The organism is Iodobacter fluviatilis (assembly GCF_900451195.1).
Taxonomy (GTDB): domain Bacteria; phylum Pseudomonadota; class Gammaproteobacteria; order Burkholderiales; family Chitinibacteraceae; genus Iodobacter; species Iodobacter fluviatilis.
In genome coordinates this window covers 2,361,857-2,592,542 of the sequence record NZ_UGHR01000001.1, presented here as the reverse complement: position 1 = coordinate 2,592,542, position 230,686 = coordinate 2,361,857, and the positions used below count along the sequence as shown (strand labels likewise).

General features: G+C 48.9%; 216 protein-coding genes (2 of these 216 cut by a window edge). 131 read left to right on the top strand and 85 right to left on the bottom strand.

The annotated features are described in order from the left end of the window. The 3 genes in view from mog to yjgA are tightly spaced (each overlapping or abutting the next) and all read right to left on the bottom strand, a layout consistent with a single transcriptional unit that may run on beyond the window. Nucleotides 1-367, bottom strand: partial view of a molybdopterin adenylyltransferase gene (gene mog, locus DYD62_RS11900; protein WP_115228289.1) — the 5' portion only. It extends 215 nt beyond the left edge of the window; the window shows 367 of its 582 coding nt (coding positions 1-367); the start codon lies at nucleotides 365-367; the stop codon falls past the left edge of the window. Then, complete coding sequence (locus DYD62_RS11895) at nucleotides 367-1,020, bottom strand: HAD-IA family hydrolase (protein ID WP_115227535.1); 654 nt, start codon at nucleotides 1,018-1,020, stop codon at nucleotides 367-369. Before DYD62_RS11895 ends, mog begins: the two co-directional genes overlap by 1 nt. Continuing rightward, nucleotides 1,021-1,581, bottom strand: coding sequence for a ribosome biogenesis factor YjgA (yjgA, locus tag DYD62_RS11890; protein ID WP_115228288.1), 561 nt, complete (start codon nucleotides 1,579-1,581; stop codon nucleotides 1,021-1,023). It abuts the gene before it with no gap. Nucleotides 1,582-1,779: 198 nt separating this feature from the next. Between yjgA and pmbA the strand changes: the two genes are divergently transcribed. Next, nucleotides 1,780-3,111 carry a metalloprotease PmbA gene (gene pmbA / locus DYD62_RS11885; RefSeq protein ID WP_115227534.1) on the top strand — a complete coding sequence of 444 codons (1,332 nt, stop codon included), beginning with the start codon at nucleotides 1,780-1,782 and terminating at the stop codon, nucleotides 3,109-3,111. A gap of 107 nt (nucleotides 3,112-3,218) precedes the next feature. After that, the gene (locus DYD62_RS11880) at nucleotides 3,219-3,851 is read left to right on the top strand and encodes a DNA-3-methyladenine glycosylase family protein (RefSeq protein ID WP_115227533.1); all 633 of its coding nucleotides are present in this window, start codon (nucleotides 3,219-3,221) and stop codon (nucleotides 3,849-3,851) included. Between the two features lie 187 nt (nucleotides 3,852-4,038). Here DYD62_RS11880 and DYD62_RS11875 read toward each other — a convergent pair whose 3' ends face one another. After that, entirely contained in the window at nucleotides 4,039-4,824 is a 786-nt protein-coding gene (locus DYD62_RS11875; protein ID WP_115227532.1) for a ParA family protein, read from the bottom strand. Nucleotides 4,825-5,270: 446 nt separating this feature from the next. Here DYD62_RS11875 and pta point away from each other — a divergent pair, with 446 nt between their 5' ends. Together pta and DYD62_RS11865 are read left to right on the top strand one after the other, a co-directional pair. After that, nucleotides 5,271-7,316, top strand: a complete 2,046-nt coding sequence (gene pta, locus DYD62_RS11870) for a phosphate acetyltransferase (RefSeq protein WP_115227531.1) — start codon at nucleotides 5,271-5,273, stop codon at nucleotides 7,314-7,316. 319 nt (nucleotides 7,317-7,635) lie between these two features. Next, nucleotides 7,636-9,141 carry an AMP nucleosidase gene (locus tag DYD62_RS11865; RefSeq protein WP_233702909.1) on the top strand — a complete coding sequence of 502 codons (1,506 nt, stop codon included), beginning with the start codon at nucleotides 7,636-7,638 and terminating at the stop codon, nucleotides 9,139-9,141. A gap of 544 nt (nucleotides 9,142-9,685) precedes the next feature. On the opposite strand, the gene DYD62_RS11855 is transcribed toward DYD62_RS11865, so the two are convergent. Both DYD62_RS11855 and DYD62_RS11850 read right to left on the bottom strand, forming a co-directional pair. Continuing rightward, nucleotides 9,686-11,095 carry a PhoH family protein gene (locus tag DYD62_RS11855; RefSeq protein WP_115227528.1) on the bottom strand — a complete coding sequence of 470 codons (1,410 nt, stop codon included), beginning with the start codon at nucleotides 11,093-11,095 and terminating at the stop codon, nucleotides 9,686-9,688. Between the two features lie 84 nt (nucleotides 11,096-11,179). Next, nucleotides 11,180-11,635, bottom strand: a complete 456-nt coding sequence (locus tag DYD62_RS11850) for a peroxiredoxin (RefSeq protein WP_172476498.1) — start codon at nucleotides 11,633-11,635, stop codon at nucleotides 11,180-11,182. Between the two features lie 93 nt (nucleotides 11,636-11,728). Between DYD62_RS11850 and dcd the strand changes: the two genes are divergently transcribed. The 3 genes from dcd (at nucleotide 11,729) to DYD62_RS11835 (ending at nucleotide 13,680) form a co-directional block, all read left to right on the top strand. Next, a complete protein-coding gene (dcd, locus tag DYD62_RS11845) occupies nucleotides 11,729-12,304 on the top strand; it encodes a dCTP deaminase (protein ID WP_099396154.1) in 576 nt (191 codons plus the stop codon). 72 nt (nucleotides 12,305-12,376) lie between these two features. Beyond that, the gene (locus tag DYD62_RS11840) at nucleotides 12,377-13,207 is read left to right on the top strand and encodes a sulfurtransferase (protein ID WP_115227526.1); all 831 of its coding nucleotides are present in this window, start codon (nucleotides 12,377-12,379) and stop codon (nucleotides 13,205-13,207) included. Between the two features lie 119 nt (nucleotides 13,208-13,326). Beyond that, nucleotides 13,327-13,680: a carboxymuconolactone decarboxylase family protein gene (locus DYD62_RS11835; protein WP_115227525.1), complete on the top strand. Its 354-nt coding sequence runs from the start codon at nucleotides 13,327-13,329 to the stop codon at nucleotides 13,678-13,680. A gap of 64 nt (nucleotides 13,681-13,744) precedes the next feature. Here DYD62_RS11835 and DYD62_RS11830 read toward each other — a convergent pair whose 3' ends face one another. Next, on the bottom strand, nucleotides 13,745-14,515 hold the full coding sequence (locus tag DYD62_RS11830) for an RNA methyltransferase (protein WP_115227524.1): 771 nt from the start codon (nucleotides 14,513-14,515) through the stop codon (nucleotides 13,745-13,747). A gap of 194 nt (nucleotides 14,516-14,709) precedes the next feature. Between DYD62_RS11830 and DYD62_RS11825 the strand changes: the two genes are divergently transcribed. The 8 genes from DYD62_RS11825 (at nucleotide 14,710) to DYD62_RS11790 (ending at nucleotide 24,591) form a co-directional block, all read left to right on the top strand. Beyond that, the gene (locus DYD62_RS11825) at nucleotides 14,710-15,492 is read left to right on the top strand and encodes an inositol monophosphatase family protein (RefSeq protein ID WP_115227523.1); all 783 of its coding nucleotides are present in this window, start codon (nucleotides 14,710-14,712) and stop codon (nucleotides 15,490-15,492) included. A gap of 180 nt (nucleotides 15,493-15,672) precedes the next feature. Continuing rightward, entirely contained in the window at nucleotides 15,673-18,237 is a 2,565-nt protein-coding gene (gene mutS, locus DYD62_RS11820) for a DNA mismatch repair protein MutS (RefSeq protein WP_115228287.1), read from the top strand. Nucleotides 18,238-18,521: 284 nt separating this feature from the next. Next, a complete protein-coding gene (locus tag DYD62_RS11815) occupies nucleotides 18,522-18,968 on the top strand; it encodes a hypothetical protein (protein WP_115227522.1) in 447 nt (148 codons plus the stop codon). Between the two features lie 214 nt (nucleotides 18,969-19,182). After that, nucleotides 19,183-20,535 carry a 23S rRNA pseudouridine(2605) synthase RluB gene (gene rluB / locus DYD62_RS11810; protein ID WP_115227521.1) on the top strand — a complete coding sequence of 451 codons (1,353 nt, stop codon included), beginning with the start codon at nucleotides 19,183-19,185 and terminating at the stop codon, nucleotides 20,533-20,535. A 9-nt stretch (nucleotides 20,536-20,544) separates the two neighbouring features. After that, nucleotides 20,545-21,117 carry a transcription elongation factor GreB gene (gene greB, locus DYD62_RS11805; protein WP_115227520.1) on the top strand — a complete coding sequence of 191 codons (573 nt, stop codon included), beginning with the start codon at nucleotides 20,545-20,547 and terminating at the stop codon, nucleotides 21,115-21,117. A 56-nt stretch (nucleotides 21,118-21,173) separates the two neighbouring features. Then, nucleotides 21,174-23,228: an ATP-binding response regulator gene (locus DYD62_RS11800; protein ID WP_115227519.1), complete on the top strand. Its 2,055-nt coding sequence runs from the start codon at nucleotides 21,174-21,176 to the stop codon at nucleotides 23,226-23,228. Between the two features lie 45 nt (nucleotides 23,229-23,273). Continuing rightward, nucleotides 23,274-24,095, top strand: coding sequence for a thymidylate synthase (locus tag DYD62_RS11795; RefSeq protein WP_115227518.1), 822 nt, complete (start codon nucleotides 23,274-23,276; stop codon nucleotides 24,093-24,095). 10 nt (nucleotides 24,096-24,105) lie between these two features. After that, nucleotides 24,106-24,591 carry a dihydrofolate reductase gene (locus DYD62_RS11790; RefSeq protein ID WP_115227517.1) on the top strand — a complete coding sequence of 162 codons (486 nt, stop codon included), beginning with the start codon at nucleotides 24,106-24,108 and terminating at the stop codon, nucleotides 24,589-24,591. Between the two features lie 65 nt (nucleotides 24,592-24,656). Here the strand turns inward: DYD62_RS11790 and DYD62_RS11785 are convergent, their stop codons facing one another. The 3 genes from DYD62_RS11785 to rpe are packed head-to-tail and all read right to left on the bottom strand — an operon-like array spanning nucleotide 24,657 to nucleotide 26,352. Further along, on the bottom strand, nucleotides 24,657-25,325 hold the full coding sequence (locus DYD62_RS11785) for a phosphoglycolate phosphatase (protein ID WP_115227516.1): 669 nt from the start codon (nucleotides 25,323-25,325) through the stop codon (nucleotides 24,657-24,659). Then, nucleotides 25,322-25,672 (bottom strand): arsenate reductase (glutaredoxin), encoded by a 351-nt coding sequence (gene arsC / locus DYD62_RS11780; protein WP_115227515.1) that lies wholly within the window; start codon nucleotides 25,670-25,672, stop codon nucleotides 25,322-25,324. Before arsC ends, DYD62_RS11785 begins: the two co-directional genes overlap by 4 nt. Beyond that, nucleotides 25,669-26,352: a ribulose-phosphate 3-epimerase gene (rpe, locus tag DYD62_RS11775; protein WP_115227514.1), complete on the bottom strand. Its 684-nt coding sequence runs from the start codon at nucleotides 26,350-26,352 to the stop codon at nucleotides 25,669-25,671. Before rpe ends, arsC begins: the two co-directional genes overlap by 4 nt. Before the next feature lie 109 nt (nucleotides 26,353-26,461). On the opposite strand from rpe, the gene apaG reads away from it, so the two are divergent. Both apaG and DYD62_RS11765 read left to right on the top strand, forming a co-directional pair. Beyond that, entirely contained in the window at nucleotides 26,462-26,845 is a 384-nt protein-coding gene (gene apaG / locus DYD62_RS11770) for a Co2+/Mg2+ efflux facilitator ApaG/CorD (RefSeq protein WP_099396142.1), read from the top strand. 78 nt (nucleotides 26,846-26,923) lie between these two features. Further along, nucleotides 26,924-28,687 carry an ABCB family ABC transporter ATP-binding protein/permease gene (locus tag DYD62_RS11765; protein WP_115227513.1) on the top strand — a complete coding sequence of 588 codons (1,764 nt, stop codon included), beginning with the start codon at nucleotides 26,924-26,926 and terminating at the stop codon, nucleotides 28,685-28,687. A 16-nt stretch (nucleotides 28,688-28,703) separates the two neighbouring features. Here the strand turns inward: DYD62_RS11765 and DYD62_RS11760 are convergent, their stop codons facing one another. From DYD62_RS11760 to DYD62_RS11750, 3 genes are all read right to left on the bottom strand, one after another. Continuing rightward, nucleotides 28,704-28,988 carry a hypothetical protein gene (locus DYD62_RS11760; RefSeq protein ID WP_132038637.1) on the bottom strand — a complete coding sequence of 95 codons (285 nt, stop codon included), beginning with the start codon at nucleotides 28,986-28,988 and terminating at the stop codon, nucleotides 28,704-28,706. Nucleotides 28,989-29,203: 215 nt separating this feature from the next. Then, nucleotides 29,204-29,389, bottom strand: a complete 186-nt coding sequence (locus tag DYD62_RS11755; protein WP_115227512.1) for a hypothetical protein — start codon at nucleotides 29,387-29,389, stop codon at nucleotides 29,204-29,206. A 334-nt stretch (nucleotides 29,390-29,723) separates the two neighbouring features. Beyond that, nucleotides 29,724-30,293, bottom strand: coding sequence for a phasin family protein (locus tag DYD62_RS11750; protein ID WP_115227511.1), 570 nt, complete (start codon nucleotides 30,291-30,293; stop codon nucleotides 29,724-29,726). Between the two features lie 212 nt (nucleotides 30,294-30,505). Between DYD62_RS11750 and phaR the strand changes: the two genes are divergently transcribed. From phaR to DYD62_RS11730, 4 genes are all read left to right on the top strand, one after another. After that, complete coding sequence (gene phaR, locus DYD62_RS11745; protein ID WP_115227510.1) at nucleotides 30,506-31,183, top strand: polyhydroxyalkanoate synthesis repressor PhaR; 678 nt, start codon at nucleotides 30,506-30,508, stop codon at nucleotides 31,181-31,183. A 114-nt stretch (nucleotides 31,184-31,297) separates the two neighbouring features. Then, nucleotides 31,298-32,107, top strand: a complete 810-nt coding sequence (gene tcdA / locus DYD62_RS11740) for a tRNA cyclic N6-threonylcarbamoyladenosine(37) synthase TcdA (RefSeq protein ID WP_115227509.1) — start codon at nucleotides 31,298-31,300, stop codon at nucleotides 32,105-32,107. 34 nt (nucleotides 32,108-32,141) lie between these two features. Further along, nucleotides 32,142-32,780, top strand: a complete 639-nt coding sequence (locus DYD62_RS11735; RefSeq protein WP_115227508.1) for a carcinine hydrolase/isopenicillin-N N-acyltransferase family protein — start codon at nucleotides 32,142-32,144, stop codon at nucleotides 32,778-32,780. A 27-nt stretch (nucleotides 32,781-32,807) separates the two neighbouring features. Beyond that, complete coding sequence (locus DYD62_RS11730) at nucleotides 32,808-32,993, top strand: hypothetical protein (RefSeq protein ID WP_115227507.1); 186 nt, start codon at nucleotides 32,808-32,810, stop codon at nucleotides 32,991-32,993. Here DYD62_RS11730 and DYD62_RS11725 read toward each other — a convergent pair. The 14 genes from DYD62_RS11725 to trxB all read right to left on the bottom strand — a co-directional run bounded on the left by DYD62_RS11725 (nucleotide 32,985) and on the right by trxB (nucleotide 48,060). Next, nucleotides 32,985-33,203 (bottom strand): GNAT family N-acetyltransferase, encoded by a 219-nt coding sequence (locus DYD62_RS11725; RefSeq protein WP_115227506.1) that lies wholly within the window; start codon nucleotides 33,201-33,203, stop codon nucleotides 32,985-32,987. The genes DYD62_RS11730 and DYD62_RS11725 overlap by 9 nt on opposite strands. Nucleotides 33,204-33,461: 258 nt before the next feature. Further along, entirely contained in the window at nucleotides 33,462-33,869 is a 408-nt protein-coding gene (gene arfB / locus DYD62_RS11720) for an alternative ribosome rescue aminoacyl-tRNA hydrolase ArfB (RefSeq protein WP_115227505.1), read from the bottom strand. A gap of 25 nt (nucleotides 33,870-33,894) precedes the next feature. Further along, a complete protein-coding gene (locus DYD62_RS11715; protein ID WP_276527790.1) occupies nucleotides 33,895-36,774 on the bottom strand; it encodes a DNA translocase FtsK in 2,880 nt (959 codons plus the stop codon). Between the two features lie 181 nt (nucleotides 36,775-36,955). Continuing rightward, a complete protein-coding gene (locus tag DYD62_RS11710; protein ID WP_115227503.1) occupies nucleotides 36,956-38,251 on the bottom strand; it encodes an MFS transporter in 1,296 nt (431 codons plus the stop codon). A gap of 76 nt (nucleotides 38,252-38,327) precedes the next feature. Beyond that, the gene (locus tag DYD62_RS11705; protein WP_115227502.1) at nucleotides 38,328-39,602 is read right to left on the bottom strand and encodes an MFS transporter; all 1,275 of its coding nucleotides are present in this window, start codon (nucleotides 39,600-39,602) and stop codon (nucleotides 38,328-38,330) included. Nucleotides 39,603-39,797: 195 nt separating this feature from the next. Beyond that, a complete protein-coding gene (locus tag DYD62_RS11700; protein WP_115227501.1) occupies nucleotides 39,798-40,841 on the bottom strand; it encodes a bifunctional UDP-4-keto-pentose/UDP-xylose synthase in 1,044 nt (347 codons plus the stop codon). Nucleotides 40,842-40,863: 22 nt separating this feature from the next. Further along, on the bottom strand, nucleotides 40,864-41,796 hold the full coding sequence (locus tag DYD62_RS11695) for a formyltransferase (protein ID WP_115227500.1): 933 nt from the start codon (nucleotides 41,794-41,796) through the stop codon (nucleotides 40,864-40,866). After that, the gene (locus tag DYD62_RS11690) at nucleotides 41,793-42,752 is read right to left on the bottom strand and encodes a glycosyltransferase (protein WP_115227499.1); all 960 of its coding nucleotides are present in this window, start codon (nucleotides 42,750-42,752) and stop codon (nucleotides 41,793-41,795) included. Before DYD62_RS11690 ends, DYD62_RS11695 begins: the two co-directional genes overlap by 4 nt. A gap of 109 nt (nucleotides 42,753-42,861) precedes the next feature. Beyond that, complete coding sequence (locus DYD62_RS11685; RefSeq protein WP_115227498.1) at nucleotides 42,862-43,989, bottom strand: DegT/DnrJ/EryC1/StrS family aminotransferase; 1,128 nt, start codon at nucleotides 43,987-43,989, stop codon at nucleotides 42,862-42,864. After that, a complete protein-coding gene (locus tag DYD62_RS11680; protein WP_115227497.1) occupies nucleotides 43,986-44,342 on the bottom strand; it encodes a VanZ family protein in 357 nt (118 codons plus the stop codon). The genes DYD62_RS11685 and DYD62_RS11680 overlap by 4 nt, the downstream gene beginning before the upstream one ends. Beyond that, complete coding sequence (locus tag DYD62_RS11675) at nucleotides 44,342-44,713, bottom strand: SMR family transporter (protein ID WP_115227496.1); 372 nt, start codon at nucleotides 44,711-44,713, stop codon at nucleotides 44,342-44,344. Before DYD62_RS11675 ends, DYD62_RS11680 begins: the two co-directional genes overlap by 1 nt. After that, nucleotides 44,710-46,347, bottom strand: a complete 1,638-nt coding sequence (locus DYD62_RS11670) for a phospholipid carrier-dependent glycosyltransferase (RefSeq protein WP_115227495.1) — start codon at nucleotides 46,345-46,347, stop codon at nucleotides 44,710-44,712. Before DYD62_RS11670 ends, DYD62_RS11675 begins: the two co-directional genes overlap by 4 nt. 91 nt (nucleotides 46,348-46,438) lie before the next feature. After that, complete coding sequence (locus DYD62_RS11665; RefSeq protein WP_115227494.1) at nucleotides 46,439-47,050, bottom strand: Smr/MutS family protein; 612 nt, start codon at nucleotides 47,048-47,050, stop codon at nucleotides 46,439-46,441. 56 nt (nucleotides 47,051-47,106) lie between these two features. Continuing rightward, on the bottom strand, nucleotides 47,107-48,060 hold the full coding sequence (gene trxB / locus DYD62_RS11660; protein WP_099396122.1) for a thioredoxin-disulfide reductase: 954 nt from the start codon (nucleotides 48,058-48,060) through the stop codon (nucleotides 47,107-47,109). A gap of 509 nt (nucleotides 48,061-48,569) precedes the next feature. Here trxB and rpsB point away from each other — a divergent pair. The 20 genes from rpsB to DYD62_RS11560 all read left to right on the top strand — a co-directional run bounded on the left by rpsB (nucleotide 48,570) and on the right by DYD62_RS11560 (nucleotide 68,092). Next, nucleotides 48,570-49,292, top strand: a complete 723-nt coding sequence (gene rpsB, locus DYD62_RS11655) for a 30S ribosomal protein S2 (protein ID WP_115227493.1) — start codon at nucleotides 48,570-48,572, stop codon at nucleotides 49,290-49,292. Nucleotides 49,293-49,441: 149 nt separating this feature from the next. Next, complete coding sequence (gene tsf, locus DYD62_RS11650) at nucleotides 49,442-50,317, top strand: translation elongation factor Ts (RefSeq protein WP_115227492.1); 876 nt, start codon at nucleotides 49,442-49,444, stop codon at nucleotides 50,315-50,317. A gap of 133 nt (nucleotides 50,318-50,450) precedes the next feature. Continuing rightward, the gene (gene pyrH, locus DYD62_RS11645; RefSeq protein ID WP_099396119.1) at nucleotides 50,451-51,170 is read left to right on the top strand and encodes a UMP kinase; all 720 of its coding nucleotides are present in this window, start codon (nucleotides 50,451-50,453) and stop codon (nucleotides 51,168-51,170) included. A 104-nt stretch (nucleotides 51,171-51,274) separates the two neighbouring features. Next, a complete protein-coding gene (frr, locus tag DYD62_RS11640) occupies nucleotides 51,275-51,832 on the top strand; it encodes a ribosome recycling factor (protein ID WP_115227491.1) in 558 nt (185 codons plus the stop codon). Nucleotides 51,833-51,959: 127 nt separating this feature from the next. After that, nucleotides 51,960-52,643: a polyprenyl diphosphate synthase gene (gene uppS, locus DYD62_RS11635; RefSeq protein WP_373280370.1), complete on the top strand. Its 684-nt coding sequence runs from the start codon at nucleotides 51,960-51,962 to the stop codon at nucleotides 52,641-52,643. Then, nucleotides 52,637-53,464 (top strand): phosphatidate cytidylyltransferase, encoded by an 828-nt coding sequence (locus DYD62_RS11630; RefSeq protein WP_115227489.1) that lies wholly within the window; start codon nucleotides 52,637-52,639, stop codon nucleotides 53,462-53,464. Before uppS ends, DYD62_RS11630 begins: the two co-directional genes overlap by 7 nt. Before the next feature lie 178 nt (nucleotides 53,465-53,642). Continuing rightward, nucleotides 53,643-54,857, top strand: a complete 1,215-nt coding sequence (ispC, locus tag DYD62_RS11625; RefSeq protein ID WP_115228286.1) for a 1-deoxy-D-xylulose-5-phosphate reductoisomerase — start codon at nucleotides 53,643-53,645, stop codon at nucleotides 54,855-54,857. Continuing rightward, entirely contained in the window at nucleotides 54,851-56,200 is a 1,350-nt protein-coding gene (rseP, locus tag DYD62_RS11620; protein WP_115227488.1) for an RIP metalloprotease RseP, read from the top strand. Before ispC ends, rseP begins: the two co-directional genes overlap by 7 nt. A 149-nt stretch (nucleotides 56,201-56,349) precedes the next feature. Next, nucleotides 56,350-58,617, top strand: coding sequence for an outer membrane protein assembly factor BamA (gene bamA / locus DYD62_RS11615; protein ID WP_233702908.1), 2,268 nt, complete (start codon nucleotides 56,350-56,352; stop codon nucleotides 58,615-58,617). A gap of 19 nt (nucleotides 58,618-58,636) precedes the next feature. Next, nucleotides 58,637-59,131, top strand: a complete 495-nt coding sequence (locus DYD62_RS11610) for an OmpH/Skp family outer membrane protein (protein WP_115227487.1) — start codon at nucleotides 58,637-58,639, stop codon at nucleotides 59,129-59,131. A gap of 4 nt (nucleotides 59,132-59,135) precedes the next feature. After that, on the top strand, nucleotides 59,136-60,173 hold the full coding sequence (lpxD, locus tag DYD62_RS11605) for a UDP-3-O-(3-hydroxymyristoyl)glucosamine N-acyltransferase (protein WP_115227486.1): 1,038 nt from the start codon (nucleotides 59,136-59,138) through the stop codon (nucleotides 60,171-60,173). Between the two features lie 90 nt (nucleotides 60,174-60,263). Then, complete coding sequence (gene fabZ, locus DYD62_RS11600; protein ID WP_205836288.1) at nucleotides 60,264-60,716, top strand: 3-hydroxyacyl-ACP dehydratase FabZ; 453 nt, start codon at nucleotides 60,264-60,266, stop codon at nucleotides 60,714-60,716. 17 nt (nucleotides 60,717-60,733) lie between these two features. Then, nucleotides 60,734-61,510, top strand: coding sequence for an acyl-ACP--UDP-N-acetylglucosamine O-acyltransferase (lpxA, locus tag DYD62_RS11595; RefSeq protein WP_115227485.1), 777 nt, complete (start codon nucleotides 60,734-60,736; stop codon nucleotides 61,508-61,510). Between the two features lies 1 nt (nucleotide 61,511). Further along, nucleotides 61,512-62,684, top strand: a complete 1,173-nt coding sequence (gene lpxB / locus DYD62_RS11590) for a lipid-A-disaccharide synthase (RefSeq protein ID WP_115227484.1) — start codon at nucleotides 61,512-61,514, stop codon at nucleotides 62,682-62,684. Next, the gene (rnhB, locus tag DYD62_RS11585) at nucleotides 62,681-63,262 is read left to right on the top strand and encodes a ribonuclease HII (RefSeq protein ID WP_115228284.1); all 582 of its coding nucleotides are present in this window, start codon (nucleotides 62,681-62,683) and stop codon (nucleotides 63,260-63,262) included. The genes lpxB and rnhB overlap by 4 nt, the downstream gene beginning before the upstream one ends. A gap of 123 nt (nucleotides 63,263-63,385) precedes the next feature. Beyond that, nucleotides 63,386-64,246, top strand: a complete 861-nt coding sequence (motA, locus tag DYD62_RS11580) for a flagellar motor stator protein MotA (protein WP_115227483.1) — start codon at nucleotides 63,386-63,388, stop codon at nucleotides 64,244-64,246. A gap of 28 nt (nucleotides 64,247-64,274) precedes the next feature. Continuing rightward, nucleotides 64,275-65,168 (top strand): flagellar motor protein MotB, encoded by an 894-nt coding sequence (gene motB, locus DYD62_RS11575; protein ID WP_115227482.1) that lies wholly within the window; start codon nucleotides 64,275-64,277, stop codon nucleotides 65,166-65,168. Beyond that, nucleotides 65,165-65,884 (top strand): class I SAM-dependent methyltransferase, encoded by a 720-nt coding sequence (locus tag DYD62_RS11570; RefSeq protein WP_115227481.1) that lies wholly within the window; start codon nucleotides 65,165-65,167, stop codon nucleotides 65,882-65,884. The genes motB and DYD62_RS11570 overlap by 4 nt, the downstream gene beginning before the upstream one ends. After that, nucleotides 65,872-67,296 carry an HDOD domain-containing protein gene (locus tag DYD62_RS11565; RefSeq protein WP_115227480.1) on the top strand — a complete coding sequence of 475 codons (1,425 nt, stop codon included), beginning with the start codon at nucleotides 65,872-65,874 and terminating at the stop codon, nucleotides 67,294-67,296. Before DYD62_RS11570 ends, DYD62_RS11565 begins: the two co-directional genes overlap by 13 nt. A 16-nt stretch (nucleotides 67,297-67,312) precedes the next feature. Next, nucleotides 67,313-68,092: a TrmH family RNA methyltransferase gene (locus DYD62_RS11560; RefSeq protein ID WP_115227479.1), complete on the top strand. Its 780-nt coding sequence runs from the start codon at nucleotides 67,313-67,315 to the stop codon at nucleotides 68,090-68,092. 14 nt (nucleotides 68,093-68,106) lie between these two features. Here the strand turns inward: DYD62_RS11560 and DYD62_RS11555 are convergent, their stop codons facing one another. Continuing rightward, complete coding sequence (locus DYD62_RS11555; RefSeq protein WP_115227478.1) at nucleotides 68,107-69,105, bottom strand: carbonic anhydrase; 999 nt, start codon at nucleotides 69,103-69,105, stop codon at nucleotides 68,107-68,109. Nucleotides 69,106-69,218: 113 nt separating this feature from the next. Between DYD62_RS11555 and DYD62_RS11550 the strand changes: the two genes are divergently transcribed. The 6 genes from DYD62_RS11550 to DYD62_RS23620 all read left to right on the top strand — a co-directional run bounded on the left by DYD62_RS11550 (nucleotide 69,219) and on the right by DYD62_RS23620 (nucleotide 74,413). Next, nucleotides 69,219-69,725 carry a PilZ domain-containing protein gene (locus DYD62_RS11550; protein WP_115227477.1) on the top strand — a complete coding sequence of 169 codons (507 nt, stop codon included), beginning with the start codon at nucleotides 69,219-69,221 and terminating at the stop codon, nucleotides 69,723-69,725. Then, complete coding sequence (gene ung / locus DYD62_RS11545) at nucleotides 69,722-70,396, top strand: uracil-DNA glycosylase (RefSeq protein ID WP_233702907.1); 675 nt, start codon at nucleotides 69,722-69,724, stop codon at nucleotides 70,394-70,396. Before DYD62_RS11550 ends, ung begins: the two co-directional genes overlap by 4 nt. A 40-nt stretch (nucleotides 70,397-70,436) precedes the next feature. Beyond that, nucleotides 70,437-71,321 carry an ROK family protein gene (locus tag DYD62_RS11540; RefSeq protein WP_165928640.1) on the top strand — a complete coding sequence of 295 codons (885 nt, stop codon included), beginning with the start codon at nucleotides 70,437-70,439 and terminating at the stop codon, nucleotides 71,319-71,321. Continuing rightward, entirely contained in the window at nucleotides 71,322-73,019 is a 1,698-nt protein-coding gene (locus tag DYD62_RS11535; protein ID WP_115227474.1) for a glycoside hydrolase family 9 protein, read from the top strand. A gap of 60 nt (nucleotides 73,020-73,079) precedes the next feature. Further along, nucleotides 73,080-74,075: an ADP-glyceromanno-heptose 6-epimerase gene (gene rfaD / locus DYD62_RS11530; RefSeq protein WP_115227473.1), complete on the top strand. Its 996-nt coding sequence runs from the start codon at nucleotides 73,080-73,082 to the stop codon at nucleotides 74,073-74,075. A gap of 176 nt (nucleotides 74,076-74,251) precedes the next feature. Further along, the gene (locus DYD62_RS23620) at nucleotides 74,252-74,413 is read left to right on the top strand and encodes a hypothetical protein (RefSeq protein ID WP_165928641.1); all 162 of its coding nucleotides are present in this window, start codon (nucleotides 74,252-74,254) and stop codon (nucleotides 74,411-74,413) included. Between the two features lie 114 nt (nucleotides 74,414-74,527). Here the strand turns inward: DYD62_RS23620 and DYD62_RS24225 are convergent, their stop codons facing one another. Next, nucleotides 74,528-74,650, bottom strand: a complete 123-nt coding sequence (locus DYD62_RS24225; protein WP_267896116.1) for a hypothetical protein — start codon at nucleotides 74,648-74,650, stop codon at nucleotides 74,528-74,530. A 26-nt stretch (nucleotides 74,651-74,676) separates the two neighbouring features. Between DYD62_RS24225 and uvrC the strand changes: the two genes are divergently transcribed. From uvrC to rfaE1, 13 genes are all read left to right on the top strand, one after another. Next, the gene (gene uvrC / locus DYD62_RS11525; RefSeq protein ID WP_115227472.1) at nucleotides 74,677-76,539 is read left to right on the top strand and encodes an excinuclease ABC subunit UvrC; all 1,863 of its coding nucleotides are present in this window, start codon (nucleotides 74,677-74,679) and stop codon (nucleotides 76,537-76,539) included. Nucleotides 76,540-76,691: 152 nt separating this feature from the next. Further along, on the top strand, nucleotides 76,692-77,261 hold the full coding sequence (gene pgsA, locus DYD62_RS11520; RefSeq protein ID WP_115228283.1) for a CDP-diacylglycerol--glycerol-3-phosphate 3-phosphatidyltransferase: 570 nt from the start codon (nucleotides 76,692-76,694) through the stop codon (nucleotides 77,259-77,261). Between the two features lie 89 nt (nucleotides 77,262-77,350). Continuing rightward, nucleotides 77,351-78,361 carry a 3-deoxy-7-phosphoheptulonate synthase gene (locus DYD62_RS11515; protein WP_115228282.1) on the top strand — a complete coding sequence of 337 codons (1,011 nt, stop codon included), beginning with the start codon at nucleotides 77,351-77,353 and terminating at the stop codon, nucleotides 78,359-78,361. 22 nt (nucleotides 78,362-78,383) lie between these two features. Then, nucleotides 78,384-79,034 carry an META and DUF4377 domain-containing protein gene (locus DYD62_RS11510; protein ID WP_165928642.1) on the top strand — a complete coding sequence of 217 codons (651 nt, stop codon included), beginning with the start codon at nucleotides 78,384-78,386 and terminating at the stop codon, nucleotides 79,032-79,034. Then, nucleotides 79,034-79,909 carry a prephenate dehydrogenase gene (locus tag DYD62_RS11505; RefSeq protein WP_172476496.1) on the top strand — a complete coding sequence of 292 codons (876 nt, stop codon included), beginning with the start codon at nucleotides 79,034-79,036 and terminating at the stop codon, nucleotides 79,907-79,909. Before DYD62_RS11510 ends, DYD62_RS11505 begins: the two co-directional genes overlap by 1 nt. Nucleotides 79,910-79,953: 44 nt before the next feature. Next, a complete protein-coding gene (locus DYD62_RS11500; RefSeq protein ID WP_115227469.1) occupies nucleotides 79,954-80,940 on the top strand; it encodes an aldo/keto reductase in 987 nt (328 codons plus the stop codon). 30 nt (nucleotides 80,941-80,970) lie between these two features. Then, nucleotides 80,971-81,636: a (d)CMP kinase gene (gene cmk / locus DYD62_RS11495; protein WP_115227468.1), complete on the top strand. Its 666-nt coding sequence runs from the start codon at nucleotides 80,971-80,973 to the stop codon at nucleotides 81,634-81,636. Nucleotides 81,637-81,884: 248 nt separating this feature from the next. Beyond that, nucleotides 81,885-83,561, top strand: a complete 1,677-nt coding sequence (rpsA, locus tag DYD62_RS11490) for a 30S ribosomal protein S1 (RefSeq protein WP_115228281.1) — start codon at nucleotides 81,885-81,887, stop codon at nucleotides 83,559-83,561. A gap of 16 nt (nucleotides 83,562-83,577) precedes the next feature. Then, nucleotides 83,578-83,862, top strand: a complete 285-nt coding sequence (locus tag DYD62_RS11485; protein ID WP_046350225.1) for an integration host factor subunit beta — start codon at nucleotides 83,578-83,580, stop codon at nucleotides 83,860-83,862. Nucleotides 83,863-84,015: 153 nt separating this feature from the next. Then, nucleotides 84,016-84,318 carry a LapA family protein gene (locus DYD62_RS11480; protein ID WP_115227467.1) on the top strand — a complete coding sequence of 101 codons (303 nt, stop codon included), beginning with the start codon at nucleotides 84,016-84,018 and terminating at the stop codon, nucleotides 84,316-84,318. A gap of 8 nt (nucleotides 84,319-84,326) precedes the next feature. Beyond that, nucleotides 84,327-85,496 carry a lipopolysaccharide assembly protein LapB gene (gene lapB / locus DYD62_RS11475; RefSeq protein ID WP_115227466.1) on the top strand — a complete coding sequence of 390 codons (1,170 nt, stop codon included), beginning with the start codon at nucleotides 84,327-84,329 and terminating at the stop codon, nucleotides 85,494-85,496. 67 nt (nucleotides 85,497-85,563) lie between these two features. Beyond that, complete coding sequence (gene pyrF / locus DYD62_RS11470) at nucleotides 85,564-86,259, top strand: orotidine-5'-phosphate decarboxylase (protein ID WP_115227465.1); 696 nt, start codon at nucleotides 85,564-85,566, stop codon at nucleotides 86,257-86,259. A 26-nt stretch (nucleotides 86,260-86,285) separates the two neighbouring features. Beyond that, complete coding sequence (rfaE1, locus tag DYD62_RS11465) at nucleotides 86,286-87,209, top strand: D-glycero-beta-D-manno-heptose-7-phosphate kinase (RefSeq protein WP_115228280.1); 924 nt, start codon at nucleotides 86,286-86,288, stop codon at nucleotides 87,207-87,209. A gap of 49 nt (nucleotides 87,210-87,258) precedes the next feature. Here the strand turns inward: rfaE1 and DYD62_RS11460 are convergent, their stop codons facing one another. From DYD62_RS11460 to DYD62_RS11445, 4 genes are all read right to left on the bottom strand, one after another. Continuing rightward, the gene (locus tag DYD62_RS11460) at nucleotides 87,259-89,070 is read right to left on the bottom strand and encodes a sensor domain-containing diguanylate cyclase (RefSeq protein ID WP_115227464.1); all 1,812 of its coding nucleotides are present in this window, start codon (nucleotides 89,068-89,070) and stop codon (nucleotides 87,259-87,261) included. Nucleotides 89,071-89,172: 102 nt separating this feature from the next. After that, nucleotides 89,173-90,348: a DUF2863 family protein gene (locus tag DYD62_RS11455; RefSeq protein ID WP_115227463.1), complete on the bottom strand. Its 1,176-nt coding sequence runs from the start codon at nucleotides 90,346-90,348 to the stop codon at nucleotides 89,173-89,175. Between the two features lie 53 nt (nucleotides 90,349-90,401). After that, entirely contained in the window at nucleotides 90,402-90,857 is a 456-nt protein-coding gene (locus tag DYD62_RS11450) for a GNAT family N-acetyltransferase (protein ID WP_115227462.1), read from the bottom strand. A gap of 174 nt (nucleotides 90,858-91,031) precedes the next feature. After that, on the bottom strand, nucleotides 91,032-92,561 hold the full coding sequence (locus tag DYD62_RS11445) for a DEAD/DEAH box helicase (RefSeq protein ID WP_115227461.1): 1,530 nt from the start codon (nucleotides 92,559-92,561) through the stop codon (nucleotides 91,032-91,034). 388 nt (nucleotides 92,562-92,949) lie between these two features. Between DYD62_RS11445 and acnB the strand changes: the two genes are divergently transcribed. The 3 genes from acnB (at nucleotide 92,950) to DYD62_RS11430 (ending at nucleotide 97,523) form a co-directional block, all read left to right on the top strand. Then, nucleotides 92,950-95,523, top strand: a complete 2,574-nt coding sequence (gene acnB, locus DYD62_RS11440) for a bifunctional aconitate hydratase 2/2-methylisocitrate dehydratase (RefSeq protein WP_115227460.1) — start codon at nucleotides 92,950-92,952, stop codon at nucleotides 95,521-95,523. Between the two features lie 233 nt (nucleotides 95,524-95,756). Next, a complete protein-coding gene (locus DYD62_RS11435; RefSeq protein WP_115227459.1) occupies nucleotides 95,757-96,866 on the top strand; it encodes an aromatic ring-hydroxylating oxygenase subunit alpha in 1,110 nt (369 codons plus the stop codon). 144 nt (nucleotides 96,867-97,010) lie between these two features. After that, complete coding sequence (locus DYD62_RS11430; RefSeq protein WP_115227458.1) at nucleotides 97,011-97,523, top strand: porin family protein; 513 nt, start codon at nucleotides 97,011-97,013, stop codon at nucleotides 97,521-97,523. A 115-nt stretch (nucleotides 97,524-97,638) separates the two neighbouring features. Here the strand turns inward: DYD62_RS11430 and mltA are convergent, their stop codons facing one another. From mltA to dnaE, 4 genes are all read right to left on the bottom strand, one after another. Then, nucleotides 97,639-98,802, bottom strand: a complete 1,164-nt coding sequence (gene mltA, locus DYD62_RS11425) for a murein transglycosylase A (RefSeq protein WP_115227457.1) — start codon at nucleotides 98,800-98,802, stop codon at nucleotides 97,639-97,641. Next, nucleotides 98,799-99,044 carry a PhaM family polyhydroxyalkanoate granule multifunctional regulatory protein gene (locus DYD62_RS11420; RefSeq protein ID WP_115227456.1) on the bottom strand — a complete coding sequence of 82 codons (246 nt, stop codon included), beginning with the start codon at nucleotides 99,042-99,044 and terminating at the stop codon, nucleotides 98,799-98,801. Before DYD62_RS11420 ends, mltA begins: the two co-directional genes overlap by 4 nt. Nucleotides 99,045-99,130: 86 nt before the next feature. Next, complete coding sequence (locus DYD62_RS11415) at nucleotides 99,131-101,401, bottom strand: NADP-dependent malic enzyme (protein WP_115227455.1); 2,271 nt, start codon at nucleotides 101,399-101,401, stop codon at nucleotides 99,131-99,133. A gap of 98 nt (nucleotides 101,402-101,499) precedes the next feature. Beyond that, nucleotides 101,500-104,961 carry a DNA polymerase III subunit alpha gene (dnaE, locus tag DYD62_RS11410; protein WP_115227454.1) on the bottom strand — a complete coding sequence of 1,154 codons (3,462 nt, stop codon included), beginning with the start codon at nucleotides 104,959-104,961 and terminating at the stop codon, nucleotides 101,500-101,502. Nucleotides 104,962-105,084: 123 nt separating this feature from the next. Between dnaE and DYD62_RS11405 the strand changes: the two genes are divergently transcribed. Both DYD62_RS11405 and DYD62_RS11400 read left to right on the top strand, forming a co-directional pair. Further along, nucleotides 105,085-105,258: a putative motility protein gene (locus DYD62_RS11405; RefSeq protein ID WP_115227453.1), complete on the top strand. Its 174-nt coding sequence runs from the start codon at nucleotides 105,085-105,087 to the stop codon at nucleotides 105,256-105,258. Nucleotides 105,259-105,377: 119 nt separating this feature from the next. Then, nucleotides 105,378-105,944 (top strand): phasin family protein, encoded by a 567-nt coding sequence (locus DYD62_RS11400; protein ID WP_115227452.1) that lies wholly within the window; start codon nucleotides 105,378-105,380, stop codon nucleotides 105,942-105,944. 63 nt (nucleotides 105,945-106,007) lie between these two features. Here DYD62_RS11400 and DYD62_RS11395 read toward each other — a convergent pair whose 3' ends face one another. Next, nucleotides 106,008-106,292, bottom strand: a complete 285-nt coding sequence (locus DYD62_RS11395) for a RepB family protein (protein WP_115227451.1) — start codon at nucleotides 106,290-106,292, stop codon at nucleotides 106,008-106,010. 463 nt (nucleotides 106,293-106,755) lie between these two features. Further along, nucleotides 106,756-107,154 carry a helix-turn-helix domain-containing protein gene (locus DYD62_RS11390; RefSeq protein WP_115227450.1) on the bottom strand — a complete coding sequence of 133 codons (399 nt, stop codon included), beginning with the start codon at nucleotides 107,152-107,154 and terminating at the stop codon, nucleotides 106,756-106,758. A gap of 221 nt (nucleotides 107,155-107,375) precedes the next feature. Here DYD62_RS11390 and DYD62_RS11385 point away from each other — a divergent pair, with 221 nt between their 5' ends. From DYD62_RS11385 to DYD62_RS23440, 12 genes are all read left to right on the top strand, one after another. After that, nucleotides 107,376-107,663 (top strand): hypothetical protein, encoded by a 288-nt coding sequence (locus tag DYD62_RS11385; protein WP_115227449.1) that lies wholly within the window; start codon nucleotides 107,376-107,378, stop codon nucleotides 107,661-107,663. A 4-nt stretch (nucleotides 107,664-107,667) separates the two neighbouring features. Beyond that, a complete protein-coding gene (locus tag DYD62_RS11380) occupies nucleotides 107,668-107,934 on the top strand; it encodes a hypothetical protein (RefSeq protein WP_132038638.1) in 267 nt (88 codons plus the stop codon). Further along, entirely contained in the window at nucleotides 107,931-109,715 is a 1,785-nt protein-coding gene (locus DYD62_RS11375) for a replication endonuclease (protein WP_115227447.1), read from the top strand. Before DYD62_RS11380 ends, DYD62_RS11375 begins: the two co-directional genes overlap by 4 nt. Further along, nucleotides 109,612-110,235, top strand: coding sequence for a ComEA family DNA-binding protein (locus tag DYD62_RS11370; protein WP_132038639.1), 624 nt, complete (start codon nucleotides 109,612-109,614; stop codon nucleotides 110,233-110,235). Before DYD62_RS11375 ends, DYD62_RS11370 begins: the two co-directional genes overlap by 104 nt. 50 nt (nucleotides 110,236-110,285) lie before the next feature. Beyond that, entirely contained in the window at nucleotides 110,286-110,852 is a 567-nt protein-coding gene (locus DYD62_RS11365; RefSeq protein WP_115227445.1) for a hypothetical protein, read from the top strand. Between the two features lie 29 nt (nucleotides 110,853-110,881). Beyond that, entirely contained in the window at nucleotides 110,882-111,823 is a 942-nt protein-coding gene (locus tag DYD62_RS11360) for a hypothetical protein (RefSeq protein ID WP_132038640.1), read from the top strand. Nucleotides 111,824-111,827: 4 nt separating this feature from the next. Then, nucleotides 111,828-113,423, top strand: coding sequence for a hypothetical protein (locus tag DYD62_RS11355; protein WP_115227443.1), 1,596 nt, complete (start codon nucleotides 111,828-111,830; stop codon nucleotides 113,421-113,423). Further along, the gene (locus DYD62_RS11350; RefSeq protein WP_115227442.1) at nucleotides 113,420-113,983 is read left to right on the top strand and encodes a lysozyme; all 564 of its coding nucleotides are present in this window, start codon (nucleotides 113,420-113,422) and stop codon (nucleotides 113,981-113,983) included. The genes DYD62_RS11355 and DYD62_RS11350 overlap by 4 nt, the downstream gene beginning before the upstream one ends. Continuing rightward, nucleotides 113,984-114,166 (top strand): hypothetical protein, encoded by a 183-nt coding sequence (locus DYD62_RS11345; RefSeq protein WP_115227441.1) that lies wholly within the window; start codon nucleotides 113,984-113,986, stop codon nucleotides 114,164-114,166. After that, nucleotides 114,159-114,410: a hypothetical protein gene (locus DYD62_RS11340; protein WP_115227440.1), complete on the top strand. Its 252-nt coding sequence runs from the start codon at nucleotides 114,159-114,161 to the stop codon at nucleotides 114,408-114,410. Before DYD62_RS11345 ends, DYD62_RS11340 begins: the two co-directional genes overlap by 8 nt. Beyond that, a complete protein-coding gene (locus DYD62_RS11335) occupies nucleotides 114,410-114,877 on the top strand; it encodes a hypothetical protein (protein ID WP_115227439.1) in 468 nt (155 codons plus the stop codon). The genes DYD62_RS11340 and DYD62_RS11335 overlap by 1 nt, the downstream gene beginning before the upstream one ends. A 160-nt stretch (nucleotides 114,878-115,037) precedes the next feature. Next, complete coding sequence (locus DYD62_RS23440; protein ID WP_132038641.1) at nucleotides 115,038-115,355, top strand: hypothetical protein; 318 nt, start codon at nucleotides 115,038-115,040, stop codon at nucleotides 115,353-115,355. A gap of 53 nt (nucleotides 115,356-115,408) precedes the next feature. On the opposite strand, the gene DYD62_RS11325 is transcribed toward DYD62_RS23440, so the two are convergent. Continuing rightward, nucleotides 115,409-115,666, bottom strand: coding sequence for a hypothetical protein (locus DYD62_RS11325; RefSeq protein WP_115227437.1), 258 nt, complete (start codon nucleotides 115,664-115,666; stop codon nucleotides 115,409-115,411). Between the two features lie 269 nt (nucleotides 115,667-115,935). Here DYD62_RS11325 and adhE point away from each other — a divergent pair, with 269 nt between their 5' ends. Next, nucleotides 115,936-118,563, top strand: a complete 2,628-nt coding sequence (adhE, locus tag DYD62_RS11315; RefSeq protein WP_115227435.1) for a bifunctional acetaldehyde-CoA/alcohol dehydrogenase — start codon at nucleotides 115,936-115,938, stop codon at nucleotides 118,561-118,563. 187 nt (nucleotides 118,564-118,750) lie between these two features. Here adhE and DYD62_RS11310 read toward each other — a convergent pair whose 3' ends face one another. The 17 genes from DYD62_RS11310 to DYD62_RS11230 form a co-directional block, all read right to left on the bottom strand. Beyond that, nucleotides 118,751-119,467, bottom strand: a complete 717-nt coding sequence (locus DYD62_RS11310) for an MgtC/SapB family protein (protein WP_115228279.1) — start codon at nucleotides 119,465-119,467, stop codon at nucleotides 118,751-118,753. A 64-nt stretch (nucleotides 119,468-119,531) separates the two neighbouring features. Next, nucleotides 119,532-122,291, bottom strand: coding sequence for a magnesium-translocating P-type ATPase (mgtA, locus tag DYD62_RS11305; RefSeq protein ID WP_233702906.1), 2,760 nt, complete (start codon nucleotides 122,289-122,291; stop codon nucleotides 119,532-119,534). A 564-nt stretch (nucleotides 122,292-122,855) separates the two neighbouring features. After that, on the bottom strand, nucleotides 122,856-123,221 hold the full coding sequence (locus tag DYD62_RS11300) for a response regulator (protein WP_115227433.1): 366 nt from the start codon (nucleotides 123,219-123,221) through the stop codon (nucleotides 122,856-122,858). A gap of 58 nt (nucleotides 123,222-123,279) precedes the next feature. Further along, the gene (locus tag DYD62_RS11295; protein ID WP_115227432.1) at nucleotides 123,280-126,480 is read right to left on the bottom strand and encodes a response regulator; all 3,201 of its coding nucleotides are present in this window, start codon (nucleotides 126,478-126,480) and stop codon (nucleotides 123,280-123,282) included. After that, on the bottom strand, nucleotides 126,464-128,749 hold the full coding sequence (locus DYD62_RS11290) for an EAL domain-containing protein (protein ID WP_115227431.1): 2,286 nt from the start codon (nucleotides 128,747-128,749) through the stop codon (nucleotides 126,464-126,466). Before DYD62_RS11290 ends, DYD62_RS11295 begins: the two co-directional genes overlap by 17 nt. Beyond that, the gene (locus DYD62_RS11285; RefSeq protein ID WP_115227430.1) at nucleotides 128,739-129,158 is read right to left on the bottom strand and encodes a response regulator; all 420 of its coding nucleotides are present in this window, start codon (nucleotides 129,156-129,158) and stop codon (nucleotides 128,739-128,741) included. Before DYD62_RS11285 ends, DYD62_RS11290 begins: the two co-directional genes overlap by 11 nt. Before the next feature lie 483 nt (nucleotides 129,159-129,641). After that, nucleotides 129,642-129,944 carry a hypothetical protein gene (locus DYD62_RS11280; RefSeq protein ID WP_132038642.1) on the bottom strand — a complete coding sequence of 101 codons (303 nt, stop codon included), beginning with the start codon at nucleotides 129,942-129,944 and terminating at the stop codon, nucleotides 129,642-129,644. 210 nt (nucleotides 129,945-130,154) lie between these two features. Beyond that, nucleotides 130,155-132,050, bottom strand: a complete 1,896-nt coding sequence (locus tag DYD62_RS11275; protein WP_115227428.1) for an ATP-binding cassette domain-containing protein — start codon at nucleotides 132,048-132,050, stop codon at nucleotides 130,155-130,157. A gap of 130 nt (nucleotides 132,051-132,180) precedes the next feature. Then, a complete protein-coding gene (gene aroQ, locus DYD62_RS11270; RefSeq protein WP_115227427.1) occupies nucleotides 132,181-132,738 on the bottom strand; it encodes a gamma subclass chorismate mutase AroQ in 558 nt (185 codons plus the stop codon). A gap of 75 nt (nucleotides 132,739-132,813) precedes the next feature. Next, entirely contained in the window at nucleotides 132,814-133,275 is a 462-nt protein-coding gene (locus DYD62_RS11265; protein ID WP_115227426.1) for a GyrI-like domain-containing protein, read from the bottom strand. 20 nt (nucleotides 133,276-133,295) lie between these two features. After that, nucleotides 133,296-133,772 (bottom strand): EVE domain-containing protein, encoded by a 477-nt coding sequence (locus tag DYD62_RS11260; RefSeq protein WP_115227425.1) that lies wholly within the window; start codon nucleotides 133,770-133,772, stop codon nucleotides 133,296-133,298. A 21-nt stretch (nucleotides 133,773-133,793) separates the two neighbouring features. Continuing rightward, nucleotides 133,794-134,159: a VOC family protein gene (locus tag DYD62_RS11255; RefSeq protein ID WP_115228278.1), complete on the bottom strand. Its 366-nt coding sequence runs from the start codon at nucleotides 134,157-134,159 to the stop codon at nucleotides 133,794-133,796. Between the two features lie 51 nt (nucleotides 134,160-134,210). Next, entirely contained in the window at nucleotides 134,211-134,432 is a 222-nt protein-coding gene (locus DYD62_RS11250) for a hypothetical protein (protein WP_115227424.1), read from the bottom strand. Continuing rightward, nucleotides 134,426-135,667 (bottom strand): aminotransferase class I/II-fold pyridoxal phosphate-dependent enzyme, encoded by a 1,242-nt coding sequence (locus DYD62_RS11245; protein WP_115227423.1) that lies wholly within the window; start codon nucleotides 135,665-135,667, stop codon nucleotides 134,426-134,428. Before DYD62_RS11245 ends, DYD62_RS11250 begins: the two co-directional genes overlap by 7 nt. A gap of 12 nt (nucleotides 135,668-135,679) precedes the next feature. Then, nucleotides 135,680-136,885, bottom strand: coding sequence for an MFS transporter (locus DYD62_RS11240; protein ID WP_115227422.1), 1,206 nt, complete (start codon nucleotides 136,883-136,885; stop codon nucleotides 135,680-135,682). A 12-nt stretch (nucleotides 136,886-136,897) separates the two neighbouring features. Next, on the bottom strand, nucleotides 136,898-137,626 hold the full coding sequence (locus tag DYD62_RS11235; protein ID WP_115227421.1) for an iron-containing redox enzyme family protein: 729 nt from the start codon (nucleotides 137,624-137,626) through the stop codon (nucleotides 136,898-136,900). After that, complete coding sequence (locus DYD62_RS11230; protein ID WP_115227420.1) at nucleotides 137,620-138,183, bottom strand: GNAT family N-acetyltransferase; 564 nt, start codon at nucleotides 138,181-138,183, stop codon at nucleotides 137,620-137,622. The genes DYD62_RS11235 and DYD62_RS11230 overlap by 7 nt, the downstream gene beginning before the upstream one ends. A 545-nt stretch (nucleotides 138,184-138,728) precedes the next feature. Here DYD62_RS11230 and DYD62_RS11220 point away from each other — a divergent pair. Both DYD62_RS11220 and DYD62_RS11215 read left to right on the top strand, forming a co-directional pair. Further along, nucleotides 138,729-139,241 carry a dienelactone hydrolase family protein gene (locus DYD62_RS11220; RefSeq protein ID WP_115227418.1) on the top strand — a complete coding sequence of 171 codons (513 nt, stop codon included), beginning with the start codon at nucleotides 138,729-138,731 and terminating at the stop codon, nucleotides 139,239-139,241. Next, the gene (locus DYD62_RS11215) at nucleotides 139,238-140,224 is read left to right on the top strand and encodes a GlxA family transcriptional regulator (RefSeq protein ID WP_115227417.1); all 987 of its coding nucleotides are present in this window, start codon (nucleotides 139,238-139,240) and stop codon (nucleotides 140,222-140,224) included. The genes DYD62_RS11220 and DYD62_RS11215 overlap by 4 nt, the downstream gene beginning before the upstream one ends. Here DYD62_RS11215 and DYD62_RS11210 read toward each other — a convergent pair. Further along, nucleotides 140,221-140,922: a helix-turn-helix transcriptional regulator gene (locus DYD62_RS11210; RefSeq protein WP_115227416.1), complete on the bottom strand. Its 702-nt coding sequence runs from the start codon at nucleotides 140,920-140,922 to the stop codon at nucleotides 140,221-140,223. The two genes, DYD62_RS11215 and DYD62_RS11210, sit on opposite strands and share 4 nt — an antisense overlap. Nucleotides 140,923-141,478: 556 nt before the next feature. Here DYD62_RS11210 and DYD62_RS11205 point away from each other — a divergent pair. Next, the gene (locus DYD62_RS11205; protein ID WP_115227415.1) at nucleotides 141,479-146,230 is read left to right on the top strand and encodes an NAD-glutamate dehydrogenase; all 4,752 of its coding nucleotides are present in this window, start codon (nucleotides 141,479-141,481) and stop codon (nucleotides 146,228-146,230) included. Between the two features lie 122 nt (nucleotides 146,231-146,352). Here the strand turns inward: DYD62_RS11205 and DYD62_RS11200 are convergent, their stop codons facing one another. Beyond that, the gene (locus tag DYD62_RS11200) at nucleotides 146,353-147,990 is read right to left on the bottom strand and encodes a methyl-accepting chemotaxis protein (protein ID WP_115227414.1); all 1,638 of its coding nucleotides are present in this window, start codon (nucleotides 147,988-147,990) and stop codon (nucleotides 146,353-146,355) included. A gap of 260 nt (nucleotides 147,991-148,250) precedes the next feature. On the opposite strand from DYD62_RS11200, the gene DYD62_RS11195 reads away from it, so the two are divergent. The 3 genes from DYD62_RS11195 to lysS all read left to right on the top strand — a co-directional run bounded on the left by DYD62_RS11195 (nucleotide 148,251) and on the right by lysS (nucleotide 152,181). Beyond that, nucleotides 148,251-149,057, top strand: coding sequence for a hypothetical protein (locus tag DYD62_RS11195; RefSeq protein WP_115227413.1), 807 nt, complete (start codon nucleotides 148,251-148,253; stop codon nucleotides 149,055-149,057). A gap of 327 nt (nucleotides 149,058-149,384) precedes the next feature. Then, nucleotides 149,385-150,488 (top strand): peptide chain release factor 2, encoded by a 1,104-nt coding sequence (prfB, locus tag DYD62_RS11190; RefSeq protein WP_115227412.1) that lies wholly within the window; start codon nucleotides 149,385-149,387, stop codon nucleotides 150,486-150,488. A gap of 193 nt (nucleotides 150,489-150,681) precedes the next feature. Continuing rightward, the gene (lysS, locus tag DYD62_RS11185) at nucleotides 150,682-152,181 is read left to right on the top strand and encodes a lysine--tRNA ligase (protein WP_115228277.1); all 1,500 of its coding nucleotides are present in this window, start codon (nucleotides 150,682-150,684) and stop codon (nucleotides 152,179-152,181) included. Nucleotides 152,182-152,252: 71 nt separating this feature from the next. Here lysS and DYD62_RS11180 read toward each other — a convergent pair whose 3' ends face one another. Both DYD62_RS11180 and DYD62_RS11175 read right to left on the bottom strand, forming a co-directional pair. Next, entirely contained in the window at nucleotides 152,253-152,999 is a 747-nt protein-coding gene (locus DYD62_RS11180) for a hypothetical protein (protein ID WP_132038644.1), read from the bottom strand. Nucleotides 153,000-153,103: 104 nt separating this feature from the next. Continuing rightward, complete coding sequence (locus tag DYD62_RS11175; RefSeq protein WP_115227410.1) at nucleotides 153,104-153,523, bottom strand: VOC family protein; 420 nt, start codon at nucleotides 153,521-153,523, stop codon at nucleotides 153,104-153,106. A gap of 174 nt (nucleotides 153,524-153,697) precedes the next feature. On the opposite strand from DYD62_RS11175, the gene DYD62_RS11170 reads away from it, so the two are divergent. The 10 genes from DYD62_RS11170 to DYD62_RS11120 all read left to right on the top strand — a co-directional run bounded on the left by DYD62_RS11170 (nucleotide 153,698) and on the right by DYD62_RS11120 (nucleotide 161,014). Continuing rightward, nucleotides 153,698-154,258 carry a GNAT family N-acetyltransferase gene (locus tag DYD62_RS11170; RefSeq protein WP_115227409.1) on the top strand — a complete coding sequence of 187 codons (561 nt, stop codon included), beginning with the start codon at nucleotides 153,698-153,700 and terminating at the stop codon, nucleotides 154,256-154,258. Between the two features lie 48 nt (nucleotides 154,259-154,306). Then, nucleotides 154,307-154,855: a GNAT family N-acetyltransferase gene (locus DYD62_RS11165; RefSeq protein WP_115227408.1), complete on the top strand. Its 549-nt coding sequence runs from the start codon at nucleotides 154,307-154,309 to the stop codon at nucleotides 154,853-154,855. Next, nucleotides 154,848-155,330 carry a hypothetical protein gene (locus DYD62_RS11160; RefSeq protein WP_115227407.1) on the top strand — a complete coding sequence of 161 codons (483 nt, stop codon included), beginning with the start codon at nucleotides 154,848-154,850 and terminating at the stop codon, nucleotides 155,328-155,330. Before DYD62_RS11165 ends, DYD62_RS11160 begins: the two co-directional genes overlap by 8 nt. A 619-nt stretch (nucleotides 155,331-155,949) precedes the next feature. After that, nucleotides 155,950-156,378 carry an EamA family transporter gene (locus DYD62_RS11150; protein ID WP_115227405.1) on the top strand — a complete coding sequence of 143 codons (429 nt, stop codon included), beginning with the start codon at nucleotides 155,950-155,952 and terminating at the stop codon, nucleotides 156,376-156,378. A gap of 91 nt (nucleotides 156,379-156,469) precedes the next feature. Next, a complete protein-coding gene (locus tag DYD62_RS11145; protein ID WP_115227404.1) occupies nucleotides 156,470-157,042 on the top strand; it encodes a GNAT family N-acetyltransferase in 573 nt (190 codons plus the stop codon). Further along, nucleotides 157,039-157,884 (top strand): alpha/beta fold hydrolase, encoded by an 846-nt coding sequence (locus DYD62_RS11140; protein WP_115227403.1) that lies wholly within the window; start codon nucleotides 157,039-157,041, stop codon nucleotides 157,882-157,884. Before DYD62_RS11145 ends, DYD62_RS11140 begins: the two co-directional genes overlap by 4 nt. 111 nt (nucleotides 157,885-157,995) lie before the next feature. Further along, a complete protein-coding gene (modA, locus tag DYD62_RS11135; RefSeq protein ID WP_115227402.1) occupies nucleotides 157,996-158,736 on the top strand; it encodes a molybdate ABC transporter substrate-binding protein in 741 nt (246 codons plus the stop codon). A gap of 63 nt (nucleotides 158,737-158,799) precedes the next feature. Beyond that, nucleotides 158,800-159,477 (top strand): molybdate ABC transporter permease subunit, encoded by a 678-nt coding sequence (modB, locus tag DYD62_RS11130; protein ID WP_115227401.1) that lies wholly within the window; start codon nucleotides 158,800-158,802, stop codon nucleotides 159,475-159,477. After that, nucleotides 159,474-160,541: a molybdenum ABC transporter ATP-binding protein gene (modC, locus tag DYD62_RS11125; RefSeq protein ID WP_115227400.1), complete on the top strand. Its 1,068-nt coding sequence runs from the start codon at nucleotides 159,474-159,476 to the stop codon at nucleotides 160,539-160,541. Before modB ends, modC begins: the two co-directional genes overlap by 4 nt. A 125-nt stretch (nucleotides 160,542-160,666) precedes the next feature. After that, nucleotides 160,667-161,014 (top strand): GFA family protein, encoded by a 348-nt coding sequence (locus DYD62_RS11120; RefSeq protein WP_115227399.1) that lies wholly within the window; start codon nucleotides 160,667-160,669, stop codon nucleotides 161,012-161,014. Nucleotides 161,015-161,069: 55 nt separating this feature from the next. Here the strand turns inward: DYD62_RS11120 and DYD62_RS11115 are convergent, their stop codons facing one another. Continuing rightward, on the bottom strand, nucleotides 161,070-161,411 hold the full coding sequence (locus DYD62_RS11115; protein WP_115228276.1) for an FKBP-type peptidyl-prolyl cis-trans isomerase: 342 nt from the start codon (nucleotides 161,409-161,411) through the stop codon (nucleotides 161,070-161,072). Nucleotides 161,412-161,617: 206 nt separating this feature from the next. Here DYD62_RS11115 and DYD62_RS11110 point away from each other — a divergent pair, with 206 nt between their 5' ends. The 14 genes from DYD62_RS11110 (at nucleotide 161,618) to DYD62_RS11050 (ending at nucleotide 170,414) form a co-directional block, all read left to right on the top strand. Continuing rightward, a complete protein-coding gene (locus DYD62_RS11110) occupies nucleotides 161,618-161,974 on the top strand; it encodes a DUF1801 domain-containing protein (RefSeq protein WP_115227398.1) in 357 nt (118 codons plus the stop codon). A 60-nt stretch (nucleotides 161,975-162,034) separates the two neighbouring features. Then, nucleotides 162,035-162,388, top strand: a complete 354-nt coding sequence (gene yidD / locus DYD62_RS24420) for a membrane protein insertion efficiency factor YidD (RefSeq protein ID WP_165928645.1) — start codon at nucleotides 162,035-162,037, stop codon at nucleotides 162,386-162,388. Nucleotides 162,389-162,398: 10 nt separating this feature from the next. Continuing rightward, nucleotides 162,399-162,728, top strand: a complete 330-nt coding sequence (locus tag DYD62_RS11100; RefSeq protein ID WP_115227396.1) for a DHCW motif cupin fold protein — start codon at nucleotides 162,399-162,401, stop codon at nucleotides 162,726-162,728. Nucleotides 162,729-162,860: 132 nt separating this feature from the next. Further along, nucleotides 162,861-163,295: a class IV adenylate cyclase gene (locus DYD62_RS11095; protein ID WP_207916461.1), complete on the top strand. Its 435-nt coding sequence runs from the start codon at nucleotides 162,861-162,863 to the stop codon at nucleotides 163,293-163,295. 46 nt (nucleotides 163,296-163,341) lie between these two features. Beyond that, the gene (locus DYD62_RS11090; RefSeq protein ID WP_115227395.1) at nucleotides 163,342-163,671 is read left to right on the top strand and encodes a YkvA family protein; all 330 of its coding nucleotides are present in this window, start codon (nucleotides 163,342-163,344) and stop codon (nucleotides 163,669-163,671) included. A gap of 52 nt (nucleotides 163,672-163,723) precedes the next feature. Continuing rightward, entirely contained in the window at nucleotides 163,724-164,197 is a 474-nt protein-coding gene (locus tag DYD62_RS11085) for a GyrI-like domain-containing protein (RefSeq protein WP_207916437.1), read from the top strand. Between the two features lie 77 nt (nucleotides 164,198-164,274). Beyond that, complete coding sequence (locus DYD62_RS11080) at nucleotides 164,275-164,568, top strand: hypothetical protein (protein ID WP_115227393.1); 294 nt, start codon at nucleotides 164,275-164,277, stop codon at nucleotides 164,566-164,568. A gap of 165 nt (nucleotides 164,569-164,733) precedes the next feature. Beyond that, the gene (locus tag DYD62_RS11075) at nucleotides 164,734-165,129 is read left to right on the top strand and encodes a VOC family protein (protein WP_115227392.1); all 396 of its coding nucleotides are present in this window, start codon (nucleotides 164,734-164,736) and stop codon (nucleotides 165,127-165,129) included. 18 nt (nucleotides 165,130-165,147) lie between these two features. Beyond that, the gene (locus DYD62_RS11070; RefSeq protein ID WP_115227391.1) at nucleotides 165,148-165,804 is read left to right on the top strand and encodes an HAD-IA family hydrolase; all 657 of its coding nucleotides are present in this window, start codon (nucleotides 165,148-165,150) and stop codon (nucleotides 165,802-165,804) included. Between the two features lie 44 nt (nucleotides 165,805-165,848). Continuing rightward, nucleotides 165,849-166,607: a pyridoxine 5'-phosphate synthase gene (locus tag DYD62_RS11065; RefSeq protein WP_172476494.1), complete on the top strand. Its 759-nt coding sequence runs from the start codon at nucleotides 165,849-165,851 to the stop codon at nucleotides 166,605-166,607. A 160-nt stretch (nucleotides 166,608-166,767) separates the two neighbouring features. Beyond that, on the top strand, nucleotides 166,768-166,941 hold the full coding sequence (locus DYD62_RS23615) for a hypothetical protein (RefSeq protein ID WP_165928646.1): 174 nt from the start codon (nucleotides 166,768-166,770) through the stop codon (nucleotides 166,939-166,941). Between the two features lie 79 nt (nucleotides 166,942-167,020). After that, complete coding sequence (locus tag DYD62_RS11060; protein WP_115227389.1) at nucleotides 167,021-168,256, top strand: MFS transporter; 1,236 nt, start codon at nucleotides 167,021-167,023, stop codon at nucleotides 168,254-168,256. Next, a complete protein-coding gene (gene mnmC1 / locus DYD62_RS11055) occupies nucleotides 168,256-169,968 on the top strand; it encodes an FAD-dependent 5-carboxymethylaminomethyl-2-thiouridine(34) oxidoreductase MnmC1 (RefSeq protein ID WP_115227388.1) in 1,713 nt (570 codons plus the stop codon). Before DYD62_RS11060 ends, mnmC1 begins: the two co-directional genes overlap by 1 nt. A 158-nt stretch (nucleotides 169,969-170,126) precedes the next feature. After that, a complete protein-coding gene (locus tag DYD62_RS11050) occupies nucleotides 170,127-170,414 on the top strand; it encodes a hypothetical protein (protein WP_115227387.1) in 288 nt (95 codons plus the stop codon). Here the strand turns inward: DYD62_RS11050 and DYD62_RS11045 are convergent. The 6 genes from DYD62_RS11045 to DYD62_RS11020 form a co-directional block, all read right to left on the bottom strand. Next, a complete protein-coding gene (locus DYD62_RS11045) occupies nucleotides 170,406-171,863 on the bottom strand; it encodes an aminotransferase-like domain-containing protein (protein WP_115227386.1) in 1,458 nt (485 codons plus the stop codon). The genes DYD62_RS11050 and DYD62_RS11045 overlap by 9 nt on opposite strands. An 87-nt stretch (nucleotides 171,864-171,950) precedes the next feature. Beyond that, the gene (gene ftsB / locus DYD62_RS11040) at nucleotides 171,951-172,268 is read right to left on the bottom strand and encodes a cell division protein FtsB (protein ID WP_115227385.1); all 318 of its coding nucleotides are present in this window, start codon (nucleotides 172,266-172,268) and stop codon (nucleotides 171,951-171,953) included. Between the two features lie 70 nt (nucleotides 172,269-172,338). Next, the gene (gene eno, locus DYD62_RS11035) at nucleotides 172,339-173,634 is read right to left on the bottom strand and encodes a phosphopyruvate hydratase (RefSeq protein ID WP_115227384.1); all 1,296 of its coding nucleotides are present in this window, start codon (nucleotides 173,632-173,634) and stop codon (nucleotides 172,339-172,341) included. Nucleotides 173,635-173,830: 196 nt separating this feature from the next. Next, complete coding sequence (gene kdsA / locus DYD62_RS11030) at nucleotides 173,831-174,670, bottom strand: 3-deoxy-8-phosphooctulonate synthase (RefSeq protein ID WP_115227383.1); 840 nt, start codon at nucleotides 174,668-174,670, stop codon at nucleotides 173,831-173,833. Nucleotides 174,671-174,752: 82 nt separating this feature from the next. Then, entirely contained in the window at nucleotides 174,753-176,405 is a 1,653-nt protein-coding gene (gene pyrG, locus DYD62_RS11025; RefSeq protein ID WP_115227382.1) for a CTP synthase, read from the bottom strand. Between the two features lie 221 nt (nucleotides 176,406-176,626). Then, nucleotides 176,627-177,499, bottom strand: coding sequence for an SDR family NAD(P)-dependent oxidoreductase (locus tag DYD62_RS11020; RefSeq protein ID WP_172476493.1), 873 nt, complete (start codon nucleotides 177,497-177,499; stop codon nucleotides 176,627-176,629). Nucleotides 177,500-177,810: 311 nt separating this feature from the next. Here DYD62_RS11020 and phbB point away from each other — a divergent pair, with 311 nt between their 5' ends. Beyond that, entirely contained in the window at nucleotides 177,811-178,545 is a 735-nt protein-coding gene (gene phbB / locus DYD62_RS11015; protein ID WP_115227381.1) for an acetoacetyl-CoA reductase, read from the top strand. Between the two features lie 285 nt (nucleotides 178,546-178,830). On the opposite strand, the gene DYD62_RS11005 is transcribed toward phbB, so the two are convergent. Further along, complete coding sequence (locus tag DYD62_RS11005) at nucleotides 178,831-179,796, bottom strand: integron integrase (protein WP_115227379.1); 966 nt, start codon at nucleotides 179,794-179,796, stop codon at nucleotides 178,831-178,833. Nucleotides 179,797-180,005: 209 nt separating this feature from the next. Here DYD62_RS11005 and DYD62_RS11000 point away from each other — a divergent pair, with 209 nt between their 5' ends. From DYD62_RS11000 to DYD62_RS10910, 18 genes are all read left to right on the top strand, one after another. After that, the gene (locus tag DYD62_RS11000) at nucleotides 180,006-180,437 is read left to right on the top strand and encodes a hypothetical protein (protein ID WP_115227378.1); all 432 of its coding nucleotides are present in this window, start codon (nucleotides 180,006-180,008) and stop codon (nucleotides 180,435-180,437) included. Between the two features lie 400 nt (nucleotides 180,438-180,837). Beyond that, nucleotides 180,838-181,791, top strand: a complete 954-nt coding sequence (locus DYD62_RS10995) for a DUF4238 domain-containing protein (protein ID WP_115227377.1) — start codon at nucleotides 180,838-180,840, stop codon at nucleotides 181,789-181,791. 115 nt (nucleotides 181,792-181,906) lie between these two features. Continuing rightward, nucleotides 181,907-182,401: a hypothetical protein gene (locus tag DYD62_RS10990; RefSeq protein ID WP_115227376.1), complete on the top strand. Its 495-nt coding sequence runs from the start codon at nucleotides 181,907-181,909 to the stop codon at nucleotides 182,399-182,401. Nucleotides 182,402-182,534: 133 nt separating this feature from the next. Beyond that, a complete protein-coding gene (locus DYD62_RS10985; RefSeq protein WP_115227375.1) occupies nucleotides 182,535-182,975 on the top strand; it encodes a hypothetical protein in 441 nt (146 codons plus the stop codon). A 96-nt stretch (nucleotides 182,976-183,071) separates the two neighbouring features. After that, nucleotides 183,072-183,410 (top strand): DUF440 family protein, encoded by a 339-nt coding sequence (locus DYD62_RS10980; RefSeq protein WP_115227374.1) that lies wholly within the window; start codon nucleotides 183,072-183,074, stop codon nucleotides 183,408-183,410. Nucleotides 183,411-183,511: 101 nt separating this feature from the next. Beyond that, nucleotides 183,512-183,748, top strand: coding sequence for a hypothetical protein (locus tag DYD62_RS10975; RefSeq protein ID WP_132038645.1), 237 nt, complete (start codon nucleotides 183,512-183,514; stop codon nucleotides 183,746-183,748). Between the two features lie 110 nt (nucleotides 183,749-183,858). Beyond that, complete coding sequence (locus DYD62_RS10970; RefSeq protein WP_132038646.1) at nucleotides 183,859-184,791, top strand: hypothetical protein; 933 nt, start codon at nucleotides 183,859-183,861, stop codon at nucleotides 184,789-184,791. A gap of 103 nt (nucleotides 184,792-184,894) precedes the next feature. Beyond that, nucleotides 184,895-185,386 carry a GNAT family N-acetyltransferase gene (locus DYD62_RS10965; protein WP_115227371.1) on the top strand — a complete coding sequence of 164 codons (492 nt, stop codon included), beginning with the start codon at nucleotides 184,895-184,897 and terminating at the stop codon, nucleotides 185,384-185,386. A gap of 379 nt (nucleotides 185,387-185,765) precedes the next feature. Beyond that, nucleotides 185,766-186,518, top strand: coding sequence for a glucose 1-dehydrogenase (locus tag DYD62_RS10960; RefSeq protein ID WP_115227370.1), 753 nt, complete (start codon nucleotides 185,766-185,768; stop codon nucleotides 186,516-186,518). A 77-nt stretch (nucleotides 186,519-186,595) separates the two neighbouring features. After that, the gene (locus DYD62_RS10955) at nucleotides 186,596-187,051 is read left to right on the top strand and encodes a DUF4240 domain-containing protein (protein WP_115227369.1); all 456 of its coding nucleotides are present in this window, start codon (nucleotides 186,596-186,598) and stop codon (nucleotides 187,049-187,051) included. 135 nt (nucleotides 187,052-187,186) lie between these two features. Continuing rightward, the gene (locus DYD62_RS10950) at nucleotides 187,187-187,528 is read left to right on the top strand and encodes a DUF2489 domain-containing protein (protein WP_115227368.1); all 342 of its coding nucleotides are present in this window, start codon (nucleotides 187,187-187,189) and stop codon (nucleotides 187,526-187,528) included. 62 nt (nucleotides 187,529-187,590) lie between these two features. After that, on the top strand, nucleotides 187,591-187,920 hold the full coding sequence (locus DYD62_RS10945) for a MafI2 family immunity protein (protein WP_115227367.1): 330 nt from the start codon (nucleotides 187,591-187,593) through the stop codon (nucleotides 187,918-187,920). Next, the gene (locus DYD62_RS10940; protein WP_115227366.1) at nucleotides 187,917-188,366 is read left to right on the top strand and encodes a GNAT family N-acetyltransferase; all 450 of its coding nucleotides are present in this window, start codon (nucleotides 187,917-187,919) and stop codon (nucleotides 188,364-188,366) included. Before DYD62_RS10945 ends, DYD62_RS10940 begins: the two co-directional genes overlap by 4 nt. Nucleotides 188,367-188,624: 258 nt before the next feature. Beyond that, nucleotides 188,625-189,077 carry an antibiotic biosynthesis monooxygenase family protein gene (locus DYD62_RS10930; protein ID WP_233702905.1) on the top strand — a complete coding sequence of 151 codons (453 nt, stop codon included), beginning with the start codon at nucleotides 188,625-188,627 and terminating at the stop codon, nucleotides 189,075-189,077. 517 nt (nucleotides 189,078-189,594) lie between these two features. Beyond that, nucleotides 189,595-190,389, top strand: a complete 795-nt coding sequence (locus DYD62_RS10925; protein ID WP_132038647.1) for a hypothetical protein — start codon at nucleotides 189,595-189,597, stop codon at nucleotides 190,387-190,389. A 170-nt stretch (nucleotides 190,390-190,559) separates the two neighbouring features. Further along, nucleotides 190,560-192,230, top strand: coding sequence for an energy-dependent translational throttle protein EttA (ettA, locus tag DYD62_RS10920; RefSeq protein ID WP_115227363.1), 1,671 nt, complete (start codon nucleotides 190,560-190,562; stop codon nucleotides 192,228-192,230). Nucleotides 192,231-192,566: 336 nt separating this feature from the next. Further along, complete coding sequence (locus DYD62_RS10915; RefSeq protein WP_115227362.1) at nucleotides 192,567-193,058, top strand: polymorphic toxin type 30 domain-containing protein; 492 nt, start codon at nucleotides 192,567-192,569, stop codon at nucleotides 193,056-193,058. A gap of 109 nt (nucleotides 193,059-193,167) precedes the next feature. Continuing rightward, a complete protein-coding gene (locus DYD62_RS10910) occupies nucleotides 193,168-193,644 on the top strand; it encodes a putative adhesin (RefSeq protein WP_132038648.1) in 477 nt (158 codons plus the stop codon). Nucleotides 193,645-193,923: 279 nt separating this feature from the next. Here DYD62_RS10910 and DYD62_RS10900 read toward each other — a convergent pair whose 3' ends face one another. The 15 genes from DYD62_RS10900 to DYD62_RS10830 form a co-directional block, all read right to left on the bottom strand. Continuing rightward, nucleotides 193,924-194,565 (bottom strand): hemagglutinin repeat-containing protein, encoded by a 642-nt coding sequence (locus DYD62_RS10900; protein ID WP_115227359.1) that lies wholly within the window; start codon nucleotides 194,563-194,565, stop codon nucleotides 193,924-193,926. Then, complete coding sequence (locus tag DYD62_RS10895; protein WP_115227358.1) at nucleotides 194,562-194,885, bottom strand: hypothetical protein; 324 nt, start codon at nucleotides 194,883-194,885, stop codon at nucleotides 194,562-194,564. The genes DYD62_RS10900 and DYD62_RS10895 overlap by 4 nt, the downstream gene beginning before the upstream one ends. Further along, a complete protein-coding gene (locus tag DYD62_RS10890) occupies nucleotides 194,885-195,694 on the bottom strand; it encodes an Imm49 family immunity protein (RefSeq protein WP_115227357.1) in 810 nt (269 codons plus the stop codon). Before DYD62_RS10890 ends, DYD62_RS10895 begins: the two co-directional genes overlap by 1 nt. Beyond that, nucleotides 195,691-199,839, bottom strand: coding sequence for a hemagglutinin repeat-containing protein (locus DYD62_RS10885; RefSeq protein ID WP_115227356.1), 4,149 nt, complete (start codon nucleotides 199,837-199,839; stop codon nucleotides 195,691-195,693). Before DYD62_RS10885 ends, DYD62_RS10890 begins: the two co-directional genes overlap by 4 nt. Beyond that, nucleotides 199,805-200,254 carry a GTP pyrophosphokinase gene (locus DYD62_RS10880; RefSeq protein WP_115227355.1) on the bottom strand — a complete coding sequence of 150 codons (450 nt, stop codon included), beginning with the start codon at nucleotides 200,252-200,254 and terminating at the stop codon, nucleotides 199,805-199,807. The genes DYD62_RS10885 and DYD62_RS10880 overlap by 35 nt, the downstream gene beginning before the upstream one ends. Continuing rightward, nucleotides 200,251-200,481: a hypothetical protein gene (locus DYD62_RS10875; protein ID WP_115227354.1), complete on the bottom strand. Its 231-nt coding sequence runs from the start codon at nucleotides 200,479-200,481 to the stop codon at nucleotides 200,251-200,253. The genes DYD62_RS10880 and DYD62_RS10875 overlap by 4 nt, the downstream gene beginning before the upstream one ends. Continuing rightward, nucleotides 200,471-202,117 (bottom strand): VENN motif pre-toxin domain-containing protein, encoded by a 1,647-nt coding sequence (locus DYD62_RS10870; protein ID WP_115227353.1) that lies wholly within the window; start codon nucleotides 202,115-202,117, stop codon nucleotides 200,471-200,473. Before DYD62_RS10870 ends, DYD62_RS10875 begins: the two co-directional genes overlap by 11 nt. An 18-nt stretch (nucleotides 202,118-202,135) precedes the next feature. After that, nucleotides 202,136-202,855 carry a hemagglutinin repeat-containing protein gene (locus DYD62_RS10865; protein ID WP_172476492.1) on the bottom strand — a complete coding sequence of 240 codons (720 nt, stop codon included), beginning with the start codon at nucleotides 202,853-202,855 and terminating at the stop codon, nucleotides 202,136-202,138. Nucleotides 202,856-203,000: 145 nt separating this feature from the next. Next, the gene (locus tag DYD62_RS10860; protein WP_115227351.1) at nucleotides 203,001-203,594 is read right to left on the bottom strand and encodes a hypothetical protein; all 594 of its coding nucleotides are present in this window, start codon (nucleotides 203,592-203,594) and stop codon (nucleotides 203,001-203,003) included. Next, nucleotides 203,591-206,017: a hemagglutinin repeat-containing protein gene (locus DYD62_RS10855; RefSeq protein ID WP_165928647.1), complete on the bottom strand. Its 2,427-nt coding sequence runs from the start codon at nucleotides 206,015-206,017 to the stop codon at nucleotides 203,591-203,593. The genes DYD62_RS10860 and DYD62_RS10855 overlap by 4 nt, the downstream gene beginning before the upstream one ends. Next, nucleotides 205,968-206,864, bottom strand: a complete 897-nt coding sequence (locus DYD62_RS10850) for a PoNi-like cognate immunity protein (RefSeq protein WP_115227349.1) — start codon at nucleotides 206,862-206,864, stop codon at nucleotides 205,968-205,970. The genes DYD62_RS10855 and DYD62_RS10850 overlap by 50 nt, the downstream gene beginning before the upstream one ends. Beyond that, a complete protein-coding gene (locus DYD62_RS10845) occupies nucleotides 206,861-223,555 on the bottom strand; it encodes a hemagglutinin repeat-containing protein (protein WP_115227348.1) in 16,695 nt (5,564 codons plus the stop codon). The genes DYD62_RS10850 and DYD62_RS10845 overlap by 4 nt, the downstream gene beginning before the upstream one ends. Nucleotides 223,556-223,653: 98 nt before the next feature. After that, complete coding sequence (locus DYD62_RS10840) at nucleotides 223,654-225,405, bottom strand: ShlB/FhaC/HecB family hemolysin secretion/activation protein (protein WP_115227347.1); 1,752 nt, start codon at nucleotides 225,403-225,405, stop codon at nucleotides 223,654-223,656. Nucleotides 225,406-225,907: 502 nt separating this feature from the next. Further along, nucleotides 225,908-227,245: a Fic family protein gene (locus DYD62_RS10835; protein WP_115227346.1), complete on the bottom strand. Its 1,338-nt coding sequence runs from the start codon at nucleotides 227,243-227,245 to the stop codon at nucleotides 225,908-225,910. Nucleotides 227,246-227,335: 90 nt separating this feature from the next. Next, nucleotides 227,336-227,608, bottom strand: coding sequence for a hypothetical protein (locus tag DYD62_RS10830; RefSeq protein WP_115227345.1), 273 nt, complete (start codon nucleotides 227,606-227,608; stop codon nucleotides 227,336-227,338). A gap of 221 nt (nucleotides 227,609-227,829) precedes the next feature. Here DYD62_RS10830 and DYD62_RS10825 point away from each other — a divergent pair, with 221 nt between their 5' ends. The 4 genes from DYD62_RS10825 to DYD62_RS10810 all read left to right on the top strand — a co-directional run bounded on the left by DYD62_RS10825 (nucleotide 227,830) and on the right by DYD62_RS10810 (nucleotide 230,323). Further along, the gene (locus DYD62_RS10825; RefSeq protein ID WP_115227344.1) at nucleotides 227,830-228,249 is read left to right on the top strand and encodes a YkgJ family cysteine cluster protein; all 420 of its coding nucleotides are present in this window, start codon (nucleotides 227,830-227,832) and stop codon (nucleotides 228,247-228,249) included. A 50-nt stretch (nucleotides 228,250-228,299) separates the two neighbouring features. Next, complete coding sequence (locus DYD62_RS10820) at nucleotides 228,300-228,833, top strand: flavodoxin domain-containing protein (RefSeq protein WP_115227343.1); 534 nt, start codon at nucleotides 228,300-228,302, stop codon at nucleotides 228,831-228,833. A gap of 35 nt (nucleotides 228,834-228,868) precedes the next feature. Then, nucleotides 228,869-229,870 (top strand): nucleoid-associated protein, encoded by a 1,002-nt coding sequence (locus tag DYD62_RS10815; protein WP_115227342.1) that lies wholly within the window; start codon nucleotides 228,869-228,871, stop codon nucleotides 229,868-229,870. A 258-nt stretch (nucleotides 229,871-230,128) separates the two neighbouring features. Continuing rightward, nucleotides 230,129-230,323 (top strand): hypothetical protein, encoded by a 195-nt coding sequence (locus DYD62_RS10810; RefSeq protein WP_115227341.1) that lies wholly within the window; start codon nucleotides 230,129-230,131, stop codon nucleotides 230,321-230,323. A gap of 76 nt (nucleotides 230,324-230,399) precedes the next feature. On the opposite strand, the gene DYD62_RS10805 is transcribed toward DYD62_RS10810, so the two are convergent. Further along, on the bottom strand, nucleotides 230,400-230,686 hold the 3' portion of the coding sequence (locus tag DYD62_RS10805; protein ID WP_165928648.1) for a GNAT family N-acetyltransferase. The gene runs 211 nt beyond the window's last position; the window shows 287 of its 498 coding nt (coding positions 212-498); the start codon falls outside the window, past its right edge; it ends in the stop codon at nucleotides 230,400-230,402.

Genomic DNA, 230,686 nt, shown 5'->3' with positions numbered 1-230,686 from the left:
TCACGCCCACCTGACGGCTAAGAATAGCCGTGGGCACATAATGCAGGCTGATTTGGCGCATTTGTTCGCCAAAGCCTGGCATGATGCGATCTGCAATCGCCAGCGTAGCGTCAGGCGTTACATCACGTAGCGCGGGGCCGGTGCCGCCCGTGGTTAAAATTAGGTGACAGCCCTCGGTATCGACCAAATCTTTCAGTGTGGCTTCGATCAGCGCTTGCTCATCGGCAATCAGGCGGCTGATGGTGTGATGCGGGCTGCTCAGCGCCTGATCCAGCCATTCTGCTAAGGCGGGAATGCCGAGATCCTGATAAACGCCGCTTGAAGCACGGTCAGAAATAGAAACAAGTCCGATTTTTACCGTATTTATCACTGGCTAAGTCCTGATATAACAATGCGATCACCCACTTTGAGAGTGAGCGAGTGGTAGTTGGCGATGATGTGCTCTGCATGACTGAGTTCTTGGGCGGAGTGCGATGAAGTGAGCGCAATCACCGGAATGCCCGCCGCTTGCGCCGATTGCACGCCGCTGAGTGCATCTTCAAAAGCCACGCACTGCTGAGGATCTAAACCAAACAGTGCTGCGCCTTTTAAAAAAGCTTCGGGGTGCGGTTTGCCATGCGTGACATCGTCTGCTGAAATCAGCCTTGCTGGCGCAGGTAGGCCCGCATAAGTTAATTTCGCTAAGGCGATTTCGCGCGGGGCGGAGGTCACAACGGCCCATTGATCTGGGCGAAGCTGTGCCAGAAAATCCGCAGCACCGTCAATGGCCACCGTGCCATCTAAGCTGCGAGCTTCTTCTTTAAGTAATTCGACCACTTCGGCCGCTGCATCAAGATGCGGAGCGACAAGGGCAATCGTCTCTATGCCACGTCGTCCGTGCACATGCTGCATGACCAAATCGGGGTCTAAATGTTGGCGAACAGCCCATCGTCGCCACAGCCCTTCAATACAAGGGGTTGAATCAACTAAGGTGCCGTCCATATCGAACAGCAGTGCGGTGCATTCGATTTGCCAAGTCATTTATTCTTCGTCTTCTTCTGTATTGGATACTTCAAGGCCGGGTAGTGCTGGCTCTGGAATATATTGTTTGATGAGCTTAAATAACTCGCGGAACGCTTTGGCTGGTTTTTGCTGCTCGCGCTCTTTTAAAGCATTGCGAACGAGCTGGCGCAGCTGTTGAATTTCTACTGTTGGATGCTCGGTCACGAAATTTTCAATGACTTTAGGGTCGGCCAGCATGCTTTCACGTAAACGCTCTAAGCGATGTAACCAAGCGCTGTGCTTGTCAGAAAGGCCTGCTAATTTAGCCAGTAGCTCGTTAATTGGCTCTGGATCGACATCACGCATTAGCTTGCCGATAAATTGCTTTTGTCTGGCCGTCGCGCCATTTGCGGTGATTTTTTTCGCCGCAATAATGGCGTCATAAAGCCGTTCTGGTAGCTTGAGCGTGGCCAGTTGCTTTTTATCCAGCGGGATCAGTTTTTCGCCGAGTTTTTGCAGGGCAGTCATTTCTGACTTCATTTCTGTTTTGCTGACGTACTCGATATCGTCGTCAGGAAGGTCGTGTTTTGGTCTTGCCATGATAGGGCTACTTGCTTGCAAAACCGGTATGATACCAAAGACTGCCTCTTTTTCTGTCATAGAGTGCATAGAAAAAAGAACAGAGGCCAAAGATTTGCTTATACAGAGGGGCCTTGCCCCTTCAGAATTATTTATTTCGCCGCCACTTATGTTGCCGGTGTGCTTTATAACAACGAACCGCTAAACAGGAAATGAACTGTGTCCGAATTTAGTTTTGATCAGCAAGAATTATGTGATTTAGCCTCCATGGTGCTCGAGCAGGCGAAAAATCAAGGCGCAACAGCCTGCGATGTGGATGTGTCTGAAGGCTATGGGCAAAATGTATCGGTGCGTCTGGGTGAAGTAGAAACCATCGAATACAACCGCGATAAAGGGGTAGGCGTTACCGTTTATCTGGGCCAGCAAAAAGGCCATGCCAGCAGCAGTGATTTTTCGCCTGATGCGATTAAAGAAACCGTCAGGGCAGCGCTGGCCATTGCCCGCTTTACAGCAGCAGATTCTTTTGCAGGCTTGCCGGATGCAGACCGGTTGGCAACGTCTTTTCCGGATTTCGATTTATACCATCCATGGGATTTATCGGTAGAAGGCGCAATTGCACTGGCAACAGAGTGTGAAAACGCGGCTCGTAGTGTGGATGCGCGCATCAGTAATTCGGAAGGAGCATCGGTTTCTACCGGGGCGAGCCGTTTTGTATATGCCAATTCCTTAGGCTTTATGGGTGCAGAGCGCAGCTCACGCTATAGTCTTTCAGCTGCGGTGATTGCCGAAGATGAATCGGGGATGCAGCGCGATTACTGGTACAGCTCGGCCAGATCTCCTGAAGACCTGGATTCGGCGGTTGCTGTGGGAAAGCGTGCAGGCGAGCGTTCTTTGCGCCGCCTTGGTGCCCGTCGCGTAAAAACGGGCGAATATCCGGTGTTGTTTGAAGCACCGGTGGCTTCCGGCTTGATCGGCACTTTTGTGCAAGCTGTCAGCGGCAGTAGCCTTTATCGCAAATCCAGCTTTTTGCCTGACAGCCTAGGGCAGACTGTTTTTGCGCCTTGTGTCAGCATTAAAGAAGATCCCTTCCTTAAAAAAGGCATGAGCAGCGGTGCATTTGATGCAGAAGGCGTGGCCACCGTGGCGCGTGATGTGGTCAGCCAGGGCGTGCTAAATGGCTACTTTTTATCTAGCTATTCCGCACGCAAATTAGGCATGCGCACCACCGGTAATGCAGGCGGCGCGCACAATCTGATCGTTGCGCCCACGCATACCTTTGCTCAGCTATTGGCAGAGTTGGGCACAGGCTTGTTTGTGACTGAATTGCTTGGCCACGGTACTAATATGGTGACGGGTGATTATTCCCGTGGTGCTGCAGGCTTTTGGGTGGAAAACGGCGTGATTCAATACGCGGTAGAAGAAATCACCATTGCTGGTAATTTACGTGACATCTTTAAAAATATTGTGGGTATTGGTGATGATAGTCAGCCATGGTCCAGCCGCAAGGTGGGCTCGATTTTAGTGAGTAAGATGACGGTTGCTGGCGAGTAAGCGATTTGTCGAAGGCGGAAGAGGGTAAGCATAAGACCTTCTTCCGCCATTTTTTTGCCTGCAAAATAAGCTATGGCTTGGTAAAGGCGCCGCACAGGGGGAGTCAAATGAGCACAATTTATGGCAAGCCTGCCTATTGGGACCAAGCCACAGCTGAGTTGTCTGCCGCCGATTCCGTGATGGCTGGTTTAATTGCCCGCTATCCAGATATCAGCCTAGAAGGGCGTGGCGAGGTGTTTCACACTCTAGCTCGTGCCATTGTCGGCCAGCAAATCTCCGTAAAAGCGGCGGATTCGGTCTGGTCGCGTTTTGCGGCTCATTTACAAAAAATTGAAGCTACGCGCGTGCTGGAAAGTAGTGTGGAGGAATTGCGCGCCTGTGGCTTATCCGCCCGCAAAGTGGAATATCTTTATGATTTAGCAAGGCACCAGCAGGCTGGCCTGCTGGATGTGGCACTTTGGCATGATCTGGATGATGAGGCGGTCATTGGCAGGTTGGTCGATATTCGCGGCATAGGCCGCTGGACCGCAGAGATGTTTCTTATCTTTTACCTGCTCCGTCCCAATGTGCTGCCGCTGGACGATATCGGCCTGCTTAAGGCGATTGCGCTGCTTTACCACAACAATGAAAGACTGCCGCGAGGTATTATCTGTGACTTGGCGCAAAAATGGCAGCCCTGGCGCACCGTCGCCACATGGTATCTGTGGCGCAGCTTAGATCCGGTGCCAGTGGAGTATTAGGGGGGGGGGGCTTTAGATGCAGAGCGCGGTAAGAGCACAAAGTATGCAGAGAAAAAAGCTGAAAAATCTAAGGTATGAAAGTTATTGATCTGTATTTCTCTCAGGCTTTCTCCGTGTTCTGCCTTTAAACTCCGTACGCACTGTTTATGCAGATCTTTCTAGTCTTTCTGCCCTTATTAAAAAAGCCTCACTCAAACGGTAAATCCAGTGACAGCGAAATCAGGCTGGATTCGATGAGCTCGTCCAGCAAAAAAGTAAAATCTGCTGCTGCACCTGAGGTGGGGGCAAAGTCGAAGATGTTTGCGCCGCTGCCCACTGCCGCAGAGAGCGCTTCTTGCTCTCTGATTCGGGTTTTAAGCACTTCTCCAGGGAAGTGTTTGATTAGCTGGCCTGCTACGGTTTCTGATGTGATTTGCCCAGGCGTGTAGCGGTTGATCAGAAAGCGCCTTGGCTTTCTGGCCTGAAACTTTTCAAGTCCTTTTAGTGTTTGTGCTAGCTGTACTGCGCCGTTCAGGGCCAGGTATTCGGCGGCAACGGGGGCAAGAATGATGTCGGCAGCAAACATGGCAGAAAAAGACAGCACGCCCAGCGTGGGGGTGCAGTCAATAATGATGGGCAGGCCATAGCCCGAAAGCATTTCTGCTGTCAGTGCCAGCTTCAGCCGCCATACATGATCTTTGTGGCGGGTAAGCTGCGCGTCTACTTTTCCCAGCTCTAAATGAGAGGGCACAAAGTTAATGCCGTCATCTCTTGTAATAATTAAATCAGATAGTGTGCTTGCGCCCTGAAAGAAGCGATAAATGCTTTGGCTGCTTTTAGGTTTTATGCCGTAGAGCGAGGTGAGGTGAGCTTGTGGGTCTAAATCAATCACCAGCGGCTCTACGCCATTTTTGGCGATGGCGGCGGCTAGGTTGGCGCTGACGGTGGTTTTACCAACGCCACCTTTTTGATTGAAAACGACAATAACCGTCATAAATCTCACCGCGGTGATGAATGGAGTGGTGGGCAAGCCGATCTGTATAGGTCGCTTGGGCTTGCTAAAAGTTGCTGTGCGATTCTAACTCGAAACACTGTTTTAAAGCAGGGTGACAGGACTACTTAAGCAAATACTAAGGTTTCTGATGCTTGAAAACCGGCGGGCAAACGGCTCTTTTTTTGCAGGCAAGACTGCTAAACTCATTAAAACACCCGCGCCGGGTTTGAATTTAGCTGATTTAGTGTGCGATGCAGCATTTTTTTATGACATGGAACAAAGATCGTGCTCAAGGTGTGAAAGTTGCCGACCTAAATGCGGCGCAATGTTCTACATTGACGGCCTTCGCGGGCATCCTGTTTTATTAGATGCATGCCCGCCAGCCTTACACCCCTTATTTGATGTGTTTTTTAGTAGCAAAGTTTGTTACGTGCTGAGGATGATATATGCAAACCTTTTTTGTGGCTCCAACCCGACAAAATGTCGGCCTTACTTCGGTATCTTTAGGTGTGGTTCGCGCTTTACAACACCAGGGTCTGAAAGTGGGATTTGTAAAGCCGGTTTCACAAGAGCCGCAGGGTATTGAGCGCTCTACGCATTTTGCCTCACAAATTTGCCAGATTGAATGCCCGCAGTCTTTGTCGATTGCTCAGGTCATTGCCCGCGTATCTGCAGGGCAAAATGACGAATTATTAGAAGATATTGTCAGCCTGTGTATGGGCGCTGCGCATGGCGTGGATGTATTGGTCGTTGAAGGTATGCATTTGGATCCAAGCAATGCATTTACCGCCAGATTAAATAATGAAGTAGCCCGCAGCTTGCAGGCCGAAGTGATTTTGGTGGCCAATGCGCGCGCAACGGGTGCGGTGGCGGAATCGCGCCTTGCGGCCAGTCAGCTGAAGAATGAAGGCTGCAAAGTGGCCGGTGTGATCTTCAATAAAGCCACCGCGCAGTTTGACGCGGCTTCTGTGCAATACGAGCTGGATGGTATTCCATTGTGGGGTTTTATTAAGTTTGATCCGGCCTTGCTTGCGCCGCGCACCTTAGATATTGCCCGTCATTTGAATGCAGAAATCCTGATTGAAGGCGATATTGCAAACCGTCGTGTGCTAGAGACCGTGGTGGCGGCTCGTTCTGTTCCTGAAGTGATTGAGCGCTTGAAAGCAGGGGCTTTGGTGGTAAGTGCCGGGGACAGGGATGATGTGATGCTGGCAACTGCTCTGGCCGCTAGCCAGGGCGTGCAACTGGCCGGACTGCTGCTGACGCATTCCAGCCAGCCGGACAGCCGTATTCTGGAATTAGCGCGTCAGGCCTTAACAAGTGGTATTCCGGTGATGCGTACGGACAGCGACAGCTTTAATACTGCTATTCGTATTACCCAATTGCCACCAGCAGTAGCCACCGACGACAGCGAGCGCATGAATCTGGTGCTGGACGCCGTATCCGAGCAAATCGATATGGCCATGCTGATGAATGCGGTGCAAGTGCCGCCATCCACACGGATGTCGCCTCCGGCTTTCCGCTATCAGCTCATCCAAAAAGCGCGCTCAGTGCGTAAAACCGTGGTCTTGCCTGAGGGTGAAGAGCCACGCACTATTCGCGCGGCCATTATTTGTGAAGAAAAAGGCATTGCTCACTGCGTCTTGCTGGGTAAACGCGCCACCATCGAAGCCATTGCCGCTGCGCAGGGTGTGATGCTGCCAGAAAGTCTTGAGATTCTGGATCCGGATGTGATCCGTGCCGAGTATGTAGAGCCGATGGTTGAGCTGCGTAAGAGCAAGGGCCTTACTCCGGGCCAAGCATTACAGCAACTTGAAGATACTGTTGTGCTGGGTACCATGATGCTGGCCGTGAACAAGGTGGATGGCCTAGTATCTGGCGCGATCCACACCACAGCAAGTACGGTGCGACCTGCGTTGCAGCTGATCAAAACTGCGCCTGGCTCGTCGATTGTGTCTTCGGTCTTCTTTATGCTGATGCCGGAGCAGGTATTGGTTTACGGCGATTGCGCGATTAATCCTAATCCGAATGCAGTACAGCTGGCCGAAATTGCCAAGCAAAGTGCGGATAGTGCACGTGCATTTGGTGTAGATCCTAAAGTAGCCATGATCAGCTACAGCACCGGTAAATCTGGTGCGGGGGCCGATGTGGATAAGGTACGCGAAGCCACCGAGCTGGCCCGTAGTAGCTACCCTGATCTGGTGCTGGATGGCCCGCTGCAGTACGACGCAGCATCGGTATCCGAAGTGGCCGCACAAAAAGCGCCAAGCAGCACTGTGGCAGGTAAGGCAACCGTGTTTGTATTCCCTGATCTGAATACAGGTAACACCACGTACAAGGCTGTACAACGTAGCGCCCATGTAGTGAGTGTTGGCCCTATGCTGCAAGGCTTGCGTAAACCGGTAAATGATTTGTCACGCGGTGCTTTGGTGGATGACATTGTGTTTACCATTGCGCTGACCGCCATCCAGGCGCAAAACCTAGCTGCGTAATCAATTTGCCAGAGACAAAACCGGGCCGTGTGCCCGGTTTTTTTATGCCTGAACCCGTGTATTGGCGGGCGTGTAGCTGTTTTTTTGCTCGGAGAGTGTCGTTTTTAGAGGGGTGTTCTGGTCGGTGGGCTGTTGCCCGCATTGATATTGTAAAAAGTTGTGCGTGTATTTATCGCGATTAAGTTGAACCGCGTGCATTGGCTCAAGTCAGATTTGGGATTTGATAAAATAAGATAATCGTAATCTGTTTAAAAGTAGAATGGGTCCGGTAGAAAGATTTGTTCTGTGTAATCCCAATGAAAAAAATGGAGACGCCCCAATGAGCCGTCGACGTATGCCCTATTTGCCCGAGTTTATTGCACCAACCCGCCATACCGATCCGCTTGAAGCCCTTGCACAGGTGCGTTTGATTTATGAAAGCAGCGTGACGCATTTGCGCGATGCCATGCAGCGTTTTGTGGCCGGTGAAGCTTTGCCGGGTCATGTTCGGGCTTATTATCCTTTTGTAAGAATCCAAACCGATACCGTTGCAAGGCTCACCAATGAGAGTGCGCATCTGAGCTATGGCTTTGTGGCGGGGCCGGGCAGCTTTGAAACCACCTTAACCCGCCCTGATCTTTACGATAAATACTATCTTGAGCAATTTACGCTGCTCTTGCAAAGCCACAGAAATGAGCTGGAAGTCGGCGTAAGCACCCAGCCCATGCCGGTGCATTTCTCTTTTGCCGAACACGATCATATTGAAGGCACGCTCACTGCAGAGCGCCGCCAGCTGATGCGCGATATGTTTGATCTGCCTGATTTATCTGCCATGGACGATGGCATTGCCAATGGCACTTACGAGCCTAAGCCTGGTGAGCCAGAGCCGCTGTCTTTGTTTACCGCCGCCAGGGTTGATTACTCCCTGCACCGCTTGCGCCATTACACGGGCACGGTGCCCGAGCATTTTCAGAATTTTGTACTGTTTACCAATTACCAGTTTTACATTGATGAGTTCGTGCGGCTTGGGCATGAATGCATGCAAGACCCGGATAGCGAATACATTGCCTTTGTAGAGCCGGGCAATGTGATCACCCGCCGTATTGGCCTTGCTGCCGAAGCCATTGATGCACTGGGCGCAGCACCACCGCGCTTGCCGCAAATGCCCGCTTACCATCTGATCCGTGCAGATAACACAGGGATCAGCATGGTGAATATCGGCGTTGGCCCTGCCAATGCCAAAACCATTACCGATCATATTGCCGTATTGCGCCCTCATGCATGGATCATGCTGGGCCATTGCGCTGGCCTGCGTAATTCCCAGCAAATGGGCGATTACGTGCTGGCGCACGGCTATGTGCGTGAAGATCATGTGCTGGATGAGGATTTGCCACTTTGGGTGCCGGTGCCAGCATTGGCTGAAATTCAGCTTGCCTTGGAAGCGGCCGTTTCACAAATCACCGAAATGAAAGGTGCCGAGTTAAAAAGCATTATGCGTACCGGTACCGTGGCCAGCACCGATAACCGCAATTGGGAATTGCTTCCCGATAATCGCCCGCAGCGCCGCTTTAGCCAAAGCCGTGCCATTGCGCTGGATATGGAAAGCGCCACCATCGCCGCAAACGGCTTCAGGTTTCGCGTGCCTTATGGAACGCTGCTCTGCGTGAGTGATAAACCGCTGCACGGCGAGATTAAACTCCCCGGTATGGCGAATCACTTCTACCGCGAGCGGGTTGATCAGCACTTGCGAATTGGTATTCGGGCCATGGAGCTGCTGCGCGATCAGGGCGAAGGCCAGCTGCATAGTCGTAAGTTAAGGAGTTTTGCTGAGGTGGCGTTTCAGTAGAGTGAATGCAGGGTGGGTACTCTTTGGTGCCTACCCTGTTTTAATGCTGAGGGGGTGCCCCTGTAGCTAACCCGCTGTACAGGATTTTGGCTTTGATGTTAAAGCTTGGTTTGCAAAGCTGGGCAGTTATTGAGAGAAAATATGATTATCAATCAATTAAGTACTATGCCTGACGAGCACATAGAGTTGTGGAAGGCCAAACTGTCCTCCTGTCGATCTGTTAGCGCATTGCTGCGTGACTTGACAAAGGAATACGCTGCCTCCAGGAATGATGCGGGTGCCATGCTGTACTCAATATTTGACCATTTCTCGATGGATGAGTTGGGGTACATATGGAAGTGGGACTTCGAGCGAAGTGGAGTAGGGCTAACGGATGAGCGAGTAGACCAACTTCTTGCTCACTTACTTGCGAAGGAATCGGAGGGCTAGTTAGCTATGGTCAACCCGCGCTGACCAAACAGTGCCATAGTTTCGAATCACGTTTCGTACAGGCAATAAAAAGGGTCTGCCAACGCAGACCCTTATCCTTACAAAAATCCAAGAACTACAGAGCTTCTGCCGCGTAATCCGCCAGTCTGGATCGCTCACCCCGTGTCAGGGTGATGTGGCCGGAGTGCTCCCATGTTTTAAAGCGATCGACTACATAAGTCAGCCCTGAGCTGCCCTCAGTCAGGTAGGGGGTGTCGATCTGGCTGATATTACCTAGGCACACCACCTTGGTGCCGGGGCCGGCGCGGGTGATGAGGGTTTTCATTTGCTTGGGCGTTAAGTTTTGCGCCTCGTCGATAATCAGAAATTTCTTGAGGAAGGTGCGGCCGCGCATAAAGTTGAGCGATTTTACTTTAATGCGTGAGCGGATTAAATCGCGCGTGGCGGCGCGCCCCCAATCACCTGCTTCGGCATCCGATTGGTTGAGTACATCCAGATTGTCTTCCAGTGCGCCCATCCACGGCATCATTTTTTCTTCTTCGGTACCGGGTAAGAAGCCGATGTCTTCTCCTACAGGCACCGTGACGCGGGTCATGATGATTTCGCTGTAAATCTTGGACTCCAGTGTTTGCGCCAAGCTTGCTGCAAGCGTGAGCAGGGTTTTACCTGTACCCGCCTGGCCAAGCAGGGAGACAAAATCAACGTCGGGATTCATGAGTAGATTGAGGGCGAAATTTTGTTCGCGATTGCGGGCGACAATGCCCCAGATGGCGTTTTTTTGGTGGCTGTAGTCTTTTAAGCTTTCAATTAGCGCCGTTTTGCCTTCCACGTTGATGACACGAGCCGACAAAGGTGTGTCGCCAGCCTGATAGAGTAGCTGGTTAACGTAAAGCTCGGCACAGTCCGGGCCTTTTATTTTCCAGTAGCTGCGGCCGCCTTCTTGCCAGCTTTGCAGATCTTTACCGTTGCGCTCCCAAAATTTTTGGTTAATTTCACGCATGCCGGTATATAGCAGATCGGTGTCTTCTAAAACTTTATCGTTAAAGTAGTCTTCTGCCGCCAGCCCCATCGCCCGCGCCTTGATGCGCATATTGATGTCTTTGGAAACTAGGATTACTTGGCGTGAAGTGTGCATTTGTTGCAGATGGTGGACAACGCCCAGAATTTGGTTGTCGGCCTTGCCCATGGGGAGCTGGGCGGGTAGTACGCTGGTAATGGCTTCGGTTTGCATAAATAGCCGGCCCAGCGCTTGCCCCTTGCTGGCAGTATCAAGCAGTACGCCGTTATGCAGGTCAGATTCTTTGCCGGAAATCAGCTCTTCCAGAAAACGGCTGGCTTGCCGGGCATTACGGGCGACTTCGGAAGTGCCTTTTTTGTTGTTGTCGAGCTCTTCTAAAGTCATCATCGGTAGAAAGAGATCGTGCTCCTCAAATCGGAACAAAGAGGTGGGGTCGTGCATTAAAACATTGGTATCCAGAACGAAGAGCTTGGTGACACTCGGTGCTTTGCGCTTGCGGGTTGCCATGATGAACTCCTGGAACGGAAAAAGGTGGGCTGGGGTGAGTTGGACAAAACCTAAGCCTTGTGCGGCCTCACCCTGCAATGCAACTTAAAGCGTTTTTACAAACTCCAGTACTTCTGTTACATGACCCGGCACTTTCACGCCACGCCATTCTTTTGCGATTTCTCCTTCCTTGTTGATCACGAAGGTGCTGCGCTCAATTCCCCTTACATCCTTACCATACATCTTCTTTTGCTTCATGACATCAAAAGCAAGGCAGGCTGTCTCATCTGGGTCAGAAACTAACTCGAAAGGATATTCTTGCTTGGCTTTGAAGTTTTCGTGGCTTTTAATGCTGTCTCTGGAAATGCCAAAAACGAGGCATTGGGCGGCAAGAAATTCGGCATGATGATCGCGAAAATCACCGCCTTCGGTGGTGCAGCCCGGGGTGCTGTCTTTGGGGTAAAAATAGAGCACAAAGGCTTGGCCTTTCAGTGCGGTGGTATCGAAGTGCAGATTGGATGTGGTGGCGAGTTTTAATTCTGGACAAAGCTTGTTAGGCATCAAGAGAATCTCCTTAGTTGTGATGATTATAGATGCGTGGCAGATGCTCCGCAGCTACAATAGCCGCAAATATGTAATGGGGATGTGACAGTAATGAGTATCAAATCAGATAAGTGGATTCGTCGTATGGCCAGCGAGCACGGCATGATCGAGCCGTTTGTGCCAGGCCAGGTGAAGGAAGTAAACGGCGAACGTATTGTTTCTTATGGTACTTCCAGCTACGGCTACGATATTCGCTGTGCCGATGAGTTTAAAGTTTTTACCAATATTAACTCGACGATTGTTGACCCAAAAAACTTTGACGAAGGCAGCTTTGTGAATGTTTCTGGTAAGGGTTATTGCATCATCCCGCCAAATTCTTTTGCATTGGCGCGTACTGTTGAATATTTCCGCATTCCCCGTAATGCTTTAACGGTGTGTCTGGGTAAATCAACCTACGCGCGTTGCGGCATTATTGTGAATGTCACCCCGTTTGAGCCGGAGTGGGAAGGTTATGTGACGCTGGAGTTCTCTAACACCACGCCGCTGCCCGCTAAGATTTACGCCAACGAAGGCGTAGCGCAGGTTTTGTTCTTTGAAGCCGATGAAGATGACGTATGTGAAACCTCCTACCGCGATCGCGGTGGTAAATATCAGGGCCAGAGTGGCGTAACGTTGCCTAAAACCTGAGCTTTACAATTCTTTCCCGCAGGCCCGTATCCGTACGGGCCTGTTTTTTGATTAACGCACTAAGGATTGCCGATGAGCCCTCTTATCTCTGCTTCGCAATTACAAGAACAGCTGGCCGATGTGCTGCTGATTGATTGCCGTCATGATCTGGCTAATCCGCAGGCGGGGCGCTTGGCCTATGCGGAAGGCCATTTGCCAGGCGCATATTTCCTGCATCTGGATGACGATCTTTCCGGGCTTAAAACAGGGACGAATGGCCGCCACCCTTTGCCTGATCCGCAAGTTTTGGCGGATAAGTTGGCGAGTCTTGGGCTAAGTCGCAATCGCCATGTGGTGGCTTATGACGCACAGGGTGGAATGTACGCGGCCAGATTGTGGTGGCTGCTGCGTTGGTTGGGGCATGATCAGGTGCAGGTTTTGGATGGGGGAATGGCGGCCTGGCAGGGCAGAGTGGTTAGAGACTTGCCCGTGCCAGTTGCTGCCAAATTTGTTGCGGAGCTGCGCCCCGAGTTAAAGGTGGATGTAAAAGAGGTGCTGGAGAATATCCAAAGTGCTGTTTTTACCGTGGTGGACGCTCGTTCTCCTTCTCGTTTTATGGGAGAGGGCGAAACGCTGGATCCTGTGGGCGGGCATATCCCCGGTGCAATCAATCGTTTCTTTCAGAACAATGTGCAGGAAGATGGGCGTTTTAAGCCTGCCGAAGTACTTAGGGTTGAATGGTTGTCATTATTGGCAGGAGTGGATGTAAGTCAAACAGTGCAACAATGCGGCTCAGGTGTCACTGCTTGCCATAATCTGCTGGCGTTAGAAGTGGCTGGGCTTCGTGGTGCGAGGCTCTATGCAGGTTCATGGAGTGAGTGGTGTGCTGATGCGACAAGGCCGGTTGTGGCCCGGCTTGAGTAATCCTTGACGTGGCATAAGGTGATAGATATCCCGTCGGTAAAAACACCGGCGGGTTTTTTCTTGCTTTTTTATATATAAAATAATATTATGTATTTATATATTTTATAAAGGAAGAGAAAATGAGCTCCAGTTACAAAGCCGTCGTGAATGACATCAGCGCTCAGCTTACTCAAATGAATAAAGCGATTCCGGCAACGATGGCGGGGTTTGGGCAAATGGCCAAAGCCACTCATGGTGATGGTGCGCTAGATAAAAAAACCAAGGAGCTGATCGCAATGGCCATCGGCATCGCCGCACGTTGTCAGGGTTGCTTGGGGTTTCATGCCAAGGCCTGCGTCAGCATGGGTGTGACTCGGGCCGAGTTTATGGAAATGCTGCAAGTCGCTATTTATATGGGGGGCGGCCCCAGTGTAATGACAGGGGCAGAGGCTTTGCAGGCGTACGAGGAGTTTGGCGGGGAAAAAGCAGCTTAATTGCTGAAGGAATGCCCAGAAAAAACGGCTTTGAATGAACTCAAAGCCGTTTTTTATGCCCGGTTTATTGGGGTGGTTTGGGCCATCTTTCTGTGCTTGTGGTGGCGCGTAACCAGCCACGCAAAATATCGACTTCTTCGCGCTCCAGATTGGCGCGGGTAAACATGCGCCGCATTCTGGGCATCAGGCGCTTTGGGGCGTCGGGCTTAAGAAAACCAATCGTGCTTAGCGTTTCTTCCAGATGGGTAAAGAAATGCTCCATCGCATCGTGGGTGGCGCTGTCACGACTTTCGGCAAGATAGGACACATCGTCAGCAAGGGTCGCGAAGATTTCGTAAGCGAATACTTGCACCGCTTGCGCTAAATTCAGGCTGGAGTAATCCGGATTGGTAGGGATGGTGGCCATACGGTTGCAAAGCAGCACTTCGTCTATCGTCAGGCCAGACATTTCCGTGCCAAAAACCAGCGCAATATCGTGGCCCGCCTGGATGGTCTGAATAATTTCTGGCGCAAGCTGTCTTGGGGTTTGTAGCGGGTGGGCGAGTTCTCTGCGGCGTGCGGTCAGGGCAATTTGCAAAGTCGTGCCCGCAAGTGCTTCTTCCATGCTACCAACCACAGTAGCGGTATTAAGCACATCGTCAGCATTACTGGCTAAAGCGGTGGCTGTGTCCGATGGGAATTCTTTGGGGTTAATCAGATAGAGCTTGTTGATTCCCATGGTTTTCATGGCGCGGGCGGTGGAGCCGATATTGCCGGGGTGGGAGGTGTGAGACAGTACCACTCGAATACGAGAGAGGCATTCGGCAGGAGAATTGCGAGGAGTTTCTTGAGTCATTTTGAGAACACTTGTTTATTCATTTTGAGAGCACAGGTAGAATAGCGGCCAATCTTATATCGGGTAGCCCGAAATGGGTTGGAATGCGATTTTGATCCACACGAATATATACTGTGATTCATGCTGTGTCGCGTTTTTTAGGCCCTGTTGCGCTGCCCCGTTGGTCGATCTTTTACTTTTAATCAGGAATAGCCATGCATCCAATGCTCAATACCGCTGTGCGCGCCGCGCGCCGCGCTGCTTCTATCATTCAACGTGCGTCCAGTAATCTGGATCATTTAGCCGTTGAGAAAAAAGGTCATAACGACTTTGTATCCGAAGTAGACCGTGCAGCTGAACAAGCGATTATTGATACCATCCTCGAAGCGTATCCAACACACGCCATTATGGCCGAAGAGTCGGGTAACCGCGGTCAGTCAGAGTACACATGGATTATTGATCCATTGGATGGCACCACCAACTTCTTGCATGGCGTTCCTCAGTACGCGGTATCGATTGCTCTGGAACATAAAGGCGTGATTACCCAAGCCGTAGTATATGATCCTTGCCGCAATGATTTGTTTACCGCAACGCGTGGTGTGGGCGCTTACCTGAATGATCGTCGTATCCGCGTTTCTAAAGTACGTGAATTAACAGATGGTTTGATCGCCACTGGTTTTCCGTACACCCGCTTTGATCATCTTGAAAACTACATCAATATTTTCCGCGATATGACGCAAAAGTCTGCTGGCTTGCGTCGTCCGGGCGCTGCAGCCTTGGATCTGGCTTATGTGGCTTGCGGTCGTTACGATGGTTTCTTTGAATTTGATCTTAAAACAGTCGATATCGCTGCGGGCTCCTTGCTGGTACAAGAAGCGGGTGGTTTAGTGACTGATTTAAATGGCGAAGAAGGCTTCTTGCAATCTGGTGATATTCTGTGCGGTACGCCACGCGTATTCGGCCAGATGTTGTCGGTCATTCGTCAGCACAATAAATAATTAACGCGTATTTCTTAGCGTTTTTAAAAAAAAGCGTCATCTCTGGTGACGCTTTTTTTATGGCTGACGGTTATTTTGCCGTTAGCTCGCGTGGACTTGCCGTTGCCCTGATTGGATAATGGCGGCCATATGATTAGAAGTGTTTTTTTTGAATTGATATTTCAGCAAGGGAATACAAAAATGGCGGAAAAAAAACCAAGCGCTAGCGCCAAACCAACGCACACGCCATTTATGCAGCAATACCTGCGTTTAAAGAGTGATCACCCGGATAAGCTGCTTTTTTATCGCATGGGTGATTTCTACGAATTGTTCTTTGATGATGCAGTTCGTGCAGCCAAATTACTCGATATCACACTGACCACCCGTGGCCAAACTGCGGGTGAGCCGATTCGCATGGCGGGTGTGCCTTATCACGCGGCAGAGCAATATCTGGCCCGCCTCGTCAAAATGGGCGAATCGGTGGCGATTTGCGAGCAAGTGGGTGAAGTCACCGGCAAGGGGCCGGTTGAGCGCAAAGTCATGCGTGTGGTCACGCCGGGCACCCTGACTGATACCGCTTTGCTCGATGTAAAAACCGAGAATCGATTGCTGGCGCTGAGTTTCTCGCGTGGAAAGATGGGGATGGCTTGGCTATCGCTTGCCTCAGGTGATTTTGCCCTGATGGATAGCACGGCAGATAAGCTGGCTTCAGAATTAGAACGCTTGCGCCCGGCTGAAATCCTAGTGGCCGACGATGCAGGCCTGGCTTTGTTTGATCAGGCCAGCGCTGTGGTGCGTAAATTGCCGCCCTGGCAATTTGAAAGCGCGGCTGCGGTGCGTAATTTATCCCGTCATTTTGAGACGCACGATTTAGCAGGTTTTGGTGTGAGTGAAGGCATGCTGGCACTTGGCCCGGCAGGTGCTTTGCTGGAATACGTTCGCAGCACGCAGGGCGGCGCATTGCCCGTGTTGGCTGGCCTACGTTGTGAGTCGCAAAGCCAATATATTGAGCTAGATGCCGCCACGCGCCGTAATCTGGAAATCACCGAAACGATTCGTGGTGAAAGCTCGCCGACTTTATTTTCCCTGCTTGATCAATGCGCCACCGGCATGGGCTCACGCCTGCTGCGGCACTGGTTGCATCACCCGCTTAGATCCAGTAGCAAAATTATGCAGCGGCAAAATGCCATTGCGGCACTGCTGGCAACGGCTTCGTTTGAGCCCATTCATGCAGCTTTGGATTGCGTGGCGGACGTGGAGCGGATTACCGCCCGTATTGCTTTATCTAGCGCAAGGCCGCGTGATTTATCTAGCTTGAGGGATAGTCTGGCGGCGTTGCCTGCCCTGATTGCGGTATTGCCGCAGGATGATTTCTTTGCGTCGCTAGGTAAAGCATTATCGCCTGATGCGCAGATTCTGAGCTTGCTGAGTGCCGCTATTCAGACCGAGCCCTCTGTGGTGCTGCGCGAAGGCGGCGTGATTGCCGATGGCTATAGCAGTGAGCTGGATGAGCTGCGTACCATCCAAACCCATGGCGGTGAGTTCTTGCTGGAGCTGGAAGCGCGTGAGCGTGAACGCACGGGCATTCCTACGCTGCGGGTCGAGTACAACCGCGTTGCAGGCTATTTTATCGAGATTACGAACTCCTATTCAGGGGCCGTGCCAGACGATTATCGTCGTCGTCAGACCATGAAAAACGCCGAGCGTTATATAACGCCCGAGCTGAAATTATTTGAAGATAAGGCTTTAAGTGCAAAAGAGCGGTCCTTGGTCTTAGAAAAAGCACTTTATGATGATTTGCTGCAGCGTTTACAGCCCTATTTGGGCGCTTTACGTTTGGCTGCGCAAGCTTTAGCAACGGCCGATGTGCTCGCCAGCCTTGCGGATCGTGCCGAACGTGGCAATTATATTGCACCGCAATTTGTGGAAGGCCAGCTTTTGCGTATCGAGGCGGGCCGTCATCCGGTGGTTGAAGCACAGATCGATGACTTTATCTCTAATAGCGTTGATTTCTCTGTGGCGCGCAAGCTGCTGTTGATTACCGGCCCTAATATGGGGGGTAAATCGACTTATATGCGGCAGGTAGCCCTGATTGTACTGCTGGCGCATGTGGGGAGTTTTGTGCCCGTACAGAGTGCCACCATTGGTAAACTTGATCGTATCTTTACCCGTATCGGGGCATCGGATGACTTGGCGGGCGGGCGCTCTACCTTTATGGTGGAAATGACCGAAACAGCCAACATCCTCAATAATGCCTCGGAAAATTCTTTGGTCCTGATGGATGAAGTGGGTCGCGGCACGTCTACGTTTGACGGTTTGGCGCTGGCCTGGTCAATTGCGAAAGCATTAATTGAGAAAAACCGCGCTTATACTTTGTTTGCAACTCATTATTTTGAGCTGACTCGTTTGGCGCAGGATTATCCCGTTGTCGCCAATGTCCATTTAGATGCTGTTGAGCATAAAGACCGCATCGTGTTTTTGCATGCGGTGCAGGAAGGCCCCGCTTCGCAAAGCTATGGTGTGGCAGTGGCTCAGCTAGCAGGGGTTCCAAAAGATGTTGTTCGTCAAGCGAGGAAAAAATTGCTCGAGCTGGAATCAAATAGTGTGCAGGGCGGCATGCAGGGCGATTTATTTGCTACGGCCAGCGTGATGCAAATCGAGCCCGAGCCTCATCCGCTTCAGGATGCCCTAGCTGGAATTGATCCGGATGAGTTGACCGCACGTGAGGCGCATGATCTGCTCTATCGCTTGTGCGCTTTGCTTTAGAATTGCTCAAAATGGCATTTTGTAGTATTTGATGTTGAAATGAGAACGAGATGCAAAAAAACTTTGTTTTTTGCTATGGGTTCCTATAATCAATTTGCCTTACTATGTGTGCTGTATTTTGAGTGTGAATTAATGATGAGCTGCCGGATGGTTATGAGAGTTTTACGTTTTTAACTAAGTATGATGCAAAAAATAGTAAGAATGTAAATTTTACCGGCTAGCATGTGATGCTGTTTGCTAATATTAATTGCTAAGCATAAATGCTTTTCCAATAGGGAGTAGCTGTGAATACGGTGTCGGAGTCTGCTGCAGTGAGTAGTGATCAACAAGGCAGTACTTTGCTTGAGATTGCTTCGTTATTATCCGATGGTTCGCCAGAAGAGGGGTTTTCTTTAACAGAATTAAACACGAAAGCGGCTTCCGAGCTGAAGCGTTTTGGTGATGATTTACAGTCTCACCTTGCGCTGATTGGGGTGACGGTTCCTCCTGCCTTGCAACTGCGGGGGGATAATAAGGGCGCAGTGTATGTGATCGGAGAACATGCTTTAAAAGCGGAAATTGAAAACTTTCTGAACAATAACACGCGTCTTTTGAAGTGGTATAAAGAAGTAGAAGTGATGCATGAAATCTTGCGAAGTACAGAATTAGACCACGGGCAAACACTGGAAGGGCAGGTGTTTAATTTGGGTTTAACCAGTTTGGGTTGCGTTGCATTTTTTTCAGTGCTGTAGTTTGTAATCAAGATGCCCGGCAGATTTATTTGATTAAAGCATTTTAAAATCAGCCGCTTGCTTGTTGTTAAGCCTTATGTTTTTATGCCAGAACAAAGAAGTTGAGTCAGCAGCCGCCGATAATTTTATCGGCGGTTTGCTATTGTGAGGCATGAATGCAGTGTAAGGCGCGTATTCAGGTTATAATCCTCTGTTTTTTTGGAAAGAAACGCACATGAAAACCACCCGATCACGTCGCCCCCAGCCCGCCATAGCAGAACGTAAGGCGAGCGAGCGCAGCGCGCAGGCTGCTGGTGCAGGCAAACGTACGGGTGGCAAAGCCACTGGTGAAGAATTCTCTACCCGTAATCCTGCTTATGCCAAACCTGCTGCGACGGGGGCAAATTCTCGCGGCGGCAAACCTGCCGGTGAGGCGGGGCGCAATCCTGCGTATGGTAAATCTGCTGTAACAGGTGCGAAGCCTCGTGGCCGCAATGCGGCAAGTGGTTTTGCTGAAGCAATGCCAGAGCAAAGCAGGGGTGGGCGCAGTGGACGAGGCGCGCCAAGCACGGCGGCAGCGGAATCGCGCATGCCCCGCGCGCCACGCTCTAAGCCTAATCCTCAGGGTGGGAAGGCAGAGCGCCCGACATTTGAAGCGTATAAGGCAGTTGCTGCTGCAAGTGCCGGCATAGCGCCTGAAGGTGAAGTACGTAAAACCAAATACAAAACCGTAAGCCGTGCGCGCCGTATGCAACTGCGCCAGGGCTCGGTACGCGAATTGCAAATGCAGAAAGAATTGCGTGAGCGTCGCGTTGCAACCACGGAAATCCCCGCCGAGCGCTTGCAAAAAGCCCTTGCCTTTACAGGATATGGCTCACGCCGCGCAATGGAAGACGCAATTGCTGCCGGTAAAGTGTCGGTTAACGGCAAAATTGCTGCCTTAGGTAGTAAGGTTAGCTTGGGCGACGAAGTTCGTTTTGATGGCAAAAAAGTGGTGCTGAAATGGCCTGACCGCCTGCCGCGTATTGTGATGTATCACAAACAAGAGGGCGAGTTGGTCAGCCGTGATGATCCGGAAGGCCGCGTGACTGTGTTTGATCGCTTGCCACGCCTGAAGTCCAGCAAATGGGTAGCGGTAGGGCGCTTGGATTACAATACCAGTGGCTTGCTGCTGTTCACTACATCGGGTGAGCTGGCCAATCGCATGATGCACCCAAGTTTTGAAGTTGAGCGTGAATACGCGGTACGTGTGTTCGGCGAGCTGACTCAGGAGCAAATCAACGAGATGCTTAAAGGCATTGAGTTGGAAGACGGTACGGCACACTTCGCACGTCTTGAAAGACGCGGCGGTGAGGGCTTTAACCACTGGTACCACGTTGTACTGAAAGAAGGCCGCAATCGTGAAGTGCGCCGGATGTTTGAGCATTTTGGCCTGATTGTCAGCCGTCTGATCCGCGTTCGTTTTGGTTCGATGACGCTGCCGGGCCGCTTGCGCCGTGGTCAGTTCCACGAGCTGACTGAGCTGGAAATTCTGGGCATTATGCGTTGGGCGGGTCTGAAAATTAATGGTCGTCAGGCGGACGAATAGGTTGTAGTGATGAGTAAAGCGTTTGTTCGGGAATCTGAAGCCGATGATGATGAAATTCCTGCTGAGCTGCGTGTTCCGGCAGGAAGTAAAAATTATATGACTCCGGGCGGCTGGCGGAAAATGAAAGCAGAATTTGCCCAGCTGGTGCAAAAAGAGCGCCCCGAACTGACGCAACTCATTAACTGGGCGGCCTCGAATGGCGATCGCTCAGAAAATGGTGATTATATTTATGGCAAAAGACGTTTGCGTGAGATCGACCGGCGCATTCGTTTTTTGACTAAACGCCTTGAATTAGCAGAAGTGATTGATCCGGAATTGCGCGAAGCCACCGATCAAATTTTCTTTAGTGCAACCGTGACTTACTTACGCGAAGATGGCCGTAGCGAAACTGTTTCTATTGTAGGTGTTGATGAAACCGATATGAAGCGCCATTACATCAGCTGGACATCGCCTGTGGCTAGGGCGCTGATTAAGGCTAGGGAAGGGGATGTGGTGGTCTTGCGTACGCCTGCCGGTATAGAAGAGCTTGAAATTACTGACGTTGTTTATCAGGCTTTAGAAACCGAGCAATCCAGCTTTTAAGTAAGTCGCTGAATTGGTACTTTGCACATTCATCGGCTTACGGTATCTTGTTTACCATGGATACCTTACGTCAATCCCGTGATAGTCTTTTTCGCCGCGTTTTTCGCAATATGGTCATGCGTATTGCCATCGCAGGCGTGCTGCTCTCTGCATTGAGCTATTACTGGAGTTACGTTAATTTCCAGGAAGAAGCCCTCTCCAATCTTGCCCAGTACATCACTGCCCGCAGCCAGCTAGAAAGCGAACTATTTATTCAGGCCGAAGCGAACACGAAAATTGTTCGGGATGAGTTTTTACGCCGCTATGTGTTACTGGGCAGCGAAGATCCCCGTCCGGCTTTTCATTCGCTGATTGCTCAGGATAAAGATGGAATGTGGAGGGTTAAGGTACAAAAAGACGATTTTGAGCGCAAAGCCACAATCGCCTTATTGCCTGATGCTAGGCAAACTCCTGCATTTATGCGGCAAGTTTTATTGGCTTATGATGTTTTATCTCAATATGGGCCGGCATTCAGAAATCGCTATTACGATACCTTTATTGATTTAAATGTTTCTAATGGCAGTTTAATGTATCTGCCTGATTTAAATTATGCCCGTAATGGATCAGTCGCTGATTTTTCAATTGATCTTGATACAGAGCTGGGTGCTACACCCGCAATGAATCCTGAAAGAAAAACCTTCTGGACGGGTATCTATTTTGACCGGCAGGCCTTGCGCTGGATGGTGTCCGTGGTCACGCCGCTTGATTATCTGGGGCGGTATATTGGTGGAATAGGCCAGGATGTTTTATTGGATCAGTTAATTGATCGTAATAATAAAATCAATATTCCGGGTACATATAATATTACGATGACTCGTCAGGGTTTATTAATTGCCCATCCCGATAAGATGGATAAAATCCATGCAAGTAAAGGTCGTTATACAGTTCAGCAAGATCCCGTATTAAAAGGTATTTTTGAGGCTACGCTCAGTGCGAGGAAGGGGGAGCGTTTTGTAGAAACTCCGGATGGCTTGAACTGGTTGGGCGTGGCGCCGATTGAAGGGGCAAACTGGCTGTTTGTGACTGTGTACCCTAAAAGACTATTGCAGGAAAAAGCAGCAAAAACCACGAGTGTGGTTCTTTTTCTGGGCGTGCTGGCCCTTTTGCTTGAGCTGGCTTTAATGGCCTTGGTATTAAAAAAAGATGTTGCACTGCCTTTGAAGAGATTGAAAAACGCAATTCATGCCGCTGCAGCAGGAAAACCCAGTAACGAGCTGGATTTAGAACGAAATGATGAATTGGGTGATTTGGCCCGCAATTTTGCAGAAATGTCACAAACCGTCAGCCTGCACAGGCAGCATTTGGAAACACTGGTTGAAGAAAGAACGGCTGAGCTTGCAACACGGAATCAGCAATTAGAAGTTCTGAATGATTCACTAACCCATTTAAATACAGAGAAAAATGAATTACTTGCTATTGCAGCTCATGATTTAAAAAACCCTGTGGCCAGTATTCAGGGTATGGCCCAGTTGATTGCTTTACGTTTAAATGAATGGCCCAGAGAAAAAATCCTCGACAGATTATCCGGTATTGGTTTGTTGGCTGATCGTACCCAATGTATTTTAAGTAACCTGCTTGATCATGAAGCTTTGGAGAGTGGCTCGGTACAAGTGAATATCGAGCCGCTTTGTTTACGTCAGTTATTAACCGAATTATTGTCAAGCTGGGAAGAACGGCTGGCAATTAAGCAGCAAAACTGCGTTCTGGGCCTGGGGGAATACCCTGTGCTAGCAGACCGGCAGGCGTTATGGCAGGTGCTGGATAATTTGCTTTCAAATGCCTCTAAATATGCGCCTCAGGGAAGTACCATACATTTAAGCAGCCAGCTTGATGGTCAGTTTGTTCGGGTGCTTGTGGCTGATCAGGGCCCTGGCGTTGCACCCCATGAAATTCCAAAATTATTTTTGAAATTCAGCCGGCTTTCTGCGCTTCCAACCGGGGGGGAGCACACAACCGGCCTTGGTTTGTCGATTGTAAAGCGCTTGGTGGAAGTGATGCATGGCCGTGTTTATTGCCAAAGCCAATTTGGTAGTGGCGCAACCTTTGTTGTGGAACTGCCTTTGGCGCGCTGATCTGATAAACTTCGCCCCTGTTTAAAATCATCATGGTTCCCTCTTATGCGTCAATATCTTGATCTTCTCCAACATGTTTTAGACCACGGAGTCAGGAAAGAAGACCGTACTGGCACGGGTACGATCAGCGTGTTCGGGCATCAGATGCGTTTTAACCTGGCCGATGGTTTTCCTTTGGTCACGACTAAGAAAACACATTTGAAATCGATTGCTTATGAGTTGCTGTGGTTTTTGCGTGGCGAAACCAATGTGAAGTGGCTGCAGGAGCGGGGGGTTAAAATCTGGAACGAGTGGGCTGCTGCTGATGGCGAACTGGGGCCTGTGTATGGCTCGCAATGGCGCAGCTGGCCAACGAAGGATGGGCGCCATATTGATCAGATCAACCAAGTGGTTCAGCAGTTAAAAAATAACCCTGATTCCCGGCGCATTATTGTCTCGGCATGGAATGTGGGCGAGATCGAAAACATGGCTCTGCCGCCTTGCCATGCGTTCTTTCAGTTTTATGTTGCCCCGGCAGCGGCTGACGATGCTGATCAGCGTGGCAAGCTCTCTTGCCAGCTTTATCAGCGCAGCGCGGATATTTTCCTAGGGGTGCCTTTTAATATTGCTTCTTACGCCATGCTAGTGATGATGCTGGCCCAGGTGTGTGATTTGGCTGTGGGCGATTTTGTCTGGACGGGTGGAGATTGCCATATTTACAGTAATCACCTGGATCAGGTGCACGAGCAATTATCCCGCACGCCACGCGCTCTGCCCGTGCTTAAGCTTAATCCGCTTAAAAAAGATATTTTTGATTTTGAATATGAAGACTTTACCCTGGAAGCGTACGACCCTTATCCTGGGATAAAAGCGCCAATTGCAGTTTAAGGGATACATAATGGATATTGCGATTATTGCAGCCGTCGGGCAAAACGGCGTGATCGGTATAGAAAACCGTTTGCCTTGGTCTTTACCTGAAGATTTAAAAAACTTTAAAGCGCTCACCATGGGCTCGCCCATGCTGATGGGGCGCAAAACTTTTGAATCCTTGCCAGGTTTATTGCCGGGGCGTCCGCATTGGGTGATTACGCGCAATGCTGAGTGGCATGCTATGGGTGCAACAGCGTTTTTAAGTCTTGAATCGGCACTGAATGAGGCGGCTAAGGCGGGTCTTGAGAAGTTATTTATAATCGGTGGTGGCGAGATTTACACCCGCTCGCTGCCTTTGGTGAATACGCTGTATTTAACTGAAGTGGGTTTAAGCCCCGTGGGCGATGCTTATTTCCCGGTATTTGACCGCGCTGAATGGCAAGAGGTGGCAAGGTTGCCGCAGCAAAGCGCCAAGGGGATTGAATTCTCTTATGTTGAATACCGGCGAATCTGATCTTTTGCCCAATAAAAAACCCGCTGCTTAAAAAGCTGCGGGTTTTTTATTGGCGGCGAACAGGTTTAATCCTGTGCTTCCAGCCAGTTCATTAGCTCCTCAAAACGCGCCAGCGTGACATCTGCTTCAGGGATGCTTTCTGCTGCGCCATAGCCATAGCTTACATAGGCCACTTTACAGCCTGCTGCGCGGGCCGCAAGGATGTCGTTTTTTGAATCACCAACCATCAGCAACTCATCCGCGCTTACGGCTAGTTTTTCCATGACATACTGCAATGGCTCCGCATGGGGTTTGCGGTTGGGTAGTGTATCGCCACTGACAATCACATCAAATACATTGCCAATTCCCAGCTCTTTTAAGAGCGGTTGGGTAAACCGCTCTGGTTTATTGGTGACGATAGCTAGGCGATAACCGCAATCGTGCAATTCATTCAGGGTATTGGCAACGCCATGATAAAGCTTAGTTTTAAGCGTGAGGCCTTCAAGGTAATGCTGATCAAAGCGGCCAAGCGCTTCTGTTTGTGCCGCTGTACCGGTAAAGCTGGCGGACATATCTGCGGCCATTGCGCGGGCGACCAAGCTTTCGGTGCCATCACCGACAAAGCTTTCAATCAGCGCTTCTTCGAGCTGGGCAAGGCCCGCATCACGGCGGGCGGCATTGGCGGCATGGGCTAAATCGGGAATCGAATCGGCAAGAGTGCCGTCTAAATCAAAAGCAAAGGCTTTGATACTCATGCAGGTGTGTCCAGTAGGGTGAAAATATTTTCAATCGGCCGGCCAATGGCGGCGCGATCATGGTGAATTAAAATCGGGCGTTCAATCAGCTTGGGGTGCGCTGCTAATGCGGTAATGATGGCATCGTCGTCTAAAGCGGCGTGGGCAAATTGCGCCTGCCATAGCGCTTCTTTAGTGCGCACGAGTGCCAAGGGCGCAATGCCCAGCTGAGCGATCAGGGTACGAATGGCCGTTTCATCCAGAGGGTGCGTGAGGTAATCGATGATTTCTGGCGACAGGCCCCTCGCTGTGAGTTCCGCAAGGGCCTCGCGGCTTTTGGAACAGCGTGGGTTATGCAGCAGCCTCATGCCTTAATCCTAGCCAGCTCAAGGCGCATTTGATCGATTACTGTTTTGTAGTCAGGTTTGCCAAAAATGGCTGAGCCTGCCACAAAAGTGTCGACGCCAGCCGCAGCAATTTCAGCGATATTGCCCGCGTTGACGCCACCATCAATTTCCAGCCAGATTTCACGCCCTGTACGCGCGGTATAAGCATCAATACGGGCTCGTGCCTCTTTGGCTTTTGCTAATACGCCAGGAATAAAACTTTGCCCGCCGTAGCCCGGGTTCACCGACATCAGCAAAATCATGTCGATTTTATCCATGACATAATCTAAATAGTGTAATGGTGTGGCTGGATTAAACACTAGACCAGCCTTACAGCCATGCTCTTTAATCAGACCCAGAGACCGATCAATATGCTCGGAGGCTTCTGGGTGAAAGGTGATGATGTTGGCACCAGCCTTGGCAAAATCAGGAATGATGCGATCAACCGGCTTAACCATTAAATGTACATCAATGGGCGCGGTCGTGTAAGGACGGATGGCCTCGCAAAACATCGGGCCCATCGTTAGATTTGGGACGTAATGGTTATCCATCACATCAAAATGAATCATGTCTGCGCCAGCGGCAATGACGTTTTTAACTTCTTCGCCCAAACGGGCAAAGTCAGCGGCAAGAATGCTTGGTGCAATACGAAAATTTGACACAACAGCCTCCAAGGTCAGGGTTTATGACTCATTTTAACGGATACCTTACCTCTATAGCCTCTGGCTTGGTAATATTGTCTCCATCAATGACCAAAAGAACCATAATAGAATGAGTGACTCCCCTGTATATAGCGTGCTTGTTCACGCCGAAGCCTTTTATCTGCCAGAGCAATCGGATGAAGTAGCCGACCGCTATGCGTTTGCTTACCGTATCACCATCACCAATACCGGCACGGCAGCGGCTCAGCTCTTGAGCCGGCACTGGGTCATCCGGGATATGGAAGATCGTGTGCAGGAAGTACAAGGTGATGGCGTCGTTGGCGAGCAGCCTGTGTTAGAGCCAGGTCAGCATTTTGAATATATGAGCAGCGCCAGTATTGCAACACCGGTTGGCTCTATGCAAGGAAACTACCGGATGCAAGCGGCTGATGGTAGTCAGTTTGATGCAGAAATTCCCTCGTTTGTTTTGGCAATGCCGCGTATCTTGCACTGATAGTCTGAATTTGCTGTAAGCGTAAAGCAGGGCGTTAATATTAACGCCCTTTTTTTGTTCAATATATTCTGGATTTTTATGAGCCCAACACGTCGCAATGACTGGCAGACTTTATCGACCCTGCTGCCTTATCTCTGGCAGTATAAAAATCGCGTGATTCTGGCCTTGTCACTGCTTATTCTGGCAAAGTTTGCCAATGTATCGGTGCCTCTCGTATTAAAGAGCATTGTTGATGGGCTGGATCCAAAGCACGGGCCTTTAGTACTGCCGCTGAGCCTGGTGCTGGGCTATGGCGCACTGCGCCTTTGTGCTTCGGTTTTTGGTGAAATGCGCGATGCTGTCTTTGCTAAGGTTACGCAGGGAGCGATTCGTAAAGTGGCGATGCAGGTCTTTGAGCATTTGCACCGCCTGAGTTTACGTTTTCATCTGGAGCGGCAAACCGGGGGAATGAGCCGGGATATTGACCGTGGCACAAAGGGAATTTCATTTTTACTGAATTTCACCCTGTTTAATATTTTGCCTACTCTGGTCGAGATTTTATTGGTAGCTGGTATCTTACTGAAAAAATATGATGTTTGGTTCTCAGTGATTACTTTTGGCACCATTGTTTTATATATTGTTTTTACGCTGGGCATTACTGAATGGCGAATGAGCTTTCGCCGCACCATGAATGATATGGATTCAAAAGCCAATACCCGAGCGGTAGACAGCCTTTTAAATTATGAAACGGTTAAATATTTTAATAATGAACGCTGGGAGGCAGAGCGTTATGATACCAGCCTTAAAATATGGGAGACTGCTGCAGTTAAGAATCAGGTATCCCTTTCATTTTTAAATGCAGGCCAGGCCATTATTATTGCTTTTGGCGTTACTTTGTTGGTTTGGCTGGCTGCTGATGGTGTTGTGAAAGGCACAATGACATTAGGTGATTTGGTTTTAGTGAATGCATTTTTATTGCAGCTTTATGCGCCACTTAATTTTCTGGGTTTTGTTTATCGCGAAATTAAACATTCTTTAGCTGATATGGAGAAAATGTTTACTTTAATGGGGCAGAATGCGGAAGTAACAGATATTCAAGATGCACAATTGCTGGCAACTACATCTGCTGCTATTCGTTTTGATCAGGTTGATTTTTCATACGAAGCAAACCGAAAGATATTGCATGCTGTGAGTTTTGATATTCCGGCAGGCAAAACGGTGGCCGTAGTGGGCAGTTCAGGAGCAGGTAAATCGACATTATCCCGCTTACTGTATCGTTTTTATGATGTGAGTCAGGGGAGTATCAGTATTAATGGGGTCGATTTACGCCAATTGAATCAAGTGAGTTTGCGCGCACATATCGGGATTGTGCCGCAAGATACGGTGTTGTTTAACGATAGTATTTATTACAATATTGCTTATGGACAGCCTAGTGCAAGCCGTGACGAGGTGATTCAGGCGGCAAAGTCAGCGCATATCTATGATTTTATTTTATCCCTGCCTGAAGGTTTTGATACCTTGGTTGGGGAGCGTGGTCTTAAATTGTCGGGCGGAGAAAAACAGCGTGTCGCTATTGCTCGCACGATTCTTAAGAATCCACCCATTTTAATTTTTGATGAAGCAACTTCAGCGCTAGATTCACGCACAGAAAAAGCAATACAGGCTGAATTAAAAGAAATATCAGCCAATCGTACAACTTTAATTGTGGCGCATCGATTATCTACTGTGGCCGATGCAGATGAAATCCTTGTGATGGAGCAAGGCGTCATCATAGAACGGGGGCGGCACCGTGATCTTTTGGATCTGGGCGCGCATTATGCACATATGTGGCAACTACAGCAGGGCGATGAAGAAAATAAATAATTAACTAATGTGGCACTTAAAATGCATTCCATGGAAATTGCTTGGTTTGTGCTTTAAGTGCCGCTTGTTCTACCACCCATTCATATAAATCATCTGCATCAAGCGAGAGCTGCACGGCACGGCTTCTGATTTTTTCCCACACTTCGCGTCTTAGTTGCTGTCGGGCCAGCTTTTTGGCCAGTGTGGTTTCATCCGTCTGACGCATAACATGCCAAGCTTCAGGTTCAGGCCGTACTTCATCAGGGCTGTAAAAAAGTACAGATGGGTGAGGAAGAACTTTCTTTTGATTTAAGTCTTTCAAATTACATAGTGCCTTTGATAATGCCATAACGAGAAGACCGGCTTTAGAAGCTTCGGGCAAAAGATCGTATTTAAAGCAGTTTTTTTGATCTTAAGGTTTCTTGCAATGGCGAATTAAAAATATTGCAGCGGGCAAATAGCGTAATGCGCGGGCTGATTACTCAGCAAGTCTCTGAGGCGCTGCGGGTGATTCATTTATATATAAGCGCTAAGTGCTCATTTTGGAATTTTTTTTAACAAGAATTGATCAAAAAGTTGATTAAGCTTGGTGTGTGAAACTTGAGCTTCATCGGGGGGCTTTTGACCTGACTCAGTACGGACATATTGTTTTGGCTTGAACAGCAGATTCAAAACTTGAGCTGCCATTGCTGAATCAGGCGAGATTGTATAAGGCTCTTTCATTTACTGCATCAACTCTGTGGCATTCTTGGTAAAAAAACCAAAAATACATCAGTTACAGGGCTTGACTGAAACAGAAAACACCACTTTCTTGTTTGTAATTATTTTGTAATAAAAATAAATTATTTGAAAGTTACTTGTAATTTATTGCTTAAGGGTCAGGAGTAAGGGAATATCAGCTTTGCCGGGCAGATAAGAAAGGGCAGAATGTTTTGTAATGACTCGTGCAGGTCGTTCTTCAGAGGCGGTTTTGCTTGTGTATGGGCGATGAACGTAAAAAAAGCCACGACAGCGTCGTGGCTTCAGGACAGTATGCTAATACTTAAGCGCTCATTTATTATACGGCTGCAGCACTTGCACCGTTTGTTTTCTTAGCTGCTGTCTTTACTGCATCAGCAGTTGCTGTGCCAGCGGCTTTAACAGAAGCGTCTGCAAAATCAGCAACTTGCTTTGCTGCTTTTGTCAGGCTGTCTACTGCAGCTGCAGTGGCTTGCAATGTTGATTTAACCGCCGCAACAGCAACATCTGTACCTGCTGGTGCTGATTTAACGAATTGGTCTAAACCAGATACAACGTGTTTATTGAAAGCAGTCGTACGTTCTTCAACCAATTGCGATACTTCAGCTTGTGCTTGTGAAGCGATTTCGTACAGGCTGCGTGAGTAATTTGTCGCTTGTTCAATTGATGATTCAGTTAATTTTTGACGCAATGTCAGTGCTTCTTGTGCATCTTTTACAGCAACCAGAGCATTTGCATTTTTAGCGCTGGTTTCTAAATTGTTTTTTGCAACTTCAACTTGCAGCTTGATGATCCGTTCGGCAGAATCAATGGAAATGCGTGCGAAACGCAATGCCACTTCAACTTGCTCGGTAGCGAACGCGGAGAATTGTTGTTGTGCAGTAGTCATTTTCAAGGATCCTTTCTATTTGGTCAGTGAATTAGAGTTTTGACTTGCGAGTTGTACGCCGCTTTAATCATGATGCAGTGCACAATCAGCGCTTATTCTGGAAGAGGATGAAGTGCTTGTCAAATAAATTGTGCGCCGCAACATGTTGCATGAAAAGATAGTCAGGACTATCCTCATCTCACAACAATATATACACACACGAGGCAGCAGCTATGAGCGTGGAAAAACGCGTGATCAAGAAGTATCCAAACCGCCGCCTGTATGACACGGCGACCAGCTGTTATATCACTTTGGTCGATGTAAAACAGTTGGTCTTGGATAATATTGATATCCAGATTGTGGATGCTAAAGGGGGGGAAGACATTACCCGCAGCGTGCTGCTACAAGTGATCATGGAAGAGGAAGCTGGCGGAATGCCTATGTTTTCTTATGATGTGCTGACACAAATCATTCGGTTCTATGGGAATGCCATGCAAGGTGTGATGGGGAATTACCTGGAAAAAAACATGCAACTCTTTGCAGAAATGCAAGGTCGCTTACAAACACAGGCTAAATCCGTGATCACCGGTGAAAACCCGATGCTTTCAAATGCCAATCTTTGGGGCGATTTTATGAAGTTCCAAGGGCCAGGCATGCAAAGCATGATGAATAATTATCTTGAAAGCAGTACCTCCATGTTTGTGGATATGCAGCAACAGTTGCAGGATCGAGCCCGGCATTTGTTTACCGGAATGGGGATGCCTGGCTATGGAAAAGAAGGGGCGATCTTGTCAGAGGATGAGTTGAAACCCACCACTCCGCCAGCATCTGAAGCTGCAGCAGATGAACCCGTGGCAGCAGAACCTGTAACCGCAAAACCTGCCCCACGTCGCCGTGCGGCTAAAAGCTGATATTTTTTAGCTGATAAGTCAGATATAAAGCGCCCTTTGGGGCGTTTTTGCATTGTGCTAAGGTAAAATGGCCATCGATTTGTAAAAAGCAGAATATTTGTAAAAGGCAGAATTTTGGAAACATCTTTTGAACGTCGTTTTGGTGGTATTGCTCGTTTATATGGTATGCCTGCATTAGCACGCTTCCAGCAGGCTCATGTTTGTGTGGTTGGAGTGGGGGGAGTGGGCTCATGGGCAGCTGAAGCGCTTGTCCGCTCTGCTGTTGGCCATATTACGTTGATTGATTTAGATGATATTTGTGTCTCAAATACAAATCGCCAATTGCCCGCGCTTGAAGGGAACTACGGAAAAATGAAAGTAGTGGCTCTGGCGGAGCGCATTAAGGCGATCAATCCTGAGTGTGTGGTTGATATTATTGAAGATTTTGTGAGCGTTGATAATTTTGAAGAAACACTAGGGCGGGGTTACGACGCAATTATCGATGCGATTGATTCGGTTAAAACTAAGGCGGCCATGATTGCTTGGTGTAAGCGCCGCAAAATTCGCCTAGTGACAACGGGTGGCGCAGGCGGACAGACTGATCCAACGCAAATTGCCGTGGTTGATTTATCTAAAACCATTAACGATCCGCTGGCGTCTAAAGTGCGCTCCATCTTGCGCCGTGAGTATGGTTTTGCTCAGCAGGGTAAAAAAATGGGGGTGGAGTGTGTTTATTCCACCGAGCAGCTGGTCTATCCCCAGCCCGATGGCAGCGTGTGTGGTCAAAAGCCCGATAGTAGCGAAGGTACGCTTGGCTTGGGGTGTGAAGGGGGCTTTGGAGCCTCTGTGGCGGTAACAGGCTGCTTTGGTTTTGTGGCGGCCGCGCAGGTGTTAAAACATTTGGCCAAGCCTGCTGCAGCGCCCTCTGCTTCCAGCACGGAGTAATCGGTTTAAATCGATTAAATATTCGAGGTGGGTGATGCGTATACGCCTGATTACTTTGTTTTCCTTGATACTGAGCGTGCCTGCCGGAGCCTGCACACTATGGGGAGCAGCAGGCCTGACTGCTGGTGGAGGCACCTTGCTGGCCAAAAACCGAGACTGGCGGCCAGATCATGTGCAATCAATCCGTTTGATTCACCCCAAGCGGGGTGCCTCTTATGTGGGGCTCTTCGCAGATAACGGTTCTGCCCCCGGCTTAAAGGCTGGGGTCAATGAGTATGGCTTATCGGTGGTGAGTGCATCGGCCAGCAGTTTGGCCAGGGAGTATTGGGATTCACCAGACGTGCATGGTCCAATGTTGCTTATTCTGCGCGAGGATCACAGCATTGCCGATGTTTTGGCCAAAGCGGCGCAACGCTTTAGCCACAGCTCACCCCTGTTTTTGCTGATTAGTGATCATCAGCAGCTTTTAGAGGTGGAAATTGGCAAGGATGGCCGCTACACGCTGCAAAAGCAGAAAGAGGGCGTGCTGGCGCATACCAATCACTATCTAAGTGATGAATTAGCGGGTTGCAATAAAAAAATTGGAAAAAGTAGCCCTGCAAGGCTGGACAGAATCCGAGCCCTGCTGCCTGGAGGGCCATACAGCCTGAGCGATTTTTCCGTATTTAGCTAGGATCAACAGGCAGGGCCGGATCTCAGTTTGTGGCGCAGTGGCAAAGTACACACATTGTCCAGCTGGCAAATAGCCACGCCAGCGGCTGGCCCGGCTCAATTGTCTGTTCGCATGGCAAACCCTGAGCAGGCAATCGTACAGAAGCAATGGGTGCTGGATGATACTTTTTGGCATGGTTCTGCACGCGTCTTGTTGCCAGAGTCTTCAGAGTAAAAATTGCATCGCACTGAATCCCTGAGGCAAGGTCTGTTGGTTGCTGCGGCTGATACGGCCCACCGCCTGATAAAAAGGAATGGCATTCGGGGCTGCATTCAGCCAGATCGCCTGTTTTTCACTTTTACCTTTGCAATGCTCGATAGCCGCCAGCATTAAAGCGCGGCCCAATCCCTGGCCCTGGTACCTAGGGCGACAAACAGGCTGCATAAATTCCAGAATTTTTTGACCAGTATGACGCCAACAATACGGCCATCAAGGGTGCACTTTAGGTGGCAGCCCTGATGCGGGTTGACGTACCACCAGTGCAAATTGTCTGCGGTATTTTCAATGAGTTCTTGCTGCATTTCAGGTGAAAAACCCAATGCCTCGATGGTTGAAGTCATCAAAAATAAAAGGGACTGGCTGTCATCGACGTGGATGGTTTCAATTTTTACAGGGTTCTTCGAGTGCTTGCTTAAATTAAGTTTAATCGCTTACCTTGCCTCTCAGCGCCTTAATGCTGCCGCGCTTATTTTTGCTATCCAGCCGCCTCGTTTGCGATCCCTTAGTTGGGCGGGTGGCTTTGCGCGGGGCGGCAACGGAGGCTACGCTTTCCACAAGTTCAAATAACCGCAAAATGCCATCGGCGCGGTTTTGTTCCTGGCTACGGTATTGCTGTGCCTTAATCACCACTACGCCTTCTTTATTGATTCGCTGGTCCCCAAGCGCCAATAGCCGTTCTTTCAGAGGCAGGGGCAGGGAAGAAGCGGCAATATCAAAGCGTAAATGCACCGCGCTTGAAACCTTGTTAACATTCTGTCCGCCCGAGCCTTGGGCACGGATGGCGGAGAATTCCATCTCGGCTTCGGGGATATTAAAACGGATGGTCAGCATACGGGGCTGCTCGAAAGATAGTGCATCAAGATTCCATCGCAGGCGGGGCTAATACGGTGCGGTTGCCATTACTTTCCATCTGACTGACGATGCCGGCGTTTTCCATTTGATCGATTAACCTTGCTGCGCGGTTATAGCCGATTCTCAGCTGGCGTTGTACGGCCGAGATGGATGCACGGCGGCTTTTCAGCACTAAGGCCACGGCCTCGTCATAGAGCGGGTCGCTCTCGCTGCCTTCATTATTGTTATTAATATTGGATGCACTCGCTTCGGCATCAAAACCACCATTGAGCACGCCGTCGATATAGCGTGGCTCGCCAAATTGCTTGAGGTGCTCCACCACGCGGTGCACTTCATTATCATCAACAAATGCACCATGAATACGCTGCGGATAGCCGGTGCCAGGTGGCAGGAACAGCATATCGCCTTGCCCAAGCAGGGCTTCGGCCCCCATCTGGTCCAAAATAGTTCGGCTATCAATTTTGCTGGAGACCTGGAATGCCAAGCGTGTCGGGATATTGGCCTTAATGAGGCCGGTAATCACATCCACCGATGGGCGCTGGGTGGCCAGAATCAGGTGAATCCCGGCTGCGCGAGCTTTTTGCGCTAAGCGGGCAATCAGCTCCTCAATTTTCTTGCCTGCTACCATCATCAGGTCGGCAAATTCATCGACTACCACCACAATGAAGGGCAGATGTTCCAGTGCTTCTGGATCATCCGGCGTGAGCGTAAATGGGTTGGTCAGCCGCTCACCACGCTGCTCAGCTTCACGTACTTTTTGATTGAAACCGGCTAAATTACGCACGCCAAAGGTACTCATCAGGCGGTAGCGTTTTTCCATCTCCGCCACGCACCAGTTCAAGGCATTGGCGGCCAGCTTCATATCGGTCACAACCGGTGCCAGCAGGTGCGGGATGCCGTCATAAACCGATAATTCCAGCATTTTCGGGTCAACCATAATAAAGCGCACTTCTTCAGGCGTGGCTTTATACAGCAAGGACAAAATCATCGCGTTCACGCCGACTGATTTACCTGAGCCGGTCGTCCCTGCCACCAACATATGCGGTGCTTTGGCTAGATCAGTGACGATAGGTGCACCGGTAATATCTTTACCCAGCGCAATGGTGAGCTTGCTGTGGTTTTGCTGGTAAACATCTGAAGACAAAATTTCGGACAGGCGAATCATTTGCCGTGTGGGATTGGGTAGCTCCAGTCCCATGCAGGTTTTTCCCGGAATGGTTTCTACCACACGGATCGACACCAGCCCCAGTGCCCGGGCTAGGTCTTTCATTAGGTTAACAATTTGTGCACCACGGACGCCAACAGCAGGCTCAATCTCGTAGCGAGTAATCACCGGGCCTGCGTAGGCGTCGAGTACCGAGGCTTTGACGCGGAACTCGGCCAGTTTTTCTTCAATTAAAATGCCGCGGTCTAAGAGATCATCTTGACTGATGGTTTCAATCGCTGGGTCTGGCGGATGTAGCAGGCCGAGTGATGGCATAAAGTCGGCACTATAGTGCACAGGCTCAGCAGGCGGCAGTGGCGCAGGGGCTGGTGGCTTAGACCAAGTCAGTACCGGCGCTTCAGGGGGCGCTGATTCTTCCTGATACGTTGGAGCGGCCATGATGACGGGCGCCGCAGATACAGTTGGGATGCTGATGGCTGCAGGCAGCGGCTCGCTCAGATAAGACGCAATGGGGGCCGGAGGGAGCTCAATACGTGGCTCAGGCAAGGGCGCTAAGGGCTCTGCTTCATGCTCAGGTTCAAGGGCGTCTTTTTCAACGATAGCTTCCAGCGTAATGGTCTCGCAGGGCACCCAATCAGGAATCTCAATATTTTCTGTAATGACAGCTGGCGTTGCTTCTGCAGGAGGCGCACTGATGACGGGAAGTTCTGCTGCGCTTAAAGTGGGCTCGATACGGGGTAGAGGCTGAGGCTTAGGCTCCAGCTGAAATAAGCGGGGGCTGGCTTTAATGGGGGCACTGGGGGTGCCCGGTGCCTTAGGGCTGCGGGCAGGGCTGGGCGCAGGCTCAGGTGCTTTGCCATGAATTCGTGAGAGGCGTTGATGAATTTCTTCGCTGGCAATCAGCGGTAATTCAGCGGGCGCAGCCGGCTGTGGGCGCTCTGCATGGCGCTTGACCCGGTGATCATTTTGTAAGTGTTGCCTGATTTGCGAGAGATCAATCAGCGGCAAAGTGCTGGCCGAATGTGCGGGTGCTGCACTTTGTTGTTTTAGATGCTGGAATAACTCATCTCTGTGGATGGCTTTGGCAGGTTCTGGCTTATCCGCTATCTTTACCAAGCTGACTGCAGGGCGGGCGGCTTCAGGTTGGGGTGCATCCAGAGCGCCGGATGCAGGCGCAGGAGGCTGATAGATACGCTGACGTGGCATGGGTGCTGCAGTGGCTACCGCTGTAGGAGCAGGCACGTTCTCTTCAATGATTTCTTCTTCATATTCTTCAATTTCTTCTTCAGTCTCTTCAGCCTCGTCGGTATGGCTGGGGTCAAATTGCGCTTTAATGCTGTCGCTTGTGGCCGCAATCCCTTTCTCTATGGCGATACCTGTTTCTTCTAGAATCAGGCTCCATGGTTTGTTACGCCAGAGCGGAACACCAATGCCCAGCCCTATAGAGAATAACAGGGCTGATAAAATGGCCGAATAGCTTAGTAAGCTTTGCCCCGCAGCCAGTGTGCATAGTGAGATAGCAAAACCCAGATATTCAATCGCGGAAAGTTTTTGCTGCTTCCATACCCGCTCCAATGCAAAAAATGCACAAAGCCAAGCAGCCAGAGCCACATGCCGGTTAAAACCTAAGAGCACGATCAAAATAAATGCAGGACAAAGCCAGGCTAAACGGGCCGTTTGCAATAGGTGATTGATTCGGGAAATGAATCGAATTGACATGTTTTTACAAATCCAGGACAGCAGAAATAGGCAGACCCGCATTATCCGCTTCCTTAGGGAGAACGCCAATCAGCAAAAAGGCTAGTGTTTGTTCAATATGTACAGAGATACGGCTCAAACTGCATCTTTACGCTGTGCAGGCAGGGATGTTGCTCCCATATTCTGGCCTTTTTCTGACAGGTTATACGGAAAGCGGCTTGCTTTGCTGGCTGAATAATTCTGGATACAGCTTGCCATACCAGTCTTTTACTTCAGTGTGATCTAGCGCCAGAAAATGCTGAATGCCAGGAACAAGAGGAAAGAGCATGGTGATCAGCAGCAGGCAAATGCCAAAGCTGGTATACACCGCACTGATATCCAGAAATCCAAGGGTCAGCCCTGCTATAGCGGGCCCCAGCATGCCGGAAATCTGCATCACCATCATGTTGACCGAGGAAAAACGGCTGCGAAAGTGATCAGGAACCGCCAGTTGGCGGTGTGTCTGGCCGACCAGCTGGCTGACTGACATCGAAAACCCTGCAATGCCAAACCCTAGGATCAGCAGCCAGCCTTGCGCACTCAGTGCGACACCAATAATCGTCACTGCTGAAACCATCAATGCGCCCATGCAGGCTTTAAAGCGCCCAAAAGCATGAATCACTTTTTTTGCGCCCCAAAAAGCGCCAATCAGCATCCCTAGACCTAAGGCGGCTTCGGTTGCACCCAGCCAGCTGGCGTTCAGCTTGAGCGAATGAATTTTTAAAGGCAGTAACATACCTACAGCGGGTGAGAAAAACATCATGCAAAAAAAGGCATACAGCGTCCAGCTGCGATCAATCGGGATATGCCATTTTGCGCGTAAACCAGCCCGCACTTCTGTAAGCCATCCATCACGCACTCGGCTGGCAGGTTTAAGGGTTGGAATAGCAAATGCAGACAGTGCGGCAATCAACAGGATTGCAGTATAAATCCAGAGGGCGATGGGAATACTGCTCAGGGCAACGATGGCTCCGCCCGCAACCGGCCCGGCTAACTGGCCGACAGACTGAGCGCTTTTTTGTAAGCTCAGTGCATCGGCAAGGCGCTCTGGCGGGACTAAATCTGCGGCAATACTGGCAGCGGCCGGGCGCACAATTGCAAAAGCAACGACTTCAACAATATAGATGAGCACGATGGGCAAAATATTGTATATGCCAAGGCTGGCCATGGTTGCCAAACCCAGCGCTGTTGTTACCGCAGCAAGCAGGCCCCATGCCATCAAACGCGATTTGGGGTGACGATCGCCCAGCGCAGAAAGTAGGGGCAGGGCAATCAGCATGGTTGCGGCTGATGAAATACCAAAAATGGATAAATCGGCCGCGCCCCCATGCGTGGCAATCCACCAACTGATGGCGACACTGCCAGCGCTGAGCGACAGCACGGCCAGTACATCGTGTAAAAGTAAGAAAGGAAATGCAGTACCCAAACCCTGCCATTTTTGAGTAAAAGGTGCGGACATCGTGATCTCGTGTAGCGGTGTATGGGGGGTAAGACGCGTTTACCTACTCGTGCTGCTGCGTCTTGACTTCGGTTTTTTATAAAAAGAGCTTAGGCTGCAGCGTGGCGTACCAGTTTTTTACTTCATGATGATCTAAGGCTAAAAAAGTACGAATGTCCGGGATGCGAGAAAAGGTGAGCGTCACCAGAAAAAGTCCCATGCCAAATGCCGCATAAACCATATTGATATCCAGCAAGCCAAGGGCGATACCCGCCATGGCGGGGCCTAAAATGCCGGATAAAGTCATGACCATAAAATTTACCGAAGAAAACCGGGCACGAAAATGATCAGGCACAGCCAGCTGGCGGTGGGTCTGGCCAACAAGCTGGCTGACTGACAGGGCAAATCCGATTAGGCCAAAGCAAAGCACTAGCATCCAGCCCTTATCACTAAAGGCCGTCGCGCAGATGCCCAGCGCCAAGGTGAATGTTGCGCTGCGGGCGGCACTGAATCGCCCCAGCCACTGAATGACTTTGGCCGCACCCCATAAAGCACCGGTTAACATACCCAAGCCCAATGCGGCTTCGGTGGCCCCAAGCCACTGTGCACCCAAATTTAAAAAATGGATTTTAAGCGGCAGCAGCATGCCAATCGCCGGGGAGAAAAAAAGCATGATAAAGAAGCTAAACAGGGTCCAGTTTCGATCAATAGGGATATGCCACTTTGCGTGTAAGCCTGCGCGAACTTCGGCGCGCCAATGGCTTTTATTTAACGCTGGTGCGGGGCGGATCACGGGGATTGCAAAGGCAGAGAGCGCGGCAATCAGCAGGATCACGGTGTACACCCATAAAGCAGCAGGAATACTGCTTAATGCAATAATGGCCCCGCCAGTTACCGGCCCGGCAAGCCGACCTAGCGATTGCGCACTTTTTTGTAAACTCAGTGCTTCGGCTAGGTGATTGGGGTTGACCAGATCTGCCGCAATGCTGGATACAGCGGGCAAAACCATGGAAAAAGCAATCACATCAAAAGCGTAGATCAGAATAATGAGCCAGATATGATAAAAGCCAAAGCTAGCCATGATGGCCAGACCCAGCGCGGTAATCACAGCGGTAAGCAGCCCCCATGCCATGACTCTGGATTTAGCCAGACGATCGCCCTGCGCGGAAAGCAGCGGCAAAGCAATCAGCATGGTCAGTGCTGCCGTGATGCCAAAGATAGATAAATCTGCGGCACCACCATGGGTAACGATCCACCAGCTAATCGCCACACTGCCGGTTGTTAGTGAGAGTACAGCCAGAAAATCGCATAAAAGCAGAAAAGGAAAAGCATGGCCTAAGTTTTGCCATTTATTGCGAAATGAAGAGGGCATGGCGGTGGTTGATCAAGGGGCGGGGGGACAATTTTATCAGCTTACCCATTTATGACGAAGGGATTGCTTGGCCAATTTAAACTATTTATTTTTACTGACAGCTACATGCGGGTTTGCCACGGATAATCACCTTGCCCTGATGCAAAAAAACCACGCATGGCGTGGTTTTTTGTGGCGTTTTGCGGTCTGGTTTAATTAATCAACCAGTTCGCGCGCAGCAGCAACCTGATCTTTATAAGCATCAAAAATACCGCGTAAGGAGTCTTCCATTGTGGTGCTTGGTGCCCAGTTTAAATCGGCCTTGGTGTTGTCGATTTTTGGTACGCGGTTTTGCACGTCTTGGTAACCCTTACCATAGTATTCGCCTGAAGTGGTTTCCAGAACGGTGACTTTGGCGGCCATTTCTGCGTATTCAGGATAGGTTTTAGCCAGATCCAGCATCATGGTGGAAAGCTCACGCACCGAGTAGTTGTTCACTGGATTACCGATGTTATAAATCTGGCGTGTGGCTTTGCCATCTTTATTGTCGATAATCTTAACCAGCGCTTCGATGCCGTCGGTGATGTAAGTGAACGCACGTTTTTGCGCGCCGCCATCCACCAGCTTGATTGGCTCGCCACGAACGATATGCCCTAGGAACTGGGTAATCACACGGCTAGAACCTTCTTTAGGTGTGTGGATATTATCCAGACCGGCACCAATCCAGTTAAACGGACGGAACAGAGTGTAATCCAAGCCTTCCTGTTGGCCGTAAGCCGCAATCACGCGATCCATCAGTTGCTTGGAGCAGGCGTAAATCCAGCGTGGTTTGCTGATTGGGCCGTAAACCATATTGGAGTTTTCTGGGTCAAATGCTTCGTCTTCACACATGCCATAAACTTCGGATGTAGAAGGGAAAATCACGCGTTTTTTGTATTTAACGCACCATTTGATAATCGGCAGATTTGCTTCAAAATCAAGTTCGAATACGCGCAATGGTGCTTGTACATAAGTGGCCGGTGTTGCGATTGCAACCAATGGCAATACCACATCGCATTTTTTAACGTGATATTCAATCCATTCCTGGTTAATGGTGATATCGCCTTCAAAGAAGTGAAAGCGTTTGCTATCCATAAATTCAGAAACTTTATCGCTATACATATCCATACCGAAAATTTCCCAGTCGGTATTCTCGAGGATGTATTTAGACAGGTGATGGCCAATAAAACCATTAACGCCAAGGATGAGGACTTTTTTCATTGTGTTTTCCCGAAGGTACTAATTAATGTAAATCTATTGAGGATGCGCCAAAATGGCGAATAAAATTACCGCCATTCAGTGTTTCCCCATCGAATTCTGCATGCAGTACTAAAAGTGCCGCACCATCACTACAAAGTAAGATAATTCTATTGCCGTCAGCATACATCAGCGGGGTAATGGGTTCGATGGCTGTTGTATCTGCTGTGAATATTTGCCGTGTGCGCCAGATAATCAGGCGCTTGTTATTGATGTCACTAAATGCACCCGGATAAGGTACGGTCACAGCGCGTACCAAATTATGGATGTCTTTAGCGCTTTGTTGCCAGTTTATCTGCCCATCTTTAGCTGTACGGCCGCCATAATAAGCGCCTTGGCTTAAGTCTTGCTGCGTAAAATCAGTTTTTCCTGCAATTAATCGCGGTAATGCCGCGCTTAAGCAAAGCTCGGCTGCTACGGTGACTTTTTCAAACACTTCCTGAGCGGTGTCATCAGGAAAAATAGGCACGGCTTGCTGAGCCACAATCGGGCCATTATCCGGCTTGATATTCATGACATGCAAGGTGGCACCCGTTTCGGTTTCACCCTTAATAATGGCCCAGTTAATCGGCACACGGCCACGGTATTGCGGCAGCAGGGAGCCATGCATATTAAATGCACCCTGCGTAGCTGCGCTTAATAAAGGCGCTTTCAGCATATTGCGATAATAAAACGAGAATAAAAAATCCACATTCAGCGCAGCAATTTGCGCTTCAATTTCTGATGTATTTGGGTTTTCTGGCGTAATAAACGGGATTTCGTAATCAGCAGCTAATTGTGCAACCGAGCCAAACCAGATGTTCTCGTTAGGATTGTCTTCGTGCGTCACAATCAGCCTGATCTCAATACCCGCGGCCAATAGCGCTTTAATACAGCGCACGCCTACATTATGGTAGGCAAAAACAACGGCTGATTTCACGCTCCATCCTTTTTATGCTGATCCGGGTCGGATTGTAAAATGCTGGCAATTAAATAGCGCGGGCGTTGGCGTACTTCATGATAAATACGGCCGATATATTCGCCTAAGAGGCCAATACCAAACAACGCAATGCCAATTAAGAAGAAGACGATGGCGAATAAGGTAAATAGCCCGCCGACTTCCGGCCCCATAAAGATACGGCGCAGGACCAGCAATAAGAATAAAGCGCCTGAGCCTAATGAGACAAAAATCCCCAGCATGGAAAATAATTGCAGGGGCAGAATCGAAAACCCAGTCATTAAGTCAAAATTAAGGCGAATCAGGCTATAGAGCGAATACTTAGATTCGCCTGCAAAGCGCTCTTCATGGCCCACCACAACTTCGGTTGGATTTTGTGAAAAAGAATAAGCCAGCGCGGGGATAAAAGTATGCATTTCCTGACACTGATTAATGGTGTCGATAATGCGGCGGCTATAGGCGCGCAGCATGCAGCCTTGATCGGTCATTTTGATTTTGGTGAGCTTTTCACGCAGATTATTCATGCTGCGGCTGGCTACATGCCGCCACCAGCTATCATTGCGCTGACGACGGATCGAGCCCACATAATCGTGGCCCTTATCCATTTCAGCCAAGAGTGTGGCGATATCTTCAGGCGGATTTTGTAAGTCTGCATCAAGCGTCACAATGCGTGAGCCTTTTGAGTGCTCAAATCCTGCCAGAATGGCGCGATGCTGACCAAAGTTGCCGTTGAATAAAATCACCCGTGTGACATCTGGGCGTTTTTCGTACTGTGCGCTTAATAAGCCTGCCGAGCGATCACGGCTGCCGTCGTTAATAAACAAAATTTCATACGGGGTATTAAGTGCATCGAGCGCGGGATAGAGGCGATCGAAAAGGGCTTGCAGGCCGTCTTCTTCGTTATAAACCGGTACGACAACAGAAACGATGGGCTTCATTGAACTCTCTTTTTTTAAAACCTGACACGCAAGGCGGGTAAAATCCGCTCTGCGAATGGCAATACTTACTTGCAAGTCACTGCTTAATCCAGCGGCTTTAGATGTGATCTTACTTAAAGCTGGCGGAGAGTACTTCACGCAAAGCAATGCAAACGCGCTCTACATCTGTTACTTCCATCGCAGGGAAGAGTGGCAGGGTAATCGTGCTGCCACCAATATGCTCCGCATGCGGATACATGCCTTCTGTGTAACCCAGATTACGATAATAAGTAAATAAATGCAGCACCGGGTAATGCACGCCAATCCCGATGCCTCTTTCTTTCATCTGCGCGATAAACTCGCCGCGGCTGATTTTCATTTTTGCCAGCGGTAAGAGCGGCTGAAACATATGCCAATTGCTGTTTGTAAAATCAGCGGGCGGCAATTCTAAGCCTAAATCAGTATCCAGCAAATCAAAATAAGCTTGCGCAAGCTCATTTCGTTTGGCATTAAAGCCGTCGAGCTGCTTGAGTTGCCCAAGGCCAATGGCTGCAGCTACATCAGTCATATTGAATTTACCACCGGGTAAATCTACATCCATGCTGCCATCGGGGAAGCGCGTGACGCCTTGTAAGCGCCATTTTTCAAACAGCGCCGCTTCGGCTTCATTATTCATCACCAGCGCGCCACCTTCGGTGGTGGTCATGTTTTTATTGGCGTGAAAAGAAATCGAACACAGATCGCCAAAACTGCCGACTTTTTTGCCATTCCATGTTGCGCCCTGTGCTTGGGCTGCGTCTTCAATCACGCGCAGGCCGTGTTTATTGGCAATGGCGTAAAGGCGATCGCGATCAACCGGCAAGCCGGCCAAATCAATAGGGATAATGGCCTTGGTGCGTGGGGTAATCGCGGCTTCAACTAAATCCAGATCAATATTACGTGTAAGCGGATCGACATCCACCAGCACCAGCTTGCCGCCAGTATTTAAAATGACATTGGTGGTGGATACCCAGGTCATGGGCGTGGTGATAACTTCATCACCGGGCTGTAGATCAATTAAACGCAGGGCGATTTCTTGCCCGCCGGTTGCAGAATTCACCACGCGAACAGGGCGGCCGCCAAAATAGGCAGATAGTGCGGCTTCAAAGGCTTTGACTTTAGGGCCGCTGGTAATCCAGCCCGAACGCAATACATTGGCCACATCATTAATTGTTTCTTCGTCAATGCTTGGGCGGGTAAAGGGGAGAAATTCGCTCATGAATGATCCGTTTTTAAAGTGTGTGGCAGAAATTGAAGCAAGATCGCGGCGATGCCGGTGCCAATCAGTGCACCTGCCGCATTCGCCAGCATATCGTGCGTATCAAAACTGCGGTAAGGCGTAAGCGCCTGTGCAAATTCGATGGCTATGCCCATTAAGCTGGCCAGTAGCCAGATATGGGGCAGCTTTCTCTGGCGGGCAAGGCCAAACCAAAGTGCAAGCAAGCCATAGGCCAGAAAATGACCAATTTTATCGCTGTTTGGCATGGCGGGCATGGTGAGCGGAATCAAAGACATCACCCATATAAAAGCCACATAGGCCCATGCCAGTCTTTCAAAGGCCATCCTTGACATCAGCTTTTTGCGACCAATAAGACGCCCAGCATAATAATGCCGATGCCAACAAGGCGCATGGGCGTGACCGCCTCACCAAATAACCACCATGCCAAGCCTGCATTCACAACGTAACCTATGGATAGCATAGGGTAGGCAATGCTGACCTCTACACGGGACAGCGCCAAAATCCATACCACCACGCTGATTACATAGCAGGAGAGCCCGCCAATAATATGTGGGTTGCTGGCGACTTTTAGCCCGATTGGCCATGCATTAGCCATGGAGAAATCGAATTGCCCAATGGTACGGGTGCCCGCTTTTAATAAAAGCTGAGCACCTGCATTAAGCAATACGCCAAATAAAATCAATCCAAATTCAAGTGCTTTCATGGTTTGGCAATCACTAATCTGCGTGCATCTTTGGCGATGGTTTTCATTTTCAGGCCGCGTGTTTGTAATTCATTAAAAGTATCTGTTTGCAAAATAGCGACAGGCTGAATATCACTATTCCAGCGGGCGATAAAATCATCCAGTGAAATGCGTTTATCTGGCTCTGATTTCTGGCCCATTTCAAATTCATCAATATATTCAACAAATTGCAGGGTGCGCTTTAAATAGAAGGGCAGAGACTGATCGTAATAACGTACTGCATAGAGTGTACTTTGCGGCGTGAGCTGCGGCTTGATGGCTTCAACCAAATGGTAGCTGGAGTTCGTATAAGCGTAAGACTCGTGCCCAACCATGGGCAATTGCCCGCCCACTAATCCTGCCAGCGCCATGGTGGCGATCGCCGCTTCTTTTTTGCCTTTGCCAGCGAGGATAAAGCTGGCGATGGCTCCGCCTGCTAAAACCAAGCCTGCTGCTACCAGCCAGGCCGCATAGGCTGCGTTATAAATTTGTGGCGTGCTCTCACTTACCATCGTGCTGACATAGGGGTAAGCGCCGATCAGCACCAAGCCTGGCGCGGCAATCCATACAAAATGCCAGCGCAGCGTTTTGCCACTGATATCCATTAGCGTTTGCGCCATCAGCATGGCCAGCGCAGGGAAAATCGGCAGGATATAAGAAGGGAGTTTGGAGCCTGATTTAGAGAAAAAGGCAAAAATAAATACCGACCAGATCAATAGAAAACGGTTGGTTTTAAATTGCTCACTGCTGACCCAGCTCTTTTTTAAGGCTTGCGGCAACAGACTGGTCCACGGCAGTAAACCGACGGCTAGAATCGGGAAGAAATACCAAAGCGGGCCTTCGCGGCGATGCTCAGTGCTGGTAAAACGCTCGAAGTGTTCATGAATAAAAAAGAAATGTGCGAATTCCGGATTGGTTTTGGATACTGCAATAAACCAAGGTGCAGTAATCAGCAGGGCCAGCGCCAAGCCTTTAAATAAGTGGAGTTTGCCCCATAGCTTAAGATCACGGCAAATGATGGAGTACGCCACAATCGCAATGCCCGGCAGCACCAGCCCGATCAGGCCTTTAGATAAAACGGCAAGGCCAATCGCAGCCCAAGCCACGAGCATACCATTGCGGTTTTCTTTGGCGCTGGCACCATCTCTTTGCGCCAACAAAAAACCACAGAGGCTGAATGTCAGAAAGGCGCTCACGCCCATATCGAGCGTTAAAAAATGGCCGTTACCAATCCACCAAGCACTACTGGCTAAAATGCCGCCAGCAAGCCAAGCGGTGGCCTCGCCCCAGAGCTTACGGCTGGTAAAAAATACCGCCAGTAGCCCCAAAAAACCGGTCAGCGCGGGCCATAGCCTCGCTGCAAAATCTGATTCGCCCAGTACTTCAAAGCTGGCCGCTGTGGCCCAGTATTGCAAAGCGGGTTTTTCGAAGTATTTAATGCCGTTAAGGCGCGGCGTATTCCAGTCGCCCGTTGTAACCATTTCGCGAGCAATTTCTGCATAGCGGCCTTCGTCGGGCGTAATGAGTTTGCGGTAGCCAAGCGTGCCAAACCAGAGGACGGCCAAAAGCAGAAGCACCAGCCACTTAGCGGCAGGGCGATTAATCAGACTATTCATGTAGGTTCATTGGGATTGAGCGGTGCGGCATTGTACATTAAGCCGCATGAATGCGTGAAACGCTGCGCTGTATAGAATTTGTAAGCGCCCCTTATTCTCTGCGGGTCCGAATTAAAACCAAAACGGCGCCGCCGCCGCCTTCATGCTGCGGGGCTTGGCAAAAGGCGAGGACTTCATCTCTTTGTGCCAGCCAGTTTTTAAGCTTTTGCTTCAGAATGGGCTCGCCGTTTTTGGAGCCCATGCCCTTGCCATGGACGATGCGTACACAGCGCAGGCCTGCTGCATTGGCGCTTTGTAAGAAATGGGTCACACTGATTCTGGCTTCGTCGCTGCTTAAACCATGCAAATCCAGATGCCCGCTGGTTGGCCACTGGCCTTTCCTTAGGCGCTTCAGCGTGTCGAGTTTCTGGCCTGGCTTGCTGTAGAGTAGCTCTTCGCCCGGTGATAGCTCATCCCATGGCCAAAAATCGGTCATATCATCCAGCGGGCTGAGATGCTCGGCGTGTTGTTTGCGCGGCCAAGGGCTGACTTCTGGTTTGGGGTGTTGGTATTGCTTGTTTTTAAGCGGCGTAACGCCCTGTACCGAGCGCATAAACAGGGTGTGATCATCCAGTGTTTCTAGGGGTTTACTTTTGGGTTTTGCAGCAATCTGCGGCTTGGCGCGCAAAGCTTTTCTAAGCTGTCGCAGCTTGGGGTTATCCATGTTAATCCAATGCAAAAGGGGCGCTGAGCGCCCCTTGGGTCATCCTAGGTCTGTTATTAACGTAATGAATCCAAATATTTATCTGCATCCAGTGCTGCTTGGCAACCTGACGCTGCGGAAGTCACGGCCTGGCGGTAGATATGATCCTGCACATCGCCTGCGGCAAATACACCAGGGATGCTGGTGCCGGTTGCACCACCATCACGGCCGCCCTTGGTTACGATGTAGCCGGTCGCATCCATTTCCAGCTGGCCTTTAAAGATATCTGTGTTTGGCTTGTGGCCAATGGCAATAAATACGCCGGTTAATTCAAGATCACGTGTGCTGCCATCTACGGTTGATTTAAGACGCGCCCCCGTTACGCCTGTGGCGTCGCCCAACACTTCATCCAGCGTGCTATTGATGGCTAGGGTGATTTTGCCGGCTTCTACTTTCTCCATTAAATGGTTGATCAGGATTTTTTCTGAACGGAAAGTATCGCGGCGATGAATCAAAGTCACATGCGCAGCAATATTAGACAGATACAGCGCTTCTTCAACGGCTGTATTGCCGCCACCCACAACGGCAACTTGCTGATTGCGGTAGAAAAAACCATCGCAGGTCGCACAAGCAGATACGCCGCGGCCAGCAAAGGTTTCTTCGCTTGGTAGGCCGATATACTGAGCCGATGCGCCCGTTGCAATAATCAGGGCATCACAAGTGTATTCGCCGGAGTCCCCTACCAGACGGATTGGTTTTTCATTTAAATGCGTGGTGTGAATATGATCGAAGATCATCTCTGTGCCAAAACGCTCGGCATGCTTTTGAAAGCGCGCCATCAGCTCCGGGCCTTGTACGCCATCCGCATCGGCAGGCCAGTTGTCTACATCCGTTGTTGTCATCAGCTGCCCGCCCTGAGCAAGGCCCGTTACCATTACCGGATTAAGGTTGGCACGGGCAGCATAAACGGCTGCAGTGTAGCCAGCGGGGCCTGAGCCTAGAATAAGTAAACGAGCGTGTTGCGTAGCCATAAATCAGCTTCCTTTTCTGAGAGAGGGGAAAGTGTGCCGGAGCCTTATTAAAAGGCATATTGATGATTTGCTCACAGTTTACGTCTTTCAAGCCAGGCTTTCTAATCGAAAATGCCTATGGGGGTGATTAATTGCTTGGTTTTAAATACTCTGCATTGCAGACGCGATATGTTTTTTGCTGTCTGGGTACGTAGATGCAAAAATGGTGCGTCGGGTAGTGATGGGTGGGGGTCATGGGAACGGTGTGTCAAAGGCGGGCGCATTAGGTTTGGTAATAAGGGGATAAATGAGAGGAGGGGGTGAGTCTTTTTGTATTGAATGGTAATAGATGCAATCCATGATTGCCTGATTAAGCTGGACTGGCATTGGCGTAAAGGTCTATAATCCTGTGCTCTGTGGGCATGGTGCCTGCAGATAATTTTGGTGCTCACCCCGTTAAGGGTGCTCAAAGTCTGTGATTTTGGGTGTCGTGTGAGTGCTAGATGTAACCCTTAGCTTGGAGTTTTACTATGTCCGTTAGCATGCGCGATATGCTTGAAGCCGGTGTCCACTTCGGTCACCAAACTCGTTACTGGCACCCAAAAATGGGTCAATATATTTTTGGCGCACGTAACAAGATTCATATTATCAACCTCGAAAAAACACTGCCATTGTTTGAAGAAGCTGTTAAATACGCTCGTCGTATTGCTGCAAACAAAGGTACTGTTCTGTTCGTAGGTACTAAGCGCCAAGCTCGTGAAATCGTTGCTGAAGAAGCAGCGCGTTGCGGCATGCCTTTCGTTGATCACCGCTGGTTAGGCGGTATGCTGACTAACTACAAAACAGTTAAGCAGTCGATCAAACGTCTGGAAGAGTTACAAGTTATCGTTGCTAATGAAAACAGCGGCTACGGTAAGAAAGAATTGCTGGACATGAATCGTGAAGTTGAAAAACTCAATCGTAGCCTAGGCGGTATCAAGGATATGAAGGGTCTGCCAGACGCGATTTTCGTGATCGACACTGGTTACCAAAAGGGTACTTTGGTTGAAGCTAAGAAACTGGGTATCCCAGTTATCGGTGTAGTTGATACCAACAACAACCCAGAAGGTATTGATTTCGTTATCCCTGGTAACGATGATTCAAGCCGCGCAATTCGTTTGTACGCTCAAGGTATGGCTGACGCCGTGCTTGAAGGTAAAAACCAATCAGCACAAGAACTTGTCGAAGCAGCTGCTGTAGCCGCTGCACAGTAATATCGTAAAGTTAATATGCGAAAAAGGGGCGTTTCGCCCCTTTTTTGTAAATAACAGATAAGTAGCCCTGCACCTTTCTGGCGTTTCACTTTTAAAAGTGCCCAGATAAGCGATGCTCTACTCCTTACCCAGATTCAGGAGAAATAATCATGGCGGAAATTACCGCGAAGATGGTTGCCCAGCTGCGCGAGCTGACTGGCCTTGGCATGATGGAATGTAAAAAAGCTTTGGTTGAAGCCGATGGCGACATCAAAAAAGCTGAAGAAGTAATGCGAATCAAATCCGGCAACAAAGCGTCCAAGCTGGCTGGCCGTACTGCTGCTGAAGGGATTATCGCTGCATTTATCTCTGACGATAAAAAAATCGGCGCGGTGCTTGAAGTAAACTGTGAAACAGACTTCTTGGCTAAAGACGAAGGCTTTATTGCTTTTGCTAAGCTGGCTGCACAAGCGGTTGCGGATGCAAATCCTGCTGACGTTGAAGCACTGGCGCAAGTGGTAGTAAACGGTAAAACAGTTGAAGAAATCCGTAAAGATGCTGTAGCTAAGCTGGGCGAAAACGTGACATTGCGTCGTTTCGCACGCTTTGAAACAGCGGGCCAAATTGCAGCTTACCTGCACGGCAACAAAATTGGCGTACTGCTGGACATCGTAGGTGGTGACGAGCAATTGGCTAAGCAAATTGCGATGCATATTGCGGCGACCAAGCCTAAGTCCCTCGATGCAAGCGGCGTACCTGCTGACTTGATCGAAACTGAACGCCGTGTTGCGACTGAGCGCGCTAAAGAAGCGGGCAAGCCAGAAGCAATGCTGGAAAAAATCGTGGAAGGCACTGTACAAAAGTACCTGAAAGATGTTGTTTTGTTGAGCCAATCATTTGTAATGGACGACAAAGTAACAATCGAACAATTGCTGAAAACCAACTCTGCAACTGTTAATGCATTCAACCTGTTTGTTGTAGGTGAAGGTATTGAAAAAGCAGTGGTTGATTACGCTGCTGAAGTGGCTGCTGCTGCAAAGATTTAATTGTTTGTATTAAACTTAGCCTGCCGAAAGAGCAATCTTCAGGCAGGCTGAGCACTGGATATTTGCTTTATGCGCCGCACGGTAACGTGCGGCGTTTCCACAATTTGCCCCTCCATGGATAAGGAAGCTTCAAATGAGCCAAGCACCCAAATATAAACGCATTTTGCTGAAACTCTCCGGCGAAGCCCTCATGGGTGAGGATAGCTATGGCATCAATCGGGTCACAATTGACCGTATTGTTGGTGAAATCAAGGCTGTATTAGATCTTGGCGTACAAGTTGGTGTTGTGATTGGTGGTGGTAATATTTTTAGGGGTGTTGCACCTGCTGCTGCAGGGATGGATCGCGCAACGGCAGACTATATGGGTATGCTGGCAACGGTAATGAATGCGCTGGCCTTGCAGGATGCGATGAAACGTGCGGGTATTGTCAGCCGTGTTCAATCAGCACTGACGATTCAGCAAGTGGCTGAGCCCTATGTGCGTGGCAAAGCAATCCGTTACCTTGAAGAAAATAAAGTGGTCATTTTTGGTGCAGGAACGGGTAACCCTTTCTTTACAACAGATACCGCTGCTGCTTTGCGCGGCATGGAAATGGGTGCCGATATTGTTCTGAAAGCCACCAAAGTTGATGGTGTTTACACCGATGATCCAAAGAACAATCCAGATGCTGTACGTTATCAAACCCTGACTTTCGATGAGGCCATTGGCCGCAATCTGAAAGTGATGGATGCCACTGCATTCGCGCTCTGTCGTGATCAAAATATGAATTTAAGTGTCTTTAGTATCTTCAAAGCAGGCGCATTAAAGCGCGTAGTTCTTGGGGAAGATGAAGGGACGCTGGTACACTGCTAAACTTTCTGAACAGAGGCACGGATTATTTACGCCGTGCACTGTTAGTGGGCCATAGTACAAATGAACGATTACTCATTAGAAACGAGTAAATAAGGGAATGCATTATGATTGCAGAAATTAAAAGCAATACCGTTACAAAAATGCAAAAATCAGTTGAAGCTTTGCGCGTTAATTTAGCCAAAGTACGTACTGGTCGCGCGCACGTTGGCTTGTTGGATCATATCAATGTGGATTATTACGGTGCACCAACAGCAATTAATCAAGTTGCTAATGTCACTTTGATTGATTCACGCACAATTGGTGTTCAGGCTTGGGAAAAAACAATGATTTCCAAGATTGAAAAAGCAATTCGTGATGGTGATCTGGGCTTGAATCCATCCACCAATGGTGATGTGATTCGTGTGCCAATGCCAGCACTGACCGAAGAGCGCCGTAAAGATTTAACAAAGGTTGTTCGCAACGAGGCAGATGATGCTAAGGTAGCCGTGCGTAATATTCGCCGCGATGCCAATGAGCAATTAAAACGCTTGGTTAAAGATAAAGAAATTTCTGAAGATGATGAGCGTCGTGCAGCAGATGATGTTCAGAAGCTGACAGATAAATATGTAATTGAAATTGATAAGTTGTTGGCAGAAAAAGAAAAAGAATTAATGACAATGTAATCATTTACTGGCCGGTGCAATTGTGCCGGCCAGTAAACGTAAGGGGTTTGGTGTGGCCATATTCAGTAGCTCAACTAAAGAAATACCGCAGGACATTGCAGCTGTTCCACGTCACATTGCCGTGATTATGGATGGCAATGGCCGTTGGGCAAAAAAACGCATGATGCCACGTATATTTGGCCACAAGCGTGGTGTAGAGGCTTTGCGTGATACGGTGCGTGCTTGTGATGCACTTGGCGTGGGTTATTTAACTGTTTTTGCTTTTAGTAATGAAAACTGGCGTCGCCCGCAGGATGAAGTGTCATTTTTAATGGGCCTCTTTCTGAAAGTGCTGAGTGGTGAAATTAGCCGCATGCACGAAAAAAATATTCGTTTGAAAATAGTGGGTAATCGTGAGCATTTTGGCCCCGAGCTGGTGGCACTCATTGATGCTGCCGAAGAAAAAACAGCGGGTAATACAGGCTTAACGCTATCTATTGCGGCTGACTATGGCGGGCGCTGGGATGTCATTAATGCCACGCATAAAATGCTGGCAGATCACCCAGAATTAAGCACTACTTTTACAGAAGATGATTTATCTCCTTACCTTGCGATGGCCTATGCGCCAGAGCCTGATTTGTTTATCAGAACAGGAGGAGAGCAGCGGATTAGCAATTTTCTGCTATGGCAGCTTGCCTATACCGAGCTTTATTTCAGCGATATGCTTTGGCCTGATTTTGACCGGCAGGCGCTGGAAGCTGCGATTGACTGGTATCACAGTCGGGAGCGACGTTTTGGCCGTATTAGTGAGCAACTGCAAACCCCATGCTAAAAACACGTGTTTTAACGGCCCTCTTTTTGCTGCCGCTGCTGCTTGCGGCAATCTTTTATTTACCTCAGATGGGAACAACGGGCTCCCTTGCATGGATTTCATTTTGCGGTCTGATTATGGTTGCCGCATCTTGGGAATGGCAGCGTTTATCCGGCATGCAAGGCTTCGTTGCTAAAGTTTACCCGGTATTAACCGCTGTTATATTTGCTTTACTCAGTCAGCTAATTTACACGCCTTCGATGCTATTGGGGCTGATGCTTGGGGCAAGCGTGTTTTGGTTGTTTGTCACGCCATGCTGGCTTTCTAAAAAATGGAAGCTGGCAAATGCCGCAAATTTAAATATTTTATTAGGCTGGGCTTTGCTGCTGCCTGCTGGTCTGGCATTAATTGTGCTGCGCACAGCAGGGCCATGGGCTTTACTGTCTGTTTTGGCAATTGCTTGGGTTGCCGATTCTGCCGCCTATTTCTTTGGTAAAGCTTTTGGCAAGCACAAGCTTGCGCCGCTGATTAGCCCTGGAAAAAGCTGGGAGGGTGCTGCTGGTGGCTTGCTGGGTGTATTGATTTATACTTTCTTTTTGCCTAAACATCTTTTTTTTCATGGCGAACTATTGTCACTTGCTGCATGGCTGGCTATTGCTGTGATCTTAACGGCAGTGAGTGTAATGGGGGACTTATTAGAATCCCTCTTTAAGCGTCAGATCGGAATGAAAGACAGCAGCAATTTATTACCGGGGCACGGCGGAGTGCTTGATAGGGTTGATAGTTTATTAGCCATCCTGCCGGTAGCCTGTGCCATTTACCTCAGCTTCTTATTATTCTAAATTCAAACTGCGTAAATCATGTGCTTGTCACAAGATCTTATTGCTGAAATTAAAACGCTGGCAATAAAACCAATACAGCAGATGTTTTTTCCATAGAAAAAACGTATTGGTTTTATTGCTGTTTTAATATATGGCACAGGTCTTTTTCGGGCAGATTAAAGCGCAAGGCCATATCATCATGTCCTCTTTGCAAAAAATCACCATTTTGGGTTCAACTGGCAGTATTGGCGTCAATACCCTTGATGTCATTGCCCGCCATCCTGAGCGCTATCAAGTGTTTGCTCTTACGGGCGCTAGTCAGCTGGAAAAGCTGGCTCAGCAATGCGTGCAGTTTAAGCCTCGTTTTGCCGTTGTTTTGGATGCAGCCTCTGCTCAGACATTGGCTGCACTATTAAAAGAGCGGGGCTCTGCTACGGAAGTGTTGTGGGGTGTGTCTGCGTTGAGTGATGTTGCAACTGCTGCAGATGTCGATGCAGTGATGGCAGCAATTGTAGGGGCAGCAGGGATGCAGCCAACCCTAGATGCCGCGCGTGCGGGTAAGCGCATTTTGCTGGCGAATAAAGAAACGCTGGTGTTGGCCGGTTCTTTATTTATGGATGCAGTGCGTGAATCCGGCGCGGCGCTTTTGCCTATTGATAGTGAACATAACGCAATTTTTCAGGTTCTGCCGGGCGCTTATCGTGAAAATCCTTATGCGTCTTGTTTGCAGGATGCAGGTGTTAAGCGCATTTTGCTGACAGCATCGGGCGGGCCATTTCGCACTATGGCGCATGAAGCATTGCATCATGTTTCGCCTGAGCAAGCCTGCAAGCACCCTAATTGGTCTATGGGTCGCAAAATTTCAGTGGATTCGGCCTCATTAATGAATAAGGGGCTGGAAGTCATTGAGGCGCGTTGGTTATTCAATGCGCCGGAAAAGAATGATATTTCAGTGGTCGTGCATCCGCAAAGCGTTGTGCATTCTATGGTGGAATATATGGATGGCTCGGTGCTGGCTCAGCTGGGCAATCCTGATATGCGCACCCCCATTGCCTATGGTATGGCTTACCCGGAACGAATTGATGCGGGCGTGAAATCACTCGATTTCTTTAGCGTGGGTCGTTTGGATTTTGAAGCGCCTGATTTACAGCGTTTTCCTTGCTTGCAACTGGCTTTTGATGCCCTTGCTGCAGGAAGTGCTGCCCCGGCCATTTTAAATGCGGCCAATGAAGTGGCTGTTGAAGGCTTTTTAAATAATGCTTTACGCTTTACGGATATCCCGCGACTTATCGAAGCGGTATTGGGGCAGTGTACGCATCGCGCATCGGCTGAATCATTAGAAGCCTTGCTTAGTGCGGATGAGATGGCACGGGCTGCCGCACGGCAGTGGTTGCAGAGTCACCCCCTATGTTGACGTCACTTCTGGCGTTTATTGTTGCCATTGGCCTGCTTGTTTCGATTCACGAGTACGGGCATTACTACGTGGCAAAGCGCTGCGGGGTAAAGGTGCTGGTTTTCTCTATTGGTTTTGGTAAACCGCTCTGGCAGTGGCGCTGGGGTGAAACCCTGTGGCAAATTGGTGCGATTCCGCTTGGCGGCTATGTCAGTATGCTGGATGAGCGTGAAGGCGAGCCAATTGCGGCTGCTGATTTGCCGCGTGCTTTTAATCGCCGTCCCCCTCTGGCCAAAATGGCTATTGTTACAGCAGGGCCGCTGGCTAATTTTCTACTCGCAATTTTGCTGTACTGGGGCTTGTCATTATCGGGTGTTGAGTCGCTGAGGCCGGTTGTTTCATTTGTCAGTGCAGGCTCTGCGGCAGAAAAAGCGGGGCTTCGTCAGGGGGATGAAGTGCTTTCTGTGTCCGGAATGCCGGTTTCTAGTTGGGATGAGCTGCAGTTTGGTCTGCTAGAGCAGAGTGGTGGCGCGGTAACAGTACCCTTGCAGCTTCGGTCAAATACTGGTTCAGAGCGCTCTGTTATGCTGGATCTCAGTCATCTCACCCGGGATGAAATCGATCAGCAGCTTCTTTCTCGCCTTGGGTTGTCTCCTGTGCCCCTCAGCTTACGTATCGCTCAGTTAGCACCTCAAAGTGCTGCGGCAAAGGCCGGAGTCAAAGTGGGCGATCAGTTAATAATGATCAATGGCAGCCCATTACATGGCTGGCGTGATGTGCAAGCCATCGTGGCGTCATCTGCTGCTCAGCCTTTGCTTATAAGCTGGAAGCACAATGGGCAAGTCATTGAACGCACAGTTATTCCTGACTCCGTTGTAGAAAACGGGCAGAAAACCGGCAAGCTTGGACTGGCCCCTGAAGTGGATGCAATTGCCTGGCAGCAGCAACGATTTACCCGTGATTTTGGCCCGCTTGAGGGCTTGCAATATGCACTGAATAAAACCTGGCAGGGCAGTCGGCTGACTCTGGTGATGTTTGGGAAAATGCTTACAGGGCAGGTGTCAATCAAGCAGGTCAGCGGCCCGATTACGATTGCAACATTTGCAGGGGAAAGTGCCCGCATGGGCTTAAATGCTTTTCTTGAGTATCTTTGTGTAATTAGTATTAGTTTGGGGGTTTTAAACCTGCTACCCTTGCCGGTGCTGGATGGCGGGCATTTGATGTATCATACGGTAGAATTTTTGACAGGGCGGCGTCTGCCGCTTGGGGCTGAAGCATTGGGTCAGCGCATTGGTATTGTGTTGTTGTTAGGCTTGATGTCTCTTGCGCTTTACAACGACATCCATCGGCTTTTTCCTGGTTAAACCACTTTGCTTGTTTAGCCGCATATTTCAAGGCCAGGGTTTACAGCAGCAATTAAGGGTTTTCGGCCGTTTTTTAACGCAGTGTGGGCAGTTTATGCCTGCTAACTCATTAGTGACTCTTCATAATAATGAAATTAAAATCGATAAACTTGTTGTTAGCAGCTGCCCTGAGCAGTGTTGCTTTTCCTACTTGGGCGGTTGAGCCATTTGTGATCCGCGATATTCGTGTTGAGGGGCTGCAACGTACCGATGCCGGAACGATTTTTAATTATTTGCCGGTAAAAGTGGGTGATCGCTTTGATGATGATCGCGCACAAGAGGCGATCAAGGCCTTGTTTGCCACTGGTTTTTTCAATGATGTACGGGTTGAATCCAATGGGCAGGTATTGATTGTTACGGTGGATGAGCGTCCTACCATTGCGCAAATCAATGTTAACGGCTCTAAAATGCTGGAAAAGGATCAAATTAAAAGCGCCCTGAAAAGCCAGAGTTTTGCTGAAGGGCGTATTTTTGATCAAAGCGTGCTGGATGCTGCCGTTCAGGAAATCAAACAGCAATATTATTCACGCGGCCGTTACTCTGTTGTGGTGAAATCGGAAGTCACTAAATTAGAGCGCAACCGTGTTGGCGTTCAATTGGATATTTCTGAGGGTGAAGTGGCCCGTATTCAGCAAATTAATATCATTGGCAACAAAGCGTTTTCCGAAGATGATTTGCTTGATATGTTGAGTCAAACCACAGGTGGCTGGCTCACTTGGTATACCAAAGCAGACCAATATTCCAAGCAAAAACTATCTGCCGATCTAGAAAAGCTGCGTTCTTGGTATATGGATCGTGGCTATATCGAATTTAATGTTGAGTCCACTCAGGTTGCTATTTCTGAAGATCGAGAAGGTATTTTCCTTACCTTGAATATCTCAGAAGGCAAGCAATTTGAAGTGAGCGATGTAAAATTGTTGGGCGACACCATTATTGACCCTGCTATTTTAAAGAAGCTGATTACTTTAAATACGGGCGAAGTGTTTTCGCGTGAAAGTCTGAACCGGTCAACTGCCGCAATTACAGAAGCTTTGGGCGAAGTGGGCTATGCCTTTGCCAATGTAAATGCTGTACCAGAAATCGATCAGAAAAATAATAAAGTGGCATTTACTCTTTATGTTGATCCAGGTAAAAAAACTTATGTAAGACGGATTAATGTAAACGGTAATTCCCAAACCCGCGATGTGGTTATTCGCCGTGAATTACGCCAGTTAGAATCAGCTGCCTATGATGGCGCTAAAATCAAACGCTCTAAGCAGCGGCTGGATCAGCTGGATTATTTCGGTGAAATTGTCGTTGATACGCCGTTGGTGCCTGATACTGCCGATCAGGTAGATATGAATGTCACCGTGACTGAAAAGAAATCAGGTAACTTTAATATTGGTGCCGGTTATGGGCAAAGTGAAGGCGTTGTTTTAGTCTTATCTCTTTCTCAGAATAACTTTTTGGGTAGTGGTAAGCAATTTGCGGTTGAAGTCAATTCAAGCTCATCTAATAAAGTGTATTCCCTTGGCGTAACCAATCCTTATGCAACACCCGATGGTGTTTCTGTGGGTTGGAATATCTATCGCCGCGATACAGATCCTTCTCGCGTAGATTTGGGTCAATATACAACATCGTCCTATGGTTTTAATTCGAATTTCAGCCTGCCTTTAACTGAAACAAATCGGATTGGTTTTGGTTTGGGTTATGAAAGCTTGGCCATTCAGGCCGATGCTTCTGCGCCTCAGCATGTATTAGATTTTGTAAATACCCAAGGCTCCAGAAATAAAACATTCCCTGTTTCTGTAAACTGGGGACGTGATACGCGTAATAGTGGCTCCTACCCTACATCAGGCTGGTTACTTAGCCTGAATGGTGAAGTGACTGCACCTTTCTCAGATATTGATTACTACAAGCTATCAACCCGAAGCCAGTACTTTATTCCATTTGGTAAAGAAATGAGTCTGATGTGGAATGTGGAAGGCGGTTATGGCCATGCTTATGGCGATAATATTTATCCTTTCTATAAAAACTTCTATGCCGGTGGTGTGGGCTCAATCCGTGGTTTTAGGTCTGGATCGGTTGGGCCTGTGGATAGCCGTGGTGATGGTATGGGGGGGGATAAACGACTGATCAATAACTTTGAGTTCTTCTTCCCGATTCCAGGTTTGAAAAATGACCGTTCTACACGTTTAAGTGTATTTGCTGATTCCGGCGCGGTTTGGGGTGCAGGTGATAAGCCAAGTTTTAGCGAACTTCGCTATTCTGCAGGGGTGGCATTTACCTGGGTTTCACCAGTAGGGCCAATTAAATTAAGCTGGGCAGCGCCATTTAATGCTCAGCCAAATGATCGTGTTGAACGCGGACTCCAGTTTCAGTTGGGTCAAGTATTCTGATTTTAAGGAGCCACTATCTATGTTGAAATGGCCACGTGCTGTATTACTGGCAATGGGTGTTGTACTGACTTCCAGTGCATTTGCGGCAGATATGCGGATTGGTTTTGTGGATACCGAGCGAATCTTGCGTGAGGCATCCCCGGCAGTGAGGGCGGCCAAAAAGATAGAGCGTGAATTTGATGTCCGTAAAGCCGATTTGCAAAAGATTTCGGCCCAGGGTAAGGCGCTGCAGCAGCTGCTGGATAAGGGGACACTTGCAGAAACGGATCGCAGAATTAAAGAGCGTGAGCTCGTTAAAATGAATCAGGATTTTCAGCGTATGCAGCGTGAATTCAATGAAGATATGAATGTGCGCCGCAATGAGGAATTATCCGGTTTGCAGGAGCGGGTAAATACCGCTATCGCGCAAATAGCGACCAGCGAAAAATACGATTTAATTTTGCAGGAAGTTGCATGGCGCAGCCCCCGCATTGATATTACAGACAAAGTATTAAAGCTTTTAATGGATAAATAAACGCATGTTGCTTTCCTTTAGATTGTCGGGACTTGTTGAATTACTCGGTGGTGAGCGTCATGGCGATGATGTGCTGATCACCGGCGTTTCTTCTTTAGAAAAAGCAGGGGAGGGCGAGCTGGCTTTTTTGGCAAACCCCCGCTTACGTGCGCAATTGCAAACCAGTCATGCTGCGGCCTTTATTGTTCGCCCTACTGAAAGTGCCAGCTTAAAACATCCGCATATCGTAACGCGTGATCCACAACTGTATTTTGCGCAAGTGGCGCAGCTGCTGCACCCTCGTCCGGTGGCTGTGGCGGGTATTCATCCCCGGGCCATCGTTGACCCGCTTGCTAAAGTAGCAGCCAGTGCTCAAATTGGCCCCGGTGTTGTGATTGAGGCAGGGGCGGTAGTGGGTGAGCGCACGATCGTGAAAGCCAATGCATATCTTGGTGAGCGTGTCGAGATTGGTGATGATTGCCTTATTCACCCCAATACCAGTGTGCACAGCGGTGCATTTATCGGTGACCGGGTGATTTTGCACAGCAATGCGGTGATTGCAGGCGATGGCTTTGGCAATGCATGGGCTACAGATCATTGGGAGAAGATCCCTCAGCTTGGCCGGGTTCTCATTGGCAATGATGTTGAAATTGGTTCTTGCACCACGGTAGACCGGGGTGCTTTAAATGACACTATTATTGGTAACGGCGCAAGGATCGATAACCTAATTCAAGTGGCCCATAACGTGGAAATTGGTGAGCATACGGCCATGGCTGCCTGTGTGGGAATCGCTGGCTCTACAAAAATTGGTGCGCGCTGTCAGATTGGTGGCGCGGTCATGATTTCTGGCCACCTGGAAATCTGTGACGGTGTGACCGTCATGGGTGGCACACTGGTGGCGAAAACGATTCGTGAAGCAGGCGTGTATTCAGGCTCTTACCCGATGCAAACCTATGATGACTGGCGGCATAATGCCGCTCACTTGCGTCACCTGGATGAATTGGCCAAGCGCATCAAGCAACTTGAAAAAGAGATTGCTGTATTGACGTTGCCTACTGAATAGAAGCCAACGACATTCATTTTAATTAACAGGCTTTAAGTCACTTTAAGCAAGAGATCACGGCTGTCAGTCGCCGGTTGGAGAACAAGAGTAATGAGTCAGACCATGGATGTTTTAGAAATTACCAAATGCTTGCCACATCGCTATCCTTTTTTATTAATTGATCGCGTTTTAGAAATTGAACCTGGCGTTTCAATTAAAGCCATTAAAAATGTCACCATTAATGAGCCTTTTTTTCAAGGCCATTTTCCGACATATCCGGTCATGCCGGGTGTGTTGATTATGGAAGCCCTTGCCCAAGCCGCTGGTGTATTGTCGTATAAAAGCTTGGAAGTTGCGCCTTCAGAAGATTCTTTATATTTCTTTGCAGGTATTGATAATGCGCGGTTTAAACGCCAGGTTGTACCGGGCGACCAGCTGACTTTATGCGTGCAGATCACAGCCAATAAGCGTGGAATCTGGAAATACAAAGCACAGGCTTTTGTCGGTACAGAATTAGCTGCCGAAGCTGATTTAATGTGTGCGCAACGCGAAGTTCAACGCTAATTCAGTCAGAGTAAAATATGTCGAAAATCCACGCTTCAGCCATTATTCATGACGGAGCCGAGCTTGCCTCTGACGTAGAGATCGGCCCCTTTTGTGTGATCGGTGAGCATGTCAGTATCGGCGCAGGTACGCGTCTTGAGGCCCATGTGGTCGTTGACGGGCATACGCAAATTGGCAAAAACAACCGTATTTATTCTTTCTCCAGTATAGGCTGTGCACCTCAGGATAAAAAATATGCGGGCGAACCAACACGCCTTGTGATTGGCGATGGCAATACTATTTTCCAGAATGTCACGATTTCTACTGGCACGGCGCAGGACGATGGCGTCACCATGATCGGGGACGACAACTGGATTATGGCCTATGTGCATATTGCCCATGATTGCAAAATTGGCAGCCATACTATTTTCGCCAATAACACCACGCTCGCAGGCCATGTACATATTGGTGACTGGGTGATTTTGGGTGGCTTTACCACCGTACACCAGTTCTGCAAAATTGCCCCGCATGCCATGACTGCGTTTACCGCTGCGGTCGCTCAGGATGTGCCGCCTTTTGTTATGGCTGCGGGTAATCGGGCCGTGCCAAACGGAATTAACAGCGAAGGCTTAAAACGCCGGGGTTTCAGTAGCGAGCAAATTACCCATATTAAGCGCGCATATAAAATGCTTTACCGTCAGGGCTTGCCTTTTGCAGAGGCTAAAGCGGCTATAGAAACACAAGTCACTGAACAGCCAGAGCTTCAGGCCTTTCTTGATTTCTTTGCACAATCCACGCGTGGGATTATCCGCTGATATGCAGCGCATATTAAATACTCAAGGCCGCCTGCGTATTGCGGTGGTGGCCGGTGAATCTTCGGGCGATTTATTGGGGAGCCAGCTGATTCTGGCCCTAAAAAAACGCCTGCCCCATGCTGATTTTTTCGGCATTGCCGGCCCTAAAATGCAGGCCGCAGGCTGCACCTCTGTTGTGCCTATGGAAAAACTGGCTGTGCGTGGTTATCTGGAAGTGATTCGTCACTTACCGGAATTACTGCGTATCCGCCGTCAGCTAAAAAGGCAATTGCTGGCAGATAAGCCTGATTTATTTATTGGTATTGACGCGCCTGATTTTAATTTCGGATTAGAAAAGGCACTTAAACAAGCGGGTGTACCAACAATTCATTATGTTGGTCCTTCGGTCTGGGCTTGGCGTTCGGAGCGGCTTAAAAAAATTGGCCAGTGCGTATCGCATATGCTGCTGTTGTTTCCTTTTGAAGAAAAAATATATAGGGAAGCAAATATTCCTGCCAGCTACGTTGGCCACCCTTTAGCAGAGATTTTCCCTGAAGTGCCAGATCAGCTCGCTGTGCGTGAAGTGCTCGAAATTCCGCAGCTAAAAGCTGTGTTTACCCTGCTGCCGGGCAGTCGCCAAAGCGAAGTTGAAATGCTGGCGGCTTTGTTTGTTGAAACCGCCAAAAAACTGTTGGAGCGATATCCAAACGCTTTGTTTCTGGTGCCCTTTGTAACGCGTGAAACACGCTTATTGTTTGAGCAGGAAATTTGGAAGCAGGGCGCTCAGGAGTTACCGTTTCGCCTGATGTTTGGGCATGCGCATGAAGCAATGCAGGCTGCTGATGTGATTTTGCTGGCGTCAGGTACGGCAACCTTAGAAGCAATGATGTCGCGCCAGCCCATGGTGGTGACTTACCGCTTGTCTTCGCTAACTTACCGTATGGTGAAAAGAAAGCTCAGGCTTCCTTATGTCAGCCTGCCCAATGTTTTGGCTGGCAAATTTGTGGTGCCTGAGCTTTTGCAGGACGATGCAACCTCGGATAATTTGCTTCAGGCCATCAGCAATTTATACGATGATAAACGTCTTGCCACTGCGCTGAGCCAACGCTTTGCGGATCTGCACCTTAGCCTGCGCTGCGGTGCAGCAGATCGCGCTGCAGATGCGGTGTGCTCGGTATTGGGGGTAAAGGCGTGAGTTTAATTTGTGGTGTTGACGAGGCAGGCAGAGGCCCTTTGGCCGGGGCGGTGTTTGCTGCTGCAGTTATTTTGCCTGCCCGCTATGATTTACCTGGTTTAAATGATTCAAAAAAATTAACGGCCCGCCGCCGTGATGTTTTATTTGATTTAATTAAATCCTGCGCGGTATCCTGGTCGGTTGCCTCGGCTTCTATTGAGGAAATTGACGAGCTGAATATCCTGCATGCCACGATGCTGGCCATGCAGCGTGCTGTTGCAGGGCTTGATGTGCAGCCTGCCGAAGCTTTAATTGATGGTAATCGGGTTCCAAAAGGTTTAATCGTTCCTGCAAGGGCGATTGTGGGCGGCGATGCACTTGAAGGCTGCATTTCTGCCGCATCCATTCTGGCTAAGGTCAGCCGTGATCGTGAAGTTGACGGTTTTGATGCGCTTTATCCTGGCTATGGTTTTACACAGCATAAGGGCTATCCAACAGCACAACATTTGGAAGCATTAAAGCGCCTAGGCCCTTGTCCTGTGCACAGAAAAAGTTTTGGCCCTGTCATAAGAGCAAATGCGCAGGCGTCTCTCTGGTAATACATCTCAAAGCGCAATTCATTTCGCTTTAATTCTCCTTGATTGGTTGTCGTGCTGTATTCAATCTTCTAATATGCAGCCTAAGTAAGTTATTTTATTAAGTCATTACAGGGAAGCTGACGCATGTTCGTCATTATTGGCTATGTTTTTATGTGCGTTTGTATTCTGGGCGCTTACGCTGTACACGGCGGGCATTTAGGCACGTTCTGGCAGCCATCTGAACTCGTTATTATTTTCGGTGGTGCAATTGGTGGGATGATCGCAGCCCAAGGCGCGAAAGGGATGAAGCAAACGGTTGCGGCTCTTCCTCTTATGTTTAAAAGCACCCCCTATAACAAACCTTTTTTCATGGATTTATTTGCCATGATGTTTGAAATTCTTTCCAAAGTACGGAAAGAAGGTTTGATGTCGATTGAAACAGATATTGAAGACCCGCATTCCAGCCCTATTATTTCCAAATATGCTTCCGTTGCTCATGATCATCATTTAACTGAATTCCTTTGTGATTACCTGCGCCTGATGGTCGGGGGTAATTTAAATTCAATGGAAATTGAAAATCTGATGGATGTGGAATTAGAAGCGCACCATGCTGATGCTCACGTTGCGGTCGATGCGATTACCAAGCTGGCCGATGGTCTGCCCGCATTTGGTATTGTGGCGGCGGTGATGGGCGTGGTTCACGTGATGGGCTCATTGCATCTGCCGCCACCCGCATTGGGTGAGCTGATTGGTGCGGCGCTGGTGGGTACCTTTATGGGGATTTGGCTGGCTTATGGTTTTGTGGGGCCATTGGCAACGGTGCTGGAGAAGCAGGGCGCGGCAACCAGCATTGCGTTTCAGGCGGTGAAGGTCACTTTACTGGCCAGCCTGAATGGCTACGCACCGCAGGTTGCTGTTGAATTTGGCCGCAAAGCATTAAGTGGCAGTGATCGCCCAAGCTTTAAAGAATTAGAAGATCATGTGAAGAGTGCTAAGGGTAAGTAAAACCATATCGTTTTTAAGGTAGCGCAAAATGAGCGATGATTCACAACGCCCCATCGTTGTAAAACGGATTAAAAAAGGTGGTCACGGGCATCATGGTGGGGCATGGAAAATTGCCTATGCCGATTTCGTTACTGCGATGATGGCTTTCTTCTTGCTGATGTGGTTGCTGGGGTCTGTATCAAAAGGAACCATGAAAGGGATTACCAGCTACTTTGCTAATCCGCTTAAGGTGTCTATGTCCGGCGGGGATGGCGCAGGGGATGCGACATCCTTAATTAAGGGCGGCGGAAATGATTTAACCAAACAGGCGGGGCAGGTTAAAAATGGTGATGTTGTTTCTGTTGCTGCCAAAGATAAAAAACGTCTTTCAGAGCTGAAACAAAAATTTGAAGCTTTGATGGATAATAAAATCAAAGAAAACTCTAAATTAGCGCAATTTAAAAATCAGCTTAAATTAGATATGGTCGCGGAAGGTTTAAGAATTCAGATTGTGGATGAGCAAAATCGGCCCATGTTTAAATCGGGTAGCTCAGATCTTGAATCTTTCAGCCGGGATATGCTACGTGAAATTGCTGAATTTTTAAATGAAGTCCCTAATGCGGTTTCACTATCCGGCCATACCGATTCATCCCGTTTTGCGGGGGGCGATGAGGGTTACAGCAATTGGGAGCTGTCAGCGGATCGTGCTAATGCATCCCGTCGTGAGCTGGTTGCAGGTGGCTTATCCGATAAAAAAATATTACGCGTTAATGGCTTTGGCGATGTTATCCCTCTGGATACAGGCAATATTTATAACCCGGTAAACCGTCGGATTAGCATCGTCGTGTTGAATCATGAGGCCGAAGACAATATTCGCCAGCAGGCAGGGAAAAGCCAGGAAGAGGTAACGCCTGAAGCCGCTGTAAAAAAGACGGATAAATGACGCAAGCCCTGCGCTTCGTGCTTACTCAGTTTTGCGCCATGGCTATTGCGGCGCTTGTTGTGGGTCTGATGGCATGGCCTGCAATCATCTGGGCCTCGCTTACTGCAGGCCTTTCTTTTTCAGCGGCTTTACGTTGGCATGATGGCCAGTGGTGGCGATATATCCACTTGGTTTTTCCATTTGCTGTTTTGCTGGCGCTCCTGAGTCCCGTTGATCCCCGCTGGTATCTGGCGGCGCTGCTGGTCAGCTGGATGGTGTTTGGCGGCGTCTTACGAAACAGAGTGCCTTTGTATTTAAGTAACACTCAGGCTTTGGAACAGCTGGCAAAGCAAGTGCCTGCAGGGGCGCGTTTACTGGATTTGGGTGCAGGCACGGGCACGGTGCTGGCTTGGTTTGTCCGTTATCGGCCAGATGTGCAGGCTGATGGTATCGAGTTTTCTTGGCTCCCCTGGTTGTTTGGCCGCTTACGCTTAGCCCGGAGTAATGCGGGCTGGCATCACGGCGATGCATTCGCCGCTGATCTGGCTGCTTATGATGTGGTTTATGCTTATTTATCACCCGAGCCAATGAGCTTGCTCTGGGAAAAAGCGCAAAAAGAAATGCGCCCCGGCAGCTTATTAATTAGTAATAGCTTTGATATTCCCAATGCGCCTCCAGCCCGCATCTGTGATATTGGAGACTGGAAAGGCAGCAGACTTTTAGTATGGAAAATCTAGCTCACCCCGCCGCTACAAGTAATGTTGCTTGGCTTGCCTACTGGGCACGCCGAGGCTTGCCTGTTTTGCAATCCAGTCGTGAGCAGTTACTTTTGGCTTTGCGCCGTGCAGATCGCGTTAGTCCCTCAGATTTAGCCGATATTGTTTTAAAAGACCCGCTGCTGACGGCGCAGGCACTGCGTTATATTAATCAGCGGCAAAAAAGCAGTCTAGCTGCCGATATTACAACCATCAATGGTATTGTGATGCTGATGGGGGTTGCTCCTTTTATTGAGCACTTTACCCGCCTGCCTGTTTTGGAAGACGTTTTGCAAGGCCACCCCAGAACGATAGCCCGTATTCATAAATGCATTGCCGACACGCGCTTTACCGCCAAGATGGCAAGGGAATTCGCGGGGGAACGCTATGATGCGCATCTGGACGAGATTTTTATTTCTGCCTTGCTCAGCCGGATGCCCGAGATGCTGGAGCTGCTAGCGCATGACAGTGACCCCAGCGCACCTCATGGCAAAGACCATGCACATGCCTTGCTGGCGGCCTGGTCTTTGCCGCAGTCATTAAGCGCGTTATTGTCTCAAGAAACAGAAAATATGCTGCCAAGGCAGTCTTTGCAGTACGCGACCTTACAGCTAGCTCATTTGCTGGATCGTGGCTGGTGGCAGCCCGGCGTGGCTGAGGCGTTGAATGCCATGGCTGAAATCTTAAATACCTCTGTGGATGATGTTTGGCAGCGAACCAACCGTTTAATGCTGCAATACGCACGTAACGAGCCTCAGAAGCAGGGCTGGCCTGCCGCACGCTGGTTGCCTATGCTGCCTGGTGAATGGCCGCAGCCTGTTGCGGCACCTTCCCCTGTACCTGCCACGCAGGTAGCTCCGGCACCTGCTCCTGTTTTGATCACAAAAGACATTCTTGCCGAAAGAATGCAGGCGCTGCATCTGGCTGGCACACAGGGTGCGCCTGCTAATCAGATTATGACTCTGGCGGTACGTGCCCTGGCAGAAGGGTTGGGGATGAGGCGTATTCTTTTTGCCCTGCTGGTTGCGGGTGAAAACGCGGTTAAAGCGCGCTTTGCCCATGGAATAGAGCCGTCAGATCCTGCCCGCCAGCTGCATATCAAGCTGGATGAGCCTCATTTGCTGACGCGGCTGATGCTCAAGCAGCAAAGCATCTGGTTAAATTCAGGCAATGCTGAAAGCCTAGAGCCCATGTTGCCAGCTGGGTTTCGTGATCAGGTGGGTAAAGAAGAATTTTGTGCCATGTCTATTTTTGTTGGAGACAAGGCCGTTGGTATTATTTATGCCGACCGGCAGGGGGGAGATCACCTTGCCGATACGCATTATCAGCACTTTAAGCAGATAGGCTTACTAACCAGCCGTGCTTTATCTCATCATCCCGCTCAGCATCGCTGATTGTTTTAGGTTCTTTATGCTTGTTATTTCTTCCCGTCAGAATCCTTTTTTTAAATCTTTAATAAAACTCTCAGGCAGCCGCCGTGAGCGGCGTAAAGCCGGACAAACCCTGCTCGACGGCACGCATCTGCTGCTGGCACTGGCAGATGCCGGTGGTGTTCTAGAGAAAATCGTTTTAACACCGGCCGCACTTGAAAACACAGAGGTACGAGCACTTCTGCAACGTTTTACTGCGGCTCAAATCATTCTTGATGAAGCTTTATTTGCCGAGCTCAGCGATTTGCCCAGCACCACGGGCATTATGGGGCTCTACGCCATTCCGCCTGCCGCCCCAGCGCGTGAGCGTGGTTTTTGCCTCTTACTGGATGGCGTGCAGGATCCGGGTAATGTGGGCACCATTTTGCGTTCAGCCGCGGCGTTTGGCGTGGATCAGGTATTGCTTGCAGATGAGTGTGCGGATATCTGGTCGCCAAAAGTGCTGCGGGCAGGGATGGGGGCGCATTTTGTCTTGGATATGCTGGAGCATATCGATTTGCCTGCTTTTACCAGTCAGTTTTCCGGCGCAGTCGCCGTTACTGTGCTTGAGCAAGCGGTGCCACCCTATGCGGCCAATTTAGCGCACGATCTGGCTTTAGTGCTGGGTTCGGAAGGATCAGGCGTTTCCCAGGCGATGCAGGATGTAGCCAGCTTGCGGCTGACTATTCCTATGCAAGGCCAGGTTGAGTCTTTAAATGTGGCCGCAGCGGCCGCGATTCTTTGTTACGAGCGGCAAAGGCAAGTGAGCGCCCTTCCTTAGTCTATATATTTGGGCTACATCCCTTCCATTACATTTCTTGCATTGATTGATTGGATGGGTCGGGCATTCATGGGGAATAACTTACGAAACCGTGCAATTTGTTTGGCTGAAATGCTTAGTGGGTTTTTCATCACTAACCAGCGCACACCTTCAGAGCAGGGGGGTGTGGTGAGTGAGCCCATAAAGGTATAAAAAGACTGATCAAGCGGAAGCAAGGCTGCCGGGCTGTAGGTCAGCTTATCAAAGGTTCTCGATTCATTGTGCTCATCAGGCATTTTGTCCCAGAGTGCTTCTATTAGCGGGTTATCCTGTGCGCCTTGCTGAATCAGCGCGGCGACTACCGCAAGTTTACCTTCTTCACTTTTATGAACTAAATGCGCCACCATCGGGTAGCGAATGCCGCCAATGGCTTCTTCGCTTGGGGTATGAAAGTGAAACTGCAAAAGTTGGTACTTGCTGCCTAAGGCCTCAATATAACTACCAGGGTCGATATTAAGCTGAATGGTGTGCCCGTTGTTGACCGCAATAATTCGGGTCATGCCATAGTTGAATTTTATTTTTTCCATCTCCTGCGCATAACTGGTTGTGATATTGATGGGGGATTGCTCTTTTCCTTCGGCGCAAAGCGCAAATGACGGGCTCATGCTGCCCCAGCTGTTGGGGCCGGTGCTTCCGTCTTCGTAGCCCCAGTGCCCCCCCGCGTGAGGTGCTCCATGCCTGCCGCCGTGTGCTGCAGCCGGAGCGTGAGCGGAGGGGGCGCTGTGTTTTTTTGCGGCATGAGAATTGCTGTTACTGCGGTGGCTTGCTCCGGGGCTTGGGATGCCGTATTTGCCAACCGGAGCGGAATGAGGTACGGGTATTGTTTCAGGCGGTGCATCATGGCTGGGTGCTACAGTTTCTGCGGCCGGTTTTTCGGTTTTATGGGCAGGCTCCGGGGTGGCTGCTTTATGGCTGGGTTCAGCTGCAAAAGTAAAAGCAACTGTTAGGCACATCATCAGTGCGGAGTAGCGCATAGTATGTATTCCGTTTAGGTAAGTTCTGCGTGTCTTTTTGAAAGCTTAGCTGTGATCGGCAAAAAGACAACGTTGCCGCGTTATAATTTGTAAAACAACCAAGGTTCAAACCGATGAATACACTTCCAGTTCCGGATGGCGTGCATTTCTCTGCCCATTTGCCTCTTGCATGGCATGGCGTACTGCAGCAAAGCGCTTTTGAAGCGACGCGTTACCTTGCCGTGCTGGCCGAATTTGAATCAATCAGTGATGAGCGCAGCCATGCGCAGGATGCTTTGCACGCCAAGCTGGATTTAATGCTGTTATGGACAGCAAAAAATGCCAGCCATACCTTGCCTGCCGCTAAAGAAGCCATGATTGGTTTGGAAACCATTGCTTGGCGTGATCCGGCTGCCTTGCCTTTGGGTACGCGTGGCGCGCTGGCTCTTAGCCTTTCACATATACTGCCTTTTTCCTTGCAATTGCCTGCTGAAATTATTTCATGTGTTGTATCAGAGCAAGGGTATGTGCTCACTGCACGCTTATTATTGCAGGAAGAAGCCTTGCGTGACTGGTTTGAACGCACTGTATTTAGAAATCACCGCCGCTTGGTGCATGCTGAACGCGGGTCGCAAGCATGATGGCGTTGCCTGCTGCATGGCAGCCATTAGTGAGCGATGTTTTACAAAGTGCAAAATGGCAGCAACTTAACGCATTTTTAGAAGCGGAGCTTGTTGCGGGGAAACCCGTTTATCCCCAGCCATCGCAATGGTTTGCCGCGCTTGAATATATGAAACCAGAGCAGGTTAAAGTGGTGGTGCTTGGCCAGGATCCCTATCATGGCGCGGGGCAGGCGCATGGGCTCAGTTTTTCTGTGCCTTTTGGTGTTAAACCACCGCCTTCTTTGGTGAATATCTTTAAAGAAGTTGCGCGGGATCTGGGTCATACCCCGCCACAGCATGGCAATCTTCAATCTTGGGCCGCGCAGGGTGTTCTGCTGCTTAATTGTGTTTTAACGGTTGAAGCAGATAAAGCGGCATCGCACGCGAAGCAAGGCTGGGAAGCGCTTACCGATGCTTTGATTCAATCGCTGGCGGAGCAGCAAAGCCATATCGTATTTATGCTTTGGGGCGCTTATGCACAAAAGAAGCAAGCTTTAATTGATGCCAGCCGGCATTGTATTTTGTGTTCAGCCCATCCTTCGCCGCTATCGGTGTATCGCGGCTTTATTGGCAACGGACATTTTTCTGCGGCAAATCGCTATTTGCTTGGTCAGGGTAAAGATGCCATCCGTTGGGAAATCAGCGAGTGAGCATTCTTTAGTTCGTATGTATTAACTGTGGAGCCCGTGTGTGAGTGAACTTTTAGCTTTTGATATCGGTGGTACGCAAATTAAATATGGCATCGTCAGTGATACGGGTGAAGTGCTCCACGCTGAAGTTCAAAACACCTGTGCGGCAGACGGCGGGCCCGCTTTATTGAACAGATTGCTGGTTTTAGCTCAACCTTTCATTGCCCAATATCAGCCTGCAGGCATTGCGATCAGCAGCCTAGGATTGATTGAACCTGTTCGCGGCACCGTACTTGGCGCTGCTGAAGCCGTGCCAGACTACCCCGGTATTGCGCTGATCCCTGCCTTTGAAAATGAATTTGGCTTACCTGTCACTGCAGAAAATGATGTGAACTGCGTGGCACTGGCCGAAGGATGGACAGGTGCCGCCAAGGGTGTGGCTGATTATCTGGCTATTGCAATTGGCACGGGCATTGGAGGCGGTATTGTTTTGGGCGGGCGCTTACATCGTGGCCATCGTGCCGCTGCGGGTGAATGGGGTTACATGAATATTGGCGGTCAGATTTGGGAGTCGCAAGCTTCGATGTCGGGCTTGGTACGCAGAGCAGAGGCGGCAACGGGAGAAATCGGATTAAATGGCAAAGTGATTTTTGCGCGCGTTGATGCAGGCGACACCGTCATGCAAAAAGTGGTCGCAGAGTGGCAGGAATTACTTGCCACAGGCATCGCAAATTTAATTTACGCCTTTAATCCCGAAAAAATCGTACTGGGCGGCGGTATTGCCGGGCGGGGCGAAGTCTTTTTAAACGCCATTCGCCAAGCCGTGGGGCAACAACTTTTACCTGATTTTAAAACAATGACCGAGCTGGCACTTGCAACCGCAGGTAATCATGCGGGGATGTTGGGTGCTGTACGTAACTGGCTGATGACACATAGGGGCGCATAAATGAAAATATTACTGAATCACCTTGGTTTTGAATTGGCAGGGCAAAAAATTGCCATTATCGATGCGCCCGCTGATTTTGCAGCGCGTCGTTTTAGTGTGTATCACGCAGAGAGCCGAGAGCTGGCTTTTGCTGGCGAGATCAAACAAAGCGGCGGCGTCGACCAATGGGGTGCAGGTCAGTGGCATTACTGGACGGCTGATTTCTCTGCGCTGGAGCTTGAGGGCGAGTATTTTCTGGTCGTAGATGGCATCCACCCACCCTTAGCCTCGCATACATTCAATATTGCGAAAAAACTATTTTCTGAGCAAATTCTGTCAGATATTGTGCATTACATTAAAGGCCAGCGTTGTACCGGCTTGTATGATCAGGCAGATCGCAGTCGCCCTAAATGGGGCAGTGAAGAGCGACGGGATGTTCATGGTGGTTGGTACGATGCTTCGGGGGATTGCTCTAAATACCTGAGTCATTTGTCTTTTGCTAACTTTATGAATCCGCAGCAAACCCCGCAGGTGGTGTGGAATTTGCTCGACGGACTGGCACAATTGCCAGCGCAATCCAAATGGTTTAATGAAAGAATTGTCGACGAAGCCTTGCACGGTGCAGATTATCTGTTGCGTATGCAGGATCCGGCAGGCTACTTCTATATCACTGTGTTTGATCAATGGTCAAAAGACGAAAACCGCCGTGATATCTGCGCTTATGAAACGCAAAAAGGCGAGAAATTTGCTACTTATCAGGCCGGCTACCGCCAAGGGGGTGGTGTGGCGATCGCAGCTTTGGCGCGTGCATCGGCACTGCAGCGCGATGGCGAATTTAGCCGCGTTCAATATTTGCAGGCAGCGCAGCGTGGCTTTGCCCATCTTGAGCAACACAATCTGGAATACTTGGATAATGGTGTTGAAAACATCATTGATGATTACTGCGCCTTGCTGGCGGCTTGCGAATTACTGGCAGTCAGTGGCGAAGGGGTTTACGCTGATATCGCGGCACGGCGTGTTTTAAATTTATTGGGGCGACAAACGGTAGATGGCTGGTTTAAGGCAGATGCCGCGGGCGAGCGTAGCTTTTTTCATGCAAGTGATGCAGGTTTGCCTTATATCGCACTGATGCGCTTTATCGAAGTTGTGCCCGGCTCGCCTTTGGTTGGGCGGATTCGTGAAGTGCTGCGTTGTGCTTTTGAATACGAATTTAAAATCACTTTTGCCAGCGTAAATAACCCCTTTGGCTATCCGCGGCAGTATGTAAAACAAGCGGGCGAAGCCGGGCGCGAGCAATTTTTTATTCCGCACGACAATGGCACGGGCTATTGGTGGCAGGGCGAAAATGCGCGTTTGGGCTCGATTGCCGCAGCCAGTGCACGTGCACAAACGCTCTTTGCTAGTGAATCGCCCCTAGTCACACAATTGGCCAAGTACGAGCAGTCCGCGCTGGATTGGCTGCTGGGTGCAAATCCATTTGATGCCTGCATGCTGCAAGGCTGGGGCCGCAACAATCCACGCTATGAAGTTGGCTTTTATAATGCACCTGGCGGGGTGTGTAATGGGATTACCAGCGGCTTAAATGATGAGAACGATATCGATTTTAAAAAGTCTGAAATAGCGACAATGGCCAATAGCTGGCGCTGGACAGAGCAATGGATGCCGCATGGCGCTTGGTTGTTTTTAGCGCTCAGTACGCGAATTGGAAGTAAGGAGTAGAGCGGGCCACACGCCTTGTATCACTCACACGTTAATAGCAATACTGAAAAGGAATAAAAAATGGCAATTGTAGTGACCGGGGCCGCTGGTTTTATTGGCTCAAATATTATCAAGGGCCTGAATGCGCGCGGCGAAACCGATATTATTGCGGTTGACGATTTGGCCCTGCCAGATCAATTTAAAAATCTGGTGGATTGCCAGATCAGTCATTATGCAGATAAAGAAGATTTTATTGCTGATTTAAGCGAAGGGCATTATGACGGCGAAATAACAGCTATTTTCCATGAAGGCGCGTGTTCCGATACGATGGAACATAATGGTAAGTATATGATGGATAATAACTATCAATATACTTTGGCCCTGTTTGATTGGTGCCAAGCCGAGGAAGTGCAATTTTTATATGCATCTAGCGCTGCAACCTATGGTAATGGGGATAATGGCTTTATTGAAAGCCCAGATTGCGAAGCGCCATTGAATGTTTATGGCTACTCCAAGCTTTTATTCGATCAAGTGCTGCGTCAGCGGATGAATGAAATTACTGCGCAGGTTGTGGGTTTCCGGTATTTCAATGTATATGGTCCACGTGAACAACATAAAGGCCGCATGGCTTCGGTGGCTTTCCATCATTTCAATCAATACCGTGAACATGGCAAAGTAAAATTATTTGGCGAATATGGCGGCTACGGTAATGGCGGTCATACGCGCGATTTTATTTCTGTAGAAGACGTAGTCAAAGCCAATTTATGGTTTTTGGATAATCCCGATGTGTGCGGGATTTATAATCTGGGCACAGGCAAGTCACAGCCATTTAATGATGTGGCGCTGGCGGTGGTGAATACCTGCCGTGAGCATGAAGGCAAAGCTGCGCTGACTTTGGACGATATGATTGCTCAGGGTATTCTGGAATACATTGATTTCCCCGATTCACTCAAGGGCAAGTATCAAAGTTTTACCGAGGCTGATACAACTTTGCTGCGTGAATCAGGGTATGACGAGGATTTCCTGACTGTTGAAGAGGGTGTTCGCCGTTATATCCAGACATTGCTGAGTAAGTAAAAAATAAAGCCGGGTGTGTAGCCCGGCTTTTTGACGCATCCCTTTCTTTATAGCAGGTCAGCTGGCATTTTTTGCAGTCCAAGCATCACTTTTAGCAGTTTATCGCTTACACCTGTCTGCCTGTCATTTGACCCATTACAGTGAACTTATCAATCGCACTGAATGGAGTCTCCAACATGAAAACCACTTCTCACTTACTGGTTCTTTTCTTTGTGGCTTTTGTACATATCACGCTGTATCTCATTATTGTGAATGCCCATGAAGAAAGCATCAAAGATGCACAGGTTTCAATGATCGTGCCTGCAGAATCATTCCACAATAATGGGCGTTTGGCTTAATGCCTATGTAATGTGATTGCTGCTGTATTTTGGCGAAATACAGCATGCATGACATAAGTGTTTATGTTTATTGAATGCCATTATCTGCCTGCCTCAAGGCCGCTCTTGTTTTGTTTAAATGCCCTTGGTATGCGCCAATGTTAGTTTAATTGTGCTGGCAAGCAGGGAATAAATCAGTTGGTGTTGATTGCCGTTATATTTGGCGTAATTCGGCATGGCTTCAGGGTAGAATTGCATTCTCTTTGCTGACCTTTATCTGAGCCATGCCTGAACAATCTTTGCCCGTAACACCTGTTGCATCAGCCCCTCTGAATCCGCAGGAAGCCTTATTGGAGCACGTTAAGAGCTTGCCAAATCAGCCGGGGGTCTATCGTTTTATCGCGGCGGATGGCACGGTGTTGTATGTGGGCAAGGCAATTAGCCTTAAGAAAAGAGTGGGTTCTTATTTTCAGAAGAATGATCACAGCCCGCGCATTCGTTTAATGCTTGCGCAAGTGGTCAGCCTTGAGACGACCGTAGTTCGCTCTGAAGGCGAGGCGCTGGTTTTAGAAAATAATCTGATTAAGGCATTAAGCCCGCGCTATAACATTTTATTTCGTGATGATAAAAGTTATCCCTATGTGGTGATTACCGGCCATGCCTCGCCTAGGCTGGCTTATTACCGTGGTGCATTAGATAAGCGCCATCAGTATTTCGGCCCTTTCCCGAATGGTTATGTGGTCAAAGAAAGTATTCAGCTGCTACAAAAGGTATTCAAGCTACGAACCTGTGAAGATACCGTATTTGCCAATCGTTCCCGACCTTGTTTATTGCATCAGATCAAACGCTGCTCAGCCCCCTGTGTGGATTTGATTACTGCTGACGATTATCGCAGTGACGTAAATAACGCGGTGCGTTTTTTAAATAGCAAAGCCAGTGAGGTATTGGGGGAGCTGGAAACGCGTATGCAAACCGCGTCCGATACTTGGTTATTTGAAGAGGCTGCAGCTCTTCGTGATCAGATCAGTGCGTTGTCGCGGATCCAAGATAAGCAATTTGTATCCAGCAATAGTAGTGAAGTGGATGCCGATATTGTGGTTTGCGTGATTAGCAGTGGCATGATTTGCGTAAATCTAGCCATGGTGCGTGGTGGACGACATGTGGGAGATAAGAATTTATTTCCTTCTCATGCCGATGGTTACGATGCGCCCGCCGCCCTTGAGGCATTTTTGGCGCAGCATTATTTGGACCGCAATGCGCCATCTGTGATTTTTTGCCAACCAGAGCCAGAAAATGCGGCCGTGCTGGCCGACTTACTTAGTCAGCAGGCCGAGCATAAAGTGGTACTGAATAGTAATCCCAATGGCGAGCGGCGGGTCTGGCTGGAAATGGCCATTAAAAACGCTGAATTGGCGATTTTACAACGCAGTAGCCAAACTGCCACGCAACATGCCCGCCTAGGGGCTTTGGTAGAGGCAATGAATTGGCCTGATACAGTGGCTAGAATCGAGTGTTTTGATATCTCGCACACCATGGGCGAGGCGACCGTTGCCTCATGTGTAGTGTACGACCGCTTTGATATGCAGCCCAAAGAATACCGCCGCTACAATATTGAGGGCATTACTCCCGGTGACGATTATGCGGCAATGCGCCAGGCTTTGATTCGCCGCTACGGTAAAATTGCGGCAGGCGAGGGGATTGTGCCTGATGTGGTTTTGATCGATGGCGGCAAAGGCCAGCTTTCTATGGCGACGGAAGCAATGGCCGAGGTCGGAATGAGTAGCCCTATTCTGCTGGGCGTAGCCAAAGGCGAAACACGTAAAGCGGGTCTTGAGCAATTAATTTTGAATGACAGGCCTGCACCTATTGTGCTTAAACGCGACCATCCCGCTCTGCATCTGATTCAGCAGATTCGCGATGAAGCGCACCGCTTTGCCATTACCGGCCACCGTGCGCGGCGGGCCAAGGCGAGGGTGACGTCTTCATTAGAAGACGTAGAGGGAATCGGGCCTAAGCGCCGACAGAAATTATTGGCCAGTTTCGGTGGCTTGCAGGGCGTTAAAGCGGCGACATTGGATGAGTTGAAGCAAGTTGAAGGGATTAATGCGGCACTAGCGGAAAAAATCTATGCCGTTTTACATCCCTGATTTTAGAGTTCTCTGTTTTTTGTGGTTTTTTAGTGCCTGTTGCAGATTCTTTACGAATGCGCGCAATAAAATACCATTGACAGCTAATATGCTGGCGCATGCTGGTAGAATGCGGTTTTCTTGCAATATTTGCCATTGGGTTCCGTATTCGCATGCCTTTTAATTTGCCGATTTTTCTGACTTGGTTGCGCGTGGCGCTGATCCCTATTTTTGTAGGTGTTTTTTACCTGCCAGACACTGTAATGCCGGTGACCATGCAAAATATGGTGGGAGGCTCTTTATTTTTCCTTGCGGCCATTACCGATTGGTTTGATGGTTATTTAGCCCGGCGCTGGAATCAGACTTCCAGTTTTGGCGCATTTTTAGATCCAGTTGCTGATAAATTGATGGTGGCTGCTGCGCTTATTTTACTGGTCGAGCTGGCACGCGCACCTGCATGGCTGGCTGTGATTATTATTGGCCGGGAAATTACTATTTCTGCACTGCGCGAATGGATGGCTCAGCTGGGTAAATCCAAAAACACGGCAGTGGCTTATATTGGTAAATTAAAAACCGGCGCGCAAATGGTCGCTATTTTATTATTGCTGTGGTCTGGTCCCTTAATACCTGGTGTTTCTACTCAGTTTGTGGGTGAGCTGGCCTTGTATGTTGCGGGTATCTTAACGATTATTTCTATGTTTTATTATTTAAAGCTGGCTGCAAAGCAATTTAAAGAAGCATGATGAATATGATGCTTTGATCTTTCCATAAAAAACCTGCAGCAATCAGAATCTGCAGGTTTTTTATGGGCCTGTATATAAAAGGCAATCGTATGATTATTGTAATGAAATATGGCGCTGACGAGGCGCAGATCGAAGCTGTCGTGCATAAAATCCATCAGTCTGGGCTGAAAGAGCATTTGTCTCGTGGTGCAGAACTTACCATTATCGGTGTTATTGGTGATGAGGAGCGGCTGGATCCTTCCCGTTTTGCGATTTTACCAGGGGTTGATCGGGTAAATCGCGTTGCCAAACAATATAAAATAGTTTCCCGCAGTACACACCCCCATGGCACAACGATTAAAGTGCGCGGTATTGAAATTGGCGGGGCGCAAATTCAAATCATCGCCGGGCCATATGCGGCTGAATCAGCGCAGCAAATGGATTTAAGCGCTGATGCTTTGGCCTTAATATCTTGCCGTCTAATGCGTTGTGGTGCTTTTCATTCCCCGCCCTATGCCGTGCCAAGAAAAGAGCGCGAAGCGCTGGCCTGGCTTAAACACGCCGCCGCGCGGCATCAATTGCCTGTGGTGGCTGAATTATCTGATGTGCGTATGCTTGATGCCTTTATGGAACACGATATTGAAATGATTCAGATTGGCGAGCGCAATATGCAAAATCTGGATTTACTCAGGGAAGTAGGGCGGATTAATAAGCCTATTATTTTGAAGCGCGGCGTGTCTGCAACAATTGTTGAATGGCTGATGGCGGCAGAATCGATTGCGGCTGGCGGCAACCACAATATTATTTTTTGTGAACATGGTATTCGCACTTTTGAAAATGCCTACCGCAATGTGCTGGATGTCAGTGCAATTGCAGTATTAAAGCAAGAAACCCATTTGCCGGTGATGGTTGATCCAAGTGATGCCTGTGGTAAATCATGGATGGTGCCCGCTTTAACAAAAGCAGCAATTGCGGCGGGTGCCGACGGGATATTGCTTGATGTACATCCCAATCCGGCCGAAGCCCTTTATGCCGCCGATCAGACGCTGAGTCCGCTGGATTTGGCGCAATTAATTGCGGGGCTTCAGCCCCTTGCTGCAGCGCTTGGGCGTTCTTTGTAACGAACTTGAACAGGTGATGAATATGCTTAAAAAAACGATACTACTGGCCGCTTTGCTTTCTTTGTCCGTGTTCGCAGAGGCTCAGTCTTTGTTGGACGGGGATTATATTCTGAAAGAATGGCGGCACACGGGGGCGTCATTTCGTCCGGGTGAAAAGGCGCCAACCCTGAAGATCCAAGGTGATCGTATCAGCGGGTTTGCCGGGTGTAATCGTTACACCGGTTCAATTAATACGTTGCCTAGGCTTAAAGTTGGGCCGCTTGCCACAACCCGTATGGCATGCTTGGGTGATGAGGCAAAACGCAACGAATCTGCCGTGCTGTCTGTGTTTGAGGGGGCAAGGCGCTTTAAATTAAGACAGCCTGATCGTTTAGAATTTAGTAGCGCTAAGGGTGAGCGTTTAACTTTTGTCCGCCAGCCCGATACCATTGAGCAGGTGCTTTATATTGCGCCGGAGACAAAGCCCTGCTCTGCTGGTGTAGCTCAAATGAATTGCCTGCAAACGCGCGAAGCCCCTTCTGACGAATGGTCACTTTTTTATAATCACATCGAGGGCTTTGATTTTGTGGCGGGGAAAAATTACAAGATTAAAGTTCGTCGTGAAAAAGTGGCTAACCCGCCTGCGGATGCTTCTGCATTTAAATATGTATTACTCGAAGTTTTGGGTGACTGATGCGCAAGCTTAAAAAGCTGGTTCTGCTGGGAACGGGCCTGATTGGGGGCTCGTTTTCTTTGGCCCTCAAGCGGGCCAAGTGTGTTGAGCATGTGGTGGGTGTGGGCCGCAATCCTGATAATTTGGCACGCGCGCTTGAGCTGAACGTTATTGATGAAGCCAGTAATGATGCGGCATCGGCGGTGATTGATGCTGATTTAGTCTTGCTGAGTGCGCCAGTTGGCCAAATGGCCGTACTTCTACAGCAAATTGCACCGCACCTGCCTGCACATTGTATTGTGAGTGATGCAGGCTCTACCAAGCAGGATGTTTGTGCGCTTTATCAGCAGTATTTGCCGCAGCATTTAAGCCGCTGCGTGCCGGGCCATCCCATCGCAGGGTCTGAATTATCAGGTGCTGCCGCAGCGCAATATGGTTTATATGAGGGGCGGCGCGTTGTGCTGACGCCATTGGCTGAAAGTGCGCCAGAATCTATTGAGCTATTAAGGTCCTTGTGGCAGGCCTGCGGTGCGCAAGTGTTTGAAATGAGCGCTGCCGAGCATGACGGTGTTTTTTCAGCGGTAAGCCATGTGCCGCATTTATTGGCGTTCAGCTATATGAATGCAGTACTTGATCGTCACAATGCCGCGCTATGTTTTGATTTTGCCGCCACGGGATTTCGGGATTTTACCCGTATCGCAGCATCTCATCCTGAAATGTGGCGGGATATTGCGCTGGCCAATAAAGATGCCATTTTGCTGGATTTAAAAGCCAATGTCGCGCAATTGTTGGCATTAATAGACTGCATTGAACATCACGATGCTTTAGGTTTGAATGAGCAAATTGTTCGTGCCAGTGCGGCGCGTAATCAATGGGGGCATCGGTCTCGCTCATGATTATGTCGTGCTTGAGTGGGTGTTTGCTCGCTAAAGGGATAAAAATGAATTACTTGGCCAATGAAACGCGTTATCAATATATGCCTTATCGCCGTGTGGGGCGCAGTGGCTTGAAACTTCCTGCCATATCCCTTGGTTTGTGGCATAACTTCGGTGAGAATCGCGCCTATGAAACCAGTCGTCAGATGGTTTTATCTGCTTTTGACGCAGGCATTACGCATTTTGATCTGGCCAATAATTACGGCCCTCCACCCGGCGCGGCTGAATCGACGTTTGGCCGTATTCTGGCGAAAGATCTTAAATCTTATCGCGATGAAATCATTGTCTCCAGTAAGGCGGGCTGGGAAATGTGGCCAGGCCCCTATGGGGAATGGGGTAGTCGTAAATATTTAATGGCGAGCCTTGATCAAAGCTTGCAGCGTATGGGTTTGGATTATGTAGATATTTTCTACTCTCACCGCCCTGATCCAGATACGCCTCTGGAAGAAACCATGTCGGCATTGGATGCCATGGTGCGCCAAGGTAAGGCGCTGTACGTAGGGATTTCGTCATATTCTGCCGAGCAAACAAAGGAGGCAAGCCGTATCCTGAAGGCGTTGGGTACGCCTTGCCTGATACATCAACCATCCTATTCGATGTTTGATCGATGGATTGAGGATGGATTGTGCGATGTGTTGGCCGAAGAGGGGATTGGTTCGATTGCTTTTTGCCCTTTGGCTCAGGGTCTGCTTACATCGCGCTATTTAAATGGTATTCCAGCCAGCTCGCGTGCCGCAGCAACGGACAATCCTTTTTTGACGGCAGATAAAGTGGAATTACGTATTGCTCAGATCAAAGCGTTAAACCAAATTGCGCAATCACGCGGGCAAACCTTGGCGCAAATGGCTTTGGCGTGGGCGCTGCTCAGGGTTACGTCGGTGATTATTGGCGCTAGCCAGGTGGCACAAATTCAGGAAAATATTTTAGCGGTACAAAATTTAGCTTTTGATACGGCTGAGTTACAAGCAATTGAATTAATTTTAAAAGGATAGCGGCAGCTGTGCGCCGCCAAAAAGGAAAATATGTCGGGTATTGCTATTTTAGCCATTGATGGGCCATCTGCTTCAGGCAAAGGCTCGGTGGCGCAGCGCGTTGCAGAGGCGCTGGGCTTTGCTTATTTGGATTCGGGCGCATTATATCGCCTGACAGCTTTGGCAGCTCAAGAGGCTGGTATTGATTGGAGTGACGAGCAAGGCCTTGCGCAAATCGCTCAATCTTTGGATGTGCGTTTTGAAAAAGACCTCACTTTCTTAGGGGGGCAAGATGTAAGTGGCTTGATTCGCAGCGAGGTTGTCGGTGCAGGTGCCTCGAAAGTGGCTGCGTTTGCTGCGGTCAGGCAGGCGTTACTGGCAAGACAAAGAAATTTTGCGGTGGCGCCCGGTTTGGTTGCGGATGGGCGGGATATGGGGTCGGTGGTTTTTCCTGGTGCGCGGCTAAAGATTTTCCTGACAGCAACGGCCACGGTGCGGGCAGAACGCCGTTATCAGCAATTAATCGCGCGCGGGGAGTCTGCTGATTTGGTTGCCATTACGCGCGATTTGCAATCAAGAGATGAGCGTGATGCTGCAAGAAAAGAGGCCCCACTGCGCCAGTGGGATGATGCTTTATTGCTTGAAACGTCGCAATTAAGCCTAGATCAAGTGGTTGAATGTGTTTTATCTTGGTGGAAAACACGCACAGAAACGTAATAAATGTGGTTTTTCTTGTTATAAATCACACCTTTTGTCTCCAAGTGCTTGAACTATAACAGAGAAATCTTTACAATCGCCCCACTAAGCCGTGGCCATTGGTCATGGCTTTTGCCCTTCTGGGGCGTTTGTCGTGTTGGCAGGGCGCAAAGCGCTGTCACATTTGTTCAACTAACTTATTTTTGGCATTCCGCCAGAAATGCTTGGAAATTTCCATTTATATGACTACTGCTACTCTGTCCGGCTCCATGGAAAGCTTTGCCGCTCTGTTCGAAGAAAGCCTAACGCGTCAGGAAATGCGCGCTGGTGAAGTGATCACTGCTGAAGTGGTTGCTATCGACCATAACTTCGTGACTGTGAACGCCGGCCTGAAGTCCGAGTCGCTCATCCCGCTCGAAGAATTCAAAAACGACAACGGTGACCTTGATGTTAAGGTTGGCGATTTCGTTCCTGTTGCGATTGATAGCCTTGAAAACGGCTACGGCGAAACTAAACTCTCCCGCGAAAAAGCTAAACGTCTGGCTGCGTGGATTGAGCTTGAAGACTGCCTCGAAAAAGCCATGGTAATGACCGGTGTTATTTCCGGTAAGGTTAAGGGTGGTCTGACTGTTATGGTTAACGGTCTGCGCGCATTCTTGCCAGGTTCTTTGGTTGATATTCGTCCGGTTAAAGACACCACTCCATTCGAAGGCAAGCAAATCGAATTCAAGGTGATCAAGCTTGACCGTAAGCGTAACAACGTTGTTGTTTCACGCCGCGCTGTGCTTGAAGAATCCTTGGGCGAAGAGCGTCAAAAACTCCTTGAAACACTCAAGGAAGGCGCGATCATCAAGGGTATCGTTAAAAACATCACTGACTACGGCGCGTTCGTTGATCTGGGTGGTATTGACGGTCTGTTGCACATCACTGACTTGGCTTGGCGTCGTGTGAAACACCCATCTGAAGTGCTGGCTGTTGGCGATGAAGTTGAAGCTAAGGTTCTGAAGTTCGATCAAGAGAAGAACCGCGTATCTCTGGGTCTGAAGCAATTGGGCGAAGATCCTTGGGTTGGTTTGTCACGTCGTTACCCATCGGGTACACGTATGTTCGGTAAGGTTACTAACCTTACAGACTACGGCGCATTCGTTGAAATCGAACAAGGCATCGAAGGTCTGGTTCACGTTTCAGAAATGGATTGGACTAACAAGAACGTTCATCCATCCAAGGTTGTTCAGCTTGGCGATGAAGTAGAAGTAATGATCTTGGATATCGACGAAGAAAAACGTCGTATCTCACTGGGTATGAAACAGTGCATGGCTAATCCATGGGATGATTTTGCAGAAAACTTCAAGAAGGGTGACAAGATCAAGGGCGCCATCAAGTCTATTACTGACTTCGGTGTGTTCGTTGGTCTGGCTGGCGGTATCGACGGTCTGGTTCACTTGTCTGATCTTTCTTGGAATGTGGCTGGCGAAGAAGCTGTTCGCAACTACAAGAAAGGCGACGAAGTTGAAGCGATGGTTCTGTCTATCGACACAGAAAAAGAACGCATCAGCCTTGGTATCAAACAAATGGAAGGTGATCCTTTCAACAACTACGTTTCTACATTCGATAAAGGTTCCCTTGTTAAGGGTTCTGTAAAATCTCTGGACGCTAAGGGCGCGATCATTGCTCTGTCTGAAGAAATCGAAGGTTACCTGCGCTCTACAGAAGTTTCACGCGATCGCGTTGAAGACATCCGTACTGTGCTGAAAGAAGGCGACGAAGTTGAAGCCATGATCATCAACGTTGATCGTAAGAACCGTTCGATCAATCTGTCGATCAAAGCGAAAGATTCCGCTGATGAAACAGAAGTAATGAGCAAACTGTCTACCGAAAGCACAGGTACTGCGGGTACAACTAGCCTTGGCGCACTGCTGAAAGCTAAGATGTCCGGCGCTGAGTAATATGGATCAAGGTGGGATGACCAAGTCCGAGCTTATTGCAAAGCTCGCCCAGCGTTATCCGCAGCTGGTTGCGAAGGATGCAGAGCTGGCTGTGAAAACCATCTTAGATGCAATGGCCAAGAGCTTGTCTCAGGGCCAGCGTATCGAGATTCGTGGATTTGGCAGTTTTGATCTGAATTATCGTCCGCCACGAGTGGGGCGCAATCCGAAATCAGGTACGAAAGTATCGGTTCCGGAAAAATTTGTTCCCCACTTTAAAGCGGGCAAAGAACTAAGAGAAAGGGTAGATGCCCTGATTTGATGTTCTGCTTTCAGGCGACACCTTCGGGTGTCGCCTTTTTGCATAAAAGGAGCTGTATTCTTAATTCTTACTTAATACCAGATGATTCCTGATCGTGTAGATTGCATTTAATCGGTTACAATGTGAGCTAGCTTATTTCTATGGTTTAGATCAATGCGCTATTTGTTCTGGCTTATCAAATTTTTTCTATTTGTCATTCTGTTTGGCTTCGCCATGCATAATGCCGAACCTGTGGTGCTTAAATTCTTTTTAGGCTATTTCTGGCAAGCTCCTTTGGCCCTATTGTTATTAGTATTCTTTGTGGTTGGTGCTGTATTTGGCTTGCTGGCTGCATTCTCTAAGATTATTCGTTTGCGACGTGAAGTGGTCGGGCTGAAAAAAGAATTGCGTGCTCGCCAAACCGTTGCAGACTTCCCGCCTGATCTTCTTGTTGAACAACCTCGTGATGCGTTGTAAATCCCTTTATGCTTGAAATTGAATATTGGTGGCTCATCGCCCTGCCGGTCTTTTTTGCCTTGGGCTGGCTGGCTGCGCGTGTAGATATTAAACATGTCTTGTCTGAAACCCGATCTTTGCCTGTAGCGTATTTTAAAGGCCTGAATTACCTCCTAAATGGTGAGACTAACCGTGCTGTTGACGTCTATGTTGATATTGCACGGCACCATGCAGAAACGATTGAATTGCAATTTACGCTTGGCCATTTGTTTCGCCGCAGAGGTGAATTAGAGCGTGCTATTCGTATGCATCAAAAGCTTTTGGTGCGCCGAGAATTAACGATTGCACAAAAACAAACGGCGCAATTTGAGCTTGCTCTTGATTTTATGCAGGCTGGTTTATTTGATCGTGCAGAAAGCCTGTTAACAGAGCTGGCCGATACAGATTATGCGCGTCAGGCCAGAATAGAATTGCTGGGTGTTTATCAGCAAGAAAAGGCGTGGGCCAAGGCGATTGAAACGGCTCAGCAATTGCGGGATGAGCGTCATACTTATCAGCATGAGATTGCCCAGTTTTATTGTGAACTTGCTTCGCAAGGTGCTTTACGCTCTGAGCCTGCAGCAGCAAGAGTTTATTTGCAAAAAGCGCTTGCTGAACATCGTAAATGCGCACGTGCAAATATCATTCTGGCTGAGCTGGAAATGACTGCGGGCAATATAGATGCCGCCATTGAGGCATGGCTTCGAATTGAGTCGCAGGAGCCGCTTTATATTGCGCTGGCCGCAAGAGGGTTGCTGGCGGCTTATGATGCTCAGGAACGAACGGAAGAGGGCACCAAGCTGCTGCTTGGCTTGTTGCGTCAGTATCCAGAGTTAGATGTGCTGGATCTGGCTTATGAGCGCTTATTAACTGAGCAGGGTTTGTTGGCAACGCATGAGTTTGTTCGTGAGCGGCTTAAAGCCCATCCAACCATGCCAAGTTTACGCAAGGTGCTGGAAGCTCATCTCTTAGTTGCGCCAGATGATCAGAAGGTAGAGCTTGAAGTCATTGTGAAGCTGATCCACGACGCAACGCGTGAGCAAACAATGTATCGCTGTACTCATTGTGGTTTTAAAGCAAAACAATATTTCTGGCATTGTCCTGCATGTACTGAATGGGAAACCTTTCCTCCAGTGCGTGGGGCGCAGAAAAACGCTTGATCTGTGTGTCTTTGCCTTGTTCATTAAACATAAAAATAACTTAAAAAATATAGATACAGGATCGTGTATGCCTTCTTTATCCAAAGTGATCGTTGCCCTTGACTATACCAATGCGGCCGAGGCTCTGGCGTTTGCCAGCCGGGTTAACCCGGCGCTTTGCCGTCTGAAAGTCGGAAAAGAATTATTCACCCGCTGTGGTCCTCAATTAGTAGATCAGCTCGTTGCGCGTGGCTTTGATGTTTTTCTGGATCTGAAATTCCACGATATTCCTAATACGGTAGCGCAAGCATGTAAAGCGGCAGCCGAGCTGGGTGTCTGGATGGTCAATGTCCATGCCAGCGGGGGGCGTCGTATGATGGAAACCACTCGCAATGCTTTGGAGGCACTACCGCAGCGTCCTTTGCTGATTGCTGTTACGGTGTTAACCAGTATGAATACGGAAGATCTGGCAGAGCTGATGTTGCCGGAGCCTGCTAAGCAGGTTGAGATGCTGGCTCGTTTAACTTATAGCAGTGGCCTCGATGGTGTGGTTTGCTCTGCACACGAAGCGGGTTTGGTGCGTTCTTTAAGCGGCCCTGAGTTTAAGTTGGTTACACCAGGTATTCGCCCTGCCAATAGTGCCGCAAATGATCAATCACGTATTATGACGCCGGTAGCGGCCATTGATGCGGGTGCTGATTACCTAGTAATCGGGCGGCCAATTACCCAAAGTGATGATCCTGCGGCCACGCTGGCTGAGATTAACGCCAGTTTAGTGGGGTAATTATGTTGTCTCCAGAAGGTAAAAAAATGCTGCAACGTGCTGTTGCAAAAGCACGGGTAATGGTGGTGGGTGATGTCATGCTGGATCGTTACTGGTTTGGTGATGTAGAGCGCATTTCTCCCGAAGCGCCTGTGCCTGTGGCGCGAATTCGCCGTACCGAGGAGCGTGCTGGTGGCGCGGCCAACGTGGCCAGAAATATTGCAGCCTTGGGTGGTCAGGCATATTTACTGGCGGTTGTTGGTGATGACGAGGCAGGTCGTAGCTTAGAAAGCTTGCTGCTGGCGGATAAGGTGAATATTTATTTTCATCGTGATTCAAATATTGATACCACGGTCAAGTTGCGTGTTTTAGCCAGACAGCAGCAATTACTGCGCATTGATTTTGAAAGTGAGCCGAGCCATGAAGTGCTGGCCGCTAAACTGGATGACTTCAGAGCGCTGTTGCCCAATGTAGATGTCGTCATCTTGTCTGATTATGGTAAGGGTGGCTTGCGTCATGTACAGATGATGATTGAAATTGCCCGTGAAGCTGGCAAAACGGTGCTGGTTGATCCTAAGGGTGATGAGTATGAGCGCTATCGTGGGGCGACATTGCTGACTCCAAATCGCAGTGAGTTTAAGCAGGTGGCAGGGAAATGGACGAACGACAGTGAGCTGGCACAGAAAGCCGAGTCTTTGCGCGCATCGCTGGACTTAGATGCGTTGTTGGTGACGCGTAGTGAAGAAGGGATGACCCTGTTTCGTAAGCAGGGTGTTGTTCATAAGCCAACCCATGCCCATGAGGTTTTTGATGTTTCTGGTGCGGGTGACACAGTTATTGCCACTTTGGGTCTTATGCTTGCTGCAGGGCTGGAAATGCCTGAAGCGATGGATTGGTCTAATCGTGCCGCGGGTGTTGTGGTTGCCAAACTAGGGACTGCCGTTGTTCATCCGGATGAGTTATTCGCCTGAATGTTCCTGGTTTCAAAAAAAACGCCGCTGAATTAAGCGGCGTTTTTTATTATCTCAAAGCGACCCCAGTTGGGGTTTCGGCGATCTCTACCCGATTTTTCCCTAGTTTTTTTGCCTGATACATCGCCTGATCTGCCCGTTCAATCACCTGGTCCCTAGCTTCGCCGGGCAAGACAAGTGCCACGCCGGCGCTGAAGGTGATCAGAAGTTTTTCGTTATTGTTTAAAAAGAAGCGCTTGGTTAGCTCTCTTTGTAAGCGCTGCACAACGCTTACGGCCTCATTAATATCTGTTTCAGGCAAAACGAGAACAAACTCTTCGCCGCCATATCGTGCAACAGAGTCACTTGGGCGTAATAAATCTTTTACTACCGAGACGAGGTGTACTAGCGCAGCATCACCTGCGGCATGGCCCTGGCTGTCGTTTAATTTTTTAAAATTATCAATATCCAACAAGCCAATACTTATGGGGCTTTCACTGCGTAACGCTCTTGCAAGCTCAACATCAAAGATTTCTTCCAGCCCTCTGCGGTTAAGTGCGCCGGTGAGCTGATCGGTACGGACTTTCTGGCTGACATGGGTCAGCTCGTTCTCCAGCTCGATAATGCGACGCTGAGCATCATCGGCCTGCGCACGTGCTTCGATTAAATCATCGCGGGATCGACGTACATCCAATTGCATGCTGCGAGTATCGCCAAGTAATGACTCTAAAACGTCTTTAATGCTGTTTAAATCATTGGCCTGTTGAATTTGCTCAGTGTAATCGCTGATTTTACTGTGGTATTGATCTGTGCTGTCCGACATAACGCTCAGGCGATCAATGAAGGTGGCAATCATGTTCTTAAGAACAGTCTGGGTTTCTACAAGGCTGTGCTTAATCTGGCCTTGCTTAAAAAGGACTTCCTTGAGCCCAGCTTCCGCGTCATAGATGACTCTCATATCCAGGGGCTGCGCCATGATGGCTTGCACCACCGCCACCTGGCCCCTGACCCATTCATCTTCAATGACGACTTCCGCCATATTATCTGTGAGCAGGCGCAGCAGGCCCATTAGTCCATCACAAAGCCGAATTTCCTGATCGTTTTGCAATTCTAAACGCAGCCAGAATTTTCTCAGTCGTGGCATCAGCTTTTGCGTGCCCGCATTATTGCTTACAGATGCCACTTCCACGGCAAGGCTGGCTGCTTCAGCTTGCAGATCCGCATTGTGCGAAAGCCTTCCCTCGATTCCCACGCTCAGTGCGGAGATCAGGGCGTCACGCCAATCACGCCAGTCGCCGTTATCTTGGTCTGATGTGCTGTTAATTGAGTTATTAGCCGGGTTGTTTAAATCGCCGGGATCAGATAACACTTCTGGGCTTTCGCCACTTTCCACGCTGGCCCCGGACCATGCTTTGATCAAAGCACCTAGTTTTTCATTGAGTGAATTGGCGTCGCTGCCAAAATTAATCAGTACTTTTTCTAGTGATTCTTGTTTGCGGCTGGGAGTGTAAACAGGATTGCGTAACTCCCACTGGCGGATTAAATCACGAATTAAATCAGCCCAGCTTCGGCTAAGCTCGGTTTGCCCGCCCTGGGTCTCTATGCTGCGGATAATGAGTGCAGGCATATTGGCCCAGTTAGACTGGCCGGCCTGCTTATAAAGCTGCTCAATATTGCGCTGTAGTTCAGGGGTTTGCCTTGGGAAGCTTCCCATGCTGACAATCAAGTCTTTAATCACAGGGTGAAGTTTGTCGTTGTCTGCCGTACCCGCAATCTCATGATAAATTGATTCGTAGTGATCAGGCGTCGGGGGAACCCTGCGCATAGTCAGCTGCTTAAGTGTTTCACGAGCAATATCGGTGGGATTACTGAGCTTTCGCATGGCAGGTCAATTCAGTTGGAGGCGTGGTGATTATAGTCGATTGAAATCAGTCATGTGGCTTACGTTGCAGTGGCGGCCGGGGTGTCCGCCACTACCATGCGTTTAGTGCAAGTGTGGGGACGGGGTGTCGCTGCTTTCTGGTGTTTCTATATGCAGTAAATCGCCGTCTAAATCAGGAAATAGCGGGTTTCCACAGTCATCGCACTGATCCATGGGGAAGGTATGCTCATGAATCACAATATCATTGATGCCTGCGTCACGCAGAATGGATTCTATATCTGCAACGCAATCTGTATGTTCATCTTCACCATCCAGTAGAGGCCAGACTACGCCATGCAGCATTGGCTCTTCATTGCGGCGGATAAAACCAATTCTGTATTCTTCAAGATGGCGACCGTGGCATGCCGCAATTACGCAGGTGAGCTGGCGTGCTTCGATATTGAGCAATAGCTGTAAGAACGAAATGGTCGCCCTTAATGAATAGCCTCTTGATGCACGATCAGATTCGCGCCAGGCTGCAAAATAAGAAAGCGGTGTGAGTGATTCCATGGCGCATCCGGCAAATAAAGATTGCAGGGATTGAAGTCCTTGCTTCTGCCATTGGCTGAGGATGTCTTTGCGCACACCATCTTCTTCCTGCCAGCGAAATAAAGCTTGGCCAACGGGGGCGGTTACGGCGCCTAGCAGGTAGCGGGTGTCGGTTAAAAAAGTGGCGGGTTCGGCGCTGCTGGCTCGTTCGCAGATTAGTGTGCCGTTTTCTGTGCTGAGTGTTGCCAGCATTTTGCTCAGTTTTGCAGTATTGCAATAGCCCTGAGGGAGTTGATCCGGGCTGAATAAAAAATCTGCCAGGGAAAAAAGCGTGCCCTTAGCAAATACCTGCTCTGCTAAATGTTTGCGCAAGCTTTCGATTCTTTCTGCACCAAGCGGTCCTGAGGGGATGCTAAAGCGAGACCACGCTAAAAGGGGAATGGCAAACATAACGCTCTGGCCATCTTGCTGATCAATCATCACATGATGTGTTTCTGTGCACGCTTCAACAATATCTGCTAACTCATTCCAGGCCTGCGGATCTGTTTTTGAAAGAGTATCAAGGGCACTGTTTAATGTGTCCTCGTCTTCGTCGATCAGGATTTCTTCAACCAGCTGCGTCAGTTTGTCTTGCCAGAAACGATCTTCCACAAGGGTGCAAGATATCGAAAGGCTGCTTGCGATATGGATTAATTCATCTGCTTCAGCAGCACCACGGCTGCGGCGAACGGTGCGGGGGCGTTTAATCATTTTCTCGTCTTGTTGTATAAGTTGATCATTTAATTATGCAGGGCGCAGATCAGTCAGATCATCACTTCAAGATAGTGCGTGTCTGGCCCGTAACCGGATAGCTTATTCAGTATTTGCTCGTTGAGCGGAAAAACGGGCTTAAAACCTTGCTTTAGCCAGAATGGTGCAGCACCAGCTACGGCAATCAGTCTGATTTGTGCAAAGGCGTGTTGTTTTGCCCAAGATAATGCCGTGTCTATAAGCTGCTGAGCCAGCCCCAGACCCCGGGCTTGCGGATGCACGGCAAGATCATGCAGGTAATAGATGGGTTGCTGGGTATTGGCGGGTGGTAGTACGGAATTTAAATCGGGCGGGGTATCGCCACACCAAGGGTGGCTGAATAAATAGGCGACCACTTCACACTCTTTTGTGGCAACCCAGCAGCTGGAGGGGGATTGTTGTTGTTTGCAAACTAAATGTGCAGCATCTTCCAAGAGTGCGCTTGGGTAGCAGGCACTTTGAATGGTCATTATCGCTTGGATATCTGAAGGGCTAAGAGGGCGAATGTGTACGCTTTGCTTAATTTTCAAGGCGGGCTCAAAAGTAAAAACAGCCCATCTGTAAGGAATGGGCTGTTGATTTAATCTAAAAGCACTGGCTTAAATACCTCTGTAAACGGGCCAGAAGATAATCAGATTACTCAATTACCAGCTGGCGCGGCGTTGACGTGTTTCGCCATTGCCGGCCGGACGTTCAGCGCGTGGGGCACCGCCATCACGGCTACCGCTGCGGAAGCTACCCGGGTTGCTGTTTGGGTTGTGTGCGCCGCCGCCAAAGCTGCCGCGGGATTCACGGGATTCGCTGCCTGCACCGCGTGTATCTGCACCACGGGAGTCGTTACGACGTTTGTCGCCGTAGCCACCGCCATTACCTGCGTAGCCACCCGTGCTGGCACCGGCATAACCACCGCCGCCGCCATGAGGGCGCTTGCCTTTATAGCCGCCGGATGGTTTGCGATCGCCGTAACCGCCGCCGCCATTACCACCTTGACCTGGCTTGAAGCGTGCTTCAAGACCTGGTAAAGATACAGTACCGAAATCGATGTTGTAACGACGACGAATGCGTGTCAGCAACATAAAGTCGTTTTTAGTCACGAGGGAGATAGCTTTACCTGTGCGACCTGCACGACCAGTGCGACCTACGCGGTGAATATAGTCTTCAGCAAAACGTGGCAGATCAAAATTCAGAACCAGACCAATACCGGCAACGTCAATACCACGCGCAGCAACATCAGTTGCAACCAAGATATCGATTTCAGCGCGGCGCAGACGATCTAAAGTGCGACGACGATCGCGTTGAGCTAAGTCACCGTGCATCGCTGCAGCACGGAAGCCTTCCAGTTTCAGCCACTCGGCAAGGCCGTCGGCATCTGCTTTTGTTGCGGTAAATACAATCGATTGTGTTTCGCTTGCATCTTTCAGTAGGGCAGCAACCAGTTTTTGCTTGTGCTCGTAACCGTCAGCGTAATGAACAGCCTGTTCGATTTGTGGCTGAGCATTGATGGTTACTTCCATTTCCACTAAACGTGGATCGCGTAGCATTGGGCCAGCAAAGCGTTGAACTGTTTCTGAAAGTGTTGCAGAGAATAGGGCGGTTTGGCGATCTTTAGGCATTGCAGAAACAATGGCTTCAACTTCGTCAATAAAGCCCATGTCCAGCATGCGGTCTGCTTCGTCCAGTACCAGCATGTCCAGACGGCCGAAATCAATACGGCCACCGCGCATCAGGTCAGACAAACGGCCTGGTGTTGCAACCAATACTTCGTAAGGTTGTGCCAGCATACGGTTTTGAACTGGGTAAGGAACGCCACCCACTACGCAAGCAACCTTGCAACGTGGGATCAGTTTGCAGTAATCTGTCGCAACTTTGGCAACTTGCTCTGCAAGTTCACGTGTTGGTGTAAGAACAAGAACGCGTGGGCCGCGTGCATTGTGCTTAGCAGGCTTAAATAATTTATGCAGCGCTGGCAGCAAGAATGCTGCAGTCTTACCTGTACCCGTTTGTGCAGAAGCCATCACATCATGGCCAGCCATCAATTGTGGAATTGCAGCGGCTTGCACTGGGGTTGGAGTAGTGATACCGAGCTTAGCTAATTCTTGTACCAGTTCGGTGGCAAGGCCCATTTCGGCAAAAGCGTTAACAGCGGTTTCAGAATGAGTGTCGCGATGTGGCATGAATATTCCTTTGAATATATCCCGGCGAGCGGGAAGACGGGCGCATTCCGGAATTAAATACGGAAATCGGCCGTCAGCGTTACATCGACGCTAACCGGTCAATCCGCATCTCATACAGCACAGGCGGGGGAAGGTCAGGGTACGATGGGGATTTGTGCTAAAGCACAAAGAAGGTTGCGGATCATACCGATAGACAAACAAAATTGCAAGCTAAATCGAAGTAGCCTACCGCATACGCCGCCAGATGGCGGCGCTTCGCCGCTCCTTATTCATTGTAGTGTGGTAAAAGTAGTTACACTTTGATTCACATCTAAAAGCCAGACAGGTAAAATGTCACTAGTCTGAGTTTTTCTCGACACTATCCCATCATCACTTGAAAGGTCCAACCGTGCTAGAAGTCTATCGTCAGCATGTTGCAGAGCGCGCAGCACAGGGTATCCCAGCGCTTCCACTGAATGTGTCGCAAACAGTCGACCTGATCGAACTGTTAAAAACTCCGCCTCTTGGTGAAGAGGCCTTTCTTGTCGATCTGATTACTTACCGTGTTCCAGCCGGTGTAGATAACGCAGCTAAAGTAAAAGCATCTTATTTGGCTGCCGTTGCCCATGGTACGGAAGTATGCAGTTTAATCAGCCGTGCTCAAGCAACTGAATTACTAGGCACGATGTTAGGTGGCTTTAATATCGCCCCCTTGGTTGACTTGCTCGACGATGAAGCGGTTGCTGCCATTGCTGCTGCCGCCCTATCTAAAACACTCTTAATGTTTGATGCGTTTCATGATGTAAAAACGAAAGCCGATGCGGGTAATGCCTTTGCTAAGCAAGTTTTACAATCATGGGCAGATGCAGAATGGTTTACTAGCCGCCCGGCCGTGCCAGAAAAAGTAACACTGACCGTATTTAAAGTGTCTGGCGAAACCAATACTGATGATTTGTCGCCAGCCCCAGATGCGTGGTCACGCCCAGATATTCCATTGCACGCGCTTGCAATGCTAAAAAATCCACGCCCAGGCATCGAAGCCGATCAGCCTGGCAGCGTTGGCCCGATCAAACAGCTGGATGCGCTAAAAGCCAAAGGCCATAAAATTGCTTACGTTGGCGATGTGGTTGGGACAGGTTCTTCTCGTAAATCGGCAACCAATTCAGTACTGTGGTTTACCGGCGACGATATTCCTTATGTGCCAAACAAACGCTTTGGTGGCTTCTGCTTAGGTACAAAGATTGCGCCTATCTTTTTTAATACCATGGAAGACGCAGGCGCTTTGCCGATCGAAGTAGATGTTTCTACGCTTGAAACCGGTGATGTGGTTGATGTTTACCCACTGGAAGGAAAAATTGAGAAAAACGGCGCCGTTGTTTCAACTTTCAGTTTAAAAACCGACGTCCTGTTGGATGAGGTGCGCGCCGGTGGCCGTATTCCTTTGATTATTGGTCGTGGCTTAACGGATAAAGCACGCGAAGCCTTGGGCTTGGTGCCATCTGCCGTATTCAAACGCCCGGTTGCACCGGTAGATTCTGGCAAAGGCTTTAGTTTAGCTCAGAAAATGGTCGGTAAAGCCTGTGGTGTGACCGGTGTTCGCCCGGGTACGTATTGTGAGCCACGCATGACTTCGGTTGGCTCGCAAGACACCACCGGCCCGATGACCCGTGATGAGCTCAAAGACCTGGCCTGCCTTGGCTTCTCTGCTGATCTGGTGATGCAATCGTTCTGCCATACAGCGGCTTATCCAAAGCCGGTTGACGTTAAAATGCACCACGAGTTGCCAGAGTTTATCTCCACTCGTGGCGGTGTATCGCTGCGTCCGGGTGATGGTGTGATTCACTCATGGTTAAACCGCCTGCTGTTGCCAGATACCGTGGGCACAGGCGGCGACAGCCACACCCGCTTCCCGATTGGTATTTCTTTCCCGGCGGGCTCTGGTTTAGTGGCTTTTGCTGCCGCAACCGGTGTGATGCCGCTGGATATGCCTGAATCGGTACTGGTGCGCTTTAAGGGTGAAATGCAGACTGGCATCACCCTGCGTGACTTAGTCAACGCCATTCCGCTGTACGCCATCAAGCAAGGCCTGCTCACAGTAGAGAAAAAAGGTAAGCAAAATATTTTCTCCGGCCGCATCTTGGAAATTGAAGGCCTGCCTAAGCTGAAAGTGGAGCAAGCCTTTGAATTGTCCGATGCTTCCGCTGAGCGTTCCGCTGCAGGTTGTTCGGTACAGCTGGATAAAGAGCCTATTGCTGAATACCTTACCTCAAACATCACACTGATGAAGTGGATGATTGCCGAAGGCTATGCAGATGCCCGCACTCTGGCACGCCGTATTGCTGCGATGGAAGAATGGCTGGCTAACCCTGTATTGATGCAACCCGATGCGGATGCGGAATACGCCACCATTATTGAAATCGACCTAGCTGATATTAAAGAGCCTATCGTCGCCTGCCCGAATGATCCGGATGACGTGAAGTTCTTGTCTGAAGTAGCGGGTGACACCATTGATGAAGTGTTTATTGGCTCTTGCATGACCAATATTGGTCACTTCCGTGCAGCATCCAAGCTACTAGAAGGCAAGAGCGATATTCCGGTTCGTTTATGGATTGCACCTCCGACCAAGATGGATGCACAGCAACTGACCGAAGAAGGCCATTATGGCGTATTGGGCCGCACAGGCGCGCGCATGGAAATGCCGGGCTGCTCGCTATGTATGGGCAACCAGGCACAGGTGCGTAAGGGCTCGACAGCGTTCTCTACCTCAACACGTAACTTCCCGAACCGCCTAGGGATTGACACCCGTGTTTATCTGGGCTCGGCCGAGCTGGCTTCGGTTTGCGCGATGCTGGGCAAGATTCCAACGCATGCAGAATACCTCGCAAACATTGGCATTCTTGAGCAAAAATCGTCGGAAGTGTACCGCTACTTAAATTTTGATCAAATCAAGAGCTATAGCGATATTGCAGCAGAAGTGAAGTAATCGTAGTGATGTAATAAAAACGAAGCCGCCACTTGCCATATGAAGTGGTGGCTTTTTAGATGATTTCGCAAGACAACTTGCCTAAAGTAGCTTGTTTCGGCGAAAATCACGATCCTTTGCGAGTCGGGCGCCATGCCCGGCTTTTTTATTGATGGCTTGCCCACCCATCTGATGTTCGCTGTGGATACAGCGGCAGTGGCAAGACCAACCTTCTCTTTTCGGGGGTGTGGGATATGTCTAATCTGGCAAACATTGCCGTTGTGCAAGACACAATCGATTCACAATTACCAGTAAGCGCTTATTTTGATGAGACGCTTTATCAAGTAGAACAAGCCCTTTTATTTGCGAAAGGCCCGCGCTATATCGGCCATGAGCTGATGGTGCCCGAAGTGGGCGATTATCATGTTTTAGAAGCGGATAACGCCGCACGATATCTAAAGCGCAATCAGGATGGCGTAAACCTTCTTTCTAATGTTTGCCGCCACCGCCAGGCGCTGATGCTGGAAGGGCGTGGCAATCAAACGCATACCGTCTGCCCGATTCATCGCTGGACATACGACGCTAAGGGCGAGCTGCTTGGCGCGCCTCATTTCAAAAAAAATCCTTGTCTGCATTTACCCAATACGCCATTGCAAGCATGGAATGGCTTATTGTTTGAATCTGGCCGCGATATTGAAGGCGATTTAAAAAATTTAGGCGTTGCAAAAGATTTAGATTTTTCGAAATACGTTTTTCATAGCGTCGTGGTGGATGAATATGAAGGTAATTGGAAAACCTTTATTGAAGTTTATTTAGAAGATTATCATGTGGATCCATACCATCCGGGTTTAGGCCGCTTTGTTGAGTGTGCTGATCTGGCATGGGAATTTGGCGATTGGTATTCGGTACAGACGGTGGGTGTTCATAATGCATTAGCTAAACCCGGCTCTAAAGTCTATGCCGACTGGCATGCCGAACTCATGCGCTATGGACAAGGAAAAGCCCCAAAGCACGGGGCAATTTGGCTGACTTATTATCCCAATATTATGGTGGAGTGGTATCCCCATACTTTAGTGATTTCAACCATTATTCCAACAGGGCCGCGTAGTTATAAAAACGTGGTTGAATTTTATTACCCTGAAGATATTGCGTGGTTTGAGCCTGAGTTATTGGCGGCAGAGCAAGCTGCATATGCCGAAACGGCAGTGGAGGATCAGGACATCATCCGCAGAATGGAATCCGGGCGAAGTGCGCTGTATGCCGCAGGGCGCAATGAAGTTGGTCCATATCAAAGCCCAATGGAAGATGGTATGCGCCATTTTCATGCTTTTTTAAGACGGGAATTGGGCTCTGCTTTACGCTGAAATAAATTTCTCCAACAAAGTAAATTACTGATTCTTGCTGGGGTTTGAAATATTGTTGAAAGCATTGCTGTTTTTTCGATAATTAAATGGCATAATCACCTCTTCTTAAAAAAACAATAGAAATAATAGTTAACAGGGGTGTTTATGCGTTTACTTGTTGCGCTTGGTTTTATATTAATGGTCTCTTCTGCCAATGCAGAAATTCGGCCGGGTTTTATGGCTGATTTCTCTATTGGAAGGTCACAATATTCTACCGATTCTGAGCCCGATGCTGCGTTTTCTGCTCAGCTGGCTTATCAGATTAATACTCATTTTGCGATTGAAGGGCAGTTTGTCGGTTTAGGTTTGGTGACGCCAATGTTCGCTGGCTGGTTCGAGGAAAAAGTCAAATATACCCCGGAAAGTTATTACGGTATTTCTCTTGTCGGCAATTTGCCTCTGAATGAGCGCTTTGATTTATATGCAAAGTTAGGCGTGGGGCGGACGCTGTTTTCCAGCAGCCAAAAAAAATATGCCGATTACTCTGAGACAGATACTAATTTGGGCGCAGGCACCCGAATGAGGCTGGGACAAAATTGGTCTATGAAGTTTGAAGGTCAGTATTTTAATAAAGCGAAAGTATCAACATGGCTTTTAGGCGTGGGTTATCACTTTTAAGATAAGCCTGATAAATTAAATGTTTTTATTTTTCATCGCGATTGTCTTTCCAATAAATGGACTTGAATAAATAACTTTAATTGGCTACTGCTTAACGCAGTAGCCAATTGAATTTTTAATCAGGCAAGGCCAGATTATTAGGCCAAATCAGCCACAGCTGGCCGCTTTGCTTCATTTTCCCTGCCAGCTCACCTGCCGCATCTCCCGTTCCCCAAAAGAAATCAGCCCTTATTGTGCCGTGTATAGCGCCTCCGGTATCTTGCGCCGCCACCAGTCTGTGAATACCGCCCCCATTATCTGGCCGATCCGTTGCAATAAAAGTCATACTCCCAAGAGGGATCACGTTTTTATCTACTGCGATGCTGAAGCCTGCCGTCAGAGGGATATTTTGTGCGCCAACTGGACCCTCATTTGAAAGGGGCAGGGTGCGAAAAAAGACGTAGCTTGGGTTGCTGTCCAGCAAGTTTTCAATACGATCAGGATTCGTATCTGCCCAGCTTCTGATGGATTGCATCGAAACATCTGCCGCTTTCAGCTCGCCTTGCTCCACCAGCCAGCGTCCTACAGGTTTATATGGGTGGCCATTCTGATCGGCATATCCTAGGCGAAGCTCTTTCCCCTCATGCAAACGAATGCGTCCGGACCCTTGAATTTGCAAAAACTGTACATCCATTGGGCTTTCCAGCCATGCCAGTACAGGCGCATCTATGTTTTTCTTAACAATATCGCTGCGGCTGAAGTAAGGCAGTAATTTATTGCCAACCAAACGCCCGCGTACACGCTTTCCTTTTAGCTCTGGATAAAGCGCAGCCAACTCTACGGTAATCATATCTTCAGGCGGCGCATAGACAGGATAAAGTGCCCGGCTGGTTTTTTGCATGCTTCCCGGATATACAGGTTCGTAGTAACCGGTAATGAGCCCTGTCTGGCTGCCATCAGGATTGGTTAGCTGATAGGGGGTAAAGTGAGACTCAATAAATTTACGTGCATCTTGCGCGCCGATGTTGCTGGCATTTTTACATAGCGCCAACCAAGGCTCTTGGCGCAGTTTGGTACAAGATTTTTTCCATGTGGCAAAGCTGGAAGCCAGATCGTCCCCAGGCCAATTGGGTAGGTTTTGCCAGGTACTCTGCTGATATGGTAAAGCTGTTTTGGGCTCTGCAACCGGAGGGGGGGATGGCTTGGCGGGCAAGGGGACTGGCGTGGTAGCGCAGGCAGTAAAAAGCCCCGCTGCAATGACGGCGAGGCTGAGGGTACGGGCTGAGCGAATATAAATCATGGTTCCTTTGGATCAAGTCCTTGCTTAAAGGCAGCAATCCCTGCTTTTTGCATTTCAAGGGTTTTAATGGTCATTTGCAGCATACCAACCTGCATAGAAAGCCACTGTTCAACAGTGCGGCATTCTGCAATTTTTCGGTCTATTTCTTCAATCGTCATGGGCGGCGTAAAGGGGTTGCCCGCTGCTGGCTTGAAAAATTGGGAAAATAAGCCGAATGGATCATTAGGATTGTATTCACTCATATTGTTCCCCTCCTTGAAAAATAAAAAGCCCAAGCCCCTGATTCAGTCAAATGATTATGAATCAGGGGGCGGGCTGATATTACTGCTTAGTCGCGTGCAGCTGCTTCAACAGCGGCTAATGCCGCCATATTCACAATACGGCGTACCGATGCTGTAGGTGTCAGAATATGCACAGGAGCGGCTAAGCCCATTAACATCGGGCCAATTGTTACGCCATCGCCGCAAGTCATTTTCAATAAGTTGAAAGAAATATTTGCGGAATCCAGATTTGGCATAATCAACAGATTGGCTTCACCTTTCAGCGTGGATGTTGGGAATACCTGCTGACGTACTGTTGCCGATAAAGCTGCGTCGCCATGCATTTCACCATCGACTTCAAGATCAGGCGCACGTTCACGCAAAATGGCCAGAGTAGCGCGCATTTTACGGGCAGAAGGCGTATCCATACTGCCAAAATTAGAATGGCTGAGCAGCGCCACTTTAGGTTGAATACCAAACTTGCGTACGGTATCTGCAGCCATCATGGTGATTTCAGCCAGTTCTTCTGGGTTTGGATCTTGGTTAACGTAAGTATCTGTGATAAATACATTACCTGTAGGCAAGAGCAGTGCATTCATCGCAGCGGTGACTTTAGCGTCTTTGCGTAAGCCTAAAACATTGCTGACATACCAGTGATGGCGCTGGTACTGGCCGTAAGTGCCGCAAATCATAGCATCGGCTTCGCCACGCTTCAGCATCAAAGCACCGATCAGGGTGGTTTTACGGCGAACTTCTGCTTTTGCCAGCTCTTCAGCCACACCACGACGCTTCATAATGTCGTGGTATTCCATCCAGTATTCGCGATAGCGCGGATCGTCTTCTTGGTTGCATAACTGGAAATCAACGCCTGCTTTGATGCGTAAGCCCAGTTTTTCGATGCGCTTTTCGATAATAGCAGGGCGGCCAATGATAATCGGCTGACAAACCCCCATATCCACGACTTCCTGCACCGCATGCAGGACGCGCTCGTCTTCACCTTCGCAGAAAATAACCCGTTTATTGGCTTTTTTCGCAGCAGTAAATACCGGACGCATAAATAAATTGGATTTGTAAACGAATTGCGTCAGCTCTTCGATATACACGCCCCAATCTTCAATCGGGCGGGTTGCTACGCCGGATTCCATTGCTGCACGTGCAACTGCAGGCGCAATTTTAATGATCAAACGTGGATCAAATGGTTTTGGAATCAGGTAATCAGGACCAAAACTTAAGTTCTGGCCACTGTAGGCATCAGCCACCACATCGGATTGCTCGGCATGCGCGAGCTCTGCAATGGCGTTAACTGCCGCATGCTTCATGGCTTCATTAATCGTGGTTGCACCAACATCCAGCGCACCGCGGAAAATAAAGGGGAAGCAAAGAACGTTATTGACCTGGTTTGGATAATCAGAACGGCCAGTGCAAACAATGGCATCGCTGCGTGCCGCACGCGCGTCAGGCGGGGTGATTTCCGGATCCGGATTGGCCAGCGCCAAAATCAGCGGGGTAGCTGACATCAACTGAATCATGTCGCCTGTCACTAATCCTGCGCCAGATAAGCCCAGGAAAATATCTGCACCCACAAGCGCATCTTTCAGCGTACGGGATTCAGTATTTTGCGCGTAGCGTTGCTTGGTTTCATCCAGCGGGCCACGGCCTGTATAAATAACGCCTTTGGAGTCGCAAACGGTTACGTTTTCACGTATTACGCCCAAAGAAACGAGCAAATCAAGGCATGCAATCGCAGCAGCACCGGCTCCGGATGCAACCAGTTTTACTTCATTGATTTTTTTACCGATCAGGCGTAAGCCATTGATTACCGCCGCACCAACAATAATCGCTGTGCCGTGCTGGTCATCATGGAAAACCGGGATTTTCATCCGTTCACGCAGCATTTTTTCAACATAAAAGCATTCTGGTGCTTTGATGTCTTCTAAGTTAATGCCGCCGAAAGTAGGCTCCAGCGAAGCAATAATTTCAACGAGTTTTTCTGGGTCTTTTTCTTCGATTTCAATATCGAATACATCAATGCCGGCAAACTTTTTAAAGAGTACGCCTTTCCCTTCCATAACGGGCTTGCTCGCCAATGGGCCGATATCGCCCAAACCGAGTACTGCAGTGCCATTGGTGATGACCGCGACTAAATTGCCACGCGCTGTAAGATTACGCGCTTCGTTAGGATCTTCAACGATGGCATCGCATGCAGCCGCAACGCCAGGAGAGTAGGCCAGTGCTAAATCGCGCTGGCTGGATAAAGCCTTGGTAGGCGAGACCTGAATCTTACCCGGCTTTGGAAAGCGGTGATATTCGAGGGCTTTCTTGCGAATTTCTTCGTCCATATTTGTATCCCTTGTCAAAAGCTGATGAGCTTATATAGATGCTGTGCTTTCTTTAAAGCGCTTGTAATCAGGTGTTTCAGTAGTTGTTAAAAATTTAACTAAAACTTTACTGAAACACTTTCATTTCCTAACCAACTTTTTAACTCTGCCAGTAGCTCGTCATGCAAAGTGATTCTCCAGCTTTCGCCAAGAGAAAGAGTGCATGCGGCTTCGGCATTTTGATAATCAACCTCAACAGGGCACTCGCCGCCGCGATGAAGTGAAAGCAAGCTTTTTAGCCTTTGCGCATCCATCCCTTGGCGCATGCCCAAAGTCATACTGCGCGCAAAACGGCTGCGTGCCTCTGCAATATCATAAATAGTATCAGCAATAATGCGTAAGCCCCCTGAAAACCTATCTTCAGAAACCTTGCCCTCAATTACTAAGAGCGTGTCTTCCTTGATTTTGTTCCGGTTGGCTTCAAATACTTCCGAGTAAACGGTGACATCCCGGCGAGATTTGCCATCATCCAAGGTAACAAAAGCCATCCGGCCCCGATCACCGTTTTTAATGCGTAAGCCACTCACAATGCCGGTAATCATTTGTGGTGTTCGGCTGGGCTCTAGGCGCTCAAGTGATGATTTAATAAACTGACGAATTCCTTTGGCATGGGCATCAAAGGGGTGGCCGGAAATATAAAATCCGACCGCATTTTTTTCTTCAGCCAGTTTAATGCGCTCATCCCACTCAGGCACTTCAATCATGGCGACCTGGGGTACATCAACGGCCTCCAGCATATCAAACAGGCTGGATTGATTTTTATTGGCCGCTTCGCTCTCTGCCAGCGCCATTGCTTGCTCTACATTAGCCAGAAGTCTTGCACGATGCGGATCCAGCAGATCAAATGCACCCGCCCGAATTAAAGCTTCGAGGGTGCGCTTATTTACTTCGCGCTTTTCGGTGCGGCGGCAAAAATCGTATAAATCAGTAAAGGGGCCATTTGCTTCACGTTCGCGAACAATCATTTGTACGGCAGATTCGCCCACACCTTTAATGGCACCCAGTGCATAGCGGATTTCCCTGCGGGAAACCGGCACAAACTTGTGAAAGCTTTGATTAACATCGGGCGGCAGTAAAATGAGTTTGTTCGTTTCAACGCTATCGTCGTAGAACACTTTCAGCTGATCGGTGTTATCCAGCTCCGAGCTCATCGTGGCGGCCATAAAAGCAGCACAGTGGTGTGCTTTCAGCCATGCCGTGTGATAGGAAACCACGGCGTAGGCGGCCGTATGCGATTTATTAAAACCGTATTCGGCAAATTTCGCCATTAAGTCAAACAACTGCTCGGCAAGCTTCGGGTCGTACCCTTTGAGCGCAGCACCTTGGGCAATTTTTTCCCTGTGCTCGGCCATTTCTTCCGGTTTTTTCTTACCCATGGCCCGGCGCAGCATATCCGCGCCACCTAGTGTATAGCCGCCGATAATCTGCGAGATCTGCATTACCTGCTCTTGGTACACGATCACACCATAAGTGGGGTCGAGACAAGCCGTCAGGTCAGGGTGGAAGTAATCCACTTCTTCCAGTTTATTTTTACGATTAATAAAGGTGTCTACCATCCCGGAGCCAAGTGGGCCAGGGCGGTAAAGTGCCAATACCGCAATAATATCTTCAAAGCGGTCTGGCTTCAGCTTGGCCAGCAGGCGCTTCATTCCGTCCGATTCCACCTGGAACACTGCCGTGGTATTAGCGTCGCGGAAAATCTTATACGCGGCCTGGTCTTCAAAGCCCAGCAGCATTAAATCAGGTGCACTGCCTTCCATATCCCGGATATAGCTCAGTGCCAGCTCGATAATGGTTAAGTTGCGTAAACCCAAAAAGTCGAACTTCACCAGGCCGATCTTTTCAACGTCGTCTTTATCCAACATGGAAACGGGCGAAGAATCCGCGCCAGAAGCCAGATAAATAGGGCAGAAATCAGTAATTTTGCCGGGTGCAATCAAAACACCCCCGGCATGCATACCAATATTACGCGTCAGACCTTCTAGCTTTTTGGCCAGCACCCAAAGCTCTTTAACTTCGTCTTCTGTTTCAACCCGCTGCTTTAAAATGGGCTCCATTTCCAGCGCATCATCAAGGCTGTACTGCTTGCCCGGTGCAGCAGGGATTAGCTTGGATAAACCATCACAAAACATATAGGGCAAATCAAGCACACGGCCCACATCCCGCACCACCGCTTTGGCGGCCATAGTGCCGAAGGTGGCAATCTGACTGACCGCTTCTACGCCATATTTTTCACGCACATACTCGATCACGCGCCAGCGGTTTTCCTGACAAAAGTCGATATCAAAGTCGGGCATAGAGACGCGTTCAGGGTTCAGAAAGCGCTCGAAGAGTAGGGCGTAAGCAGTGGGGTCGATATCGGTAATGCCAAGGCTGTACGCCACCAGCGATCCTGCACCCGACCCCCGGCCTGGCCCCACAGGGCAGCCATTGTGCTTTGCCCAGATAATAAAGTCGGCAACGATCAGGAAGTAGCCGGGGAAGCCCATTTGCACAATGGTATCGGTTTCAAATTTTAGCCGGTCTAAATAACGCGGGCGCTCGGCATCCCGCTTGGCTTCATCCGGGTATAGCAGCTGCAGACGGGTTTCCAGACCACGCTTAGCTTCAAACACCAGAAAATCATCCAGCGTCATGCCATCTGGAGTCGGAAAATCGGGCAAATAGTTTTTGCCAAGCGTTACTGATAAATTACAGCGCTCGGCAATGGCAACACTGTTGGCAAGCGCTTCAGGCACGTCCGCAAATAATTCGGCCATCTCGCTGACGGATTTGAAATATTGCTCTTCTGTAAACATGCGGGGGCGGCGCTTATCCGACACCATATTGCCTTCAGCAATACAGACACGGGCTTCGTGTGCCTTAAAATCATCCCTGTCCATAAACTGAACGGGATGAGTGGCGACAACGGGTAAGTCAAGATCAGAAGCTAAATCCAGATGGCCTTGCACACTGGGCTCACAGCCAGGAAAGCCTGTGCGTTGTAATTCCAGATAAAAACGATCAGGGAAAGTATCTGCCCACCAGCGGGTGGCTGCGAGGGCGGCATCGTACTGTCCGCCGATCAGGAGCTGGCCAATTTCCCCCAGACTTGCGCCTGAGAGGCAAATCAGCTCGCTATTATCCCCTTCGGTGAGCCATTCTTTTTTTAGCTCGGCCCGGCCACGGTACTGGTTGTTTCGAAATGCATTCGATAATAGGTCACAAAGCCGCCCATACCCGGCGCGGCTTTTGCAAATAAGCAGAATGCGGAAGGGGACATCCCGGTCTTCCGGGTTTTCAACCCATGCATCAATACCAACAATGGGTTTAATCCCCGCTTCACGGCAGGCTTTGTAATGCTTCACCATTCCAAAGAGATTCATCAGATCAGAAACACCCAGCGCAGGCATGCCGCCAGATTTTGCGGCTTTAACCGCATCATCTAGGCGCACGATGCCGTCGGTGACTGAAAACTCGGAATGGAGGCGTAAATGGATGTAGCGTGCGACGGAGTCGCTCAGCAAAGAGGGCGAATTCATCGCGGCATTTTATCACTCATCGCGCTTTGAGCCACAGGAAACATCGCACAGATCATTTCACACAGCATGTAGACCCTCCGAGTGCTAGAATAAGGCAACTAAATCCTTGCTGTGAGGTGTTTCATGGAAGTTTCTGCAAGCAGCGCCACAGTGCAAAATACAGCAGCACTGATGATGGCTAAAAAATCGATGGATATACAGGCACAATCTGCTTTAAGTTTGCTGAGTGCCGTGCCTGAAGCGCCTAAATACAACAATCCTTCCGGGCTTGGAAGCCTTGTAGATACAAGGGCTTAGGATGTTTTTTGTAGGATAGGCTGGATATTTTGTTGCACTGCACAAAATGGTTTGACTCCGGGTGGGTAATGCCTTCATAATGAATTGCATTGTTGCACTGCACAACCGGAGAAACCACCATGTTTAAAGACCTGTTTAAAGCCCCACAATTCAATCCTAAGCAATTTGCTGATTTTGGCCAGGCTAATCTGGAAAAATCCTTGCGCCTTACAAATATCGCACTGAGCAGTGTTGAACGCCTAGTTAACCTGCAAATTGGCATTACCCGCGATTTAATCGCTGAAAATGCTGAAACGACAAAAACGTTATCTGCCGTAAAAGATGTTCAAGGTTTGGTGGCTTTTCAGCGCCAGCTGGCACAGCCTTCCGTTGAAAAAAGCCTGACAGTTGCACGCAATGTATTTGATGCTGCCAGCGCAACACAACAAGAATTAAACAGCCTGATCGAAGAACAAGTCTTAGAATTCAACAAAAACCTGCTGGCTACTTTAGATAAAGCCACTGAAAACGCACCAGCGGGTTCAGGTGTGGCAGTTAATGCACTGCGTAATGTGGTTGAAACAGCCAGCAACACCTATGATGCTGTTTCTAAGACAAGCCAAAAAATCGCATCCGAATTAGTCAGTGCAACTGTAAATGCGGCTGAAGCGGGCGCAAAAGTAGTTGCTACAAAAGCATCAGCATAACTAATTAGTTTTTAATAAAAAAAGACACCTTGCGGTGTCTTTTTTTTTTGAATAAATGATTGATCAGAGTTGTTCAATTAGGCGATCAAGCAATTGCCCCATCGTTAAACCCTGTTCTGCAGCGACACGCTTTAGTTTTTCACGCGTTGCAATATCCACCATTGCATTAAATTGCACGGGTGTTGTTAAACTCATATTTTTTAAACCTGCCTGAAAACGGGCTTTTCTGCTGGCTCTCTGGCGCTCAGCAGCCGTCATGGCGCGCTCCCCAAGAGGAGGGCGCCCACGTTTCTTGGCCGTCGGCATGCCGGGTAATTCAGCAGTTTTAGTATCTTCGATCTGACGCATATTACTTTGTGATCATTTAAGGCGGACGCCATTTTAGTGACTGAATGTGTCAGTTGTCACGTTTTGAATGTGTGGCTTTTACCCTGGGCAATGCATTGACAATTGCAAACCTCAATAGAACAAAGGCATGGCGAGGTATTTGAGCTAGGGTAATTTTTATAGCTACCTGAAAAAATCTCAATAAAACATGAAGAACAAATGTTTGCAATCCATCAATCATAGAAAAATTCCGCATAAAAAGCCTGAATGAGCGATTTAAACTAACAGCGCTTATGAGTTAATGAGGGAAACAGATTAAACTCAACGTGTCTGACATAAGCGCCTTGAAGTGAACTGTTTTTTTTTGATGATTTTTGAAGAACCAGCGTAACCATCCAAACTTTGCCATTTTAGTACGGCAACTAAAGAGTTGAGCCAAGAATTGCATGGGATAACGAAGCATCTAGGTATGACGTATTTAACTTTACATAATATACAGTAGGTCATCTTGGGCAGTAAAACGTAGGTCTTGCCGTTCTTCCAGCACCTTCTTAAATTTCATTTTTTCCGACTTCCAGCCACTACCTCCGCTACTGCCTTCATCGTCATTATCATTGTTCAAATAGTTATAAACACGCTGCAAAATACTTGCTTCTTCGGTGTCTTTTGCGCGCGCGTGGTGCATATCAATAATGACTAGGGCGGGGTCAATGTCTAGTAAATTCGCCACTTTGATGGCTGTTTTTCCATCAAAATTCATTCCTTTGTTTCTGACTGCTGAGATAGCAGAGCGCGAGATGCTAAGTTTTGCTGCGACTGCATAATCAGAATCAATGCCTAATTTTTTCTTGATGTCGTCAAGGTATTCGTTAGCTGTTTTCATCGCCATTTTCCTTTTGCGTGCGCTTCGATGCGGCTTGTATTTTTCGAGTTTAACTTACGCGCTTAAGTATCGCTTGACTATTTTTAAATAAACCACCACTGACCGTAGATAGTTCATATTCGATTGACTAAATATATTCTGTCCTCTAACCTTGTTTCTGTTGCCGCACCATTTCTCAATTAGTCAGTGACTTGACTGCTCCCGTATTAATTGAGAAGTGGATGCGTAACAAAGTGCTTGGTTTTTTGTCATGCAGACGGGGGTGGGGTGTGAAAAATAGTAGCGATATTTTGGCGGGATTGATCGCGGGTGATTCGCTGATTATTTCTAACTGCTTTGAATCTCGACTGGAGAAGCTAAAAGAGCGGGCCGAAACATTGCAATCATTTGCTCATCAGGATGCGGCGCTAATAAAGCTAGTCAGCGATATAAAAGAAGAAATTGCGAGTATTGAACGTATTGAAAGAGTGGTGTTTAAAGCCTTGGCTGCGGCTGAACATCATGAATAACCCAATGTTATTAGATCAAGGCTCGCTTGATTTCGTCGAGGCGGCGCTTATTTATCTGGTCGATATCAAGAAACAATTCTCAAATCTAAAAGATGAATTTGCGGCGCGGGGTCTGGACGCTTCGCAGATTGATCGGGCGTGCGTGTCATTACGCAATATTGATCTGGATTTGCAAACACGTAGGCAGCAACACCGTCAAGCAGCGGTGAACAATTTCAGAATGAAAAAAGCAGCGCGGGCGCGGGCTAAAAATGCGGCGGTCATGGCGTGAGCGTTTACCCGCACACGCTGCCGCACAATGTGCGGGCATGGCAAGATCAAAATGAAAGAGCATGGGCAAATAGTCGCCTGAAGTCAGTACCGGCGGGGGTTCGCGATGATGCAAAACGCAAGTGGGAAAATATACGCGCCGGTGGCCTTGGCGGATTGCCAGCCGCTAACGAGTGGCTACGTGTTTATGCGGATCATTTCGCTGGCTTGCCGTTTTCCGTGCCACTCGAATTTGATGATTCAGATTTGCAGCGGTTGGGACGCGAGCGAGCGCGTGAGTTTGCGGAATTGGTACGAGGGGCAGCGGCGACGCGCCACAAGCAGAAACAGAGAGCGGGGCTATTATCGCGGCCAGTTGCACTAAGCGAAATAGAACAACAGGCCGCCATTGTCGAGCAAGCGGCGATTAAATACCGCGCCACGGTGCGGGCGCGTCATTTGCAGGGCGCGGTATTGCGCCTGACCGATGAGGCGTGGTGGTTGCGTAATATGCGGCGCGAGAAAAAACGCATTAGTGAATTTGAAAGTATCAGCTTTGGGCGCGTTTGCAAAGATCAGCAGGTTTATATCTCGAATGATTCGCTGCTTGAATTTCGAGCACAAAGAAAACGTAACGCGGCGATATTAGCGAACACCTCGGCGGTAAATGATTTAGGCCAGCGCTTTACTTTGGAAGATTTGGCGGCGGTTTCGGTGAGTAATCCTGAAATACGCGGCTGTGAATTGATGACGCGCATTTCAGGATTTGAGGAAATAGCGCGGGAAGTGGGGGATTGCGGGCTGTTTTTTACGCTTACATGCCCGTCTCGATTTCATCGCATGAAGCAGGACGACGCGGGCCGCTGTTATCAGAATAATAAATGGGATGAGCTAAGCCCCCGTGCGGCGCAAGACTACCTTTGTAAGCTGTGGGCGCGGGTGCGGGCGGCTTGGCATAGGGCAGGAATTCAGACGTACGGTTTTAGAGTGGCTGAGCCGCATCATGACGGGACGCCGCACTGGCATATGTTGCTGTTTGTGAATCGCGCCCAGCGCGGGCGAATGATTCGGATTTTTCGCCGTTATGCCCGCAAAGATAATAAGCATGAGCCGATGGCGTGGAAACATCGTTTTACGGTCAAGCATATTGACTGGAATCGTGGCTCTGCTGCCGGTTACATCGCTAAATATATTTGCAAAAACTTGGGCGGCGCAGCCATGCACGGCCAAGATGATTACGAAAGCGGCGTGGAAGTGGCGAGCAGTGCCGAACGTGTGCAGGGCTGGGCGTGGGCTTGGAACATTCGACAGTTTCAACCCATCGGCGGGCCGCCGGTTGGGGTGTGGCGGGAGCTGCGAAAATTGCGCGGCGATGCTGAGGGCTTAATCGAAGTCGCGGCGCAAGCGGCGGACTCTGGCGACTGGATGGGGTTCTGCAAGGCTTGCGAGATTCATCAGCTACGCATTTTCAAAGTGCAAGGCGAAAAAAACCAATATCAAGAAACCACTGTTGTGACTAAGGGCGTGTGCATCGTCGATTTTGACAGCGGCGAACGCGAAACGGTGGTCACTCGGCTGCGGGTTTGGCATTTGGAATCAGTGGTTAAAAAGTCGCTGCTGATTGACGCGGTGAATTCGGCACAGGTTTTAGGCTTTTGCCCTTCTCGGACTCGTGTGAATAACTGTACGGGGTCAAAAAATGACACAAAAAATCATGCGGGGCTTGCTGTTGGTGGCGGTGGTTTGGGCGATTTTGACAGGGGCGGGGGGCTTTTCGGGGGAATCCAGCGCAAGTGCGGCTAGTTCGGCTAGTTCGGCGGCGTTTCATTGCCCCCACGCGACGCCAGATTGCCCCGATGAGCCGCTGGAAGATGACACGATCATTCACACGCCCATGGATCAGCAATTTTTTAATCGTGCCACACAAGAGGAGCTGGAAGCTTTGCCTTGTGTTGGGCATCCGCTGGCTTTGGCGATTATTGAATATCGCTCACGCGGGCAAGCGCTGTACGCCAATTTTCAGGCGGAAACGGATCAACGCCCTTATACGCCAAGCCCTTGGACGCTGGAAAATATTACCTATGCGGGCGCTGAGGCTGATGTTTTAGAGGCGCGAGCCATGACGACAAATAGTTATGAGCGGGCGGAATTTGACAAGGCGTATCGCTGGGCCGTGGTGAGTCATCAAATTTACGGCTTTAACCGCCGCCGTTTGGCGTGTATCAGTGGCCAGACCAAAAGAATGCAGGCAATGGGCAAGCGATCGCCGCTAAGTTTTATTTTAGATCGGCCTGAATTGCCGGTTTTTCATTTGCCAAAGTAGCGGCGCGGGTTTTTTGTGGGTGTTTTTTTTCAACGTAGCGAGGTGGTGAAATGGCTTTAACTCCAGCAATGAAGGCAGCGGGGCGTAAAACACCCGAACTATTGGCGCAAGTCATGAAAGAGGCGAGCGATATTTCTATCCGGGCCGTGGTTGTTGATGCGTCAAAAACCACGTTTGTGGGTGAAGTGTCGGCCATGGTCGATAATGAAATCCGTGTGTTTTCTGTGGCTCAGTCAGACGGTCGCAAAAAAACCTACAGCGATGTAGATTCGTTCGCGGCGGCGGTCATGACACTGTTTCCGCAAAAAATCGTTGGCGATCTGCCGGTGACTATTGTCGGTGCGCATTTGCTCACGCCTAAGCCGCGCAATATCTCCGATATCATCGCAGAAGCCCGTAAGCAGCTGGTTAAATTCAATTTAATCAAAACCAAAAACACCGAAACCCTGGCACGCATTAATAGCGAACTGGTACTTGCTGCGGCGTGGGAAACCGGTACGCCAGACGAGCAACTTAAATTTGCTGAAATGAAAAACCAGCAAACCGCCGTGACTGATTATGCGGCATGGGTTTTATCTGAAATTGCCCGCATTACAGCGGCGCTGCCACCCGTTTAATTTGATGTTTTCCGGCATGGTGGGGCGCAATGCCCCATCTATTGAGCGGGGTGTCTATGTCATTTATTGAATCGGGTAGAAAACCGCTAGAAATGATCTGCGATTTATTAGCTGATCAGCCGCTGGCACGGTTGGATATTGAGCGTATTGATAATAAAAAATGTGTGTTTACAGTGCGCTGTTTAATCGGCGGATTAATGCGCGTTTGGCCGGTTTCGGATTCGTCGGGGGAGTTATTGCAGTCAGACAAAACAATGCCCATTATTCAATACATCGGTAAAACCGGTGTTGATTTGGTTTTAGTGTATCGGCGTAATAATTTTATTGAAATAGATATAGCCATTGTCACAGCCTCACAAACGCATTTTGATAAATTAATCGCAGCGGAAAGGCGTTTGCGTCAAATCAATAAAGAAAAAAAGATCGCGCAAGATGCGCTTTTAAAAGTCAATTATGAGCTAACAATGTTAGCGGATTTTGAGCACTCGAACAAAGTAGAAGAGCGTGATTTGTGGGCTGAGGCCGCAACGCGCTTTACAACGATTGGCGTTTTTACGGCGTGGTGCGATTCAGAATACAGCCGTTTAAATATCATCATTGCAGAATTGAGCGTGGGCGGTCTGCCAAGTTCCGGACTGGGCCAATTAGAAAATGTCTATGAACAATTCATTTATCACGATGATATTTTTCCGCTGCGGATTGGCCGCATTAATGGCGGCTATACCATTTCTAAAGTTCGCCTGAACGTGGCTAATTTCCCACTGGATCAGCCTTTAAGTTTAAAGCTGGGTAATTTAATTATTGCCACGTTTACCGCTGCGGAAATGGCTAATTTAGCAGGGGGCAATATAACGCTAGAAATAAATTATCCAGTGGAAAATTCGACCGACTTAATGGCTGTGGCAAATGGTGCAAGTATCGGCGCAGTGAAATTATTAATCTTCACCTATAAAACCGCAATAGCGAGGTAATCCCATGCCTGAGCAAGAATTACCGCGCAAAGAAGATTTGTCTTCAACGCTGGCCGGTACGCGAAAACGCTATTTTAGAGTGGGGCCGGTCAAGCTTTTTTCGCCGCCAGATTGCCACGCGCCGCTGTCGATTGATTTAGAGTATCTGTCGATTTTAATCGGCAACGGTGGCTTACCACCTGCACCGGATGACGTGCCAGAAAAAGCTTACGTGTTGTTGGAAGTATTCGACCAATTCAAAACCACACTGGCGAGCACTTACGAAACCGTGGCGGCGGCAAAAACAAAAAATGACGCGGTGGTGGTGCGCCTGAATGTTTTAGATGCTGAGCTGGCCGCGCTGGTCGGTTGGGAAAATAACGAAAATATAAATTATGTGACCAAAACGCAAGCGCTGGAATTTGTAAAGCATGGCGAAATGGTCGAGGTCACAAATCTATTAAGTGATTCAGTCACACTATTAAGCCGCGTGGTTGCTGACAATACCAGCCGTTTGGATCATGTCAGCGGCGGGGCGTGGGCAGATATTAAAGATAAGCCGGTCAATTACCCGACTTCGTGGGAATTAATCAAGAACAAACCCGACTTGGGCGCGGGCGGCGGGCCGGTAACATGGCAAAGCATCAGCAATAAGCCGCTGACTTTCCCCGCTGACCTTTCAAATATTTCCGTACCTTGGGCGCGGATTACCGGAATCCCGCCCGAAGTGACTTCAGGCGGCCAAAATTTAAAGGTCGAATGGAACAATATATTAAATAAGCCAATGTTGTTTCCAGCCGATATGGGCGCGGTAAATATTGGATGGTCGCAAGTATTAAACAAGCCATCTGTTTTTCCTGTAGACAATGGCACGGTTTCAATTGATTGGTCGCAAATTACGTCAGGCATTCCCGCTACCTTTCCGGCTGAAATACCGGCGGCAACATGGGCGGGCTTGTCTGACAAGCCTGATGTTTTTCCTGCTGATAACGGCACGGTTGCAATTGATTGGTCACAAATTGTTTCAGGTATTCCCGCTACATTTCCGAGTGATAGCTCGGCGGCAACGTGGGCGGGCTTGCCTGACAAGCCTGACGTTTTCCCTGTTGATAACGGCACGGTTTCAATTGATTGGTCACAAATCAGTACCGGTGTGCCGGTTGTATTTCCGCATGATAACGGCGCAGTTTCAATTGACTGGTCACAAATCAGTACCGGCGTTCCGGCGGCATTTCCGGCGGATCTTTCCGCCTTGCCTTGGGAAAATCTGACCGGCAAGCCCGCAACTTTCCCACCGGACGCGCATGAACATGATTATCCGTCAGTGGTATCTAATGGGCCAAATGTCACATTGCTCCCTTTTAAGGGGTTTTGTTTCTTTTTGAGCACTCGAGTAGGGGGCGCACCGGCACAAAGAATCACAATACCAGCCAATGCAAACCAGCGAGTGAATACGCTATATCTTCGGGCGCATGTGGGGGAATTGACCGTTGTTGCTCCGGCGGGCATGACAATTGTAAGAAAAGGGATAGATAGAACGCTAGGCGTTGCATCGTTTGTTATTCAGCCGCATTCAACCGCTATTCTTGTCAGCGTTTTGACCTATTGGGTGGAAATATGATGCAAACCAGCCAAGCCACTATATATATAAGCGACAAAGCCAGGGCAAAAGCCATTTCATTTATACGCGCCGCTGAGGACGTAAAGCTAAAAGCTTACCCAGACAGCGGCGGGGTTTTGACGATCGGTTACGGCCACGTCATCCATGATGTTGATATCCTGCCGCCATCTAGCCCCTTAAATTGCGCAGCAATGCCAGACCGGTTTTTACAGACGGCGGCGGGGCAGCGCATGGCCGCAAATCTCGTCATTACGCCCGCCATTGCAGAATATCTTTTGCAGACTGATTTGGCTCTGGCCGCTGGCGCGGTCGGTGAGTTATCAAAAACCGTGCATTTAAACTCAAACCAGCAAGCCGCATTAATCGCACTCGTTTTCAATATCGGCGTTAGTGCATTTAACGGCTCTACTCTAATCAAGAAAATCAAACTCAATCGGCCTATTGCAGAGATAGAACATGAATTTTTACGCTGGCGATTTGATAACGGCAAAGAGAATGCCGGGCTATTAAGCCGCCGCAAGGCCGAATTCACGCTTTACGTTTGCGCGAGGGACTTATAAATGTTTGCCAATTTGAAAAAACGCTTTAAAGAGCCATCAAGCTGGGCCGGTCTATCGTCAGTGATCGGCGCGGCCTTGCTGGCCGTTCCTTCAAATAACGCCAAAGCCATCGGCTTGGGCCTGCAAAGTCTGGCCGGTGTGCTCGCGTTTGTGTTGCCAGAAAAAGGCGGGGGCCATGAATGAGCCGCTACCACCTCGCCGCAAAGGCGACCGGCGCTCGCGTAATTGGCTAGTAAATATTGTCTCTTCCATCGTGGCCGCTGTGGTTGCGGTGGCCGGTGCGGTCGCAAAATTCGCGCCAGACGAAAACGAAAACAAAGCCCAGCACGCTACACAACGCCAAATCAACAAGCAGGGCGATGTAATAGAAAAAATAGATGATCGCCTGACCGTAGTCGAGCGAAAAATTGAGAAGAGGGCGCGATAATGGGCGGCTTAGTTAATGCATTTATTGCTGGGATGATGGCAAGACTTGTGCCATTGCTTGCGGGTATCGGACTTACATGGGTCACTGTGCAGATTGAAACGTGGTTAAAAGAGGGTGTATTTTTTGATCATTTGGTGTCGTTAACCAGTGGCTGGGTATGTGATTACGCCTTAACACACTGGGGAATTACTCTTGATCGCAATAATCCATTAACAAGGCAATCCATTAGCGCGGGAATTGGGCAAAAGATTGGCGTTCAATTAACTGATGTATTTAATAAAGAGGCATTACTTACTGATATTGGGCGCTGGCTGGCTAATGAATTAAATAATAGATATGGCACAAATTTTACCGGTTTATATCCACTCAACAATCTGCAAGAACAAGTTGAAAATGCCGTGCTTGACGTTATTTTGTCTGCAATTGATGACGTAGAAGCAGAAGTAAGAGGGCATAAAACATTATGAATACGCTCATTAATAAAGAAAAAATAAAAGTATTAGTCAGGCGGGTAATGGATCGGCTTTGCAAAGTAAAAAGACAGGATGATAAAACCGAAGAACAGGCCTATAACGACTTCCTAGACAGGATGAAAAATGCAGATAGACAAAAGCGGTTTAGGGAAAAATGGGGCAAAGAATGTCAGATACTAGGGCCAAAGAACAAAGCCAGCCGACCGACCGACCAGAACAAAACGCCGATCAAGTCAAAAGCAAAGAGCAAGAAAAAATCGCCTTATGGATAGCGAGCGCAAAAAAACATCCATGGCTTGCCACGATGTTTTTGTTTTTCGCTTTGATTGGCCTCTATGCCTTGTTGTCAGGTAAGGCATTTGATTTGGGCGTGCTCATTAATGGAGTTGTGATTTTTATAGCTTATCGCTGTATCGTTGCCTTTATGACGAAACAGCGCACTGATGGCGTTACACGTAACGATAAAAAATAAACCAAGCCAAACCGACGCCGTTACACGTAACGGCGTTTTTTATCGCCTGCGATTTAATATCTGCGGTAAACAGGTTGCGGCGGCCAGTCGCCAGCTTCTTTTGCTGCTATGATTTTACTTGCGACACAATAGAAGATGAGATAATACGCGAGGTGGCGCGGATCGGTAGGGAGATTGACTTGGGCGGCCTTTGCCCAGATGCGTAAGTCTTCGGGTGAAATATCGGGTTTAGGTTTTTTTAAGCTGCGAGCGTTTCGCGTCCATTTCTCAATAAAGTAAGCCTCGATTTCTTCCAAGCTTGTGCCGTTCATCGGTTTTTTCTCGGTTAAACGATCACCATAGATCAGTGTAACCGGTTCGTTTTTTTTGGTTTCGCCGCGCCTACCTTACTTGACATAATATACATTATGCGAACAAATATAAAATGATCAAATGCAGTTTGATATTTATCAAGTAGTCTTGGGCTGCCCGGTATATTCTGTAGATGTTCGCTTTACCCATGTGAACCAGCAGCAAGTTCGCAGGTCCCAATTGATTAGTGATTTTAAAGCCGTTTATAAAGTTTCTCTGGAGATGAAAAATGACTGTTTCTAACATTCAAGAACTCGATGCACTGATGGCGCGGGTTAAAAAAGCGCAGCAGCTTTTTGCTACATACTCACAAGAACAAGTTGACAAGATTTTCCGTGCCGCTGCACTGGCTGCCGCAGATGCGCGTTTGCCACTGGCCAAGCTTGCCGTTGCTGAAACTGGCATGGGCGTACTCGAAGATAAAGTAATTAAAAATCACTTTGCTTCCGAATATATTTATAACGCGTACAAAGATGAAAAAACCTGCGGCATTTTGTCTCAGGATGACGCGTACGGCATTATCACTATCGCAGAGCCTATCGGAATTATTTGCGGGATTGTGCCAACGACCAACCCTACTTCTACCGCCATCTTTAAAGCGCTGATTGCACTTAAAACTCGTAACGGTATTGTTTTCAGCCCGCACCCGCGCGCAAAAGGCTCAACCTGTGAAGCCGCACGTATTGTGCTTGATGCTGCTGTAGCGGCTGGCGCACCACGCGATATTATCGGCTGGATTGATCAGCCAACTGTTGAGCTGTCTAACCAGCTAATGAAACACAAAGACATCAACCTGATTCTGGCCACAGGTGGCCCGGGCATGGTTCGTGCGGCCTATTCATCCGGCAAGCCAGCCATTGGCGTGGGTGCGGGCAATACACCGGTTGTGATTGATGAAACTGCTGATATCAAACGTGCCGTTGCTTCTATCCTGATGTCCAAGACCTTCGATAACGGCGTTGTATGTGCTTCAGAGCAATCTGTCATTGTGGTTGACAGTGCTTATGAAGCAATGAAAGCCCGTTTTGCGCAAAGCGGTGGCCATATCTTAAGCAAGAAAGAAGCCGAAGCCGTTCGTAAAGTCATTCTGATTGATGGCAACCTGAATGCAGGTGTTGTTGGCCAGGCTGCAGTCAAGATTGCAGATATGGCGGGTATTAAAGTGCCTAGTTACACAAAGATTCTGATTGCTGAAGTCACATCAACGGGCGAAGAAGAAGCTTTTGCGCACGAAAAACTATCCCCAACTTTAGCGATGTATCGCGCTAAAGACTTTTATGAAGCCGTATCCAAGGCTGAAGCCTTAGTTGCCTTGGGCGGGATTGGTCACACCTCCGCGCTTTATACAGATCAGGATCAGCAGCACGAACGTATCGCTTATTTTGGCGACAAAATGAAAACTGCTCGTATTCTGATCAACTCCCCTGCTTCGCAAGGCGGGATTGGTGACCTGTACAACTTTAAGCTGGCTCCGTCGTTAACACTGGGTTGTGGTTCATGGGGTGGTAATTCGATCTCTGAAAACGTGGGTCCAAAACACCTGATCAACACCAAAACTGTCGCTAAACGGGCCGAAAATATGTTGTGGCACAAACTTCCTAAAAACATCTACTTCCGTCGTGGTTGTCTGCCCTTTGCACTTGCTGATTTGACTGGCAAGAAACGTGCAACTGTTGTTACCGGCCCTTACTTATTTGCTAATGGCTACTGCGATGAAACCATCAAAGTGCTGAAGCAAATGGGCATGGAAGTTGAGGTTTTCCACGAAGTTGAAGCCGATCCGACATTAGAAGTGGTCCGTAAAGGCGTGCATTCATTGAATATGTTTAAACCTGACGTGATTATTGCGTTGGGTGGCGGCTCTCCAATGGATGCGGCTAAGATTATGTGGGTAATGTACGAGCATCCGGAAGTTCACTTTGAAGACCTTGCATTGCGCTTTATGGATATCACTAAGCGTATTTACAAATTCCCTAAAATGGGCGTCAAAGCAGAATTGGTTGCGATTCCAACCACATCAGGTACTGGCTCAGAAGTAACCCCATTTGCGGTGGTTACAGATGAAAAAACGGGCATGAAATACCCGATTGCCGATTACGAACTCACACCAAATATGGCGATTATTGATGCCGATTTAGTGATGAATATGCCAAAAAGTCTGACTGCCTTTGGTGGGATTGATGCGGTAACGCACGCTTTAGAAGCTTATGTCTCCGTATTGGCCAATGAATATTCGGATCCACAGGCACTGCAATCACTAAAACTGCTGAAAGAAAACTTACCATCGTCTTATATTAACGGTGCAAAAGATCCAAAAGCACGTGAGCTGGTACACAATGCTTCAACGATTGCCGGTATTGCCTTTGCCAATGCATTCTTGGGTGTTTGTCACTCCATGGCGCATAAGCTGGGTGCAGAGTTCCATCTGGCACACGGTCTGGCCAATGCCCTGCTGATTTCGAATGTAATTCGCTTTAATTCAGCAGACATTCCAACCAAGCAAACTGCATTTAGCCAGTACGATCGCCCACAAGCGCGTTGCCGTTATGCAGATATTGCCGAGCACCTTGGCCTTGGCGGCAAGAATGATGAGCAAAAAGTGGCGAATCTGATTGCTTGGATTGAAGAGCTGAAAACAACGATTCAAATTCCTGCTTCGATTAAAGAAGCGGGCGTACCTGAAACGCTGTTCCTCTCCAAAGTGGATCAATTGGCTGAAGAAGCTTTTGACGATCAATGTACCGGTGCTAACCCACGTTACCCATTGATTTCAGAGCTAAAACAACTCTTGCTGGATAGCTACTACGGTAACGCTTTTGTAGAAAACCATCTGCGTGAAGAGCAAGCGGCTAAATAAGCGCTGAGCTAAAAAAGAACCCCGCCAATGCGGTAATGCCGTTCACTTAAGCCAAGTGAGCGGCATTTTTTATGCTTATCATTACGCCCTTTTAGTCCCCCACAATCCCCCTTTTACTAAGGGGGGGGAAGCTAAGGTCAAAACCCTTAAGTGAACGGCATTACCGCCAATGCGGGTTTTTTCCGCTTTATTCTGCTGCGGAAAGATTCCAGAAAACTTGTTTGATGTACGGACGTTTGGTCATTTGTGCGATTAGAGCATCCAGCTTGCCCGAATCCACCGAGGTGGATAATAAAGTAGCCGTGATTTCCACATCATCATCACCAAATGGCTCCACATCTAAATCCCCAAGTGGGTATTGAGCGTGCTCTAGCAAAGACTCTAAAGCACTCAAGGCATGCTTTTGCCGGTCACCATCCACAATCATACAAATCTGATAACTTACTTCGCCTGTCTGATCATTAATTGGCGTGCGGTTAATGGCATTCACTACGGGACGCAGCAAAGTATTGGCGGCCAGCACAAACACCGCAGCCATCAGCGCATCAATAATCATGCCGGCCCCTGCGCAGGCCCCCACAGCAGCAGAGCCCCAAAGTGTTGCTGCGGTATTTAAGCCGCGCACATTCAGGCCTTCTTTCATAATCGTACCTGCACCCAAAAAACCAACGCCTGAGACGACATAAGCCGCAACATGCGCCGCACTACCGGGGCCGTTTAAGCGATAAGCAAGACCCACAAACACCGCTGCCGCCAGAGAAACCAAGGTATTGGTGCGTAAGCCTGCTGTGCGCTGACGATATTGCCGCTCGTAACCAATAATTGAGCCAAGAATAAAAGCAGTACTCAGATTTAAAAAAGAATTAAATAATAGGTTGAAATCAAAACCTTGCGAAAAATGCATGCGCAGCTCCTTTGAGCGAATCAATAAGGGCAAGAATGAATCTTGCCCCTGTTTCATTTAAGAATTACTGCCAGCCATAACGCCTTGCGTAAATACCCTTCATGATTTGCGTGAGCGTGATATAGCCAAGCAAAATAGCGATCAGGCAAGGGAAATAGGCTAAAGGCAATGCCTGCAGCTTAAAGTAATGCGCCCAAGGGCCCATGGGCAACAAAATACCAATCGCCATAATCAGCGCGGTCATGGCCAGCAAAGGCCATGCTGCACGGCTTTGAATAAATGGCAATTTACGTGTGCGTAATAAGTGCACCACTAATGTTTGTGACAATAAGCCTTCAATAAACCAGCCAGATTGAAACAATGTCTGTGCTGATTCAGTATTTGCCTTAAAAACATACCACAGTACGGCGAAAGTCGTGATATCAAAGATCGAGCTGATTGGGCCAAAGAAAATCATAAAGCGGCCTAATTCATCCGGATTCCATTTCTGAGGCTTACTTAGTGATTCTTTGTCCACATGATCAAAAGGAATGGTGGTTTGCGAAATATCGTAAAGCAAGTTTTGAATCAATAAATGTAGCGGCAGCATGGGTAAAAACGGAATAAACGCTGAAGCAATCAATACCGAAAATACATTGCCAAAATTAGAGCTGGCCGTCATTTTGATATATTTCAGCATATTGGCAAAGGTTTTACGGCCCTCAATCACGCCTTCTTCCAAGACCATTAAGCTCTTTTCCAGCAAAATAATATCGGCCGCTTCTTTAGCAATATCGACTGCCGAGTCAACTGAAATACCAATGTCTGCTGCACGCAGTGCAGGTGCATCATTAATCCCATCGCCCATAAAGCCGACCACATGGCCGTTGCCCCGCAGCAAACGCACAATGCGCTCTTTGTGTAATGGTGTGAGCTTGGCAAACACCGTGGTTGTTTCAGCCATATTGGCGAGCAGCGGATCATCCATCGTTTCAATTTGCGACCCAAGCAAAACCCCATCCACCTGCAAACCCACTTCTTTGCAGATTTTCAGCGTGACCAGATCGTTGTCGCCCGTAAGCACTTTTACAGAAACGCCATTGGCCTTAAGTGCCTTAATCGCAGGCGCGGTACTTTCTTTGGGTGGGTCCAAAAAGGCGATATAGCCCACGAGTACTAAATCACTTTCATCGCTCACACCATAGGCTTCGCGATCAGACGGCATTTCCTTGCTGGCAACAGCAACCACGCGCAAACCATCCTGATTCAGTGCAGCGGTGATATTACGAATATCATGCAGCAGCCCAGCGCTTAATGGCTCAATCTGTGTGCCGTGGCGAACGTGGCTGCACACCGCCAATACTTCTTCTAAAGCGCCTTTGCAAATCAGCTCGTGATGGTCCTCCTGCTCGCTCACCACAACCGACATCCTGCGGCGGTTAAAATCAAAAGGAATTTCATCTACTTTGCGGTAGTTTTGCGCCACACCCAGTTCGGTATTTAAATGGGCATGTTCTAGCACGGCCACATCAAGCAGGTTTTTAAGGCCGGTTTGATAATAGCTGTTTAAATAGGCCATCGATAAAACTTCATCGCTGGCGCAGCCAAATACATCGGTGTGGCGCTCAAGGACGATTTTATCTTGCGTTAGCGTGCCGGTTTTATCTGTGCACAGAATATCCATCGCGCCAAAATTCTGGATGGCATCGAGGCGTTTGACCACCACTTTTTTGCGGCTCAGGATCACGGCGCCTTTGGCTAGCGCGGCTGTCACAATCATAGGCAGCATTTCTGGCGTAAGACCGACCGCGATAGACAATGCAAACAACGCCGCTTCCGGCCAGTCACCCTTGGTAAAGCCATTGATAAACAACACAAGGGGCGCCATAACAAACATGAAGCGAATCAATAGCCAGCTGATTTTATTTACGCCCAGCTGAAACTGAGTCAGCGTTCTATCACTGGCGCTTACGCGCTCAGCCAAAGAACCAAAGTAGGTTTGATTTCCTGTGCCAATCACCACCGCCGTTGCAGCACCACTCACCACATTAGTGCCCATAAAGCACAGATTGTCGCGCTCTAATGGGTTGCTGATGGATGCGTCTTTATGCCAAGCAAATTTCTCTACCGGCATAGATTCACCAGTGAGTGCGGCCTGGCTGATAAATAAATCTTTGGCTGCAAACAATCGCAAGTCAGCAGGAATCATATCGCCTGCCGAAAGCACCACAATATCCCCCGGTACAAGCTGCCTGATCGGTAGCTCAATTTGCCCTGCAGGCCTTGGATGAAGCTGTACTCCAAAATATTTTTCAGCTTCAGCAGCTGCAACTTTAGCGGGATCCCGCCGTAAAACTGTTGCTGTATTGCTGACCATTGCTTTAAGCCGGTCTGCGGCTGTATTCGAGCGTTTCTCTTGCACAAAACGCAAAAAAGCAGAGATCACCACCATTGCCGAAATAATGGCTGCTGCAGTTGCATCCTCGGTCACAAAGGAAATCACAGCCAGTAGTGTGAGTAAAATATTAAAAGGATTGCGGTAACAGAGCCAAAGATGCTCTATCCAGGAGATTGGCTTTTCGTGCTCGATTTCATTGGGGCCGGTCTGCAGGCGTTTGTTGTCCGCCTCAGCATGGCTTAAGCCTTCTGCGCAAGAGCCCAGCCGATGCAAAGCTGTGCTGATTTCAAGCTTGGACAAGGTGAGTAAACGCTGTCCAAGTGATTTACTCATCTCCCGGCCATTATTCATGCCGCGAAGCTGCTCTAAGCTGGCGGAACGACGAAATTGACGGGCAGAAAGCCCTTTTTGAATGAAATTCAACAAACGATTTTTAAACAGGCGCATATGCATTCCTTCGTCGCGGCAAAACGGCGACGTTGAGGACAATCCATTACGCAAGCAGCAATGACGCGCTGTTGATGATGGTTTCACTCCATCAAAGATCGACGAGCAGCCTACTCCTCGCGGAGCAAGTCTGTGAAACGAGCATCAGCAGTGCATAGCATCACGGACGCCCTAAGGGCGTCGTGCTAAGCGCAAAAAAATGGGAATGGCGTACGCAAGCAATCCAGATATGGATGCATCACAGACACCGTTACCCGCCAGAGCGGCAAGGTAACGGCAGAAGAAAAGACCCCTGCAACCTTGCCGCTAGCGATCGATATACGATCGACTACCAGAACTGTCCACGAGGGACCTCCGTAAAATAATGACGGGTGAACCATACGCCTTCAGCGCAAAAACGTCTACCCGGAGGGGGTAAGGTGTAAATTTTACAATTTTTAGGATAGGTCTTCACCCCTGAGAAACTTACTGTTGCGAGGCGCTGCATTATAAAACCAAGCGCTTTATCAGATCGTATTGCTTATGTTTCCTTCATATTCCCTGATTCGGGCTTGCCTGTTTATTTCATTTTTTTAGTGCATTTTCAACCGCAGCTAACAGCTCTTTGTAGCGGATGGGCTTAGCTAGGTAGCCGTCACAGCCTGCGTTGATGAAATACTCTTTATCACCACTCATAGCAAAAGCGGTGATCGCAATGACTGGAATACCCTGAGTGACCGGGTCGGCCTTAAGTAAGCGAGTTGCTTCTAGTCCGTTCATGCCAGGCAACTGCACATCCATCAGGATGAGGTCGGGTTGTTCCTGCTGGGCAATGAGTATCCCTTCGCTGGCCACCGGGGCCAGCAGCAGGCGATGGCCTGCTTTTTCCAGTATCACGATCAGCAGGCGCATATTTGCCGGGGTGTCTTCTACGATCAGTATCTTGGCCATTTCTGCACCAAATAGAACGGCTACTTCTGCGTGGCCAGTAGCCTGTTAGACAATGTATTTAGCCGCCGCGCTTGCCCAGTGCCCGTTCTACCTCAAGCAACAGCTGGCTGGCATCGAATGAACTTTTTTCCATGATATCAATAACAAATCCATTCAGCCGTCGCCGGTCCTCCGCACTGACATGCTTGGCCGTCAGAATCAAGATGGGGATTTGCGCGGTGTGTGCTTGTGATTTTAATGCCTCAACAACAGCAAATCCGTCTACTTCCGGCATCATCAGATCAAGAATCAATAAATCAGGCGGGCAACGCTGTACCTTCCCGATCGCTTCATGGCCGCCATAAGCATGTTCCAGTTGGAAATTACTGTCTTTAAAGTGGGCGCTTAGCAGCTTTACCGCCTTGGGGTCATCATCGACCAGCAATATAGTGCATGGCTGACCTTTATCTCCTAACCCCAATCCATGCAAAACAGCTAATAGCTCTCCCTGCTGGATCGGCTTTTGCAATACCTGGTGAGCGCCCAGTGCATAGCCTCGCTGCCGGTCGGTCACGATGGAAACAATCACGACAGGTATTCCCGCCAGCTGCGGATCGGCCTTCAGCTGCTCAAGCGCATCCCAGCCACTTAAGCCCGGCAGTAATAAATCCAGTGTGATGAGTGCAGGTTGCAACTGTGCCGCCATCACCAGCCCGCTTTCGGCATTAGCCGCACGCTCAACCCTGAAGCCAGCCCGCTCAAGCTGCAGGCGCAGCAACATGACGGCCTGCTCGTCATCTTCGATGATCAGTATTGTGTGGCCTTCAGCGGAATGCGAAAGAGGTGCCGTCATAGGCACAACGGCTTGAGGTGTAACGGTTTTCGCCTCAAGCCATGGTAGCCAGAAAACAAATCGTGAACCTTGTTCTGGCGCGCTGACTACGCCTACTGTGCCACTATGCAAGGCCACCATATTACGCACGAGTGCCAGCCCAAGGCCTGTGCCTTCAAAAGTACGTGCCAGTGATGTATCTAGTTGTTGGAAAGGCTGGAATAAGCGACCCAAATCTGCTTCGGCAATGCCAATGCCCGTATCGCTCACACTCACCTCCAGAAAATCATCGCAATCCACTGAGGGTAAAGGTAGTAAGCGCATAATTTGCGGTGCCGTATTCTCCAGGCGTACTTCGTGGCGCTTCACCCGGCGTGCGGCCAGCCGCACCTCACCCCCATCCGGGCTAAATTTAACTGCATTGGATAACAGGTTATAAATGATCTGCTTGAGTTTTCTCAGGTCAGCAAGCAACTCACCCTCAACGCCATCCATTTGCAAACTGAGGCGAATCGCATGCCTGCCCGCACTTTCCTTAACAATGGTCAGACAGTTGCGCAGCAATGCACTTATATTCAGCATCTCGGGCTCGAATATTGCCTGACCAGCCTCAATTTTTGATAAATCAAGAATATCGTTAATTAACGACAGCAGATGCTGTCCGCTATCAAAAATATCAATGGTGTAAGCTAATTGTTCTGAATTCAAATCCCCAGCAATGCCGTCTTTCAATACTTCTGAAAAACCAATAATGGCGTTTAAGGGCGTTCGCAGCTCATGCGACATGTTTGCAAGGAATTCGGATTTTAGTTTTGAGGCTGTTTCCAGCTGCACATTTTTTCGGGCGATATCGTCCAGACTCACGTGCAGTTTGGACGCCAGCGCCTTCACATCATCAAATTGCTTCAGATTGTGCAGTGCCACTGCCAACTGTGCACTTAGTCGGTCTATAAAGGCTTTTTCTCCTTCACTCAGGGCACGGTCGCTGGCCAGTACCAAGACGCCGTGGCGGTGTTCCTGGTAGCTGACCGGGCTGAGCAATAGCTCGAAAGGGGAAAATTGCAACAACCCTGTATCGATCTGCATGCCCGGCATACCCGGCGGGCAGTGCTGAGATCGTCTTTCGCCTGTTTGTGCCACCAGTCCGACCAAACCTTCACCAAGGCTGAAACGCTGGCTGATGCCGGCAGTACAGCCTCTGCTGGCCAGAAGTACAAATTGCCCGCTTAGCTCATCTTGATGGTAAAAAGCTGCCAATGGAAAGGGGTGGTTATCTGCCAGTAGTTTTAACAGCCCATCCAGTAGCGGCTGTCGCGCCAGCGTCGCATTAAATAAGGTGAGTGCTGCACCATGGCTGAAATCAAAGCGAGCCGTTTCTTTGAGCGCCTGTTCAACATGCTTAAGCCCAGTAATGTCTTGGTTAACAGAAACCGCACCGGTCAGCTTACCTGCTGTGTCGTACAGTGGCGTGGCAGAGTTCAGAATGATCTTACGGCTGCTGTCGAAACACTCTATTTCGACTTCTTCCCCTGTTGATATTTCCCCATGGCGTATCGCCCGCGCCATTCCCCATTCTTCTGCTTTTAGCGGTTGGCCATTATGCAGCCACCAACCCTTGTACTGGTTATATTGCTCAATACCTGCCATATGAGCGCCAGCCCAGATGAGCTGACCGGCATGGTTGTGATAGCGCAGCTGTCCACTGGCATCGGCCAGCCATACCCCAACGGGCAGCACATCGAGGATCTGTTGCAGAGAAGCTTCGCTTTGCTTAAGAGCCTGCTCACTTTGCATCCGCTCTCTCATTTCACAGCGGATGCGCCAAAACAACCCCGCAAGAAAGCCCGTCAGTAAGACCAGAATTGCAGCAAAGATAAGCTGACTACGGGCCCATTTACTGTTTTCTTCTTGGTGACGCACAGCCAGTAGCTGTTTTTCTTCTTGCGCCATACTGGCCACAATATGGCGAATATCCTCTGTCAGCTGCGGGCCTTTTGGCCCGGCCGTGCTGATATATTGCTGCCGTACGCCATCATGACCGTGGCTCAGATAGAGCTTGGTTGAAGCATCAAAAGCAGCAAGGCGCTGAGCCAGGCGCTGTTGCAACATGTTGGTGCGCGTTTGCTGAACTGTATTGTCGGCCGTCAGCTCTCTCAGGCGGGCCAGCGCCGTATCGGCTTTTTCCAGCCCTGCACGACGCTGATCCAGCAGCGCAGGCTGGCCAGAAATAAAATATCCGCGCTGGCCGCTTTCGGCCTGAAACAGCCCGCCCTCAAAGGACTCCAGCGCAGTCAGTACCTTATAGGTGTGCGTAACCCAGTCTGCTGTATCTAGGGCCATGCGAGTGGTTTGATAGCTTAAGCCGCCCAGCAGCAGCAATACGGCCATCGTGGCAATAAAGCCCACTAATACTTTACGCTCAACGGGGGAGCTAATTTTGTCTGGCATTGGTGTTGCCTAGCTGGCGATTATTAAGGCTTTGCAGCAAACGTCGATTTTCCTGCACTGTTTCATAGTGGTGCAACGCTTCGCGTACGTTTTCCCTCAGCACATCATCCTCCCATGGTTTGGTGAGTAATTTGTACAGGGCTCCGCGGTTCACTGCGTCGATTACCGCAGCCAGCTCGGTATAGCCTGTCAGCAGAATGCGGATGCTGTCAGGGTAAAGTCCCTTAACCTGATCGAGAAAAACGGCTCCGCTTAGGCCGGGCATACGCTGGTCAGCCAGTATGACGCCCACTTCGGTCGTCGCTAAGTGGGCAAAACCTTCTGCGGCATTGCTTGCGGTCAGTACAGTGATCCCATCTTGGCGCAGCAAGCGTTTAATCGCGGTTAAGATGTTTAGCTCATCATCGACCACAAGGATGGTTGCGCTGGCGGCTGTACAGCTTCCGGCGGGAGGCAGCCGGCGCTCTTCAAGCAGAAACAGGGCCAGCTCCTGCGCCGTCACCGCATGGCTGAACAAAAACCCCTGCATTTCATTGCAGCCTTGTTTGCGCAGATAGCCTAGCTGACTGGCATCCTCCACACCTTCAGCAATTGTATCTAAGCCCAGATTGTGGCCCATTCCCAAAATGGCCCGAGCCAGCGCGCCTGCGCTGGCCTGTGTCGCAATATCACGAACGAAGCTCTGATCAATCTTGATGCTGTCTACCGGGAAACGACGCAAATAACTAAGGGAGGAATAGCCCGTACCAAAGTCATCCAGAGCCAGCCGCACACCCAACTTTTTCAGGTCGTGCATTGTTTGAATAGTGCGTTCGGCATCTTCCAGAATCAGGCTTTCTGTAAGCTCCAACTCAAGCCAGCCTGGATCCATGCCGCTATCGCACAGCACTTCGTGCACCAACTCCACGAGGCCTGGTTGGCGAAACTGCTGGGCTGACAAATTGACTGCCATGCGCAGCGGAGGTAGGCCACAATTTAACCAGTCCCGTTGCTGAGCGCAGGCCTGTCGCAATACCCATTCCCCCACCAGTTCCATCAAGCCACAACTTTCTAATACGGGGATAAATAAGGCAGGACCAATCAGCCCCTTGGCCGGGTGTTGCCAGCGTATCAGTGCTTCAACACCGATCATCAGCCCCGTCTTCATATTCAGCTGTGGCTGGTAGTGCAGCTCAAATTCGCCACGCTCCAGCGCACGGTGTAATTCACCCTCTAAGGCCAGCCGTCCCGCCGAATCGCGATCTTGTCCGTCCTGATAAAAGCACACTTCATTATTGAGCACTGCGCCGATGGCGGCCAGCCGGGCCCGCGGTACCAGTTGAAGGATTTGTGTTTCAATACTTGGATAAATGGCCACGCCAATGCCAGCGCCTACGAATACTTCACCGCTGCCAGCGGGCAGGGCTTGTCTTATGGATGCAAGCACATTTTGTGCAAATGTCTCTATGGCCGCGTGCTCATCAAGACCTGGCAAAACCAGGGCAAATTCATCCGGCGCCAGTTGTGCAAGTACGCCTCCTGTGATGCGGCCTTCTAGTCGTTGCGCAAGGGTGCGTAATAAGACATCCACAACCTGATCACCAAATACGCGGGCAATGGGCTCCAGTCTTTGCAACTTGATGTCCAGTAGTGCCAGTGGCTCGCCTGAATCGGCCAGTTGCAACAAGCGTTGCTCCAGCAAGGCGCGGTTGGGTAAGCCCGTTTGAGGATCGTAGTAGGCTAGGTAACGCAGCCGGGTTTCTGCCACCAGCCGCTGCTGCTCTTGTAATAAGTGCTCCAGAGCAAATGAAATATCGTTAGCCACTTCTGTGATGAGCCCGACCACGTCTTCATCAAACTGGTCTGGCCGTTCTGCATACCACGCTAACAGCCCGATAACCTCGCCAGCTTCATGTAGAGGGATGCATGCGAGTGAATGCAAACCTGCGGCAAGCTCGCCTGAGTATTTTTCGGGTTGATCAGCCAAGCTATTGCACACCACAAGACGGCTTGCGTGCAGTACGCCCCAAGCAGGCGATGTACGGTTGTGGCAAGTCTGCTCAATTAAATCGGGTACTTGTCCGCAATGAGCGAGCGGGCGCAGGCGGGCGTGGACATGATCCAGTTGGCCAATCCATACCATGGAAAACAAACCTGACTCAACAGCAATTCGGCAAGTTTCCTGATACAGGCCATCCGGGCTCTCCGCACGTACGATGGCCTGATTGATCCGGCTTAGTACACGGTACATATGATTAAGCCGCCGCAGCCGGCTGAGTTCACTGGTCATGCGTGTCTCCAGTGCTGGCGTTTACCTCGCCTTTGTGTAGCAAGCGGTGTAGCCGTAGTGAGAGCTCCCAGCGATCAACTGGCTTACCCAAAAAATCGTCGGCACCAGAGGCAAGGACACGCTGGCGCGCAGCAAGATCATCCAGTGCACTGACAATGATGACTGGGATAGCTTGAGTTGCAGGGTTGTCTTTTAATTTTTGCAAAACTTGGAAGCCATCCATATCAGGCATCATCAAATCCAGTAGCAGCGCGCTGGGTTGCATGTCGATAGACAGCATTAATGCCTCCTGACCATTGTTGGCATGGATTGCGGTATAGCCATCAGCAGACAGGAAGGCATCCAGCAAGCGACGATTGCGTGGCTCATCATCCACGATCAGTATCGTCAGCAGGGGTTTCTCCTTCATGGTTGCAGCCTTTATGCATTTGCAAAAATTAAAAATTTAATGATTTTTTTGTCAGCTTTTTACTTACAAAATACCGAGGCCATCTGGGGAAATGCCCCCTTCTCTCTATAGTTCATTCCATAGGGGGGACGATAACCTCCTGTCGGCTATGTCACGTATATATTGGTATTAACTAGATAGGCATGACATATTTCCTAATTGATCAATAATTTTTATGCGCAGGCAGGGGTTTTTAGTAAGAAAAAACAGTAAGAAAATAAGAGCAAATCTTTCGTTTGTGAATAAATTAATTACAGAGTGTAATCTACATTACAAGACGTAATTTATCATATTCGTATATTGTATATTATGTAAAGCTAATACATAAAAACAGAGAAAACTTACAAGCTGTTTTTGAGCGAAATAAGCGGAAAGAGGAATGGAGCGTATTTTTAATCAGTAAGCCCGGCCGGACCCGCTGCGTCGGCTGTTTTAGGCTCTAGTCTATGGCCGTACCAAGGCATTTTTATTGCTGCCAATCTGTCGATGTTTAGTGCTGATCACATCAAACACCCTGACAATCGATCGCCTGCATTCTTTTGCGATTTGCCGCATAACGTTGGCTTGCTCTGATAAATCAGCTAAAGCCGCTCTTTCGTTGGCTTCCCGCTTGTAGCCAGAAAAATCCGCGCTGCCAATCAAGGCATCTTTATCCGTAATGATTTTTGCTGTTTTTAAGCCGGTTTCTTCGCAGGGCTTATTTTGGTAAGTGTATTTGGGGCGGACGCCGTCAAAACACTTGAACATTTCAGCGGATGCTGAAAAAGAAACGAATATAAGGCAGAAAAAAAGATAGGGCATTGTTTACACTCTCCTTGCGGCGAACTATACGCAAAGAGAATAAATAGTCAATATTGCAGAGATGCCACTGGCAATATCCAAAAAAACGCATAGCAATCAGAATGCCAAGCAGGCATCGTGATTGTCTATGCGTTTGTGATGGCTTATCAGCCGCGTTTAGCGTAAAGCTTCCAGCTCGTCTGAGATTTCTAACCAGAGTGCTTCCAGCGGATCAAGCTTATTTTTTAGCTCAATTTCTTTTGCACGCGCAGCTTTTAAGTCTGCGGCCCGGTCAGGCAAGTACAGACTTTCTTCAGCCAGTAAAGCCACTACTTTTTGCATTTCCGCAGTAAAGCCTGCCATGTCTTTTTCAACCTTGGCGAGCTTTTTCTCTACGGGTTTACGTAGTACGGCATTGCGTTGACGCGCGTCGGCTTCCAGTTTTTTCTGTGCTTTGCGATCGATAGCACTGCTTGAGTTACGCAGAGCGCTGTTTTCTTCGCTACGCTTTTGCTGGCTGTATTTGGTGTATTCATCCAGATCACCATCAAACGGGCGAACCGTACCGTCTTCGATCAGCCAGAAATCATCCACTGTAGCGCGCAGCAAGTGTCTGTCGTGCGAGACCACAATAATAGCCCCTTCGAAGTCTTGCAGCGCCATCGTCAGCGCCTGGCGCATTTCGATATCTAAGTGATTGGTTGGCTCGTCCAGTAGCAAGAGGTTCGGTTTTTGCCAGATCAGCAGCGCCAAGGCTAGCCGTGCTTTTTCACCGCCAGAGAATGGCTCAATCTTGCTGGTGGCCATGGTGCCGTTAAAATCAAAGCCGCCCAAGAAGTTGCGATGCTCTTGTTCGCGCGTTTGCGGGTCAATCTTTTGCATATGCCAGAGCGGTGATTCATCCAAGCGCAGATGCTCGAGCTGATGCTGGGCAAAGTAACCAATTTTTAAGCCCTTGCCCTCTTCTCGCTCGCCCAATAGCAATGGATTTTCACCGGCCAAAGCCTTGATAAAGGTCGATTTACCCGCGCCATTCACGCCCAGCAAACCAAGACGCGCTTCGTTTTCTAGGCTAAGTGTCAGGTCTTTCAGGATGGGGAGGTTAATATCGTAGCCCGCTTGGCCATTTTCCAGTTTAACTAAAGGATTAGGGCTGTTTTCAGGCTCGCGGAAGCTAAAGGTAAATGGCGAATCAACGTGCGCTGCAGAGATGCGCTCCATTTTTTCCAGTGCTTTTACCCGGCTTTGTGCCTGACGCGCCTTACTTGCTTTGGCTTTAAAACGCGTAATAAAGGATTCTAAGTGGTTAATCGTGCGCTGCTGTTTATCAAAAGCCAGTTGCTGCAGTGACAAGCGCTCGGCACGCTGGTTTTCAAAGTCTTCATAGGTACCGGTGTAAAGCGTCAGCGCGCCGCCTTCCACATGCAAGATTTGCTTGATGGTGTTATCAAGAAAATCACGATCGTGCGAAATAACCAGCAGCATGCCTTGGTAGGTTTTGAGCCATTGCTCAAGCCAAACCACGGTTTCCAGATCCAAGTGATTGGTTGGTTCATCCAGCAGTAGCAAATCTGAACGACACATCAAAGCCTGCGCCAGATTCAGGCGCATACGCCACCCACCAGAAAAGCTCGATACTGGATGGCTCAGTTCTTCGGTAGAAAAGCCCAGACCGGCCAGCAATTTGGAGCCACGCGATGCGGCGGTATAGCCATCAATGGCGTCAAATTCGCCAAGCAACTCACCATGACGAATACCATCATCGTGCGAAACGTTTTCTAATTCGTGCTCCAGACGGCGTAATTCGCGATCGCCATCCAGTACATAATCAAGCGCCGAGCAATCCAGCGCAGGTGTTTCCTGCGCCACATGGCTGATGGTAATGCGGGGCGGCATTTCGATATCGCCGCCATCTGGGTGTAACTCGCCGCGCATCAGCGCAAAGAAGCTGGATTTACCTGCACCATTGGCCCCTACTACACCGGTTTTGCTACCCGGTTGTAAGAGAAGGTCTGCAGAATTAAGCAGCACCTTGGTGCCGCGTCTTAGAGTGAGGGATTTAAGTCGTATCATGGGGCAGGATTCTAACAGAATGACTCACTTTCTTCGCCGCTGTTTGCTAAGTAATTAAGCCCCCTGCCCCCTTGTTTTATCAAATGTTCGCTTTTTTAAACACGTTTTTAGTGGCATCTGCGGCTAGCACTCAAGGGCATTGCAATGTGCTGACGGCCATTTTGCTAACTTCGTTATCCATCTGGCCAAATGTTGCGGTTTGTAATGCGTGTTTGACCTCTGGCTGACATAAATCAGCCTGCACCGCTTTTATCGCCATCAGTAATTGAGGCGTGAGCTGATCCAGTACAGGACGCACCTCTTTTGCCAGATCAGGCGCAGGGGCAAACGGGGCTTGTTTTTGCTGCCGCCATTTTTGATGAAGCTGGCTTTGTATCTGCTTACCTGCATCAAACTGAGCCTGAAAAAAAGCTGCAGCAAAGCGAGGATCTAGGTCAATCGCCCGTGCTTGTTTTTGCACATCCGCCAGAATAGCCTGCTCGCGGGCCGGGTCATTAATCGCTGCACCGCTATTCCACTTACTTTGTGCTACTAAGGGCGCAACCGCCAAACGCTGCGTCATCAAGCTGATTAAGTATTTAACTTGTGGAGTTTGCTCAGACTGTATGGGGGCAGAAACGGGTGCTTGGGCGTACGCGGCAAGCATCGGGCATAAAGAAATAAAAAGAAGAACAAGCACTTTGCGCATCAGTTTTCCTGTTTGGATAAGCAGATCTGGCGTGGCTAATTGAGCCGCCACGCCAGACTTTACAGGAACGGCACCTTATTCAGCGGCCACACCAATGTAAATATGCACTTCGGCCGGGCCAATATAGGATTCAAAATCACTCTGATAGCTGCGTTTAATTTGCGGATTTTGTTCAAAGTAAGCCCAAACCTGCCCCCATGCCTGTATCACTGCACCCGGCATGGGCCCCACGCCTTCAAAAACCAAATAAGAGCCGGGCTGAATGGTGACAGGCGTGAAATCACTGCTTTGATGAACAGAGACACCTGCCGTTAAATCATAAAAACCATTTGCATCGCTTTCAAACCCTGAATACACCCCATAAACAGGAGAGTTCTCAAGGCGATCCGGGATTTTTTCAACTAAGTTTTCGCTAAAAAACTGCTGCCAAAGCCTGGCAATTCTGGCCGTTGTGGGATTGAATTCATCACTGTTTTTTGTTCTGACGGAAATACCTGCAACTGTAAAACCACTCACTTCAAGACGTTTTGGATTCATTTTTTATGCTTTGTGTGAATTTAAAAAGGAAATACGGTTTGATTCGGGCCGCCATTACTTAAATAAAGCGGTGGCGCGCCAATATTTAGGCCCATTGCATTCGCAATGATCTGCATATCATGTGCGCTGATTGCAAACAGGCCAAAGCGAAATGGCGCGCCCCACTGACGTACCCCTTTAGAAAACTCCAGTCGCTCTAATAAAGGCTGTATGGTAGCTTGCTGGGCTGGCCACCAATCTACATCTTTACGGTAAGGAATGAAACCGCCTCCCATATCAAAGGGATAGGGCTCCCCTGCCCTGACCACGCCGATGGCGGTAAAAGATTGTAATTTATCTTTACCGCCCATCTCGGTGGTGGGCGAGTAATACACCACCCTGTCACCAGGCTGGATGCGTTTCAGCGGGCCTGCCTTGCCATGGCAAACCTGCATAAACCCGCCTTCACGGCCGCGCGCCACATGGGTAGCGCATACCACTGCAATCCAGTTCTTCATCTTTTTTCTGCCAGCGTTTTGCTAAGCGGCATTAAGTGCATAGACCCGTAAACGATGCTGATCAGGATCTGTGGCCACAAAGGTATAGCCAAAATCCATCTGAACGGGCTTTTGTAAAATATTCAGTTCGGACCACCGGGCGTAAAGATCGTCAACTGCTGATGCATCATCTAAAGCAAAAGCCAGCTCAGCGCCGCCACCGCAGGCCAGTGCGCTAGGCTCAACTGTGCTTTTTGACCACAGGCCAAGCTTTAAGCCTGACTCTAATTTAAAAAGCGCAAACGTGGCCGAAAGTTCAATAGGGGCAGAGCCAAGGATATTTTGATAGAACACGGCACTGGCTTCAGGGCTGTTCACATAAAGCAATACAAAGTTAGGATTAAACACGTTAAACCTCATGCGTGGTTGAAAGTGTTTTCATCCTAAGGGGATGTTGTGTCAGTTTTTGTCAGCAGTGTTTACTGTGACTTTTAGCGGGGATTGGACACTGCACATTGCGCCAAAAAGTTTGGCATCTACTCTGGCAAAGCCTGCCCAGCCTGCATCTAGGCTAAGTGCCAGAATGCCCGCCAGCAAGGCCGCTGGCCATGCCCGCCGCAGAGTGGGAGACAAGGCCAGCGCCTGTAATACAAAGGCAAGTAATAACAGCGCACTTAACATTGCAGCGAAGCCAAGGCGCTTGCTTGAGGCAAAGAGAAGGAATGCGGCAAGCGAGCGCTGCGCATCTGTATTAAAGCTTGGGTAAGATCTTGGATCAGATCGTCACTTGTTTCCAGGCCAATGGACAGCCGGACCAGATTTTCACTGATGCCCGATTGCTGCCGCTCTTCTGGTGAAAGACGGCCATGCGTGGTTGAAGCAGGATGCGTCACCATGCTGCGTGTATCGCCAATATTGGTGGCAATAGAGATCAGCCGCAGGGCATTAATAAAAACCCAGGCATCGTGGCGGTCTGTGCCCGCTTTAAAGCTGAATACACCGCCAAACCCAGCTTGCTGTTGGCAAGCAAGCTCATGACAGGGGTGGCTTTTTAGCCCGGAGTAATAAACAGCCTGTACGTCTTGTTGCTGCTCCAGCCAGGTGGCCAGTTGCAAAGCACTTTGATTAATCTGCATCATACGTAGCGACAACATTTCCAGACTTTTTAAAAGCAGCCATGCATTCATTGGGCTCAAAGAAAAACCTAGAGTGCGCAATACGCCGCGTAGTGGTGTGATCAGCGGCAGAGCGCCGCAAACAACACCCGCAACGCAGCGCCCCTGCCCATCCATATATTTGCCCGCTGAATGCAGAACCAGATCTGCGCCCAGTAATAAGGGCTGTTGCATAATCGGTGTGAGTAAAGTGTTATCTACAACCAGCAAGGCATTCTTTGCATGGGCTAAACCAGCCAGCACCGCAATATTGACAATATCCTGCATGGGGTTGGAAGGGGTTTCAACAAAGACCAAGCGGGTTTGCTGATCAATCGCCTGCTCCCATGCCGCATAATCCATCAGTCCCACCACCCGCACTTCGACACCAAAGCGAGCAAAGTAGCTGCGTAAAGCCACCAGCGTGGTGCCAAACACATCCCGTGAGCAGACAATATTGCTGCCACTTTCGGCAAACGCCATCATCACGGCCGTCAGCGCGGCCATGCCTGATGCAAAAGCCACCGCGCCTTCTGCGACTTCCAGCAAGGCCACGCGCTCTTCAAATACGTGTACGCTGGGATTGGTAAATCGGCTGTAAACATGGCCCGGCTCTGCACCGCTAAAGCGAGCCGCTGCCTGCTCTGCAGATTGAAAGCGGTAAGCCGATGTCATGGCAATTGGCTCGCAAAAGCTGTCTGAATAATCGGCAAACTGCCCCTGGCGCAAGACTTGGCTATCGGATTGGATATCAAACATCATGGCCTCTATGGTTTATGCCGGCTCTGCCGCAGGCTGGTGTTTTGATTCGGTAAAAAAGAGAAAACATGCCAGCCCCGCGATGGCCGTGATCAGGGTCAGCACAATAATAGTTGGCCGGTAGCTATGAAAAAGATCGTAGCCATAAGCCCCCAGCTGCGCCGATGCAAAGCCCCCTGCCTGATGCAGTAAAAATAAGACCCCAAACACCTGTCCTTTGACCTGATTGCCATAACGCTCTAGGCATATTGCCGAGGTGAGCACAACCGTTCCTAGGTAGCTGGCCCCAAAGATGGCCGCAAAAAGATAGGTCGTAACAAGGCTGCTTTGCACCAGCAGCAGCGCCATGGCTAGGCAGCGCATTAAATAAAACAGGCCAAGTAGATTGTGCTGTGCATAGCGTGTAGCCAGCCAACCTGCGGCTAAACCACTGATTAACTCCAGAATACCCAGCAAACTTAGGCTGAATCCCATGCTGGCGCGGCTAGCCCCGCCGTCCTGCCACAGCGGCACAAGGTGAATATCAATAAAGGCCATGGTGGCACCACAGCCAATAAAACCAAGCGCTAAAACGTAAAAGCCCTGATCGCTCAGTACGCTGCGCCAGTTACCCTCTTGCTGATGCTCTGCAGCCGGTTTTTCAGGCATGGGAATCCGGCTTGCCCACCACAGCAGTAATGTGACCGGCCCCGCGAATAAAGCGCCAATCACCATAAAGATCTGCGGCCAGCTAAATTGCGGCTGCAGCCATAGCCACAGGGGCGACAGCACAATAAACCCCACTGACGTGCCATTGCTAATCACCGCGTAGGCAAAGCTTTTCTTTTTTTGTTCAAACAGACGATCAACCAGCACACCCATCGGCACATAGCTCATGGCGGCCAATGCAAATGCAGCAACCAGGCCATACAGAGCAACAAATAGCCAATACTGGCCAGAAAACCAAGCCAGCAGCAAAAAAGCAATTCCGCCTGTTAAGCTGCCCAGCATCACCGTTTTAATGGGCCCGGCCCGGTCAGACAAAGCGCCTACCAAGGGTGAAGCAAGACCAGACACCAGCAAAAACAATCCGCCTGCAAAGCCAAAATCAGCACGGCCACGCCCAAAAGACTGAGCGAGATCGCTGAAGTACACTTGAAAAACGCCTTTAAGCGCACTGGATAAAAACATTGTAAAAAAACCCAGGCCAACCAGGGTCCAGGTGATTCTGGCTTTATTCATCAGGGGCTCCCGTTAGCTGCTCAGGCAAGGCTCGCTTTGCTGGCAATATTCTTGATAAAGGTTTTCGTACATGCCCCAGAACAGCTCGCAGGTATGCTCTACGGCAAATAGCGCTTCCTGTTGTTTTTGTACGGTATCGCAGAGGGCACTCACCAGATTCAAGCCTTGCTGTACATGCCCCACGTCTTCTTTCTGATGTACCGAAAAAAACAACAGATCATGCTCGTTCAGGCCATATACGCCGCCCAGCAGCGTATGCCTTGCTTCACCCGCCTTGGTTTCCAGATTTTGCCCTTCACTGGCAATCATGACTGCCGCAGCGCCAATATGGTATTGATCAGGGTTGCGTACCGCATGCAGCCGGTAATCAATCAGACGCTGGGTAGCGGGCAGCGCCACTGCAGCATCACGTTCCTGATCACTGACGCCCAAAGCCCGGATAAAGTTTTGCATCAGCACAACATGGTTATCTGTGCGGGATAACTGGCCTGTTTCTTCCTCGTACACATTAATCAGCAGCGCTTTTTTAAACTTAGGGTGTGGGCAATAAAAGAAGAGATGCTCCACATAATCCAGAAAATGCTTAGTCAGCTGATAGCCCTGCAATGCAACCTGTATAAGCAATTCTTTATTGGGGTTTTTCTCATCCAGTAGGTGCAAAAAAATAGGATGAGAAAGCGTTAAATGTTGATGTAAGGTTTTTTCTAGGGTGGTTTTAAATTCTATTTTTGTCATTAACATGTTGATTCCTCCTGTGTATAAGCCATTCGTTCCGCCAGCGATTCAACCGATTGCGCCATATAGTGCCCGGCATGCTTTTGGCCATTAATTCTGGCGTAGTCTTCTAATACGCCCCATGTTTTAAAGCCAAAGTATTGCCAAACCTGATGCGCCCTCGAATTGGCCCGTACATCCAGAACAAACTGCTCAATCTGTAAAGTGCGCGCCTTACTGATCAGGGCCTTAAATGCAGCCTGTACCAAGCCCTGCCCCCTGAAGCGCGGAGAAACCACGCCTTTCGCCAGCTCAGCGCTATGGCGGCAATTGGGCATGCCACTGAGATTCATTAAAACAAAAAAAACCGGCTCGCCATTTTCAGAGCCGTAAAGCGCGTGCGTTTCCCCTTTCGCTATTTTTTGAATCAGCGCGCTTAAAAATTGCCGGGCTGTGTCTTCATCAAGCGGCTCGATAAAACCGAGCATTCCGCCATCAGCCACAGTGGCATTAATCAGATCAACAATATTTCTGCCATATTCAGCAGAAAAATCAGGATTCCAAAGTAGTTCCAGTTTTGACATGTCACCCCCCTATAGCTGCTTATTAATTATGGTTTTTCATTGATCTTACCGTGTTAATTCCAAATGGATAAGCGAAAAACAGGACAAAAAAAGCAAAAATAAGGACGTAAAATTTTTAATGCTATTTTCATGAATTTGCATTTAGAATGGGCGCAATTGCAAATTCACAGGCCGTGCAAGCGCATGAAAAATTTTGCTATTAAAGGCCTCACCAGCCTGCTTTGTTGCGGGCTTTTGTCTGCGGCAGTTGCCAATGAACCTGAAGCCATCACACTGAATACCCGGCTGGTTCACTTTCCTGCTTTTGGCGGCAAAACGCCGCTGGAAGTCATGGGGGTGTTTCGCACCCCACAGGGCGCGGGAAAGTTTCCTGTCGTGATTATTCTGCACGGCTCTGCAGGTATCGATTCGCGTGGTGCCATGCATGCTCAGAACCTAGCTAAAGCAGGCATTGCCAGCCTAGAGCTGGATATGTGGGGTGCGCGTGGCTTGAACGGAGGCGCAAAAGGCCGCCCGGAGAAAGTACACGACACCCTGCCCGATTTATGGGGCGCGGAAGTATGGCTGGCCAATCAGGAAAAAATAGACGCAAAACGCATCGGCGTGATGGGGTTTTCATGGGGGGTGTTATGGCGATGTTGTCGGCCACCAAAGAGAATGGACCGCCAGCAGGGGTTCCGCCTTTACAAGGAAATATTGCGCTCTACCCGGTTTGCTGGGCGTATAACAAAGTGCCCGGCTATCGCTTCCAGTCGCTAAGCGCCACCAAAGTATTGATTCTGGCGGGGGCAAAAGATCGTTACGATGATAATGAGCAAGCCTGCCCTGAGCTGGCTCAGTCGCTGGAACCTGAATATCGTCATCAGCTGAGCGTGCAGGTCTATCCCAATGCAGAGCATGGCTTCGATATGCTGGAAAAAGAGAGCCATTATCAGGACCCTTACGCGCACCACGGCAAGGGAGGAGAAAGCATTTCAGCCCCAAATCCTGAAGCTCGCGAGGATGCACGCCGCCGGATTGTGCGTTTTTTTAACGAACGATTTGCCATCGCCCCATGAAACGTATCTTTTTTGTACTGCTCCCTCATGTGCATATCCTGGACTTAGGCGGGCCGATGCAAATTCTGGCCACGCTTCCTGAGCTGGGACTTGCAGAACTCAGTATTCACTGCGTTGGCCCCCATACCGAGCTCAATAGCTTTCAGGGTGTCAGCCTGATGGATATTGCACCGCTGCCCGCAAAATTAATAAAGGGCGATGTGGTCGTGATGGTGGGCAGCAAAATTCAAACCGATCAGCCTTACACTCCCTATCAATTAAAAGTGGTGGACTGGCTTAGCACCTTAGGTAAAAACATGCCTGAGGGCGTTATCATCGCCAGCGTCTGCACAGGCGCGCTTTTTTTGGCCGAAGCAGGCTTGCTAGACGGGCGATATTGCACCACTCACCATGATTATCTGGATCGTTTACAAAAAGCAGCCCCGGCCAGCCGGGTACTGAGTAAGCGGCTCATGGTGCAGGACGGGCCCATTTATACCTCAGCAGGCGTTTCGGCCGGGATTGATCTTGCCTTGCACCTGGTGGGGCAATACTTTGGCAGCGCGATTGCGCTGCGGGTGGCGAGGGAAAACCTCGTGCAGTTCCGGCGACTGGAGCACGACCCAGAGCTGAGTGCGCCTCTTTGCTACCGCAATCATAACGATCCAATTATTCATTTGGTGCAGGACCATATGACGCAACATCCTTGCGATTCTGGTACTTATGACGAGCTGGCAGAGCAGTTTTCGCTAAGCTACCGGCATCTGGCCCGTTTATTTCAACAAGCTTGCGGCATTACCCTGAAGCAATACCAGCAAAAACTTAAGCTGGATCTGGCCCGCCGCATGCTGAAAGACAGCCATCGCTCTATTGAAGGGATTATCGAGCATTGCGGATTTGCCAGCCCTCAGGCATTCAGAGCCGCATGGCGGCAGGCGGAAACGCTTTCTCCCTCTGTATGGCGCAAAGTCCAGAAACTTGACCGCGCACATGAGTCTGCCTAAGCGCCCCGGCCCTGCGCAGGAATACCTTCGGTTTCACGCCATGCTTTAAGCAAAGCTTGACGCCGTTTTGGATAGCGTTCATCCATACTGAGCACGGATTGAATTCGATCCACCCGAAAATGACGAAAAGCCTGCCTTGTTTCACACCAAGCCACAATCACCCTGACCTGATCAAAAAAAGCCAGTGCACAGGGCCAGATCAGGCGATGTGATGCCTGTTGTTTTGCATCCATGTACAGCAAATCCAGCTTCATCTCATGGCGGATGGCGGCTCTGATGAGATGAAGCGTTTCATCTGAATCACCCTGATGAAAACTGGGGCCAATTAATAAGGCAGCACTGTCGAGCTCAAAGCGCAGCTCTGCAGGTAACACGGCCGCAATTTTGCTTAATGCGTGGTTTGCGGCGTCCCCCAGCCCTGAATCGGCGCGATGAGCCACCCATTTTGCCCCCAGCGCCAGCGCTTCGATTTCTTCCACCGTAAACATCAAAGGGGGCAGTGTAAAGCCGGGGCGCAATACAAAACCCAGCCCAGCCTCCCCTTCAATTTTTGCGCCCTGCGCTTGTAAGCTTGCAATATCACGATAAAGCGTACGCAGGCTGACTCCCAGCGTTTCCGCCAGTACGGCACCGCTTACAGGGTAGTGATTTAGGCGTAATTGCTGCATTAAACTCAGTAATCTTTCAGCTCTGGACAAGTGAGAAACCTTTATGGGCAAGGTGGATGCGGCAGGCTGGCAAAAGCACGAAAACTTACAAGCATTTCCCATTCCTGCCCTAATTGGATTTTCTTGTTTATTTATCAGTCAATCAATATCAACGCTACATGGATTGAGCAATTATTTATTTTTTGCAGAGCATTAACAAACGACATCCGACCAGTCAATTTTAAAACAGTCGTTTGTTATTTATAAATATAAACGGTCATAAAGTGCCTATAGCATAGGCATTGCAAGTGGCTTTATTCTTAGTAATAGCTAAGGACGTAGGTGATTTCACCTACCAATATGTTCTTGATTTAATTTTAAAACCGCAGATTGATAATGTATCGACAAATTAAACATTCTTGAAATTTACAATTTACCCTATTGTTAAAAATAACATGCTGTCAGGCTTATTCATAAACAACAACAACTTGGCGGCAATATTCTTACTATTGTATTCCTGCTATTAGTGAAAATCATGATGCGCCAAAGCTGGCAATGCCTGAAAGGTGGGTATAGAGTCAGGGCACACTGAACCGGAGCTTCTGTTATGACCGTTTTGTCCACACTCAAAGCACTTGGCGAACTTGCTGCAGCGAGTGACCAGCCAATCACCCAAGATTTTCTCTCTGCTTACTTCGCCCACATTTCTGAAGACGATTTAATAGAAAAAACGCCGGAAGATTGGTTTGGAGCGGTGCTTGCGCATTGGCGTATGGCTCGCACCCGGGTGGCGAATACGCGCAAAATCCGTATTTATAATCCTAGCGTGCCTGATCATGGCTGGCAAAGCAGCCACACCGTCATTGAGATTGTTCAAGCGGATCGTCCTTTCCTTGTTGATACCATCGGCATGTCCGTTGCGCGGCTGGGTTACGGCGTACACCAGGTCGTTCACCCTGTATTGCAAGTAAGCCGTCAGGAAAATGGCGATTGGCAAGGCATGGGCGAGCAAGGCACAGCCGAATCATGGATGCACATTGAGATTGATCGTATTACCGCAAGTGATGCGATCGCCCAGCTGGAAAACGATCTAAACAACGCGCTGGACATGCTGGACGCATGCGTCACCGACTGGCCCTCCATGGCAGATCGTGTAACGGCGGCACTGGAAGGCCTGCGTCATCGCCCGCCTCCGCTGGACATGGTGCTGGTACGTGAAACCAGCGCATTTTTGGAATGGATGCTGGCTGGCCACTTTATTTTCCTTGGCGTGCGTGATTACCGCTTTGCAGAAGATGGCAACTTACATTTTGTAGGTGGCTCTGGCCATGGCTTGTTGCGTGACTCTGGCGATTCCGGCCTGTCACACACCTGGGCCGCCTTACCTGTTGATTTAAGAGAGCGCGCCTACTCAGCCGATCCGCTGATTCTGATGACCAAGGCCGACACCCGCTCCCTGATCCACCGCCCGGTTTACCTCGATATGGTCAGCCTGCGTGAGGTGGATGCCAAGGGCAAAGTCATTGGTGAATTACGTATTCTTGGCCTTTATACCGCCAGCGCTTACACCACACCACCACGCAATATTCCTTTACTGCGTAAAAAAATTAATGCGGTCCTGCTGGCCAGCAATGCAGATGTAGGCGGCTATCGTGGCAAGGCTTTACTTAATGTCATCGATACTTACCCGCGTGATGAGCTGCTGGAAATCGGCATCGATGATTTGGCCCGAATCGCTCAGGGTGTCGTCAGCCTGCACGAGCGCAGCCGCGTACGTACTTTCTTCCGCGAAGACCTCTACCGCCGCTATGTCTCCGTGATGTTGTTTGTGCCTCGCGATAACTACACCACCGAAGTGCGCGTGAAGGTTGAGAAAATCCTGATGGAGCGCTTGGGTGGCTACGAAGCAGAATTTAATGTTCTGCTGGCCGACAGCCCATTAGCACGCATCCACTTCCTGATTCATCTACCGGTGGGCGAGCGCATTGTTTACAACGTTAAAGAAATTGAAGACGAAATCGCCCGTGCCGCTCAGCGTTGGCAAGATGATTTACGCAATCAGCTGACCCATGTGCGAGGCGAAGAAGCCGGTGCTGCGCTGTATCAGCGCTATCAGCGTGCTTTCTCCCCAGCTTACTGCGCAGATTTCTCTGGCCGTGTTGCGGTTTACGATATTGAAGCGCTGGAATCCAGCTTAAAGAACGACAAAATCGCCATCACCCTTTCACCGGGCAGCGTGGTTGATCCAACGCTGTGGCGCTTAAAGCTTTACCGTGGCAAACCGATTGAATTGTCCGATTGCCTGCCGCTTCTGGAAAACTTGGGCGTGCGCGTACTGGACGAGCGCCCTTATGCGCTGACTTTCGATCAAACCGAGCACGCATGGATTATCGATATCGGCCTTCGTTTGCCAGTCGGCACGTCGCTGGAAAACAGCATCGACCGTGAACGCCTGATTGCCGCCTTTACGGCCATTTTTGAAGGCGCGTGCGAAAACGACAGCTTTAACCGCCTGATTCTTGGTGCGGGCCTCGCATGGCGTGAAGTACTGATTCTGCGTGCTTATTCATGCTATATGCGCCAGGTCAATCTGAAATACGGCATTGAAATCATTGCCGATTGCCTGCTGCGCCACGGCAAGCTGAGCGGTCAATTGGCAGCACTGTTTGTGATGTCGCATGATCCTGCCACCAGCGCGCCTGGCGTGGCGGATATTCTGGCCGAAGAAATTCGTCAGGCTTGCGCGAATCAATCTAGCGTGGATGAAGAACGTATTCTTTCCAGCCTGCTGGCCGCGATTCTGGCGACTGTTCGCACCAACTTCTTCCAGTTGGATGTTGAGGGCAAGAGCAAATCCTATACCTCGTTCAAGATTGAATCGGCGCGCATTCCCAATATGCCGCAGCCGGTGCCGCTGTTTGAGATCTTTGTTTACTCACCAGAAATGGAAGGTGTGCATTTACGCGGTGGCAAGGTTGCCCGTGGTGGCTTGCGCTGGTCTGATCGCCGCGAAGACTTCCGTACCGAAGTGCTGGGCCTAGTCAAAGCACAGATGGTGAAGAACACTGTCATTGTGCCGGTGGGCTCCAAAGGTGGCTTTGTGGTGAAAAATCCGCCAAGCGATCGCGAAACGCTAATGACACGCGGCATTGAATGCTACAAAAACTTTATCCGTGGTCTGCTCGATTTAACCGATAACTTAGTAGCGGGTCAGGTGGTTCATCCACCGCAAGTGCGCCGCCTAGATGAGGATGATCCTTATCTGGTTGTGGCTGCGGATAAGGGCACGGCCACCTTCTCTGATATCGCTAACGGCATTTCACGCGACTATGGCTTCTGGCTGGATGATGCTTTTGCTTCGGGCGGCTCGGTAGGCTACGACCACAAGAAAATGGGGATTACCGCCAAGGGCGCATGGGTTTCGGTGGAGCGCCAGTTCCGCGAACTGGGTATTAACACCCGAACCGATGAATTTACCGTGATCGGCGTAGGCGACATGTCTGGCGACGTATTTGGTAACGGCCTGCTGCGCAGCGAGCACACCAAGCTCTTGGGCGCCTTTGATCACCGCCATATTTTCCTTGATCCAAATCCAGATCCTGCCTTGTCGTTTAAAGAGCGCGAACGCCTATTTAATCTGCCACGCTCTTCATGGGCCGATTACAACGCAGAGCTGATCTCCGCAGGTGGCGGTGTCTGGCCGCGCAATGCCAAGACCATTCCATTATCTGCCGAAGTTAAAGCGATTCTGGATGTAGAAGCCGATGAGCTGGAACCAAGCGAGCTGATCCGCGCCATGCTGAAAGCACCGGTTGATTTGTTCTACAACGGTGGGATTGGTACTTACGGCAAGGCATCGAGCCAGACCCCGGCCGAAGCCAACGACCGTGGCACCGACGCGGTACGTATCGACGGTAAGGAATTCCGCTGCAAAGTGATCGCCGAAGGCGGCAACTTAGGCTTCACCCAATTAGGGCGCATCGAATACGCCGCTCACGGTGGCCGTGTGCACACTGATGCGATTGATAATTCTGCTGGTGTGGATTGCTCTGATCACGAAGTGAATATCAAGATTCTGCTGGGCCGAATCATGGCTGGTGGTGATCTGACCATGAAGCAACGTAACGATCTACTGGCCTCAATGACGGATGAAGTGGGCGAGCTGGTTCTGCGTGATAACTATCTGCAAACCGAAGCCATTAGTCTGGAATACCAGCAAACTGCTTCACTCTTGCCGGTACATCAGCGCTTTATGCAGGCTCTGGAAAAAAATGGCCGCCTGTCCCGCCGTATTGAGTTTCTGCCGACTGACACACAAATCGCCGTGCGTCAGCAGGAAGGCAAGGGCCTAGAGCGTCCGGAACTGGCCGTATTGCTAGCCTATGCAAAAATGGCCTTATTCCAAGACTTGCTAGCCAGTGATTTGCCAGATAGCCCGGATTGGGACAATCTGCTGGCGGCTTACTTCCCTAAACCGCTGGTGGATCGCTTTGGTGATCGCTTGGGCGAGCATCCATTGCGCCGCGAAATTGTGGCCAATGAGCTAACCAACCGCACCATCAACCGCATGGGTATCAGCTTTGTCTTCCGTCTTTCTGAGGAAACCGAGCTTTCCCCTGCCACGATTGTGCGCGCTTGGTACGACGCTACTGAGCTGCTCGATAGCGAAGCCCGATTTGTTGCTATCGAATCGTTGGACAACAGCATTCCGGCGTCTATGCAATACGCCATGCTGCTGCGCGAGCGCCGTCAGCTAGAGCATGCAACACGCTGGCTGGTACAAAATCAGGACACTCTGCCGGATTATGCAGAGCTGATTCGTGAGCTGAAAGGCACCATCCCGGCGCTCTTGCCGCAATTGCCTGAGTGGTATGCGGGCTCGGCCAAACAGGTAGAAATCACCCAAAGCTGGCTGGCTGCAGGCGTACCTGCTGCCCTGGCCAAACAAAGCGCTTGCCTCGACGGTGCTACGCAGCTGCTTAATATTGCACTGCTCACCAAAAAACAAGCCGCTGATGTGGATGCCGTAGCCACTATTCACTTTGCCTTGGGTGATGCGCTGGAGCTGGATTGGCTGCATGGTTTAATTGAGCAATTACCACGCACCAACCACTGGCAAACTCTGGCACGCTTGGCTTGCCGCGATGATCTGCAACGTGCCCACATCGCGCTGACCAGCGCAGCGCTTGAGCTCAGCCCTGGCGCTACGCCAAGTGTGCGGGTTGAATCATGGTTGCAAAGCCAGGAAACAGCCATCGCCCACTGCCGCAGAATGTTTGAAGAAATGAAAACACTCGCGCCAGACTTGGCCATGATGTCGGCCGCATTACGCGAAATCCGTCATCGTTTGGCGGTGTAAGCAACGCGGAGCTCAGGCTCTCTCTGTAAAAAATGCGGCCCTGTTGAGGGGCCGCATTTTTTTATGCGAAACACGGGCGTTGTCTAAAACAAGGTCTTAAATTTATGGGTTCAATCAATGGGCTAACCCAGTTTAAAACTCACCAGCGATTGGTTTAAGAGCCGCGAGGTGTTTTCTAGGCTGACCGCTTCAGCAGAAAGACGGTCTGCTTCTTCGGTGTTTTGGCGCACATTGATTTCCAGTTCTTTCAGATCGGTGTGCATATCGCCCACCGAATCACTGATGGATTCGCTCTGGCTGACGCTTTGGGCAAAGGCGTGGCGCAGTTGGCTGAGCAGGCCACGGGTTTTTTCCAGCGCGCTTTCTACCAGATCCGATGCGCCGGAGAGCCGGTCTGCTTCATCGGCATGCTGCGTAATAATGCTGGCGGTTTCATGAATGGAATGGGTGAGCGTGCCCACAAAAAGATCTGTTTCTGAAAGGGTTGCCTGCGTTTGCCCCGCTAGTTTTCTGACTTCGTCGGCCACTACGGCAAAGCCGCGCCCTGCCTCACCCGCCCTAGCGGCTTCAATTGCGGCGTTAAGCGCCAGTAAATTGGTTTGCTCAGAAATACCTGAAATACGCTGCAAGATCACGGTAATGCTTTGCACATCGGCAGAAAGCGCTTTAAAACGCTGCGCCAGCTGGCGATTGGCGGCCACATGGTCGGCCATGCCCGATGTCATTTCTTTAACTGCAGTGCCAGAGCCTGCCAGCTCCTGATCTACACCGCTTAATTGCAGCTGCACCTTGCCCAGCATTTCCCGGCTGCCGGCAGACAATTGCCCGATATGACCGGAGCGGTGTGCGATATCGGCCAGATAATGCTGACCCTTACTGGCTGCATCCCGCACAAATAAGGCACTTTGCCGCACGCTTTCTGCACTTTTAACGGTATCGAGCGCATTATCAGCGACTTCTCTTAAGGTGCTACTAAAGGCCAAGCAAAGATGATTAAAGCTGCGGGCAATGGTAGCGACTTCATCTTGTCCACGCGGCTTCAGCTCCGTAGCCAGATTGTGATCTTGAGCCTGACGGGAAATATGATTGGCAATCCCTAAAATAGAGCGGCCCAGTAAATTAGCTAAAAACCAGGAGATAATCGTCCCCAGCAGCAAAGACACAGTGCCAATCAGCAGCGTTTCTTTGAGTGCATCATTTCGGCTTTGCATGGCGGCCTGCAGGGGCACATCCGCAGCCAGCAAAATATGCTGTCCTTTGTGCTCCAGCGGGATAAATACCGAGCGAAAGGTGCCGTATTTATCGGTGTATTCGTCGTATTCAATGCTATTGCGGCTGAAAGCCCGTAAAACACCCTCGCTGGGATTGTATTTTTCCAGGTGCTGGCTAAATTTACCCGCCGCAACTTCCTGCTCCCCTGCGCCATCGGCCAGATAATAAACACCATCATTCTTTTGCCATAAAAGATAGAGGTATTTCACCCCCAGCGGCCTAGCGTAATGATCCAGCTTAAGTGCATTTGCGGCCATTTGCGCTTTGCTTACACTGCCCTCGGTAAACATCGTCGTAAAAAAAGCGTCTCCCAGTAGGGTAGGCACAGCGCGCGCAGCGGCATTAAGCCGGCTATCAATCAGGGCCACGGCTTGTTCAGAGCTTTGGAGGTAGGTGTGAATAGAAAACGACAGCACGGTGAGCAAGTTTAAACACAAAAACAAACACACCAATTTGGTACGTACACTTAGGCGATGAAGAAATAACATGAGCGAGTTTCCTCTGGGTTGCAGAGCACTTACTCATTATTGTTTCTCAACGAAAGATTTTCATGGTTTAGTTTGTTTTTTTACTGACAAAAAATATAAAAAATATTTACAACACATACAGTTGTGGCAAGCTACTCCAAATCAGCGCTATGGCATCGCGAACCATTGCTTAATCTTTACAAATCACATTAAAGATTGACGGTTTTTCTTCGATATATAGGCACAAGACTGACTGCCTGCTTTCACATCAAGGTTTAAATATGAAAATCGCTGCCGAATCCATTCAAACACTCATCCAGCCCTTAAATACCCGCCCGCGCAGCGAAAAAAACGAAGACAAGCAAGCGCAGGAAAGCAGCTTCTCTTTCAAAATTCCGAAGTGGGATCCGGTTTCAAGCAGAAAAAGCGCAGCTAAAGCGCGGCTGGATATGCTTAAACGCCAGCTGGATGGCATGTTGAAATTTGCAGGAGTGGGTAAAAGCAATGTGGCGGCAGCAGCGAGGCTGGCCAAACAAATTGCTGCGGCCGTAGCAGAATATGCAGGCGTAAGTGGTGGCAGCGCGGTGCAAACACCGCTTATTTCGGGGGGAGGCCCAACAGCCGCAGCTTCACAAACCGCGCCCGCAGCCAGCAGCACAGAAAATGCCGGACCTGCAGCGGGGCAAGCCGCAGAGCAAGCCTTACAAATTGCGGAGAAGGCGGAAAAAGCCGAAGCCACTGAAAAAAACGAAAAAGCAGAGAAAACTGAAAAATCAAATAATGAAATGGCCTCACCATCCAATAAGGGCATGAGTGCTGAGGATAAAAACTTTCTGGAAGACGCAAAAAAAACCATGCAAAAGGCCAAGCTACTGCTGGCCTTGGAGCTCCAAAAAAGCAAAAGAGAATCCAAAACGGATAAATCGCTCTATCAGGATGCAATTAAAACCATGGATACCTCACTGCAAAAAGCCACCGCAGCTTTAGAACAAGCCGCCAAAGCGGCAAACGCACCGATGATTTACTCCGCCAATGGCAACACCACCACCATTCAAGCGAGCATGCCGCAATTCTCTGCGCAAGCTTAGCCCACAGAAAATGCGCCGCCGTACATAGGCAAACAAGGTGACGCACGTCGGCAGCTAAATGTACTTTTAGCAATTTTCAATCTGAGACTCCCACTGAGAGCCACTCTCACGGTATAATTTTGCGCTTTAGTGCTTGCAGCCTGTCAGGCTTAAGACTGATCTGCTACGGGGGCGCCGGATTTGGCCACATTTCACGTATTTTTTGTTAAATAGCACGCTATTTACCGCAAGAAATCTGCGAAATGTGTCTCAAACCGGACATCCTTCTGTATCGATCGTTTAAGTCCGGCAGGCTGCACGCCGTATTAATGGGACAAAGCCACAGGCATGGAAGCAGAACAGCTTAATCAGATCGAGAGCCGAATTGAAGATTTGGTCACTCGCAGCGAAGAACTCCGCAAATACTTAGATTATCCCGGCAAAAGCGATCGGCTTGAAGAAGTTGTGCGCCTGATGGAAGACCCGGATATCTGGAACGATCAGAAAAAAGCGCAAGAATTAGGCCGCGAACGAAAAGCGCTTGAGGGCGTGGTTGTGGTGCTGGATGAAGTTCTGGCAGGCCTTACTGATGCCAAAGATTTATTCGACATGGGCAAGGAAGAAGCTGACTTCGATACCCTGCAAGCCGTATCTGATGATGTGGATGCCATTTCTGCCCGCGTTGAAGAGCTGGAATTTCGCCGGATGTTTAATCATCCGATGGACCCTATGCCCTGCTTTATCGATATTCAATCGGGTGCGGGTGGTACTGAGGCACAAGATTGGGCGGGCATGTTGCTGCGTATGTACGTGCGCTACGGTGAGCGTAAAGGCTTTACCGTTGAAGTGATGGAGCAATCAGACGGTGATATCGTAGGGATCAGCCAGGCAACGATCAAGTTGACCGGTGATTACGCTTACGGCTTCTTACGCACAGAAACAGGCGTTCACCGCTTGGTTCGTTGCTCGCCTTACGATTCAAATAATCGTCGCCATACTTCGTTTGCTTCGGTGTTTGTTTACCCAGAAGTGGACGATAGTTTCGAGATTGAAATCAATCCGGCTGATGTGCGTACCGATACTTACCGTGCCTCTGGCGCGGGTGGTCAGCACATTAATAAAACCGATTCCGCTGTTCGTTTGACACATATCCCGACCAATACCGTGGTGCAATGCCAGAACGACCGCTCCCAGCACAAAAACCGTGACGAAGCATGGAAAATGCTGCGCGCCAAATTGTATGAGCTAGAGCTGCGTAAACGCATGGAAGCGCAGCAATCGCTGGAAGCCACTAAATCCGATATCGGCTGGGGCCATCAGATTCGCTCTTATGTATTCGATCAAAGCCGTATCAAAGACCTGCGGACCAGCTATGAAGTCGGCAATATCAAGGGCGTGATGGACGGCGACCTAGAAGGCTTCATCGCCGCCAGTTTGAAACACGGGGTTTGATAGGGAAATCCGGCTTATCTATAAATAGCCGCAATGCGTCCTTGCCTATGTATTTAAGACTAAGTGGCCACAGAGATGGCTTGTTGATAACTTCAATACCACACTTGCGATGCACGGCATTGAATGTCGTGCTTTAAGGGCTTTTGCGTGAACACCTGTGTTCTCTGTGGTTCAAGATTTGGGTTTATATAAAATGTCCGAAGAACAAATTATCCAGCAAGATGAAAACCAGATTATCGCAGAACGCCGCGCTAAACTGACTGCCCTGCGCGCCACTGGCGTGGCTTACCCGAATGATTTTAAACGGGAAAACATGGCAGGCGATTTACAAGCTAAGTATGGCGAGTTTGAAAAAGCCGACATGGAAGCAGCACAAGTCAGCGTTGCCGTTGCTGGCCGTATGATGCTTAAACGCGTGATGGGCAAGGCAAGCTTTGCCACTGTGCAAGATTCCTCCGGCCGTATTCAGTTTTTCATCAGCAAAGACAAAGTGGGTGAAGACGTTTACGACAGCTTCAAGTCATGGGATATGGGCGATATTATTGCTGCCCGTGGCATGCTGATGAAAACCAATACTGGCGAGCTTTCGATCCAAGTCACAGAATTGCGTTTGCTGACCAAATCACTGCGCCCTCTTCCGGACAAACACCACGGTCTTGCAGACCAGGAACAAATCTATCGCCAGCGCCATCTGGATTTAATCACTAACGATTTAAGCCGCGCCACCTTTATCAAGCGCTCTAAGATCGTGCAGTGCATCCGCGATTACATGGTGGGCGAAAACTACTTGGAAGTTGAAACCCCGATGATGCACGGCATCCCCGGCGGCGCAACGGCCAAGCCATTTGTAACACACCACAATGCACTGGATATGCCGCTTTACCTGCGTATCGCCCCTGAGCTTTACCTCAAACGCCTGATCGTTGGCGGCTTGGAGCGCGTATTTGAAATTAATCGCTCCTTCCGAAACGAAGGCATGAGCACACGCCACAATCCAGAATTCACTATGATCGAATTCTACGAAGCATATGCCGATTACCAGCGCATGATGGACATGTCTGAAGGCATTATCCGCGCGTGTGCTGAGCTAGCCACAGGCAGCACAGTAATTAGCTACCAAGGCCGTGAAGTCGATTTATCCAAGCCTTTTGCTCGCTACACCATCGCAGGCTCGATCAAAGCTTACAACCCAGAATACACCGATGAGCAACTGAACGACCAAGCCTTCTTGGCAGCAGAAGTAGTGCGTTTAGGTGGCAAACCAATGCCAAACGCAGGCGTGGGCGCATTGCAACTGGCCCTGTTTGAAGAAAATACCGAAGCCAAATTGTGGGAGCCGACCTTTATTGTCGACTACCCAGCCGAAGTCTCCCCGTTGGCCCGCGCCAACGACAGCAAACCCGGCATCACCGAACGCTTCGAGCTATTTATGGTCGGCCGTGAGCACGCCAATGGTTACTCTGAGTTGAACGACCCAGAAGATCAAGCCGAACGCTTTATGGCGCAAGTTGAGCAAAAAGACGCCGGTGACGATGAAGCCATGCATTTCGACGCAGACTACATCCGCACACTGGAATCCGGCATGCCACCAACCGGCGGCTGCGGTATTGGTATCGATCGCTTAGTCATGCTATTGACAGACTCACCAAGTATTCGCGATGTTATCCTCTTCCCGCAAATGCGCCCTGAGTAAGCTCCGGTCATTTGCCTGAACAAACAAAACCCCGCATAGGTTAATAGCCTATGCGGGGTTTTGTTTGATTGTTAAGTCGGTATATTTTCAATATTATCCACAATACTCTTAATAACTTCAGACCCAATAAAGCGCAGTATTCCACTCGAAGCCCCACCCCTAATGACCATTCCAACTAACAAATAGCGCGGTAACATTACCCCATCTATCAATTGATCTCGCGTACAAAACACAGGTCCGCCACTCAACCCATCAAAGTCCTCTAGATATATTGAGCTGTTCACCATGATTTTATGATAATAGTCAGCTGCATATTCGCTAAACCCCATATATTTTGCTTTTAAAACCACGCGGGTATTGTTTATTTTTTGCGCATCATAGTCAACTTCATTACTTTCAGCAGGATACCCAACAACAAATAGCTCTTCATCTTGCAATAAATCTTTTGCCGCAAAAAAACCAAGATCAATATCTACAGACTTTAATTTACCATCACCATACTCAAGATATTCAGTTAAATTCACCCTAAGCATGCATATATCCTTATATTCTGCCTGATCCTCTGGATTGAGCCACCCATATTTCTCATCAAAAGGCAGATATATTTCTGCATCATCCGATGGCGTCACCTTTAAAGTATTTATGCTAGTATTTATGCTGCTTGGCGACGGACCAATAGAATGAAGTGCTGCTACCCAATAACAATGATCCATACTGCTTATTAAAAATGAAGACCCCTTCCCACTATAGCCACAAGCATCTTCGCCTATTTTGAATTTAAAAAGTACCCGTCTACATATTTCAGCTATATCACACATATTTAGCGCTCATCCAATATGATTAGCAATCAAGAATTCGTCAGGAAAATATTAGCTATTTCGGCGCAAACGAACACAATCTAAATACATATTATTTAAATCAATTAAACAATCAAATTATCAAACTCATCAAAGACCCAGCCATCCTCATAAATCACTTCAAATAAATGCCCGTCTAAGTCACGAAAATAGCCTGCTATACCCCAAGCATTTTTCGTGGCGGGCTTTACGATGGTTGCGCCCAAGTTGGCGGCTTTATCTAGTACTCGCGGCACGTCCTCGGGACTGCGGGCGATATAGGCTAATGCTATCCCAGAAAAGCCGTTCCCCTCTGCCGTGGCAAAGTTGGCATCTATGGCAAATGCTTCACGGGTTTGAATCGCTAAAACAATGCCACCCAAATCAAATTTTACAAACCCGGCATGGCTCGATGCTGCTTTAGGCCAGCCCAGTGCCTCGTAAAAAGCAGTGGATTTAGCAATGTCGCTTACACCAAGCAAGATCAAATTAAGACGTTGTCGCATGAATATCCTTTCAAGAGTTAAAGCAATTATTCTTTTTTTTGATTATGCATTGCCAATCGTCGTCAGACAATAAACGTACTTTAAGGCTATATGCTTTCTTTTTGGTGACGCTAAATATTAGATTGGCTAAAGTAGCACAAGCGCAGAGCTATCTAGAAGAACAAAAAGGAATATATGCCCATCATTCTCACCACACCAAATTCAACCCTTTTGCCTAGCTATATCTCAGCACTTGAACGGAGCTGGACTAGAGATGGCGATCATGACCCCGAAGGTGCGTCAGCCCAACTGGCCCGCATTGCGCAAAATGCGGAGGAGTTTCTGGCTTCTTTGACTGACTTGGAAGGGGCCGGCCCGCCAGTGGTATTAAATGACGGCAGCACAGTACCGCGGCTATCGAGAGCCAGATATTGGATTTCTGATGGAGAGTTTGCGGGCGATTTAAGCCTGCGCTGGCAAAAAGGGACTTCAGATTTGCCTGCCTATTGCTTGGGGCATCTTGGCTATGCCGTGCTGCCATGGAAGCGCGGAAGAAACTACGCTGCGCAAGCCATATTGCAGCTCGCCCCTTTGGCACAAAGCCACGGTTTAAGCTGGATAGATATCGCCATGGGCATAGATAATCTCGCATCGCGCCGCTCTGCAGAAAAAGCGGGGGCAGTTCTTTTGCGACAATTTAATGCGGGTCCAGAGGCGGATAATCAGGAAGCACTTTTGTTTAGGTTGGACGTTTAAGCTACGCATCACAAGTACTGAGCGTATTCTTTCCCTAAGGCCAAATTAATGCTTACAATTTCAACCACTATGCTTTTACTGAGAGATTTCACGCCCGCAGACTTAAATGAATATAAAAATCTGCGTAATGATGAAAAATTTCAGCGTTTTTATAGCGAAGAAGATTCCTCCGCTGAAAAATCTGAGTACCTACTGAATTTATTTATTCAGCAGTCAAAAGAGCAGCCAAGACGAAAATTTCAACTGGCTGTTGTTTCCCGCGCTGGCGAATTAATGGGCTCTTGTGGAATTCGCCTTGAAGATACGGCCAATGCATCAGTTGGCTGCGAATTAGGGAGGCGCTGGCATGGCACTGGAGCGGCCAGACAAGCTGCTCAGGCGATTATTGACTTTGGATTCAGCACGTTAGAAATTCAGCGTATTTATGCAGAAACAATAGCAGGCAATAAAGCCGCAATCAATCTTTGTAAATCATTGGGAATGCATATTGAAGCCGAGCGCATCAATGATCAGTTTTTCAAAGGGACCTCATGGAATACTATTGTACTGGCCATGAATAAAAATGATTGGCGGAATAAAGGACCTGCCCATGTCTGAAGATTCAACCGAGGCAATGGCAAGCAGAGTAAAACATTTGAGAATATGTTTCATCGCCACCATTTTTTTCTGCGTTTCTTTTTCTACATTTGCAAACCCTTGCGAAAAAATGATACGGCCTGTTTCAGAAAAAAAGAAGACCATCTTTGCCAAAGCCATTAATGTGCACCTCAACAAGCAATTGGGGCCTTCACTCAATCAGACCTTATTCACTGATAGCACAGATATTTTTGAGGTGATTCATTATAAGCAATGGTACATTATTTATATCAGCACCCGCATTACCGATGAATCCTATTTAGTTTATAGCGCGGCCCCCAATAAAAGCAGTAGGTATCTGACTTATTGGGCCGGATCGGCCATCGATGGCGAAGGGCCTGCCGTGGAGAAATGGTTAAAAAAAGATGCGCCGGGCATTCCCCCCAAATTAGCGAGCTGCTTTGCATGGCATATCACCGATGGACGAGGGAGATAGTGTAGATCCATTTGTTATGAAGAGGCCCTGCTATATTTAAAATAAATGAAACCACCTTGAAGGTGATGATCTGTTTTACGTGAGTCACTTTATGCGTTATTTTTTTGTCAGTAATTTATACATGTTCTGCGGTTCATTTATAAATTACAACATCATTGTTCATTTTATAAAGGCCGTAATATGAAACAAAATGTGTGTAAGATCAGTGCGATTTTTTTACTTGCAATAACGGCGGGTACTGCAGTCAACAGCGCGGCCGCCCTGCCGCCAAAATATCTTGAAATTAAAGACTTTAAGAAATGCTTAAAAGACAAAGCCGTCGACAGTTATTATATTTTGTGTATGCCCGATAAAAAACCAGCAACTTGCCCAAGGGCTAGCTGGAAGCAGTTGAATGCTTTAACCGCCAATGACAGAGTACCTGCTTGCGCACAAAAGGCAGAATAAAATACTCGAAAAGGCGTATCCCGCATAAATCAGAAATAAACTTTGATTCCATCCGGCGCGCCTTCAACTGGCTTTAATGCAGTCAGGCCTCTTGATTTTTTGTGGTAAATCTCCCGCCTGTAGCTGGCCGTATTCCACCTGTAAAACTACATGATGTAAGGTATTTTAACCCATGAGTAATCCGTGGTTTTTTTGGGCAATACTGTCGGCTGTTTTTGCTGCACTGACTGCCATTTTTGCAAAAATAGGGATTAAAGGGGTCGATTCTGATTTTGCCACCCTCATTAGAACGGTGATTATTGTTTTTGTGCTCACGGGGTTTATTGGATACACAGGAAAATGGAGTAATCCATTGACGCTGACGGCTAAAACTTGGACATTTCTAGCTCTCTCTGCTTTTGCTACAGGTATATCCTGGGTTTGTTATTTCAGGGCTTTACAAATAGGCGACGCATCAAAAGTGGCCCCTGTTGATAAATTCAGTCTTGTTTTAGTTGCCGTTTTTGCATTTGCATTTTTAGGTGAGCGCCCTTCCGCCAGAGAGTGGCTAGGCATCGCTTTGGTTGCTGCAGGTGTGTTGGTACTGGCCATTAAACGCTGAATTTTTGCCACGCTGTTGATATATCCATCATTGTAAGTTGTTAGGGGTATTTCGCCCATATCAGGCCTTTAACCTTTTAAAGATTGCACAAATGACTACTTTTGAAAAAGTTAAATTTCAGACCAGTCGCTTAATATTGCGGCCACTGCAAGAAACGGATGCACCTGCATTACTGGCTATTTTTTCTGATGAAAAAGTAATGCAATACTGGAGCACCCCGCCCTGGAATTCTATTGAGATTGCAGAAGCGCTGATTGCCCGTGATTTAAAGGCCATGGCCGCAGGAGGCTATATTCGCTTGGGAATTGAGCGTGCAGAAGACCATATTTTAATTGGCAATTGCACGCTATTTGATCTGGATAAACAATGCCGCCGCGCAGAAATTGGCTACGGCATGGCGCACTCAGCTTGGGGCAAGGGCTATATGCATGAGGCACTGAGTGCTCTGCTTGATTTTGGTTTTTCAGAATTAAAATTAAACCGTATAGAGGCCGATATCGACCCTAGAAATTTGGCTTCCGCCAAAAGCTTAGAGCGCCTTGGCTTTAGCCGCGAAGGCTATTTGCGTGAGCGCTGGATTGTAGATGGCGTGGTATCTGATACGGCACTTTATGGGCTGTTAGTGAGTGACTGGCACGATCGCCTTAAATCCAACGCCCAATGAAAATAGCCATCCGTCACGATGTGCAATTATTTGTTGATGTCGAAGGCTCAAGCCTTGTGGCTGATGGCACGCAAATGCGCGAAAAACCGACACTCATCCTATTGCATGGCGGCCCAGGCTACGATCACACCGGCTTTAAACCTGCATTCAGCCAGCTTGCCGATATTGCACAGATTATTTATTACGACCATCGTGGGCATGGTCGCAGCAATCCGCGCCCGATGGCAGAGCTGACACTAGATCACTTTGCCGATGATTTGGTGGCGCTTTGCTCTGCGCTGGGCATCAGCAAGCCGATTGTTTTAGGACAATCTTTTGGCGGCTTTGTGGCCCAACATTATTTAGCCAAATACCCGGACCACCCTAGCAAGGTGATTTTATCCAGCACGTCAGCCGCGCTTAATTTGGAACGTAAACTCGCCATGTTCGAGCAATTAGGTGGCCCGGCAGCAAGAGAGGCAGCCTTGCAGTTTTGGAGCTCGCCCAACACGGCCACACTGGCGCCCTACCAGCAAATCTGTAAGCCGCTTTATTCCACACATAAGGCAGCGGCAAGGCGCAGCAGCTCCAATCACGATATTTTACTGACGTGGGCTGCTACAGAGCAGCAGACCATGAACTTATTGCCTGGCCTTGCAAAAGCACAATGCCCGGTACTCGTCCTTGCCGGTGAACTGGATCCTGTATGCCCGCTGGAAGACGCGAAAGATATTACCCAAGCACTACCCAGCGAGTGGATGCAATTTACGCAATTTGCTGGCTGTGGTCACGGCGTATGGCGGGATGATCCTGAGGCTGCTTTTGCGAGGATTAGGGAATTTATTACAGAAAGTAAGCCTTAACGCGCTCTACCCCTTTCGCACCAACACACCCGCCACAAAAAGCTTTAAGCTGTCCGTCAGTAAGCGGGTTTGCCCCTTCTGAGCAGGCTAGCTTTATTAATTGGAGCATGAATGACTACCCCACATTTTTTTGCGGCTGCCATGGTCTGCATTTCTATTCCGGCTTTTGCTGATGATGTTCAAGTAGCGGTTGCGGCTAATTTTGCAGGGCCGATGCAAAAGATTGCAGTGCTGTTTGAGCAAAGTAGTGGTCACAAACTCCTGCTTTCCAGCGGGGCAACGGGCAAGTTTTATGCGCAGATTAAAAATGGTGCGCCTTTTGAGGTTTTACTCGCCGCGGATAATGAAACCCCCGCTAGGCTAGAAAAAGAAGGCTTAGCCACGTATCGCTTCACCTACGCCATTGGCAAGCTGGTGCTATGGAGTGCAAAAGCCAATTACATTGACGATAAAGGTGAGATTCTTAAAAAAGGCAGCTTTGCTCACCTTGCCATCGCCAATCCTAAACTTGCTCCCTATGGATTAGCCGCGAGCGAGACACTAAAAGCGCTCGGTATTTTCGATGACTTGGCCGCTAAATTTGTGACGGGCGAAAATATTGCGCAAACCCATCAGTTTATTGCCTCTGGCAGTGCAGATCTGGGTTTTATTGCGATGTCGCAAGCATTTGACGGGGGCAAGCTTAAAAGCGGATCCGTATGGATTGTGCCGCCGTCTTTATATTCAGAGATAAGGCAAGATGCGGTCTTGCTCAACAAGGGAAAAGGTAAGCCTGCGGCTGAGGCGCTGCTTAAGTTTTTACAATCAGCCCCAGCCAAAGCCATCATTAATGCGTCCGGGTATTCGATTTAAATCATGCTTATCGGGCTGAACCTAGCGGACTTCAACCCGCCCTTGTCGATTAGGGAACGATGAATGCTTCTGACTGAAAGTGATTTGCAAGCCATCTGGCTGACGCTAAGGCTAGCAAGTATGGTGACCTTGATTTTGCTGATCATCGGCACCCCAATTGCATGGTGGCTGGCGCGCAGCCAAAAATGGTGGAAGGGGCCGGTAGCTGCCGTGGTGGCGCTGCCGCTGGTTTTGCCGCCGTCTGTGCTGGGCTTTTATCTGCTACTGGCAATGGGGCCGCATGGGCCTGTCGGACAGCTTACTCAATCATTAGGGATTGGGCTGCTGCCCTTTACTTTTTGGGGGCTAGTCATTGCTTCGGTCTTTTACTCTCTGCCATTTATGGTGCAGCCGCTGCAAACCGCATTTGAGGCAGTAGGAGAACGCCCGCTGGAAGTGGCCGCCACCTTACGCGCTTCACCGCTGGACGCTTTCTTTACCATTGTGGTCCCCCTTTCGTTTCCGGGTTTTATGACAGCAAGTATTCTGACCTTTGCTCATACTGTGGGGGAATTTGGCGTCGTACTGATGATAGGCGGCAATATCCCCGGCGTTAGCCGCGTGGTTTCGGTGCAGATTTATGATCATGTGGAAGCAATGGATTATCTGCAGGCGCATCGCCTCTCTGCCGTTATGTTAGCGTTTTCCTTTTTTGTGCTGCTGGCGATGTATATCTGGCGACCGAGTAGAGGCGTGAAATGACAGGAATTCAGGCACGCTTCCAACTTGACTGGACAAACTTTCAGCTAGATGTGGATTTAGACTTACCCAGCCATGGCATCACAGCTCTGTTCGGGCCTTCCGGCTCAGGCAAAACCACATTGCTGCGCTGTATTGCAGGGCTGGAGCGTGCCAAGGGCCGGCTTCTTGTGAATGGTGAAGTCTGGCAAGACGAGCGCCATTTTTTAGCCACACATAAGCGTGCGCTGGGTTATGTGTTTCAGGAAGCCAGCCTGTTTGCGCATCTCAGCGTATTGGGCAATCTGCGCTATGGGCTACAGCGCATTCCCGCCAAGCAGCAAGTCAACCTTGAGCAAGCGATCGAGCTGCTTGGTATTACCCATTTACTGGAGCGCAAACCCGAACGACTCTCTGGTGGAGAACGCAGCCGAGTTGGCATTGCTCGCGCCCTTGCGCTCAGCCCGGATATTTTGCTGATGGACGAGCCGCTGGCCGCGCTGGATGTAAAACGTAAACAAGAGATCCTGCCCTATCTGGAGCGCTTGCATGAAGAGTTGCATATTCCTGTGCTCTACATCAGTCACTCCCCAGATGAAGTGGCGCGGTTGGCAGATTATTTAGTAGTGATGGAGCAGGGCCATGTGCTCGCAAGTGGCCCACTAGTCGAAACGCTCACCCGCCTTGATCTGCCGATTCATCTTGGAGAAGACGCCGGAGCAATTTTGGATGTCAGCGTGGCCGAGCTAGATGCTGAATGGCATTTAGCCAAAGTGATCTTTTCAGGCGGCAGCCTGTGGACCAAAGATCAGGGCCTGCCGATTGGCCGTAAGCTGCGGGTACGCGTGCTCGCCAGAGATGTCAGCCTGGCCGTTGAGCCGCCGGGTAAAAGCAGCATCCAGAATATTTTACCGGGCTGTGTTGATGCTCTTGCCGACGATGAACACCCCGGCCTTGTGCTGGTCAGGGTAAAAGTGGGCGATGCCATGATTCTGGCAAGGCTGACCAAGAAATCGGCCGCTATGCTCAATATCCGCCCCGGGCTGCAGGTATGGGCGCAGATTAAATCCGTTGCACTGATGGAGTAAATTTGGGAATGAATTAGATAATCAGCCCAGCAGCCATACTGCACAGATCTGCGATTTATAAAGTACATGCTATTTTGAATTTACCTTCCCCCAGCGTTATACCCAAAACCTTAAGGAGAAATTTCATGGTTTATAAAGGCAGTTGTCACTGTGGTCAGATTGCGTTCAGTGCAGAAGGCAAAATTGACAGCGCACTCGCTTGCAATTGCTCAATCTGCTCACGCAAAGGCTCTTTATTATGGTTTGTGCCGAGCGATCAATTCACCCTTCATACACCGGAAGAAGCCCTCAGCACTTACACTTTTAATCAGCACTTGATTAAACACCATTTCTGCCCAAACTGCGGTATTCACCCCTATGGCGAAGGCGCAGACCCTCAGGGTAATCGTGTACTCGCGATCAATTTACGTTGTCTAGAAGACATCGATCTGGCCGCCATTCCTGTGCATCACTATGACGGCAAATCCTTATAAACCCAGCCTGAGCGAGCCAAGGCCCCGCCGCTAGCGGGGCCTGTTTTAAAGCATATTACTCATCACGCGTCAGCACTTCTAATAATTCCAATTCAAAAATCAAATTAGAATTTGGCTTGATATGCTCGCCGATTTGCCGCTCGCCATAGGCCAGATGAGCAGGCACCCAAAGCTTACGCTTGCCGCCCACCTTCATCCCCATCAAACCCTGATCCCAGCCCTTAATCACGCGCCCGGTGCCAATCACACATTTAAACGGCGCCCCCCTATCATAGGAAGAATCAAACTGCGTACCATCTTCCAAAAAACCACGATATTGAGTAGTAATTAAAGCCCCCCTCACCGCTTCTTTACCTTCACCCAGCTGTATATCTTCAATTTTCAGTTCATTACTCATTTTGTTCTCTTTTAAATAAGCCTCATTATAAACGCGGCAGATGCAATCTCGGCATTGCATTATTGTAGGGAAATCAACCCGTTTACGCTTTGCAAAATTAATCTTGATGAAAGCAATTTGACATGGCAACATCAACACCGTAATGAAGGTCTGTTTAAAATCGTCAGCAAGCACAGAAGTTCACCTTTTCTATAAGGCAGACCAGCATGAGCGATGAAAAAATAGCGCAGCTACTCCGCGACATTTGCCTAAATAACCCTGAGCTACATACGCAGGTGCAATCTATTCGAAAACTGATTTATTCGCTGATTCCCCAAGCCAGTGAGCGTGTTATGTATGGTGGTTTAATCTTTGCTGATACTGCCCCGTTTTGTGGCGTATTTGCTTATACCCGCCATATTAGCCTTGAATTTAGCCGAGGCTGTGATCTAGAAGACCCCCATCACGTATTGGAAGGTAAAGGCAAAATCCGTCGCCATATCAAAATACAGCAAGCGGCTGATCTTGAAGCAAAGCATTTAAGCGCTTATCTATTAGCAGCACATCAAAATAGCCTGAAATAAATAGATATCATCCAAGCGCACTCTTTAATCGATCATCAATACCCCACCGGATGCTTTATCTTGCGTTTTATTCTGCTGTTATTTATTCAAATATATAAAAAGTACATTTCACCTTACAAAGGCTTTTGCTGCGCCTATCGCGCCCATACCGGTAGAGCCAGTTGCTCCACATTAGGTTTTCGTGCAATTCGCAGGCATGGCGCATTTTTAGGGCTTGCGGTATTAAGACAACGCATGTTTCGCTGTGGGCAGGCTTATCAGCAACACCTAAACCCATATCGACACCCCCAATTTCAGAGAGGATATTGCGATTTACCCTGTGATATAGATATGTGCGATGCAATGGATTGCCTGAGTGGCTGCGACTGGCCACGACGTAAAGAAAAGAAAAATAAACACTCACCCAAACCCTAGGGCATTCCCAATGAAAATCTCCCACATCCCTTTTGGCACCACCGACTGGTCAGTAATTGAACGCACCGAGCACCCCGGCGAAAAAGGCGTTGCTTATTGGCGCACCCAGCATTTTAGCGATCTGCGGGTACGTATGGTGGAATACAGCGCAGGCTATTTAGCAGACCATTGGTGCAGCAAAGGCCATATTTTGCTTTGCCTAGAAGGAGAGCTACACACCGAGCTTGAAGATGGCCGCCGTTTTATCTTAAGCGCAGGCATGAGCTATCAAGTTGCAGATCAGGCTGAGCCACATCGCTCTTCTACTGTATTTGGAGCTAAATTATTTATTGTCGATTGAGTTACGCCCAACAGAAAAACACCAGGTAAAGCACCACCCATGGCCAGAAACATAGAAATAAAAGCACGAATTCACAGTATTGAATCACTTATTCCTATTGTGACCGCGCTGGCACACGCCCCTCCGGAGTAAATCACACAGGACGACACTTTTTTCCCTTGCCCCAATGGCAGATTAAAATTACGCTCATTTTCAGCCACAAGTGGCGTATTGATTTTTTATCGCCGCAGCAACCATGCAGGGCCGAAGGAATCTTACTTTCAAACCACAGAAACAAACTCGCCTGATGCTCTGCGCCTTACTCTGGCGGAAGCTTATGGACAAGCGGGTCGCATGATCAAACAACGTACTGTTTATAAAGTGGGCCGCAGCCGTATTCACTTGGACAAAGTTCAAGGCTTAGGTGATTTTCTTGAGTTGGAAGTAGTTCTAAGCGAAGATGAAAGCCAGACAACAGGAATACAAGAAGCAGAGGCTCTGATGCAGCAATTAGGTATCCGGCCCGGCCAGCTGATTGATGTGGTTTATGTCGATTTACTAACATCAAGCCATCTTCATCACAACTAAAACACCAGAGAATCCATACCTCAGCATCAACCCTAGGGTGAATTTTATGACTGCAGCACACCACTACTCTGACAACGACTTCTGGCAAAAGCTCAAGTCGTTTGCCCTTAAAGCAGGAAAGGAAGTCATAGAAAAAGCACTCTGGCTTTATTACGCAGCGCAGCGCCCTGAAACACCTACCTGGGCCAAAACCATTATTTTTGGTGCCCTTGCCTATTTTATTTTGCCTTTAGATGCCGTTCCTGATGTCATTCCTGTTGCAGGCTACAGCGATGACTTAGGTGCGCTCGCTGCCGCAATTGGCATGGTGTCCATGTATATCACTGCGGAGATTAAAGAGCAGGCCGCGCAAAAATTGCAGCAGTGGTTTTCATAGACCTGAACTTCTGCAAACACGGACGCACTGATCACTTGTCTAGGATGACACTTTGAACTTTATACAACCCATACGGTTTGAACTGGGCCACCCCATGCTGCTGGCTGGCTTAAGGCATCAGCATGGCTTTGCTGAATCGATCAAAAGCCAGCCTGAGCAATGGCAGCGATTTCACTTGCTTTTGCCCCTTGCGGGCCAGCAAGGCTCAAATATTTATGGTGTTATGTGCGGGCATGATCCGGTGCATGGCTTTGAATACATGTGCTGTGCTGAGGTCGCATCATTACAGGACTTACCGGCTGATATGGGACGAATGCGGATTTCCAGTCAGCAATATGCCGTTTTTAATCACAGTGGCCCCCTTGCACAGTTGGGCGCAATTTGGGGGGCGATTTGCAATGAATGGCTGCCGCACTCTGCTTATCAATCCGCGCATAAACCAGATTTTGAAATTTATGATGCAGCGTTTAACTGGGATACAGGGATGGGCGAGATTGAAATCTGGATTTCAATTACGGATAAATAACAATCCACACTTATTGCAACAGCATATTTCTTTTGATTAACGTAAGATTGTTGCATTACCATTCCCGCTAAATATTTATGCCCAATAAATTTCTGTGCAGTTTGTTTTTGATTGCCCCGCTTTGTGGCTGCACCCTCTTGGGTGCAGTTGCGGGCAAGCAGCTGGATGATCATCGTAATACGCCGCTCTACCAGGAGCCGCTGATGCAGGCAGGTGCTGCAGTCGATGAAGAAATCATTAAAGGCCTGCTCAGCAGCCGTAACGCTAAAAAGCCAGAAACTTGGATAGAAAACCCGCTGCCTTGCGCAAATGAGATACGTGTTTGCTCTGCCAAAAGTGGCGATTGCTGGTGCGAGCCCCTTAAAAAATAAGACAAGCATCCAGCGGCTTACACATTCTTACCTTAAGATTAACAAATAGATGCGGTTCAGTAGCGATTTAGCTCAGCGCTCACTACACTGGATTGGGCGCTTTGGCGTCTTTGAATACAGCGCACGGAATCTGCCTCGCTGAAATCCTATTCTGAGGGTGTAGCCATGAGCCGCAAAATTTTCGTTAATCTGCCTGTAAAAAACCTCGAAGCATCCCTTGGTTTTTTCCAATCGCTGGGTTTTAGTTTCAACCCTCAGTATTCTGACAGCAGTGCCAGCTGTATGATTGTTTCGGATGATATTTTTGTCATGCTGTTAAACGAAACCAGATTTCAAACCTTTACGCCCAAGCCCCTTTGTAATGCGCATACCCACACCGAGATGCTACTGTGCCTGTCGTGCGATAGCCACAAAGAAGTCGATGAAATAGTGACCAAAGCAGTAGCCGCAGGTGGCGCTACCTATAACGACCCGCAGGATCATGGTTTTATGTACGCACATGGCTTTCAGGATTTAGACGGGCATATCTGGGAGCTGGTCTTTATGGCAAACCCCCTTTAAATCACATTATGGATACGCATGGCTCAGCTTTTATTTGATTTAGACGGCACAATCAGTGATCCATTTACTGGGATTTCACGTTCGATTAATTACGCACTTGAATCACGGGGGTATCCGCAGCAAGCCGGGGCATCGCTGGCGCAGTATATTGGCCCGCCCTTGGATGTATCCTTCAAACTCATTACAGGTGTGAATGATGATGCAGAAATTGCTGCGCTGGTCGCCAAATACCGCGAACGCTACGCCGAAGTGGGTTATTCAGAAAACACGCTCTACCCAGGTATCGTAGAAGCACTGCAAATGCTGAGGACACAGAATATCCCCATGGGAATTTGCACCTCTAAACGTGCCGATTTCGCCGATAAAATTCTGAACCTATTTGGCATCAGCGATTACTTTGATTTTATCAGCGGTGGTGATATTGGCATCCATAAATGGCAGCAGATTGAATCTTTGCTCGCCAGCCAGTCGATCAGCCGGCAAACACTGATGATTGGCGATCGTGCCGTTGATTTGCAAGCCGCGCATATCAATGGTTTAAATGCCTGTGGTGTACTCTGGGGCTATGGCTCTTTGGGCGAGCTTGAGGCAGAATCCCCTTCTTGCATCCTTACAAAAACGAAAGAGCTTGGGCTTTTGATCCGCCATGACATGATTGTTCAGCCCTCTTTCTAGCGTCATGCGCCACTTGCTGTCTTATTAAAAGAAAACACATCACCATGACAACGTCAATTCATCCCTGCGCCCTCTCTGTCAATGTTAACAAAGTAGCGCTGCTACGCAATACCCGCCACTTGGGTATCCCTAGTGTGGCGAAAGCTGCGCAAATTTGCCTTGCTGCTGGTGCTCAGGGTATTACCGTTCATCCCCGCCCCGATGCTCGTCATATTCGCAGCAATGATGTCAGTGATCTGGCCGCCTTACTTAAAAGCTGGCCGCAGGCCGAATACAATATTGAAGGCAACCCTACTCAAAACCTGATGGATTTTATCCGTGAATACCGCCCCCATCAGGCCACCTTTGTGCCCGACAGCGAAGCGCAATTCACCTCGAACACAGGTTGGAACTTACCCGCCGACATGGATCGTTTACGCCCACTGATCGCAGAATGCAAAGCGCTGGGCGTGCGCGTCAGCCTCTTTATGGACCCTAGCCCTGCGGCAATGCCCTTTGTAGCAGAGCTGGGTGCTGATCGTATCGAGCTTTACACCGAAACCTACGCCAATGCTTACGGCACAGAGACAGAAGAGCAGGTTTTAGCAGGCTTTACAGCCACCGCAGAGGCGGCTCTGGGCCTAGGGCTGGGGATCAATGCTGGGCATGATTTAAACCGTGACAATTTAACCCGTTTTCTGCGGGCAGTACCCGGTGTACAAGAAGTCTCGATCGGCCACGCCTTTATTGCTGATGCACTGGAGCTGGGATATACGCAAACGGTAAGCGAATACCTGCAGTGCATTCAGAAGGCTTACGATTAACAACAGATACTATGCAAGGCAAACCCAAATCTTAAACATCGGAAAGCTCGGAGGTACGCGGGGAAACAAAGTAAAATAAGGCTTCCTCCATAAAACTCCGTATTCTCTGTGCTCAAGGATTTGGGTTTACTTCGAAATTCCCTTACAAAACAGGTCTATCATGAAATCACTTTTCATTATCCCTCTTGTCATTACTCTGAGCGCCTGCGGCCCTAGCCCAGCGCCACATAAAATTGCCGAGCCACAACGCGAAGCTTTAGAAAAAGCCAAGCAAGTAGAGGGCGTCGTACTGAAACAAGCGGCAGAGCAAGCCTCAGCCGCAGAAAATAATTAAGCGGCTGGCAATCCTTCCCTATCTAAATTATGCCAAACACGACAAAATGCTTGGTTAATCATCGCCCTGCTTACATTTCATGCCCGCATCTCCCGCCCTTATTACGCAACTTACCTGGCGTACCCTGCTTTTGCCGCTGGCATTAGTATTATTTGAATTCTCTACCTATATCGCCAACGATATGATTTTGCCGGGCATGCTGGCGGTGACGCACGAATTTAACGCAGGGCCACAGTGGATACCCACCTCGATGACGGCTTATCTGGTCGGCGGAGCCTCATTGCAATGGCTGCTGGGCCCGCTATCCGACCGGATAGGCCGTAGGCCGGTGATGTTAACTGGGGTGATGTTTTTTATTTGCATGTGCTTACTCACCCTACTGACACGCACGATTGAACAATTTATTGTGCTGCGAGTTTTTCAGGGCGTAGGCATGTGTTTTATTGGCGCAGTGGGTTACGCGCTGGTGCAGGAATCCTTCGACGAAAAAACGGCCATTAAAGTAACCGCACTGATGGCCAATGTGGCAATGATTGCCCCTTTGCTTGGCCCTCTTGCGGGCGCAATCATGATTGAATTTGCGCCGTGGCGGATGATTTTTGTTTTAATTGCGGCCGTGTCTTTTGTCGCTTTTGTTGGCCTTTGGCACGCCATGCCAACGGTGACCCCTGCCAAGGCTAATACGCCGTTTACTTTAAATGCGGTCTGGCAAGATTACAAAAAAGTATTTAGCAATACGCATTTTTTAACCGGTGCATTAGCGATGGGTTTATGCAGCGTCCCCTTGCTGACTTGGATTGGCATTTCACCGGTTATCCTGATTAAAGACGCTGGCCTTTCCCCTATTGAATTTGGCTATTGGCAAATGCCCGTTTTCGGCGCTTTGATCATTGGCAATTTCACTCTGGCTAAATTAAGCAATTATTTGCCTGTGCGGCGCATGATTGGCCTTGGTTTGATTCCACAGCTTTTTGGGCTGGGTTTTTGCTTTGTTAGTATGATTATCGCGCCTAGTCACTATATATCCTTAGTGATTGGCATCAGCTTTTACGCTTTTGGCTGCGGGCTTGTGAATGCCGGCTTATTCAGGCTGGTACTGTTTTCCAGTAGCGTTAGCAAGGGCACGGTTGCTGCCGCTTTTGGCATGATCACTATGGGCGTTTACTCGCTGGGTATTGAAGGCATCAAGGCGGGACACTTACTGGCAGGCAACCGCTTTTTTGCTACTGCCCTGCTGATGGTGGGTGCGGTGTTTGTGATCGCACTCAAACGCTTTATGGATAAACATCAGCGCATTGAGGCGCTTAAAGCCTGATGCCTGTACTTCACCCTTTTTTAGCCCGCCATCAATTGCCAGACCGCTGGCAAAATAAAGACCGCTTTGTCATGCTGCAATTTGATTTTGCAGATGGTGAGGGCTTTTTGCAGGCATGGCAGGCGTGGCGGCAAGACCCAAAGCGCAGCCAGCGCTTTTATTACTTTGCCATGATTAATGCAGCCAGCCTGGCGGCCTGCCCGCTGCCGGAGCTGGCCGCTTTACATGATGAATTAGTCAGCAAATGGCCCGCTTTACCGCGTGGCTTTCAGCGAATTCATTTAGAAGACGGCGCGCTGATTCTTACGCTGATGTGGGGCGAGCCACTGGCCCAGCTTCGCAGTCTGAACGCCACTCTGGATGCGGCCGACATCAACTCGCCCGATCTGAGTGCCGCGCACTACAAAGCCCTTTGGCGCTTATCGGGTATGGACACGCGCGTGGTCACCCACGAAAAATCCGGAGAGGCGCATTTAAAAAGCGCAGGCTATCTGCTGCAAGATGGGTGCGACTATCAAGCGGGTCTGTGCACGCGCCCGCCCTTTGATAAAACGCCAAAGCACCCTCACCACGCCATGATTATTGGCGCGGGCCTTGCAGGAACCAGTATTGCTACGCGGCTGGCGGCTCGGGGCTGGAAAATCGACATCCTAGAAGCACAAAACGAAATCGCCACACAATCATCGGGCAACCACGCGGGCTTATTTCACCCCAGCGCCAGCCGTGATGACAATATCCCAGCCCGTTTAAGCCGTGCAGGCTGTATAGAAACCCAAGAACATCTGACGCAATTAAAAAACGCAGGGCTGGATGTTTTCTTTGGCATTGATGGCATTTTGCAAATTGCCAAAGACGATACGCAAGCCCTGCTGATGCAGGAAATAGCCCGTGGCTTACCTACAGAGGTATTAAGCTGGATCACACAAGATGACGCCACCGCCTTGCTGGGCGAGCGCCCGAACCATGGCGGCTGGTGGTTCCCCAAGGGGGGCTGGGCCAACCCTGCCAGCGTATGCCACGCCAATCTGGCACAGTGGCCAGCGCAGATACAGCTGCGCTGCAATAGCCATGTAGCACAGCTGATACAAATAGCCGGAGAATGGCAGGCACAGGATCGGAATGGCCAAATTTTGGCAGCGGCACCAGTTCTGATTGTTGCCAATGCCACCGAAGCACTGGCACTCTTCCCTGAGCTGGAATTGCCGCTGAGTAAAACTTTACGCAGCACGACGCTGATTCCCGCCTCTGCAACACCACGGCACAGCCTTACTGGCTCGGGCTACATCACCCCCGCTTTTCAGGGCTATCGCTGCATTGGTGCTGCCGAAGTTAAAGATGATGATTTAGCGCTTGCTGAGCAATGCAATCTTTCTGAGCTGCAATCCTTGCTGCCTGCCTTTCTATCCAGCCAGAGTGCGGGTAGTCGTGCCTGCTACCGCCCAAATAGCCTAGATCGTCTACCACTTGCCGGCGCCCTGCCAGACCCGCAGAATATTCGTGGGGCGATACACCAGCTTCATCAAATACCCAGATTAAACAACGCCTATTGCTTATTAGGGCTTGGATCACGAGGGCTAAGCTGGGCCCTGATTGCGGCAGAGACGCTTGCCTGTCAGCTTAATCAGGACCCCGCTCCGATCGAGGTCGACTTACAGCAAGCCATCGATCCGGCACGGTTCATATTACGAAAATACCGCCAGAGCAAGCAATAAGCAACAAGTTATCTGACGAAAGAAGACAAAAAGAACTCAATTTTTACTTATTGTTATCAAACGTTACCGGATGTATCCGTTCGGCGGATTTAGCCCCATTCAGCCCTTACACGTCAGCTTTGCGCTCTATTCTGCAAATACAGAGTAGGAGTTTGATCATGCGCAAACATTTTTATTCAGCACTGCTTGGCTTAAGCCTTATCCACCCTTTTGCACTTGCCGATATCAACGATATTCTTGGCTTGCAACAAGCAATCAACGCCTTTTGCGGCACAAAAATGAATGTCATTCTGGTGGATGAATCACACAGCAATCCACCTTGCATCTTAAGCTATTCAGATGGCTGCGAAGAAACACAACCTGATTCACCCCAAAGCTGCCAGGTGGTACTTAGAGATCAAGAAGACAAGGCCGCAGAGGGTAAGGTGGTGAGTGTCTCATGGTAGGGGCTGGCCAATTTGCAGCTGTATCAACTCACCAAGTCGCTCAATGGCCCGCTCATGCCGGTTACTCCAGGTTTCGTTGCAGCAAATCCTTAAGCAATGCCCGTAGCTGTGACTTGGGGAAAACAAAGAGCCTGGAGTAAAGCTGATCCCCTCTTTCAGTGCCTGCTGCAAAAGCTGCAGTGTATTCACTGCAGCATTCAGCTCCACCCAAAATACATAGCCGCCTTGTGGTACATAGAGGCGCGTATCCGCAGGAAATGCACGCTCAATGGCCGCAACTGCATGCCCCACTTGCTCATGACAGGCCCTGCGCAAGCGGCGCAAATGATGATCGTAGCCCCCGCTTTCTAAAAACCGGGCAATTGTTCTTTGCAGTGGCATGGCATTAGAAAATGTATTAATAAACTTTAGCTGCTCTATTTTCTGGTGGTATTTTCCCGCCACTACCCAGCCAATTCTGAATCCTGGTGCAACAGTTTTAGTGAAAGACGAAATCAGCATCACATTACCTTCTTTATCAAAGGCTTTTGCTGGTCGCGGGCGCTCGCCCTTGTAATAGAACTCGCCGTATAAATCGTCTTCAATAAGTGGAATATGCCGCTCTGCTAGCAATTCAACCAGTCTTCTTTTATTTTCATCAGGCATTAAGCTGCCCAATGGATTAGAGAAATTAGGCAATAATACGCAGGCTTTAACTTCACCATTACGCGTGGCAAATTCCAAAGCCTCGATAGAAATACCAGTTTGTGGATGCGTCGGAATTTCTAATGCTTTTAATTGAAAACTTTCCAGAATTTGCAGTAAACCAAAATAGGAAGGCGACTCAATAGCCACCACATCACCAGGCTGCGTCACTGCCCTTAAACATAAATTAAGCGCTTCAATTGCACCCTGAGTAATCAGTATTTCATCTGCCTCAAATTGCCCGCCCCAATTTAAAGCACGACGTGCAATTTGGCGGCGCAATTCCACGTCCCCAGCCGGACGGCCGTAATCTGCAATTAAATCAGGGTCTTGCCGGGTCACTTGCGCCAGTAAGCGTTGCAATTGCTGGTTGGGAAATAAAGCGGGGGCCAAAATAGCAAAGCCAAAATCAATTTTAATATCGTGCAGGCGCGCTAAAGTAGCGGGCAGCCACATAGGATCAATGACCACATCGCTTGGAGATTGCGGCGGCTGCGTTAATTCGGGGGCAATTAAAACGCTGGGTTTATTGCGTACATAAAAACCGGACTGAGGGCGCACCTCGATTAAAGCGCGATCTTCAAGCTCACGGTAGGCTTCCATGACGGTGGACAGGCTCACCTGTCTTTGTGATGACAACTTGCGGATAGATGGGAGTTTCTCCCCGGCCTGCAAAACACCTGACGCAATTGCATGGGCAATTTCCCCAGCCAATTGAAAATACAATGTGTCTGCCTTGCGCCTTGCAACGGGAACCTCTGTCATATACACCCCCTTTTTGTTTCACTATACCTGAGTGAAGCCATTACAGTTAATAATTTAACCATAAGAAAAGAAAGTGTAACGGATGTTTTACCGAGCGGTTGGAGAAGGGGTTGTAGCAGTTAAGGCGGGGTGATCTTTATCCAGCACCTGAAAAAATACTTCATCCTGCCGAATCATGCCCAGCTCATTGCGACCCCGTTCCTCAATCGCATCCGAGCCCGTTTTTAAATCACGCACATCTGCATCTAAGGCATCATTGCGCTCTTTTAATTTTTCATTATGTTGTTTTTTTTCTACCAATTGATGATCAAGTTGCCAAACACGCAACCAGCTACCCTTGCCAACCCAAAGAGGCCATTGCAAGGCAGCAATCATAATAGAAAAGATAATAGCAAGCAGGCGCATAGTTCATTCTATATAGAAGAAAACCGGAGCCTGATGGCCCCGGTTCGGTATATTACTCTAACTCTAGTAATTATTTATTGATTTGGTAAAAAGCCCCAATACCTGGGTATACCGCTGCTTCACCCAATTCTTCTTCAATACGAATCAATTGATTGTATTTGGCAATACGGTCAGAACGGCTTAATGAGCCCGTTTTGATTTGCATGCAGTTAGTTGCAACAGCCAAATCTGCAATCGTTGCATCTTCGGTTTCGCCTGAGCGATGGCTCATCACAGAGGTGTAGCCATTGCGCTTAGCCAGATCAACTGCAGCCAGTGTTTCGGACAGCGAGCCAATTTGGTTGACCTTGATCAGGATAGAGTTACAAACGCCTAAGCGAATCCCTTCAGCCAGAATCTTGGTGTTGGTCACAAACAAATCATCGCCGACGATTTGTACACGTTTGCCCAAGCGATCAGTCAGCACTTTCCAGCCTGCCCAGTCACGCTCGCCCATACCATCTTCGATCGAGATAATTGGGAACTTGTTAACCAAGCTTTCCAAGTAATCCACTTGCTCTTCGGAAGTCAGCGCACGCTTATCGCTCTTCTTGTAAACATACTTGCCTGTTTCTTTATCAAAGAACTCAGAAGCCGCGCAATCCAGCGCGATGCAGAAATCGGTACCGGCTTTGTAGCCTGCTTTTTCAATAGCAGACATAATCATTTCTAGTGCTTCTTCAGCATTAGCTACGTCCGGAGCAAAGCCACCTTCATCGCCCACTTGGGTAGGCATACCCTTGTCGTGCAGGATTTTTTTCAGGTTGTGGAATACTTCAGCGCCGTAACGAAGCGCTTCACGGAATGTAGGCGCGCCAACCGGCACAATCATCAGCTCTTGGAAATCCAGGCTATTAGATGCGTGCTCACCGCCGTTTACCACATTCATCATTGGTACAGGCAGGCTCATCGGGCCTGAGCCACCGATATAACGATACAGTGGCAGGCCTGCTTCTTCAGCAGCCGCCTTAGCAACCGCCATCGATACCGCCAGGATTGCATTTGCACCCAAGTTACGTTTGTCGTCAGTACCATCTAAATCAATCATGGTTTTGTCGATAAACGCCTGATCAGCCGCATCCAGACCAATGATGGCTTCACAGATTTCGGTATTGATGTTTTCAACCGCTTTCAATACACCCTTACCCAAGTAACGGGCTTTGTCACCATCACGCAGCTCAAGCGCTTCGCGCTCACCTGTGGATGCGCCAGACGGCACTGCAGCACGACCCATTACGCCGGATTCCAGCAATACATCGGCTTCTACAGTTGGATTGCCGCGTGAATCAAGAATTTCGCGGGCGATGACTTCAACAATTGCGCTCATATTTCAAACACCTATATGGAGAGTTGGTCTGAAGACTGGCTTGCCGGATGACTCCGACACTAAATTACACACTTAATATGACAGCGAGTGTTCAATGAGCAAGTGTGCCTTAACTGCACATTGATTGTCTTTGAGTACGATCAGCAAATATTTCATTCGTTCCAGTGGTGGATATATTCACCACCGGAGCTTGGTATTACAAGCTGTGCTCAATAAAAGCATGCCCTTTTACTGCACGATCAATGTCTTTAAGTACAATCAGTAGCTCTTTCATTCTGGCTAAAGGCCATGCATTCGGGCCGTCCGAAAGTGCTTTAGATGGATCTGGATGCGTTTCCATAAATAATCCGGAAATCCCTGCCGCCACCGCTGCACGCGCCAATACCGGCACAAATTCACGCTGACCACCCGAGCGATCGCCCTGCCCACCTGGCTGTTGTACCGAGTGAGTTGCATCAAACACAATCGGGCAGCCGGTTTCACGCATAATCGCTAAACCACGCATATCACTGACCAGTGTGTTATAGCCAAATGATGCACCGCGCTCGCAGACCATCAGATTATCCAGCCCGCCGTTTGCATCGCGCGCCTTATTAATCACATTGACCATATCGCCAGGCGCCATAAACTGGCCCTTTTTGATATTAACCGGCTTGCCTGTGGCGCACACTGCGTGAATAAAATCAGTCTGGCGTGCCAAAAAGGCTGGGGTTTGCAATACATCGACCACGCTGGCCACAATCGGCGCTTCGGCTTCAGTATGCACATCGGTAATTACTGGAACGCCAATCTGTTTTTTAACTTCAGACAAAATGCGCAGACCTTCATCAATCCCTAAGCCGCGGAATGATTTGCCAGAGCTGCGATTTGCTTTATCAAAACTGGATTTATAGATAAAAGGAATGCCCAATGCATCGGTCATTTCTTTTAATTGACCTGCTGTATCCAGCGCCATTTGCTCGCTTTCAATCACACAGGTGCCGGCGATCAAAAAGAAAGGTTGATCGATACCGACTTCAAAGCCACATAATTTCATTTTTCGCTCCGTGAGGAGTGAGGAGTAAGGTGTAAGGTGAGAGGGAGTTCCTCCTGGCCCCTCACACCTACCCCTCACGGTTTTAGCAGCTCAGACCTTCACGACCCTGCTCTTTGGCGTACGACAATGCCGCTTCGATATAGGAAGTAAACAGCGGGTGACCATCACGCGGTGTAGACGTGAATTCAGGGTGGAACTGACAAGCAAAGAACCAGCGATGACCATTTAATTCAATGGTTTCAACCAATTGCTCTGCACCTGTCGATTTACCACTAATGGTCAGGCCAGCCGCTTCTAAGCGTGGCAGGTAATAGTTGTTTACTTCATAGCGGTGACGATGGCGCTCGGTAATCGTTGATGCGCCATATACACGAGCAGCCAACGAATCTTCACCCAAACGGCACTCTTGTGCACCCAGACGCATCGTGCCGCCCAAGTTAGAATTTGCATCGCGTGTTTCAATCTTGCCGTCGTGGTTTACCCACTCATTAATCAGAGCGACAACCGGGAATTCGGTATCTAAATCGAATTCAGTTGAGTTGGCGCCTTTCATGCCGGCTACATCACGAGCGTATTCGATCAGCGCAATTTGCATACCCAGACAAATGCCGAGGTAAGGCACATTGTTTTCACGCGCATATTTAACAGCAAGAATTTTGCCTTCCACGCCGCGCTTACCAAAGCCGCCCGGCACCAGAATGGCATCCATATTTTTCAGGCTGTCGGTGCCATTTTTTTCAAGCTCTTCAGAATCCATATAATGAATCTGAACTTTACTTGTAGTATGTACACCGGCATGAATCAGCGCTTCAGACAAGGATTTGTAAGACTCTGTCAGATCAACATACTTACCTACCATCGCAATATTAACGGTGCGTGTAGGGTTGTTTAAGCCGTAAACAATCTTATCCCAAGCAGATAAATCAGCCTTAGGTGCATCAATTTGCAGTAGTTCGCACGCAATATCATCAATACCCTGGGCATGCAGCATGCCCGGCACTTGATAGATGCTACCTGCGTCGTAGCAGGCAATCACGGCGTTTTCTTCAACATTACAGAACAGCGCCAGCTTACGGCGTTCTTCATCTGGCAGCTCTCGGTCCATACGGCACAGCAAGATATCAGGCTGAATACCGATCTGACGCAATTCTCTTACGCTGTGCTGAGTTGGCTTAGTCTTGATTTCGCCAGCAGTCGCCAGATAAGGCACATACGACAAATGAACATAAAGTGTGTTTTTGCGACCAAGGTTAGAGCGCATCTGACGAATAGCTTCAAGAAATGGCAGTGATTCGATATCACCAACAGTACCGCCGATTTCTACAATCGCCACATCAACTTCGCCCGCGCCTTCTTTCACCTTCATTTTGATTTCGTCGGTGATATGCGGAATAACTTGCACCGTGCCACCTAGGTAGTCGCCACGGCGCTCCTTAGTGATCACGGATTCATAGATTTGTCCGGTCGTGAAATTATTAGATTTACGCATCTTAGAGCGAATAAAACGCTCATAGTGGCCGAGATCCAGATCGGTTTCTGCGCCGTCTTCGGTTACGAAAACTTCGCCGTGCTGAAATGGGCTCATTGTGCCCGGATCAACGTTGATATACGGATCGAGCTTCATCATCGTGACTTTAAGTCCACGTGATTCAAGAATAGCAGCCAGCGACGCAGCGGCGATGCCCTTACCCAGTGAGGAAACAACACCACCGGTTACGAAAATAAACTTGGTCATGGCATGAATAGCAGGTTGGAATTCGCTATTTTACCCGATAGGGAGAGGCGGCTCAATTCTCGACAAGCGCCTGACTTTGTGCGTCCACCAAAAAAAAGACTCATTATTTGCTCCAAATGGGGTTGACTCGCGATCAAACCCAGTAAAAACGCCGTTTCCGCACCGAAAACATACTTTTTGGCGTTAAAAATTAAAAATCAAGTGTAGAAATCACATGGCATTTACAAGCGCCCGTAACTACATCCGGGCTCATCACCCGATGCTTTTAATAAAATATAATCCAGCAAACGCCCGGGTAAGATTTTTTTAAGCAGCCAGAACACTTTTGTTGGCGTAGTTATTTGATAGCGAGCAGACGGGCGGCGCGCACTCAGTGCCTTTATCACAACAGCCAGCACCGCTTCGGCCGGTAAAGTAAACGGAGCTACAGGCCCCACCTTCGCCAGACGCGCCTGCATTGCTAGGTATGAAGGCTGATGAAAGCTTTTATCTGCACTAATCCAGCGCATAAATTGCTGCTGCGCATTGGCCCTGAAGCGGCTGGTAATCGGGCCGGGCTGCAAAAGCACAGTATGAATATGACTCCCCATCATTTCTTGCCGCAGCGTATCTGCAAATCCTTCTAATGCAAATTTACTCGCGTTATAAGCACCACGGTAAGGCATAGCTGCAAAGCCAAGCACTGATCCATTAAATATAATGCGCCCGTGGCCCTGCTGACGCATCAGAGGCAAAACGGCATTTGTCAACTCAATGGCACCAAATACATTGGTTTCAAACTGATGGCGCATCGCCTCCCTACTAAGGTCTTCCACCGCGCCCGGCACACCAAAACCCGCGTTATTGAATAAGGCATCAATACGCCCACCCGTTTTTTTAAGCAGCGCCGCAACAGCACTTTGTATTGAAGCCGAATCAGCCACATCAAGCTGCAGCGCCTCAAAACCCTCAGTCTTAAGCTGCTCCACATCTGCATCGGCCCGGGCTGTTGCAAAAACACGCCACCCCGCGGCCTTTAATCCATGAGCCGTTACATAGCCTATTCCACTTGAACATCCCGTAATTAAGATCACCCCAACCGACACAGTAGCCATCCTTTTGCATATGAGCCGCGCAATATTGCGCCAATAAATTTCAATTACCAACAATTAAACTTGCAAATACATTAAGCGATTAAAATAAAGCTAAACATTCAAAGAAAAATCACACCCAATAATGATTAATGCAAAATTCATAAAATACAAATACTTATGCAACACAACCTTGTTTTTATGGCGAGAAAAAACAAGTCATAAAATTCACACCTACCTTACACCAAAACATGCTTTGCTTATACATACAAACAATGTAAGATTTTTAACGGCTTCTACATAAACATTCACACAAGCAAAGAAAGGGAGAGTCTATGAAAAAAATCGCACTCGTCACTGGTGGCATGGGTGGTATCGGTTCTGCTATTTGCAAAGCACTCGCAGATAGCGGCTTTAATGTTGTAGCGACCTACTCTAAGGCAGGCAGAGAGCTGCAATGGCTGGCAGACATGAAAGCATCGGGCTATCTTTTTAGCGCTTATGAGTGTGATGTCACTGATTATGACGCCTGCGTTCGCATGGCTGAAAAAATCAATGAAGAAATCGGCCCTGTTGATGTATTAGTAAACAACGCAGGGATTACCCGTGACGCTACATTCAAACGCATGGGCAAGCTGGATTGGGAAAGCGTGATCAGCACTAATCTTAATTCGCTGTTTAATGTATCCAAGCAGTTTATTGATGCCATGGTCGAGCGTAACTGGGGCCGTGTGATTAACATTTCTTCCATTAACGGCCAAAAAGGCCAGTTTGGCCAAACCAATTACTCCGCAGCAAAAGCCGGTGTACATGGGTTTAGTATGGCTTTAGCGCAAGAAGTTGCAAAAAAAGGCGTTACAGTTAATACCATCTCTCCGGGCTATATCGCTACCGACATGGTAATGGCTGTTCCTGAAGACGTGCGTAATAAAATTATTGCCGGCATCCCGGTTAATCGTCTTGGTACACCGGAAGAGATTGCAGGCTTAGTCAGCTACCTTGCTTCTGACTTATCCGGCTTTATGACCGGTGCAAATATCGCCATCAATGGCGGTCAGCACACCTGCTGATTATATTAAAGCCACACCTGCTGATGACATGAAAGCCACACCTGTGGGTTTCATTAAAACCACAGGTGCGGATAATGTAAAACCAGCACCTTTAATGGTGGCAAGGCGGATTAATGATATTGAGGCCACACCTTCTTATCATTACCCCGCCTTTTTCTTGACCGCCCCATAGCATTCAACACAAAAACCTACTCCAATCCTATATTTTCTGAATCTTGCTCATCAACGACCTGTAAATTTTTCTTTAACGGGATTAAAAGCCGCTCTTTAATTACTGAATACCCCTTAAGAAACGCCATACCGATCCAAGGGGCTTTGCACCCCCATGCCACCCCGATTTAAAACATGGGTGTAAATCATGGTGGTACGTACATCGCTATGCCCAAGCAGCGCCTGCACAGTACGAATATCGTAGCCCGCCTCTAATAAATGGGTGGCAAAAGAGTGGCGCAATGTATGAGGCGTCGCCAGCTTGGCAATGCCCGCTACCTGCAGCGCCTGTTTCATCGCACGCTGCATGCCCTTTTCATCCAAATGATGCCGCCGGATCAGCCCAGAGCGCGGATCCGCACTGCGCTGGGCTGAAGGAAAAATATATTGCCAGGCCCACTCCCGATTGGCATTCGGATATTTTTGTGCGAGGGCAAACGGCAGGTAAACCTCGCCCCAGCCCTGCGCCAAATCGCCCTCATGCAATGCTTTTGCATCAGCCATTTGTGCTTGCAATGCTGTGACGATATTCGCGGGCAACATGGTCACACGGTCTTTATCCCCCTTGCCCGAGCGCACCACAATTTCTTGCCGAGCAAAATCAACATCCTTCACCCGTAACCGCAAGCCCTCTAACAGCCGCATCCCTGTGCCATACAATAGCCGCCCCACCAGCGACCAAACCCCATCCAGCTCTACCAGAATTTGCTGCACCTCCTTCGGCGTTAGCACCACAGGCAGGCGCTGGCTAGCTTTCGCGCTGACCACGTCTTTCAGCCATGGCAAATCAATATGCAGTACCTCACGATAAAGAAACAGCAGCGCGGACTTGGCCTGATTCTGCGTTGATGCGGACACCTGCCTATTGACTGCCAAGTGGGTTAAGAAAGCCTCAATCTCACTTTGCCCCATTTCCTGCGGATGACGCAGCTGATGGTGCCGGATATAACGCTTAATCCAATCCAGATAAACCTGCTCGGTACGCAAACTATAGTGCAATGTACGCAATCGATCGCGAACCTGATTCAACAGCACGGACATGGTGGAAATCTCCGCTCAATCGGGTGTAGTATATCGGCATAAAATACATCAGGCTAAGCCCTGCAAGGCATTTCACTGGGCTCAGCGTTTTATACACCAAGGACGGTGGTTTATCTGCTGTTTTAGGGTGTCTACATCTTGTTGGGCGTCAATCGTGGAACGTGCCGCTGGTTGAGTGGATTCATCTTTACAACGGGACGGAACGACAGATGAAATCTGGAATCGCAATTACTCTGCAATATCAGCATGACCATATCGAAGACGCTGTTCTTATCTACTCAAGCCAGGAATGTTCAGTCTTTCTGCTTGCCGAAGGTGAGCAAACGATGCCTTCATTCGTCAAGCTAAAGTTTGAAGGTGCAAGATGTGTTCGCAGCGCCAGTACTGATTGCAGTCCTGCGATAGGGATATACCCAAGCAACCCGGGAGATAGCTTTCTCGTCGAACTGACCGATTTAAAATGGCCCATTGAAGCTCACAACGCCTACACATATGCCAACTCACCGCTTAAGCCTAGAGGTCGGCATTTCGTTGTTTCCAACCATGATGTCTTCCACGAGATACTCGCAGAATCATTCGAGGAATCCCTAATCGTTTCAGGCAACGCAGAGTATGAGTGCATCAAGAAGTACTTCGCGTAACACAACCGTGGTTACGCCCAACCCGGCAGCCGAGCGGACCTGCGCGAGAAGCCGCGCAGGCCGCTCACTTCTACGTTAGGCCCCCCTGCCCATTGTTCTATTTTTTAGCTGGCGCACTGTAGCGGCAGCTTATGTTGCAATCGCATTAATATTTTCATTCTGTTTTTCAGCTTTCTTTTCTAGTAACGTATTAACACGCTACAATTCGTCGGTTCTATTTTTAATGGCTTTCTTTTTTCGTATTTCTGTTTAATTACGAAAAACTTGGGCATTATTTTTTGTGCAGTGGTAATACGCCTAACATGGCATTCAAGCAGACTGGCCGGAACGTGCGGCTTTTTTATCCAATTGCAGCGTAGGCCAGCTGCTTAATTTTGACGTTATGTTTTAATGAGCTAGCATGAAAAAATATCTTCAGGCAAAAAAGAAAAATCATTATGTTTGGAGAAAATATCTCCAAAACTGGACGGTGGAAGGTAATGTATATTACCTGACAAAGAAGAATAAAATTTCAAAAGATAGTCCAACAGGAATGTGTAGAGAAGAAGGTTTTTATAAAATTAGTACTCTTAATAAAAATGACTTAGCTTATATAAATTCTTGGGTAAAAAAATGCCCTGATCATCTTCAAGAATTTCATAATAAAACAATAAGTAAGTTTTTATATGCCTCAAATGTATTGAAAATAATTGAAGAAGAAAAAGAAAAAAGTGAATTTCTTGAAATGGCTGAAAATGCTATCAGGCACAATTGTTTAGAAGACATGTATTGCGGGGTTGAGCGCGGAGCTGAAAAATCAATTGAAGGCCTATCCGTGGGAAATATTTCTGTTATCAATGATATAAAAAATGCTATAGGGCTGTATTCATATTTAGGCCATCAAATAATGAGAACTAAAGCAATTAAAGAGAGATTTTTTTCTGCTTCATCGAGTAACAATGAATTTTATCGCGATCTTACAGAAAAAAATTGGTGGTTAGTTAGCTATATACTCGGTACCAACATAGGTTGGTCTCTGTATGAGTCAAGAAATCGCGACAATTTATCTTTGGTAAAAAGCCCACAAGATTATGCATTTATAACAGGAGATTGTCCGGTGATAAATATTCACCCTGAAGTCGATGCCATTGTAGGTGGAAATCCTGTTGAATCACTAGATTTATATTTTCCGGTATCGCCAAAATATGCATTAATAATTTGTGAATCTGAAAAATGGCGAAATTTAAGCGGTGACATTGAAAAAAATATTGTCGCCAGTCTAAATCGTAGAATCGCTAGTAATGCAAAGTATTCAATTTTCAGCAATACTGAAGAATTAGTGAGAGAAAACAGAAAAGAGGTCGGTTCATGGTAAAACATAACAAGTCGCTCAAGGTCGTGGCTTCGCCACTGGACAGCCCCAATCGGCGCATGCTTCGCATTTTATGCGCCGCTTGTGTCTGCCCCTTAGCTCTGCGTTAGGCATCTATATGTCCTACCCACCACAACTTCAACGCCTTCATTCAGCATTACTGTGTCTGCCGGGTGTTACAGGAATATCGAGTGGAATTCAAAGCCTTCAGGGTATCTCGGCAGACGATCTACGTTTTCCTGATTTTGCAACGTTACCAATTGGTGCCATCCGACGCACACTTGGCGGCCTTGATGCCGAAGCTCTAATTCAGGTCGAGTTTGAGGTAAGTCCATCCGACAGCTCTTGGCAAACAATTGAGTTTCTTGCTTGGTTCATACGTGACCAAGCACGCGCCGGACTATCCATCCAACTTCGCCCCTTTGCGCTCCCGCCAGAGGTAGCCGGTCAAGTTCAGATCGGCCACACATTACGTTGGCACCTTGATCTTTTCTGCTCAAACACAGCCGCCGATTTGTCTCCACAGCTTCAGCAAGTCGAACGAGTTGCACAGACGCTTGAGGCTGCGATTCAGGTTTATGGCAGTCATCTTGAAATAGGCGTTAAGGCCTAACTCGGCGCTCAACCTCGCTCCTTTCAGTCGCTGGACGCTGCGCGATACAGCCGCGCAGCGTCGGTTAGCTCTACGTTAGAGTTCGCAAAATCATTCTTGTGACGAAAATTTACCAAGTAGCAAAGGATTCAAAATGGAAAAAGTATCAAAGTACGCACTGCATGAATACTCAGAATACGCAATAAAACGATCTTCTATCTTCGTTTCCACAGTTGAAAACGATGGGTTTGAAGTTCTTCCTGGTCGTTACGGTGGTGAGTACAACAACGACATGCTGGCTATAGGCAAAAGCAAGGAACAGGACAAAGATATTCTCCTTCTTGGACTAAAGGTCACTGGCGACGATGGTGATCTTCAACTTGATATGAAATCATTGGGTTCGCACCGCCAATTATCTAGTGAATGGCTAGACGTTGTAGTGTATTCGCTCCGCCTTTCTGAACAAGGTTGCCACTTTGCAGAACGAATTGCAGCAGCTCTAGCAGCCGACAGACTTGTTACGGGCGTTGTTTATCTCGACGGCGAGGATGAAAAAGTGAAGCTGATTCGTATTTCTCAAGACGTGGATGACTAACCCATCATTCAAGCGGACTAGCCGAGAATCGGCGGCTTTCTTGGATGCTACATCAACGGCCGCCCGCTTAATTCAAACGTTAGGAGCCATCGAACCATGCGCGATCGATCAAAGCGACACGGCATTAAAACGGTCATGCGAATGGCTGAGACACGTGTCTACGATCAAGCCGAGAACTCGCTGTCGACCGAGCGTCTCGCTGAGATGAAATTGGCCACAGGGTCTAGCCTATTTGTAGCCGGGCGCTACCCGTCGGATGGCTGGGAGCCAATCGTCGGGTTTCTCCCCGACAACGACTTTCACTACGAAGTCACGGTTGGTATTGCTGTCGCCTCTGGCGAACATCCGAATCTCTTGGCGAAGGTTCTCATTAGCCGTGACATTGAAGAAGACCTCTGCGTCATCCGCTGGAACCCAACCCAAAATGGCACCTAACAATGCAGTCAACCGGACACCAAACTGCTACGCAGTTTGGTTCCCTCCGCTGCGCTCTGGTGCCGGTTACTTTCAACGTTAGGCCTTCGGTGAATACGCAAATGTTTAAATATCAAGACGGCTCAGAAATCATGATTGGAGATTCCGTGCTCCTTGAGAATGGCCGCACTCTGGGGACGGTCAAGTTCATCGTCACCACACCAGAAGAAATGAAGGCGACCAATGTTGAAGAGCCTGGCGTCATGCTCCAATCTCCACCATTTGGGCGAGTCTATCTTCCACAATGGTCGCTAGTGCAAGATCCCTTGAGGTTTGTGTCGCGTGAGCAACAGGCCTAACACTGCGGTCAAGCGGGACTGGCTTACAGCGGGCTTCGCCCACTTCCAGCCAGCCCCTTACCTTCAACGTTATGCCCAATACTTAGGAGCCTCTTGATATGCAGGACAGAATGGAAGAAGGCCGCAAAAAGGGTTTTTTGTTTTCTTCAGACGACATGAATCGGATTGAAGCTCGCGAGAGGGAGCTGCTTGAGTATCGAGAATTGATTCAACTGCAAGAAAAGCAGTTGGATGAGTACCGGGCACGCCTCAAGCACGAGCAACTTGCTCGTGAAAAGGAAATTCAGAAGGAGCTAGAAGCACGAGAAAAGTTTTTTGCCGACCGCGAAAAGAAGCTCTTTGAGCGGCAAAGAGAATTTGAAGAACACTTAATGCTTCGACAGCATGAGACTGTGGAGCTCAAGTCTAGGCTTGAGCATCAATTAGCAAGCCGTGAAGCCGAATTACAACAAGCGCTACAGGAACTCAAACTGGAGAAGGAACGTTACAACGAGGAGAGCCGAAAGAAAATTGAACTCAAATCCAAAGACTACGTAGCCGATGCCCTTGATACGCTCGACAAGAAGGAAACTCAATTCCATCAAATATCTAAGATTTGGAGCGGAATTGGCGCAGCTTCTCTCGTGGGAGGCTTGGGCTTCTTTAGTTATGTGACCGTTGCAAGTTTTACTGCAATTCCCAACCCGGTGACATGGGAGTTCATTACTTTCTCCGTCTTTAAAGGATTGATTGCTGTTGCACTTTTTGCGGCTTTAGCCAAGTACGCCTTCCTCTTTAGCAGTTCATATATGCGCGAAGCACTTAAGAACGCTGATCGACGCCATGCGATCAACTTCGGAAAGTTCTACCTAGAGTCTTATGGCGCAGCGGCTGAATGGACGCAAATCAAAGAGGCTTTCGAGCATTGGAACATCGCAGGGGCAAATGCATTCTCTAAGCCTGAAGAAAACCAGCTTGATGTTACGGCACTTGAAAAAGTCGCGTCAGTTTTCGAGAGGGTTGGCAAGGCATTGCCAACTCTAAACAAAGACAAAAATGCATAACCCGGCGCTCAACCTCGCTCCCTTCGGTCGCTGGACGCTGCGCCATAAAGCCGCGCAGCGCCGGTTAGCTCTACGTTAGGCGCATGATAACAATCGATAATTTATGAACACTCTCATAAAAAAAACCGAAGAAGTAGATTGGAAAGCACTGAAGGAACTACGCCTTGAATCCCTGAAGGAATCGCCTACAGCATTTGGGCTTTCTTATTCTAGTATGGCTGAATCAACCGACGCTCAATGGCAAGATCGCGCCGCTTGCAGAACGCCTCCCTCATACTTTATTGCTTGGAATGATTCTGAGGCAATTGGTATGATTGGTGGGGTCATTAACAATGATGAATATAATCTGATTGCAATGTGGGTTTCGCCAAACAATCGAAGTCTTGGCATCGCTAAAAAACTAGTCGAGGTCGTACTAGGCCATGCAAAAGAAATGGGCAAAAGCAGTGTAGTTCTCTCCGTTTCACCAGAGAATGCTCCTGCAAAAATTTTGTACGAAAGTATGGGGTTTTGTTTTATTAAGAAATTTGAATATCTGGACAGTCATCCACATATTCAAGTGCAAAAAATGGTAGTTGACCTTAGCATTCCATGAAGCAAGCGCCTAACTCTTCATTCAACCGGGACGGGCTATCGCCCGCCTGTTAATTTCAACATTAGGCACACCTGCCCATTGTTTTGTTTTTAGTTGGCGCGATGTAGTAGCAGCTTGTGTCGCAATCATTTTGATATTTTTGTTCCGTTTTTCAGCTTTCTATTTACGCTCTTTATTAATACGCTTTTAATTCGTTTGCTCCGCTTTCGTGACTTTCTTATTTAGTTTTATGGTTTGCTACGAAAAACGGGGTTTTATTTATTTTGTAGCGGCAATACGCTTAACATGGCATTCAAGCTGACTGGCCGGAACGTGCGGCTTTTTTATCCAATTGCAGCGTAGGCCAGCTGCTGTGTTTGACGTTATGCAGGGTAAATAAATGAACTCCAAAAAGATTGCAATAATTACAGGTTCAAGCAGGGGTATTGGTGCTGAAGCTGCAAAGTTATTCGCTGAAAATGGTTACGCGGTTTGCATCAACTATATTTCGAATGACGCTGCGGCGGAAAATGTGAAAAATGAAATTCTGCAAAAGGGCGGTCGTTGCATTTCTGTAAAAGCAGACGTGCCTATTTCTAGTGAAGTTGCTAGGTTATTCGAAACAGTAGATTCAGAGTTTGGAGCAGTTTCGGTTTTAGTAAATAATGCAGCCATTTTAAAAAATCAATGCTCATTAGTTGAAATCTCAGAGGAGCGTTTTACTGAGGTGCTTCGAGTAAATATCATGAGTTGCTTTCTTTGTAGTAAAGAAGCAATTAAACGCATGTCAACCAAAAACGGTGGCGTTGGCGGTGTAATTGTTAATGTATCTTCAGGTGCGTCTAAAAGTGGTTCTCCAAATGAGTATATTGATTACGCTGCTTCAAAAGGTGCAATTGACACACTAACCAGAGGTTTGGCTTTAGAAGTTGCCGCAGAAGGAATTAGAGTGAATGCCGTACGTCCCGGTCTTATTTACACAGAAATGCATGCATCAGGTGGTGAGCCCAATCGCGTTGACCGTTTAAAATCCAAAATTCCTTTGCAAAGAGGCGGTAAACCTCAAGAAGTAGCAGAGGCAATATTTTGGCTTGCCTCTAAAAAATCTTCATTCGTCACTGGCAGCTTCATAGAAGCTGCCGGAGGTTTGTAATGCATAACAAGTCGTTGCAGCTCGTGCGCTTCCACTGGGAACTGAGGCCGACAGCAATTGACCATTGAGGATCGCAGATGGATGAAAAGGTGTTCTGGAATCTCATTTCCCGAATCAACTCACAGAAGCTAGCTGAAGGACGCGAAGACCAAGCGCTTCTGCCCCTTGCTAAGCACTTCAAAACTCTTGCCGAAGCAGATCTATTCGAGTTTGAAGAAGCACTCTCCAGGTATCTATACGAACTTGACGGAACGGTCTACGCGCAAAACGCAGGAGAGTCTAGCGATTCGGGCGATGCATTCCTCTATGCAAGATGCTATGTCGTAGCAATGGGCAAGACCTACTACGAAGACGTCAAAGCAAATCCCGGCCAGATGCCCAAGAGTCTAGACAACTGGTGCGAACCATTGCTCTATGCCCATAGAGAAGCATGGGCGCGACTGACAAAGAACAGTCAGCAGGACTGGCCGTACATTTCCTCTGTAAGCTACGAATCCTTTAGCAACAGAAGGGCTTGGAACCACCTGAGATAGTCCGCTTGGTGATGCCTAACCCGCCGTTCGAGCTCCGGCATGGCACCTAGCCCGTGCCACGCCTATGTTCATTCTGCGCTTCACGGGCCAGACGCCATGTCTCCACGGCCAGCTCAACTCCAACATTAGGCCCTTATGTCCGCTGTAATCACAAATGAAAGCTACGCTTTGTCAGTTCACAAGCGCGTAGGCACTGTAGCGTTTGGCATGCTCAGTGGTGAGATTGGATTTATTGAAGGTGCAATTGAGTTGGCATCTTTGCGCCATGAAGCCGCAGTCGAAGAAAACGACCCTGACTTTATGGCTTTTGTTGTAATTGCATCCGAAACGGATAGTCTTCCGATTGGTACATCAAGAGAACTATGGTCTAAAGAAGCATTAGCTAAGCATCAACCCGAAATTGATGCCGCTATTGTTTGGGCTAAAAAAGTGGGGTTAGCCGCCTGTCAATCTCTTGCGGGGCGTTTCTATACCTAACCCATCATTAGCGCCACTTAATTTAAACGTAAGTCACTAAAGACGCTTAGAACATCGCAAATATGAATCAAAAGGTAGATAACGCTCAAGACGCCAATGGCGTAAAGCTTCGGTTGTCTGCGCAGCGAGCGTTGTGTGGCAATATTCCGAGAACGCTTAGGTCGGTATCCGTTGAATATCACGACACGGTCATTGCATGTAGATATGTGTTTGATGACGGAGCTACTACTTCAGAGATGGCGCTGTTGAGTTGCGCCGGTACGGAAATCATTGCAGATTACAATGAACCTTACACAATTACAGAGGAATTTATGACTATCCCTTTCCCAATCAAGCCGGAGTATTTGCGCTATCTCGTCTACATGCGAGCCGAAGGAGTTGTCGCCCTATGAGCAGAAAGCTTCGCGAACTCCATGCTCATGAATATGAAAATGTGTGCGCTTGGGCAATCAAAGAAAATTGGCCTGGCCTAGTCAAGGGTGAAGTAATCACGCATGAGGGTTTTCTGAAAATTCTCATGCTTCCGGGCCACCTCAGCTTTGCTATGAGCGAAGAAGGAGCTTCTGCTCTTGGGTTTGGGCAAATTTGGCTTTCCCCCAATGGCAAAACGAACTTGATTCGCATCCTTGTAGATCCGGCAATGCGTGGAAGAGGAATCGGTAAGAACCTATGCGCATTATTGCTTGCGGAGGCACTTCGTATATCAAACACCGCCCAAGTTTTCCTTCGGGTCCGCAGAGATAATCTCCCTGCAGTTGCGGTCTACCGATTCCTTAGCTTTAAAGATATTGAGGGGGAAAGTAATGCAGACGTTCTGGCAATGGCATATGGGCTCTAACCTTTCGGTCAACCGGATGGCACTCCATTCCCCACTGGATTCTTTGGGCTGGCGGCATGTCACTTTTGCTTGGTCGGGTCATGCACGCCCTGATTCTGATCACTAAAGGTTGGGGAAACCCTCGGGCAGTGGGAATGATTCTGACTTTCCTGCCGATGGCTGGTTTTGGTCTGTGGTCGTATACAAAAGCGTTGGGTAAAGTGCTGACCCGGTGTTCAATCTGTTAATCAGCATCAAAAAGCCAACTCAAAAGCCGCTATGATTTGGCCACATGACTTTCTTTGCTTTTCAATTGGCGTCATTGCTAACAGGGCATGCCACTCTTTTTTAGCTCAAGCCGTTTGCTTCGCTCTCGGCGCCCGCTCCTTAATCAAACGTAATGCTTCAGGTGAAATTGCTATGTTAGAAGTTGCTATTCTTAATGTCATTCCGGGCAAAGAAGCTGAGTTTGAGACTGCTTTTCGTCGAGCATCCGCGATCATTTCCAGCATGAATGGGTATATATCTCATCAGCTGCAACGTTGCGTGGAAAATAGTAGCCGTTATATTTTATTGGTCAATTGGCAAACACTTGAGGCACACACCGTTGGCTTTCGTGGTTCGCCTCAATACCAGGAATGGAAGCAGCTGCTCCACCATTTTTACAATCCATTCCCAACTGTTGAACATTATGAGGTGGTACTTGAACAAAAAGCCTTGCCTATTGTTTAAGCGAACCACCATCATTGGCACAGGCCATCGCTGCCCTTTTACGTCTTGAATATCCAAGAATGAGCAAGCCCTAGCCGCCCAGAATGGCTCACTTTACATCCTTTTATTAACTTACATTCATACCCGTTTTGCGGATGATAAAGAAGTTAAATTAAAGGAATGCCACCCATCGGTGACCATATAGCATGACGTTGAAATGCCGTGGCGGGTGTGCTGCAGGCGGCTTTTGCTGCTTGATTACATCAAACATTAAATTGCACAGTGAAACTCTTTAACACGCTCAACCTTTTCAAGCCAAGCAATGCCTCAGCAGCCATAGTCACTCTGGATAGCTGGCATCTGGTATTAGGATAGAAAATAAATGAGTGCTTGTTTAATTCAGGTTATTAGACCTCAAAACAAAAAATTCATAGGCGCTGATGCTCCACTCTGGTGATGACTACACCTATGCAATATTTCGATCGCAATGCTTGGCTTTGCTCCTTACAAACACAGCCCCCCCTACCCGGTTTTAATCATGTTTAAATTTATACCCCAGGCAACACTGTTGCTCTTGTCAGTATCCACCGCCCTTGCCGCATCGCCACGCATGAGTTCGCTGAAGGTCAGCCAGCCTGAAGCGGCAGTAATGCGGGCGTGTACGCAGGACGAGCTCTGTGTTGAAATTCTGCCTGGCTGCGAAGGTGAGGCATGCGCCAGTGGCGAGGCCGATGGCAAAGTATTCAGCCTCACGGGCGGCCAGCGTAATCCGGTGTACTCTCGCTATCATTTAGCGGAGCTATTATCCCCAAATGAAGATACTTCACTGCAGCTGTGGCCAAAGCTGATCCGCTTTGGGGATGGCATTCTGGCAGGCGCGGAGACAAAGCTGCGCAGCATGTATTCTGGCGGCGGAGCGAGCTCCACCACCCTGCACCTCATCGCCTTTTTGCCAGACCAAGCACCATTTGTGGTACTCAGTGTGCCGCAGAGCGCCAGCGTAATGATCCGGGCGTGCTTTAGCGAGCAAAACATGAAGCAGCGTGCAGGAGCCTGCCATGACTTATATGACTTTAACGCTAGCCTTGCCCTGACGGGAGCATACGCAGCAGATATGCCGGTGCTGCGCTATCGCAGTAAGGCAACCTCTTTTCCGGGGCCTGTATCGCGCTCTAAAGATTCGCTTTCTGGGCGCCCCCTTCGCCAGCGCGACATCCTTACCGTTACCGATCCCCAGTGCAGCTATCAGAGGCTGTATCGCTTCGACCCGGCCACCCGTGCGTATATTGCAAATAAGCCAGCGCCCGACTGCTCGGATTACACCACACCCTGACTTTGACCTTGTTTAGGGCCACGCTACTTCACGCCGTTCTGTGGCTCTATTTTTACAGCCAAACACCTGCCAAAGCGGTGTTTATTGGGCATGAATGATATGCTTATGCCCATTGGCAGAAAATAGCTCGCTGCCCACACCCTATTCACCCTCTTATAAAAGGAAAACAAATGGCTCAATATGTTTTCAGCATGAATCGCGTTGGGAAAATTGTCCCGCCTAAGCGCCAAATTTTAAAAGATATCTCACTGAGTTTTTTCCCTGGCGCAAAAATTGGCGTTTTAGGTTTAAATGGCTCGGGCAAATCGACCGTACTTAAAATTATGGCCGGTATTGATAAAGATATTATTGGCGAAGCCACGCCGATGCCGGGCCTGAATATTGGCTATCTGCCGCAAGAACCACAGCTTGATCCGCTTAAAACAGTGCGCGAAGAAGTGGAATCAGGCCTTGGAGAAGTTTTTGAAGCCCAAGCCAAGCTAGAAGCCGTGTATGTAGCCTATGCCGAGCCTGATGCTGATTTTGATGCGCTGGCCGAAGAGCAAGCTCGCCTAGAAGCCATTATTTCTGCCGGATCCGGCGACAATGCCGAGCTGCAGTTAGAAATCGCTGCAGATGCGCTGCGCCTGCCGGCATGGGATGCCATCATTGGCAATCTGTCTGGTGGTGAAAAGCGCCGTGTAGCGCTTTGCAAACTGTTGCTATCCAAGCCAGATATGTTGCTGCTGGACGAGCCAACCAACCACTTGGATGCAGAATCCGTAGATTGGCTTGAGCAATTCCTGTGCCGTTTTCCAGGCACTGTTGTGGCCGTTACCCATGATCGCTACTTCCTTGATAACGCAGCCGAATGGATTTTAGAGCTGGATCGTGGCCACGGTATTCCATGGAAAGGCAACTACTCCAGCTGGCTGGATCAAAAGCAAGACCGCCTGAAAGTGGAAGAATCGCAAGAATCAGCCCGCCAAAAAACCATTAAAAAAGAATTGGAATGGGTTCGCCAGAATCCTAAAGCGCGTCAGGCCAAATCCAAATCACGGATTGCCCGCTTTGAAGAGCTCAATAGCCAAGATTATCAAAAGCGTAATGAAACACAGGAAATCTTTATTCCTGTGGCCGAGCGCTTGGGTAATGAAGTGGTGGAATTCGAAAATGTCAGCAAAGCCTTTGGCGATCGCTTATTGATTGATGACCTCAGCTTTAAAGTACCACCTGGCGCCATTGTGGGGATTATCGGGCCAAACGGCGCGGGTAAATCCACCCTCTTTAAAATGCTGGCAGGCCTTGAGCAACCCGACAGCGGCACGGTTAAAATCGGCACGACCACCAAAATGGCCTATGTGGATCAAAACCGCGAAGCCTTGGGCGATGGCAATAAATCCGTCTTTGAAGTAATTTCCGGCGGCCACGATATTCTGACCGTAGGCCGCTACGAAACATCCAGCCGCGCTTACATCGGCCGCTTTAATTTTAAGGGCGCGGATCAGCAAAAAATCGTCAGCCAATTATCCGGCGGCGAGCGCGGCCGCCTGCATCTAGCCAAAACACTGATTGCCGGTGGCAATGTCTTGCTGCTGGATGAGCCGTCCAACGATCTGGATATCGAAACCCTGCGCGCACTGGAAGACGCGCTGTTGGAATTCGCCGGTTGTGTGATGGTAATCTCGCACGATCGCTGGTTCCTGGATCGGATTGCTACGCACATCCTAGCGTGTGAAGGCGATTCCAAATGGCAATTCTTTGACGGCAACTATCAGGAATACGAAGCCGACAAGAAAAAACGTTTGGGTGAGGAAGGCGCAAAACCAAAACGCATTCGTTACAAGCCAATCAGCCGCTAAAAAAAGCAAAACGGGAAGCCATGGCTTCCCGTTTTTTATTGCACCGATTCAGCGTCAACAGCATTCCAAACGCCTCCCCGCTTATCTGCTGCGGCCTAAAAACCACCGCAACGCCTCCGCCATCTGCACTACCTGCCCGCTTAACTTCATTTATAAATAATGAACCTGCGTCAGTAAATCAATAAGCCCATCATTCTGCCTGACTCACCGCAAATAATTACTCTAATATTTTATTTTATGACTATTATAATTAATAAAACTTAATAAATACACATCATCTACTTACACGCCACTGCAGACAATATCGATGCGGGCATTCAATGCAGGAACAATAAAATGCCTGAAGGCTTAGCCGATCTGTTTGGAGCAGACCAATGGGTTCCCACTGGTGGGGCGCCAACAACCACCGCAGCAACACGACATGGTTTTGAGCTACTGGTACAAGCGCATGTAAACCCCTTAACGCCTGGCGTGATTGATGGCGGTGGAACCTGCGCCAACATCCTGGCGGCCATCCCTGCCGGGCTGCAGAATATTTTTGAATTTGAGCCCAGATCACAGCATGGCTTCAAATTTACATGGACAGATACAGATGGAGTGCCGTGGCAGGTACACGGGCATGAGCCAGATGCAGGTGCCGTTGCCGGGCATGTGGGCGCAGGCGCATGGACCATGCGCGTGCAATGCGGCAGAGATTTTATGATGTCACGTCAGCTGGTTTCTGATTTCCCCGCCCTGCACGCCAACTACACCCCTCCTACATTCTGGAGCCGCTGTAGTACGCCATTAAAAGTTGGGCTTAGCCATATTGTGATCAACAATCCATAGCCCATCCCCCTCCTCGGCCGGAGTGCACCATGCCTGCAAAAAAAAAGCTTTAGATGATCAGCTGTATGTTTTCTCTGATAACAATGGCAACCGGCATCACAACGATGCCATGATTACAGCACATGGTGAGCAGCTGCTGTTTGGCAACACCTTCAGCAGAACATTAACCGTGCCCGCAGGCACCGCAATCTCTTTCTTTGCGCCGCATGGCAACACACTCACCACCACTTTTAACAACTGCGGCCGTGGTGCAAACCGGCCAGCAGGCGTAGTAGAAAGAGTCGGGGCGGGAGCAGAGTGCTACGACTACAACCTGACCAAGTTTGAAGGCTATCACTGTAAAGGCCTAACCGGCATAGCCACGCTGGATAAAATCATAGACTGCTGCTACGACGGCCAGCGCGGCCTTTCTTACGACAATCTTGAAACACTGGTGCAAGACCCAACTGTAAACGTAGACGTGATCACCATCAGAAACCGCTGGTGGAGCCGTGAAATGACACTCAGCAGCCTGATTTTCCAACTGATTAACGCAGGCTATCACTACAACGAAATCTATTGCTCCTTCTGCCGTGGCCCCGCCTAGGTTTCATGGGGCAGCATCCGCAACTGCGGCGTACCCGATCACCGCTTCTGACTGTTTTGCACTTCTGCATTTGGATCTGTGTTTTCTGCCAGTGCCTTTTTTCCGCATCCGCCTCAGCCGTGCGGTTGGCCATAAAGGTGTTGCCTTCTTGCAGGAAGGTTTTGGTGGCGCTGAATAGCTCGTTGATTTTTTCAGGTTTAAAATCGTTGGCGAGTTGTTGCTGCGCGCCATCGGTATCGCGGCTCAGGCTGGCGATGGTTTCTGCGGCAACTTTACCAGTCAGCTCTTTTTGCTTGGCTTCGTCGTTGGCGGAGGCGATGGCGCTTTTGTTGGTGCTGCTGCCATTGTCCCCAGCGCTAAGGGCGACGGGCGCCGTGGGTGTGATGCCGCTTGGGCCTGCGTCGTAGAGTTTGCTACCAGGAGGGGCTGCGGCCTGATCGCCACTTTTGCCGTCTTCTGCCTTTTTATCCGTTCCGCCCATGCTAAAGCCACCGCCAATGCCGATGCTGCTGGCGCTGTATCGGCGTGGTTGTTGATGTCTTTTTGGGTGAGCGTACCGGTGCTAAGGGTGTTGTCGTCCGATTTGCTGGCGATCACCGCGCCGTTCAGGTCAGTATTCTTTTTAACCTTTATCTCAAAGCCTTCTTTGCCTGCAAACAAGCCACTTTGCTCGGTAACGGCCGCGTAGTCAGATTTCATTTTGTCCTGACTGATGCTGGCGCTGCCCGACACACCCGCCCCTGCCGTAACGCTGGCACTGGCGCTGCTTTGCTTGCTATCAAACTGGCTGGTGTCCTGGCGGCTGGCGAGTTTTAAATCGCCACCGATGTCAGCAACGATTTTGCTACCGCTGACAACGGCGCCTTCTATGCGGGTGTCGTTGCCAGCAGCCAGTGATAGAGCCTCATGATCACAAATCAATCATGCTTTAAATTCATAAAAAACTTCCCTTTTTCAACATCAACTATAAATTCACACGACACCCAGGCAGGTTGGCCTTGAGAAACAAAGAAATCTCGATGTTGCAGTAATAGCTCCCCGATTTCATGAGAGAACGCTCCAGATTCAGGCGCAAACCAAGAAATCTGACCATCACCATTAACATGGTCATACTCAAACTTACAAACATCACCAGAAACATTTAAATCCGCTCTTAAAATTATCTTACAAGAACCCTCTGGCGCTTCATTAAATAGAAGACTTGCCATTTCTTTACACAAAACTATATCTCTACTTTCCACTACTTTAGCCAGCGTTTAATTTTATGCAGCAAATCATCCTTAGGTGGTTCCCAGCCTAGGCGCAGAAAATCATATTCGATTTCATAGTGCGGCAAAGGCTTCACCGGCATTAAAGCCATAGGTATCAAAGGGTGATCAATGACGACCTCGATTCCCTTAATCCAGCACAATTTGGTGCAGAGCACCGCCCAATAGTGAAGAAAATCGCGGTGAATCAATTCGGACTTAATTTTAGTCAGGTTGACGATATGTTCTTCCAGGGCAGGTTTGTCCTGCCGTAGAAACAAGGAGAAGAAATCTCGTCCGGAAACAAACTCTTCACGTAAGGGCTTACCACATTTTTTTGCACCCAAAGCAATCATTTCTTTGATGACCGAATGCTCATCCAGCAAAAGAAATTGCAACATATGCGTGTAATAGTGATAACTTTTGGGGTCAGCCTTGTACATCAAACCGGCATGAGCAATCTGGTTAATACACTCAGGGCTATCAGAAAGAAGTGCATGCACAAAAGCCTCAACTGGTAAGCCAAGATCGCGAAAATCAGGATTAAATCCTGCAGCATTTGCGGCAGCTGACAAAATGCTACTTATATAAAGTTGTTCCCTAACTGTTACTGAATCATGATTAATAAACCAAGATTTGAGAGCACGACATTCATGCATTTCAGCGATCCCTTTTAAAATGGATCCACGATTAACTTTGTCGTGCCGGTTAACGTACCAGTCTAGTTGTCTTGGGAGTTCATTTTCAGCTAGCTTCAATAAATCAAGCAATATCTGCTCACGAGTTCGCATATCGAGGTTCATTTCAGTTTCACCATTGTCATACCAACACTATCAACGCCAGATACCATTTTAACCAGCGTGCCATTATCAAGGGCCTTCAGAATTGCACTACCTGTCGTCGCCTTTGCTGGATCTCCAGATCTTGAAAGCTCATTTGCACGGCTACGGATCCACTGATCCGACATCTGTGGTGGCAGTGCGGTAGTCGGATTCGGCCCCGTCAATTTGATCGAATTATTCGCATTCAAAGGTTTCACTTCATTAATTATCACCTGATCGCCTTTGAAATAAACGCCATCGAAACAATTGCTCCCACATTTTCCATCCAGCGCAGTAAATCCATTACGTGAGAAATAGGCATCAGCCACTGTTTCGCGTAAAGCACCGGCTTGCCCTGTATCCAAACGACTCAATTTACTCAACTGCGTCAATTCTGCCTGATTCAGTGCAGCAGGCACGCCTTGCGTGGTGATTTGTTGCGTCGAGATAAAGCCTTTGCCAGATGCTGTGACCTCACCCGCATTAAGGATCTTGGACGATTCCCATGCTTTGCCAACGAGATTTGCATCTAAAGCCTTTTCCAACTTAGATACGGCAGATGGCGATGCGCCCAGCTGCATTGCAGCATAAAGCAACTCAGACGTTTCAGGGTTGGTCCCCAACACTTGCTGAATGATCTGAGCACCAACTGTATTTGTAGCTTTTCCATCGACAGCTGTTTTAACACCTGTGTGCAAATTATCTGCACCAGAGGTAGCGAGGGCACTTGATGCAACGCAACCCACAACGGTTCCACACGTTGTTGCAAGCCCTACTGCCCCCACAATCTCTGCAGCGCCCCCAACCGCTTGCACACTCCCCATGACCCGTGTGCCAAGCTGATTTCGACTAGCCGCATCCTGCCAAGCCATCGGATCGGAGTATTGGCCGAAAATTGGCAATTCAGCAGAGCCACCCAAATAAACCAACTGAACAGGATCCGTCTGTTTGGCGAGCAATTCACGCTCCCCTTTGAGCGCATCAGTTTTCCCCAACGATTCAAGAGCGGAATAAATCGAATAATTAGGGTCATCTTTAGCCAAACCAGCGGTGCATTTAAGCTGTGCGCATGCAGCAGCCAACAGGCGGACTTCTTTGTTTTTATCCCCTTTTGCCAGTTGTTTGATGCGATCAATCTGCCGAGCATTAGCCAGCATATTATTCTGCATCTCAATCTGCGCCGCATTATTCGCAGCCGCGGCATTGCCATCTGTTGCCGCAACAATGCCGGTGATGATGGAACCGACCAGATTCTTACGTTTCTCCTTTTCACTGGCCGTCATCTTATCTGCGTTGGTGTTTTCAATTTCAGACAGGACGTTATTGATGACGACGCTGGAAGCCGCGCCCACAGCGGCGCTGCTGCAGTTGCTGCTCGTTGCCGCAGCTCCGGCGCAGGAGGCGATGGCGTGTAGGGCGGCGCGGACGTTTTGGCTGGTTTGGTTTTCTTCTCCCTTTACTGTCTGGAAGCTATTGGCTATTTCTTTGATCTTTTCAGCGCCCAAGCTTTGCAGGTAAGCCACAGAGGCGTTTTGCAGCAGGCCTGTTGCACCACCGCTGACATTGCCACCCACGGCAACTTGCAGTGCGGTCATGGCGCGGCCGTAGTCGCCGCCGGGTGTCCATCTATTGGCTTCGGTCAGATTATCTTTTAAGGCTTTTTCTGCATTTGGATCGGTGTTTTCTGCCAGTGCTTTTTTCGCCGCATCCGCCTCAGCCGTGCGGTTGGCCATAAAGGTGTTGCCTTCTTGCAGGAAGGTTTTGGTGGCGCTGAATAGCTCGTTGATTTTTTCAGGTTTGAAATCGTTGGTGAGTTGTTGCTGCGCGCCATCGGTGTCGCGACTTAGGCTGGCGATGGTTTCTGCGGCGGTTTTGCCGGTCAGCTCTTTTTGCTTGGCTTCGTCGGTAATCGTAATTTTGGCGGTGGCGATGGCACTTTTGGTGGTGCTCGTGCCATTGTCCCCAGCGCTGAGTGCGACGGGCGCAGTGGGTGTGACGCCACTTGGGCCTGCGTCGTAGAGTTTATTTCCAGCAGGGGCGGCGGCTTGATCTGTGCTTGGGGCTTTGCCGTCTTCTGGTTTTTTCTCGGTACCGCCTAGGCTAAAGCCACCGCCAATGCCGATGCTGCTGGCGCTGTATTCAGCGTGGTTATTGATGTCTTTTTGCGTGAGCGTGCCAGTGCTGAGGGTATTGTCGTCCGACTTACTGGCGATCACTGCGCCGTTTAGATCAGTGTTGTTTTTAACCTTAATCTCAAAGCCATCTTTGCCTGCAAATAAGCCGCTTTGCTCGGTGACCGCCGCATAGTCAGATTTCATTTTGTCCTGACTGATGCTGGCGCTGCCCGATACGCCCACACCCACTGTTACGCTGGCGCTTACGCTGCTTTGCTTGCTGTCAAACTGGCTGGTGTCCTGGCGGCTGGCGAGTTTTAAATCGCCGCCGATGTCGGCAACAATTTTATTGCCACTGACCACTGCGCCTTCGATGCGGGTGTCGTTGCCCGATTCCAGCGCCAGGGTTTTACCTGCGTTGATATGGCTATTTTGCTGGGCAGTATCTTTGCCATCGGCATGGCCACGGCTCAGGCTGCCGTTGGCGGTGACGCCATAGCTGGCGCCGCCTTGCCCAAAGGTAATCGCAACACCCGCACCCCAGCTGGAGCTGCTGTTTTTGCTGTGTTGCTCGCTCTCATCCAGCGCCGATTGCAAGTTGATATCGCCATCCGATTTCAGCTTGATATTGCCTTTGGCATTGATCTCGCTACCCAGCACATTCAGCTGGCTGGCTTTATCACCCACCGCCGAGATTTGAATATCGCCACCGGCATTTAATGTGCTGCCGCTGTGGCTTATGCTGCTGGTTTTGGTGGTACTTTCAGATTTCGACTCGCCATAAGTGATGCTTACGCTTACCGATTTAGGATCTGCAGCAGCAGCTTTAGCTGCATCAATGCCGTTTTTAGCGGCCAGTGCAGCCGTGCCCACTGATAGCGCTTTTACACGGCTATCTTTGGATTCGCCCGCTGTTTTTGCTGACTCCGCCACTGTTTGTGCGGCTTGCAGCATGGTCAGCGCGGGCGCGCTCACCGCCACGGTAATACCGCTTTGTTTAAAGGTTTGGGTTTCGGTGCTTTGATGGCGATCCTGCCCCGGGTCTACCGTCACTTGCTTGCCTTTCAGTGCAATATCCCCAGCCAGCGCTGATAGATCACTGCCAGTAACCTGAACTGCATTGCCCGCCTGAATCGTCAGCTTGCCCTGCTCGCTGCCTACTAGGCTGCGGTTCTGGCTTTGAATACTGCCATCGGCATCGGTATGGGTTTGTTGCTCTTGCTTGCCGTAAGTAAAGCCAAACCCACCACCGCTAAAGAGGCCCGATTTGCTTTCTTTTCTATCGTGAATATCCTTGCTGCTATTGGTGCCTGCGGTGATTTTAACGTCGTTGCCTGCCAATAATTGCACGTCTTGGGTTGCAGCAATGGCACTCCCGTTGACTTTGATATCCTTGCCTGCCTGGACATTAATACTATTGCCAGACAAGCTATTGCCAACCGCCTGAGTGGTTCGGCTAAAGTCGTAAGTGGTGGAGGTAGAGCTAGAGAACCAGCCACGGCTATGGCGGTAGGTTTCTTGCGTATCGGTCTGCGTTAGGTCGATCGAAGCCAGCTCAATATCTTTTTTAGCCGCTAAGCTCAATTGGCCTTTCTCTGCCAGCAGATCTGCGCCTTTCAGAGTGAAATTGCCATCAGGGCCTGCTGCTTTAATGTTTAGATTTTGGCCCGCCGTGATGCTGCCACCTTGTAAGCTTTCCTTACTAAACGCATGCCGATCGTACTTATCATTGCCTGCGCGCTGGTCGTCCCCGGCCAAGCGCTCTTTTACGGCTTCGATCTGTACGCTGGCGCCTTGCAGGGTTAAATCCTTTCCGGCATGCACATTTGTGCCTACTAGGCTAAGGCGATCACCCGCCACCACAAGGGCCGTGCCGCCTGCGCTGATGCTGCTGATATTTTGCTGGGTGGATTGCTTATCCAGATAACCCGTGCGCCCACCCGCCCAATCGTGGTCGGAGGCTATAGCACGGCAAAATTTAATTGCTGCTTTTAAAACGAAGCCGGTCAGCACTTATCAATATATTCAATGCCTTGTGATACTTATTAATCCTACTAAAATCATTCTCCCCCAAAGAAAAAAGCCTAGTTAAATCCAAATTATCTTTAATATCCTCAATTTTAACTCGCCTAGCCAACTCATTTATCGAGACCCTAGAAATAAAATCTTCGTATACTTCATCAGGACGTTTTGATAAACAGTCAATAGCCTGCACTATTAAGTCAGAAAAACCAAGACACCTTAAATCATCAATCGTTACGCTACTATCTTCGATTACATCATGTAAAACACTAATAATTTTTAGATTTTCATCATCAAATTTTAACATTAATCGTAGCGGATGCAAAATATAGGGGCTCCCAGCTTTATCAACCTGTCCCTTATGTGCGCAACACGCTAAAGAAATTGCTTCATCTAAATAGTTCATCGAACCCTCCCATTTTCATACTGTTCTTTACTGATTTCATTGCCAGACAAAAGTGCATCATTAAACAGTCTATTTTTATGATCCACTGGAGTATGTTTTTCACTTTCACCGTAGAATTTAACATACGTCTTTTGAGAAACATGATCCCAACGAAACATTACCTCTTCATATTCATAATCAATATAAACATCCCGTATAGTAAAAGTAACTCCTTTTTCAATGCCCATTTTTACTCCTTATCGCCTCATAGTAAGCCTTGCTTTGTTTTTGAATAATTTTTGCTTCACTGCTATTTTGATCCAAAACTCTCCATCTCTCATAAAATTTATGCCCCAAACCACCAGGCACTCCTGAAGTAGCAGAAATAGAATCATAGAGTCGATCACCCAACAACCCCCTTGCTAAAGCCTCTGGTTCTTTTGCAAAAATCATTTCAGGTGAATTAACCTGGATTTCAGCAAAAATTCCAGACTTAGTTTTAACAGTAGCATTAACTCCACTATACCCTAGCAAATCATCAGCACCATTAACAATTTTAACATTTGCACCGTTCTTTATTAGATCAGAAGTCACTCTACTGATCTGATCTGAATCAATAATAATTGTATTTCTAGCCAAATCTTTAATTTTTGAAACATCTCCAAAATAATCATTTTCTATTTTATATATTGCTCTTTCTTTTGATTTAATCGGAGATTTTGCAACGCGACCGCCGAAAGTTTCAGCTATTTTGTCAGCAATAAGATCCACTTCCAATTTTGCTTCAGGAGCCTTCTTATATGCGAAATTAAACTTAGCGGCAAAAGCCTCTTCTTTCAATACTGATATTAAAGTACTTGGCGATTTCAAAACCCCCATAACCCTATTAACGGGCAATAGCATTAAAATTATATTGCCAACATCATCAACCAATGGTTGTAATTTTTTCTGCTCATCTGCCTTACGATAGCGACTTAAGTAATCATCCAAAGTTGCAAAGCCGTGACTTGCATCGGCTTTACACCCTGCATCACATGCAGGGCTTGCAGCTAATTGCTTTAACTCTAGTGACAACTGAGAATATTCAACGGGAGTCATCACGGCCAGTTCTTGAGCCATTAATTTCTTCAGAGCCGTTTGATTTTGGTTTTTACTTATCAAATCATACTCATCTTGTATTTTTTTACGCTCATCTGGTGACTTAGCACTTGCAAGGGCCTTTGACTTCTCTTCAATCTGAGTCGGATTAAGATAATTATTCTCCATCTCAATCTGCGCCGCATTATTCGCTGCAGCTGCATTGCCCCCTGTTGCTTCTGCAATCCCCGCAATCAAACTGCCTACCAGATTCTTACGTTTCTCCTTTTCACTAGCCGTCATTTTGTCTGCGTTGGTGCTTTCGATTTCAGACAGGACGTTGTTGATAACTACACTGGAAGCCGCTCCCACGGCGGCGCTGCTGCAGTTGCTACTGGTTGCAGCAGCTCCGGCGCAGGAGGCGATGGCGTGCAGGGCGGCGCGGAGGGTTCCGCTGGTGGCATCTTCTGTGCCTTTCTTTTCTTGAAAGCTGTCGGCGATGGCTTTTATTTTTTCAGCGCCGATGCTTTGCAGATAGCTGACGGTGGCGTTTTGTAGCAGACCACTCATGCCGCCAGTGACATTGCCGCCCACGGCCACTTGCAGCACCGTCATGGCGCGGCCGTATTCGCCGCCTGGGGTCCATTTATCTGCATCGGCTTTGGCTGCAGTAAGTTGCTTCAGAATGCTATCACTTGCGCCTTGATCTTTTGCTTGCTCAAGCGCGGCAGTGGCTTTATCCGCATCCGCAGCACGATTAGCCATAAAATGGCCCGTTTCCTGAACCAACGCTTTGGCCGCAGCCATTTGCTCCGCAAGCTGCTGTTAATCAAAGTGGTTGGCCAGTTTTTGCTGTGCACCGTCCGTGTCGTGATTCAGGCTGGCGATGGTTTCGGCGGCGGTTTGGCCGGTCAGCTCTTTTTGTTTTGCATCATCCGTCAGGGTGATCTGGCCCTTGCTAATCGCGCTCTTCGTGCTGCTACTGTCGCTCTCTTGTGCGCCCATTACAGACGGTGCGCTTGCACTTACATTAGATTGATCAGCGCCCTTGGTTTGAGACGTTTGCTCTTTGCCTGACGAACTAAAATCAAGCCCGCCACCTAAGCTGATGGCGTCGGTCTCGGCGTGGTTGCTGATGTCTTTTTGCGTGAGCGTGCCGGTGCTGAGTTTGTTGGAGTCACTACTACTGACAATCACAGCCCCTGTCAGATCGGTATTGTTTTTAACCTTGATATCAAAGCCGTCTTTGCCCGCAAAGATGCCACTCTGCTCACTTACCGCAGCATAGTCATTATGCGTTTTATCATAGGAACCGCTGGCACTCCCACTTGCACTTGCACTGCCATAGCCAATCATGACACTGGCACTGCCCCCTATTTGCTTATTGTCGAATTGACTAATGTCTTGCAAGCTTTCAACATTTAAATTGCCTTTGATATCTGCAATCACTTCTTGCTGGCCTGTAACCGTTGCTCCGCGTAGGTTGGTGCCTCCCCCAGAAATCAGGGTGAATGTTTTCCGGCACTCCATTGGCTGTTCGGCCAAACGACATTGCTTGAGAGTATGAAACATAGCAGGATTTAAGTTTGCTCTGACCCCAGTTATTAGAAGTACTGATTGATGCCCATTTCGGGGTTAAAAACCTTGACCTGCAAGACGGTATCTGACGCCTATATTTTTTCACAATATTTCAATCTGGAATTACCCGCAACATCGTAATTATTTGATCCGTACTTTCGGATAAATCGAGAGCATGCTGCCCTCCAACAATAAGCCCACCATAACTTTCATCAACGTAAAACCACTCATCACCAGAGTCATAATGCATGGATGTATAAGGAAGAAAAGAATCCACACGATCTCCCAATCTCATGCCCTCTGGCAATCTACCTTGATATGATAAATCTAAATTTTTCGCATCAAATTTAGAGGTTTTTTTGATATCATCAGAATAGCAATCAACCAACCAGACTGTCACCGTCAAAACAACCCCATTACTTATTTTTATCGTTAAAGATCGATCATCAATCCCAATCCTACCTTCTTGACCAGCCCCCCCAAATCGTGCATCTGTACTTAGAAAGGAAATATACTCCATATTTTCTTCTTTTCTAAGCACTGGCCCTCCTGGAAAATGAAATAAATCGTTCGTTCCAACCACCTTATATTTTTGCAATACCTTGTCCAAGTCCGCAACTTTTGTGCCCAATGAAATTCCTGCGCACGATTCATACGGGACAATAGGACAATTCCAATTCACATTAATCTCAATTTCTTTTGTCATTTCACTCTCCAATTTTTTCCATACTTATCAAGCGGAATAATAATTTGTCCATCAGGATTAAAATATACCACTCGCCCTTTATTTTCAGCGGGATCATACTTTTTATAAGTTGTAGGTTCGATTATTTTCCCTATTGATCCATCTTCATAAGTAACTTTATAGTACTGTCCTTTATGTATTGAGTCCTCACTAGCAGGACTAAACTGCACTTTGCGAACCAAAGGATGATTGTCAACTTTAAAAACCTGTGCATTGCCAGAGGTACCCTTTAAAGCTGCTTCATCATGTGTGGCATATCCATCCATTTCATAAGCTTTTTTCAAATCGTTTTTATTTGCTCCCCAAATATTTTCCACCCCCCTTGGAATTCCTTCTTTCTTTGCCAAGTCTTGACGAAGTTGAGATGCGGCCCCTACATTAGCTACCCCATCAGATTTATTATATTTTGTTGCTGTCCCTGTTGTACTTGGCAATTCTGGCCCCGTCTCACTTTTTGGCGACTTCAAGGAAGTATTACTACCTCCAAACGCCATTGAAGTAATCGCAGCACGCATAAATTCCTTAGAATTAGCCCCCTCGCTTGAGGTCATTAATTTTTCCGACTCTGCACGAGTAACAACAGCAATCCATAAAGAACTCAAATTAAGAGACTCTTGCACTGATAAATCACCTTTACTTGCCAATGTTTTAAGCTTCGCCAATTCGCCATCAATTTCAGTTCTTGTTACTTTACCCTGAGGCTTAGCCAAAAAATCTGCCGTACTTGTAGCAACAGTTTTAACTCTCGCAGTCGTCCCTTTTAAAAATGTTAACGCATTATTCTCCATCTCAATCTGAGCCGCATTATTCGCGGCCGCTGCATTGCCATCCGTTGCTGCAACAATGCCGGTGATGATGGAGCCGACCAGATTCTTACGTTTCTCCTTTTCACTGGCCGTCATCTTATCTGCGTTGGTGTTTTCAATTTCTGATAAGACGTTGTTGATGACGACACTGGAAGCGGCTCCCACTGCGGCACTACTGCAGTTGCTACTCGTTGCCGCAGCTCCGGCGCAGGAGGCGATGGCGTGCAGGGCGGCGCGGACGTTTTGGCTGGTTTGGTTTTCTTCTCCCTTCTTGGTCTGGAAACTGTCGGCGATGTCTTTGATTTTTTCAGCGCCCAAGCTTTGCAGGTAAGCCACAGAGGCGTTTTGTAGCAGGCCTGTTGCGCCGCCGCTGACATTGCCACCCACTGCGGCTTGCAGTGCGGTCATGGCGCGGCCGTAGTCTCCACCAGGCGTCCATCTATCTGCTTCGGTTTTTTGCCCGTCCAGACTAATGACCTGATCTTTCAGCTGACTGATCAGCGCCTGATTTTGCTGATCTTGTGGCTTGGCTTGTTCTGCTTTTAAGCTGGCCGATGTGCCGTCCAGAGCTTTCTTCGCAGCATCCGCCTCAGCCGTGCGGTTGGCCATAAAGGTGTTGCCTTCTTGCAGGAAGGTTTTGGTGGCACTGAATAGCTCGTTGATTTTTTCAGGCTTGAAATCGTTGGCGAGTTGTTGCTGAGCACCATCGGTGTCGCGGCTCAGGCTGGCGATGGGTTCTGCAGCGGTTTTGCCGGTCAGCTCTTTCTGCTTGGCTTCGTCGGTGATGGTAATTTTGGCTGTGGCGATGGCACTTTTGGTGGTGCTTGTACCATTATCCCCAGCGCTAAGGGCGACGGGCGCAGTGGATGTGACGCCACTTGGGCCTGCGTCGTAGAGTTTGCTACCCGCTGGGCTGGCAGCCTGATCGCCACTTTTGCCGTCTGCTGCCTTTTTATCCGTTCCGCCCATGCTAAAGCCACCGCCAATGCCGATGCTGCTAGCGCTATATTCAGCATGGTTGTTAATGTCTTTTTGGGTGAGCGTGCCGGTGCTGAGGGTGTTGTCGTCCGATTTGCTGGCAATCACCGCGCCGTTTAAATCGGTATTGTTTTTAACCTTAATCTCAAAGCCATCTTTGCCTGCAAACAAGCCGCTTTGCTCGGTGACGGCGGCATAGTCAGATTTCATTTTGTCCTGACTGATGCTGGCGCTGCCCGATACGCCCGCCCCCGCCGTTACACTCGCACTGGCGCTACTTTGCTTGCTATCAAACTGACTGCTGTCTTGGCGGCTGGCGAGTTTTAAATCGCCACCAATGTCGGCAACGATTTTACTGCCACTGACCACGGCGCCTTCTACGCGGGTGTCGTTGCCGGATTCCAGCGTCAGGGTTTTACCTGCGTTGAGATGGCTGCCTAGCACGTTTAGCTGGCTGGCTTTATCGCCCACCGCCGAGATTTGAATATCGCCACCGGCGTTTAAAGTACTGCCGCTGTGGCTGATGCTGCTGGTTTTAGTGATAGATACCTTATTTACGCCTAAATAATTTTGAGAAGAATCCGCGTTTAGGTTCGTCAATCGCCTCTGGAAGTGCAATGCTTATCTCCGCCATAGGGTGGGTACTTGGCCCGTCAGGTCTTAATAAATCGCCCGGATAATGCTCGTGACCTAAACATTGGGAGTCATCTAAACCCAAGGCCTTAACCACAGCAACGGCCTCTACACACCAGCGACCAAAATACGCTCCCCCTTCAAAATTACGATCTCCATAGGTATACCAATATGGGCGCTCATACATGGCGGCATCCGCAGACAAGCCCTTCTTGGCAGGGCGATTCAGCTCTTTGTACCATTTGTCTACAAATACAAACAATCGCTTGGCTTGCTCATCAACAGGGGCATTCACCGCATCAAGTAGCCGCTGATAAGGCTTAGGGTGACAAAGCCGAGAACCTATCTTCCGCCCTGACTGGCGTGAAGCAATAACACGATCCAATAATTCATCCTGTCCCTCATTTCCTATCAATGCTAATAATCGTTGCCATTGCTCCTCTGGAATAGATAGAGCCAAAGCCAAACCCACAAGCCAGAAACAAACAATGTAATGATCCAGATTCACGGCCCAAACATGACGAGTATATTGCTGCTCTTCTGTCCAGATATCTTTGCCTAATCGTTCAGATTCTTCCCATGCATCTAGTAATGGCGAAAAATACTGAGACAATTCACTAATTTCGTCGCCTCGGGAATAACGACGTAACATTTGATGCCAGTAACTTTTGGAAAAATTAAATACAAACTGAGGCTCATAAAGAGGATCACCTGCTGGAAGCTTAAGCTCAGATTTAACTTCCTCAAATCGCTCTTCTGCGTACTCCACCCACTCATTCCAGTAGGCAACATCTCCACGTAATGAGCGAATCACTTAACACCTCCAAGAACCTTAGACGCCAACTTAGGATCTGGGAAAAATTTCCCATTTCTATCCAACACACCAACAGTCACACGTCCAAAAGGGTCTGTATGAACCAGTAATTTTTCAACTCTACCTCCTCGTAAGGAAATCTCAACCTTATTGGCTAATTTTTGATCCCCTCCGACCGATTCTAATATCCTATCGTATCCAGACTTTGTTCCATTTAACCAATCATCGCTCATCTGCAAACCATCTTTAGTTTCTTTTAAAACAGATGAGCCAAATTTATATTCCACCACAATATAATCAACATTAGGTTTATTGACTTTATAAAGATCATCAATCCCAGTTTGTCCAATTCCCGGAGAGCGACCTATTTTCTGAGCACCGGGAGCAAGACTCGTAATCTTTTCACCCCCAAGTAAATCACCAACAACACTCTTTTGTGCATTAGTCAGATTACGAAAATCCATTAATGGCTTGCCATCTACAGCAAATACACCGCCTTTTGCCACTAATTGATCAAATTTCGCAGTATTAACTAAAGCCTCCAGCCCTTGCTCTGAAAGCACCACGCCAGCCTTAGCTAAAGCCACACCGCCCTTAGCAACGCCACCTACCCCTGTTGCCACACTCCCTACTTGCCAAATCAAGCTTCCAAGGTCTTTACCAAACTGTTCCGCCTGAACATCACCACCTTGGGTTAGTGCTTGATCCATTCGAGCCATTTTTAAGTTCAGCTCGCCCAAGATGGTTTCACCCAACTGCTGTCTAACCTCTGGGCTAGTAATAATTTGTTTTAATCCATTTAAACCTGCAATTGGATCAGCTAGAAATTGTGCAACGCCCTTTACATCACTCCAGCCGGATTCTGCCAAGCCCTTGCCAATACCGGTTGTGGTCAGTGCATCCTGCTTTCCGCTTGTATATGCCCATTTACCACTTACCTTAATTTCGTCAAGTAAACTCTTTGCCGCTTTTAATTCCTTTAAATATTGAGCATTTTGGCTTGGCGAAAGCCAATTATTCTGCATCTCAATCTGCGCCGCATTATTCGCAGCCGCTGCATTGCCATCCGTTGCCGCAACAATACCGGTGATGATGGAGCCGACCAGATTCTTGCGTTTCTCCTTTTCACTGGCTGTCATCTTATCGGCATTGGTGTTTTCTATTTCTGATAAGACGTTATTGATGACGACACTGGAAGCCGCGCCCACGGCGGCGCTGCTGCAGTTGCTGCTCGTTGCCGCAGCTCCGGCGCAGGAGGCGATGGCGTGTAGGGCGGCGCGGATAGTTCCACTGGTGGCATCTTCTGTGCCTTTCTTTTCTTGAAAGCTGTCGGCGATGGCTTTTATTTTTTCAGCGCCGATGCTTTGCAGATAGCTGACGGTGGCGTTTTGTAGCAGACCACTCATGCCGCCAGTGACATTGCCGCCCACGGCCACTTGCAGCACCGTCATGGCGCGGCCGTATTCGCCGCCTGGGGTCCATTTGTCTGCATCAGCTTTTTGCTCTGTTTGGCGGGCTTGCTGCTGAGTCAGATCATCAATACGTGCTTGATCTTTTTGCCCTGCTGGTTTGGCGTTTTCTGCTGTTAATGCCTTGTCGGTGGCTTCTAGCGCTGCCTTGGCTTTATCCGCATCCGCAGCACGATTAGCCATAAAATGGCCCGTTTCCTGAACCAACGCTTTGGCCGCAGCCATTTGCTCCGCAAGCTGCTGTTGATCAAAGTGGTTGGCCAGTTTTTGCTGTGCACCGTCCGTGTCGTGATTCAGGCTGGCGATGGTTTCGGCTGCGGTTTGGCCAGTCAGCTCTTTTTGTTTTGCATCATCCGTCAGGGTGATCTGGCCCTTGCTAATCGCGCTCTTCGTGCTGCTACTGTCGCTCTCTTGTGCGCCCATTACAGACGGTGCGCTTGCACTTACATTAGATTGATCAGCGCCCTTGGTTTGAGACGTTTGCTCTTTGCTTGACGAACTAAAATCAAGCCCGCCACCTAAGCTGATGGCGTCGGTCTCGGCGTGGTTGCTGATGTCTTTTTGCGTGAGCGTGCCGGTGCTGAGTTTGTTGGAGTCGCTGCTACTAGCAATCACAGCGCCTATCAGATCGGTATTGTTTTTAACCTTGATATCAAAGCCGTCTTTGCCCGCAAAGATGCCACTCTGCTCACTTACCGCAGCATAGTCATTATGCGTTTTATCGTAGGAAGCACTAGCACTTCCACTGGCGCTACCGAAGCCGATTGTGACGCTGGCACTGCCCCCTATTTGCTTATTGTCGAATTTACTAATGTCTTGCAGGCTTTCAATATTTAAATTGCCTTTGATATCTGCAATGACTTGCTGGCCTGTAACCGTTGCGCCGCGCAGGTTGGTATCTCCCCCTGAAATCAGGGTGAGTGTTTTTCCTGCATTCAATTGGCTGTTCTGCCAAACGACATCGCTCCCATCGGCCTTGCCTCGGGATGCGCTGGCCTCAGCAGTAATCCCAAAGCTCATTCCGCCTTGACCAATATCAGCCGCAACACCTACACCTCCGCTCGTGCTGCTATTACTACTGTGCTGCTCCTTACTATCCTTGGCGGCTTGTAAGGTCACTTTGTTTTCGGCTTGCAGGGTTAAATCATGCGCCGCATCGACCTTTGTACCCGTAATGGTGATATTGCTGTCACTTCCGCCACCTGTTGCGGTCATTTTGATGTCATTGCCCGCACGGATAGCCCCTAGCTGATGCGTCGTAGAGCTGGCTGTCGCTTCACTTTGAGTACTGCTTTGTCCTGCTGTAATGCTTATTTTGGCAATGCTGCCCGATTCCATAGCCTGAGCCGCCTGAACGCCATTGTAAGCCGCTAAAGCAGCTGCACCAGCAGCCATCGCACGGGTACGCGCATCCTTGCTGCCTTGCATTAAGTCCATCATTTGTTCCGCCGTTTGCACGGCAGAAATAACTGCACTGCTTACTTTTGTGGTGATGCCCGTTTGTTGGGATTGGTGCTGCTCTTGGTGCTGCTGTTGATCGGCACTGCTGCTGATGTCGATACGCTTACTTGCCAAGAGCAGGTCTTGACCCGCATTTATATCTGTTCCTTGCAGCGCAATCTGCTCTTTCGCTTTCAGACTCACACTGCCGTTTTGGCTTACAATATGGCTTTGCAAGCCGCCCTGCTGCACACTCTGATCTTTCCAATGATCTTCACTTTGTCTTACACCATTCGTTTGGCTAAAGTTGCCCCCCGCCACCTCACCAATTTGTTTGCCACGCTCATTCAGCTCAGACATGCGTTCAACATTGCCAGATTGGCCAATAATACGGCCATTATCGGCACTTAATGTCACATCGCCCTGGCTAATAATGGATGAGCCTGCAAGTTGGATATCCCCTTGCCCAGCGCTTATTTCAACCGTTTTGCCACTAATCAAGCTAGCAGTCTGAGCGCCCCCTAAATCTTTACCATCAGACTCTTTGCGTAATTGATTGTAAGGCAGAGAGGAAACATGCCCAGCATTAGGTGCACCATCTAAAGTACGAGCAGCATCGCCTAATGATGGCACGCCCAGTGAAATGCTATGCCCGTATTGATAAGAATCGCTATTGGTATCTAGACGATCATTCATAGCAACAATACTGACTTGATTGTTTGCCTTCAGCTGAGTATTACCCTCCCCTTGCACGCTTGATCCAGATACAGTCAGATCGCCGCCTTGCAACTTACCTGCAGCATCTTTTTCACCGCGAGCAATAATGCTGATATCGCTCCCAGCCGTAATTTGGCTACCGCGATGGGTAGTACTTTGCATATCGGTGCTAGAGCCAGAATGACTCTCTTGGTAAGCAAGTCCCAGCCCTGGTGTATCCAGACCAGAGGCCGCAAGCTCATTGAGCGTTGACTGAGCTCTTTGCCTGCCTTTTTGGGTATCGCCAATTGTTTGCAGATTTTGAATCGTATCGTAAGGAGTGCCTGTCACACTAAGGCTTAAGCCTTTAGTTTTCTCTTCGTGCTGTTGCTTCGTGTTTAGCTGGTCCTGACTAGTTTCAATACTTACATTTCGCCCTTCTAATGCAATAGATCCAGCCAAGGCACTAACATCACTACCGCTCACTTTTAGATCACGGCCAGCCTGCACACTGACCTTACCCCCAAGACTGCCTACCATGCTGGCGCTATCGCTTTGAGTGATATTATTTTGATCTAAACGATCCTTGCTGCTTTTACTGCCAATGCTAATCGACAGGCCATCAGAGAAAATACCCGACTTTTTTTCTTCTCTTAAGTGGCTTTGCTGAGACTGATTGCTTGCCGCTAAAATATTAATATCCCTGCCAGCCAGAAGCTCAACATCTTTTTCTCCAACAATACTGCTGCCATTCACCCGAATATCATTACCTGCCTGCACTTTCAGGCTATTACCAGATAGGCTCGTGCCCAGCGCTTGCGTGCTACTACTAAAATCATAAGTTGTAGTAGTAGAGCTAGAAAACCAACCACGGCTTTCGCTAAAAGTTTCTCTGGTATCAGTCTGCGTTAAATTAATTGAATTAATATCGATATCTTTTTTAGCCGCTAAGCTCAGCTGGCCTTTCTCTGCCAACAGGTCTGCACCTTTCAGGGTGATATTGCCATCTGGGCCGACGGCTTTAATGCTGAGATTCTGCCCCGCCGTAACGCTGCCGCCCTGTAAGCTTTCCTTACTAAACGCATGCCGATCGTACTTATCATTGCCTGCGCGCTGGTCGTCCCCCGCCAGCCGCTCTTTAACGGCTTCGATCTGCACGCTGCTACCTTGTAAGCTTAGATCTTTTCCGGCATGTAGATTAGTGCCAACTAAGCTAAGGCGATCGCCCGCCACCACAAGGGCCGTGCCACCTGCGCTGATGCTGCTGATATTTTGCTGGGTGGATTGCTTATCTAAATAACCCGTGCGCCCACCGGCCCAATCGCCATCGGTAGCCAGATGCAAGCTACTGCTGGTGGCGATGCTTTGGCTATCAATCTTTCCCAAGGCTTGCATGCTGAGATCTTGCCCAGCCTGTACGCTGGCCGCTTTAAGCAGTAGATCGCGCCCTGCGCTCAGGCTGATTTCGCCGCCTTGCACAATGGCTTGCCGGTCTAGATTGGATTGCTTGGCGCTGCCCGCCGCGTTTTTAGTTTCGCCCATCGCCAGCGTTTGCAAGACAATATCGCGGCCCGCGCTTAAGCTAAGCTTGCTGCCCTCACCCATGCCTACAATCTGGCCAGATTGATTTTGCAAATCGTTCTTGGCATGGATAAAGACTTGCTGGCCGCCGATTTGCCCGTGATCATTTAATACATCACGGCCCGCATTCAGCGTGAGCTTATCCCCCACAATGCTGGAATTGCGGTTTACCAGATCTTCGCTGCTGCTTAAATGCACTTCACGCGCAGAAATCACCGCCCCGCCTATCTGCAAATCACCTTGCTCCAAGCGGCGCAGATACACCTGCGGCACCAGCACATCCTGCTTGCTGCCATCAGCTAAAGTGACTGTTTGTGTGCTCAGCCAGACCATATCAGTGCTTAACAGCGCCATTTGCTCGGCGCTCAGTGCCACACCAGGGGTCAGCTGATATTGCTTGGCAAAGCTAATCCCCGCATTCATCAGCGCTTTAAACTCGCTTTCGGTATCGCGATAGTCACTGAGGAAGCGTCGCCCAGTGAGCGCTAAAATCTGATCATTAATCAGCTTTTGCTCAAAGAAACCATCGCCATAGCGCTTTAATTGCTGCGAAGGATCTTTAGCTAAGTTCTGGATAAAGTAATCAGAGCTTAAAAAGCTGCGCTGATTAGTAAAACGCGGATCTGTTTCAACCAGATAGCGCTGATCCGGGGCGGCATGCAGTTTAAACAGGCTGTTATTTGGAGCGACCAAATTAGGCAGCATGGTTAATACCCGCCCCTGCAGGCCCAATTGCATGCTTTGTATTTTAGGCCCGGCCTGCTGGCTGGTTTGCGCCATTTGTGCGGCTTGCGCGTCTTTCAACTGCACCTTGGCCGTGTCGCTCATTTCAGCCTGATCGACCGTGGTTTGTACCTGCTGTTTATCAGCTAAAAGCGTTGTTTTTTGCCCGGATACTGGCCCCATTTCAGCCAGCTGCTTGGTAGTTGGTGCATTGCTTTCTTTAATTAAACCCGTAAGTGTGGCTTTCGCCATCTGCGCCTGCTCTACATCGGATTTGGTCGGCCCTTTAGCACCGCCCAATGTGGCTTGCTCTGCCTGCTGCATTTGCGCCGATGACTGCTGCACCAGCGTAGCCGCATTCGCCCCGCTTAATTGTGTTTGGCTCAGACTAGCCATAGCAGCCTGATCAACACTTTTTGCCTGTACGCCCTGTTGGGAATTGAGCTGCGCCTTGGCAATATCAGCCATCTGCGCCTGATTAGCCTGCTGCAAAGCGGCATCTATCACCTGCCCGCCTTGTTGCTGGCTGGCCGCTGCACTGGCCGATTTATCCGCCGTATGCTGACCTGCATCCAGCAAGCCCAGCTTGTCTTTTACAACCCCCGCACCAGACACCCCTTCATAAGTCACCGTCATTAAAGGGACAGAGACTGTTTGAGGCGGCAAGGTCAGCGCCTGCCAGTTGCCACCATTGACCGCTACAGAACCTTTCAGCTCTTCGGTGCGCGTACCCTGCTGCTTGCTGACGTTATTGATATTTTTTACATCGCCCAGCAACTGGCCGCCTGCCACCAAAGCGCTATCCTGGTTATTAATGGCCGAGCCAAGCAAAGTCATATTGCCACCGGCAATAATTTTGCTAGGAGCAGATTTTTCTACCGTGCTTTGGGTGACTGTTTTGGAGTCGAAGCGGTAGGTGTTCCAATTGCCATAGGTGCGGGAATCGAGATCGGCGTTGAATGCTATTATTTTAGAAGCCAAGTCCCCATCGCGACCAAATATATTCCAGATTGGATCTGAATCTGCATAATCAAACCGCACCGCTCCCCCGCACCCACCAGAAGGCCCATGCCCTCCCCCTCCCCCGCATTTTGGAGGAGGAGTATAAAAGGGCACTGCATAAGCTTGAGAGCCAAACTTTGCGTGAGGGTAAATTGAACTAGGTTTCACTAAGCCACTTCTGCCAGTGTAATAACCATAATTTTCCAGACTAAAACCTACCTCCCCTCTATATTTTAATTCTCCTTCATCGTAGCGCTTACCAGACCCATCAATAATTTCAACTTGATTAAACGCTACTTTTTCCGTAGTTGTTTTCTGTTTTATATCCAAATAAATATTTTTATTTTCAACCGTATTAGCTAAAATAAAAAGATTATTAGCAATATCAATCCGGCTGGATTCATTATTCAATACACTCATCTGGCCATGGGCATTGCCTTCCGTATCTAAACCACCACCAATCGATGCATTACCCAAACTAAATATAAGCGCCCCGTCTTGATTGCCCGTGGTATTGAGGTTATTTAAAGTTGTAGCGCCCAGCTGCAGGTCAGTACGTGCAGCAATCACGCCAGTATCGCGGTTATTAATTGTGTTCGCGCCAATAGATAGCTTATCGCCGTAAATGCGGCGGGTATTATTAATTGTGCCCGCATCAATACGCACCACAAAGCCATCAATTAGCCCATCACCGCTATTATCCAGCTGTCCATTTGCATTAATGTGGGTGGTTTCCAAACTACTGATTTCACCACGATTATCCAGATTACCGGTTGTAATCGTTGTTTGGTGATTACTAATTAATTTACCTTTATTCACTAAATGATTGCTGGCTAAGGCTAAATCACCCTTAGCTTGCAATACGCCTTGATGCGTGTAATCACCATTAATTGTCAGCGCTAAATCAGTACCCGCAGCAATACTGCCGTCTAGATTATCAAGACTATTGCTATTGATATTTGCGCCTGCACTGGTTTCGACAACGCCTTTGCCATTATTAAATTGAGTGACAGCCAAAACCATATGACCCGCATCAATCCGGCCATTTTTATTATCTAATGCAGAAGCCTTAATTGTTGCTGAACCACCAACATTTAACCTTCCTTGGTTTGCAAACACCCCTGATAAATTAATATCTGCATCGCCTAAGGCGGTTAAAGACCCTAGGCTGTTATTCAAGCTTTGTGCCTTAATATTAAGCGCCGATTTGCTCTCAACTACCCCTGAGGCATTATTAAAATCCCCGCTCAAATTAATATTCTGGCTTTGGCCGCTAAATATATAGCCTGCAGTATTCACTAAGCTGGCTGCATCTAATTGCAGAGTGCCACCGGCAATCAGTCCTTGTTTACCACGTAAATCGGCTTGGTCGAAATGACTTTGAGTGTTGATAAAGTCTTGGCCCTGAGTATTGATTGTGATGTTCGATCCAGCCTGAATCAGCCCGCTTTGGTTGAATACACGGCCCGTTTTTGTATCTATATTAGCCACAGCAATAATCTGGCCTTGGCTATTATCGATATCTGCCGTATTAAGCTGAATATTTTTTGCTGCCAATAGGCCGGCCTGGCTATTGTTAACCGTTCCGGTCTGTATTTTCAACAAGCCTGTATCTGCTTGAATCTTGCCATTCTGATTGTTTAAATTATGGCTACTTAAATCAATATCACCCGTGGTAGAGGCAATCACACCGCCACTGTTTAATAATCCATGCGCAATAAGCGCCAGCTGATCTTTAGCAAGGATGCGGCCATGACTGTTATCCAGAGCAGCACTGCTTAAATTGAGCGCGCCATTTTTAGCTAATAGCGATCCGCCTATATTACTCAGCGCATGGCCTTGGGTATTGATCGCTAATGATGCCTCACTACTAATCTCACCCCCATCATTTTTAATGGTTTGAGACACAAGCGTAGTGCCTGCTGCGCTGCTTATTAACCCACTTTGATTATTTAAATCTGCACTCGTGATTGCCGCTTGGCCTGCCGTGCTAGCGATTTTGCCTTGGCTATTATTGAGTGCCCCCGTTTGCAGCAGCAGGTTTTGCCCTGCCAACACGCTACCGCCTTGATTGCTCAGGCTTTGGCTGGAAATATCCAGTTGCTGCTGGCTTTGAATACTGCCTTTACTGTTATCAATGCCATTATTTGTTTTGATGGTTAGCGCTGCGGCCTGAACTTGGCCGGATTGATTGCTTAAATCATCAGCATTAATCGTTAGCGCGCCTTGGCTTTGTAGCTGACCAGACTGATTATTAATATGGCTGGCATTCAGCGTTTGCGCCGCTTTGCTGTAAATCTGCCCACTGCTGTTATTCAGCTCGCCGGTATTGACCGTCAGCGTGCCGCCAGAGATTAAGCCACCGTCTGCTGCGCTGTGGGTGTTCTGAAGTTTTGCTACATCCAGCTGGGCGGCTTTGCCTGCTTGAATCAAGCCTGCATCGCTGATGAGATTGCCGGTATTAATCTTGAGTGCGTCTTGCGCAATCAGCTGGCCGCGGCTGTTATCAATATTGGCCGCGTTCAAGCCGATATTTTGCCCTGCGAGTAAACCGTGGTTGTCCAGCAGCCCGCTCTGAATATCCAGCGCCAGCTTGGCTTGCAGTTTGCCTGTGTTATTTAAAGCTTGGCCATGCGTATCCACGCTGGCACTGCCTTCTACCGAGGCAATCGTGCCGCTGCTGCTGATCGCTTGGCTGCTGATGTGTAAATCTTGCTGCGCCAAAATGCGGCCATCGGCGTTATCTAAGGTGCCTGTTGTCAGCTGCATTTTACCGTTAGCTAGCACTGCACCGCCGTTGCTAAATACCTGGCCGTGCGTATCGATATTCAAATCCGCAGCACTGTTAATTTCACCGGCTTTATTGCTCAGCGCTTGGCTGCTGATTTGTGTGCCTGTGGCGCTGCTAATTAAACCTGCATCGTTGTTTAATGCGGCGCTGGACAGATTGGTTTGGCCTGCGGTGCTGGCGATTTTGCCTTGGCTGTTATCCAGCGCACCGGTTTGCAGGTTTACATTTTGCCCTGCCAACACCCTGCCGCCTTGATTGCTCAGGCTTTGGCTGCTGATATCCAGCTGCTGCTGGCTTTGAATACTGCCCTTATTGTTATCAAGGCTATTTTTTGCTTTTAATTCCAGCGCTGCAGCTTGAATCTGGCCGGATTGATTACATACATCATCCGCATTAATCGTCAGTGCGCCCTGGCTTTGCAGCTGGCCAGCTTGGTTATTCAGCAGGCCGGTATTCAGCGTTTGCGCCGCTTTGCTGTAAATCTGCCCGCTGCTGTTATCCAGCTCGCCCGTGTTTACCGTGAGCGTGCCGCCAGAGATTAAGCCGCCATCGGCTGCGCTATGGGTGTTCTGAAGTTTTGCTACATCCAGCTGGGCGGCTTTGCCTGCTTGTATCAGGCCTGCATCGCTAATGAGATTGCCCGCGTTAATCTTCAGTGCATCTTGCGCAATCAGCTGGCCGCGGCTGTTATCAATATTGGCCGCGTTCAAGCCGATATTTTGCCCTGCGAGCAGGCCGTGGTTATCCAGCTGCCCACTTTGAATATCTAACGCCAGCTTGGCTTGCAGCTTGCCTGTGTTGTTTAATGCCTGACCGTGGCTATCCACGCTAGCATTGCCTTCTACCGAGGCAATCGTGCCATTGCTGCTTAAGCCCTGGCTGCTGATGTGTAAATCTTGCTGCGCCAAAATGCGGCCATCGGCATTATCTAATACGCCGATTGTCAGCTGCATTTTACCGTTAGCTAGCACCGCCCCACCGTTGCTAAATAGCTGGCCGTGCGTGTCGATATTTAGATCGGCAGCGCTGTTAATTTCACCCGCTTTATTGCTCAGCGCTTGGCTGCTGATTTGCGTGCCAGTGGCGCTGCTGATTAAACCTGCATCGTTGTTTAATGCGGCGCTGGTGATGGCTGTTTGGCCTGCGGTGCTGGCGATTTTGCCCTGGCTGTTATCCAGCGCACCTGTTTGCAGGTTTACATTTTGCCCAGCCAATAAGCTGCCGCCTTGGTTACTCAGGCTTTGGCTACTGATATCCAGCTGCTGCTGGCTTTGAATACTGCCCTTGTTGTTATCAAGGCTAATTTTTGCTTTTAATTCCAGCGCTGCAGCTTGAATCTGGCCTGATTGATTTTGCACATTATCGGCATTAATCGCGAGTAGCCCCTGGCTTTGCAGCTGACCAGCCTGATTATTCAGCAGCGTGGTATTCATCGTTTGTGCTGCTTTGCTGTAAATCTGCCCGCTGCTATTGTCCAACTCACCCGTATTTACAGTGAGCGTGCCGCCAGAGATTAAGCCGCCATCGGTTGCGCTATGGGTGTTCTGAAGTTTTGCTACATCTAGCTGGGCGGTTTTGCCCGCTTGAATTAAGCCTGCATCGCTGATGAGATTGCCCGCGTTAATCTTTAGCGCGTCTTGCGCAATCAGCTGGCCGCGGCTGTTGTCGATATTGGCCGTATTCAAGCCAATATTTTGCCCAGCAAGTAAGCCGTGGTTATCCAGCTGCCCGCTTTGAATATCTAGCGCCAGCTTGGCTTGGAGTTTGCCTGTGTTACTTAAAGCTTGGCCATGCGTATCCACGCTGGCACTGCCTTCTACCGAGGCAATCGTGCCGTTGCTGCTGATGGCCTGGCTGCTGATGTGTAAATCTTGCTGCGCCAGAATGCGGCCATCGGCGTTGGCTAGCTCACCTGTTAGCAGCTGCATTTTGCCGTTGGAGACCACCGCGCCGCCGTTGCTGAATGCTTGACCGTGCGTGTCGATCGCCAGATCCGCAGCGCTGTTAAGTTCACCCGCTTTATTGCTCAGTGCCTGGCTGCTGATTTGTGTGCCGGTGGCGCTGCTAATTAAACCTGCATCGTTATTTAATGCGGCGCTGATCAGATTGGTTTGGCCTGCGGTGCTGGCGATTTTGCCTTGGCTGTTATCCAGCGCACCAGTTTGCAGGTTTACATTTTGCCCAGCCAACACGCTGCCGCCATGGTTACTCAGGCTTTGGCTGCTGATATCCAGCTGCTGCTGGCTTTGAATGCTGCCCTTGCTATTATCTAGGCCATTATTTGTTTTGATGGTTAGTGCTGCGGCCTGAACTTGGCCAGATAGATTGCGTACTTCATCAGCATTAATCGTCAGTGCGCTCTGGCTTTGCAACTGGCCTGCTTGGTTATTCAGTAGGCTAGCATTCAGCGTTTGCGCCGCTTTGCTGTAAATCTGCCCGCTGCTATTGTCCAGCTCGCCGGTATTTACCGTGAGCGTGCCGCCAACGATTACCCCGCCTTCTTTGCTGCTATGGGTGTTTTGTAACTTGTCGACATCCAGCTGAGCATTAGCCCCCGCTTGAATCAAGCCTGCATCGCTCAGTAATTCACCAGCGTTGATTTTGAGTGCATCAAGCGCAATCAGCTGGCCCTGGCTGTTGTCGATGTTTTGGCTATTGATGGTCAATATTTGGCCTGCCAGCAGGCCGTGATTATCCAGCTTGCCACTTTCTAAATCTAAAGCTTGTTTGGCTTGCAACTGGCCATCTTGATTACTTAAAGCATTGCCGTGCGTATCAATGCGCATTGCGCCTTCTACGGACGCAATCGTGCCTTGGGTATTGCTGATCTCCTGGCTATTAAGCTGCAGGTTTTGCTGCGCCTGAATGCGGCCCTGTGCATTATCCAGAGCGGCGATATCGAGCTGCATTTTCCCTTGCGCCAAAATACTGCCAGCCATATTGCTCAGTGCTTGCCCGTGAGTATTAAGGCTAACGTCGGCGGCGCTGTTGATTTCCCCGCCCTTATTGCTCAAAGCTTGGCTGCTGATAATCGTGCCAGTAGCGCTGCTAATCAGCCCCTTGTCATTACTTAGCGCATCGGCATTCAGCGTAACTTTGCCTGCGGTGCTGGCGATTTTCCCTTGGCTGTTATCAAACGCGGCGGTGTTTAATAGCAGATCCTGCCCGGATAAAACGCTGCCTCCCTGATTGAGCAGCTGCTGGCTTTCAATTTGCAGCTTTTGCACGCCTTGCAACGTGCCAAGGCGATTATCCAGCTGGTTGGGTGTTTTAATCGTCAGATCAGCCGCCTGAATATGGCCTGCTTGGTTATCTATTTTTTGCGCTTTTAATGTAAGGGCAGATTGGCTTTGTAGCTGGCCATCCTGATTATTCAGCTGCTGCACATTTAAGACTTGCGCCAGATTGCTATGGATAAGGCCGCTGCGATTATCCAGATCGTCCGCATTCAGTGTCAGCTGACCGCCCACCAATACGCCGCCATCTTTGCCGCTGTGGGTATTAGTGAAATTTTGCACATCAAGCTGCGCATGGCCGCCAGCCTGAATCAGGCCGGCATCACTGAGCACATCACCCGCTTTCATTTTTAAAGCATCTTGGGCGATTAACTGGCCATGGCTGTTATCCACGGCAAGGCTATCTATGGCGATGCTAGAGCCTGCCAGCAGGCCTTGATTCAGTAGTTTGGCAGTGCGCACATCCAGTGATTGCCTGGCTTGCAACTTGCCACTATTACTTAAAACTTGGCCATGCGTATCAAGGCTTAATGCCCCCTCTACCGAGGCAATCGTGCCCTGTGCATTGCTTAGTACTGCGCTATCAATCTGCATATTTTGCTGAGCAAGCAGGCGGCCCTTTGCATTATCCATAGTGCCCGTTGCCAGCTGTATTTTGCCTTGCGCCAGCACGCTGCCGCTCAAGTTGCTTAACTTTTGGCCGTGCGTATCGATATTTAGATCAGCCGTGCTGCTAATTTCCCCACCCTGATTACTCAGCGCTTGGCTGCTTACTACCGTGCCTGTGGCGCTGGTAATTAAGCCTTGCTCATTATTAATTGCGGCGGTATTAAGCGTTGTTTTAGCAGCGGTGCTGGCGATTTTTCCTTGGATGTTATCCAAAGCAGCCGTTTTTAGTTGCAGCGCTTGCCCAGCCAACAGGCTGCCTTTTTGATTGTTTAAATCGGTGCTGGCAATGTCTAACCGCTGCTGGCTTTGAATCAAGCCGCTGCTGTTATCAATGGCGTTTTTGGCGTGCAGGATAAGCGCTGAAGCTTGGATTCGCCCACCTTGGTTGGCAACTGCATCGGCAGTAATCGTCAAATCTGCCTGGCTTTGCAGCTGCCCATCCTGATTATTCAGCTGCTGTACATTCAAGCTTTGTGCTTGATTGCTATGGATAAAGCCGTTGTTATTGTTAAGCTCGCTGGCATTAAGGGCCAAGCTGCCGCCCACGATCAAGCCGCCGTCTTTGGTGCTATGGGTATTTTGAAGCTTGTTCAGCTCAAACAGTGCATTGCCACCCGCTTGAATCAAGCCTGCATCGCTGACTAAATCTTTTGCTTTAATCTGCAAGCCATCTTGTGCAATCAGCTTGCCTTGGCTGTTATCGATATTAGCCGCATTAATATCCAGCGTTTGCCCAGCCAGCAGACCATGATTATCCAGCTTGCCGCTGCTCAAATTGAGCGTTTTTTTGGCTTGCATCAGGCCGGTATTACTTAATGTTTGGCCTTGGGTATCAACGGCAAGCGCACCCTCTACGGCAGCCAGCGTACCTTGGGTATTGGTCAGTGCTTGGGTATTTAATTGCAGATCGTGCTGCGCAATGATGCGGCCCTGCACATTATCTAAAGCCGCCGTTTTGAGCTGCATTGTGTCTTGGGCAAGGATGGCACCGCCCAGATTACTAAGATCCTGAGCGTCAATATTTAAGCTGGCAGCGCTGCTGATTTCCCCTGCCTGATTACTTAAGGCAAGACTTTGAATTTGCAAGCCCGTTGCGGCACTAATCAGGCCGGATGTATTGCTTAAAACACCCGTGTCTATCGTTGTTTTTGCCGCAATACTGGCGATTTTGCCCTGCTCATTATTTAGAGATGAGCTGTGCAAAATCAGCTCTTTACCGGCAAGCAAATTCCCCTGCTTATTTACTAAGGCCTGGCTATTTATTTGCAATTGCTGCTGGCTTTGCACCGTGCCACCGCTATTATCCAGCAGCCCTTTAGATTGCAAACTAATATCCAGCGACTGCATATTACCGCTATTGATAATACGGCCCGCATTAAGCTGCAGATTTTGTTCGCTCAGCCAATCACCCCCCGTGCTGCTGATTAAATCACCAACTTCTGCGCTTAATAAGCCCTTGCTGGCTATTTTGCTTTGGCTCGTCGTCAAGGTATTAGCCTGAATACTTAAACTGCCCAGACTGATCAGCTGACTATGATCGAGGGAGACATCGCTTGCGTTTACTTTGCTTGCCAGCTGGCTTTGCCATTGGCTGTTCGCCACACTCAGTAACCCAGTGATATTGGTATCCAGTTTTCCCAGACTATTCAGCACTGTGCGATCGGTATTCAAACTGGTGATATTCAATACCGTATCTGCACCACTGCTTAAATGGGTATCTGTAAGATTAGATTTGCCCGCTTTTAAATCCAGCTTGCCCTGCGCTTGCCATACCCCGCCCTGATCCTGCCATTGCCCTGCCGTAAAGCTCACATTAGTGGCGCTATATATGGAGCCACTATTTAAAGCCTCACCTGCAATATTCAGGGTCAGCGGCCCCTGACCCTGCTGAATAATTGAACCAGTATTATTTAAGCTGGCAGCATTTAGCAGTAAAGCACCCGCGCCTATCGTGCTTAATGTTCCAGACTGATCGAGCTTGCCAGCAGCCTGCACGTTCAGCACCGCTTCAGATTGGGTTTGCCCGGTTAATGAAACCTGCTTGCTGCCTGTAATGGATAAATCTTGCTTGGCATAGCTGTCTTTCAGGGTGATATCGCCATTGCTGCTGAGCTGTAAAGTGCCTGTCAGTGCGGCTATCCGCCCAGTGCTGTTTACCCCCAGACCCTGCTCTGTGGCAACCAAATACACCTGATTGGCATACATACCCCCCAGGCTTTTGATATCCACCGCAAAACGCGGGGCTTCACCTGATCCGGCTGAGGAAGCGGTTTGCAAAGTGCCATATAAGACCTGATTAGCACCGGTAATACTGTTTAAGCTTTGTGCCCAAACCTCACCCTCTAAGACCAAGCCGCGCGCCAATAAATCGAGCTGGCTTAATTGGCTGCCATTCAGGCCGGACTGGCCAATTGTGATAATGCCCTGGCCCACATTTAATGATTGCAAGCGCCCTTGCTCAAACTGCGGCGTGCCGGTTGTAAGTGTTACGCGGTTGGTATTAATAAACCCGCAAGCATCGCAAAGTAAACCATTCGGATTAGCAATCACAATATCCGCACGCCGCCCGGCCACTTCCATCGTGCCGCGCAGTTGCGAGGCATTTGTTCCTACCACTTCATTTAAAATAATTCGGGCGGGGGTAATACCCAGCTGCGGGTTGCCCGTAATCCAGCCACCTAATTGCGTTTGAATATTGCTATTACTGTTATTTAAAATCAGACCATTTTTATTAACATTAAAATCATTAAATTGATTGCGTGAAACACCGCCCACCGATGGCGGCGCAATATGCACAATCGGCACACCATTCGCTGCAGCATCCAAAATCGGACGTGCCCCAGCCGGGCCTGCAGGTGTGATAGGTAAATCCTGAGCCTGCACCCCACCCATCAGCGCTAAGGCAAGCGCCAAACTCGTACGCCAGCCTTTAAGCAATCCTCTGCTTTGCATAAGCGGCACTGAAACATTGCCTGCCCCGCTTTCTCCACCTGCACATTTCCCCTGACGGTGAGAAGTTTCAGCAACGGCCATTAATAAGCCACGGTGAGCATTAAAAACAAGGCGGTAACGATTTTGGTTCATGGTGTAGGACTCAAAATTAAAATGCTTCAGGCGCCACTGGCAGCAGGCGTGGCAATGACAAGCCCGATAATCACGGGCCTGTATTCAAACAGAGGAAATTAAAACGATAAGGTGATGGAGCCGTACCAAATATAAAGGTCGGCATTCATCCCTTCGGGCTGATGCAGGGGCGAAGCTGCGCTTAAATCAAACTGCGCTTTTTTCCATTGCCCACGTAAGCCTAAAACCGTACCTGCTAATTGATGCCCAATCAGCATTGCATCACTTGGCCCCCATACACGGCCATAATCCAGCCCCCAGTAGGCTTGTAAACCCAAGCCTTCGGGCATAGGCAGCGAGGTGCTTAATTCATTACGAAGGTAGTAGCCATTTTCTGCCATCAGTACGGTGTCGCCATCAAAACCACGCACACTGCTGCGCCCGCCAATGGCGATTTGCTCATTTGATAGCGTGGTATTGGGGGTGGATTGCCCGTGCAAATTAAAATTGTATTGCACAGCCTGAGCCGCAATTTGGAAAGGCACCGCCACGCCTAAATCCAGCGTGGTGATGCTTGGGCGCAGCGTTAAACCGTTAGACATGTCAGCTGGATAATCATCTTCTGCCTCATACCAGCCACGGCCACTTTTATAATTCAGCCCCAGATCAAAACTGGCCGAGCCCAGCAGCTGGCGATAATTGATGCCAAACTCTTGCTGGGTAGTTCGGCGGCGCTGCACCAGCAACTCCACATCGTCTAAATAACTATTCGAGCGGCGTGTGCTGAGCGCCGTCGACACAGAGAACCGCGCGGAGCTGGTACGCAGCAGCTGATATTGCCAGCGTAAATCTGCGCTTTCACTTTCACCACTGGATAAAAAGCGCGCCGTCGTACCCGCCACCCATTGGGCGAATTTACTGCTGCTGTATGAGCTGGAAAAGGTATGGTTGCCCCAAGGAATGCTGTAGCTCGCCGAAACCGACTGGCTTTGATGATTATTATCTGGATTTTCAGCATTGCTATTGAACGATAAATTCAAAATATCATTCAGCCCCAGTGCATTATCAAAAGCTAAATAACTGGATAGCTGTGTGCGGCCTAATGATGGCGAGCCGCTATTATCCAGCGTGATGCCCCCGCGCAAACGCTGCAATAAATCACCACTTTGGCGGTCAATAAAAACCACGCTGGTATCCGGCTCTGTACCTGGCTCTAAGCGGGTAACGACATGCTGGCTGGGCAGGCGGTTCATTTGCTCTACGCCCTGCTCCAGATCGTGCACATTCAATACATCCCCTGCACTCATCAAGGGCCAGCTTGGAAACGCATTAGCCCAAGTGCCCCAGCGCTTATCGTCTTTGCCCTCATCCTGCATCCGCACCCCGGCAATTCGCCCTAAGTGCAATTGCAAATTCAGCTCGCCACTCCCCATGTTTTGCGGTGGCACCACTACGCGAGAAGTTGCCAGGCCTAAGCGAAGCAGCTCAGCATCAGCCGCTGCAGCGATGTGACTTAAACCGCGTACACCGGCACATTGCCCACGATAATGCGCAAAGACTTGTTCATTTAAGGAATGCAGTAACCAGGCGGGAAGCTCAGCCTGAGCAGGCGGAGCCAATACATGTATTTCATTAAGTAAGAAACACGGCTTCTCAACAGGCAGCACCGCAGAGATTTGAGGCAAATCCGCGGACTTTAATACTTCGGGAGATGGCGCAAGCGTCTGATTTAAATCCCTCGCCCGCTCTTCCTGCCTGCGCAAGCCATCTTGAGTAATGGGTTTAAGAGGGGGCTGAAGCGGCTCGGCAGCTAAAATTACAGGGGAAATAAAACACAGCGAAAAGCACAGAAAACGAGTAACGGTCAACATAATAGGCACGATGAGAAGTCTATTTTCTAAAGCCAGGCACAGGCTTTAAAAAAGCTAAACACATGTTTAACAGTAAACAATAATACTCTCACCTTGCTTGCATCGTAAACAAACAGGGTTACCCAAAGGCCATAAAAGCAACAAACTACATCATTTTTAAACTTATATTCACATTTATGCTGTTTTCAACATTAACAAGACTTGTGCCTAGCACAGGCTTGCAACAGATCACCCGCAGGCATCACCTATTTCACCCCCCGTGTTTTTAGAGACTAATTTTATTCAAACTTTGCGGCGGCGCATCGCGGCCATTGGATTAAAATTTCCGCTCAAATGTCCATGCCACGCCGTTGATATGCGTTTACACACTGCGATCACAGCACATCGCAAAGCAGTATATTTGGCCGCATTTTAGTACCCGTGCCTTCATCCGCTACAAAAATGCAACTTGCATTAATTGGAATATGATCAAGCCTGAAAATATTAAATTCAGACTGTGCTTTTACACCAGCCTTTGCAGTAAATCCGATGGGGCGATATATAATGTGCTTCTGCCATCTTTGCTCGGTAGCAACAAACGATATTCAACCAGTTTATTTAAATAACTTCTGGCTGAGTTATCGGCAATGCCGTAATCACTCACAATTTCTTTAACTGAGAAATACCTACCTGGTGATTTAGTTGCTTTTTTAATAATATCTTTTTGTACAAAATTCAAAGACTGGCCAAATTTTGATTTTTCCAGCAGTGCAACGACTTGATTGAATTCCTGTGTTTTTTCTTCCAGATATTTTTTAAGCTCATCAAATGCTTTGATGATGATATCAAGCTGGTAATCAATAAAATACGTCAGATCATTCTGATCTGTTTCGGTATAGAGATAAGACAAGCCATAGTCCTTAGGGCTATCTTTCAGTAATTTACTGATCGAAATATATTTAAATAAATCATATTCGTTTTTTAACATATACCAGTAAAACAATGCCCTAGCGGTTCTGCCATTACCATCCCGAAACGGGTGTTCGTAGCCCAGCATAAAATGCAGAATAATTGCTTTAACTACGGGGGCAATAAATTCACAGCCATCCAGCCCGGAATGGTTGGCATTGGCAAAAGTACAGAGTGCCTGCAGCCGGTCTTGGATCAGCTCGTGCGGGGGCGGCTGATGGGCAATACCACCATCGCCATCTTCCACATAAATATCATCGGCATTCCTAAATTGGCCGGGCACCACACTATTGCCCGTTGTGCCCTGCGTAGCCACTTGGTGAAAATCTAAAATCAAATCAACACTCAGTTCTTCATTGCAGCTTTTTTCGGCTTTTTTCAGCAAAAAGAAATTATTCAGAATCATCCGCTCGTCTTCATTAAGCGGTGCTCTTTCGTCTTCCAGCATTTTTTTGGCTACTTCGCGCGTTGTGGCGGCGCCTTCCAGCTGGGCGCTGCTGATGGCTTCTTCCATAATCAGGGAAGACACCAAAAACTTGGCCTGAATCTGCATGGTGGCCGCCATACCCGCGACCACGGCCACACTACCGCCTGCGGTTTTGATGACCTGATGCAGCTTGGCTTCCATTGAGTTTGGAATGCAGTAGCTAAAAGACTCGCCATTCACATCAAACAGATCGACTTCTTTCATCTGAATAAAGCGCTGAAATTTAATCGCAAACCAGATATTTTGCGCTTCGGCTCTTGGAACCCGCCACTTCAGCTTATCCCAATGTAAGTAGCGCCCCTTGCTGTCGGTTAAATCATATAAGGGTAGATACTTTTGGAGCATAGGAAAATCAACATTCACCAAATCAAATTTTGGTGCTCTTTCTACCCTTGGCTTAGCCATTATCTCAAATCCTGAATTTTGCGCTTACAGACTTTAGCATAAAAAAAGGGCAGCGATCGCTGCCCTTTTTAATAGATGTATTCCTACCGATTAAGCTTGTAAACCTTTCTTTAACAGCTCAGTCACTAATTCTGCCATGGTTACTTCCCGCGTTGCGGCAGCCGCGTGCAGCTCTTTAATCAAATCGCCATTCAGCTTTACTGCAAAAGGAACCAAACCTGCGGCCTGATCGGCCTTACGTTGCTCGCGCTTATCCATTACTTTTGCAGCCTCTTGCCCAAAACGTCCCGGAGTACGTTCTTTTTTATTTTGCTCATCGGATTTAAAGCCGTCTAATTTATATAACTGAAACTTACTTGCCATACTCTATTCCCCATTCAATCTGTAGCTAGCATGGCCAAGCCCGCATTTATCGCAGCGGGCGGCGACGCATAGCTAAAAAATCCAAGGGCGAAGGATGCGGTGTTTTACGCAACAGCGCAAGGCAGAAGTGAAGCCCCCTCCCCGCCAAACATCGATTTATCTGCCTTGGCATGCAAAAAACAGGCAAAATACGCCCCCTCAAAGACAGTCAAGCCGTTTTCATGACAAACCCTTTAATTTATCACGCTCATCCCGACAACCCAGCGACATGGATCAAGTTTCGTGATGATTTATGCAAAAACTGCCAGTCTTCCTGTTGCACTATGCCGGTTGAAGTAAAACTCAGCGATTTAGTCCGCATGAATCTGGTGGATGCTTTTGAAGCAGAAGGCGAACCACCCAAGCAAATTGCCAAGCGCTTAACGAAAGCGGGCATTATTGATCACTTTAATTTTAAAAACAGTATTTACACCCTAAAGCGTAAAGCAAACGGGGATTGCCGTTATTTAGATTTAAAAACGCGCCTTTGCACTATTTATGAAAACCGCCCTAACACTTGCCGCAACCATCCACGCATTGGCCCGCGCCCTGGCTACTGCGCTTATCGCAGCCGCCCTGCCAAGTTGTTAATCACGGAATAACGCTGACCACGCTCAACACAGATTAATCATCACGGTGATACGCTGAAACAATGAAACCTATCCTGATTGTTTATGCCAGCCGTGATGGCCAAGCCGTGCGTATAGCGCAAAAATTAGCCCTGCACCTTAATGCTTACCCGGTGCAGCTGGCTGATTTAAAAACGCCCCCTGAGCAAATTGTTGCTTGCAAGGCGCTCATTGTGATTGCTTCTGTACGCTATGGGCGACACCTGCCCGAAGCCATACAATTTTTTAAACGCCATGCCGCGCAAATATCACAGCTTCCCTTAGCCATTACCTCCGTCAGCTTAAGTGCCCGCAAAGGCGATGGCTCACCTAATGGCTATTTAAAAAAGCTGCTTCAGCAATTTCAGCTCAGCCCATTTGCAGCACTCTCTATCGCGGGCAAGCTCAATTATCCCCGCTACAGCTGGCTGGATAGGCAGATTATTCGATTAATTATGCATATCACAGGCGGCCCCAGCGATGGCACCAGCTGTGTTGAATACACAGACTGGCTGCAGCTTCAAAACTTTGCACAACAAATCACAACACATCTTCGCCAGGATCACGCAGATGGATAGTAAACTGCGCCCCAAAGCCCTCTCAGAGAAACACCATGACCACTCATACCATCAGCAATCTGATCAGCCATCAAATCAATAAAGAAGCCCACGGGCCGGTCAGCTTACGCTTAAGCGATAAAGAAATTACCCACACCCCTGCTGCACAAAGACTGATCGATCAGCTTTGCAAGCTCTACACTCAGAAGCTGGGCAAAGGCTTTGGCAGCTTTGAAGAAGATCAGGAAGCCTTTCCTATGCAAGGGCTGATTCGCCAGCTTATGGAAGGCGCAGATTTTTTAAGTAGCTCTAAACAAATGATGCAGCACCTGCTGCTGCGCTTAGAGCAAGAGCCCCTTGCCAGTGGCGGCCATGTGTTGATTGCCCGTATCAAAGGCGATGGCACAGATTTTATCCTGTTCACTATTTTGTCTGAAATTATGGGCACCATGCTGGATGAAGAGCTGAATGTGGCCGACAGCATTTACCTAGATACTGCCAACTTGAAAGTCGCCGGTAAAATAGACCTGCACGCATGGCAAAACGGTGCCGAGCGCTATATCAGCTTTTTGCGCGGGCGTGGCGATGTAGCCGCCTATTTCAAATCATTTTTAGGCTGCAACGATATTGTGGTGGCGCTGAAAGAAACACAAAAGCTGGTGCATGGCCTCAGCCAGTTTGCCGAAGAGCAACATTTGCAGCCTGCAGAGCGCGATCAGTTGTTTGAGCGCGCCCATGAATACCTGGACGAGCTGGGCAACGCCAGCTGCGCCGTTACACTGGAGCAAGTGGCAGAGCAAGTATGGCCGGATGCCCCCATGCAATTACAAAATGTGCTGGATCATCAGGATTTGGCGTTAAACGATGGTTTTGTACCAGACCGCCGCGCCATCAAGCCGCTGCGCACCTTTAAAACCAAAGCCCCCCACTGGAAGCTGGAGTTTGATCGCAGCAGCTTACGCAGCGGCGCAGTGCATTACAACCCGGAAAACGACACCTTGGTTTTATCTAATATTCCAGAAGAAATGCGTAAGGAGCTGCTTGCAGAAACCAAATAAAAACACGTCAAAATACGCAGCAAAAGATGTTGCAACGCAATAAATATGCACTAAACTAATCTGGCAAAGCATGTGGGATCAATCACTTACTTGCTTTGCCAACACAAAAAACCTTGGTTGTAATATTACATACACAAACTATTTGGCGTAGTATCTTTAAACTGTAATCTGTAACAGCGATGCTAGTGTGGCAATGTGCTCGGTTTCATAACCTGAAACCTCAGTGATCAAACGGTAACCCTCAAAAAAGGTATTCCCATGACTCTGTCGACTACGTTTAAAACCCCCCGCCAGCGCCGTCAGCTGGAACAATCGCAAAGAAATATGGAAATTGTGGTAATGGGACTTCATCGTGCTCAGTTTGAAGTAAGGCGTCAGATACGTAACGAGCTAGCAGATCGCGCAGCAGCCAAGGCAGAGAAAGAACTGGATTATCTTGAAAGCGTTAAATAATGAATCAGCAATAAAAAAAGCCACGAATTGATTCGTGGCTTTTTTTATATGACTTCTCTTTAAAACAACGCTTAACTTATGCCGCCCGCAATTGGCGCTCATAAACCACATAATTACGATTGGGTTTCCAGCCAGCATCCTGATACAGCGTTAATGCACTGGCTTCGCTCGCTTCAGATTCCATTTCCATATAGCCCACATTATGCGTGGCAGCGAAATCTTCTGCGGCTTTGATTAAAGCACGGCCAACGCCACGGCCACGGGCATCTTTGGTTACAAATAAATCATTAAGCAGCAAGGTTTTCTGCATACGCAGTGAAGATAAATTCCAATAGAGCTGGGCAAAACCAACGGTTTTTGTGC

Excerpts from the sequence above, each read along its gene's own strand:
- tsf (WP_115227492.1), top strand. The coding sequence starts at position 49,442 with ATGGCGGAAATTACCGCGAAGATGGTTGCCCAGCTGCGCGAGCTGACT.
- arfB (WP_115227505.1), bottom strand. The coding sequence starts at position 33,869 with ATGCTGACCATCCGTTTTAATATCCCCGAAGCCGAGATGGAATTCTCC.
- DYD62_RS11665 (WP_115227494.1), bottom strand. The coding sequence starts at position 47,050 with ATGGATAACCCCAAGCTGCGACAGCTTAGAAAAGCTTTGCGCGCCAAG.
- DYD62_RS11200 (WP_115227414.1), bottom strand. The coding sequence starts at position 147,990 with ATGTTATTTCTTCATCGCCTAAGTGTACGTACCAAATTGGTGTGTTTG.
- DYD62_RS11565 (WP_115227480.1), top strand. The coding sequence starts at position 65,872 with ATGGAAAATCTAGCTCACCCCGCCGCTACAAGTAATGTTGCTTGGCTT.
- DYD62_RS11230 (WP_115227420.1), bottom strand. The coding sequence starts at position 138,183 with ATGTCAAAACTGGAACTACTTTGGAATCCTGATTTTTCTGCTGAATAT.
- DYD62_RS11460 (WP_115227464.1), bottom strand. The coding sequence starts at position 89,070 with ATGCGAAAGCTCAGTAATCCCACCGATATTGCTCGTGAAACACTTAAG.
- DYD62_RS11075 (WP_115227392.1), top strand. The coding sequence starts at position 164,734 with ATGAGCCGCAAAATTTTCGTTAATCTGCCTGTAAAAAACCTCGAAGCA.
- uvrC (WP_115227472.1), top strand. The coding sequence starts at position 74,677 with ATGCCTGAACAATCTTTGCCCGTAACACCTGTTGCATCAGCCCCTCTG.
- adhE (WP_115227435.1), top strand. The coding sequence starts at position 115,936 with ATGACTGTTTCTAACATTCAAGAACTCGATGCACTGATGGCGCGGGTT.
- DYD62_RS11060 (WP_115227389.1), top strand. The coding sequence starts at position 167,021 with ATGCCCGCATCTCCCGCCCTTATTACGCAACTTACCTGGCGTACCCTG.
- DYD62_RS11280 (WP_132038642.1), bottom strand. The coding sequence starts at position 129,944 with ATGTTCAAGTGTTTTGACGGCGTCCGCCCCAAATACACTTACCAAAAT.
- ispC (WP_115228286.1), top strand. The coding sequence starts at position 53,643 with ATGTCCTCTTTGCAAAAAATCACCATTTTGGGTTCAACTGGCAGTATT.
- DYD62_RS11165 (WP_115227408.1), top strand. The coding sequence starts at position 154,307 with ATGCTTACAATTTCAACCACTATGCTTTTACTGAGAGATTTCACGCCC.
- pyrH (WP_099396119.1), top strand. The coding sequence starts at position 50,451 with ATGAGCCAAGCACCCAAATATAAACGCATTTTGCTGAAACTCTCCGGC.
- DYD62_RS11205 (WP_115227415.1), top strand. The coding sequence starts at position 141,479 with ATGACCGTTTTGTCCACACTCAAAGCACTTGGCGAACTTGCTGCAGCG.
- DYD62_RS23440 (WP_132038641.1), top strand. The coding sequence starts at position 115,038 with ATGGGGCAAAGAATGTCAGATACTAGGGCCAAAGAACAAAGCCAGCCG.
- DYD62_RS11875 (WP_115227532.1), bottom strand. The coding sequence starts at position 4,824 with ATGACGGTTATTGTCGTTTTCAATCAAAAAGGTGGCGTTGGTAAAACC.
- DYD62_RS11285 (WP_115227430.1), bottom strand. The coding sequence starts at position 129,158 with ATGAAGGAGAAACCCCTGCTGACGATACTGATCGTGGATGATGAGCCA.
- DYD62_RS11070 (WP_115227391.1), top strand. The coding sequence starts at position 165,148 with ATGGCTCAGCTTTTATTTGATTTAGACGGCACAATCAGTGATCCATTT.
- DYD62_RS11370 (WP_132038639.1), top strand. The coding sequence starts at position 109,612 with ATGACACAAAAAATCATGCGGGGCTTGCTGTTGGTGGCGGTGGTTTGG.
- DYD62_RS10870 (WP_115227353.1), bottom strand. The coding sequence starts at position 202,117 with ATGGCTGCGGCCAAAGCGTTGGTTCAGGAAACGGGCCATTTTATGGCT.
- uppS (WP_373280370.1), top strand. The coding sequence starts at position 51,960 with ATGGATGGCAATGGCCGTTGGGCAAAAAAACGCATGATGCCACGTATA.
- DYD62_RS11535 (WP_115227474.1), top strand. The coding sequence starts at position 71,322 with ATGAAAATATTACTGAATCACCTTGGTTTTGAATTGGCAGGGCAAAAA.
- rseP (WP_115227488.1), top strand. The coding sequence starts at position 54,851 with ATGTTGACGTCACTTCTGGCGTTTATTGTTGCCATTGGCCTGCTTGTT.
- DYD62_RS11630 (WP_115227489.1), top strand. The coding sequence starts at position 52,637 with ATGCTAAAAACACGTGTTTTAACGGCCCTCTTTTTGCTGCCGCTGCTG.
- DYD62_RS11145 (WP_115227404.1), top strand. The coding sequence starts at position 156,470 with ATGACTACTTTTGAAAAAGTTAAATTTCAGACCAGTCGCTTAATATTG.
- DYD62_RS10925 (WP_132038647.1), top strand. The coding sequence starts at position 189,595 with ATGTTTAAATTTATACCCCAGGCAACACTGTTGCTCTTGTCAGTATCC.
- DYD62_RS23615 (WP_165928646.1), top strand. The coding sequence starts at position 166,768 with ATGAAATCACTTTTCATTATCCCTCTTGTCATTACTCTGAGCGCCTGC.
- DYD62_RS10835 (WP_115227346.1), bottom strand. The coding sequence starts at position 227,245 with ATGGCTAAGCCAAGGGTAGAAAGAGCACCAAAATTTGATTTGGTGAAT.
- DYD62_RS10990 (WP_115227376.1), top strand. The coding sequence starts at position 181,907 with ATGTCCTACCCACCACAACTTCAACGCCTTCATTCAGCATTACTGTGT.
- DYD62_RS11855 (WP_115227528.1), bottom strand. The coding sequence starts at position 11,095 with ATGGCAACCCGCAAGCGCAAAGCACCGAGTGTCACCAAGCTCTTCGTT.
- lpxA (WP_115227485.1), top strand. The coding sequence starts at position 60,734 with ATGTCGAAAATCCACGCTTCAGCCATTATTCATGACGGAGCCGAGCTT.
- DYD62_RS11725 (WP_115227506.1), bottom strand. The coding sequence starts at position 33,203 with ATGCAGCCTGTTTGTCGCCCTAGGTACCAGGGCCAGGGATTGGGCCGC.
- DYD62_RS11715 (WP_276527790.1), bottom strand. The coding sequence starts at position 36,774 with ATGTCAATTCGATTCATTTCCCGAATCAATCACCTATTGCAAACGGCC.
- rfaD (WP_115227473.1), top strand. The coding sequence starts at position 73,080 with ATGGCAATTGTAGTGACCGGGGCCGCTGGTTTTATTGGCTCAAATATT.
- DYD62_RS11830 (WP_115227524.1), bottom strand. The coding sequence starts at position 14,515 with ATGACTCAAGAAACTCCTCGCAATTCTCCTGCCGAATGCCTCTCTCGT.
- DYD62_RS11850 (WP_172476498.1), bottom strand. The coding sequence starts at position 11,635 with ATGCCTAACAAGCTTTGTCCAGAATTAAAACTCGCCACCACATCCAAT.
- DYD62_RS11000 (WP_115227378.1), top strand. The coding sequence starts at position 180,006 with ATGAAATCTGGAATCGCAATTACTCTGCAATATCAGCATGACCATATC.
- DYD62_RS11680 (WP_115227497.1), bottom strand. The coding sequence starts at position 44,342 with ATGTCAAGGATGGCCTTTGAAAGACTGGCATGGGCCTATGTGGCTTTT.
- lapB (WP_115227466.1), top strand. The coding sequence starts at position 84,327 with ATGCTTGAAATTGAATATTGGTGGCTCATCGCCCTGCCGGTCTTTTTT.
- DYD62_RS23620 (WP_165928641.1), top strand. The coding sequence starts at position 74,252 with ATGAAAACCACTTCTCACTTACTGGTTCTTTTCTTTGTGGCTTTTGTA.
- pyrF (WP_115227465.1), top strand. The coding sequence starts at position 85,564 with ATGCCTTCTTTATCCAAAGTGATCGTTGCCCTTGACTATACCAATGCG.
- DYD62_RS11455 (WP_115227463.1), bottom strand. The coding sequence starts at position 90,348 with ATGATTAAACGCCCCCGCACCGTTCGCCGCAGCCGTGGTGCTGCTGAA.
- DYD62_RS11420 (WP_115227456.1), bottom strand. The coding sequence starts at position 99,044 with ATGAGTGAATACAATCCTAATGATCCATTCGGCTTATTTTCCCAATTT.
- DYD62_RS11120 (WP_115227399.1), top strand. The coding sequence starts at position 160,667 with ATGGTTTATAAAGGCAGTTGTCACTGTGGTCAGATTGCGTTCAGTGCA.
- arsC (WP_115227515.1), bottom strand. The coding sequence starts at position 25,672 with ATGAGGCTGCTGCATAACCCACGCTGTTCCAAAAGCCGCGAGGCCCTT.
- DYD62_RS11765 (WP_115227513.1), top strand. The coding sequence starts at position 26,924 with ATGAGCCCAACACGTCGCAATGACTGGCAGACTTTATCGACCCTGCTG.
- pyrG (WP_115227382.1), bottom strand. The coding sequence starts at position 176,405 with ATGACCAAGTTTATTTTCGTAACCGGTGGTGTTGTTTCCTCACTGGGT.
- DYD62_RS11570 (WP_115227481.1), top strand. The coding sequence starts at position 65,165 with ATGACGCAAGCCCTGCGCTTCGTGCTTACTCAGTTTTGCGCCATGGCT.
- DYD62_RS11110 (WP_115227398.1), top strand. The coding sequence starts at position 161,618 with ATGAGCGATGAAAAAATAGCGCAGCTACTCCGCGACATTTGCCTAAAT.
- DYD62_RS10950 (WP_115227368.1), top strand. The coding sequence starts at position 187,187 with ATGTCCGCTGTAATCACAAATGAAAGCTACGCTTTGTCAGTTCACAAG.
- DYD62_RS11755 (WP_115227512.1), bottom strand. The coding sequence starts at position 29,389 with ATGAAAGAGCCTTATACAATCTCGCCTGATTCAGCAATGGCAGCTCAA.
- DYD62_RS11380 (WP_132038638.1), top strand. The coding sequence starts at position 107,668 with ATGTTATTAGATCAAGGCTCGCTTGATTTCGTCGAGGCGGCGCTTATT.
- DYD62_RS11020 (WP_172476493.1), bottom strand. The coding sequence starts at position 177,499 with ATGGCTACTGTGTCGGTTGGGGTGATCTTAATTACGGGATGTTCAAGT.
- mnmC1 (WP_115227388.1), top strand. The coding sequence starts at position 168,256 with ATGCCTGTACTTCACCCTTTTTTAGCCCGCCATCAATTGCCAGACCGC.
- DYD62_RS11795 (WP_115227518.1), top strand. The coding sequence starts at position 23,274 with ATGCGTCAATATCTTGATCTTCTCCAACATGTTTTAGACCACGGAGTC.
- trxB (WP_099396122.1), bottom strand. The coding sequence starts at position 48,060 with ATGGCTACGCAACACGCTCGTTTACTTATTCTAGGCTCAGGCCCCGCT.
- DYD62_RS11295 (WP_115227432.1), bottom strand. The coding sequence starts at position 126,480 with ATGCCAGACAAAATTAGCTCCCCCGTTGAGCGTAAAGTATTAGTGGGC.
- DYD62_RS10940 (WP_115227366.1), top strand. The coding sequence starts at position 187,917 with ATGAGCAGAAAGCTTCGCGAACTCCATGCTCATGAATATGAAAATGTG.
- DYD62_RS10975 (WP_132038645.1), top strand. The coding sequence starts at position 183,512 with ATGTTTAAATATCAAGACGGCTCAGAAATCATGATTGGAGATTCCGTG.
- DYD62_RS11400 (WP_115227452.1), top strand. The coding sequence starts at position 105,378 with ATGTTTAAAGACCTGTTTAAAGCCCCACAATTCAATCCTAAGCAATTT.
- DYD62_RS11750 (WP_115227511.1), bottom strand. The coding sequence starts at position 30,293 with ATGACTACTGCACAACAACAATTCTCCGCGTTCGCTACCGAGCAAGTT.
- DYD62_RS11250 (WP_115227424.1), bottom strand. The coding sequence starts at position 134,432 with ATGTTAAGTGCGCTGTTATTACTTGCCTTTGTATTACAGGCGCTGGCC.
- DYD62_RS11505 (WP_172476496.1), top strand. The coding sequence starts at position 79,034 with ATGCGCAAGCTTAAAAAGCTGGTTCTGCTGGGAACGGGCCTGATTGGG.
- DYD62_RS11555 (WP_115227478.1), bottom strand. The coding sequence starts at position 69,105 with ATGCGCTACTCCGCACTGATGATGTGCCTAACAGTTGCTTTTACTTTT.
- DYD62_RS10955 (WP_115227369.1), top strand. The coding sequence starts at position 186,596 with ATGGATGAAAAGGTGTTCTGGAATCTCATTTCCCGAATCAACTCACAG.
- mltA (WP_115227457.1), bottom strand. The coding sequence starts at position 98,802 with ATGATTTATATTCGCTCAGCCCGTACCCTCAGCCTCGCCGTCATTGCA.
- DYD62_RS11300 (WP_115227433.1), bottom strand. The coding sequence starts at position 123,221 with ATGGCCAAGATACTGATCGTAGAAGACACCCCGGCAAATATGCGCCTG.
- DYD62_RS11245 (WP_115227423.1), bottom strand. The coding sequence starts at position 135,667 with ATGATGTTTGATATCCAATCCGATAGCCAAGTCTTGCGCCAGGGGCAG.
- DYD62_RS11335 (WP_115227439.1), top strand. The coding sequence starts at position 114,410 with ATGGGCGGCTTAGTTAATGCATTTATTGCTGGGATGATGGCAAGACTT.
- DYD62_RS11560 (WP_115227479.1), top strand. The coding sequence starts at position 67,313 with ATGCTTGTTATTTCTTCCCGTCAGAATCCTTTTTTTAAATCTTTAATA.
- lpxB (WP_115227484.1), top strand. The coding sequence starts at position 61,512 with ATGCAGCGCATATTAAATACTCAAGGCCGCCTGCGTATTGCGGTGGTG.
- prfB (WP_115227412.1), top strand. The coding sequence starts at position 149,385 with ATGGAAGCAGAACAGCTTAATCAGATCGAGAGCCGAATTGAAGATTTG.
- DYD62_RS11690 (WP_115227499.1), bottom strand. The coding sequence starts at position 42,752 with ATGAAGCCCATCGTTTCTGTTGTCGTACCGGTTTATAACGAAGAAGAC.
- DYD62_RS11880 (WP_115227533.1), top strand. The coding sequence starts at position 3,219 with ATGAGCACAATTTATGGCAAGCCTGCCTATTGGGACCAAGCCACAGCT.
- DYD62_RS24225 (WP_267896116.1), bottom strand. The coding sequence starts at position 74,650 with ATGCAATTCTACCCTGAAGCCATGCCGAATTACGCCAAATATAACGGC.
- DYD62_RS10930 (WP_233702905.1), top strand. The coding sequence starts at position 188,625 with ATGATTTGGCCACATGACTTTCTTTGCTTTTCAATTGGCGTCATTGCT.
- DYD62_RS11345 (WP_115227441.1), top strand. The coding sequence starts at position 113,984 with ATGTTTGCCAATTTGAAAAAACGCTTTAAAGAGCCATCAAGCTGGGCC.
- DYD62_RS11500 (WP_115227469.1), top strand. The coding sequence starts at position 79,954 with ATGAATTACTTGGCCAATGAAACGCGTTATCAATATATGCCTTATCGC.
- DYD62_RS10995 (WP_115227377.1), top strand. The coding sequence starts at position 180,838 with ATGAAAAAATATCTTCAGGCAAAAAAGAAAAATCATTATGTTTGGAGA.
- ettA (WP_115227363.1), top strand. The coding sequence starts at position 190,560 with ATGGCTCAATATGTTTTCAGCATGAATCGCGTTGGGAAAATTGTCCCG.
- aroQ (WP_115227427.1), bottom strand. The coding sequence starts at position 132,738 with ATGCGCAAAGTGCTTGTTCTTCTTTTTATTTCTTTATGCCCGATGCTT.
- DYD62_RS11865 (WP_233702909.1), top strand. The coding sequence starts at position 7,636 with ATGAGCCGTCGACGTATGCCCTATTTGCCCGAGTTTATTGCACCAACC.
- ftsB (WP_115227385.1), bottom strand. The coding sequence starts at position 172,268 with ATGCGCCTGCTTGCTATTATCTTTTCTATTATGATTGCTGCCTTGCAA.
- DYD62_RS11670 (WP_115227495.1), bottom strand. The coding sequence starts at position 46,347 with ATGAATAGTCTGATTAATCGCCCTGCCGCTAAGTGGCTGGTGCTTCTG.
- DYD62_RS11790 (WP_115227517.1), top strand. The coding sequence starts at position 24,106 with ATGGATATTGCGATTATTGCAGCCGTCGGGCAAAACGGCGTGATCGGT.
- yjgA (WP_115228288.1), bottom strand. The coding sequence starts at position 1,581 with ATGGCAAGACCAAAACACGACCTTCCTGACGACGATATCGAGTACGTC.
- phaR (WP_115227510.1), top strand. The coding sequence starts at position 30,506 with ATGAGCGTGGAAAAACGCGTGATCAAGAAGTATCCAAACCGCCGCCTG.
- rfaE1 (WP_115228280.1), top strand. The coding sequence starts at position 86,286 with ATGCTGCAACGTGCTGTTGCAAAAGCACGGGTAATGGTGGTGGGTGAT.
- modB (WP_115227401.1), top strand. The coding sequence starts at position 158,800 with ATGCTTCTGACTGAAAGTGATTTGCAAGCCATCTGGCTGACGCTAAGG.
- DYD62_RS11705 (WP_115227502.1), bottom strand. The coding sequence starts at position 39,602 with ATGCCCTCTTCATTTCGCAATAAATGGCAAAACTTAGGCCATGCTTTT.
- DYD62_RS11310 (WP_115228279.1), bottom strand. The coding sequence starts at position 119,467 with ATGCATTTTTCGCAAGGTTTTGATTTCAACCTATTATTTAATTCTTTT.
- lysS (WP_115228277.1), top strand. The coding sequence starts at position 150,682 with ATGTCCGAAGAACAAATTATCCAGCAAGATGAAAACCAGATTATCGCA.
- DYD62_RS10880 (WP_115227355.1), bottom strand. The coding sequence starts at position 200,254 with ATGAACTATTTAGATGAAGCAATTTCTTTAGCGTGTTGCGCACATAAG.
- DYD62_RS10815 (WP_115227342.1), top strand. The coding sequence starts at position 228,869 with ATGACCACTCATACCATCAGCAATCTGATCAGCCATCAAATCAATAAA.
- DYD62_RS10820 (WP_115227343.1), top strand. The coding sequence starts at position 228,300 with ATGAAACCTATCCTGATTGTTTATGCCAGCCGTGATGGCCAAGCCGTG.
- DYD62_RS11485 (WP_046350225.1), top strand. The coding sequence starts at position 83,578 with ATGACCAAGTCCGAGCTTATTGCAAAGCTCGCCCAGCGTTATCCGCAG.
- motA (WP_115227483.1), top strand. The coding sequence starts at position 63,386 with ATGTTCGTCATTATTGGCTATGTTTTTATGTGCGTTTGTATTCTGGGC.
- DYD62_RS11115 (WP_115228276.1), bottom strand. The coding sequence starts at position 161,411 with ATGAGTAATGAACTGAAAATTGAAGATATACAGCTGGGTGAAGGTAAA.
- DYD62_RS11220 (WP_115227418.1), top strand. The coding sequence starts at position 138,729 with ATGGGGCGCGGAAGTATGGCTGGCCAATCAGGAAAAAATAGACGCAAA.
- DYD62_RS10810 (WP_115227341.1), top strand. The coding sequence starts at position 230,129 with ATGACTCTGTCGACTACGTTTAAAACCCCCCGCCAGCGCCGTCAGCTG.
- mgtA (WP_233702906.1), bottom strand. The coding sequence starts at position 122,291 with ATGCGCCTGTTTAAAAATCGTTTGTTGAATTTCATTCAAAAAGGGCTT.
- fabZ (WP_205836288.1), top strand. The coding sequence starts at position 60,264 with ATGAGTCAGACCATGGATGTTTTAGAAATTACCAAATGCTTGCCACAT.
- DYD62_RS11785 (WP_115227516.1), bottom strand. The coding sequence starts at position 25,325 with ATGAGTATCAAAGCCTTTGCTTTTGATTTAGACGGCACTCTTGCCGAT.
- DYD62_RS11390 (WP_115227450.1), bottom strand. The coding sequence starts at position 107,154 with ATGAAAACAGCTAACGAATACCTTGACGACATCAAGAAAAAATTAGGC.
- phbB (WP_115227381.1), top strand. The coding sequence starts at position 177,811 with ATGAAAAAAATCGCACTCGTCACTGGTGGCATGGGTGGTATCGGTTCT.
- DYD62_RS10960 (WP_115227370.1), top strand. The coding sequence starts at position 185,766 with ATGAACTCCAAAAAGATTGCAATAATTACAGGTTCAAGCAGGGGTATT.
- DYD62_RS10985 (WP_115227375.1), top strand. The coding sequence starts at position 182,535 with ATGGAAAAAGTATCAAAGTACGCACTGCATGAATACTCAGAATACGCA.
- DYD62_RS11825 (WP_115227523.1), top strand. The coding sequence starts at position 14,710 with ATGCATCCAATGCTCAATACCGCTGTGCGCGCCGCGCGCCGCGCTGCT.
- DYD62_RS11080 (WP_115227393.1), top strand. The coding sequence starts at position 164,275 with ATGCCCAATAAATTTCTGTGCAGTTTGTTTTTGATTGCCCCGCTTTGT.
- greB (WP_115227520.1), top strand. The coding sequence starts at position 20,545 with ATGAGTAAAGCGTTTGTTCGGGAATCTGAAGCCGATGATGATGAAATT.
- eno (WP_115227384.1), bottom strand. The coding sequence starts at position 173,634 with ATGAGCGCAATTGTTGAAGTCATCGCCCGCGAAATTCTTGATTCACGC.
- pta (WP_115227531.1), top strand. The coding sequence starts at position 5,271 with ATGCAAACCTTTTTTGTGGCTCCAACCCGACAAAATGTCGGCCTTACT.
- DYD62_RS11515 (WP_115228282.1), top strand. The coding sequence starts at position 77,351 with ATGATTATTGTAATGAAATATGGCGCTGACGAGGCGCAGATCGAAGCT.
- DYD62_RS11835 (WP_115227525.1), top strand. The coding sequence starts at position 13,327 with ATGAGCTCCAGTTACAAAGCCGTCGTGAATGACATCAGCGCTCAGCTT.
- DYD62_RS11140 (WP_115227403.1), top strand. The coding sequence starts at position 157,039 with ATGAAAATAGCCATCCGTCACGATGTGCAATTATTTGTTGATGTCGAA.
- DYD62_RS11415 (WP_115227455.1), bottom strand. The coding sequence starts at position 101,401 with ATGGACGAAGAAATTCGCAAGAAAGCCCTCGAATATCACCGCTTTCCA.
- DYD62_RS11100 (WP_115227396.1), top strand. The coding sequence starts at position 162,399 with ATGAAAATCTCCCACATCCCTTTTGGCACCACCGACTGGTCAGTAATT.
- DYD62_RS11175 (WP_115227410.1), bottom strand. The coding sequence starts at position 153,523 with ATGCGACAACGTCTTAATTTGATCTTGCTTGGTGTAAGCGACATTGCT.
- DYD62_RS10915 (WP_115227362.1), top strand. The coding sequence starts at position 192,567 with ATGCCTGAAGGCTTAGCCGATCTGTTTGGAGCAGACCAATGGGTTCCC.
- dcd (WP_099396154.1), top strand. The coding sequence starts at position 11,729 with ATGAGTATCAAATCAGATAAGTGGATTCGTCGTATGGCCAGCGAGCAC.
- DYD62_RS11050 (WP_115227387.1), top strand. The coding sequence starts at position 170,127 with ATGCGCAAACATTTTTATTCAGCACTGCTTGGCTTAAGCCTTATCCAC.
- DYD62_RS11405 (WP_115227453.1), top strand. The coding sequence starts at position 105,085 with ATGGAAGTTTCTGCAAGCAGCGCCACAGTGCAAAATACAGCAGCACTG.
- DYD62_RS11260 (WP_115227425.1), bottom strand. The coding sequence starts at position 133,772 with ATGAAGAACTGGATTGCAGTGGTATGCGCTACCCATGTGGCGCGCGGC.
- DYD62_RS11045 (WP_115227386.1), bottom strand. The coding sequence starts at position 171,863 with ATGACAGAGGTTCCCGTTGCAAGGCGCAAGGCAGACACATTGTATTTT.
- pgsA (WP_115228283.1), top strand. The coding sequence starts at position 76,692 with ATGCCTTTTAATTTGCCGATTTTTCTGACTTGGTTGCGCGTGGCGCTG.
- DYD62_RS11325 (WP_115227437.1), bottom strand. The coding sequence starts at position 115,666 with ATGAACGGCACAAGCTTGGAAGAAATCGAGGCTTACTTTATTGAGAAA.
- DYD62_RS10830 (WP_115227345.1), bottom strand. The coding sequence starts at position 227,608 with ATGGCAAGTAAGTTTCAGTTATATAAATTAGACGGCTTTAAATCCGAT.
- DYD62_RS11895 (WP_115227535.1), bottom strand. The coding sequence starts at position 1,020 with ATGACTTGGCAAATCGAATGCACCGCACTGCTGTTCGATATGGACGGC.
- cmk (WP_115227468.1), top strand. The coding sequence starts at position 80,971 with ATGTCGGGTATTGCTATTTTAGCCATTGATGGGCCATCTGCTTCAGGC.
- modC (WP_115227400.1), top strand. The coding sequence starts at position 159,474 with ATGACAGGAATTCAGGCACGCTTCCAACTTGACTGGACAAACTTTCAG.
- DYD62_RS11195 (WP_115227413.1), top strand. The coding sequence starts at position 148,251 with ATGAAAATCGCTGCCGAATCCATTCAAACACTCATCCAGCCCTTAAAT.
- DYD62_RS11350 (WP_115227442.1), top strand. The coding sequence starts at position 113,420 with ATGATGCAAACCAGCCAAGCCACTATATATATAAGCGACAAAGCCAGG.
- DYD62_RS11675 (WP_115227496.1), bottom strand. The coding sequence starts at position 44,713 with ATGAAAGCACTTGAATTTGGATTGATTTTATTTGGCGTATTGCTTAAT.
- DYD62_RS11365 (WP_115227445.1), top strand. The coding sequence starts at position 110,286 with ATGGCTTTAACTCCAGCAATGAAGGCAGCGGGGCGTAAAACACCCGAA.
- DYD62_RS10910 (WP_132038648.1), top strand. The coding sequence starts at position 193,168 with ATGATTACAGCACATGGTGAGCAGCTGCTGTTTGGCAACACCTTCAGC.
- DYD62_RS10980 (WP_115227374.1), top strand. The coding sequence starts at position 183,072 with ATGCGCGATCGATCAAAGCGACACGGCATTAAAACGGTCATGCGAATG.
- rluB (WP_115227521.1), top strand. The coding sequence starts at position 19,183 with ATGAAAACCACCCGATCACGTCGCCCCCAGCCCGCCATAGCAGAACGT.
- DYD62_RS11685 (WP_115227498.1), bottom strand. The coding sequence starts at position 43,989 with ATGAGCGAATTTCTCCCCTTTACCCGCCCAAGCATTGACGAAGAAACA.
- DYD62_RS11265 (WP_115227426.1), bottom strand. The coding sequence starts at position 133,275 with ATGAATCCAAAACGTCTTGAAGTGAGTGGTTTTACAGTTGCAGGTATT.
- DYD62_RS11180 (WP_132038644.1), bottom strand. The coding sequence starts at position 152,999 with ATGTGTGATATAGCTGAAATATGTAGACGGGTACTTTTTAAATTCAAA.
- apaG (WP_099396142.1), top strand. The coding sequence starts at position 26,462 with ATGAGTGACTCCCCTGTATATAGCGTGCTTGTTCACGCCGAAGCCTTT.
- DYD62_RS10970 (WP_132038646.1), top strand. The coding sequence starts at position 183,859 with ATGGAAGAAGGCCGCAAAAAGGGTTTTTTGTTTTCTTCAGACGACATG.
- rpsB (WP_115227493.1), top strand. The coding sequence starts at position 48,570 with ATGTCCGTTAGCATGCGCGATATGCTTGAAGCCGGTGTCCACTTCGGT.
- DYD62_RS11005 (WP_115227379.1), bottom strand. The coding sequence starts at position 179,796 with ATGTCCGTGCTGTTGAATCAGGTTCGCGATCGATTGCGTACATTGCAC.
- DYD62_RS10840 (WP_115227347.1), bottom strand. The coding sequence starts at position 225,405 with ATGTTGACCGTTACTCGTTTTCTGTGCTTTTCGCTGTGTTTTATTTCC.
- DYD62_RS10825 (WP_115227344.1), top strand. The coding sequence starts at position 227,830 with ATGACAAACCCTTTAATTTATCACGCTCATCCCGACAACCCAGCGACA.
- DYD62_RS11235 (WP_115227421.1), bottom strand. The coding sequence starts at position 137,626 with ATGTTAATGACAAAAATAGAATTTAAAACCACCCTAGAAAAAACCTTA.
- DYD62_RS10860 (WP_115227351.1), bottom strand. The coding sequence starts at position 203,594 with ATGACAAAAGAAATTGAGATTAATGTGAATTGGAATTGTCCTATTGTC.
- DYD62_RS10965 (WP_115227371.1), top strand. The coding sequence starts at position 184,895 with ATGAACACTCTCATAAAAAAAACCGAAGAAGTAGATTGGAAAGCACTG.
- DYD62_RS11090 (WP_115227395.1), top strand. The coding sequence starts at position 163,342 with ATGACTGCAGCACACCACTACTCTGACAACGACTTCTGGCAAAAGCTC.
- DYD62_RS11385 (WP_115227449.1), top strand. The coding sequence starts at position 107,376 with ATGCGTAACAAAGTGCTTGGTTTTTTGTCATGCAGACGGGGGTGGGGT.
- DYD62_RS11735 (WP_115227508.1), top strand. The coding sequence starts at position 32,142 with ATGCGTATACGCCTGATTACTTTGTTTTCCTTGATACTGAGCGTGCCT.
- DYD62_RS11450 (WP_115227462.1), bottom strand. The coding sequence starts at position 90,857 with ATGACCATTCAAAGTGCCTGCTACCCAAGCGCACTCTTGGAAGATGCT.
- DYD62_RS11445 (WP_115227461.1), bottom strand. The coding sequence starts at position 92,561 with ATGCCACATCGCGACACTCATTCTGAAACCGCTGTTAACGCTTTTGCC.
- DYD62_RS11215 (WP_115227417.1), top strand. The coding sequence starts at position 139,238 with ATGAAACGTATCTTTTTTGTACTGCTCCCTCATGTGCATATCCTGGAC.
- frr (WP_115227491.1), top strand. The coding sequence starts at position 51,275 with ATGATTGCAGAAATTAAAAGCAATACCGTTACAAAAATGCAAAAATCA.
- DYD62_RS11150 (WP_115227405.1), top strand. The coding sequence starts at position 155,950 with ATGAGTAATCCGTGGTTTTTTTGGGCAATACTGTCGGCTGTTTTTGCT.
- dnaE (WP_115227454.1), bottom strand. The coding sequence starts at position 104,961 with ATGAATTCGCCCTCTTTGCTGAGCGACTCCGTCGCACGCTACATCCAT.
- DYD62_RS11550 (WP_115227477.1), top strand. The coding sequence starts at position 69,219 with ATGAATACACTTCCAGTTCCGGATGGCGTGCATTTCTCTGCCCATTTG.
- DYD62_RS10845 (WP_115227348.1), bottom strand. The coding sequence starts at position 223,555 with ATGAACCAAAATCGTTACCGCCTTGTTTTTAATGCTCACCGTGGCTTA.
- kdsA (WP_115227383.1), bottom strand. The coding sequence starts at position 174,670 with ATGAAATTATGTGGCTTTGAAGTCGGTATCGATCAACCTTTCTTTTTG.
- lpxD (WP_115227486.1), top strand. The coding sequence starts at position 59,136 with ATGTTGCTTTCCTTTAGATTGTCGGGACTTGTTGAATTACTCGGTGGT.
- DYD62_RS11275 (WP_115227428.1), bottom strand. The coding sequence starts at position 132,050 with ATGATACGACTTAAATCCCTCACTCTAAGACGCGGCACCAAGGTGCTG.
- DYD62_RS11160 (WP_115227407.1), top strand. The coding sequence starts at position 154,848 with ATGTCTGAAGATTCAACCGAGGCAATGGCAAGCAGAGTAAAACATTTG.
- DYD62_RS11065 (WP_172476494.1), top strand. The coding sequence starts at position 165,849 with ATGACAACGTCAATTCATCCCTGCGCCCTCTCTGTCAATGTTAACAAA.
- DYD62_RS11800 (WP_115227519.1), top strand. The coding sequence starts at position 21,174 with ATGGATACCTTACGTCAATCCCGTGATAGTCTTTTTCGCCGCGTTTTT.
- DYD62_RS11430 (WP_115227458.1), top strand. The coding sequence starts at position 97,011 with ATGCGTTTACTTGTTGCGCTTGGTTTTATATTAATGGTCTCTTCTGCC.
- mutS (WP_115228287.1), top strand. The coding sequence starts at position 15,673 with ATGGCGGAAAAAAAACCAAGCGCTAGCGCCAAACCAACGCACACGCCA.
- DYD62_RS11510 (WP_165928642.1), top strand. The coding sequence starts at position 78,384 with ATGCTTAAAAAAACGATACTACTGGCCGCTTTGCTTTCTTTGTCCGTG.
- DYD62_RS10890 (WP_115227357.1), bottom strand. The coding sequence starts at position 195,694 with ATGAACCTCGATATGCGAACTCGTGAGCAGATATTGCTTGATTTATTG.
- DYD62_RS11240 (WP_115227422.1), bottom strand. The coding sequence starts at position 136,885 with ATGAATAAAGCCAGAATCACCTGGACCCTGGTTGGCCTGGGTTTTTTT.
- DYD62_RS11355 (WP_115227443.1), top strand. The coding sequence starts at position 111,828 with ATGCCTGAGCAAGAATTACCGCGCAAAGAAGATTTGTCTTCAACGCTG.
- DYD62_RS11360 (WP_132038640.1), top strand. The coding sequence starts at position 110,882 with ATGCCCCATCTATTGAGCGGGGTGTCTATGTCATTTATTGAATCGGGT.
- DYD62_RS11710 (WP_115227503.1), bottom strand. The coding sequence starts at position 38,251 with ATGTCCGCACCTTTTACTCAAAAATGGCAGGGTTTGGGTACTGCATTT.
- modA (WP_115227402.1), top strand. The coding sequence starts at position 157,996 with ATGACTACCCCACATTTTTTTGCGGCTGCCATGGTCTGCATTTCTATT.
- DYD62_RS10945 (WP_115227367.1), top strand. The coding sequence starts at position 187,591 with ATGAATCAAAAGGTAGATAACGCTCAAGACGCCAATGGCGTAAAGCTT.
- DYD62_RS11700 (WP_115227501.1), bottom strand. The coding sequence starts at position 40,841 with ATGAAAAAAGTCCTCATCCTTGGCGTTAATGGTTTTATTGGCCATCAC.
- rpsA (WP_115228281.1), top strand. The coding sequence starts at position 81,885 with ATGGAAAGCTTTGCCGCTCTGTTCGAAGAAAGCCTAACGCGTCAGGAA.
- DYD62_RS11340 (WP_115227440.1), top strand. The coding sequence starts at position 114,159 with ATGAATGAGCCGCTACCACCTCGCCGCAAAGGCGACCGGCGCTCGCGT.
- DYD62_RS10875 (WP_115227354.1), bottom strand. The coding sequence starts at position 200,481 with ATGGGCATTGAAAAAGGAGTTACTTTTACTATACGGGATGTTTATATT.
- ung (WP_233702907.1), top strand. The coding sequence starts at position 69,722 with ATGATGGCGTTGCCTGCTGCATGGCAGCCATTAGTGAGCGATGTTTTA.
- DYD62_RS11170 (WP_115227409.1), top strand. The coding sequence starts at position 153,698 with ATGCCCATCATTCTCACCACACCAAATTCAACCCTTTTGCCTAGCTAT.
- DYD62_RS11395 (WP_115227451.1), bottom strand. The coding sequence starts at position 106,292 with ATGCGTCAGATCGAAGATACTAAAACTGCTGAATTACCCGGCATGCCG.
- DYD62_RS11435 (WP_115227459.1), top strand. The coding sequence starts at position 95,757 with ATGTCTAATCTGGCAAACATTGCCGTTGTGCAAGACACAATCGATTCA.
- motB (WP_115227482.1), top strand. The coding sequence starts at position 64,275 with ATGAGCGATGATTCACAACGCCCCATCGTTGTAAAACGGATTAAAAAA.
- DYD62_RS11290 (WP_115227431.1), bottom strand. The coding sequence starts at position 128,749 with ATGACCAGTGAACTCAGCCGGCTGCGGCGGCTTAATCATATGTACCGT.
- DYD62_RS11610 (WP_115227487.1), top strand. The coding sequence starts at position 58,637 with ATGTTGAAATGGCCACGTGCTGTATTACTGGCAATGGGTGTTGTACTG.
- DYD62_RS11480 (WP_115227467.1), top strand. The coding sequence starts at position 84,016 with ATGCGCTATTTGTTCTGGCTTATCAAATTTTTTCTATTTGTCATTCTG.
- DYD62_RS11840 (WP_115227526.1), top strand. The coding sequence starts at position 12,377 with ATGAGCCCTCTTATCTCTGCTTCGCAATTACAAGAACAGCTGGCCGAT.